This is a genomic window from Streptomyces sp. NPDC040405 (assembly GCF_055595765.1).
Window position 1 is genome coordinate 57,672 of sequence record NZ_JBVIVI010000003.1, and the last position, 230,686, is coordinate 288,357.

165 protein-coding genes and 5 pseudogenes (2 of these 170 only partly in view) are annotated in these 230,686 nt (G+C 72.2%); 94 read left to right on the plus strand and 76 right to left on the minus strand.

All coding sequences use genetic code 11. From position 1 onward, the window contains the following. From ACZ59A_RS14375 to ACZ59A_RS14420, 10 genes are all read left to right on the plus strand, one after another. Window positions 1-7,342 carry the 3' portion of a non-ribosomal peptide synthetase gene (locus ACZ59A_RS14375; RefSeq protein WP_470958033.1) on the plus strand. The gene continues 812 nt to the left of window position 1, outside the view, so only the last 7,342 of its 8,154 coding nucleotides appear in the window; its start codon lies off the left edge, out of view; it ends in the stop codon at window positions 7,340-7,342. A gap of 14 nt (window positions 7,343-7,356) precedes the next feature. Continuing rightward, entirely contained in the window at window positions 7,357-14,433 is a 7,077-nt protein-coding gene (locus tag ACZ59A_RS14380) for a type I polyketide synthase (RefSeq protein WP_470958035.1), read from the plus strand. Between the two features lies 1 nt (window position 14,434). After that, window positions 14,435-15,442, plus strand: coding sequence for a 3-oxoacyl-ACP synthase (locus ACZ59A_RS14385; protein ID WP_470958038.1), 1,008 nt, complete (start codon window positions 14,435-14,437; stop codon window positions 15,440-15,442). Window positions 15,443-15,460: 18 nt separating this feature from the next. Further along, window positions 15,461-15,730, plus strand: coding sequence for an acyl carrier protein (locus ACZ59A_RS14390; RefSeq protein WP_470958041.1), 270 nt, complete (start codon window positions 15,461-15,463; stop codon window positions 15,728-15,730). Further along, window positions 15,714-16,862 carry an acyl-CoA dehydrogenase family protein gene (locus ACZ59A_RS14395; protein WP_470958044.1) on the plus strand — a complete coding sequence of 383 codons (1,149 nt, stop codon included), beginning with the start codon at window positions 15,714-15,716 and terminating at the stop codon, window positions 16,860-16,862. The genes ACZ59A_RS14390 and ACZ59A_RS14395 overlap by 17 nt, the downstream gene beginning before the upstream one ends. After that, on the plus strand, window positions 16,859-17,977 hold the full coding sequence (locus ACZ59A_RS14400; protein WP_470958047.1) for an HAD-IIIC family phosphatase: 1,119 nt from the start codon (window positions 16,859-16,861) through the stop codon (window positions 17,975-17,977). Before ACZ59A_RS14395 ends, ACZ59A_RS14400 begins: the two co-directional genes overlap by 4 nt. Then, complete coding sequence (locus tag ACZ59A_RS14405; RefSeq protein ID WP_470958050.1) at window positions 17,974-18,879, plus strand: 3-hydroxyacyl-CoA dehydrogenase family protein; 906 nt, start codon at window positions 17,974-17,976, stop codon at window positions 18,877-18,879. Before ACZ59A_RS14400 ends, ACZ59A_RS14405 begins: the two co-directional genes overlap by 4 nt. Before the next feature lie 290 nt (window positions 18,880-19,169). After that, window positions 19,170-19,757, plus strand: coding sequence for an ATP-binding cassette domain-containing protein (locus ACZ59A_RS14410; protein ID WP_470958053.1), 588 nt, complete (start codon window positions 19,170-19,172; stop codon window positions 19,755-19,757). Window positions 19,758-20,050: 293 nt separating this feature from the next. Then, window positions 20,051-20,815, plus strand: a complete 765-nt coding sequence (locus ACZ59A_RS14415; RefSeq protein WP_470958056.1) for a winged helix-turn-helix domain-containing protein — start codon at window positions 20,051-20,053, stop codon at window positions 20,813-20,815. Window positions 20,816-21,311: 496 nt separating this feature from the next. Then, window positions 21,312-22,340, plus strand: coding sequence for an isocitrate/isopropylmalate dehydrogenase family protein (locus tag ACZ59A_RS14420; protein ID WP_470958059.1), 1,029 nt, complete (start codon window positions 21,312-21,314; stop codon window positions 22,338-22,340). Window positions 22,341-22,406: 66 nt separating this feature from the next. On the opposite strand, the gene ACZ59A_RS14425 is transcribed toward ACZ59A_RS14420, so the two are convergent. Continuing rightward, window positions 22,407-23,060, minus strand: a complete 654-nt coding sequence (locus ACZ59A_RS14425; RefSeq protein WP_470958062.1) for a response regulator transcription factor — start codon at window positions 23,058-23,060, stop codon at window positions 22,407-22,409. After that, window positions 23,048-24,337, minus strand: a complete 1,290-nt coding sequence (locus ACZ59A_RS14430; RefSeq protein ID WP_470958065.1) for a sensor histidine kinase — start codon at window positions 24,335-24,337, stop codon at window positions 23,048-23,050. Before ACZ59A_RS14430 ends, ACZ59A_RS14425 begins: the two co-directional genes overlap by 13 nt. A gap of 255 nt (window positions 24,338-24,592) precedes the next feature. Here ACZ59A_RS14430 and ACZ59A_RS14435 point away from each other — a divergent pair, with 255 nt between their 5' ends. The 3 genes from ACZ59A_RS14435 to ACZ59A_RS14445 are packed head-to-tail and all read left to right on the plus strand — an operon-like array spanning window position 24,593 to window position 29,771. Further along, on the plus strand, window positions 24,593-25,348 hold the full coding sequence (locus ACZ59A_RS14435; protein WP_468048442.1) for an ABC transporter ATP-binding protein: 756 nt from the start codon (window positions 24,593-24,595) through the stop codon (window positions 25,346-25,348). A gap of 3 nt (window positions 25,349-25,351) precedes the next feature. Beyond that, window positions 25,352-27,922: an ABC transporter permease gene (locus ACZ59A_RS14440; protein WP_470958068.1), complete on the plus strand. Its 2,571-nt coding sequence runs from the start codon at window positions 25,352-25,354 to the stop codon at window positions 27,920-27,922. A 55-nt stretch (window positions 27,923-27,977) separates the two neighbouring features. Beyond that, a complete protein-coding gene (locus ACZ59A_RS14445; protein WP_470958071.1) occupies window positions 27,978-29,771 on the plus strand; it encodes a carbamoyltransferase family protein in 1,794 nt (597 codons plus the stop codon). Here the strand turns inward: ACZ59A_RS14445 and ACZ59A_RS14450 are convergent. The 5 genes from ACZ59A_RS14450 to ACZ59A_RS14470 are packed head-to-tail and all read right to left on the minus strand — an operon-like array spanning window position 29,766 to window position 37,149. Next, entirely contained in the window at window positions 29,766-30,167 is a 402-nt protein-coding gene (locus ACZ59A_RS14450) for a cupin domain-containing protein (RefSeq protein ID WP_470958074.1), read from the minus strand. The two genes, ACZ59A_RS14445 and ACZ59A_RS14450, sit on opposite strands and share 6 nt — an antisense overlap. A 25-nt stretch (window positions 30,168-30,192) precedes the next feature. Beyond that, window positions 30,193-32,166, minus strand: a complete 1,974-nt coding sequence (locus tag ACZ59A_RS14455) for an aminotransferase class I/II-fold pyridoxal phosphate-dependent enzyme (protein WP_470958077.1) — start codon at window positions 32,164-32,166, stop codon at window positions 30,193-30,195. A 19-nt stretch (window positions 32,167-32,185) separates the two neighbouring features. Beyond that, window positions 32,186-33,178, minus strand: a complete 993-nt coding sequence (locus ACZ59A_RS14460; protein ID WP_470958079.1) for an NAD-dependent epimerase/dehydratase family protein — start codon at window positions 33,176-33,178, stop codon at window positions 32,186-32,188. Between the two features lie 2 nt (window positions 33,179-33,180). Then, window positions 33,181-35,964 carry an AMP-binding protein gene (locus ACZ59A_RS14465; RefSeq protein WP_470958082.1) on the minus strand — a complete coding sequence of 928 codons (2,784 nt, stop codon included), beginning with the start codon at window positions 35,962-35,964 and terminating at the stop codon, window positions 33,181-33,183. Window positions 35,965-35,979: 15 nt separating this feature from the next. Beyond that, window positions 35,980-37,149 carry an ATP-grasp domain-containing protein gene (locus tag ACZ59A_RS14470; RefSeq protein ID WP_470958085.1) on the minus strand — a complete coding sequence of 390 codons (1,170 nt, stop codon included), beginning with the start codon at window positions 37,147-37,149 and terminating at the stop codon, window positions 35,980-35,982. A gap of 229 nt (window positions 37,150-37,378) precedes the next feature. Here ACZ59A_RS14470 and ACZ59A_RS14475 point away from each other — a divergent pair, with 229 nt between their 5' ends. Further along, window positions 37,379-38,998: an ATP-binding cassette domain-containing protein gene (locus tag ACZ59A_RS14475; protein WP_470958088.1), complete on the plus strand. Its 1,620-nt coding sequence runs from the start codon at window positions 37,379-37,381 to the stop codon at window positions 38,996-38,998. A 33-nt stretch (window positions 38,999-39,031) separates the two neighbouring features. Here ACZ59A_RS14475 and ACZ59A_RS14480 read toward each other — a convergent pair. Continuing rightward, window positions 39,032-39,214, minus strand: a pseudogene (locus tag ACZ59A_RS14480) (acyl-CoA dehydrogenase family protein); the annotation flags it as partial. A gap of 169 nt (window positions 39,215-39,383) precedes the next feature. Here ACZ59A_RS14480 and ACZ59A_RS14485 point away from each other — a divergent pair. After that, the gene (locus tag ACZ59A_RS14485; protein WP_470958091.1) at window positions 39,384-40,037 is read left to right on the plus strand and encodes a hypothetical protein; all 654 of its coding nucleotides are present in this window, start codon (window positions 39,384-39,386) and stop codon (window positions 40,035-40,037) included. Here the strand turns inward: ACZ59A_RS14485 and ACZ59A_RS14490 are convergent. Next, entirely contained in the window at window positions 39,974-41,587 is a 1,614-nt protein-coding gene (locus ACZ59A_RS14490) for a carboxylesterase/lipase family protein (protein ID WP_470958094.1), read from the minus strand. The genes ACZ59A_RS14485 and ACZ59A_RS14490 overlap by 64 nt on opposite strands. 232 nt (window positions 41,588-41,819) lie before the next feature. Here ACZ59A_RS14490 and ACZ59A_RS14495 point away from each other — a divergent pair, with 232 nt between their 5' ends. Together ACZ59A_RS14495 and ACZ59A_RS14500 are read left to right on the plus strand one after the other, a co-directional pair. Next, window positions 41,820-42,635, plus strand: coding sequence for a SigB/SigF/SigG family RNA polymerase sigma factor (locus ACZ59A_RS14495; protein ID WP_470958096.1), 816 nt, complete (start codon window positions 41,820-41,822; stop codon window positions 42,633-42,635). Window positions 42,636-42,692: 57 nt separating this feature from the next. Beyond that, window positions 42,693-43,058, plus strand: coding sequence for a class I SAM-dependent methyltransferase (locus ACZ59A_RS14500; RefSeq protein ID WP_470958099.1), 366 nt, complete (start codon window positions 42,693-42,695; stop codon window positions 43,056-43,058). A gap of 218 nt (window positions 43,059-43,276) precedes the next feature. On the opposite strand, the gene ACZ59A_RS14505 is transcribed toward ACZ59A_RS14500, so the two are convergent. The 3 genes from ACZ59A_RS14505 to ACZ59A_RS14515 form a co-directional block, all read right to left on the minus strand. Then, complete coding sequence (locus ACZ59A_RS14505; protein ID WP_470958102.1) at window positions 43,277-44,341, minus strand: acyl-CoA dehydrogenase family protein; 1,065 nt, start codon at window positions 44,339-44,341, stop codon at window positions 43,277-43,279. Window positions 44,342-44,353: 12 nt separating this feature from the next. After that, complete coding sequence (locus ACZ59A_RS14510) at window positions 44,354-44,737, minus strand: peroxidase-related enzyme (protein WP_470958105.1); 384 nt, start codon at window positions 44,735-44,737, stop codon at window positions 44,354-44,356. 451 nt (window positions 44,738-45,188) lie between these two features. Beyond that, complete coding sequence (locus tag ACZ59A_RS14515; RefSeq protein ID WP_470958108.1) at window positions 45,189-45,311, minus strand: hypothetical protein; 123 nt, start codon at window positions 45,309-45,311, stop codon at window positions 45,189-45,191. A gap of 207 nt (window positions 45,312-45,518) precedes the next feature. Here ACZ59A_RS14515 and ACZ59A_RS14520 point away from each other — a divergent pair, with 207 nt between their 5' ends. After that, window positions 45,519-45,914: a (2Fe-2S) ferredoxin domain-containing protein gene (locus ACZ59A_RS14520; protein WP_470958111.1), complete on the plus strand. Its 396-nt coding sequence runs from the start codon at window positions 45,519-45,521 to the stop codon at window positions 45,912-45,914. A gap of 14 nt (window positions 45,915-45,928) precedes the next feature. On the opposite strand, the gene ACZ59A_RS14525 is transcribed toward ACZ59A_RS14520, so the two are convergent. Then, the gene (locus tag ACZ59A_RS14525) at window positions 45,929-46,957 is read right to left on the minus strand and encodes a LacI family DNA-binding transcriptional regulator (RefSeq protein ID WP_470958113.1); all 1,029 of its coding nucleotides are present in this window, start codon (window positions 46,955-46,957) and stop codon (window positions 45,929-45,931) included. A gap of 211 nt (window positions 46,958-47,168) precedes the next feature. Here ACZ59A_RS14525 and ACZ59A_RS14530 point away from each other — a divergent pair, with 211 nt between their 5' ends. From ACZ59A_RS14530 to ACZ59A_RS14585, 12 genes are all read left to right on the plus strand, one after another. Next, window positions 47,169-49,319, plus strand: a complete 2,151-nt coding sequence (locus ACZ59A_RS14530; RefSeq protein WP_470958115.1) for a glycoside hydrolase family 127 protein — start codon at window positions 47,169-47,171, stop codon at window positions 49,317-49,319. Window positions 49,320-49,443: 124 nt separating this feature from the next. Further along, window positions 49,444-50,691, plus strand: coding sequence for an SGNH/GDSL hydrolase family protein (locus ACZ59A_RS14535; RefSeq protein WP_470958117.1), 1,248 nt, complete (start codon window positions 49,444-49,446; stop codon window positions 50,689-50,691). A 173-nt stretch (window positions 50,692-50,864) separates the two neighbouring features. Beyond that, window positions 50,865-52,574 (plus strand): ABC transporter substrate-binding protein, encoded by a 1,710-nt coding sequence (locus ACZ59A_RS14540; protein WP_470958119.1) that lies wholly within the window; start codon window positions 50,865-50,867, stop codon window positions 52,572-52,574. Then, entirely contained in the window at window positions 52,574-53,536 is a 963-nt protein-coding gene (locus ACZ59A_RS14545) for an ABC transporter permease (RefSeq protein WP_470958122.1), read from the plus strand. The genes ACZ59A_RS14540 and ACZ59A_RS14545 overlap by 1 nt, the downstream gene beginning before the upstream one ends. After that, entirely contained in the window at window positions 53,536-54,525 is a 990-nt protein-coding gene (locus ACZ59A_RS14550; protein WP_470958125.1) for an ABC transporter permease, read from the plus strand. Before ACZ59A_RS14545 ends, ACZ59A_RS14550 begins: the two co-directional genes overlap by 1 nt. Further along, entirely contained in the window at window positions 54,522-55,337 is an 816-nt protein-coding gene (locus ACZ59A_RS14555) for an ABC transporter ATP-binding protein (protein WP_470958127.1), read from the plus strand. Before ACZ59A_RS14550 ends, ACZ59A_RS14555 begins: the two co-directional genes overlap by 4 nt. After that, complete coding sequence (locus ACZ59A_RS14560) at window positions 55,334-56,218, plus strand: ABC transporter ATP-binding protein (RefSeq protein ID WP_470958128.1); 885 nt, start codon at window positions 55,334-55,336, stop codon at window positions 56,216-56,218. The genes ACZ59A_RS14555 and ACZ59A_RS14560 overlap by 4 nt, the downstream gene beginning before the upstream one ends. Then, window positions 56,211-57,677, plus strand: a complete 1,467-nt coding sequence (locus ACZ59A_RS14565) for an aminopeptidase P family protein (RefSeq protein WP_470958130.1) — start codon at window positions 56,211-56,213, stop codon at window positions 57,675-57,677. Before ACZ59A_RS14560 ends, ACZ59A_RS14565 begins: the two co-directional genes overlap by 8 nt. A gap of 60 nt (window positions 57,678-57,737) precedes the next feature. Continuing rightward, window positions 57,738-58,454 carry a GntR family transcriptional regulator gene (locus ACZ59A_RS14570; RefSeq protein WP_468048482.1) on the plus strand — a complete coding sequence of 239 codons (717 nt, stop codon included), beginning with the start codon at window positions 57,738-57,740 and terminating at the stop codon, window positions 58,452-58,454. A gap of 47 nt (window positions 58,455-58,501) precedes the next feature. Beyond that, window positions 58,502-59,509, plus strand: coding sequence for an ADP-ribosylglycohydrolase family protein (locus ACZ59A_RS14575; RefSeq protein WP_470958132.1), 1,008 nt, complete (start codon window positions 58,502-58,504; stop codon window positions 59,507-59,509). 80 nt (window positions 59,510-59,589) lie between these two features. Continuing rightward, window positions 59,590-61,086 (plus strand): purine-cytosine permease family protein, encoded by a 1,497-nt coding sequence (locus ACZ59A_RS14580; protein ID WP_470958135.1) that lies wholly within the window; start codon window positions 59,590-59,592, stop codon window positions 61,084-61,086. Beyond that, complete coding sequence (locus ACZ59A_RS14585) at window positions 61,083-62,075, plus strand: PfkB family carbohydrate kinase (protein WP_470958137.1); 993 nt, start codon at window positions 61,083-61,085, stop codon at window positions 62,073-62,075. The genes ACZ59A_RS14580 and ACZ59A_RS14585 overlap by 4 nt, the downstream gene beginning before the upstream one ends. Here the strand turns inward: ACZ59A_RS14585 and ACZ59A_RS14590 are convergent. The 7 genes from ACZ59A_RS14590 to ACZ59A_RS14620 all read right to left on the minus strand — a co-directional run bounded on the left by ACZ59A_RS14590 (window position 62,034) and on the right by ACZ59A_RS14620 (window position 68,884). Continuing rightward, on the minus strand, window positions 62,034-62,588 hold the full coding sequence (locus ACZ59A_RS14590) for a DUF2165 domain-containing protein (protein ID WP_470959645.1): 555 nt from the start codon (window positions 62,586-62,588) through the stop codon (window positions 62,034-62,036). The two genes, ACZ59A_RS14585 and ACZ59A_RS14590, sit on opposite strands and share 42 nt — an antisense overlap. Window positions 62,589-62,710: 122 nt before the next feature. Then, a complete protein-coding gene (locus tag ACZ59A_RS14595) occupies window positions 62,711-63,472 on the minus strand; it encodes a hypothetical protein (RefSeq protein WP_470958139.1) in 762 nt (253 codons plus the stop codon). After that, a complete protein-coding gene (locus ACZ59A_RS14600; protein WP_470958141.1) occupies window positions 63,469-65,541 on the minus strand; it encodes a TetR family transcriptional regulator C-terminal domain-containing protein in 2,073 nt (690 codons plus the stop codon). Before ACZ59A_RS14600 ends, ACZ59A_RS14595 begins: the two co-directional genes overlap by 4 nt. Further along, window positions 65,538-66,620 carry a hypothetical protein gene (locus tag ACZ59A_RS14605; protein ID WP_470958143.1) on the minus strand — a complete coding sequence of 361 codons (1,083 nt, stop codon included), beginning with the start codon at window positions 66,618-66,620 and terminating at the stop codon, window positions 65,538-65,540. Before ACZ59A_RS14605 ends, ACZ59A_RS14600 begins: the two co-directional genes overlap by 4 nt. A 97-nt stretch (window positions 66,621-66,717) precedes the next feature. After that, on the minus strand, window positions 66,718-67,368 hold the full coding sequence (locus ACZ59A_RS14610; RefSeq protein ID WP_470958146.1) for a Crp/Fnr family transcriptional regulator: 651 nt from the start codon (window positions 67,366-67,368) through the stop codon (window positions 66,718-66,720). A 249-nt stretch (window positions 67,369-67,617) separates the two neighbouring features. Then, the gene (locus ACZ59A_RS14615; RefSeq protein WP_470958148.1) at window positions 67,618-67,770 is read right to left on the minus strand and encodes a hypothetical protein; all 153 of its coding nucleotides are present in this window, start codon (window positions 67,768-67,770) and stop codon (window positions 67,618-67,620) included. Window positions 67,771-68,074: 304 nt separating this feature from the next. Then, window positions 68,075-68,884, minus strand: coding sequence for an IclR family transcriptional regulator (locus ACZ59A_RS14620; protein ID WP_470958150.1), 810 nt, complete (start codon window positions 68,882-68,884; stop codon window positions 68,075-68,077). Between the two features lie 208 nt (window positions 68,885-69,092). Between ACZ59A_RS14620 and ACZ59A_RS14625 the strand changes: the two are divergent. The 4 genes and pseudogenes from ACZ59A_RS14625 to ACZ59A_RS14640 all read left to right on the plus strand — a co-directional run. Next, window positions 69,093-69,434, plus strand: a pseudogene (locus ACZ59A_RS14625) (RraA family protein); the annotation flags it as partial. A gap of 118 nt (window positions 69,435-69,552) precedes the next feature. After that, the gene (locus ACZ59A_RS14630; RefSeq protein ID WP_470959713.1) at window positions 69,553-69,882 is read left to right on the plus strand and encodes a hypothetical protein; all 330 of its coding nucleotides are present in this window, start codon (window positions 69,553-69,555) and stop codon (window positions 69,880-69,882) included. Continuing rightward, on the plus strand, window positions 69,879-71,081 hold the full coding sequence (locus ACZ59A_RS14635; RefSeq protein WP_470959647.1) for an L-talarate/galactarate dehydratase: 1,203 nt from the start codon (window positions 69,879-69,881) through the stop codon (window positions 71,079-71,081). The genes ACZ59A_RS14630 and ACZ59A_RS14635 overlap by 4 nt, the downstream gene beginning before the upstream one ends. Window positions 71,082-71,156: 75 nt before the next feature. Continuing rightward, window positions 71,157-71,309 carry a hypothetical protein gene (locus ACZ59A_RS14640; protein ID WP_468048494.1) on the plus strand — a complete coding sequence of 51 codons (153 nt, stop codon included), beginning with the start codon at window positions 71,157-71,159 and terminating at the stop codon, window positions 71,307-71,309. A gap of 19 nt (window positions 71,310-71,328) precedes the next feature. On the opposite strand, the gene ACZ59A_RS14645 is transcribed toward ACZ59A_RS14640, so the two are convergent. Continuing rightward, window positions 71,329-72,003 (minus strand): response regulator, encoded by a 675-nt coding sequence (locus tag ACZ59A_RS14645; protein WP_470958153.1) that lies wholly within the window; start codon window positions 72,001-72,003, stop codon window positions 71,329-71,331. Window positions 72,004-72,050: 47 nt separating this feature from the next. Further along, window positions 72,051-73,265: a sensor histidine kinase gene (locus ACZ59A_RS14650; RefSeq protein ID WP_470958156.1), complete on the minus strand. Its 1,215-nt coding sequence runs from the start codon at window positions 73,263-73,265 to the stop codon at window positions 72,051-72,053. A 107-nt stretch (window positions 73,266-73,372) separates the two neighbouring features. On the opposite strand from ACZ59A_RS14650, the gene ACZ59A_RS14655 reads away from it, so the two are divergent. The 10 genes from ACZ59A_RS14655 to ACZ59A_RS14700 all read left to right on the plus strand — a co-directional run bounded on the left by ACZ59A_RS14655 (window position 73,373) and on the right by ACZ59A_RS14700 (window position 86,796). After that, window positions 73,373-74,293: an ABC transporter ATP-binding protein gene (locus ACZ59A_RS14655; protein WP_470958159.1), complete on the plus strand. Its 921-nt coding sequence runs from the start codon at window positions 73,373-73,375 to the stop codon at window positions 74,291-74,293. A gap of 31 nt (window positions 74,294-74,324) precedes the next feature. Continuing rightward, the gene (locus ACZ59A_RS14660) at window positions 74,325-75,059 is read left to right on the plus strand and encodes an ABC transporter permease (protein ID WP_470958161.1); all 735 of its coding nucleotides are present in this window, start codon (window positions 74,325-74,327) and stop codon (window positions 75,057-75,059) included. Window positions 75,060-75,202: 143 nt separating this feature from the next. Further along, window positions 75,203-75,736, plus strand: a complete 534-nt coding sequence (locus ACZ59A_RS14665; protein WP_470958164.1) for an EF-hand domain-containing protein — start codon at window positions 75,203-75,205, stop codon at window positions 75,734-75,736. A 251-nt stretch (window positions 75,737-75,987) separates the two neighbouring features. Continuing rightward, window positions 75,988-77,619 (plus strand): acyl-CoA dehydrogenase family protein, encoded by a 1,632-nt coding sequence (locus ACZ59A_RS14670; RefSeq protein ID WP_470958167.1) that lies wholly within the window; start codon window positions 75,988-75,990, stop codon window positions 77,617-77,619. Beyond that, a complete protein-coding gene (locus ACZ59A_RS14675) occupies window positions 77,616-78,986 on the plus strand; it encodes a cytochrome P450 (RefSeq protein ID WP_470958170.1) in 1,371 nt (456 codons plus the stop codon). Before ACZ59A_RS14670 ends, ACZ59A_RS14675 begins: the two co-directional genes overlap by 4 nt. A gap of 65 nt (window positions 78,987-79,051) precedes the next feature. After that, window positions 79,052-79,981, plus strand: a complete 930-nt coding sequence (locus ACZ59A_RS14680) for a cyclase family protein (protein WP_470958173.1) — start codon at window positions 79,052-79,054, stop codon at window positions 79,979-79,981. 120 nt (window positions 79,982-80,101) lie between these two features. Then, window positions 80,102-82,921: a SpoIIE family protein phosphatase gene (locus ACZ59A_RS14685; RefSeq protein WP_470958175.1), complete on the plus strand. Its 2,820-nt coding sequence runs from the start codon at window positions 80,102-80,104 to the stop codon at window positions 82,919-82,921. Between the two features lie 165 nt (window positions 82,922-83,086). Then, entirely contained in the window at window positions 83,087-84,580 is a 1,494-nt protein-coding gene (locus ACZ59A_RS14690; protein ID WP_470959649.1) for a sugar ABC transporter ATP-binding protein, read from the plus strand. A gap of 10 nt (window positions 84,581-84,590) precedes the next feature. After that, on the plus strand, window positions 84,591-85,673 hold the full coding sequence (locus ACZ59A_RS14695; protein WP_470958178.1) for an ABC transporter permease: 1,083 nt from the start codon (window positions 84,591-84,593) through the stop codon (window positions 85,671-85,673). Next, window positions 85,657-86,796, plus strand: coding sequence for a substrate-binding domain-containing protein (locus ACZ59A_RS14700; RefSeq protein WP_470958181.1), 1,140 nt, complete (start codon window positions 85,657-85,659; stop codon window positions 86,794-86,796). Before ACZ59A_RS14695 ends, ACZ59A_RS14700 begins: the two co-directional genes overlap by 17 nt. 96 nt (window positions 86,797-86,892) lie before the next feature. Here ACZ59A_RS14700 and ACZ59A_RS14705 read toward each other — a convergent pair whose 3' ends face one another. The 10 genes from ACZ59A_RS14705 to ACZ59A_RS14750 all read right to left on the minus strand — a co-directional run bounded on the left by ACZ59A_RS14705 (window position 86,893) and on the right by ACZ59A_RS14750 (window position 97,665). Further along, window positions 86,893-87,774: an HpcH/HpaI aldolase/citrate lyase family protein gene (locus ACZ59A_RS14705; RefSeq protein ID WP_470958183.1), complete on the minus strand. Its 882-nt coding sequence runs from the start codon at window positions 87,772-87,774 to the stop codon at window positions 86,893-86,895. After that, window positions 87,771-88,715 carry an alpha/beta hydrolase gene (locus ACZ59A_RS14710; RefSeq protein ID WP_470958186.1) on the minus strand — a complete coding sequence of 315 codons (945 nt, stop codon included), beginning with the start codon at window positions 88,713-88,715 and terminating at the stop codon, window positions 87,771-87,773. The genes ACZ59A_RS14705 and ACZ59A_RS14710 overlap by 4 nt, the downstream gene beginning before the upstream one ends. Further along, the gene (locus ACZ59A_RS14715; protein ID WP_470958189.1) at window positions 88,712-89,944 is read right to left on the minus strand and encodes an NAD(P)/FAD-dependent oxidoreductase; all 1,233 of its coding nucleotides are present in this window, start codon (window positions 89,942-89,944) and stop codon (window positions 88,712-88,714) included. Before ACZ59A_RS14715 ends, ACZ59A_RS14710 begins: the two co-directional genes overlap by 4 nt. Window positions 89,945-89,957: 13 nt before the next feature. Further along, window positions 89,958-90,761 (minus strand): enoyl-CoA hydratase/isomerase family protein, encoded by an 804-nt coding sequence (locus tag ACZ59A_RS14720; RefSeq protein WP_470958192.1) that lies wholly within the window; start codon window positions 90,759-90,761, stop codon window positions 89,958-89,960. Further along, the gene (locus tag ACZ59A_RS14725; protein ID WP_470958195.1) at window positions 90,758-91,549 is read right to left on the minus strand and encodes an amidohydrolase family protein; all 792 of its coding nucleotides are present in this window, start codon (window positions 91,547-91,549) and stop codon (window positions 90,758-90,760) included. The genes ACZ59A_RS14720 and ACZ59A_RS14725 overlap by 4 nt, the downstream gene beginning before the upstream one ends. A 16-nt stretch (window positions 91,550-91,565) precedes the next feature. Then, window positions 91,566-92,318, minus strand: coding sequence for an SDR family NAD(P)-dependent oxidoreductase (locus ACZ59A_RS14730; protein ID WP_470958198.1), 753 nt, complete (start codon window positions 92,316-92,318; stop codon window positions 91,566-91,568). Further along, complete coding sequence (locus ACZ59A_RS14735; protein ID WP_470958200.1) at window positions 92,315-93,547, minus strand: CaiB/BaiF CoA transferase family protein; 1,233 nt, start codon at window positions 93,545-93,547, stop codon at window positions 92,315-92,317. Before ACZ59A_RS14735 ends, ACZ59A_RS14730 begins: the two co-directional genes overlap by 4 nt. After that, entirely contained in the window at window positions 93,544-95,217 is a 1,674-nt protein-coding gene (locus ACZ59A_RS14740; RefSeq protein WP_470958203.1) for an AMP-binding protein, read from the minus strand. Before ACZ59A_RS14740 ends, ACZ59A_RS14735 begins: the two co-directional genes overlap by 4 nt. Window positions 95,218-95,293: 76 nt before the next feature. Continuing rightward, on the minus strand, window positions 95,294-96,430 hold the full coding sequence (locus tag ACZ59A_RS14745) for an acyl-CoA dehydrogenase family protein (RefSeq protein WP_470958206.1): 1,137 nt from the start codon (window positions 96,428-96,430) through the stop codon (window positions 95,294-95,296). Between the two features lie 50 nt (window positions 96,431-96,480). Further along, on the minus strand, window positions 96,481-97,665 hold the full coding sequence (locus ACZ59A_RS14750; RefSeq protein WP_470958209.1) for an acyl-CoA dehydrogenase family protein: 1,185 nt from the start codon (window positions 97,663-97,665) through the stop codon (window positions 96,481-96,483). An 84-nt stretch (window positions 97,666-97,749) separates the two neighbouring features. Between ACZ59A_RS14750 and ACZ59A_RS14755 the strand changes: the two genes are divergently transcribed. Genes ACZ59A_RS14755 through ACZ59A_RS14765 form a run of 3 tightly spaced genes read left to right on the plus strand, consistent with a single transcriptional unit; the run spans window position 97,750 to window position 100,504 of the window. Further along, entirely contained in the window at window positions 97,750-98,937 is a 1,188-nt protein-coding gene (locus ACZ59A_RS14755) for a thiolase family protein (RefSeq protein ID WP_470958212.1), read from the plus strand. A 41-nt stretch (window positions 98,938-98,978) separates the two neighbouring features. Next, on the plus strand, window positions 98,979-99,743 hold the full coding sequence (locus ACZ59A_RS14760; RefSeq protein ID WP_470958215.1) for an SDR family NAD(P)-dependent oxidoreductase: 765 nt from the start codon (window positions 98,979-98,981) through the stop codon (window positions 99,741-99,743). Then, on the plus strand, window positions 99,740-100,504 hold the full coding sequence (locus tag ACZ59A_RS14765; RefSeq protein ID WP_470958217.1) for a crotonase/enoyl-CoA hydratase family protein: 765 nt from the start codon (window positions 99,740-99,742) through the stop codon (window positions 100,502-100,504). The genes ACZ59A_RS14760 and ACZ59A_RS14765 overlap by 4 nt, the downstream gene beginning before the upstream one ends. Before the next feature lie 21 nt (window positions 100,505-100,525). On the opposite strand, the gene ACZ59A_RS14770 is transcribed toward ACZ59A_RS14765, so the two are convergent. Genes ACZ59A_RS14770 through ACZ59A_RS14790 form a run of 5 tightly spaced genes read right to left on the minus strand, consistent with a single transcriptional unit; the run spans window position 100,526 to window position 106,806 of the window. Next, window positions 100,526-101,257, minus strand: coding sequence for a FadR/GntR family transcriptional regulator (locus tag ACZ59A_RS14770; protein ID WP_470958220.1), 732 nt, complete (start codon window positions 101,255-101,257; stop codon window positions 100,526-100,528). A 55-nt stretch (window positions 101,258-101,312) separates the two neighbouring features. Beyond that, window positions 101,313-102,359 (minus strand): oligopeptide/dipeptide ABC transporter ATP-binding protein, encoded by a 1,047-nt coding sequence (locus tag ACZ59A_RS14775; RefSeq protein WP_470958222.1) that lies wholly within the window; start codon window positions 102,357-102,359, stop codon window positions 101,313-101,315. Beyond that, window positions 102,334-104,319, minus strand: a complete 1,986-nt coding sequence (locus ACZ59A_RS14780; RefSeq protein ID WP_470958225.1) for a dipeptide/oligopeptide/nickel ABC transporter permease/ATP-binding protein — start codon at window positions 104,317-104,319, stop codon at window positions 102,334-102,336. The genes ACZ59A_RS14775 and ACZ59A_RS14780 overlap by 26 nt, the downstream gene beginning before the upstream one ends. Further along, on the minus strand, window positions 104,316-105,257 hold the full coding sequence (locus ACZ59A_RS14785) for an ABC transporter permease (protein WP_470958226.1): 942 nt from the start codon (window positions 105,255-105,257) through the stop codon (window positions 104,316-104,318). Before ACZ59A_RS14785 ends, ACZ59A_RS14780 begins: the two co-directional genes overlap by 4 nt. Before the next feature lie 19 nt (window positions 105,258-105,276). Then, the gene (locus ACZ59A_RS14790; protein WP_470958229.1) at window positions 105,277-106,806 is read right to left on the minus strand and encodes an ABC transporter substrate-binding protein; all 1,530 of its coding nucleotides are present in this window, start codon (window positions 106,804-106,806) and stop codon (window positions 105,277-105,279) included. Window positions 106,807-107,060: 254 nt separating this feature from the next. Between ACZ59A_RS14790 and ACZ59A_RS14795 the strand changes: the two genes are divergently transcribed. Next, the gene (locus ACZ59A_RS14795; protein ID WP_470958233.1) at window positions 107,061-108,518 is read left to right on the plus strand and encodes an aldehyde dehydrogenase; all 1,458 of its coding nucleotides are present in this window, start codon (window positions 107,061-107,063) and stop codon (window positions 108,516-108,518) included. On the opposite strand, the gene ACZ59A_RS14800 is transcribed toward ACZ59A_RS14795, so the two are convergent. From ACZ59A_RS14800 to ACZ59A_RS14840, 9 genes are all read right to left on the minus strand, one after another. Beyond that, the gene (locus tag ACZ59A_RS14800; protein ID WP_470958236.1) at window positions 108,506-108,907 is read right to left on the minus strand and encodes a Zn-ribbon domain-containing OB-fold protein; all 402 of its coding nucleotides are present in this window, start codon (window positions 108,905-108,907) and stop codon (window positions 108,506-108,508) included. The genes ACZ59A_RS14795 and ACZ59A_RS14800 overlap by 13 nt on opposite strands. A gap of 21 nt (window positions 108,908-108,928) precedes the next feature. After that, window positions 108,929-110,107, minus strand: coding sequence for a thiolase C-terminal domain-containing protein (locus ACZ59A_RS14805; RefSeq protein ID WP_470958239.1), 1,179 nt, complete (start codon window positions 110,105-110,107; stop codon window positions 108,929-108,931). 11 nt (window positions 110,108-110,118) lie between these two features. After that, window positions 110,119-110,580 (minus strand): hotdog family protein, encoded by a 462-nt coding sequence (locus ACZ59A_RS14810; RefSeq protein WP_470958242.1) that lies wholly within the window; start codon window positions 110,578-110,580, stop codon window positions 110,119-110,121. Further along, window positions 110,577-111,155, minus strand: a complete 579-nt coding sequence (locus ACZ59A_RS14815) for an FAS1-like dehydratase domain-containing protein (protein ID WP_470958244.1) — start codon at window positions 111,153-111,155, stop codon at window positions 110,577-110,579. The genes ACZ59A_RS14810 and ACZ59A_RS14815 overlap by 4 nt, the downstream gene beginning before the upstream one ends. Then, window positions 111,152-113,626, minus strand: coding sequence for a CaiB/BaiF CoA transferase family protein (locus tag ACZ59A_RS14820; RefSeq protein ID WP_470958247.1), 2,475 nt, complete (start codon window positions 113,624-113,626; stop codon window positions 111,152-111,154). Before ACZ59A_RS14820 ends, ACZ59A_RS14815 begins: the two co-directional genes overlap by 4 nt. After that, complete coding sequence (locus ACZ59A_RS14825) at window positions 113,623-114,468, minus strand: SDR family oxidoreductase (protein WP_470958250.1); 846 nt, start codon at window positions 114,466-114,468, stop codon at window positions 113,623-113,625. Before ACZ59A_RS14825 ends, ACZ59A_RS14820 begins: the two co-directional genes overlap by 4 nt. Continuing rightward, window positions 114,465-114,695 (minus strand): ferredoxin, encoded by a 231-nt coding sequence (locus tag ACZ59A_RS14830; RefSeq protein WP_470958252.1) that lies wholly within the window; start codon window positions 114,693-114,695, stop codon window positions 114,465-114,467. Before ACZ59A_RS14830 ends, ACZ59A_RS14825 begins: the two co-directional genes overlap by 4 nt. Next, window positions 114,692-115,897, minus strand: coding sequence for a cytochrome P450 (locus ACZ59A_RS14835; RefSeq protein ID WP_470958255.1), 1,206 nt, complete (start codon window positions 115,895-115,897; stop codon window positions 114,692-114,694). The genes ACZ59A_RS14830 and ACZ59A_RS14835 overlap by 4 nt, the downstream gene beginning before the upstream one ends. Window positions 115,898-116,024: 127 nt before the next feature. Further along, complete coding sequence (locus ACZ59A_RS14840; protein ID WP_470958258.1) at window positions 116,025-116,810, minus strand: SDR family NAD(P)-dependent oxidoreductase; 786 nt, start codon at window positions 116,808-116,810, stop codon at window positions 116,025-116,027. 90 nt (window positions 116,811-116,900) lie between these two features. Between ACZ59A_RS14840 and ACZ59A_RS14845 the strand changes: the two genes are divergently transcribed. Together ACZ59A_RS14845 and ACZ59A_RS14850 are read left to right on the plus strand one after the other, a co-directional pair. Then, window positions 116,901-117,341, plus strand: a complete 441-nt coding sequence (locus tag ACZ59A_RS14845; RefSeq protein WP_470959650.1) for a nuclear transport factor 2 family protein — start codon at window positions 116,901-116,903, stop codon at window positions 117,339-117,341. 106 nt (window positions 117,342-117,447) lie between these two features. Then, window positions 117,448-119,082, plus strand: a complete 1,635-nt coding sequence (locus tag ACZ59A_RS14850; protein ID WP_470958260.1) for a flavin-containing monooxygenase — start codon at window positions 117,448-117,450, stop codon at window positions 119,080-119,082. 7 nt (window positions 119,083-119,089) lie between these two features. Here the strand turns inward: ACZ59A_RS14850 and ACZ59A_RS14855 are convergent, their stop codons facing one another. Further along, window positions 119,090-120,103, minus strand: a complete 1,014-nt coding sequence (locus ACZ59A_RS14855; RefSeq protein ID WP_470958263.1) for an LLM class flavin-dependent oxidoreductase — start codon at window positions 120,101-120,103, stop codon at window positions 119,090-119,092. A 376-nt stretch (window positions 120,104-120,479) separates the two neighbouring features. Here ACZ59A_RS14855 and ACZ59A_RS14860 point away from each other — a divergent pair, with 376 nt between their 5' ends. Beyond that, window positions 120,480-122,021: a glycoside hydrolase family 3 protein gene (locus tag ACZ59A_RS14860; protein WP_470958266.1), complete on the plus strand. Its 1,542-nt coding sequence runs from the start codon at window positions 120,480-120,482 to the stop codon at window positions 122,019-122,021. Window positions 122,022-122,037: 16 nt separating this feature from the next. Here the strand turns inward: ACZ59A_RS14860 and ACZ59A_RS14865 are convergent, their stop codons facing one another. Both ACZ59A_RS14865 and ACZ59A_RS14870 read right to left on the minus strand, forming a co-directional pair. Next, window positions 122,038-122,853, minus strand: coding sequence for an MBL fold metallo-hydrolase (locus ACZ59A_RS14865; protein WP_470958268.1), 816 nt, complete (start codon window positions 122,851-122,853; stop codon window positions 122,038-122,040). A gap of 157 nt (window positions 122,854-123,010) precedes the next feature. Continuing rightward, window positions 123,011-123,985 carry a PDR/VanB family oxidoreductase gene (locus ACZ59A_RS14870; protein ID WP_470958271.1) on the minus strand — a complete coding sequence of 325 codons (975 nt, stop codon included), beginning with the start codon at window positions 123,983-123,985 and terminating at the stop codon, window positions 123,011-123,013. A gap of 159 nt (window positions 123,986-124,144) precedes the next feature. On the opposite strand from ACZ59A_RS14870, the gene ACZ59A_RS14875 reads away from it, so the two are divergent. From ACZ59A_RS14875 to ACZ59A_RS14900, 6 genes are all read left to right on the plus strand, one after another. Further along, window positions 124,145-125,338 (plus strand): acyl-CoA dehydrogenase family protein, encoded by a 1,194-nt coding sequence (locus ACZ59A_RS14875; RefSeq protein ID WP_470958274.1) that lies wholly within the window; start codon window positions 124,145-124,147, stop codon window positions 125,336-125,338. 100 nt (window positions 125,339-125,438) lie between these two features. Beyond that, window positions 125,439-125,987 carry a DUF4442 domain-containing protein gene (locus tag ACZ59A_RS14880; protein WP_470958276.1) on the plus strand — a complete coding sequence of 183 codons (549 nt, stop codon included), beginning with the start codon at window positions 125,439-125,441 and terminating at the stop codon, window positions 125,985-125,987. Next, window positions 125,987-126,886, plus strand: a complete 900-nt coding sequence (locus ACZ59A_RS14885) for an alpha/beta hydrolase family protein (RefSeq protein WP_470958278.1) — start codon at window positions 125,987-125,989, stop codon at window positions 126,884-126,886. Before ACZ59A_RS14880 ends, ACZ59A_RS14885 begins: the two co-directional genes overlap by 1 nt. Beyond that, window positions 126,883-128,052 carry a metal-dependent hydrolase family protein gene (locus ACZ59A_RS14890; protein WP_470958280.1) on the plus strand — a complete coding sequence of 390 codons (1,170 nt, stop codon included), beginning with the start codon at window positions 126,883-126,885 and terminating at the stop codon, window positions 128,050-128,052. The genes ACZ59A_RS14885 and ACZ59A_RS14890 overlap by 4 nt, the downstream gene beginning before the upstream one ends. Continuing rightward, window positions 128,049-129,245, plus strand: coding sequence for a MalY/PatB family protein (locus ACZ59A_RS14895; protein ID WP_470958284.1), 1,197 nt, complete (start codon window positions 128,049-128,051; stop codon window positions 129,243-129,245). Before ACZ59A_RS14890 ends, ACZ59A_RS14895 begins: the two co-directional genes overlap by 4 nt. Next, entirely contained in the window at window positions 129,236-130,105 is an 870-nt protein-coding gene (locus tag ACZ59A_RS14900) for an SCO6745 family protein (protein WP_470958286.1), read from the plus strand. Before ACZ59A_RS14895 ends, ACZ59A_RS14900 begins: the two co-directional genes overlap by 10 nt. On the opposite strand, the gene ACZ59A_RS14905 is transcribed toward ACZ59A_RS14900, so the two are convergent. Further along, the gene (locus ACZ59A_RS14905) at window positions 130,007-131,446 is read right to left on the minus strand and encodes an MFS transporter (RefSeq protein ID WP_470958289.1); all 1,440 of its coding nucleotides are present in this window, start codon (window positions 131,444-131,446) and stop codon (window positions 130,007-130,009) included. The two genes, ACZ59A_RS14900 and ACZ59A_RS14905, sit on opposite strands and share 99 nt — an antisense overlap. Window positions 131,447-131,627: 181 nt before the next feature. On the opposite strand from ACZ59A_RS14905, the gene ACZ59A_RS14910 reads away from it, so the two are divergent. From ACZ59A_RS14910 to ACZ59A_RS14930, 5 genes are read left to right on the plus strand one after another with little or no spacing between them, the layout of a single operon-like run. Further along, window positions 131,628-132,773: an ABC transporter ATP-binding protein gene (locus ACZ59A_RS14910; RefSeq protein WP_470958291.1), complete on the plus strand. Its 1,146-nt coding sequence runs from the start codon at window positions 131,628-131,630 to the stop codon at window positions 132,771-132,773. 10 nt (window positions 132,774-132,783) lie between these two features. Beyond that, the gene (locus ACZ59A_RS14915; RefSeq protein ID WP_470958294.1) at window positions 132,784-134,160 is read left to right on the plus strand and encodes an ABC transporter substrate-binding protein; all 1,377 of its coding nucleotides are present in this window, start codon (window positions 132,784-132,786) and stop codon (window positions 134,158-134,160) included. Next, on the plus strand, window positions 134,157-135,035 hold the full coding sequence (locus ACZ59A_RS14920) for a metallophosphoesterase (protein ID WP_470958297.1): 879 nt from the start codon (window positions 134,157-134,159) through the stop codon (window positions 135,033-135,035). Before ACZ59A_RS14915 ends, ACZ59A_RS14920 begins: the two co-directional genes overlap by 4 nt. A gap of 3 nt (window positions 135,036-135,038) precedes the next feature. Next, window positions 135,039-135,983 (plus strand): carbohydrate ABC transporter permease, encoded by a 945-nt coding sequence (locus tag ACZ59A_RS14925; RefSeq protein WP_470958300.1) that lies wholly within the window; start codon window positions 135,039-135,041, stop codon window positions 135,981-135,983. A 28-nt stretch (window positions 135,984-136,011) separates the two neighbouring features. Continuing rightward, window positions 136,012-136,842, plus strand: coding sequence for a carbohydrate ABC transporter permease (locus ACZ59A_RS14930; protein WP_470958303.1), 831 nt, complete (start codon window positions 136,012-136,014; stop codon window positions 136,840-136,842). Window positions 136,843-136,910: 68 nt separating this feature from the next. Here ACZ59A_RS14930 and ACZ59A_RS14935 read toward each other — a convergent pair whose 3' ends face one another. From ACZ59A_RS14935 to ACZ59A_RS14985, 11 genes are all read right to left on the minus strand, one after another. Then, window positions 136,911-138,488 carry a PfaD family polyunsaturated fatty acid/polyketide biosynthesis protein gene (locus tag ACZ59A_RS14935; RefSeq protein ID WP_470958306.1) on the minus strand — a complete coding sequence of 526 codons (1,578 nt, stop codon included), beginning with the start codon at window positions 138,486-138,488 and terminating at the stop codon, window positions 136,911-136,913. Then, on the minus strand, window positions 138,482-140,473 hold the full coding sequence (locus ACZ59A_RS14940; RefSeq protein ID WP_470958309.1) for a beta-hydroxydecanoyl-ACP dehydratase: 1,992 nt from the start codon (window positions 140,471-140,473) through the stop codon (window positions 138,482-138,484). Before ACZ59A_RS14940 ends, ACZ59A_RS14935 begins: the two co-directional genes overlap by 7 nt. After that, window positions 140,470-146,592 (minus strand): SDR family NAD(P)-dependent oxidoreductase, encoded by a 6,123-nt coding sequence (locus tag ACZ59A_RS14945; protein WP_470958312.1) that lies wholly within the window; start codon window positions 146,590-146,592, stop codon window positions 140,470-140,472. Before ACZ59A_RS14945 ends, ACZ59A_RS14940 begins: the two co-directional genes overlap by 4 nt. A 70-nt stretch (window positions 146,593-146,662) precedes the next feature. Further along, window positions 146,663-147,274, minus strand: a complete 612-nt coding sequence (locus tag ACZ59A_RS14950; protein WP_470958315.1) for an SGNH/GDSL hydrolase family protein — start codon at window positions 147,272-147,274, stop codon at window positions 146,663-146,665. Between the two features lie 54 nt (window positions 147,275-147,328). Beyond that, window positions 147,329-148,564 carry an NAD(P)/FAD-dependent oxidoreductase gene (locus ACZ59A_RS14955; RefSeq protein ID WP_470958318.1) on the minus strand — a complete coding sequence of 412 codons (1,236 nt, stop codon included), beginning with the start codon at window positions 148,562-148,564 and terminating at the stop codon, window positions 147,329-147,331. 203 nt (window positions 148,565-148,767) lie between these two features. Next, entirely contained in the window at window positions 148,768-150,552 is a 1,785-nt protein-coding gene (locus tag ACZ59A_RS14960) for an AMP-dependent synthetase/ligase (RefSeq protein ID WP_470958321.1), read from the minus strand. A gap of 92 nt (window positions 150,553-150,644) precedes the next feature. Beyond that, a complete protein-coding gene (locus ACZ59A_RS14965; RefSeq protein ID WP_470958324.1) occupies window positions 150,645-151,586 on the minus strand; it encodes a LysR family transcriptional regulator in 942 nt (313 codons plus the stop codon). Between the two features lie 107 nt (window positions 151,587-151,693). Continuing rightward, a complete protein-coding gene (locus tag ACZ59A_RS14970) occupies window positions 151,694-152,329 on the minus strand; it encodes an HAD family hydrolase (protein ID WP_470958327.1) in 636 nt (211 codons plus the stop codon). Window positions 152,330-152,340: 11 nt separating this feature from the next. After that, on the minus strand, window positions 152,341-152,805 hold the full coding sequence (locus ACZ59A_RS14975; protein WP_470958329.1) for a PaaI family thioesterase: 465 nt from the start codon (window positions 152,803-152,805) through the stop codon (window positions 152,341-152,343). Between the two features lie 26 nt (window positions 152,806-152,831). After that, on the minus strand, window positions 152,832-154,049 hold the full coding sequence (locus tag ACZ59A_RS14980) for a cytochrome P450 (RefSeq protein WP_470958332.1): 1,218 nt from the start codon (window positions 154,047-154,049) through the stop codon (window positions 152,832-152,834). Then, on the minus strand, window positions 154,046-155,317 hold the full coding sequence (locus ACZ59A_RS14985) for a cytochrome P450 (RefSeq protein ID WP_470958335.1): 1,272 nt from the start codon (window positions 155,315-155,317) through the stop codon (window positions 154,046-154,048). The genes ACZ59A_RS14980 and ACZ59A_RS14985 overlap by 4 nt, the downstream gene beginning before the upstream one ends. 271 nt (window positions 155,318-155,588) lie before the next feature. Between ACZ59A_RS14985 and ACZ59A_RS14990 the strand changes: the two genes are divergently transcribed. Genes ACZ59A_RS14990 through ACZ59A_RS15020 form a run of 7 tightly spaced genes read left to right on the plus strand, consistent with a single transcriptional unit; the run spans window position 155,589 to window position 161,935 of the window. Continuing rightward, complete coding sequence (locus tag ACZ59A_RS14990; RefSeq protein ID WP_470958337.1) at window positions 155,589-156,998, plus strand: FAD-dependent oxidoreductase; 1,410 nt, start codon at window positions 155,589-155,591, stop codon at window positions 156,996-156,998. Continuing rightward, on the plus strand, window positions 156,988-158,652 hold the full coding sequence (locus ACZ59A_RS14995; protein WP_470958340.1) for an AMP-binding protein: 1,665 nt from the start codon (window positions 156,988-156,990) through the stop codon (window positions 158,650-158,652). The genes ACZ59A_RS14990 and ACZ59A_RS14995 overlap by 11 nt, the downstream gene beginning before the upstream one ends. Continuing rightward, window positions 158,649-159,467, plus strand: coding sequence for a ferritin-like domain-containing protein (locus ACZ59A_RS15000; RefSeq protein ID WP_470958343.1), 819 nt, complete (start codon window positions 158,649-158,651; stop codon window positions 159,465-159,467). Before ACZ59A_RS14995 ends, ACZ59A_RS15000 begins: the two co-directional genes overlap by 4 nt. A gap of 4 nt (window positions 159,468-159,471) precedes the next feature. Continuing rightward, entirely contained in the window at window positions 159,472-159,924 is a 453-nt protein-coding gene (locus ACZ59A_RS15005; RefSeq protein WP_470958346.1) for a PaaI family thioesterase, read from the plus strand. A 1-nt stretch (window position 159,925) separates the two neighbouring features. Beyond that, window positions 159,926-160,204, plus strand: coding sequence for an acyl carrier protein (locus tag ACZ59A_RS15010; RefSeq protein ID WP_470958349.1), 279 nt, complete (start codon window positions 159,926-159,928; stop codon window positions 160,202-160,204). Next, window positions 160,201-161,031: an SAM-dependent methyltransferase gene (locus tag ACZ59A_RS15015; RefSeq protein ID WP_470958352.1), complete on the plus strand. Its 831-nt coding sequence runs from the start codon at window positions 160,201-160,203 to the stop codon at window positions 161,029-161,031. Before ACZ59A_RS15010 ends, ACZ59A_RS15015 begins: the two co-directional genes overlap by 4 nt. Window positions 161,032-161,059: 28 nt before the next feature. Then, window positions 161,060-161,935, plus strand: coding sequence for an acyl-ACP desaturase (locus ACZ59A_RS15020; RefSeq protein WP_470958354.1), 876 nt, complete (start codon window positions 161,060-161,062; stop codon window positions 161,933-161,935). A gap of 3 nt (window positions 161,936-161,938) precedes the next feature. Here ACZ59A_RS15020 and ACZ59A_RS15025 read toward each other — a convergent pair whose 3' ends face one another. Beyond that, window positions 161,939-162,892 carry a phosphotransferase family protein gene (locus tag ACZ59A_RS15025; RefSeq protein WP_470958355.1) on the minus strand — a complete coding sequence of 318 codons (954 nt, stop codon included), beginning with the start codon at window positions 162,890-162,892 and terminating at the stop codon, window positions 161,939-161,941. A gap of 32 nt (window positions 162,893-162,924) precedes the next feature. Then, window positions 162,925-163,122, minus strand: a complete 198-nt coding sequence (locus ACZ59A_RS15030; protein ID WP_468048623.1) for a hypothetical protein — start codon at window positions 163,120-163,122, stop codon at window positions 162,925-162,927. 269 nt (window positions 163,123-163,391) lie between these two features. Here ACZ59A_RS15030 and ACZ59A_RS15035 point away from each other — a divergent pair, with 269 nt between their 5' ends. After that, window positions 163,392-163,910, plus strand: coding sequence for a cupin domain-containing protein (locus ACZ59A_RS15035; protein ID WP_470958358.1), 519 nt, complete (start codon window positions 163,392-163,394; stop codon window positions 163,908-163,910). On the opposite strand, the pseudogene ACZ59A_RS15040 reads toward ACZ59A_RS15035, so the two are convergent. The 3 genes and pseudogenes from ACZ59A_RS15040 to ACZ59A_RS15050 form a co-directional block, all read right to left on the minus strand. Next, window positions 163,874-164,704: pseudogene (locus tag ACZ59A_RS15040) on the minus strand (MsnO8 family LLM class oxidoreductase); the annotation flags it as partial. The gene ACZ59A_RS15035 and the pseudogene ACZ59A_RS15040 overlap by 37 nt on opposite strands. A 102-nt stretch (window positions 164,705-164,806) precedes the next feature. Further along, the gene (locus ACZ59A_RS15045) at window positions 164,807-167,521 is read right to left on the minus strand and encodes a caspase, EACC1-associated type (RefSeq protein ID WP_470958360.1); all 2,715 of its coding nucleotides are present in this window, start codon (window positions 167,519-167,521) and stop codon (window positions 164,807-164,809) included. 2 nt (window positions 167,522-167,523) lie between these two features. Then, on the minus strand, window positions 167,524-167,898 hold the full coding sequence (locus ACZ59A_RS15050; RefSeq protein WP_470958362.1) for an effector-associated constant component EACC1: 375 nt from the start codon (window positions 167,896-167,898) through the stop codon (window positions 167,524-167,526). Window positions 167,899-168,184: 286 nt separating this feature from the next. Here ACZ59A_RS15050 and helR point away from each other — a divergent pair, with 286 nt between their 5' ends. Then, window positions 168,185-170,356 (plus strand): RNA polymerase recycling motor ATPase HelR, encoded by a 2,172-nt coding sequence (gene helR, locus ACZ59A_RS15055; RefSeq protein WP_470959652.1) that lies wholly within the window; start codon window positions 168,185-168,187, stop codon window positions 170,354-170,356. Here the strand turns inward: helR and ACZ59A_RS15060 are convergent. Then, a complete protein-coding gene (locus ACZ59A_RS15060) occupies window positions 170,346-171,107 on the minus strand; it encodes a helix-turn-helix transcriptional regulator (RefSeq protein ID WP_470958364.1) in 762 nt (253 codons plus the stop codon). The genes helR and ACZ59A_RS15060 overlap by 11 nt on opposite strands. A 54-nt stretch (window positions 171,108-171,161) precedes the next feature. Between ACZ59A_RS15060 and ACZ59A_RS15065 the strand changes: the two genes are divergently transcribed. The 8 genes from ACZ59A_RS15065 (at window position 171,162) to ACZ59A_RS15100 (ending at window position 180,108) form a co-directional block, all read left to right on the plus strand. Further along, window positions 171,162-172,349 (plus strand): MFS transporter, encoded by a 1,188-nt coding sequence (locus ACZ59A_RS15065; protein WP_470958367.1) that lies wholly within the window; start codon window positions 171,162-171,164, stop codon window positions 172,347-172,349. Between the two features lie 128 nt (window positions 172,350-172,477). Then, window positions 172,478-173,842 (plus strand): APC family permease, encoded by a 1,365-nt coding sequence (locus ACZ59A_RS15070; protein WP_470958370.1) that lies wholly within the window; start codon window positions 172,478-172,480, stop codon window positions 173,840-173,842. Between the two features lie 23 nt (window positions 173,843-173,865). Next, window positions 173,866-174,468, plus strand: a complete 603-nt coding sequence (locus ACZ59A_RS15075; protein WP_470958372.1) for a TetR/AcrR family transcriptional regulator — start codon at window positions 173,866-173,868, stop codon at window positions 174,466-174,468. A 50-nt stretch (window positions 174,469-174,518) separates the two neighbouring features. Beyond that, on the plus strand, window positions 174,519-176,333 hold the full coding sequence (locus ACZ59A_RS15080; RefSeq protein WP_470958374.1) for a flavin-containing monooxygenase: 1,815 nt from the start codon (window positions 174,519-174,521) through the stop codon (window positions 176,331-176,333). Next, entirely contained in the window at window positions 176,330-177,997 is a 1,668-nt protein-coding gene (locus ACZ59A_RS15085; protein ID WP_470958377.1) for a hypothetical protein, read from the plus strand. The genes ACZ59A_RS15080 and ACZ59A_RS15085 overlap by 4 nt, the downstream gene beginning before the upstream one ends. Next, entirely contained in the window at window positions 177,994-178,761 is a 768-nt protein-coding gene (locus ACZ59A_RS15090; RefSeq protein WP_470958380.1) for an SDR family NAD(P)-dependent oxidoreductase, read from the plus strand. Before ACZ59A_RS15085 ends, ACZ59A_RS15090 begins: the two co-directional genes overlap by 4 nt. A 185-nt stretch (window positions 178,762-178,946) precedes the next feature. After that, complete coding sequence (locus ACZ59A_RS15095) at window positions 178,947-179,600, plus strand: TetR/AcrR family transcriptional regulator (RefSeq protein WP_470958383.1); 654 nt, start codon at window positions 178,947-178,949, stop codon at window positions 179,598-179,600. A 115-nt stretch (window positions 179,601-179,715) separates the two neighbouring features. After that, window positions 179,716-180,108 (plus strand): ArsR/SmtB family transcription factor, encoded by a 393-nt coding sequence (locus tag ACZ59A_RS15100; RefSeq protein ID WP_470958386.1) that lies wholly within the window; start codon window positions 179,716-179,718, stop codon window positions 180,106-180,108. Here the strand turns inward: ACZ59A_RS15100 and ACZ59A_RS15105 are convergent. Then, window positions 180,081-181,316 carry a cytochrome P450 gene (locus ACZ59A_RS15105; protein ID WP_470958389.1) on the minus strand — a complete coding sequence of 412 codons (1,236 nt, stop codon included), beginning with the start codon at window positions 181,314-181,316 and terminating at the stop codon, window positions 180,081-180,083. The genes ACZ59A_RS15100 and ACZ59A_RS15105 overlap by 28 nt on opposite strands. Window positions 181,317-181,360: 44 nt before the next feature. Next, window positions 181,361-182,833, minus strand: coding sequence for an MFS transporter (locus tag ACZ59A_RS15110; RefSeq protein WP_470958392.1), 1,473 nt, complete (start codon window positions 182,831-182,833; stop codon window positions 181,361-181,363). 176 nt (window positions 182,834-183,009) lie between these two features. On the opposite strand from ACZ59A_RS15110, the gene ACZ59A_RS15115 reads away from it, so the two are divergent. Genes ACZ59A_RS15115 through ACZ59A_RS15125 form a run of 3 tightly spaced genes read left to right on the plus strand, consistent with a single transcriptional unit; the run spans window position 183,010 to window position 185,671 of the window. Continuing rightward, window positions 183,010-183,210 carry a ferredoxin gene (locus ACZ59A_RS15115; RefSeq protein WP_470958393.1) on the plus strand — a complete coding sequence of 67 codons (201 nt, stop codon included), beginning with the start codon at window positions 183,010-183,012 and terminating at the stop codon, window positions 183,208-183,210. After that, window positions 183,207-184,400: an NAD(P)/FAD-dependent oxidoreductase gene (locus ACZ59A_RS15120; RefSeq protein ID WP_470958394.1), complete on the plus strand. Its 1,194-nt coding sequence runs from the start codon at window positions 183,207-183,209 to the stop codon at window positions 184,398-184,400. The genes ACZ59A_RS15115 and ACZ59A_RS15120 overlap by 4 nt, the downstream gene beginning before the upstream one ends. Beyond that, window positions 184,397-185,671, plus strand: coding sequence for a cytochrome P450 (locus tag ACZ59A_RS15125; protein ID WP_470958396.1), 1,275 nt, complete (start codon window positions 184,397-184,399; stop codon window positions 185,669-185,671). Before ACZ59A_RS15120 ends, ACZ59A_RS15125 begins: the two co-directional genes overlap by 4 nt. Here ACZ59A_RS15125 and ACZ59A_RS15130 read toward each other — a convergent pair. Next, complete coding sequence (locus tag ACZ59A_RS15130; protein WP_470958399.1) at window positions 185,638-186,144, minus strand: hypothetical protein; 507 nt, start codon at window positions 186,142-186,144, stop codon at window positions 185,638-185,640. The genes ACZ59A_RS15125 and ACZ59A_RS15130 overlap by 34 nt on opposite strands. 388 nt (window positions 186,145-186,532) lie before the next feature. On the opposite strand from ACZ59A_RS15130, the gene ACZ59A_RS15135 reads away from it, so the two are divergent. Continuing rightward, window positions 186,533-190,387 (plus strand): nSTAND1 domain-containing NTPase, encoded by a 3,855-nt coding sequence (locus ACZ59A_RS15135; protein ID WP_470958400.1) that lies wholly within the window; start codon window positions 186,533-186,535, stop codon window positions 190,385-190,387. Here the strand turns inward: ACZ59A_RS15135 and ACZ59A_RS15140 are convergent. Beyond that, window positions 190,384-191,283: a hypothetical protein gene (locus ACZ59A_RS15140; protein ID WP_470958403.1), complete on the minus strand. Its 900-nt coding sequence runs from the start codon at window positions 191,281-191,283 to the stop codon at window positions 190,384-190,386. The genes ACZ59A_RS15135 and ACZ59A_RS15140 overlap by 4 nt on opposite strands. 244 nt (window positions 191,284-191,527) lie before the next feature. Between ACZ59A_RS15140 and ACZ59A_RS15145 the strand changes: the two genes are divergently transcribed. Continuing rightward, a complete protein-coding gene (locus tag ACZ59A_RS15145; protein WP_470958406.1) occupies window positions 191,528-192,784 on the plus strand; it encodes an amidohydrolase in 1,257 nt (418 codons plus the stop codon). 12 nt (window positions 192,785-192,796) lie between these two features. Here ACZ59A_RS15145 and ACZ59A_RS15150 read toward each other — a convergent pair whose 3' ends face one another. The 3 genes and pseudogenes from ACZ59A_RS15150 to ACZ59A_RS15160 form a co-directional block, all read right to left on the minus strand. Beyond that, entirely contained in the window at window positions 192,797-194,233 is a 1,437-nt protein-coding gene (locus ACZ59A_RS15150) for an amidase (RefSeq protein WP_470958409.1), read from the minus strand. A 212-nt stretch (window positions 194,234-194,445) separates the two neighbouring features. Beyond that, window positions 194,446-194,862 (minus strand): AbgT family transporter, encoded by a 417-nt coding sequence (locus tag ACZ59A_RS15155; RefSeq protein WP_470958411.1) that lies wholly within the window; start codon window positions 194,860-194,862, stop codon window positions 194,446-194,448. Between the two features lie 7 nt (window positions 194,863-194,869). Next, a pseudogene (locus ACZ59A_RS15160) lies at window positions 194,870-195,715 on the minus strand (amidohydrolase family protein); the annotation flags it as partial. A gap of 52 nt (window positions 195,716-195,767) precedes the next feature. Here ACZ59A_RS15160 and ACZ59A_RS15165 point away from each other — a divergent pair. From ACZ59A_RS15165 to ACZ59A_RS15180, 4 genes are all read left to right on the plus strand, one after another. Next, entirely contained in the window at window positions 195,768-196,904 is a 1,137-nt protein-coding gene (locus tag ACZ59A_RS15165; RefSeq protein ID WP_470958414.1) for an Lrp/AsnC family transcriptional regulator, read from the plus strand. A gap of 202 nt (window positions 196,905-197,106) precedes the next feature. Next, complete coding sequence (locus tag ACZ59A_RS15170) at window positions 197,107-198,354, plus strand: extracellular catalytic domain type 1 short-chain-length polyhydroxyalkanoate depolymerase (RefSeq protein ID WP_470959654.1); 1,248 nt, start codon at window positions 197,107-197,109, stop codon at window positions 198,352-198,354. A 96-nt stretch (window positions 198,355-198,450) separates the two neighbouring features. Continuing rightward, on the plus strand, window positions 198,451-199,239 hold the full coding sequence (locus ACZ59A_RS15175; RefSeq protein WP_470958417.1) for a 2-keto-4-pentenoate hydratase: 789 nt from the start codon (window positions 198,451-198,453) through the stop codon (window positions 199,237-199,239). Between the two features lie 483 nt (window positions 199,240-199,722). Next, the gene (locus ACZ59A_RS15180) at window positions 199,723-199,854 is read left to right on the plus strand and encodes a hypothetical protein (RefSeq protein ID WP_470958419.1); all 132 of its coding nucleotides are present in this window, start codon (window positions 199,723-199,725) and stop codon (window positions 199,852-199,854) included. Window positions 199,855-199,870: 16 nt separating this feature from the next. Here the strand turns inward: ACZ59A_RS15180 and ACZ59A_RS15185 are convergent, their stop codons facing one another. After that, entirely contained in the window at window positions 199,871-200,470 is a 600-nt protein-coding gene (locus tag ACZ59A_RS15185) for a tellurite resistance TerB family protein (RefSeq protein WP_470958421.1), read from the minus strand. Window positions 200,471-200,645: 175 nt separating this feature from the next. Continuing rightward, a complete protein-coding gene (locus ACZ59A_RS15190) occupies window positions 200,646-201,641 on the minus strand; it encodes a helix-turn-helix transcriptional regulator (RefSeq protein WP_470958423.1) in 996 nt (331 codons plus the stop codon). 101 nt (window positions 201,642-201,742) lie between these two features. On the opposite strand from ACZ59A_RS15190, the gene ACZ59A_RS15195 reads away from it, so the two are divergent. The 6 genes and pseudogenes from ACZ59A_RS15195 to ACZ59A_RS15220 all read left to right on the plus strand — a co-directional run. Beyond that, window positions 201,743-202,321: a DinB family protein gene (locus tag ACZ59A_RS15195; RefSeq protein WP_470959656.1), complete on the plus strand. Its 579-nt coding sequence runs from the start codon at window positions 201,743-201,745 to the stop codon at window positions 202,319-202,321. A gap of 93 nt (window positions 202,322-202,414) precedes the next feature. Continuing rightward, a complete protein-coding gene (locus ACZ59A_RS15200) occupies window positions 202,415-207,397 on the plus strand; it encodes a type I polyketide synthase (RefSeq protein ID WP_470959657.1) in 4,983 nt (1,660 codons plus the stop codon). 40 nt (window positions 207,398-207,437) lie between these two features. Beyond that, the gene (locus tag ACZ59A_RS15205; RefSeq protein ID WP_470958425.1) at window positions 207,438-217,586 is read left to right on the plus strand and encodes an SDR family NAD(P)-dependent oxidoreductase; all 10,149 of its coding nucleotides are present in this window, start codon (window positions 207,438-207,440) and stop codon (window positions 217,584-217,586) included. Between the two features lie 13 nt (window positions 217,587-217,599). Then, window positions 217,600-223,527: pseudogene (locus ACZ59A_RS15210) on the plus strand (type I polyketide synthase); the annotation flags it as partial. A gap of 44 nt (window positions 223,528-223,571) precedes the next feature. Continuing rightward, the gene (locus ACZ59A_RS15215) at window positions 223,572-224,519 is read left to right on the plus strand and encodes a proline iminopeptidase-family hydrolase (RefSeq protein ID WP_470958428.1); all 948 of its coding nucleotides are present in this window, start codon (window positions 223,572-223,574) and stop codon (window positions 224,517-224,519) included. 7 nt (window positions 224,520-224,526) lie between these two features. Continuing rightward, window positions 224,527-230,686: the 5' portion of an SDR family NAD(P)-dependent oxidoreductase gene (locus ACZ59A_RS15220; protein WP_470958430.1), read on the plus strand. 3,971 nt of this gene lie beyond the right edge of the window; the window shows 6,160 of its 10,131 coding nt (coding positions 1-6,160); it begins with the start codon at window positions 224,527-224,529; its stop codon lies off the right edge, out of view.

Here is a 230,686-nt window from a genome sequence, read left to right on the forward strand (position 1 = left end):
CTGGCTCGCCGAGGACTGCCGGGAGTTGCTGTCCCTCGTCCCTTCCGGCTCCACCGTGGTCAACGCCTACGGTGCCACCGAGACCACCGTGGACTCCTGCCTGTTCTTCCCGGCCGCCGAAGGGCTCGGGGACAGCGCCCTCGTACCCATCGGCCGCCCGGTCCCCGGCACCGTCGCACACGTTCTGGACGAGCGGCTGCGACCGGTGTCCGAGGGGGACACGGGTGAGCTGTGGATCGGCGGCCCCGGCGTCGTACGCGGCTACCACCGGCGCCCCGAGGCCACTGCGCATCGCTTCGTCCCCGACCCGTGGACGCCGGGCGGACGCCTCTACCGGACCGGTGACCTGGCGCGGCGGCGGGCGGACGGGGTGCTGGAGTTCCTCGGCCGCGGCGACGACCAGGTGAAGATCAACGGCTTCCGGGTCGAGACGGGGGAGATCGAGAACGCGCTGGTGCGCCACCCGGACGTGGCGGCCGCCGCCGTGGCCCTACGAGGTGGCGGCGCGGAGCAGGGCCCCCGCCGCCTGGTCGGCTACGTGGTGCCCGCGGGCCCGCGGGAGCCCGGCCCCGAGGCGCTGCGCGCCTTCGTCTCCCGGCGGCTGCCCGAGCACATGGTCCCCGCTACGCTCGTCACCCTCGAACGGCTGCCCACGCTGCCGAACGGCAAGGTCGACCGCCACGCCCTGCCCGCGGCGCCGCTCACCCCTCCGTCCGACGGCTCCCGGACACCGCCCCGCACCGCCACCGAACGGACCCTGGCCGAAATCTGGGCGGAGGTGCTCGGCGCGGAACGGGTCGGCGTGGACGAGGACTTCTTCATCCTCGGCGGCGACTCGGTCCTCGCCATGCGGGCCGTCGCCCGGGCCCGGTCCGCCCTCGGCGCCGACCTGTCCGTCCGTACGCTCCTCGAAAGCCGTACCATCGCCGCCCTGGCCACGGCCCTCCGGCCCCCGGCCCCCGGCACCGCCCCGCCGCCCAATGCGCGGCTCACCGGAGCCGCCGGGGAGGAGCGTGTCCTGCCGCTGTCCCCGGTGCAGCGGAGGCTGTGGTTCCTGCACTGCTACGCGCCGGGGCCCGACTACAACGTCGGTGGCGCCGTCCGCCTCACCGGGCCGCTGGACCCCCGGGCCCTCGACCGGGCGCTCACCCGGCTCGCCGCACGCCAGGAGTCGCTGCGCACGACCTTCGAGACGAGGGACGGCCAGGGCGTACAGATCGTGCACCCGCCGGGGCCGCTGACGGCGGAGCACATCGACCTCACCGCGGTCCCCGAAGCCGACCGGGAACGGGCGCTGGACCGCCTGATGCGCGACGACCTGCTGACCCCGTTCGACCTCGCACGGGGACCGCTGCTGCGCCCCCGGCTGATCCGGCTGTCCCCGGCGGAACACGTCCTCACCCTGACCTCGCACCACCTCATCAGCGACGACTGGTCCTACGAAGTGCTGCTGGCCGAACTGGGCGCGCACTACACGGCCGCCGTGACCGGCACCCCGGCGCCCCTGTCCGAACTGCCGGTGCGCTACGGCGACTACACCGTCTGGCGGCGGCAGCGGCTCGCGGACGGACTCGAAGCCCGGCAACTGGCGTACTGGCGTGAGCGGCTCGCCGGAATGGAGCCGCTGGACCTGGCCACCGACCGGGCCCGGACCCCGCAGACCGGCACCGCCGGGTCGTCCGTCGGGATCCGGATCCCGGGCCGGGTCGTGGACCGGTTGCGGCAGCTCGGCCACGAGCACGGTACGACCCTGTTCAGCACCCTTCTCGCGGCGAGCCAGATCTTCTTCGCCCGGCACACCGGACAGCGGGACATCGCGGTCGGGGTGGTGACCTCGGGCCGGGAACACGAGGCGCTGGACGATCTGGTCGGCTTCTTCGTCAACACGCTCGTCCTGCGCACTCAGGTGGACGGCGACCGCCCGTTCACCGACACGCTCGGCGACGTCCGCGACGCCATGCTCGACGCCGTCGCCCACGGGGAACTGCCCTTCGACCGGCTGGTCGAGGCGCTCGCCCCCGCCCGTGTGGCCGATCGCACCCCCCTGGTGCCGGCGCTCGTCGTCATGCGCAACGCCCCCACCCGGGAGCGGCGGTTCGGCGGGCTGACCACCACCGATGTCCGGATTCCCGTCGTGTCCGCCGCCTTCGACCTCACCGTGGAATTCGAGGAGACCGACGACGGGCTGAACGCCGACTTCCTCTACAACAGCGCCCTGTTCGACCGGGCCACGGCCGAGCGGATGGCCGGGCGGCTGCGCACGCTCCTCATCGGCATCGCACGGGACCCCCGCCTCGGCCCCGCCCGGCTCTCCCTCCTCACCGGAGCCGAGGAACACCAGGTGCTCACCGAGTGGAACGCCACCGGCGAGCCCGAGGACGGCCACTGCGTGCACGAGGTCTTCGCGGCCCACGCCCGGCGCGATCCGGACCGTCCCGCCGTGGTCTTCGGCGGCCACTCCATCGGCTACGGAGAGCTGGACGCGCGGGCGAACCGGCTCGCCCACCACCTGGTCGCCCTCGGCGTCGGCCCGGAGGTCCTGGTCGGGCTGTGCCCGGACCGCGGCCCGGACCTGATCGTCGCCGCGCTCGCCGTGCTCAAGGCCGGTGGCGCGTTCGTACCCCTGGACCTGGGACAGCCCAGGGACCGGCTGGCGCACATCGCGGCCGGTGCCGCGCCACGGGTGCTGATCGCACACCGCCACCAGCTCGGCTCGCTGCCCGACGTCCCCGCACGCCTCGTGTGCCTCGACCGCGCACCGGACCGCGCGGCCATCGCCCGCCGCCCCGCGACCCCGCCCGCGACCCCCGTCCGCCCCGCGCATCTCGCCTACGCCGTCTACACCTCGGGCTCGACGGGGCGCCCGAAGGGCGTCCTGATCCAGCACGGCGGGGTGTGCAACCTGGCGGCCGACAGCAGGCGCACCCTCGGGCTGCGGCCGGGTTCCCGGATGCTGCAGCATCTGTCGTTCAGCTTCGACGGCGGCATCTGGCAGGCACTGATGCCGCTGCTGACCGGCGCGACCCTGTGCATGAGCCTGCCCGGCGAATACGACGACCCGGCGCGGCTCGCCGAGCGCGTCCGCCGGGACGCGGTGACCCACCTCATGCTCCCTCCGGCGCTGCTCGGCGTGCTCGACCCCACGGCACTGCCGGAGCTGGAACTGGTCTGCTCGGCGGCCGACGTGTGTCCGGTGGAAACGGCCCGCCGGTGGCTGGCCGTGCACCCGTTCGCCAATCTCTACGGCCCGACCGAGACCACCATGTGCTCGACCGGCCACCTCATGGCACACGGCGACGCGCTGCCGGGGCAGCGGCTCGTCCCCATCGGCAGGCCCGTGACGGGCGTACGGCACTACGTCCTGGACGGCGCGCTGCGGCCGTCCCCCATCGGGGTGGCGGGCGAGCTGTACATCGCGGGCGCCGGGCTCGCCCGGGGCTACCAGGCCCGGCCCACGGACACCGCCGAGCGTTTCGTCCCCGACCCCTGGGGCGAGCCGGGCAGCCGGATGTACCGGACCGGAGACGTGGTGCGATGGCGCGCGGAGGGGGTGCTCGACTTCCTCGGCCGCGCCGACGACCAGGTGAAGATCCGGGGATACCGGGTGGAGACCGCCGAGGTGGAAGCGGCTCTGACGGCGCACCCGGACGTGTCCGAGGCGGTCGTGACCGCGCGCGGCGGCGGGGCGGCGGACGACGCGGGTGTGCGTCGGCTCGTCGCCTACGTCGTCCCCGGACCGGGACGTAACGCACCCACCACGACCGCGCTGCGCCGCCACCTCGGCACGCTGCTGCCCGGATACATGATCCCGTCGGCGTACGTGGCGCTCGACGCCCTCCCGCTGAACTCCAGCGGAAAGGTCGACCAGCGGGCCCTGCCCCGGCCGGAGGGACGGCCGGACACCGACGCCGCGTACGCCGCACCGGCCAGCGCCACCGAACGCGCCCTCGCGGCGGTGTGGTCGGAGGTGCTCGATGTCGAACGCGTCGGCGTGGACGACGACTTCTTCGACCTCGGCGGGGACTCGATCACCAGTGTGCGGCTCGCCTCCCGGGCCCGGGCGGCGGGCCTGGACCTGACGCCGAAGGACATCTTCACCCGGCTCACGGTCCGGGCCCTCGCGGAGACGGCCGGGGAGGCCCCCGCCGCCCCGGAGCCCGCGGGCCCGCCACCGGCCCCCCGCTCCGAGCCGTACCCGCTCACCCCGCTCCAGACCGGCCTGCTCTACCACTCGCTCGCCACGGGCGACGGCGGCGACGGCGGCGGGGATGTCTACGCCCGGACCATGCGAATGACCGTCGCCGGGGTCACCGATCCCGGCGTGCTGGCCCGGGCCTGGCAGCACGTCGTCGACCGCACGCCCGCCCTGCGGAGCACCGTCGCCACCGAGCCCGGCACCCCGCCCGTGCAGACCCCGCAGCCGGACTTCACCCTCCCCGTCGCCCATCACGACTGGCGTGGGCGGCCCCCCGGAGACCGGCACGAGTCCCTGGAGCGGCTGGTGGAGCGGGAGCGCGCGGCCGGGCTCGACCCGCGCCACGAGGTGCCGATGCGGCTGGCCGTCGTGCGCGTGGCGGACGACGAGGTGCTGCTGCTGTGGACCTGCCACCATCTGTTCCTCGATGGATGGAGTGTCACCGAGGTCCTCACGGACGTCTTCACGGCGTACGCCGCCCTGTCCGCCGGACGCACACCCGCTCTCGCCCCCCGCACCGCCTTCAGCGACTATGTGCACTGGCTCGCCGCCCGCGACGAGACCGCCGCGCGCACGTACTGGCGCACGGCGCTCGCCGGATTCCCGGCCGCCACACCACTGCCCTACGCCGGTACGCCGCCCCCCGGCCACCGGGTGCGGCGCCACGCCGCCCAGGTGACCGAACTGAGCGGAGCGGAGTACGCACGGCTGCGCGGCTTCGCACGCCGCAACCGGCTCACCGTCAACACCCTGGTCCAGGCCGCCTGGGCGCTGCTGCTGGCACGCCACAGCGGTGGCTCGGACGTGGTGTTCGGCGCCACGGTCGCCCACCGGGGCGACGGACCGCGGGGCGTGGAGTCCATCATCGGCCTGCTGATCAACACCCTGCCGGTGCGGGTGCGGATCGAGGACGGCGTGCCGGTGGCCGACTGGCTGCGCGAGGTGCAGGCCCAGCAGGCTGAGGCCCGCCAGTACGACACCTTCCCGCTGTCCGAGCAGCGGGCCAACAGTGCCGTCCCGCCGGGGGCGTCCCTCTTCGACACGGCGGTGGCCTTCGACAACATCCCCGTCGACCCCGCCGCGACGGCGGTGGGCGGGCTGCGCGTCACCACACTGGACACCGGCAACGCCACCAACTACCCCCTGTCCCTCCTCGTCTACACCACCGGCACCTTGGTCCTCGAAGTGAGTTACGACACCGGGCTGTTCGACCAGGGGACCGCCGAGCGGATTACTCGTCAACTGCCGCGACTGCTGGTCGAGTTGACCGCCGACCCCGACCGCCGGGTGTCCGCGGTCGCCCTCACCGCCGACACCTCCGGCCAGGCGCAGGCGCAGGCGCAGGCGCAGGCACCGGCACCGGCACCCGCACCGCGCTGCGCACACGAGCTGTTCGCGGAGCAGGCCGCACGGACCCCCGACGCACCGGCGCTGCTGGCGGACGGACACGTCCTCGGCTACGCCGAACTGGACGCCCGCGCCAACCGCCTGGCCCACCACCTCATCGCGAGCGGCGTCGGCCCCGAGACACCCGTCGGCCTGTCCCTGCCGCGCGGCACCGACCAGATCGTCGCGCTGCTGGCGATCCTCAAGGCCGGTGGCGCCCATGTGCCGCTCGACCCCTCCTACCCGCCGGAACGGCTCGGCTGGATGCTGGCGGACGCGGGCGCCGCCGTACTCGTCACGGACAGTGCGACGCGTACCCACTGGTGTCCGGACACCGTCCCGGCCCTCCTTCTCGACCGGGCGGGCGACGCTCTCGCGCACCGTCCCGCGACCGCTCCGCGCGTGCCCGTGCGGCCCGACAACGCCGCGTACGTCATCTACACCTCGGGGTCGACGGGCCGCCCCAAGGGGACCGTCGTCACCCACCGGGGCGTGACCGGGATGCTCGCCGGAGCGCACCGCGCCGCCGCCACCGGACCGGGCCACCGGGTGCTGCAGTTCGCCTCGGCCAGTTTCGACGCGGCCTTCTGGGAAACCGCCATGGCGCTGTGCAACGGGGCCACGCTGGTGCTCGCCCCGGCGGAACAGCTGCTGCCGGGCCCGGCGCTGACGCGGACCGTCGCCGAACACGGGATCACCCATGTGACACTGCCGCCCGCCGTACTGGCCGTGCTGCCGGACGGCGGTCTGCCGAGCGGGCTGGTGCTGTTCACGGCCGGGGAGAAGTGCCCGGCGGAACTCGCCGCGCGCTGGGCACCGGACCGGCGGATGTTCAACGCGTACGGTCCCACCGAGGCAACCGTCTGCTCCACGGTCAGCGAGCGGCTGGACGGCGCCGGGGAACCAACGATCGGCGAGCCGGTTCCCGGCACCGGCGCGCTGGTGCTCGACGCCGGGCTGCGGCCGGTCCCCGACGGGGTGACCGGCGAGTTGTATCTCGTCGGTCAGGGCCTGGCGAGGGGGTACCACGGCCGGGCGGCGCTGACCGCCGAGCGGTTCGTGGCCTGCCCCCATGGGCCCGCGGGCGCGCGCATGTACCGGACCGGGGACCTGGTCCGCAGAACCCCCGGTGGCGGACTGCACTTCGTGGGCCGGGCCGACCACCAGGTCAAGGTCCGGGGATTCCGGGCCGAACCCGGCGAGATCGAACGGGAGCTGTCCCAACACCCCGCGGTGGCGCAGGCCGTGGTGGTGGCCGTGGGCCGGGAACAGCGGCGTCGGCTGACGGCCCATGTCGTGCCCGCCGCGGGCCGTGCCCCGACCGCCACCGAACTGCGCGACCACCTGGCGCGCCGGTTGCCCCCGCAACTGGTCCCCTCGGCCTTCGGCTTCCACACCTCCCTGCCCCTGACCGCCAACGGCAAGACCGACCGCCGGGCGCTGGAAACCGCCGAACCCGCGCCCCCGCCACAGGACCCGCGGGCCGCGCCGCGCGATGACGCCGAGCGCACCGTGGCCGGGCTGTGGGCGAGCCTGCTGGACCGCGACGCGGACGGGATCGGGATACGGGAGAAGTTCTTCGAAGCCGGGGGCTCGTCCCTGACCTTGATGGAACTCGCCGGGCGGCTGACCGCCCTGGGCGGCGACCCGGTGCCGGTGGCCGCGCTGCTGGAGCACTCGACCGTCGAGTCGATGGCGCGACTGCTGGAGGGGCGCCCGGAAACCGCGCACGACGACGACCGAGGTGACTACGTACTGTGAGGCGAGGAGACCACGTGGACCAGGAAGCGGTCGCGATCATCGGGGCGGCGTTCACCCTGCCCGGGGCCGGGAACTTCGACGCCCTGCACGAGAACCTGAGCGAAGGCCGGGTCAGCATGGGCGCGCCCACGGCGGACCGGGTCCGGCACGCGGGCGGCGATCCGGACACCGGCTACGCGCCCTCGGGCTATCTCGACCGCGTCGACCTCTTCGACCACCGCTTCTTCGGCCTCTCGCGGCGGGAGGCGGAGCTGATGGACCCCCATCAGCGGCTCACCCTGCAACTCGTGCACCAGGCCGTCGAGAACGCCTGCTACGCGCCCCGCTCCCTGCGCGGGACGGCGACGGCCGTGGTGCTCAGCACGCCGAACCCCGACTACGCCACGCTGTTCCGCGACGACGACCCGCAAGCGATCCTCGGCACGCTCCCCGCCGCCGTCGCGGCCCGGGTCGCCTATCTCCTCGACCTTTCGGGGCCCGTCCTCGCCGTGGACACCGCGTGCAGCGGAAGCCTGACGGCGCTGGCCCTGGCTGCCCAGCAACTGCGCTCGGGTGCGGCCGAGTTGGCCATCGCGGGCGGTGTCAGCGTCCAGTCGCTCCTGCAGCCTTCGGCCACCCATGAGCCGTTGCCCGGCGTCGAGTCGCCCGATGGGGTGTGCCGTCCGTTCGACGCGGCGGCCAACGGCGGGGTCGGCGGCGAGGGCGGTGGCTTCGTGGTCCTCAAGCGGCTGACCGACGCCCTCGCCGACGACGACCACATCCATGGCGTACTGCGTGGCATCGCGGTGAACCACAACGGCTATCGCGCCACCAGCATGAGCGCGCCCAGCCAGGACGCCCAGGCCGAACTGATCACCGCCGCCTGGCAGGACGCGGCCGTGCCACTGACCACTGCCGGTTACCTCGAATGCCACGGCTCCGCCACCCCGCTCGGCGACCTGGCCGAGCTGAGCGGGGTACGTCAGGCCCTGCTGGCGGGCGGCGTCGCGGACCGTGCCGCCGCCCCGTTCCCGATCGGCAGCGTCAAGGGCAACGTGGGACATCTGGACCACGCCGCGGGCATGGCCGGTCTGTTCAAGGTGCTGGCCGGACTGCGGCATACGACGCTCTATCCGACCGCCCGCTTCCGGGACGCGCACGCCCTGGCGGACTCCGGGGGACCGATCCGGGTCAGCGCGCGGACCCTGCCCTGGGCACCGGCCGAGGACGGACTGCCGCTCCGTGCGGGCCTGAGCTCCTTCGGCCTGACCGGAACCAACGTCCACGCCGTCATCGAGGAGACGCCCGACCGCCTGCCCCTGGACCGTGGCACCGGCCCGGACGCCTCCGAGCTGGTCACGGTGTCGGCGGCGTCCAGCGCGGCGCTCGCCCGCTACACCCGGAGCCTGAGCGACTTCCTGGCGAGTACGGACCACGACCTGGCCACCGTGGCGCACGCCCTCAACCGCGGGCGGGACGACCACCGCTGGCGCTGGGCGTGCACCGCCGACGGCATCGGCGCACTGGCCACCGCCCTGCGGACCGCGGCCCTCCCCGAACAGCAGGCCCCCGCGGGCGCGCCGGTGGTGCTGCTGTTCTCCGGCGACGGCGATGTGGCGGCCTCGGACGACGTGGCGGCCTCGGACGACGTGGCCGCCCCGGGCGACGTGGCCGCCCCGGGCGACGTGGCCGCCTCCGGCGAGGCGGACCGGGCGCTCTGGCAGCGGCTGCGCACGGAGTTCCCCGCCCTCGCCGACGCCGAGGACTCCTTCACATCGGAGGCGCCCGACGGCCCCGACGGTGTCCAGAGCGGCGCCGTGACGCTGCTGACGCGCCACTACGCGCTGTACCGCCTGGCGGAATCGCTGGGGCTGGAGACGGGACGGCTGGTGGGCTCGGGCCCGGGGAACCTCGCGGTCCAGGTCGGCCGGGGACGGCTCCCGGCGGCCCGCGCCCTGGCGGCGGCGGCCGACGCCACCCTCACCGACGAGGTCGACGACGGCGGACTCCGCAGGGCGGTGGCGGACTTCGTCCGCGACGGCGCCCTCCTCGTCGAACTCGGCCGCGACGGCACCCTGTCCCGGCGCATCAGGGAACTCGCGCCCGAACTCACCGTCGTCCCGCTCCTCGGCGACGCGGGCCGCCACGACGTCCTGGGCGCCCTCGCGCACCTCTACGAAGCGGGCGCGGACCTCGACTGGAACCGCCACTACGAGGGCCGGCGCATCCTCCGCGCGGAGGTCCCCACCTACCCCTTCGAACCCGTCTCCTGCTGGTACGGGAGCCAGGAAGCGCCCCCGCCCCGGCACGCCACCGCCCCCGTACCCGCAGCCGCATCCGCGCCGGAGGCGGACGAGGCGGAGATCCGGCAGGCCGTCATCGCCATCTGGAGCCAGATCCTGGGCGCCCCCGGCATCGACGCCACGTCCGACTACTTCGAGCTGGGCGGCACGTCCATCGCGGGCATCACCCTGCTGCGGGAGGTCGAGGCCCGGTTCGGCACCCGTCTCACCTTCGCCGACCTCTACGAGCACCGGACGGTCCAGGAGACGGCCGCCCTGATCGCCGGGCGCCGCCGGGGCGGTTCCCCCGGCTCCGACTGGGCGATCGTCCCCGTGCCGCCGGGAGACCGCGTCCCGCTCACCTACAACCAGGAACAGCTGTGGTACCTCGACCAGCTGACACCGCCCGGCCCGCTGTACAACATCCCCGGTGACCTGCGCTACACCGGCCCGCTCGACCCCGACGCCCTCCGGGCGGCGCTGCGCGACGTCGTGGAGCGGCACGACGTACTGCGCACCCGGATCCCGCACGAGGACGGCCGCCCGTACGTGCGGTTCGACGCCTCCGGCCCCGGATTGGTCATGGAAGACCTCAGCCATCTGCCGGAACCGGAGCGCGAGGCGGAGGCGCGGCGCATCGCCACCGCGGAGGCCCGCCGCCCCTTCGACCTGGCGAGCGGCCCCCTGATGCGCACCACACTGCTCAAGCTGGCCGAGGACGACCACCTCCTGCTCTGCACCTGGCATCACATCGTCTTCGACGGCTGGTCGCCCGCGGTGTTCTTCCGCGACCTCGGCGAGTGCTACGCCGCCCGGCGGGCCGACCGGCCCGCGAAGCTGCGCCAACTGACAGTCGGATACGGCGACTTCGCCCGATGGCAACGGGCGTGGCTCACCGCGGAACGGATGGAGAAGGGACTGCGCTACTGGCGCGGACAGCTGGCCGGGCTGGAAACCACCGAGCTTCCCCTGGACCGGCCGCGCCCGGCGGTCCAGTCCCACGCCGGTGACCTGCTGGAGTTCACCCTCGGCCCGGACCAGGCCCGGGCGCTGCGCGAGTTCAGCCGCCAGGAGGGAGTGACCACCTTCGTCACGCTCCTGGCCGTGGTCGACGCCCTGCTGCATCTGTGGGCGGGCCAGGAGGACGTGGTGATCGGGGCCGCGGCCTCCGGCCGGTACCACCCCGACACCCACGAGCTGATCGGCTACTTCAACAACCTGCTGCCGTTCCGCACCAGGGTCGAGGAGGGGCTGACCTTCCGTGAACTGGTGCGCCGTTGCGCCGAAACGGTCGCCGGGGCCCTGGACCACGAGGAGATCCCCTTCGGGAAGATCGTCTCCGCCCTCGGGCCCGAGCGGGACGCCTCCCGGCATCCCCTGTTCACCGTCGGCTACACCCACCAGAACACCGCGAGCCACCCCGAGGCGCCGGAAGGACTCACCGCGGCCCCGGGCGGCGGTTCCTTCGGCGGCATCGCCCCCGGGACCGCCAAGCTCGACCTCACCCTCGGGGTGAACGACGAGATCGACGGCCCGATGATCGGCTATCTGGAATACGCCGTCGACCTGTTCGACCGGACCAGCATGGAACGGCTCGCCGCGCTGTTCCAGGAACTGGTGGCCGCCGCGATGGACGGCCCCGACCGCAAGCTGGCCGAGCTGACGGACACCCCGCACCCTCGGCCCGCCACCGCCGTGCTCACCGGGCCCGAACGGCCGCCCGGCGAGAGGGGTTCCGTGCACCAGGCGGTGGCGCACTGGGCGGCGACGGCCCCCGACCGGCCCGCCGTCGTCGACCCCGCCACCGGCCGGACGCACACCTACCGCGAGGTCGACGCGCTGGCCGGACGGCTCGCCCGGCGGCTCGCCGCCGCCGGGGTCACCCCGGGAGCCACGGTCCCGGTCATCGCCTCGCGCGGGGTGGACCTGGTGACGGGCTGGCTCGGTGTGCTGAAGGCCGGTGGCGCCTTCGTACCGGTGGACCCGGCCGTCCCGGCCGAGCGTGTGGCCGGTCTGCTGGCCGGGCTGGAGTGTCCGCTGATCGTGGCGGGCGAGGGCCAGGAGCCGCCGCTCGCGGACGCGCTGACAGTCCGTATCGCGGCACGGCCACCGGACGGGGAAACCGACCACCCCGGCCCAATGCCTCGTACCGCACCCGGTGACCTGGCGTACATCGCCCACACCTCGGGCTCCACCGGACGCCCGCACGGCTGCGAGATCACCCACCGGAGCCTGCTCAACGTGGTGACCTGGTGGGGCCGCGAGGCCCGGCTGAGCCCCGAGGACCGGGTGGCGCAGGTCTTCGCGCCCGGTTTCGACGGCGCCATCCTCGAAACGCTGGCGGCCCTGGCCCACGGCGCGGCCCTCCACATCCTGCACGACACCATGCGGACCCCGGTGGAACTGCTCCGCTGGATGGCACGGCAGGGGATCACCGCCACCTTCCTGCCGACCCCGCTCGCCGAGGTGGTGCTGCGCGAGTATCCCGACGTCCCCGGGGTGCGGCTGCGGGTGGTGGGCGTGGGCGGCGACCGGCTGCGCGTACGTCCCCCGGCGGGGGTGCCCTTCCGTACGCTGAACCTGTACGGGCCCACCGAATGCGCGGTCGTCTCCACCTGGGCCGAGGTGGCACCCGGACCGGCCGGTACCCTGCCCGCGATCGGGCGTCCCATCGACAACGCCACCGCCCGCGTTCTGCGCCCGGACGGACAGCCCTGCGCCGTGGGCGAGCAGGGCGAGCTGTACGTGGGCGGGACGGCCGTGGGCCGTGGCTATCACCGGCTGCCGGAACACACCACGGCCCGTTTCCTGCCCGACCCCTTCGCCGCCGACCCCGAGGCCCGCATGTACCGGACGGGCGACCTCGCCCGCCTCGCGGCGGACGGCTCCCTCGAGTTCCACGGCCGCGCCGACCAGCAGGTGGAGATCCGGGGACACCGCGTCGAACCGGCCGAGATCGAACGTGTCCTGCTCGAACACCCCGAAGTCCGCGAGGCGGTGGTGCTTCCCGACGGCGCGTCCCCCGACGCCACCCGTCTCGTCGCGCACATCGCGGGCGAACGGCTCCCGGCCCCCCGCGCCGTGACCGCATGGGTGGCCGAACGGCTCCCCGGCTACATGGTCCCCGCCCGGATCGCCCCGTACGACCGCCTGCCACGGACCGCGAACGGAAAGACCGACCGCAACAGGATGGTGGACATGACGACATCGGTGAACGCACCGGAACCGGCAGCGGGAGCCGCCTCCCCCGCCGGGGACGGCGACGCGACACGGATACTCGGCCGGATCTGGGCCGACCTCCTCGGCCGGGACGAGGTGGGCCCGGACGACAACTTCTTCGAGATCGGCGGGGACTCCATCCTGAGCGTGGCCGTCGCCGCCCGGGCGGAGACCGCCGGACTGTCCCTCACCCCGCACGATGTGCTCCGCCGCCCCACCCTGCGGGCCCTCGCCGCGGGCACCGCCCCCGCCCCCGCGGACGCCGCCCGCACCGCCCCCGAACCGGCCGCCGACGCGCCGATTCCCCTGACCCCGCTCATGCACGGCATCCTGGAACACGCCGACGACGGCGCCCGGGACTTCGTCGTGGCGGAGGTCCTGGAGACGTCCGCCGGAATACGGGCCGACAGGGTGCGCCGAGCGGTGGCGCGCCTGCTGGACCTGCACGAACCGCTCAGGTACCGCTTCCGGCAGAACGCGATCAGCCGCTGGATCGAGCGCCCCGGCGCCGGACCGTCCGACGCCGTGGACGTCGCCGTGGACGTCAAGGTGCTGCCCGCCATGGACGAGGAAACCGAACTCGCCGTGCTGGACGCCGACAAGAACGACCTCCTCAAGGACATCGACCCCGCCCGGGGAGCGATGCTGCGGGCCCGCTTCTACGACCGCGGCCCGGACCGCACCGGCCTGCTGCTCCTGCTCGTCCATCACTTCGCGTACGACCACATCTCGCTCGTGCCGCTGCTGGAGGACATCAACTCCTCCTTACGAACGCCCGAGGAAGCCCCCGCACCCGACCACGGTGCCCGGGACGGATGGAGCGCCTGGAGCCGCCACCTCACCGCCATGGCGACCAGCGACGAGGTGGCGGGCGAAGCCACGTACTGGACCGTCGTCATGGAGACGGGCCGGGCCGCGGGCGGCCTGCCGGAAGGCGCCGAGCAGCCGCCCCAGCCGGGCGCGGGCCAGGGCGTGCTGCGCCGCGTCATCCCGGCGGACCGGGTCGCCAAGGCGCTGGGCGACGGCAACACCGCGGGCCGTGAGGCGGCGATGGCCGCGGTGGCCTGCGCGTGGAGCCGCTGGCGGGGGCGCGCGGGCGCCTATCTGATGGCGGTGGGGGAGGCGACGCCGAACGCGCTGCGGCCGGACGGGCGGTCGCGCTCGCTCGGCTGGTTCACCAACGCCTTCCCCGTGATGCTCCCCGTCGGGGAGGGACAGCGCTCCGACGAGGCCCTTCCGGCGGTCGCCGACCAGCTGCGCGCCGTGCCCCACGACGGTGTCGGCTACGGCGTCCTGCGACGGCTCAGCCCCCGGGGCCCGGCCACGGACCGGCTGTGCGCGCTGCCCGAACCGGCGATCCTCGTCGAGCACACCGCGACCGGCGGCGAGGCACTGAAGATCGGCGCGGGAGCGGCGTGGAGCCGTTCCCTGCCGCTCGCCCTGGAGCAGCGCTCGCTGCTGGCCTATGTGCCGGTCGCGGTGTCCAGCGTGGTCCAGGACGGCGAACTGGTGATCTTCCTGGTGCACGACGGACGCCTGCGCGGCGACCGCATGGAGGAGTTCGCCGACCACCTCGCCGACGCGTTCACCGAACTCACCGGAGAAGCCTGACATGGGGGCACCCCTCGCGATCAGGGCCGCCGCCGGGCACCTTCCGGAACGGCGCGTGGAGACCGTGGACCTCCCCGAACGCGCCACCCTGAGCCGCCCGGAGCGCGAGACCCTCGACGCGCTCGGCATCGAGCGCCTCCGCGTGGACGACGAGCTGAGCGCGCACGACCTCGCCGTCCGGGCGACCCGGGACGTCATGGCGCGGGCCGGGCTCGACGCGGCGGACGTCGACGCGCTGATCGTGGTCGAGTCGCGCGCCCCGCACGAGCTGGTGACCTCCGAGGCGACCCGGCTTCAGGAGGCCCTGGGAGCCCGCAGCGCGCTCACCTTCTCGGTGGGCGGACTCGGCTGCGCCACCCTCACCCCGGCGCTGCTCGCGGCCCGCGGACTGCTGGCCGCCGACGAGGAGCTGACGCACGTCCTGGTGGCGCACGGCAGCAAACCGGCGACCCCCGGCCGCTACCGCCATCCCGTCACGCTCAACGGGGACGGCGGACAGGCGCTCGTGCTGGGCCGCACCGGTCCCGTACGGATCCTCGACGCCGTCCAGGAGACGAACGGCGCCTACTGGGATCTGTTCCACATCGACTACCGGGACCGGCCGGTCGAGGACTGGCGCGAGGAGTGCCGGGACCTCACCGGATACTCCTTCCGGCTGGCCGTGGAGTCGCGCAACCGCCTCAGGGACCTGCTGCGGCGCCTGCTGGACCGCAACGGGATGCGGCAGCGGGACGTCCACGCGTATATCGGGCAGAACCTCTCCGCCGGCGGGCACGCCTTCCTCCGGGACGTGCTGGGGGCGGAGCTGATCCCGGCCTGCCGAGAGAACCTGCGGAACTACGGCCACCTGGGCCCCAACGACGTGCTTCTGAACCTGTATTCGGGGCTGGAAAGCAAAGAAGTCGCCGAGGGCGAGCGAGCGGTGCTCATCAACATGAGCCCCGTGGCGGCGTGGAGCCTGCTGCTCGTGGAGATCGGCGATGACGGAGATCGGATCCACTATCTCTGAAGAGCGGAGAAAAGCGGCATGACAACTGTGACCGAAGAAATCCAAGGATTTCTCACCTCTGTTATCGGCCAGGAGGTAGGACCCGACGAGGACTACTTCGCGACAGGGCTGACGGACTCACTGTTCGCTCTGGAGCTGGTGACCTTTGTCGAACAAGAATTTGAACTGACGGTCGATGCCGACGATCTGAGTCTGGACAACTTCTCGACGGCGTCCCGCATCGCCGCATTCATACGGCGGAAAAACGGGGCCGCGGCCCCGGAGGCGAGCCATGAGACCAGCCGCTAGCTTCGCGGAGTCCGTGCGCGACGGGGCGGCCGGCTGGGACCGCGAGGGAACGATTCCGGCCGACGTACGGCAACGCCTGGCGGACACCGGACTGCTGGGCGCCGACATCCCCGCCCGGCACGGCGGGCTCGGTGGCACCCCCGCCGAACTCGGCGAACTGTGCGCCGAGATCGGCGGCGTGTGCAGCGCCCTGCGCGGGCTGGTCACCGTGCAGGGGATGGTCTCGGCGGCCCTCTCCCGCTGGGGCACCGACCAGCAGCGCGACCACTGGCTGCCGCGCTGGGCCACCGGACGGTCGCTCGCCGGATTCGCCGCCACCGAGGCCGAGGCGGGCACCGATCTCGCCTCCGTGCGCACCCGGATCGAGGAGGACGGCGACCAGCTGCTGATCACCGGCCGCAAGAGATGGGTCACCTTCGGCCGGACCGCCGATGTCCTCCTGGTGCTCGGCACGGCGGCGGGCCGTCCCACCACCGTGCTGGTCGAGGCCGACCGCCCCGGCGTCTCCAGGGAGCCCGTGGAAGGCCAGTTGGGAATGCGGGCCGCGGAGATCGCCCACCTGGACTTCGACCGCGTAACGGTGCCCCGGAGCAACGTCGTGGCCCCCTTCGGCCTCGGGCTCTCGCACGTCGCGGCGACCGCACTGGACCACGGGCGCTTCACGGTCGCGTGGGGCTGCCTCGGGATGGCCGAAACATGTGTGGAGACGGTCGCCCGGCACATCGCGCACCGTACGCAAGGTGGTGTCCGGCTCGCCGAACACCAGCTGGTCCGGTCGAGGCTGGCACGAGCCGCGGTGGAGACCACGGCAGCCCGCGAACTGTGCCTGCGCGCTGCCCGGTTCCGGGAGAGCCGGTCACCGGAGGCCGTGATCGCCACCATCACGGCCAAGTACGTGGCGGCCCGCGCGGCAAGCTCGGTGAGCCACAGCGCGGTCCAGAGCCTCGGCGCGGCGGGCTGCGCCCCGGACAGCGTCGCCGGGCGCTTCTACCGGGACGCCAAGGTCATGGAGATCATCGAAGGCTCCGAGGACGTCGCGGAGCTGCACATCGCCGACCGGCTGCTGCGCCGCCATGGATTCCGCCCCGGCCAGGCCGCCCCCACCCGCGAGCCCAAGGAGACTGCCCCATGACACCGGACCCCACGGCTCCGGACACCACGACTCCAGACACCACCGCGCCACCAGGCCCGGCACCGGTCCCGGCCTCGACGGTGAAGTGCCTGGTGTGGGACCTCGACGACACCCTGTGGGACGGCACGGTGCTGGAAGGCGACCAGCCCGCGCCGTTCCCCGGCGCGGTCGAGACCCTGCGCACCCTGGACGAGCGCGGCATCCTGCACGCGGTGGCCAGCCGCGGCGACCACGACCTCGCCGCCGCGCACCTGGCCGCCCACGGACTGGACGAGTTCTTCACCGTCCTGGAGATCGGCTGGGGAGCCAAGTCCGGGGCGGTGCGCAGGATCGCCGACGCCCTGGGAATCGGCATCGACACGCTCGCCTTCATCGACAACGACCCGCTGGAGCGCGCCGAGGTGGCCGCGGCCCTGCCCATGGTGCGCCGCTACCCGGCGGGGAACGCGCGCACCCTGCCCGAACTGCCGGAATTCCAGGTCCCGTCGGTGACGGAGGAGTCCCGCGAGCGCCGTCTGCTCTACCGCCGTGAGACGCGCCGCCGACAGGCCCAGGAGAGCCACACCGGCCCGCCCGCGCAGTTCCTGGCCTCGCTCGGCCTCGTACTGACGGTGCGCCGGGCGACCGAGGCCGACCTCGTGCGGGCCCGCGAACTGACCGTGCGCACCCATCAGCTCAACACCACCGGCCGCACCTATGACATGGAGGAGCTGCGGAGCCTGTGCGCCTCACCCCGCCACGAGGTGCTGGTCGCCGATCTGACGGACCGGTTCGGCTCGTACGGCACCATCGGACTCGCGCTCACCGAACTGGGCGAGGGGACCAGCATGCTCAAGCTGCTGCTGCTGTCCTGCCGGGTGCTGTCCCGTGGCGTGGGACCCGCCCTGATCGGCCACTTCGTACGCGACTCCCTCGCGGCGGGCCGTCGTCCCACCGCCGAGTTCATCCCCACCGACGTCAACCGCATCATGCTGGTGAACCTCAGATTCAGCGGATTCGAGGTGGTCGAGCGGACCGCCGACGGGATGGTCCTGGGCTACGGGAGCGGCGAGGCCCCGCCCGCCACGGGAAGTCCGGTACGCGTCGTCACCACGGGAAAGGACGTTCTTCGATGAGCGAGATGACCGAGATGACCGAGCCCCAGACCCCGCCCTTCGCCGTCGGCGTAGTGGGCGCGGGAACCATGGGCGTGGGTGTGGCCCAGTGCGCGGCCGAAGCCGGTTACGAGGTGGTGGTCGTGGACGCCGACCCCAAGGCCCTGGCCCTCGGCCCCGGACGGCTCCGCGACGGCCTCCGGCTGACCCGCATGCTGCGCAAGCGGCCCTCGGCCGCCGCTCAGGAGGTGGTGGAGGGGCGGGTGAGCTGGGCGGGCCGGGTGGAAGAACTCCGCGACGCGCGCTTCGTGATCGAGTGCACCCGGGAGAGCATCCCGGTCAAGGAGGACGTCTTCCGGGACCTGGACGCGGTCTGCGCGCCCGATGCCGTCTTCGCGTCCTGCACCTCGGCCATCCCGGTGTCCCACCTGGCCTCCTGTACGAAGCGGCCGGGCCACGTCATCGGCACGCACTTCATGAACCCGGCGCCGCTGAAGGACGCCGTCGAGGTGATCAGGGGCCCGGAGACGGACCCCGGGACCGTGCGCCGCACCCTCGAACTGCTCGCGGCCATGGGGAAGAAGGGAATCGTGGTCGGGGACGCGCCCGGGTTCGTGTCCAACCGGGTGCTGATGGCCACGGTCAACGACGCCGCGGGCGTCGTGGAGGAGGGCACGGCCGACGCGGCCACGGTGGACCAGATCTTCCAGGAGTGCTTCGGACACGCCATGGGCCCGCTGCGCACGGCGGATCTCATCGGCCTCGACACCGTGGTGGACTCCCTGCACGTCCTCCTCGAATGCACCGGCGACGCCCGTTTCGAACCCTGTGAGCTGCTGGTCGGCCTGACCGCCCAGGGCCACTTGGGACGCAAGACCGGCCGTGGCTTCCATGTCTACCCGCACGGAGCGGCGAGCCGCTGACGGCCCGGCGCCGAGAGAGCCCCCCGCTCGCCCCGGCGGGTACGGCTGTCTGCACCCGCGCCGGGGTGCCTGCACCATGTTCAGAATCCTCGAAAGACAGTAGATTCTCCTCGTCAGCCGCTTCTTTTCCGGGGGTCTCTGAAGCATGCCGCTCTACTGGTTAAGGTGCATAGATGGCGGGGCACGTGGAATACCCGGACCCTGTCGGCCGACCGGACATGGCATTTGCTCTTGACGATGTGTCCACGATAAACGTTCAGGGCGGGGCGGGGGGCGGAGTTCTTCGGAATGTGACGCTGGGCGTCCGCCCGGGCCGCTTCGTCGCGGTAATGGGGCCGCCCCGGTCCGGGAAATCCGCATTGCTGGGCGTCATCGCGGGAAAGGTGAAACCGGCCGCCGGAAGCGTGAGCTGGGGAACCGGAGAAAAACCGAGAGCGGCCTTTGTGGCACCGGTGGAAGATTTGCCCCGGCAGGGCCGGGTCCGGGATGTCGTGGAACAACGCGGGGCGGAAGTCGATGCGTCGGTGCTGTCGCGGGTGTACCACGGCGCGGGGCTGTGGTGGAGCCGGCGGAGGCGGGTGGCCGCCCTGTCGTCGGCGGCGCGCCAGCGGTTGGCGGTGGCGCGGGAGGCCGCCACCACGCCCGCGCTCCTGCTGGCCGCCGCCCCGGGAAGGGATGTGAATGCGTTGTCCGCCGGGTTACGCGGAATTGTAGATTCCTGTCGGCTGACCGCGGTAATGGTCACCGATGATCCGGCCGCGGCGGCCCGCGCGGACAGTGTGGTCTTCTTGCGCCGGGGAGAGATCGTCGACATGGCCGCAGGCTCCGATCCCGGCTTGATCCACGCTTGCCTGACGCGAATTAACCGCCTTGCTTAGGCCGCTTCCCGGGCATGACGGGCAATCGCTCCTCTTTTGGTCCCCCATTAATGACCTCCCGGTTGCCGGGCGGAGTCGGCCTGGCGAAGGAGATCGCCGGTGGGTCGAAGGCCGTGGTAGCGTCGCGGGCGGTAAACGCTTGTGCGGCAGCAGGTCGTCGTCGAGGTGGGGGTATGCGGCGCATCAGTTTTACGCACGAAAGTCTCGCGAGGACGCGAATGTCGGCGAGTCCAGAGAAACTCGTCGAAGCCCTTTTCGCTCTGGACCTGCTGTGTACAGGCAGGGGCGGGGCCGTGTTCGACGGGTGGCGAAAGAAGGCCCTCACGGTGCCGCGTGCGCGCGAACTGGTTGCGTTAGCCCAGACGATACGTCCCTTTCCGGACATCTATCGTCTTGTGCGCCAGACAGCGGATTCCGTCACCGATCCCGCGGGCGCCGAGGGCAGACCCCAAGTGGTCAAGGACCTGGGGGCGTTCTACCGGTTGGCCATCGCCCCGTACTGGAAGCGCATCGCCGGACGGCTGGAGGTCGACCGCGCGGCCCGCGGGCAACTCCTGCTCAGCGGCGGGGTCGACAGGCTGATGAGCACGCTCCACCCCTCCCTCCACTGGGAGTCGCCGGTGCTCGAGGTGCCGGGGAACGGCGCGGACGTGCTGCTCGAGAAGGACGGACTGCTGCTCGTACCCGCCCTGTTCCTCCACTCCAGACAGCCCGTCCTGTTCGCCGACAAGGAGGACGCGGACCGGCCGATGCTGGCCTATCCGATACCGGTGAAGCAGACGTGGGCCGCCCCGCTGTGGGACGTCGGTGAAAGCAACGAGCATGCGCTGGGCGCACTGCTGGGGCGGACGAGAGCGGCGGTGCTCCGAGCCCTGACCGACAGCTGCACCACGACGGAACTCGGGGAAAGAGTGGGAATCTCCGCGGCGGCCGCCAGTCAACACACCGGTGTGCTGCGAAAGGCGGGGCTGATCACCACGATACGCACGTTCAACAAGGTCCAGCACTCGCTGACGCCGCTGGGAAGTGCCTTACTCTATCACGATTTGGCCGCCTGAATGGGCCTCCGTGAATTCTGACCGGAGCTGACCGAATTGTGGACGCGCGGAGGGGGACAACCCCTCCGCGCGTCCGTGTGTCCGGCAAGGCTCAGACGGTGAGAGCCACGTTGATGCAGACGCCCACCGCGATGATGACCAGCAGTATCCACGGCCATAAGGGGCGTTCGTCGCCGGGCTTCCATCCCGAGGTCTGTGACATGGCTGAGTCCCGTGCGGTACGAGGTGAGTGTCAGGCGCGGCTGCGCCGACTCCCGGGACTCTACGCAGAGTTGGGGCCCGGCACAGGAGAGTGATCTCCAGTTCCGAGGTGCAGAAAACTGCATCTTTCCGGTCGGCCGGACTGCCCCGGTAACCCCCGCACCCACGGAGTCCACGTGCCCCACCTGCCCTATTTGCCGCCTCCTTAAAGACATGGTGGACGCCCGGCGGGGCGGGCAGGCTGAGCGCAGCGAGCCGGTACCGAGGATCACGATCGAACCTGAGGACGGGGACTGTGCAGAACATCGTTGTGATACCTGGGGACGGCATCGGCCCCGAAGTGACCGAGGAAGCCGTCAAGGTCCTCCAAGAGCTGGGCATCGGCCTGGAGTTCACCTTCATGGAGGACATCAACGGCGGCCGCTTCCTGGAGAGCGGCGTGGCCATGACCGACGACGAACTCGAACGGATCCGCGCCGCCGGGACCGTGCTGTTCGGCGCCGTGGGGGACCCGCGGGTCACCTCGACGGAGTACGCCCGCGGCGTGCTGCTGCGCATGCGCACCGAGCTGGATCTGTTCGTCAACTACCGGCCCGCGGTCCTGCTCGACGAGCGGCTCAGCCCGCTCCGTACCGAGTCCAAGCGCGGCATCGACTGTGCCGTCGTGCGCGAGAACACCGAGGGCCTCTACTCCGGCATCGGCGGCACACTGCGCGCGGGCACCCCGGACGAGGTCGCCATCGACCAGGACGTGAGCACCTTCCTGGGAGTCTCCCGGGTGATCGAGTACGCCTACTCCATCGCCCGCCGTTCGGTGTGCATGGTGGACAAGTCCAACGCCGTGCGCTCCGGCGGCCGGCTCTGGCAGCGCTGCTGGCGAGAGGCGAGCGCCCGCCACCCCGACATGGAGTCGACCCATCTGTACGTGGACGCCGCCGCGATGCGGCTGGTCACCGACGCCCCGTCCTTCGACGTGATCGTCACCAACAACTCCTACGGCGACATCCTCAGCGATCTGACCGCCGAACTGGCGGGCGGCCTGGGCACGGCGGCGTCGGCGAACATCAACCCGGTGACCGGGGCGGGGCTGTACGAGCCGGTGCACGGCAGCGCTCCGGACATCGTCGGCAAGGGACTGGCCAACCCCGCGGGCGCGGTGCTGAGCGCCGCGCTGATGCTGCGCGACCGGGGGTTCACCGCCGAGGCCGACGCGCTGCGCGAGGCCGTGCGCAGCACGCTGGCCGACTACCGGTGCACGCCCGACCTCGGTGGCACGCTCAGCACCCAGGAGGCCGGTGCGGCCATCCGGGCCGCCGTGAGCTGAACGCAGCGACCGGCACACGAACCGGTGTCGAGGGGTGTGACCGGGAACGCCCGGCACACCCCTCGTTCACGCGTTGCTGGCGTTGAGGTACGTGAGCACCGCGCGCACCCGTCGGTGGCCGCCGTCGGTGGTGGGCAGGCCGAGCTTGCTGAAGATGTTCCCGATGTGCTTGTTCACCGAGGTCTCGGCGATGAACAGAAGTTCTCCGATGGCGGTGTTGCCATGCCCCTCGGCCATCAGCGACAGCACCTCGCGCTCCCGCGCGCTGAGCGCGGCCAGCGGGTCGTTGCGGGTCCTGCGGACCATGAGCTGCGAGATCGCCTCGGGGTCCATCGCCACCCCGCCGTCCGCCACCCGGTCCAGCGCCTGAAGGAACTCCTCGATGCGGCCGACCCGGTCCTTCAGGAGATACCCCACCCCGGAGGCGCCCTGGGCGAGCAGCTTGGACGCGTACGCCTGCTCGACGTACTGCGACAGCACCAGCACCGGCAGGCCGGGGATCTCTGCCCGGGCGGCCATCGCGGCGCGCAGCCCCTCGTCCCGGAAGGTCGGCGGCAGCCGGACGTCCAGCACGGCGATGTCCGGGCGGTGCTCCAGCAGCGTGGGCAGCAGGCTGTCGCCGTCGGCCACCATCGCGCAGATCTCATGCCCGGCGTTGGTCAGCAGAAGTGAGATTCCCTCCCTCAGCAGGGTGTTGTCCTCGGCGATCACGATCCGCACGGCAGCTCCACTCGAAGGGTGGTCGGCCCCTTGTCGGGGCTGGTCAGCTCGGTGGTCCCATCGAAGGCCGCGACGCGGCGCCTGATGCCCCGGATCCCGCTTCCGGCGTCCTCCGACACCCCGCCCCGGCCGTTGTCCCACACCGTGATCAGGATGCTGTTCCCCACGGTGTGCAACCGGACCTGGGCCTGGGTGGCGCCGCTGTGTTTGGCGACATTCGTCAGGGCCTCGGAGATCACGAAGTACGCGGCGGACTCGACGGCGACCGGGGCGCGGCCGTCCGCCGCGGCCATGTCGACGTCCAGCTCGGTGGGCACCTGGCAGGCGGCGACGAGCGACCGCACCGCTTCGGCCAGCCCGTGGTCGACGAGGATCGGCGGGTAGATGGCGCGCACGGCCTGCCGCAGCTGGGTGAGGGCCTGCTCGGCCAGCTCATGGGTGCGGTCGATCATTTCCGGCAGCTGCTCCGGGCGCTGGGCCACGGCCATTTTGATCAGGCCCAGCCGCAGCGAGATGCTCACCAGACCGGCCTGTGCGCCGTCGTGCAGATCGCGCTCGATGCGCCGCAGCTCCGCGGCGTGGGCGTCGAGGGCCTCGGCGCGTGTTGCCGTCAGCTCCTCGATCCGCCGCGCGAGCGTCACCTTCCGGCGCCGTGCCTTGAGCATGAACCGGGTCATCCGCGCGTGGGAGCGTGCCAGCGTCGGCACGATGAACGCGGCCAGCGCGGCGTAGGCCAGGCCGACGATCACCGCTCCCAGCGAATCCGCCCAGGAGTTGATCTCCCAGAAGAGGAACTGGGCCTTCGGCACCAGGACCCACCACAGCGGAGTGGTCATCCAGCTCACCGCTCCCACGCACAGACTGAGCGTCAGAGCGCAGGTGAAGAGGCCGAAGAGCGCGTGCAGCGGCAGCCAGAGGAGATCGGCGTAGGTGGCCCGGTCGGTCAGCATGGTGTGCGCCCGGATCAGCACACCGCCCTTGGGCGTGCGGTAGTCCGACCGGATCTCGCCGCCCAGCACCGTTCCCGCCCGGTGGCGATGGGCGTCGGCACTGCGGCGTAATCGCATCAGGGAGGCGGGTAACAGCAGCAGGCCCGGGCCCAGCAGGCTCAGCGCGAAGACGAAGACCAGCGCGTAGAGACCGAACAGGCAGACCAGCGCGGTACCGCCGCTGACCAGCACGTACGGCACGGACGTGAGGAACCGGCTGACGAATGCCTGCCAGGTCATCATCCGAACGGAGCCCACGTAGATCGTTCTGTGGGAATCCACAGTCATCCCCGCCCCGCCCCCTCCGCATAGGTCGAGCGCACTTTATCACCGGAAATTCGCTCACCGCCGGGTCTCGGCGAGCGACCGGGGGAGGGGCAGCAAGCTGCACCTTTTATCTACCAGTGCACGCCGTGTCGCCGGGCGCCGCGCGCCTCTAGCGTGAGTGCGGACAACGGAAAACTCTTCTTCAAGGGGGATGCGGCGGTGGCTCAACGTGGGGGTGCCGGCCGGGCAGTCGGCGGCGGGACTCAGGACGCGACCATGGGGATCGGCGAGCCGGGACCCGAAAGCCGCTGGGCCGTCCAGCTGCAGGGCGTCAGCAAGACATACGGCCGGGGCGCGGGGCAGGTCTCGGCCCTGCGCGACCTGACCATCGATTTCGACCGGGGCAGCTTCACCGCCGTCATGGGCCCCTCCGGCGCGGGCAAGAGCACCTTCCTGCACTGCGCGGCGGGCCTCGACCGGCCCAGCTCCGGCGCGGTGTATCTGGGCGGCACGGACCTGGCGAGGCTGAACGAGGCCGAACTGACGATGCTCCGCCGGGAACGGGTCGGGTTCATCTTTCAGGCGTACAACCTGCTGGCCTCGTTGACGGTGGCGGAGAACATCACCCTGCCCATGATGCTCGCCGAGCGGTCGCCGGAACCCGCCTGGTTCGAGCAGGTCGTGCACCAGGTCGGGCTGGCCGACCGCATGGGCCACCGGCCCTCCCAGCTATCCGGCGGCCAGCAGCAGCGGGTCGCCATCGCCAGGGCCCTGATCACCCGTCCGGAGGTCATCTTCGCCGACGAACCGACTGGAGCCCTGGACACCCGCACCGGTCGGCAGGTCCTCCAGCTCCTGCGCCACGTCGTGGACACCACCGGGCACACGGTGGTGATGGTCACGCACGACCCCGTCGCGGCCTCCCACGCACACCGGGTGGTCTTCCTCGCCGACGGCCGCTTCGCCGAGGTGATGGAGTCCCCGACACCCGAACGAGTGGCGGAGCGCATGACCCGCCTCGGGGAGTGGTGACCGGTGATCTTCCGACTCGTGCGCATGACGCTCCGGGAGCGCAAGGCGGGGCTCGTCGGCGCCTTCGTCGCGCTGGTCGGCGCGTCCGCCCTGGTCACCGCGTTCGGCATCCTTCTCCAGTCGGGCATCGGATCCGGCGTGCCGACCCAGCGCTACGCGGGAGCCGCCGTCGTCGTCAGCGGCAAACAGACCTTCAAGGTCCATGACGGCAAGACCAAGGAGAAGCCGCTGGCCGAACCGGCCGCCCTGGACCGCGACTTGGTCGGCAAGATCGCCCGGGTGCCGGGCGTCCGCGAGGCCGTCGGCGACGTCAGCTTCCCCGCCCAGGTGGTGAACGGGTCCGGCGACCTGGTCGAGGCCGACAACGGGCGGCCGTCCACCGGGCACGGCTGGGCGAGCGCGGCCCTGGGCCCCTTCGAACTGACGGACGGACGGGCGCCGCGGCGGTCCGGTGAGGTCGTGCTCGACGCGCACCTCGCCGACCGGGCGGACCTCTCTCCCGGCGACCGGGTGAAGCTGGCGACCACCGAGGCCGCCGCCACGTTCAAGGTCACGGGCGTCGCCACCCTCAAGTCCTCGGACGAAGAGCTGCGCTCCGCTCCCGTCTTCTTCACCGAGTCCGACGCGGCGCGGCTGTCCGGCGACCCCGGCCGGGTGCGGGCGGTCGGCGTCGTCGCCGCGCCGGGAACCGACGCGGGGGAGCTCGCGGGCCGGATCAAGGACAAGCTGGACGGCCAGGACATCAACACCCGCACCGGCTCGGACCGCAGCCAGGTGGAGAACCCCGATGTGGCCACCGCCCGCAGCGACCTCCAGGAAATGGCCGGCTCGCTCGGCGCCGTCGTCATCCTCATCGCGATGATCGTGGTGTCCAGCACCCTCGCGCTCAGCGTGCACCAGCGCCGCCGGGAGCTGGCGCTGCTGCGCGCCGTCGCCGCCACTCCCCGGCAGATCTACAAGATGATGGCCGCCGAGGCGTTACTCGTCTCGTCGGTGGCGTCGGTGCTCGGCTGCTTCCCCGGAATCCTGGTCGCCCAGCTGATGCGGGCGGCGCTGACCACCATCGGCATGGTGCCCGAGGACTTCTCGTTCTCCTACGGGCCGATCCCCATGCTGGTCGCCGTGTTCGCCGGAATCGTCGCCGCCGAGGTGGCGGCCCTCGGGGTCGCCCGGAAGGCGGTGGCCATCCGCCCGGTGGAGGCGATGGGCGAGGCGGCCATGGACCAGCCGAAGCTGGGCCGGGGCCGGGTGTTCCTCGGTGTGCTGCTGTTCCTGCTCGGTGTCGCCGCCTCCCTGCTGCCGCTGTTCTTCGGCAGCATCTTCGCCGTGGCCGGAGCGGGCTCCGGCGGCCTGGTGATGGTGATCGCGGTGCTGCTCCTGAGCCCCCCGGTGGTGGCCCTCTCGACCCGGCTGCTGGCCCGGCCGGTCCGCAAGCGCACCGGCCCGCACGGCTGGCTCGCGGTGGCCAACACCCGGGCCAACGCCCGTCGGCTGGCGGCCGGTATCGGCCCGCTGACGCTCGCGATCGGATTCGCGATGGTGCAGCTGGTCATCCCCACCACGACCGCCGAGGCCGCCCAGGACCAGGCGGAGCAGGGCATCGTGGCCGACTTCACCCTCAACGGCCAAGCGGGCGGTGTCCCCATGCCCGCGGTCGAGGACGCGGCCCGGGTGCCCGGCGTGGCCGCGGCCACGGGCGTCATGCGGGTGGAGCTGTCCGCCTCGCGCGCGGTGCTGGACTCGCCGGAAATCTTCGAGTACCAGGCCCAGGGGGTCACTTCCCGGGGGCTGGAGAAGAACATGGACCTGGAGGTGACCGACGGCAGCGTGAACCGACTGCGCAAGGGGACCGTGGCCCTCAGCAGCGGCGCCGCCAGCACTCTGGGTGTGGGCGTGGGGGAGCGGGCCCGGCTGCATCTGCCCGACGGCGTCGAGGCCAAACCGGTCGTGGTGGCGGTCTACAAACGGGGCCTGGGCTTCGGCGACGTCACCCTGCCGCAGCAGACCGTTCTCGACCACAGCAATAAGCGTCTGGACGACACCGTCTTCGTCAAGGCGGCGCCCGGTGCCGACAAGGACAAGGTCAAGGCGGGGCTCGAGGACCTCGGCAAGCGCTACCCCGGGACCGATGTCCTCGACGAGTCGGGTCTGTCGGCCGCTCAGGAGAGCCAGGCGTCCTCCAGCGTGCTCACCAGCGCCCTGCCGCTGGCCCTGGTCTTCGGATACCTGGCCATCTCGGTGGCCAACACGCTGGTGATGGCGACCCTGGGCCGCATCCGGGAGTTCGCCCTGCTCCGGCTGGTGGGCGCCCCCGCCCGGCAGGTGATGCGCATGATGAAGGTGGAGACGGTCATCGTGGTGATCACCGCGGTGGTCATCGGCAGCGTGGTGCCCCTGCTTCCGCTGGTCACCGTCAGCCTCGGACTGACCGGATCGCCCCTGCCGTACATTCCCCCGCTGCTGTACCTGGGGATCGTCGCGGCGACGGCCGCGATCGGCGCGCTGGCGATCCTGCTGCCCACCCGATGGGCGCTGCGCACGGCTCCGGTGCACGCCATCGGTCTGCGGGAGTAGGCCGAGTAGCCTGTTCTTCCTGTTGCCGCTGTCGTGCTGGGGAGGCTGAACGCCAGTGATCGTTCTCGGTTACAACGGATTCACCACGGGTGCGGAATTATTCGGTCGGCTCTACGGGGCCACGGGGGTCGGCCGTAACCTTTTGGTGGGTCATGACGCCGCGGCGGCCCTGACGATCGACGGCGAAGTGGTGGCCGCCGTCGAGGAGGAGCGGCTGAGCCGGGTCAAGAAGACCTCGGATTTCCCGGCGAACGCCATCACTTGGTGTCTGGACTCGGCTGGTGTCGACCTCGGCCAGGTGGATGTCTTCGCGTTTCCCTGGCGCTTTTCGCCGACCGTGGCCGAGGAAATGATTTCCGCGATATGCGGCACCGGCATACCGGTCGCGGCGAAGTTCGACTCGCTGCGGCGCCTCGGCGAGCTGTACACCGGCATGCTCAGCCCCGAGGCGATCTACCAGGACTTCGTCCGGCGCACCGGCTACGAGCTGGACCCCAACAAGCTCGTGCTGGTGCCCCACCACCTGGCCCACCTCATGTGCGGCGCCTACCTGGCCGGTGGGGGCGACGCCGCCTTCCTGGTGAGCGACGGCCGGGCGGAGACCCTGTCCTCGGTCATGGGCGAGCTGCGGAACGGCGTGGTGCGCCTCTTCGACGACAGCACCGTCGACATGACCAGCTCGCTCGGCGTGGCCTACGGAAGGATCACCCGCTATCTGGGGTTCGTCCCCAACAACGACGAGTACAAGGTGATGGGGCTCGCCGCCTACGGCCCGTCGCCCCAGCACAACCCCCTGCTGGAGCGCGTCGTGCGGCTGCACGAGAACGGTTCGTACACCCTCGCCATCCCCGCGGACATCCCGGCCTACTACGCGCTGTTCGACAGCGTCTTCGGCGGTGACAGCGAGAAGCGCGAGGAGTTCGACTTCCGGGTCAAGGTCGCCGGACTGGCGCAGCACATGGTCGAGGCCGTCACCGCGCATCAGCTACGGACGCTGACCGCCGCCTCCGATCTGGACACCCTGCTCTTCGAGGGCGGCCTGGCGCTCAACTGCGTGGCCAACACGAAGATGCTGGAGAGGTCGCCGTTCACCGGCATGGAGGTCAGCTTCGGCGCCAGCGACCCGGGCGTCGCCATCGGTGCCGCCGTGTACGCCGCCGGGCTCAGGAACCGGCCCGGCGACGCGGTCACCACCCCCTACCTCGGGCCCTCGTACGACGAGCGGCACGTCCTGGACGCGCTGGCGGAGTACGCGGACCGCGTCGAGTGGCAGGAGGAGCCCGACGCCGCCTCGGTCGCGGACCGGACGGCGGAGCTGCTGGCCGGGAAGAACGTGGTGGGCTGGTTCCAGGGCCGCGCCGAGTTCGGGCCGCGTGCCCTGGGGAACCGCAGCATCCTCGCCAACCCGTCCTTCCCCGACATCAAGGACCTCATCAACCTCCGGGTGAAACACCGGGAGCCCTTCCGCCCGTTCGCGCCGGTCGTGCTGGCGTCCGAGGCGCCACGGGTCTTCGAGATGGGCAAGAAGACCTCGTCCCCCTATATGACCTTCGTCTTCCCGGTGCGGAAGGAGTACCGGGAGCGGATCCCCGGCGCCTGCCACGTCGACGGCACGGCGCGCGTCCAGACGGTCGACGAGCGGCAGAACCCCGCCCTCGCCGGACTGCTGCGCGCCTTCACCGCGCGTACGGACGTGCCCTGCCTGCTCAACACCTCGTTCAACGTGGCCGGTGAGCCCATCGTCTGCTCGCCGCGGGACGCGCTGGAGTGCTTCCTCGCCACCGAGATCGACTACCTGGTCGTCGACCGGTTCGTGGTCACCAAGAAGGGCGCCGGGCAACCCTCATAGGGTCTCGACGGTCAGGAACGACAGCACATCATCGCCGATATTCTTCAGGTCGTGCAGGTGATATCGCTCCGAGGCGCAGGGAAAAGAACGGGTCTGGCCTCGGACGAACGATATCTCCCGCGTACTTCCGTCGCTGTTGTGCTGTCGGGCCCGGCCGTCGGTGAGGGCTATCCAGAGGTAATCCCGCACATGCCGATGGACGGGAAGCCGTTCTCCCGGTGACAGCCGGGTTTCCCAGATACGTGCCGTATCGCTCTCCTTCAGCAGCGACTGCCCCACGCGGTCGCTCGTGGCGTTGGTGTCGAATTCCTCCTTCAGCGGGGGGCTCCAGCGGGCGAATCCCTCGGCGACGACGGTGGCGGCCAGGGGGTCATCGGGGTGCGAATCCTTAACCACGAACCAAATCCTTTCGGTCCTGATGTCACAGGGCGGAGGAAAGCGCGTCGAGCAGCGCGGCGCATCCGTGCCGATCGGCGATGGTGATGCGGCAGGTATCGGGGACCAGGCGGCCGGTGTCGGCGACGAGGATGCCCGCGGCGCGCAGCTGGTCCATGACGCGCTCGTGCTTATGGAGGCGGACCAGCAGGAAGTTGGCCTCCGAGGGGAACACCCGGTCCACCGCCGGGTGATCGGACAGTACGACGGCCATCCGGTCACGCTCGGCACGGATGTGCCGCACGGTGGCGAGCACCTGCCGGGAGCTGGTCAGCCGGTCCCGTACGGCGCGCTGCGAAGCGTTGGTGAACCCGAAGGGCACCTGCACCCGCCGCAGCGCCTCGATGATGCCGGGCCGCGCGAGGACGACCCCGCAGCGCGCGCCCGCCAGGCCCCATGCCTTCGAGAGCGTCCGCAGCACGATGAGGTTGTCGTACCGGTCGATCCACTCGGCGTACGAAGGCTTCTCGCTGAACTCCACATAGGCTTCGTCGATCACCACCAGCCCCCGGCCGCGGGCCGCCAGAGTGCGCACCTGCGCCGGATCGAGCCGCGTCCCGACGGGGTTGTTCGGATCGCACAGGATGGTGACCCGCGGGTCGGCCGCCAGGATCTCCTCCGTGCCGAGCCGGGACAGATCCTCGCCGCGCAGCGGCACCTCGGTGACGGGCAGCCGCAGCAGACGGGCGAAGTGGGCGTACAGCTCGAAGGTGGGAGGCGTGACGCAGACGCCCTCCCCGGGCGAGGCCAGCGCCGCCAGGAGCAGCATGACGCCGTCGACCGCCCCGCTGGTGAACAGCAGATGGTCCGCGCTCAGGGCACCGAGGCCGTGGTGGCCGGGCAGTTCGGAGACGGTGGCCAGGTACGTCCGGGCAAGCTCCGCCGTGTCCAGCTCGGGGTAGTGGCTCTCCGCGCCCAGGAACGGATTGGTGTTGCTCGACAGGTCGAGCAGGTCGAACCGCGGCCGATGGCGAAAGCGGGCCGGGCCCGGAACCGGCACCGTCGTGAGGGGCGGCGCCGCGAACTCCGACAGTGTCCGCTCCCGCTGCTCCTCCTCGGCCGGAGCCGCGAGGCCGGGTGCTCGCAGCCAGTGGTCGAGGGGGACGAACAGGTCGGCACCCAGGCGCCGCATGCGGGCGGCATCGCCCCGGCCGAGGTGGACCCAGTCCAGGCCGGAGCGCCGGGCGTGGTGGTACAGCCGGTACAGGGACGCCACGAAGAGGTTGCGCCGCGCGAGGCGGTCGTCGTGGTCGATGGCCTGCGTGAGGAGGTAGATCCCGCGGCCGTTGTGGGACCTGGTGAGGAGCCCGGCCTGCACCACGGTGTTCTCCGCGCGGCGCACGAACATCTCGGTGCGATCCCCGGGCACACCGTGTGCCAGCGCGTCGAGGGCGTCGGCGGTGTACAGGTTGTGGCGGTCGCCGTGGCGCTCGGCCCGGCGCTCGTGAAGGGCGACGAAGGCGTCGCGCGCCCAGGGCTTGGCGTCGAGTTCGGTCAAGGGGATCCGCTCCCAGGTGGCGTCCCGGGACACCGCGCGGTGGCGGCGGCGCAGATCCCGGAGCTGGCCGGCGCCCACGCGGCCGCGCAGGGCGTCGTCCACCTCCCCGGCGAGCCGGACGACGCACTCGCTCCCGGCCGCCACGGGAACGAATCCGGCCGCCCGCAGCGCGCCCGTGTCATCGGTACGGCGCACATGGGGCACGAGGATCTGCGACACCCCCAGCCCCTCCGCCCGGCGGACCAGCTCGTCGGCGGTGTGCGGGCTGGGGGCGGGGCTGGTCGGGCCGTACCAGGATCCGCCGCCGACCAGGGTCGGGCGCTCGGCCACCGTGGCGTCCGCGTCCATGGCGGCGAGCGCGTCGGCCAGGCCCAGCCGGTCCAGGGAACACACGGGCGCCCGGGAGCCGAGGGCGGCGCACAGCGTGTGCTCCAGCGCGTCGATATCTGCGGACCTGCGCATGCTTCGCCACTCCTCCTGGTCAGTCGGACATCTCGGCCGCGTGGTCGTCGGCATGCGCGTCGACACGCACGTCGGCGCGCGTGTCGGCGTACGCGTCGATACGGTCGCGGTATTCCTCGAACAGGGCGGCCAGGGTGCGGGCGATGCCGGTCTTCCAGCCGACCGTGCACGCGCCGATCAGGTCGCGGCGGACGGTCTGGTCGAAGATCGCGGTTTCCCGGCTGTAGTCGCCGCGGTCCAGCCGGACCGGCACCCCGGTGAGCGCGGACATGTACTCCAGCAGGTCGGTGATGCCGACCTCCTCGTCACCGCCCCAGTTCACCACCCTCGCGGGTACCCCCGCCGCATCCCACAGCAGCGGAACCTGGCGGACGACATCATCGGTGTGCAGCAGGTTGCAGTAGTTCTGCCCCTGGCGGGGAACCGCGCACGGCTGTTCCCGGCGCATCTCGTTGAACAGGATCATCGGTACGCCGCCGTGGCCGTACGGGCCGTAGGCGATGTTGAGACGAGCGATCACCGCGGGCAGCGCGAGTGATTCGGCGAGGCCGCGCACCACCCCTTCGGCGGTGATCTTGGCGATGGGGTACGTGGGCAGCCACGGGGCCGCGCCGCCCAGGGGATCGCTCTCCCGGTACCGATGGCTGGCGTCGGCCCGGTCGTAGACCACGCCTGACGAGACGTACAAGAACGACTCGGCCGTCGAGCAGTGTGTCATCAGCCGCGCGGTGCCGACGGCGTTGACGCGCGCGGCCTCCTCGAAATCCCGGCCGTCGCCCCGGTGCACCGCCGAGTGCAAGACATGGGTGAAGTCCCTCGGCAGGCCCTCCAGTTCATCGGTGGCCATGTCCCAGGTGACCGTGCGGGCACCCGACTCCCGCAGCGCCTTGTGGGCGCCGCGGTCGCCGAACCGGCCCAGACACCACACCTCGTTCTCGGCGGCGAGCGCTTCGGCGACGGGCCTCGCCACCTGCCCGGTTCCCCCGGTGATGAGAATCTTCCTGCCCCGCATGGTCAGCGGCTCCCGGTGGTGTCGGCGGTGGCGTCGGTCCGGTCGGAGCCGAGCGCGCGGGCCAGCTCCCGCCGTAACGTCGCCTGGAAGGTCCGCACATGCCGCGGGCTCATCAGCGTGTAGTGCTCCCCGTCGACCTCGATATAGGTGTTGCGGTCACGCGTGAACTCGTCCCAGTGGCGCAGCTGGCCGTTCAGCCACTCCTCCGTGGTGCCGCGCAGTGGAGTGCAGTAGAAGACGTCGACCCGCCCGACCGACCCGGATGGTTCGTAGGTGCGGCCCAGCCCCACCATGCTCTGGGCCAGGTGCACCCAGGTGGTGAACTGCCCCAGCGTCAGGTCCAGTTCGGCCAGACGACGCTGTGGCGCGTGCGCGATCAGCTGGGCGAGCTGGGCGGCCTCGGGCAGCGGACGGAGGGTGGCGGTCAGCTCCTCGACGTCGGCCGGGCTGATCAGTTCGAGGAACAGCGCCAGGTTGATCGCGCCGTCGGTGAAGGTGATCTCGTTCATGCGGTCGGAGATCCGCGGCGGCAGGTTGAAGACGCCCACGAACTTCACCTCGTCGCCGTCGGCCTCCAGCCGCTTGGCCATCTCGAACGCCACGGCCGCGCCGTAGGAGTACCCCGCGAGGGCGTACGGGCCGCTGGGCTGCGTGCGCCGGATCGCCGCCACATAGGTGGACACCATTTCGGCGAACGACCCGAAGTGGCTCTCGCCCTGCCCGAACCCGCGTGCCCGCAGCGCGTAGAACGGCCGCTCGCCGGTGAAGTACTGGGCGAGGTTGACGAACACCAGCACCTCTCCCAGGCCGGGGTGGACGCAGAACAGCGGCGTCCCGTCCCCGGTGATCTGCAGCGGCACCAGCGGGTCGTAGGCGGCATCGCCTCCGGCGCCCTGCCCGGCGCCCAGTCTGCGGGCCAGGGCCCGCACGGTCGGGGCCTGGAGCAGCGTCGACATCGGCACATCGGCGATGCCGAACTCCGTCTGGATCTCCAGCTTGAGCCGCAGCACGTCCAGCGAGGTTCCGCCCAGGTCGAAGAAGCTGGCGGTCGCCGGTACCCGCTCGGTGTTCAGTACGCGGGCGTAGAGGCCCGCCAGCGTCGTCTCGTCCTCGCCCTCCGGCGCCACGTAGCCGCCGAGGAACCGGGCGGTCACCGCGTCCGACCGGCGGGCCGCCGCCTCCAGGCTCCCGGCCTCGACGGCCGCGCGCAGCCTCGGCCGCTGGACCTTGCCCAGGTTGCCGCGGGGGATGTCGGCCTCGGCGACGGGGAGGATCAGCTGAGGCCGGAACCCCCAGTGCAGCACCGTGGAGCTGCGGATCGCCACGAGGGTCCGGTAGACGGCCGTGTCGTCCGCGGGATCGCCCGCCGGGACGAACGCGACGGCGAGCTGTTCGGAGTCGGCGCCCGCCGGCCGGACCGGGAAGGCCGCGACCTGTCCGCGCTTCACCCCGTCCAGCTCGTCCAGGACCGCTTCCAGATCGTGGCTGTAGTAGTTGACGCCGTTGACGATGATGGAGTCCTTCGTACGGCCGTCCAGCGTCAACCGGCCCTCGGCGTCGAGGTGGCCCAGGTCGCCGGTGCGGAACCAGCCGTCGGGGGTGAACGCCTCCGCGGTGGCCCGCTTGTCGCCGAAGTATCCGCCGGTGACCATCGGGCCGCGCAACTGCACCTCGCCCGACCCGGTGCCGCCGGGCCGGTCGGTGGCGGCCCGTACCGCGCCGTCGCCGCCGACGATACGGATCCGCAGCCCACTTATCGGGTGGCCCAGCGGGGGAAACTCCGCTTCCCCGTCGCGGGTGGCGAACTCGCGGTTGAAGACGCTGCCCGCGCAGGTCTCGGTCATCCCGAACGCGGGCACGATCACGTCCTCCCGCAGCCCGTAGCGGGAAAGGGTGTGCAGGAAGGTCCGTACGGTGGCGGTCACGGTGGCCTCACCGCCGGAGATGATGTGCCGCACCCGCGAGAGGTCGAACTCCCGCCGCGGGACGGGCCGCCCCGCGAGGGCCTGATTGATCTGCCCGAACAGGAAGTTGGGGGTGAACGTCACCCGCACTTGGTGGGCCGCGAGCAGCCGGAGGAATTCCACGGGGTCCGCCAGCACCGTGGCCGGTGTCGTCATGACCTGGTCGGCGCCGCCCAGCATGGGCAGCAGATGCGCCTCGATCGCCGCGATGTGATCGACCGAGATCCAGTTCAGCGAGGTGTCCTCGGGCCCCAGCTCCAGCGCCCCCGCCTTCCCGGCCTGCGCCGCCAGCAGATTGGCGTGGGTGAGCCTGACCGCCTTGCTCGATCCGGTGGACCCGGAGGTGAGCATCAGCAGGACGAGATCGTCCGGGGCGGGTGTGTGGAGCGGCTGGTGCCCGGCCGAGGCGTGGCTCAGCTCCTCGACGGTCACGGTCCGCAGCCCGCCGTCGGGCAGGACTCCATGGGCCGCCTTGGAGAGAACCATCAGCGGGTCGTCCAGCAGGGTGCGCAGATGCTCCAACCGCTCCTGCCACCGGGACGGGTCCGCGGGCGGCGCGATCGGGCACGGCACGGCACCGGCCAGCAGGCATCCCCAGAAGGCGCGGAAGAAATTCTCGGGATCATCGGCGGCGATCAGTACCGAGTGGCCCGGGGCGGTTCCGCCATCGCGTAATCCCTGGGCGATTCGGCAGGCGCTTTCCCGCAGTTCGGCATAGGACAGGAACGAACCGCCGACGAAGGTGATTCCGCGGGAGGCGTCGTGAGCGGCCGCACGCTCGAGCAGGTCGGGAAGCGTAGCAGCGCGAAGTTGATCCGACATCGGGATGAGCCTCCTCTATACGCTGCCGGCCTCGTTGAATCGCACGATGTTTTCGATCGTCTGCTGGAGCTTCAGTTCGTCCTGGTCGGATACGATCGCCTGGCCGACGCGGCCGTACGGCCCGACCGGCGTATCGGGGGACGAGGAATACTGGATCTCGTCGAAACGGAAGTTCCGCTCGAAATCCTGCTGGGTCAATGTGCCCTCCTGGGGGCGGCGCAGCAGGATATAGCCGTAGAAGCGCTCCGGAGCGGTGTCGTCCGGAGCGCCGGCCGTCACCTCTTCGCCGAGCGCGAGGCTGATCTCGGCGTCGAAGAGATCCACGCCGAAGGTCAGTTTGTTGACCTGAGGGGACAGCGCCCCGGGGAGGCGGATGGCGCACTCACCGAACGTCAGCCCGGCTTCGGTCGTGAATGCTTCGAGATGAAATACGCAATCAGGCGCGTTCAGGGCGGAAAGTGACTGCCCGGCAAGTGTCTCCGCTTGCTGGAAAAGTTCCGAGTGCTGCCTTCTGTCCAGAATGTGGGCGGCCAGGACGCCGCCCTGTACGGCGCTGAGCGGGGAGATGTGGTTGCGGCTCATGGACGACCAGTGCAGACCGCCGTCCTTCCAGATGCCGTCGACGTAGACCTCCGGGGCGTCGACGAAGGACTCGGCGACGATCTCGACGTCCGACCCGCCCGAGAAGGGCTTCAGGGCCCGTGCGTACTCTTCCGGGGTGCGGATGATGTTCGTGCGCTGAGCGCCCGCCCCGGTCGCCGGTTTGACGACGAAGACGTCGCCCAGTTCGTCGGCGAGCTCGCTGAACGGCGTATCGCCGGAGATATGTCGGCAGCGCGCCCGCCTGATCTGGGGCGGCAGCTTGCTCTTCTGGAGATACTTGTCCCGGAAGGAAAGGACCGTCTTCGCGTCGCTGTTCCCGGGGAGTCCGAGCTGTTGCCGCAGACAGGCCGCCCCGAACACGCCCATTTCATGGACGGTCAGCACCCCTGCCACCTCACCGAGGTCCGCGGAGAGCACGGCCCGTAAGATTTCCTGGACATTCTCCATGTCCGCGACGCGCGTGAACCTCCGCCCCTCGGGCGTGTTCACCGGCGCCTGCGCGATGTAGAAGGGTTCTAATCCGCGGCGCTGCAATGCCTGGTCGAGACCGTCCCGGTGTCCGATGACAATCATTGTCGGCATTTCTTCGTTCCCCCATTACGGCTTACCGAACCTGAAGAAGTAATGTGCCGTATTGCCGTCCGGGTTCAACCCGGTGGCATCATTTCACAGGGGTACGGAGATGGAGCATGTGATGTGGATCACAAGTTCGATCTTGCGGTGAGTAATAATGGAATCACACATTCCATGGTGGCTCGCCTCCGGAAAATGACTTGCTGGTCAGGATGTTGTGACAAGAGAATGCCGAGTTATGGGACATTTGGAGGCCGCGCATCTCACCTACTTCCTGCCGGACGGGCGGTTGCTGCTCGGCGATGTGTCGTTCCGGGTGGGCGAAGGCACGGTTGCCGCCCTGGTGGGACCGAACGGGGCGGGCAAGACGACACTGCTGGGGCTGCTCGCCAAGGAGCGGGAGCCGCATGAGGGGACGGTCACCGTCAGCGGTTCACTGGGCGTGATGCCGCAGTTCGTCGGTTCCGTGCGGGACGAGCGGACGGTGCGGGATCTGCTGGTCTCGGTGGCACGGCCCGCGGTGCGGCAGGCGGCCCGAGCCGTGGACGAGGCGGAACTCGCGGTCATGGAGCGGGACGACGAGGCAGCGCAAATGGGTTACGCGCAGGCGCTCAGCGACTGGGCCGAGGCGCGGGGCTACGAGGCCGAGACGCTCTGGGACATGTGCACCATGGCGGCGCTCGGGGTGCCGTACGAGCGGGCGCAGTGGCGCGAGGTGCGCACGCTCAGCGGCGGCGAGCAGAAGCGGCTGGTGCTGGAGGCGCTGCTGCGCGGGCCCGACGATGTCCTGCTGCTCGACGAGCCGGACAACTACCTTGACGTACCGGGCAAGCAGTGGTTGGAGGAGCGGCTCCGGGAGACGCCCAAGACCGTGCTGTTCATCAGCCACGACCGGGAACTGCTGTCCCACGCGGCGGAGCGGATCGTCAGTGTCGAGCCGAGCCCGGCGGGCAGCGACGTATGGGTCCACGGCGGCGGCTTCGCCACGTACCACACGGCCCGGGAAGAGCGGTTCGAACGGTTCGAGGAACTGCGCCGGCGCTGGGACGAGAAACTCGCCCAACTCAAGCGTCTGGTGCTGGACATGCAGCGGTACGCGGCGCGCAGCGATGAGATGGCGTCCCGGTATCAGGCGGCGAAGACGCGGCTGCGGAAGTTCCAGGAGGCGGGCCCGCCGCCGGAGCCCCCGCGCAAGCAGGACATCACGATGCGCCTCGCGGGCGGACGCACCGGGCTCCGGGCGCTGATCTGCCGGGGACTGGAGCTGGAGGGGCTGATGCGCCCCTTCGACCTGGAGGTCTTCTACGGCGAGCGGGTGGCCGTCCTGGGGTCCAACGGCTCGGGCAAGTCCCACTTCCTGCGGCTTCTGGCCGGGGAGGGCGTCGCCCACCGGGGGGAGTGGAAACTGGGTGCGCGCGTCGTGCCCGGCCACTTCGCGCAGACCCATGTCCGCCCCGAGCTGCTCGGCCGCACGCTCGTCGAGATCCTGTGGACCGAGCACGCCCGGGACCGCGGCCGGGCGATGAGCGCCCTGCGGCGGTACGAGATGGAACGCCAGGGCGACCAGCTCTTCGACCGGCTCTCCGGCGGCCAGCAGGCCCGCTTCCAGATCCTGCTGCTCGAACTGGCCGGAACGACCGCGCTGCTGCTGGACGAGCCGACCGACAACCTGGACCTGGAGTCGGCGGAGGCGCTTCAGGAGGGTCTCGGAGCGTACGAGGGTACCGTGCTGGCCGTCACGCACGACCGCTGGTTCGCGCGCTCCTTCGACCGCTTCCTGGTCTTCGGCGCGGACGGCGTCATCCGGGAGACGCCGGAGCCGGTGTGGGACGAGCGCCGCGTCGGGCGGCGCCGCTGACCGGCTCGTGCGTCCCCCGGACGGTCCAGTGACTCACACGAAGGCGCTGTGGCCGGTGATCGACTTGCCGACGATCAGGGTGTTCATCTCCCGGGTGCCCTCGAAGGAGTAGATGGCCTCGGCGTCGGTCAAGAACCGGGCGATGTCGTGGTCCAGCAGGATTCCGTTGCCACCGAAGATCTCCCGGCTCCACGCCACCACCTCCCGCATCCGGGCGCAGCGATGCCACGACCGTCAGGGGGCCCTGCGCGGAGCTGTCATGCACGTCCATGTTCCGTGTCTGCGTGGGCACTTCACTCAGCGTGACGCTGACCTCCGCCCCTCCGAACGTGCCCCGCACTGTCGTGCCTTCGGTGGTCTTTTCCGCCTGCTCCTGCAGGAGGGCTTGGAGGTACGCGACGACCTGCCTGCGGAACTCCGGATCACGGCCCTGGGCGCCGGAGATGTGAAGCCGCAGGTCGAGGTCCTGAACGGGCCGCTCGGCCCGCGGCGCCGCCATCCCGCCCCCGCCGCCGATGCTCAGACGCAGCCCTTCGGCGCCCAGCCGCTCCTTCACGTCGTGGTTGATGATCTGTTCCAGCGCGGCGGCGGTGCCGAGCCGGTACTCGGACTCGACCGCGGGGTCCGGTCCGGCTCCCGACGCGTCCTCGACGCGCTGCACGACGGCCAGCGGATGAGCCTCGGCCGCCGCGGAACCCGGCCCGCCAGTGGCGCGCTGGTCCAGCGCGGCGTGAACGGCCGCATCGCCCGCGGCGCCCTGCGGAACGGTCAGCGGATGGGCAGCGACGGGAGAGGGCGCCACCTGGGCGGGCGTCCGGTGCTCGCCCCCGTGTTCCTGCCGAGTCTTGTGAGCCCTCATGCCACTTCCCGTCCATCGGATCATGTCGCGCCCGGAAAGGATGACATGGGCGAGCCGCCAGGCCTGGGGACATGCGTACACCATTCGGGCTTGTCGAGCGCCCGTCCTTACGCGTGTCAGCGTGCGGCGACCCCGGCCCGCTCGGCGAGGTACATCGGGTCGGTGGTCAGCCAGTCGTAGTCGATCCCGTTCCAGAAGGAACACCGGTGGCGTGCCGAGTACACCTCGGAGTTGGCGGCCCTGCTGCGGTCGCCGGGCAGCAGCGACATGAGCTTGCCGCCGCGGTACGACGGCCACGCCGCCTGCCCTCGCGTCGCGGGGTTCGCGTCCTTCACGAACGCGCCCCAGTAGCGCACCATCGTCCGCGACAGTTTCCGCTGCTCCGGCGTCAGCGGCTTCGGGGCCATGCCGGGCCACAGGTACGGAAGCTCGGCTGCGTGGGCCGCGCCCGCCGCGAAACCGGGCTGGGTGGGGCCGTGCGAGGGCGGGTTGCGGTCGCCGAATTCGTAGAAGTACGTCCGCGGCTGCTCGGACGCGAACCGGCCCGCCAGGCGCCGGTATTGGCAGCCGCCCATCCCGTAGAACACGCTGCTGTCGGTCCACACCGCGCTGAGGGGGTACGCCGCGTCGTACGTGTCACCGCGGGCGCCGTAGGGGTAGCGGGCGAGCACCCCGTCGGCGTGGCGGCCGAATCCCTGCCTGATCACCCGCTCGTACTGGCCCTTGGTGGCGTGCGCGAACGGCAGTGCCCACTTGCGTGTCTCATCGCGGTTGGTGCCGATGAGGAGGGGGACGTCGGCGAATCTGCCGGATCGCACCGCCACGCCCGGCGCGACCGGCAGTTCGGGAACCCCGGACACGGGCAGCGGGCCGTTCAGGATGCCACCGAAGTCGCGCCCGGCGGCCAGCAGCTCGTCCGGCCGCTTTGCCCGCAGGCAGGACACGCCGGTCGCCGGATTCCCGCAGCCCGCGGCGGTGGCATAGCTCCTGCCCCGCGCGGTGGCCTGCGCGGCCGTGAGACTCGGGCATCCGCCGCTCTGGATGATGGCGCGGTCGAACAGGCCGCGGGCCGGGGGCGAGGCCATCAGGGCGCACACGGACTGGCCCCCGGCCGACTCGCCCGAGAGCGTCACCCGGCCGGGGTCCCCGCCGAACGCGCCGATGTTCCGCTGCGTCCAGCGGAGGGCCGCCTGCTGGTCGAGCAGACCGTAGTTGCCCGCACCCCGCTTGCTCAGCCCGGGCAGGTCGAGGAAGCCGAACACACCGAGCCGGTAGTTGATCGTGACGACCACGATGTTGTTGGTCCGCGCGAGCAGCGAGCCGTCGTAGAGGTCGCCCGAACCACTCATGAAGCCACCGCCGTGTATCCAGAACAGCACCGGCAGTGGCCGGTCCGTGCGCCGTTCGGGGGCGTAGACATTGAGGTACAGGCAGTCCTCGCTCGTGCCCGGACTGCCGCTCGCCGTCTGGACGCAGCGCGCACCGGGCCGGTCCGCCGACCGGACACCCGGCCACTCGGGCGCGGCCGCGGGCGGCTGCCAGCGCCGGTCGCCGACCGGTGGTGCGGCGTACGGGATGCCGAGGTACCGGCCGACTCCGTGTGCCGCGGATCCCTCGACCGCGCCCTTGTCGGTGGCCACCGTCAAGGGCCGCGAAACCGTGGGCGCGGCCGAGGGGACGGTGAGCAGCGCGCCCAGGCTCACGACGGCGGCGAGTACTCGTCGGATCATGAATCGCCCGGACCTCCCGGAAGGCAGGTGTCCATCGAATCATGCCCCGCACCCGGGCCCGCGGGGGAGGTTGTTTGGGGGTGCGCGCGCCGGGCAGGCGCATGGTGTGCTTCGGACTGGAGGCACGCCCATGGGAGCAGTTCGGCTGCTCGGGGTGTGCTCTGTCCAGCCACCTCGCACAGGCGGATTTCTCCCACGGTGCCACCGCACACGACGAGGGAGAGACCGGCGCATGACTGCCGTACATACACGCAGTAAGCACTCGCACGACGACGCTCCCGACACCACCGCCGAGTTCCGGCGCATCGCCGCTCTGCCCGAAGGACCCGAGAAGGATGCGCTGCGGCAGGACGTTGTACGCGCCTGGATGCCGATGGCGGAGCGGCTGGCCCGGCAGTTCCGCAACCGCGGTGAGTCCGCGGAGGATCTGCGGCAGGTCGCCATGCTCGGGCTGGTGAAGGCCGTCAAGCGGTACGAACCGGACCGCGGCAGCGCCTTCGCGAGCTTCGCCGTGCCGACCGTCGTAGGCGAGATCAAGCGCCACTTCCGGGACCACATGTGGGGTGTGCACGTTCCGCGCCGCGTGCAGGAGCTCCGCAACCGTGTGCGCGCCGCCGTCCAGGACCTCACCCGCACACCCGACGACCGCTCCCCGAGCGTGTCGGACATCGTCCGGCACACCGGGATGAGCGAGGAGGAAGTGCTGCTGGGGATGGAGGCGATGGAGAGCTTCTCGGCGCTGTCCCTGGACGCCGAACTGCCGGGCGCCGAGGACGGGTACTCCCTCGCCGACACCCTTGGCGCGCCGGAGCCCTCCTACGACCGCGTCATCCAGCGCGAGGCCCTCAAGCCGAAGCTGCGCGCCCTGCCGGAACGCGAGCGGCGCATCCTCTACTTGCGCTTCTTCCGCGAAGAGACCCAGGGCCGGATCGCCGAGCAGCTCGGCATCTCGCAGATGCACGTGTCCCGCCTGATCAACCGGACCTGCGCCAAGCTGCACGACCAGGTCGAGGCCAAGGAGCAGTTGGCCGGGGCCCTCGGCGCTTGACCTTGCCCCAGGGCGAAGGCCGACCGTGGCCGGGACCCCCGGAGGAGAGGCCCCCGCATGGATGACGACGCGCTCCTGAGGGAGCAGAAGACCTACTACAGGGCGGGCGCGGCCGAGTACGACCGGCCCTACACGGAGCGCGAAGAGCTGCGAGGACTGCTGGCGGCCGTCGACGACCTCCCCATCGCCGGGGATGTGCTGGAGCTGGCCTGCGGAACGGGCCAGTGGACGCCGAGGCTCGCGGCGCGGGCGCGGTCGGTGACGGCTGTCGACGCGGCGGCCGAGGCGCTGGCCCTCGCCCGGGTACGTACCGCACACGCGCCCCGCCCCGTCCGGTTCATCGACGACGGCCCCGCCGCCGAGGAGGAGAACGTCCTCACGGTGCCCTCACCGACGACCTCACGGCGCGGGGGTGGTCGGTGAGCGTCCGGACCGGCGGCCGGAACTACCTCGGCGTCGCCGAGCCGCCGGCCCGCGGCGGGGGCTGTGACGGTTGGGACAGATGAGGTGACTGGGAGTCAAGTGGTAGATATATGCCAAGTTTGTTGTCCGGAAGGGGTACATCAGACCTTCATCCGTGCCACACTGAATGTGGCTGGCCCTCACCGCATCCCCCGTCGGTGAGGGCCATTCCTTTCCGGTCACGTCCGGTCGGCCCGCAGGGCCGCCAGGTGGGCCGTGCGGACCTCGGGGGTCTGGCCCTGGACGACGAGGAACAGGCCCTCCCGGGCGAGGCGCTGGGCCGGGTGGGAGAGGCCGAAGGCCCTGCCGCCGCCCGCGGCGATGGCGGCCGTGGTGGCGGCGCGCATCAGGTCGTACGCCCGGGTCTTGGCCGCGAGCCTGTCGTCCAGGCGTTCGGCGGGCGGAACCTCGTCCACCAGGGCGTAGGCATCGCGGCGTACCGCGTCCAGACGGGTCCGCAGCACGCCCGCCGTGTCCTCCGCCTCGGCATCGCCGGACGCGTCGAGGAGGCCCAGGGCGGCGCGGGCCACGCCGAACACGGCCGGGTTGGTGTTGGTGTTCTTCGGCCGGTCCTCTGTCGCCCAGCGCTCGTGCGGGAGCCGCACCGCCACCGCCTCGTCGGGCACCACGAGCCCGTCGAGCAGCAGTCCAACCGTGTGCGAACCGGTGAGCGCGGCGAGCCGGAGCGGGCCGGTGGGGGTGAGGCCCGGCTGCTCGTGGGCGCCGACGACGCCGAACACCACCTCGCCGTCCTCGGTGGCGCCGCCCAGCAGGAACAGGTCGTTCCGCCCCCAGCCCGTGTACCAGGGCACGCGCCCGTCGAAGCGCCAGCCGTCCGCCACCCGGGTGGCCCGCACGGGCAGCTTCGGGTGGGCGCGCAGATGCGAGAAGGCGATCCCGGCGAGCAGGGTGCCGTCGCTCAGCGGGCGCAGCCAGCGCTCGCGCGCCGCCTCCTCGCCCGTGGCCAGGGTCCGTACCGGCGTGTGGTGCTGGGCCTGGATGAAGAACGTCGAGCAGCAGGCGCCCGCCAGGATCTCGGCGATCTCCCGGCCGACGGCCGCCGGGGCCTCCGCGCCGCCGTACGCCGCCGGTGCGTTGACCCCCAGCACCCCCGACGCCTTGACGGCGTCGATGGCCTCGGGGGTGACGCCCTCCTGATCGTGCGCTACGGCCGCGGGGGAGAGGACGTCGTCGGCCAGCCGGTGGGCCGCTGCGACGAGGGGGTGGTCGGGTGTGGCGGTCATGCGGAGTGCTCCTTAAGTGCCGGAACGCGGGGTACGGGGCTCGCCCAGGGTGAGCATCAGACGGTTGGCCCAGGCGAACACGGCGACGACGTGGACGAGGTCCAGGATCTCCGTGTCGTCCAGACCCGCGTCCGTCCGCAGCGCCGTGAGATCGAGCGGCTGGTTCGGCTCGCGGGTGAGCCGTACCGCGAAGTCGGCCACGGCGCGGCGGCGCGCCGTACCCAGGTCCGCGCCGGGGCCCGCGTCGAGCAGCGCCCGCGCCGGTCCGGCGTCCTTGGCGAGCTGCGCGAAGCGCCGCGCGTGCACGGACGCGCAGTACACGCAGCCGCCTGCGCGCGAGACGGCGAGCGCGGCGATCTCCCGGTCGCGGCGGTCGAGCCCGCGCGGCGCGTACATGATCGCGTGTAGAGCCGCGACCGCTCGCGCAGCGCCGTCACATCGTGGACGAGGGCCAGATAGTACGGCGAGGTCTTCGCCGTCGGCAGCGACTCCTCCAGCACGGCGATCTGCTCGGGCGTGGCGCGGTCCACGTCCACGGTCTCCACCCAGGCGTCCCACTCCAGCGCGTCGAGCGTGAACGGGCGCCCTGGGTGTGGGCGTACGCCTTGTCGCGGTACGCGCGCAACGCGGCGGGCGTACCGGCGATGGTGTCGATCACGTCATACGTTTCGGACACGGTTGGTGGTGCCTTTCTCGGGAATGCCGGGGGCCGCTCAGCCCGTCGCGTCCTCGCTCGCCCGGTACGCGCGCAAGTACAGGCGCGCGCCCGCGACTAGGAGGATGGCCACGCACACCGCCAGCGCGGAGGCGAGGCCGATCTCCTCGCGGAGGCGCTCCTTGACGGACTTCAGACGTACGGGGCGAGGAACTGGCCGTAGGTGCGCGGCGGTTCGATGCCCGCCGCGTCGAGCAGGCGCCGGAGCACGCCGACAGCAGGGCGGAACGGGCGGTGGGGGAAGGGCCCGCTCAACACCCCGTGGTGGTGGACCTGCGAAGATCGAGGTACCGGCGCTTGGTGAGCATCGGAGTTCGCACAGCCGCCCCCTCGGATCCTTGTGCGATACAGATGACCTTGAAACTATGCGGAGGTTCGTCCGCTGTCAAAGGTCCGGTGAGGTGGGGACGGGCCTCGACGGACCACCGGGGCGGATCTCCCCGGAGAGAGGGAGAGTGCGGCATGTCCGCGACGTTGCCCGAGGTGCCCGGAGAGGCGAGCGACGGCCCGGTGCCGTGCCGCCTCGTCGTGTGCCGGGACTGCTGCTGCGGCAGCCCCAAGCTGTCCCGCGTCGACCACGCGGCCCAGACCGCGCGGCTGCGCCAGGTGGCACCCGTGCGGATCTCCGAATGCCTCGACGTGTGCGACCAGGCCAACGTGGTCGTCGTACAGCCCTCCGCCGAGGGCCGGGCCGCCGGGGCGCGGCCGGTGTGGCTGGGGCTGGTCAACGACCCGGCCGCGACCGAGGACATCGCCGCGTGGGTCGCCGCGGGCGGTCCCGGCGTGGCGCCGCGGCCGGAGATCCTGGACCTGTACGAGGTCAGTCCACGGGCGCGGAACGAGGCTTCCTCCCGGTAGCCCGGCTTCCCCGCTCAGGAGACCGGCGCCGTCGACCCCCTGATCACCACGCGGCACCGCAGCGTCTCGACCCCCGAGCGCCGGGTCCCGGCTATCGCGCCGAACAGGGCCTGCGCGGCCGCCCGTCCGACCTGCTCCAGGTTCATGTCGACGCTGGTCAGCGGGGGCCGGGAGGCGGAGGTCAGGACCTGCCAGTTGTCGAAGCCCATGACCGCCACGTCCTCCGGCACCCGGTGGCCGCGCTCGCGCAGGATGTCCATGACGCCGCGGGCGATCTGGTCGCTGCCGCACAGGACGGCGTCCACTTCCGGGTGCCGGTCGAGCAGCAGCGCGGTGGCCGCCCGGCCCCAGCCCTCCGACCACTCCCCGTACCGCGGTTCGCCGACGAGCGCGAGACCGGCGTCGGCGAGCGCGGCCCGGGCCCCCTCGGTCCGGTCCAGCGCCGCGCGGTGGTCGGCGTCGCCGGTGATGTGCGCGATCCGCGTACGGCCGCAGGCGAGCAGATGGCCGACGGCGATCCGGCCCGCGTCGGCGTTGTCGGGGACGAGGGACAGATCCTCCGGATCGTCCGAGGGGGCGTACGCGTAGACGACGGGGACGGGTAGTTCGCGGCCCAGGGACGGCCGGGGGTCGGTCCGGCTGCCCACCACGATGAGGCCGTCGACCCGGCGGTCGAGCAGCGCGCGGACATGGTGCCGCTCGCGGATCGCGTCGCCACGGGCGTCGCAGAGGAACACCGCGACCTCGCCCGCCCCGAAGGCGTCCTCGGCGCCCATGAGGATGGGGATGCCGAAGCGGCCCTCCAGATCGCTGGTGAGCAGACCGACGGTGCCCGTCCGCCCGGCGAGCAGTCCGCGGGCCAGCTGATTGGGCCGGAACGACAGCCGCTCGGCCGCCTCGATCACCCGCTGTCTGGTCTCCGCGCGCACCTGGCTGCGGCCGTTGAGCGCCTTCGACGCGGTGGCGATGGACACGCCTGCCAGCCGGGCGACATCGGTGAGCGTGGCGGGATGCGAACGGGAGGGGCCGGTGGCCGAGGGCATGGGGCGGTCTCCTGGTTGTTTCGGTCAGAGTGTACGCAGGAGGTCTTCGTGGTTTCAGCCGCTCGCCAAATCCCTTGCCGGGTAAGGGGATTGACGGCCGATGGGTCGGGTCCTAACGTCACTGAAAGCCTTTTCGGTTTCTTTCTGTCACAGGTCATGCGCCACCCCATCCCTCGCCCGCCGTCGGCGGACCGACGATCGGAGTCCGAGCATGTCCCCATCCCCATCCCCGTCCCGCCGCCGCGCGCTGCGGCTGGCGGCCGGAGCCGCGGCGGCTACCCCGTTCGCGTACGCACTGCCGCAGGCACACGCCACAGCGATGCCCTCCCGGACCGGGCCGCCCTCCGCCCCCGCCACCTGGTCCGTGCGCCCCTTCCCGCTGGACCAGGTGGAGCTCGGCGACGGTGTCTTCCGCGACAAGCGCGATCTGATGCTTGACTACGCCCGGTCCTATCCGGCCGACCGCATCCTGGCCGTCTTCCGGGCCAACGCCGGGCTCGACACCCGCGGCGCCCGGCCGCCCGGCGGCTGGGAGACCTCCGACGGCAATCTGCGCGGCCACTACGGCGGCCACTTCCTCACCCTCATCGCCCAGGCGTGCGCCGACACGGGGGAGGCCGCGCTCAAGGCCAAGCTCGACTATCTGGTCGGAGCGCTCGGCGAGTGCCAGCAGGCGCTGGCCGAGCACGGCTCGCCGCGCCCCAGCCACCCCGGCTATCTGGCGGCGTACCCGGAGACCCAGTTCATCCTGCTGGAGAGCTACACCACGTACCCCACCATCTGGGCCCCGTACTACACCTGCCACAAGATCATGCGCGGTCTGCTCGACGCGCACACCCTGGCCGGGAACGAGCAGGCCCTGCGGATCGCCTCGCGCATGGGCGACTGGGTGCACAGCCGCCTCGGCCACCTGCCGAAGGCCCAGCTGGAGCGGATGTGGTCCATCTACATCGCCGGTGAGTACGGCGGGATGAACGAGGTGATGGCGGACCTGTACGCCCTCACCGGCCGCCGCGAACACCTCGCCGCCGCCCGCTGCTTCGACAACACCGCGCTGCTCGGCGCCTGCGCCGAGGACCGGGACACCCTTGAAGGCAAGCACGCCAACCAGCACATCCCCCAGTTCACCGGCTATCTGCGGCTGTTCGACCACACGGGGGAGACCGAGTACGCCGCCGCGGCCCGCAACTTCTGGGGCATGGTCGCGGGCCCCCGGATGTACAGCCTGGGCGGCACCGGGCAGGGGGAGATGTTCCGCGCCCGGAACGCCATCGCGGCCACCCTGGACGACAAGAACGCCGAGACCTGCGCGACGTACAACATGCTCAAGCTGAGCAGACAGCTGTTCTTCCGCGAGCCGGACGCCACGTACATGGACTACTACGAGCGCGGCCTGACCAACCACATCCTCGCCTCCCGCCGGGACGCCCCCTCCGCGACCAGCCCGGAGGTCACGTACTTCGTCGGGATGGGCCCCGGGGTGCGGCGCGAGTACGACAACACCGGCACCTGCTGCGGCGGCACAGGCATGGAGAACCACACCAAGTACCAGGACTCGGTGTACTTCCGCTCCGCCGACGGCACCGCGCTGTACGTCAACCTCTCCCTCGCCTCGACGCTGCGGTGGCCGGAGCGGGGCTTCGTCATCGAGCAGACGAGCGACTACCCGGCCGAGGGCGTCCGCACCCTGACCTTCCGCGAGGGCCGGGGGAGGCTCGATCTGAAGCTCCGGGTTCCGGCGTGGGCCACGGGAGGCTTCACCGTCACGGTCAACGGGGTCCGGCAGCGGGCCGAGGCGGTGCCCGGCAGCTATCTCACCCTGCGCAGGGACTGGCGGCGCGGCGACCGGATCCGGATCTCCGCCCCTTACCGGCTGCGCATCGAACGGGCCGTGGACGATCCCGCCGTCCAGTCGGTGTTCTACGGGCCGGTCCTGCTGGTCGCCCGGAGCGAGGAAACGGAGTTCCGCGCGTTCTCCTTCTACAAGGACTTCACCCTCCGGGGCGACCTCGCCGACGCGATCGAACCCGGCGACCGGCCGATGCACTTCACCACGCACGGCCTGACCCTCGCGCCGTTCCACCTCGCCGACGACGCCCCGTACCACGCCTACTTCAGGCGGGCGGAACCCCTCGTCGTGTTCGGCGCGACCGACTCCGGCGTACCGAACCGCGCCCGCGGGGAAGGGCTCACCTTCCTCGATGTGCTGTGGGAGGACGCCCCGTTCGCGACCTCCGGCCGCTTCGTCCGGGCGGTGCGCACTCTCGCCGACGCATGGCTGTCCGAGGGGCTGTTCAGCCGCGCCGAGCGGGACAAGGTCGTCGCGGCCGCCGTGCGGGCCGACCTGAGGGGCGGTCAATAGATCCGATGATATGAGCTGATGGGCTTCGAAAGTTTCGGAGTGCTACGCCCTCTCTCGACAGGCAGGTCGGAATGCGCATCAATTCATCCGATCACTCAACTGCCGAGAGAGGGAACGCCCCATCATGCAGAGACCTGGCTTACCCGTCCGCGCCCTGGGCATCCTGGTCGCGACCGCCGCCGCCCTCGGCGTCGTCGTGGCCACCGGAACCGAGTCCTCCGCCGCCCAGGCCGCCACCTCGTCCGCGACGCCTCCCGCCCCGCGCTCCTCCGTCGTCACCTGGGGCTCCAGCGCCTACCCGGCCGGAACCGCCACCCAGGACCTGACCTACCGGTTCGTCATCCACACCAGCGTCGGCGGCCGGGACCTGCGCATCCGGCTCTCCAACGCCTACGGCGACCAGCCGGTGACCTTCGGCCGCGCCTACGCGGGCGTCCGCGCGACCGGCGCGGCGCTCGTGCCCGGCAGCAACGGGCGGCTGACCTTCCGCGGCGCCCCGTCGGTGACCGTACCGGCGGGCGGCGTCGTGTACAGCGATCCGCTGCCGGGCGGCGTACGGCCCGAGTCCGACCTCGCGATCAGCCTGTACGTACGCAGCGCGGGCACCCTCGCGACCGGCCACAAGGGAGCCCGCGCGACCCAGTACGTCGCACCGGCCGGTGACCACGCCGCCGAGGAGGGCGCCGCCGCGTACACGCAAGCGATCACCTCCTGGTACTACCTCGACGCCGCCGTCGTGCGGCCGCGCCCGGGCACCGGCGCCGTCGTCGCCTTCGGCGACTCGATCACCGACGGCTCCGCCTCCTCCGCCGACACCAACCGCCGCTGGCCGGACTTCCTCGCCCGGCGGCTGCTCGCCGACCCCCGCTCCCGGCTCAAGGGCGTGGCCAACGAGGGCATCTCCGGCAACAAGGTCCTCGCCGACGGCTCCGCCGAGAGCGCCCTGAAGCGGCTCGACCGCGATGTGCTCTCCCAGGCCGGGGTGCGCACGACGATCCTGCTGGAGGGCATCAACGACATCAAGGCCACACCGGGCCCCACGGCCGATGAACTGATCGCCGGATTCCGGCAGATCATCGCCAGGTCCCATGCGCGCGGCGTCTGCGTGGTCGGGGCGACCGTCATGCCGTACGAGGGCTGGCGGGAGTACGAGGCCGTTGACGAGACGGTTCGTCAACAGGTCAACACCTTCATCCGCACCAGCGGCGCGTTCGACGCGGTCGTGGACTTCGACCGGGCCGTCCGGGACCCCGAGGCGCCCACCCGGATGCTCCCCGCCTACGACGGCGGCGACCACCTCCACCCGAACGACGCCGGGATGCGGGTGATGGGCGACGCCATCCCCCTGCGCGCCCTGCGCTGCTCCCGCTGACCCCTCCGCCCTCTCCGCCACGGCCCCCGGCCCCCGCCGGGGGCCGCAACTCCGTTCACTACGGGCCATCTTGGCAACTCCCCGCCCGCCCTTTACCGTCACGAGCATCAGTGCAATGTCACACAGCGCCCCATCGGTGGCCCCGCTTAGGCCCAGCCCCGAAAGAAGGCACAGTGAAAAGATCGCACTCCCTCCGGATCGCCACGCTGACCTCCTCACTGGCCCTGGCCCTCGCCGCCTGCTCCGGCGGCGGCCCGCACGGCGCCTCCGCCGCGGCCGGACCCGGCGGCAAGGCGGCCAAGGGCGGCACCGTGCGCGTCCTGACCAGCGTGGCGTTCTCCCACCTCGACCCCGCCCGCGGCTTCGACGGCGGCGTCAACAACTTCTACCGCCTCATCTACCGCACCCTGACCACCCAGGGCGCGGCGCCCGGCAAGGCCGGTACGACGGTCCGGCCCGACCTCGCCACCGACACCGGGACCCCCTCCGACGGCGGCAGGACCTGGACGTTCACCCTCAAAAAGGGGCTCCGCTTCGACAACGGCGACCCCATCACCAGCGCGGAGGTGAAGTTCGGCGTCTCGCGCGCCTGGGACCCCGAGATCGGCATCGGCTCCCCGTACGCCAGGCAGCTCATCGACGCCCCGGACGGCTACCGGGGCCCGTACGCCTCCGGGGACCTGCCCACGATCGGGACCCCGGACGCGCGGACGATCGTCTTCCATCTGAAGCGGCCCTACGCGGACTTCGGCAGCGTCGTGGCCCAGCCCACCTTCGTCCCCTTCCCCAAGGGCACCGGCGGCAAGGGGGAGTTCGACCGCGCGCCCATCGCCTCCGGCCCGTACAAGGTCGCCTCCTACAAGCGCGGCGCCGCGCTGAGGCTGGACCGCAACGCGCACTGGGACCCCCGCACGGACAGTGTCCGCAAGGCGCTGCCCGACCACTTCGCGTGGACCTTCGGCCTGGACGGCGCCACGATCGACGAGCGCATGATCGCGGGCCAGGGCGACGACGCCAGCGCCATCGCGGGCGGGGCCGGAATCCAGGCCGCCACCGTCGCCCGGATCCAGACCCCGGCCCTGCGCAAGCGCACCCTGTCCGGACTCACCGGCTGCACCACCTACCTGGGCCTGAACACCACCAAGTCGCCGCTCGACAAGGTCGCGGTGCGCCAGGCCATCGCGTACGCCGTCAACAAGGCGACCCAGGTCGACGCCGTCGGCGGCACCGCCAAGGCGCAGCAGGCCACGTCCATCCAGCCGCCGACCGTCGTCGGCCGGAAAGCTTACGACCCGTACCCCAGCAAGGGCGGCACGGGCGACATCGAGGCCGCGCGGCGGCTGCTCACCGAGGCGGGGCCCCCGGGCGGCTTCACCCTCACCCTCGACATCCGCTCCCAGCCGTACATGCAGGCCCAGGGCGTGGCGATCCAGCAGGCGCTGGCTCCGCTGAAGATCAAGGTCAAGCTCAACACCATCGACACCGCCACCTACTACGAGGCCATCGGCACCCCCTCCCAGCAGCACGACGCGGCCATCACCGGCTGGTGCCCGGACTGGCCGTCGGGCGCCACCTTCCTGCCGCCGCTGTTCGACGGCCGGAACATCACCGCCAAGGGCAACTCGAACCTTGCGCAGCTCGACGACCAGGGCGTCAACGACCGGATCGACGCGATCGCCGCAATGAAGGACGTGGACGAGCAGAACGCCGCCTACGGCGAGCTGGACGAGCAGATCATGAAGCTCGCTCCCGTCGTGCCCCTGATGTACGAGAAGTACGTCGGCGTCGTCGGGAGCAATATCGCGGGGGCGTACCTCCACGCGGGCTTCTCCGGCGGCATCGACCTCGTCTCCGTCGGCCTCGCGGCCCCGGACAAGTCCTGATGAGCGTCGTCGGCACACCGCTCCCGGACGCCGAGGCCCAGGGCCTGGCCAAGAGCCCGGTGGCACCGCTGACCTCGGGCCGCCGCATCGTCGGCGCGCTGCGGCGCGACCGCGCCGCGGTGGCCGCCGCCGGGTTCCTCGGGCTGCTCTGCCTGGTGGCCCTGTGCGCCCCGCTGATCACCGCGCTCACCGGCCGGGGCCCGTACGCCTTCGACTCCACCGCGATCGACACCAGCCTCGGCGGGGTGCCCAGGGGCTCGTACGGGGGCATCGGCTCCGAGCACCTCTTCGGCGTCGAACCGCAGAACGGCCGGGACATCCTCGCGCGCATCGTCCACGGCGCCCGCGTGTCCCTGCTGATCGCGCTGTCCTGCACCCTGCTCACCGGGGTGCTCGGCGTCGTCCTCGGCATGCTCGCCGGGTTCTACCGGGGGTGGGTGGACCAGGTGATCTCCCGGCTCATGGACTTCCTCATGGCGTTCCCCGCGCTCATCTTCATGATCGCGATCCTGTCCTCGCTGCCGACGGGAAACCGGCCGGTGCTGCTGGTGGCCGTCATCAGCGGCTTCGGCTGGCCGTATCTCGCCCGCGTCATCCGGGGCCAGACGATGGCGCTGGCGAGCCGGGAGTTCGTGGAGGCGGCCAGGGCGTCGGGCGCCCGCGACCGCGACCTGGTGTTCCGCGAGATCCTGCCCAACCTGCGCGGCCCGATCACGGTCATGGCCACGCTCGCCGTGCCCGGCTACATCGGCACCGAGGCCGGGCTGTCCTTCCTCGGCGTCGGCATCACCCCGCCCACCCCGTCCTGGGGCCAGATGATCGCGAACTCGGTGAGCTGGTACCAGGTCGACCCGATGTACTTCGTGATCCCGGGTGCCTTCCTCTTCCTCACCGTGCTGTCCCTGACCGTGCTCGGGGACCGGCTGCGGCACGCCATCGACGAGGGGGAGGCGGCCGCCTGATGATCCGCTACCTCGTGGGACGGCTCGCCGGTGTCGTCCTCATCCTCTTCGCCGTCTGTCTGTTCACCTACCTCATCTTCTTCCAGCTCTCGCCCGACCCCGCGGTGATGATCTGCGGCAAGACCTGCACCGAGGAACGGATCGGCGCCATCCGCGAGGCACTCGGCCTCGACCGGCCCTTCCTGAGCCAGTTCGGGGCGTTCCTCGGCGGGATCTTCGCCGGGCGCGACTACGGCTCGGGCGCCACGCTCGTCCACTGCCCGGCGCCGTGCCTCGGCTACAGCTTCCAGACCGACGAGTCCGTCTGGTCCATGATCACCGCACGGCTGCCGGTCAGCGCCACCCTGGCCGTCGGCGCCGCGGTGCTGTGGCTGCTCGTCGGGGTGACCGCCGGGCTGCTCAGCGCCGTACGGCAGGGGACCTGGTGGGACCGCGGCGCGATGGCACTGGCCCTCGGCGGCATCAGCGTCCCCAACTATGTGCTCGCCCTGGTCCTTCAGTACGTACTCGTCGTCAAGCTCGAATGGCTGCCGTTCCCCTCGGACATCGCCTTCTCCGACGATCCGGCGCGGTGGTTCCAGTCGTATCTGATGCCATGGATGGTGCTCGCGGCCGGATATGCCTGCCTGTACGCGAGGCTGACGCGCACCCAGGTGATCGAGACGCTGTCCGAGAACTTCCTGCGCACCGCCAGGGCCAAGGGGCTCAAGCGGCCCCTCGTGCTGCGCCGCCACGCGCTCCGGCCCGCGCTCACCCCCGTCACCACCCTCTTCGGGATGGACTTCGCGGGGCTGCTCGGCGGCGCCCTCATCACCGAGACCGTCTTCGGCCTGGGCGGCATCGGGAAGCTGGCCGCCGACTCCATCGCGAAGAACGACCAGCCGGTGATCATGGCGGTCACGCTGCTGGCGGCCTTCTTCGTGGTGGTCGGCAACGTGGTCGTGGACCTCGTCTACACCGCCCTGGACCCGAGAGTGAGGATCCGATGAGTGCACGCCCGGGGCTCCTCGTCGTGGAAGATCTCACCGTCACCCTGCCCACCGCCCGCGGTCCCGTCGACGTCGTCAAGGGCGTGTCCTTCACCGTCGACAGGGACGACACCCTCGGCATCGTCGGAGAGTCGGGCTCCGGCAAGTCCATGACCAGTCTCGCCGTCATGGGGCTGCTGCCGCGCGGCGCGAGGACATCCGGCAGCGTCCGGCTCGACGGCGAGGAACTGCTCGGCCGCCCCGACCGCGAGCTGCGCCGGATCCGGGGCGACGGGATCTCCATGGTGTTCCAGGACCCGCTGTCCTCGCTCAACCCCTATTACACGGTGGGCCTCCAGATCGAGGAGGCATACCGGGCGCACCGCGGCGGCTCGCGGAAGGCCGCCCGGGCCGTGGCCGTCGAGGCGCTGACGCAGGTGGGCATCCCCGACCCCGAGCGACGGGCGTCCCACTACCCGCACCAGTTCTCCGGCGGGCAGCGCCAGCGCGTCATGATCGCCATGGCGCTCGTCTGCTCCCCGTCCCTGCTGATCGCCGACGAGCCGACGACCGCGCTCGACGTCACCGTCCAGGCGCAGATCTTGGCGCTGCTCGCCGGGCTCCAGGAGCGGACCGGCACCGGGATGGTCTTCATCACCCACGATCTGGCCGTCGTCAGCTCCCTCGCGCGGCGGATCCTGGTGATGCGCGAGGGCGACCCGGTCGAGTACGGGGAGGCCGAGCGGATCTTCTCCGACCCGCACCATCCGTACACCCGGGCGCTGCTGGAGAGCGTGCCGCGCATCGACGACGACGTGGAGGTGCGTCCGTGAGCGAACCACTGCTGCGGGCACGGGAGCTGACCAAGACCTTCACCGGCCGCGGCCCCGGCGGAGTGCTCGGCCGCCGGGTCGCGTTCACCGCCGTCGACCGGGTGAGTTTCGACATCCGCGCGGGGGAGACCCTCGCCGTCGTCGGGGAGTCCGGCAGCGGGAAGTCCACCACCGCCCGGATGGCCGCGAAGCTGATGGAACCGACGGGCGGCAGCCTGGAGTTCGCGGGCGAGGACGTCACCCGGGCCACGGGGTCCGCGCTCGCCCGGTTCCGCAGGGGAGTCCAGGTCGTCTTCCAGGACCCGTACTCCTCGCTCAATCCGCGGCACACCGTGGAACGCATCCTCATGGCGCCGCTGGACTACCAGGGCATCGCGCCCCGGGGCGGCCGACGCGCCCTGACCAAGGAGCTGATGGAGCGGGTCGGGCTCGACCCCGACCACTCCCAGCGCTACCCCGCGCAGTTCTCCGGCGGGCAGGCCCAGCGCATCGGCATCGCCCGGGCGCTCGCCGTGGGCCCGCGGCTCGTCATCTGCGACGAAGCCGTCTCCGCGCTGGACGTCTCGGTCCGGGCCCAGGTGCTCGACCTGCTGCGACGGCTCCAGCGCGAGAGCGGCTTCGCGTACCTCTTCATCGCCCACGACCTCGCAGTGGTGCGCCGCATCGCGCACCGGGTGGCGGTCATGAACGAGGGGCGCATCGTGGAAACGGGCCCGTGCGCACGGGTCTTCGCCGACCCTCAGGCCCCGTACACCCGCACCCTGCTGGCCGCGATTCCCCGCATCGACCCGGAATGGGACCGAACCCGCCGCGCCCGCACCGCCGTTGGACGGTCCGGCGACGACCGAGCGAGCGACCTAGGAGGCACCACCCATGGCTGACCGCGACCGCGACCGCGACCGTGAGACCGACCGGACGATCGCCGCACCCGGCCGGTCCGGGCCCGTCCCCACCGAGCCGGACCCCCGGCTGCCCAGGCTCGGCGACATCCCCGGCTTCACCACGTACATGGCCCAGGGCTGGGCCACCCCCGACCGCACACCCCCCACCGCCCCCGGCGCGCCCGAGGCCGCCGCCGCACACCGCGCCCGGCTCGGCGCGGCGTTCCCCGGCCGGGCCGTCGTCGTGGCCAGTGGCAGCGCCCCCGTACGCAGCAACGACACCCGGTACGACTTCCGCCCGGACAGCAACTTCTTCTGGCTCACCGGCTGCGCGGCCGAGGACGCCGTCCTCGTCCTGCGGCCCTCGGGCACCGGACACGACGCGACCCTGTACCTACCGTCCCCGGCCCACCCCGGCGAGCCAGGATTCTTTTCCGACGCCGCGTACGGCGAACTGTGGGTCGGCGCCGCCCCCGGCCCGGGCGACTGGGCGGGGGCGCTCCAGTTGGAGGTCCGCCCGGCCGGTGAGCTGGAGGCCGCGCTGACGGCGCTCGCCGACCCGCTGATCACCGGGCCCCTCACCACCGATGACCACCACAAGCCCTCGGCCGAGTTGGAGCGCACCCTCGCCGAACTGCGCATGATCAAGGACGACTGGGAGATCGCCCGGCTCCGCGAGGCCGTCGACCGGACCGTCTCCGGATTCGCCGCCGTGGTCGCGGAGTTCCCCACCGCCCTCGAAGGCCCCGGCGAACGCTGGCTGCAAGGCACCTTCGAACGCCACGCCCGCACCTACGGCAACGGCCCCGGCTACGCCACCATCGTCGGCAGCGGCGCACACGCTCCCACCCTGCACTGGGTGCGGTGCGACGGCCCGGTCCGCCCCGACGACGTGGTCCTGCTCGACATGGGCGTCGAGACCCGTGACCTCTACACCGCCGACGTCACCCGCACCTTCCCCGCCTCCGGCCGCTTCTCCGCCGCGCAGACCCAGGTCCACGACCTGGTCGAGAAGGCCCACCGCGCGGCGCTCGCCCAGGTGCGCCCCGGGAAGCGCTTCACCGACTTCCACGGGGCCGCGATGGAGGTCATCGCCCATGGCCTCCACGACTGGGGGCTCCTCCCGGTCTCCGTCGACGAGGCCCTCTCCGACCGCGGCCAGCACCACCGCCGCTGGCTGGTCTGCGGCATCGGCCACCACCTCGGCCTCGACGTGCACGACTGCGCCCAGTCCTCGTACGAGGCGTACCAGGGCGCGGAGATGGCCCCCGGCATGGTGCTCACCGTGGAACCCGGCCTGTACTTCCACGCCCACGACCTGAAGGCCCCGCCTGAGCTGCGCGGCATCGGGATACGCATCGAGGACGACCTCCTGGTGACCCCCGACGGCGCCGAGGTGCTCTCGGCCGGCCTGCCACTGGACGCCGCGGGCCTGGAGCGCTGGATGAGCCGGGGCTGAGGCCACGGGATCCATGCCAGGCACTAGACAGGACTGGACAGGTATGGCTAGCTTCTGGACATGACTGAACAGGTCCTCAAGCATCAGCGCATCGCCGGTGTCCTGGCCCGTGAGATCCACAGCGGCGCTCTGGAGCCGGGCAGCAGGCTCCCCGGTGAGCATGCGCTGACCCGGCGCTTCGCGGTGAGCCGGAACACCGTCCGGCAGGCGCTGGACGAGCTGAGCAAGCGGGGACTGATCTCCACGCACGCCGGAGTCGGCTCGTTCGTCACCTTCGACGGCGGCCTGCTGGACAACCGGCTCGGCTGGACCAGGGCCCTGGCCGACCAGGGGGCCCGGATCACCACCGAGGTGCTGCGCCTGGAGGCGGTGCGCGATGCCCCGCTGGCCGGGGAGCTGGGCATCGAGGGCGCCGAGTTCCTGGCGCTGGACCGGCTGCGGATCCTGCCCGAGGGCATCCCCGTCTCGCTGGAGCGCAGCAGGGTCCCGCTGCTTCCGGCCCTCGCCGAGGTGCCGCTGCGCGGACTCGTCGACGGCTCGCTGACCAAGACCCTGGCCGCGGCGGGGGTACGGGCCACCCACGGCGACGAGTGGGCGTCCGTTGCCGGGCTGGACGCCGACGAGGCGGCCCTGCTGCGGCGCGCCGAGGGGGACCTGTTCCTGCGTACCCGCAGGGTCAGCCGCGGGGCCGACGGCCGCGTCGCCGAACACGTCACCAGCCTGCTGGACCCCGCCCGTTTCCAACTGCACCTCGGCTTCGGCGAGCCGCCCCGGTGAACCGCCGTCCGTCCGCCACCACTCCGTACCCACACCAGGAAGTCTTGATGAACGACCAGCACGACCGCGCACTCGGAGCCCTGTACGGCCTGGCCTTGGGCGATGCCCTCGGCATGCCGACCCAGATCATGCCCCGGCGGTCGATCGTCGCCCGGTTCGGCACCGTGACCGGGTTCGAACCGGGCCCGGCGGACAATCCGGTGAGCGCCGGAATGCCCGCCGGGTCGGTCACCGACGACACCGATCAGGCCGTCATCGTGGGCCGCCTGCTGGTGGAGGGCAACGGACGCATCGACCCGCTGGGGCTCGCCAGGGAGCTGCTGGAGTGGGAGCGCGCCATGAAGGCCAAGGGCTCGTACGACCTGCTCGGCCCCTCCACGAAGGCCGCCCTGGAGGCCGTCTCGCGCGGTGTGCCGCCCGAGGAGGCGGGCCGGTCGGGCGCCACCAACGGCGCCGCCATGCGGATCACCCCGGTCGGCGTCGCCTTCCCCGACAAGCCGCTCGAAACCTTCGTCGACCACGTGGCGGCGGCCTGCCGGGTCACCCATGACACCACCCTCGGCATCGCCTCCGCCGCGGCCGTGGGCGCGGCGGTGAGCCGTGGCGTCGGCGGCGGCGGTCTGGAGGACGTGTTCGCCGCGGCGATCACGGCCGCGGCGGCCGGTGCCGAGCGCGGCCACTGGGTGTACGGCGCCGCCATCGCGGCCCGTATCGAATGGGCCGTGGACCTGGTCCGCGGCCTGCCCGAGGAGCGGGCCCTGGACCGCATCAACGACCTCGTCGGCACCAGCGTGGCCAGCCAGGAGTCGGTGCCCGCGGCCTTCGCCGTGCTCGCCCTGGCCGAAGGCGAACCGTGGCGCGCCTGCCTCCTGGCGGCGAACCTCGGCGGCGACTGCGACACCATCGGTGCCATCGCCGGGGCGGTCGCCGGATCCCTCAGCGGCGCCTCGGCCCTCCCCGCCGACGCGCTCGCCACCCTCCGTTCCGTCAACGGCCTCGATCTGGAGCCGCTGGCCACCTCCCTCCTCGCGCTGCGGGCCGCCGCAGCCGGGTGACCACGTGCCGGTCCCGTGCCGCCCAGTCCCCGGGGCGGCGCGGACGGCCCGCAGTCCCGCACAGAAAGACAGGTACGACCATGGCCGCTTCGCAGGACGACCGCGTCGGCGCGGTGGAGACACGCGGCATCGAGCCGGTGCCCGACACCGAGCGCCACGGCCACGCAGGGCAGATGTTCTGGACGTGGTTCGCGGCGAACATCAGCATTCTGGGGCTGCCGCTCGGCGCCGCCCTCGTCAGCTTCCGCGGCCTGAACATCTGGCAGGCGGCTCTCGTGGCCGTCCTCGGCTCGTTCGGCTCGTTCGCCCTGGTGGGCGGGTTGAGCATCGCGGGCAAACGCGGTGGCGCGCCCGCCCTCACCCTTTCCCGCGCGGTGTTCGGCGTGCGCGGCAACGCGGGCCCCACCCTGATCACCTGGCTGAGCCGTCTCGGCTGGGAGACCATCAACACCACCACGGCCGCCTTCGCCCTGCTGGCCCTGCTCGACGTGGCGTTCGGCGTACGCCAGAACGCCGTCCTCACCGTGATCTGCCTGCTGGTCTTCATCGGCTGCACCCTGCTGATCAGCGGTCTCGGCCATGCCACCATCATGTGGATCAACAAGTGGGCCACCTACGTCTTCGGCGTGCTCAACCTCGTCGTTATCGCCTTCCTCGCGGCCACCGTGGCCTGGCACAAGGTCTTCCAGGCCCCGGCCGGACCGGTGAGCGCGATGGTCGTGGGCACCGGGATGATCGCCGCGGGCACCGGCATCGGCTGGGCCAACGCGGGCGCCGACTACGCCCGTTACCTGCCGCGGCGGATCCCCGGCCGCAGACTGGTGGCCGCCTCCGCGTTCGGCGCGGGCATCCCGCTGGTCGTGCTCATCTCGCTCGGCTCGCTGCTCGCGGCGGGGCAGCCGGACCTGGCCTCGGCCGCCGATCCGGTCTCGGCCATCAACGCGATGCTGCCCTCGTGGATGTCGATCCCGTATCTGATCGCGGCCTTCGGCGGACTTCTGCTCTCCAACCACCTGTCCGTGTACTCCGCCGGGCTCACCATGATCACCCTGGGGATACGGGTCCGGCGCACCGTGGCGGTCGGGCTGGACGTGGTCGTCACCTTCGCGGGCGGCATCTACTTCATCCTCATCGCCAAGGACTTCTACGGCCCGTTCATCACCTTCCTCACCCTCCTGGCCGTGCCCATCACCGCCTGGGTGGGGGTCTTCGCGGTCGACCTGCTGCTCCGTCAGTCCTACGACCGCGCGGCGCTGATGGACGTCGGCCGCACCAGCCGCTACTGGTTCCGGGGCGGCGTCCGCTGGTCCGCGCTGGCCGCGTGGCTGGTGGCCATCGTGGTCGGGCTGCTCTTCACCGAGGCCGCCACCGGCGCGACCGACATCTGGTTCGCCGGACCGCTCTCCGACACCTGGGTCGGCACCAACGGCCTGGGCTGGGTCGTGACCCTCGCCCTCGCGGCGGGCCTCTACGCGGTGCTGCGGCGATGGGGCGGCGCCACGGAGCGCTCCGGCGTCTCCGATGTGTCCGACGAGCCGCACACGCTGCCCGAGCCGACCGCACAGGAGCACGCATGAGCCGGTTGGTGCTGGTCGGCAACGCCATCGTCGACCTGGTCATGCGGGTTCCCGCACTGCCCGAACGCGGTGGCGACGTCGTCTCCACGGACACCACCTTCGTCACCGGCGGCGGCTTCAACGTCCTCGCCGCCGCCCGCCGCCTCGGCCTGCCCGCCGTCTACGCCGGAGGCCATGGCTCGGGGCCGTTCGCGGACCGGGTGCGCGCGGACCTCGCGCGGGAGGACATCGAGGTGCTGCTGCCGCCGCTGCCGGACACCGACACCGGCTTCTGCATCGCCCTCGTCGACGACGAAGGCGAGCGGACCTTCGCCACCAGCCTCGGCGCGGAGGCCCGGCTGACCGAGGCCGACACGGCGGTGGTGCTCGCCGCGCTGCTCCCCGGCGACCTGGTGCAGATCTCCGGGTACGGTCTCGCCCACCCCGCGGGCGGCCCGGTCCTGGCCCGGCTCATCGCGCGGCTGCCTGCGGACGCGCGGGTCTTCCTCGACCCGGGGCCGCTGGTCTCCGACATTCCCGAGGACGTGCTGAGCGTGGCCCTGGCGCGCTGCGACTGGATCAGCTGCAACCAGCGCGAGGGGCGGCTGCTGACCGGTCTGGACGACGCCCGCCGGACCGCCGCCGCGCTCGCCGCCCGGCTGGGCCCGGACACCGGGGTGATCGTACGAGCCGACGCGGCCGGCTGTCTGCTCCTGCCGCCCGGCGGCGAGCCCGTGCACGTCCCCGGCCGTCAGGTGACCGCGGTCGACAGCAACGGCGCGGGCGACGCCCACACCGGCGCGTTCCTGGCCCTCCTGGGCAGCGGGCTGACCCCGCTCGACGCCGTACGGGGCGCCAACGCGGCGGCCGCCTTCGCGGTCACCCGGCGCGGGCCCGCCACCGGGCCGACCCGCGCCGAACTCCTCGGTTTCCTGGACGGCGACGCTCCCGCCGCCGCGACGCTTCGCTCAGCTCTCGGGGGCGGGTTCGGCCCGCCCGGCCGAGGCTGAGGGCAGGTGCGTGAGCAGCAGGACGATCCCGGAGAGCAGGAAGACGCGGGTGGCGGCGTCCAGCCCGTTCCAGCTCTTCGACTGCCACATGGAGAACCACTCGCCGCCGATGGCGATGAACCCGGCGCCGAACAGCAGCATCAGCATCAACAGCCCGACGGTGCCCGCCCGTCGGGCCCGCCGGATGCCGCTTCCGTCACCACGCAGGCTCATGCACCACATGGCCGTCGCGGCGATGAGGACGAGAGCGGCGACGGTCTCCCAGACGATGATGGCGATGTAGGCGGCGTCCTGCAGCGCGGTCGACGTGATCGCCCGCCACATCAGGTCGTCGTCCTTGAACGTCGTGTCCATCGCCAGGACATGCCGCACGAACTGCTGGTTGGTGCCGAAGTCGGTGATGTTGCCGAACGCCACGAGCGCGATGTACAGCGCCATCGTCCCGGTGAGCACCGCCGAGACGGCGGAGAGGGTGCGGGGCGAACGCAACCCGTCTGATCGTTCGCTCACCATGTGTTCTCTCACCACGGTCACTTTTCCTCCCCCTGGATCCCCTGGATCCCGCGTGATCCCGCTGATCGTGCTGGATCATCCACCATGCACGGGAGAACAGTCCAGCGGTGGTACCCGTTGGATCAAGTGAAAGCGGTCTCCGTCCGCTCCGGGGACGCCGGTTCGGGCGCGAGGAAGCTCAGGACGGTCTCCAGGAGATCCATCGCGCGCGCTCTGGTGCCCGGCTCGTGAAAGGCACCGAGCAGTTCCTCGAATCGGGCTCTCATCAGGGCGTTCTCATCGTGTCGGCCGAGGGCCGCATCGGCATGCAGCGCGTCGGTCACGAGTCGGAAGGCCGCGATGACCGACTCCGTCTTGGCCTTCGGGTCTCCGGCGGAGAACTGCAGGTCCGCGTATCTGTCGAGCCACCACACCAGGCCGAGTCCGCCGTCGAGCAGGAGGTCGCGGAGCACTTCCAGGCGTGCCACGTGGGCTGCCCCCTCGACGCGGTGCCGTTCGGCGGCCTCGTTCCGGCGGCGTGCGGCCAGCAGCGTGTCCTCCCCGACGGTCACCGTGCCCCGGCCCGTCACGCGCAGCCGCTCATCGTCGCGAATCTCCTCGCTGAGCGCGCGGTTGACGGCGGTCTCCGCGGTCTCGGCCATGAGGACGGGGCAGGTGCGCAGGGCTTTTGCGGCGTGATCCGTCAGCAGCGACCGCGCCACCGCGTCGCCGTGGAGGAGCGGAGCCCGGTGCGATGCCTCCGGTGCCCAGTCGTAGGCGAAGCGCACATCGAAAGAGAGACCGTGGTCCGCGCTGGGCAGCCGGGCGGAGAAGGCCCTCCCGAAGGGGCTGGCCTCCCGCCCGGCGGAACCGGCGGCCCGCCGACGGAAGAGACGCGGCCTCATGCGGCGCTGTGAGCGGTGGACGTCGCGGGGCGGGTCGCCGTTTCCCTGACAACCTCGATCAGCCGCATACGCAGCTGGGAGCGGAACGGAGCCGTCCCGGCGATGAGCCGGTCGAGTTCACCGCCCATCACATCGGCCTGGGCCGCGAAAATGACCGCGACGACTTCCTCCACGGCGTCCCCGGGCAGCTCACCGGCTTCGGCCGCGTCGCACCACCGACCGAGGACGTCCGACGCGCGACCGCGCAGTTCAGGGCGGTGCCAGGTGGCCTGCCAGCCCTCGCGGAGCAGCTCCCGGACGGCCTGGCCGTGCTCCGCCTCCGCGGTGAGGAGGAGGGAGACCGGAGACGCGGCGGAATCGGTATCGTCCAGAGCGAACACATCGAGGAAGGCCGTGCGGCTGAACTCCCCCTTCTCCGACGCGTTCTTCTCCGGCGTGGTCCAGTCGACGAGCGTCTTCAGCACCCGCGCCGAGAGATCGGCGTCGCCCAGCAGGGACTTCAGCGTGGCCAGCGCCACCGCGCGTACCTCCTCGTCCTCGGCCGTCCGCGCCTTCTTCTTCCAGGTGCTCTCCAGCACGTACTTCAGCCTGGTCAGGGCGACGCTGGTGTACTCACGGACCAGCTTCTTCCCGCACACCCGTGCGACGGCCAGCTGGCGTTCGGGCGAGTTGGTGCCCTGAGCCCATTGAGCGAGGACCTTGCGGACCTCCGGTCCCAGAACGGGGTTGACCGCGAGTTGGTCCAGCACGTCGACCGCGAGCTGCGTGTAGCGGACGCTTCGATTGCGCAGCCAGTCCTGCGTCAGGCCGAGAACGACATCGGCCCCTTCGGACTCGGCCAGCGTCGTCAGGACCCCGGCGAGCCTGGGCAGGCAGCTGTCGGCGATGCCCTGCGGCTGGCTGACCGCCGAGAGCCAGCGGGTGAGGACGGGCACGAGTTGCGGCCGCTCCCGCCAGACGTGCCCGAGCAACGCCCGGTCTATGCCCGGGTGATGCTTGGTGATGGAGACGGTGCCGTCCGGCCCGTAGTCGAGTCCGGCGTCGGTGCAGCGTTGGCTGCCGCCCGCACCCCCCAGCGGACCGCCCTGCCGCACCGGCCAGTGGATCTCCGGGTCGGCCAGGAGGGCATCGGCGGCGTCGAGGACCGTACGGGCACCGGCACCGTCGAGGAAGGAGGCGGCGATCTGCAGGGCCCGCCGTTCCGGCGCCTCCGGGTCGGTGGAGCCGAACCAGTCGGTGAGCTTGTGCTTCCAGCCCTTGAACCCATCGAGCGCATCCGTGTCCCCGGGGCCCTTCGCGCGCAGAACGACATGCGCCAGGCGTACGGCCTCGGCAGGCGGCTCGCCGCCGCGCAGCAGACCCGCGAACACACTGGAGTTGTCCGTGAGCCATGAGGCGCGTCCGGCCCGCTCGGGGTCGGCCTCGATCCGCCGACGGGCGACCTCCAGCGCGGAGGGCGGGTCCATCTCCATGACCCTCACCGGTGAGGTCCGGCTGTTCATGGCGGTGCTGTTCCAGACGCGCGGGGTGGCGACGACGACCAGGAGGGTGCCGGTGGTGAGCGCCCGCATGGCGTATTCGGCGAGCCGGTCGTGGAACTCCTTGTCGAGCGGCTCCCTGACCCCGGCGAGGTTGAGCAGGTATCCCGTGTGGGGCTCGCAGGGGATGCGGTCGGCGTCGGGCTTCTCCCAGTCCGGGTACAGCTCGACGATGTCCTGGTTCTTGTCGGCCAGAGCCACGTCGAGCATGTCCAGCGCCGTGGTGCGGCGCCCCGAGGACTCCTTGCCCAGGAGCGCGATGACACTGCCTTCGGTCGGGTCGGCGACAGGGAACGGCTCCGGTACCGGCCCACCGAACCCCATGGACGGTGGGACGAAGAGCGGTGTGCGGAGGATGAGGCCGCGGTCGACGGGGTGGGGGCGCAGCAGGGCGAGCCCCGAGACGATGTGCTTGATGACGAGGTCGCGGCCCGCCACCATCACGTCCCTTCCCGCGGACGGGCGGTCGACCGTGATCCTCCGGAACGCGGCCTCTTCGAAGCCCTCGGGCTGATCGCTGCCGAAGTTCATCGCTGTCCTCCCTTGTAGACCTTGGTGTCGCGGCCGCCCAGGATGAAGTCCCCCTTGGCCCGCACATCGCGGACGCTGATGGTGTTCTGGGCAGGGCTCTCCGTACGCGCGGACTCCGCTGCCTCGGCGAGGGTCCGCACCTCGTCGGCCGCCGCGTCGGAGAGTGCCGCGATGCGTGCCAGGGCGGTGGTGGCCTGGTCGGTGAACATGGCGGCGAGGCTGTCGTGCTGTGCGCCCTCCACCGTGGCGAGGCACCGGTCGAAGCCGTCGAACAGGTCCAGGACCGTCCGCCGCTCCTCGGGCGCGTGGTGGCCGAGCAGGGCGGCGCACCGGTTCCGTACGAAGGCCCAGGCGTCCGTGGCCATGGCGCCCACGACAGCGCTACCGGCCAGCGCCGCGATGGCTTCGGGCGTGTTCATGCGGGGGTCCTCCTGCTTTCCGTCCGCGGTGCCCGGCACCGGGTGACCGTTGAGGGTGAGGCCGCGGATCTCGGCCGTGCTGTGTTCGGGGATCTGGATCCACCCGTATCCGGCGAACTCGTCGTGGCGCACATGCACCTTGATGTACTCGTCCGGGTCCAGCCCGTGGCCGCGCTGCTGGACGACGTCCTGGTAGAGCCGGTCCGAGACGATGACGGCCAGGCTCGTGGTGCGGGTCCCGTTCAGCACGGACTTCAGCGGGGGTGCGTTCAGATAACGGGCCACGGCTATGGGTGCGGGACCGCTGTGTCCGAGCGCCGCGGTCCTGGCCACCCCGATGTCCACGGCCAGCCGAAGCCGCATCGGCTGCTTCCGCGGACGATGGGCGTTGCACTCCCCGAGGGCGACCGTGAGATTCCTGACGAACTCACCGAGCACGATCTGCTCCGGAGTGCCGAGGGGCAGTACGGCGAACTCCTGGTCGCCCTGCGGCTGTCGGGTCCAGGACAGCCTGTCCAGGCCGCTCATGCCCGCCGCTCTGTCGAGCACCGCGACGAGTTCGGCCTGCGTCCGCTCCTGCTGCGGGATGTCCAGCCTGCTGTACCGCTCCACGTCGGCGGCCATACAGAGATGGCGCGTGATGGTGTTCTGTGATGCCATGCGACACCTGTCTGGTGAAGTGACGGATGTGGACCCGCTTCCGCGAGCCGGGCATCAACTGTGCAAGCAGACCGTGGGGAACATGGCGAAAGCCGTACTAATACGGTTTCCGCGGAGGGCCGGATGAGGGGTCGGGCAGGCCCGCGGTCCGACGGAGACCCGCCAGGTCGAGCACCGTGATGCGGCGATAGCCGGTGTCGAGCAGCCGCTCTTGGCGCAGCTCTCTGAGCGCCTTGTGGACGGTGACTTCCGAGGAGCCGGTCAGTGCGGCCAGTTCCGGCTGGCTCAGGGCGACACCGATGACGAGACTCCGGCGCACCTGATGGCCGTGCGACACCGCGAGCTCCGACAGCACCCGGGCAAGCCGTGCCTTGACGGGAAGCCCGCCGTACTCCACCCGGCGGCGGTTGGCCCAGCGCAGCTTCTCGATGACCATGCCGGTGAGCGTGATCGCGGCGTCGGAGTGGCGGTGGAGAAAGCGCTGCAGGTCCTCGTATTCCACGACACTGGCCGAGATCTCACCGCATGCGGTGACCGTCGCCGATCTCGGAGCGTCGTCCAGGGCGGCCATCTCGCCCACGATGTCGCCACCGGCCCGGATCGCCAGCAGGGCTTCACGGCCGTTCTCCAGCTGGGCGGTGACCTTGGCGAACCCGGAGTGCAGCAGGACCACGTACTGGGTGCGGTCGCCCTCCTGGATGAGGATGTCCTCCGGCGAGAAGCGGCGGCGGGTCCCGATCTGCAGCATGTCCGCCCGGACGCAGTCCCGCAGCCTGCCCAGGAAGCTGCGCAGAGGCCAGCCGTCGGGTAACGGAGGGCGGGCACCGGCACGCTCGGAACCGCGGGGGCCAGTCGGGGCAGCGCCCTCCAGTGTCAAGGTCACTTCCTCCGGACGCGGCCACTCGGCGAGGCTTGGCTCAGACAAAGACGTTTGGTGCTGTCTCAGGACATCACTCCCGACTGGTGCGAACAAGGGGCACTCGCTGGAGCCCTGCGCTCAACCGCGGTTGAGCGGACGGCGTGGCCGGAACTCGCCGCCGTCGCCCGCCTCACCGAACGCACCGGACGCCGCCACGCATACGGCCGCGAGCAAGATCCTCCGGCGCGTCGTGCCGGTCTTCGCGGTCATGATGATGTGCAACCAGCTCAACCGCTCGAACATCGGCTACGCGCAGGAACACCTGGAGGCCGACCTCGGGATCGGCGCGGCCGCGTACGGCCTGGGCGCCGGGCTGTTCTTCATCACGTACATGCTGTGCGAGGTCCCCTCGAACCTGCTCATGGCGCGGTTCGGCGCGAAGATCTGGCTGTCCCGGATCTGCGTGAGCTGGGGGACTGGTCTCGGAGGTCGAAGGGGTCGGTCGGCTGACCAATCCGGTGGTGGCGAAGGCGTGACGCGGCGCGAGGCGGCGACCGTACGCCCACGGGCCCATGGGCGCGGCTCGCCCGGGCGGTCAGTCCCGCGGCGGTACGTACCCGAGCACGGCCGAGAGGTCGGCGCACACCTTCGCCACCACCGGCCCGTACGTGGCGATGGACGGCTCCATCCGCTCCGCCACGCCCGCCACGCTGATCGCGGCCACCGGCAGCCCCGTGTGGTCGTACACCGCCGCGCCGCAGCAGGCGCTGGAGCCGTCGAACTCGCGGATGTCCTGGGCGTATCCGCGCTCCCGGGTGCGCACCACCTCGGCGTGCAGCTCGGAGACGGTCGCCGCGCTCACCGGGGACCCGGCGTCGCGGACCAGCTCGACCAGCATCTCCTCCAGGCGGGGCTCGGGCAGCGCCGAGAGATAGGCGCGTCCCAGGGAGGTGATGTGCATGGGGCGGGACGAGCCCAGCTCGGCGGTGACGGCGGCCGGGCGCGGTCCGCGCTCGCGATGGATGAACACCATCGACAGGCCGTTGGGGACGGCGAGGCTGACCGTCTCCTGGGTGAGGTCGACCAGCGTACGAAGGGCCGGGGTCGCCGCGTCCAGCAGGCTGGTGGCGGCGACGGCGGCGTTGGCGAGGCGCATCGCGGCGGGCCCGAGCCGCAGGTGTCCGGTCACCGGGTCGAGGCTCAGCCAGTCCTGGGCGCGCAGCCGCTCGACCAGGCGGTACGCCGTAGAGCGGGACAGCCCGAGCGCCTGGGCCAGCTCGGCCGTCGTGCAGCTGCGGGCTCGTGAGAGATGGTCGAGGATCGCCAGGCCGCGGTCCAGCGCCCCCGGGCCGCGCTCCGAGCCGCCGGGCCGGGCGGCCGACGCCGTGTCGCCTGCTGTCTCCATGGTGAAAGTGTCTCCCGCTCTCCGTCGCCCGACACGCGAGTTCGCCACCCGACGCGCGACCTCGGTAAATCCCAATGAATGAGATTACCGGGCCCTTGTGTGCCCCGGAAGCCCCTTGCTGGGTTTCTACTGTTCATTCAGTGGGACAGTGCACTATCCAATGAGACGTGAAGGTGTCTCGATGCTTCCCCCTAACAGGAGTGATCGCATGGCCGCTGCCTACGACAGCAAGCTCCCGCCGCTTGCCCCGGAGGTCCGCGAGAAGTTCTCCCGGGTCTCGACCGCCACCCTCGCGACCCGGCTGTTCGCCCTGGGCCTGCGCCAGCAGTTCCTGGTCGGGGTGCGCGCCCTCAACCCGGACCTCGCCGGGTTCGTCGGCGAGGCGTTCACCATGAGGTTCATCCCGGCCCGCGAGGACATCGACACCCTCGACTCCCTGCACCGGGAGGACAACCTCCAGTGGCTGGGCGTCGAATCCCTCTCCGACGGCCAGGTCCTGGTCATCGACAGCCGCTCCGACATCAGCGCCGCGTCCGCCGGGGACATGCTGGTCACCCGCGCCCTGCACCGGGGCGCGACGGGGGTGGTCACCGACGGGGCGTTCCGCGACGGACACGTCCGGGCCCTGGCACGGCGCGCGGACCATCGCGGAGAACTGGCGGCGCCTGGTGCTGACGATCGGCTCCGCATGGACCATCGACCGCCTGATCACCGATCCCACCTCGCATCAGGCCGTCATCGAGTGGACCCACTACAAGACCGCCCTGAACGGCTTCCTGCGCGGCGACGAGTGGTACGTCTTCGACGAAGGGACCGGCCTGATCACCGAGATCCGCGCGTACTACGCCTCCCGCGGGGACGGCCGGGACCACATCGAGCTGGAGGACTTCGACTACGAAGGCCGCGGCTACCACCTGGCCTGCCCCGTCTCCCGCCCGCACCCGGACGCCGCCGCGCCCGCACCCACCACCCGCGCAACCGAGGAGACCGTGGCGTGACCGCCGTCAGCGAACACTCCGTGGCACCGGCCGACGCCGTGGCGCGCAAGCCCTGGGCGCAGGCCCCCGGCGAGGCGACCACCGACCGCATCACCCACGTCCGCCTCTCCCTGGTCAACCTGCCGCTGCACGCGCCGATCTCGGACGCCAAGGTGCTCACCGGGCGGCAGAAGCCGCTCACCGAGATCGCCTTCCTCTTCGCCGAGACCACCGCGGAATCCGGCTGCACCGGCCTCGGCTTCGGCTACTCCAAGCGGGCCGGTGGCCCCGCCCTGTACGCCCACGCCAAGGAGATCGCCCCCGAACTGCTGGGGGAGGACCCCTCCGACATCTCCCGGCTGTGGTCCAAGCTCGTCTGGGCCGGTGCCTCCATGGGCCGCAGCGGTGTCGCCGTCCAGGCGCTCGCCGCGCTCGACATCGCCCTGTGGGACCTCAAGGCCCGGCGCGCGGGGCTGCCGCTGGCCAAACTCCTCGGCGCCCACCGCGACTCCGTACCCGTGTACAACACCTCCGGCGGCTACCTCTCGATGCCCATCGAGCAGGTGCTCGACAACGTGGACCGCGCCCTCTCGCGTGGCATCGGCGGCATCAAGCTCAAGGTCGGCTCACCCGACGCGCGAGTGGACCTGGAGCGGGTGCGCCGCGTCCGTGAACACCTCGGCGACGGCGTGCCGTTGATGGTCGACGCCAACCAGCAGTGGGACCGCCTCACCGCGGTCCGGATCGGTCGGCAGCTGGAGGAATTCCACCTCACCTGGATCGAGGAACCCCTCGACGCGTACGACGCGCAGGGCCACGCCGACCTCGCCGCCACCCTCGACACCCCCGTCGCCACCGGCGAGATGCTCACCAGCTTCGGCGAACACGCTCAAGCGATCGAGGCCCGGGCCGCGGATTTCGTCCAGCCCGACGCCCCGCGTGTGGGCGGCATCACCCCGTTCCTCCAGATCATGCACCTCGCCGACCACAAGGGTCTCGCCCTCGCGCCGCACTTCGTGATGGAAATCCACGTCCACCTCTCCGCCGCCTACCCGCGCAGCGCCTGGGTCGAGCACTTCGAGTGGCTGGAGCCGATGTTCAACGAGCGCCTGGAGATGGCCGACGGCCGCCTGGCCGTCCCCAGCCGCCCCGGCCTGGGCCTCTCCCTGAGCGAGCAGGCGGCGGCCTGGACGGTCGACAGCGCGGAGCTCGCACAGTAGGCCCGGGTAACCGAGGGTTACGGGAACATCAACAAGCCTCTGCACCCACCGTCGCGTTGTCGTAATGTGTGGCGAATGAGCTCACGTGACCCGGAGCCCCGACCTCCGTTCACCGCAGTCGGCAAGACGGACAGAGTGCTGGCGATACTGATCATCATCGGTATCGCCTTCGGGGTGTTCTGGCTGGTGTCAAGCCTCGCCTCGTCCTACATAGGGTTCTTCACCTGACGCGGCCACCGCCGCCTGGTCACCCCCGGGCGGCGCGGCCCGGTGACACGAAACCGGACTCGTACGCGGCGATGACCGCCTGTGTGCGGTCCCGGGCGCCGAGTTTCGCCAGTACGGAGCTCACATGCGACTTGACGGTCTCGGGGCCCACCACCAGCCGCGCCGCGATCTCCGCGTTCGACAGGCCGCGGGCCACGAGGCGCAGCACGTCGCCCTCGCGCTCGGTCAGCGCGGCGCGCTCCAGGGGCGCCCGGCCCTCGGCGTTGCCGTGGGTCTCGCCGTACGAAGCGGCCAGCTGGCGGACCGCCGCCGGGAACAGCAGCGAATCGCCCTCGGCCACCAGCCGCACGGCCTGCACGATCTCCGCCGGACGCGCCCGCTTGAGCAGGAAACCGTCGGCGCCCGCGCGCAGCGCCCCGTACACGTACTCGTCGTTCTCGAAGGTCGTCACCACGATGATCTTCGGCGGGTCCGGCACCGTGCGCAGGACGGTCCGGGTGGCCTCGATGCCGTCCATGAGCGGCATCCGTACGTCCATGGCGACGACGTCGGGCCGCAGCTGCCGCACCAGGGGGATCACGGCGGCACCGTCGGCCGCCTCGCCCACCACCTCGATGTCCGGCTGTGCCTCCAGTACGGCGCGCAGTCCCGCCCGCACCAAGGGCTCGTCGTCGACCAGCAGAACGGTGAGCATCCGCCCAGCATAGGCGGTGACTTGATCACCGCGGCAGCACCGCGACGTCACCGCAGTGGCAGGTCCACACGGACCAGCCACTGGCCCTCGTCGTGTCCCGTACGGGCCTCGCCGCCGAGCAGCGCCGCGCGCTCGCGGATCCCGCGCAGCCCGCTGCCACCGCCCGTGGCGGCCACCGCTGCCGCCGGGGACAGGGGGTTGCGCACCTCCAGCCGCAGCCGTGCCGCGTCCACGGCGATGCGCACGCGGACGGGGACCGGACCCGCGTGCCGCAGCACATTGGTCAGGGCCTCCTGGAGGATCCGGTAGCCCTCGCGGGACACCGGGCCCGGCACCCGCTCCAGCGGACCGGTCACCTCGGCGTCGATCCGCGCCCCCGAGGACCGCGCGGAGTGCAGCAGCCGGTCCGCGTCGCCGAGGGCGGGCCGGGCGCCGGGCGGCGGAGCCGTTTCGCGCAGCACCATCAGAACCCGTTCCAGATCCTCCAGCGCGGCCCGCCCCGACTCCTCGATGGTCTCCAGCGCCCGGTCGGTGAAATCCGGATCGGCGGCCGCCCGGGCGGCGCCCGCCTGCACCACGGCCAGGGTGAGGGCGTGGCCGAGGGAATCGTGCAACTCCCGGGCGATGCGGTTGCGTTCCAGCAGCCGTTCGGTACGTTCCTCCAACTCCGCCAGCCGCTCCTTGGCCGACGGGCCGAGCAGCCGACGGGCGGCCCCGGCCATGAGGGCGCCCGCCCCGGCGGCCAGGGCGGCCAGGACCAGCAGGGGAACCGGTATCAGCAGGGCGTACGCCCAGCCCGCGCCGGGCACGCGCAACGGCGCGTCGGCCACGCCGGGATCCCCCGCGGCGGCCCCGGCGAGCCACAGGCACAGGGCCATCAACTGCCCCGTCACCAGCGCGACGGCGAACCCCGCCTCCATGCGCAGCACCAGCCAGACACCGGTCCTGGCCCGGTCGCTCCACGAAGCGGACGGAGCGGCCGAGACCCCCGGATCCTCCTCCCCGCGCACCCGCGCCTGCGGCCCGGGGAACAGCATCAGCCGCGCCTGCAGCCCCTCCGCCCGGCGCACCGCGGGCACCAGGGCCGCGGCCAGGACCAGGGGCACCGGCAGGACCGCGATCAGTACCCAGTCGGCCGACGACGGACGGACCAGCCCCGGATAGATCATGGCGCAGACGAACGGCACGATCGCCCCCACCAGCAGATGAAGCCAGCGGGTGTACGTGACCGCACGCGTCAGCGGCAGCAGGAGGCGTGGCATGCCGTCATCGTGGCAGAGCGGGCGGCGCGGCGGCTCCCCCGCGCGGGGGAGCCGGTCTCCTCCGGCGGGGGATGCCCGGCCCCCGGCCATACGGCCAGGCTGGGGCCATGACCAGCATCGACGTGCACGACCTGACGAAGCGGTACGGCAGCACCCGGGCCGTCGACCGGCTCACGCTGAGCGTCGAACCGGGCCGGGTCACCGGATTCCTCGGCCCCAACGGCGCGGGCAAGTCCAGCACCATGCGTCTCATCCTCGGCCTCGACCACCCCACCTCCGGCACCGCCACCGTCGGCGGCCGCCCGTACGCGACACTGCGCGAACCCCTGCGCACGGCCGGGGCCCTGCTCGACGCGCAGGCGGCCCACGGCTCCCGGACCGCCCGCGACCATCTGCGCTGCCTCGCGGTCGGCAACCGCCTTCCGGTCCGCCGCGTGGATCAGGTGCTGGAGGAGACCGGCCTCGCCACCGTGGCGGGCCGCCGCATCAGAACCTTCTCGCTGGGCATGCGCCAGCGCCTCGGCATCGCCACCGCGCTCCTCGGGGACCCGCCCGTGCTGCTGCTGGACGAGCCCGCCAACGGTCTCGACCCCGAAGGCATCGTCTGGATCCGCGAGTTGCTGCGCCGACTCGCCCGGGAGGGGCGCACGGTCCTGGTCTCCAGCCATCTGATGAACGAGACCGCCACCTACGCCGACCACCTCGTCGTCCTCGCCCGGGGCAGGCTCCTCGCCGATGTCTCCATGGCCGACTTCATCGAGCGGCACAGCCAGGCGCGGGTACGGGTGCGCACCAGCGAACCCGCCCGGCTGCGGGCCACGCTGCGGGCCGACGGATTCACGGTCCTGGGCGGCGAGGACGGCGGATGGGTGGTCGAAGGCGCCAGGGCCGAACAGGTCGGGGCCGCCGCAGCCCGTGCGGGTATCCCCGTCCTCGAACTCGCCAACCAGCGCGCCTCGTTGGAGCAGGGCTATCTCGCCCTCACCGCGGACGAGGCGGAGTTCACCGCCACTGCCGCGACCACCTGACCTCCCCGACCCCCTGACAGGAGACCCGACCATGTCCGTCACAGCGGTGCTGCACGCCGAGTGGCTCAAGATCAGCACCATCCGGGCGAGCCTCGGCTCCCTCATCGCGGTCTTCGCCGCCACGGTGGCCATCACCGTGCTGGTGTTCGCCACCGTCGGCGGGACAGAGCTGAGCGGCGCCGACGACCCCGTCTTCGGCGCCTTCTACGCGATCAACTTCGCGCAGATCGCCGCCATCGCCTTCGGCGCCACCGCCGTCTCCTCCGAGTACGGACACGGCGCGCTGCGGATCTCCCTGTCGGCCGTACCGCACCGGGGCCTCTTCTACGCGGCAAAGACGGCGGCCGTGGCCGGTGCCGCACTCGCCGTGGGGCTCGCGACGGCCTTCGCCACCTTCTTCGCGGGCCAGGCGTTCCTGGGCGAGGACGCCATCGGCCTCGGCGCACCCGGAGCGCTGCGGGCGTGCCTCGGCGCGGGGATCTACCTGGCCCTGATGGCCCTGTTCGCCGCCGGGCTCACCTTCCTGCTGCGCAGCGCGACCGCGGTGCTGAGCCTGCTCATCCCGTTCATCCTCATCGTGGGCTTCGTGATCGGAGACCTTGCCGGGAGCGCCGCCGACTATCTGCCGGACCGCGCCGGGCAACAGGTGCTGCACCAGGCGCCGGAGGGCGGCGTCGGCCCCTGGACGGGCCTCGCGGTGACGGCGCTGTGGGCGGCGGCCGCGCTCCTGGCCGGTGGGTGGGCCGTGCGCCGGCGGGACGCCTGAACGTCACGTATGAGGCGCGTTTTTCACTCCAAAGAGATTCCATGACGGGTGAACTCTCCTGGCCGCTCTCGGTAATCTTTCATGCGCTTCGGAAAATATTCGAGGCGCGGCGAGCTGTCGGCACCGGAGGAGTGGGGACTCTCATGGGCGCGCTACTGGACCAGAAGTACGAAAAGCTGTTCGCCTTGCTGGACGCTAATGGCGATGGTGTGATCGCCGAAGACGACTTCGAACTGATGGGCAGCCGCGTTCTGGCCGCCGTCGGCGAGGAGCGCTCGGCGGCCAAGGGCAAGGAATACGCCGACGCGTTGATGACGTACTGGCGGGCGCTGCGCGAGACCGCCGACGCCGACGGTGACGGCCGGATCGACAAGGGCGAGTTCCGCCAGGCCCTGCGCCAGGTCAGCGACCAGTTCGACGTGCTGATCGGCCCGCTCTACCGGGCGGGCTTCCATCTCGCCGACCGGGATGACGACGGTTTGGTCAGCAAGGCGGAATTCGTCGCCGTCATCTCCGCCACCGGGGTCCCCGAGGCGGAGGCCGGGGTGGCCTTCGACCAGCTGACCGAGCACGGCGGGCAGTTGACGAAGGACCAGCTGATGACCGCCGCCTCGCAGTACTACCGCGACGAGGACCCGGCCAATACCGCGAGCCATTTGCTCTTCGGCGCACTCTGAGCCGAGGCGGCGGACGGGGGGAGAGGGCGGAGATGGGCACTGCCGTCTTGGCGGGCCGGGCACAGGTGTCGCTGTTGACCGAGGTGCTCTTCGACGGGCGATTCGACGAGGTGCACAGACCCTGGACGGAGCGATTCCGTCGGGACATTTTCCGTTACCGCGATGGATTGTCGCTTTCGGAGCGTTCCGAACTCGCCTATGAGCGTTTACGGGTCGTCAATGACGGAATCGAATCCGTCGAGGACTTGGTCATGGCGACGGACCGGCTGGTGTCGCTGCACGAGTGGCTGGGAATGGTCGACGGCTCGCTGACCACTCTGGCGACCATCCACTACAACCTGTTTCTCGGCAGCCTTCTCCGCCTCGACCCCCGCCGCACCGTGGACCTCACGCCGTTCACCCGGCTGCGGCGGTACGGCACCGTTCTGATCACCGAGCTCGGCTACGGGAACAACGCCGCCGAGCTGGAGACCACGGCCGTCTACCAGCCGGAAGCCGACACCTTCGTCCTGCACACCCCGTCGGCCGGTGCCCAGAAGTTCATGCCCAACACCGGCCCCGCCGGGGGCAGCAAGAGCGGACTGGTCGCGGCCAGGCTGATCGTCCGCGGCCAGGACTGCGGCGTGTTCCTGTTTCTCGTACCGCTGCGCGACGAGCGGGGGCCGCTGCCCGGCATCCGGATACGCCCCCTCTCGGAGACCCCCGGTTCGGCGGTCGACCACGCCATCACCTCGTTCGACCAGGTCGTGCTGGAGCGTGCGGCGCTGCTGGCCGGAGACCACGCGGACCTCACCGACGAAGGTGCCTTCCGTAGCGTGATCGGCAGTCGGCGCCGCCGGTTCCTGCGGTCCATCCAGCGCGTCACCACGGGCAAGCTCTGCCTGGCCGCGGCGGCGCTGGGCGGAGCCCGGGCGGGCCTCGCCGTCGCCATGCGGTACGCCCATCGGCGGCACACCTTCGCCCCCGCGAGCCGGACCGGTGTCCCGGTCTTCGCCTACCGCTGCCACCAGACCAGACTGCTCGGGGCGGCGGCCCGCGCCTACGCGGCGACCTTCCTGCTGCGCGAGGCCACCCGCCGCTGCACCGGACAGGACGACCCCGAGTCGCCCGAGGCGGAGGTGCTCGTCGCGGCGGCGAAGGGCTGGATCACCTGGCAGGCCAGGGACATCGCGAGCGAAAGCCGCGAACGCTGCGGCGCCCAGGGGCTGTTGTCGGCCAACCGCATTGTGGACCTGATCACGCCGATCGAGTCCACCATCACGGCCGAAGGGGACAACCTCGTCATCTGGACGAAGGCCGCCGCCGACATGCTGACCGGGCGCGGCTACGACCCGCCCGCCGTTCCCGCCGCGCGGACCGGCCCCCCGACCGGCCACCAGACCGCCCCGCTGACCTGCCCGCTGACCGACCGCGCCTTTCTGCTCGACCTGCTCGTGCGGCACGAGCTGTACTGCCTCCAGCACGCCCGCGGCCGGATCAGCCTGCCCAGCGACGGCCCGCTCGACCGCTGGAACCAGGCGGTGAACCCGGCCCTGGACCTCGTGGACGCGTACGCCACCCGGCGCGCCGCCCAGGCGTTCCTGGCCGCTGCCGACCGCATCGCCGACGACGCCACGCGGAGCCTGCTGGAGCAGGTCTTCCAGCTGTTCGTCCTGCAGCGTCTCGCCCCGCACGCGGGCCTGCTGCTGGCGGACGGCCACCTCACCGCCGACACGGTCCGCGACCTCGCCCCCGCCGTCGACCGCGTCAGCACCGAACTGGCCCCCCACGCACTGGCCCTCGTGGCGGCGTTCGCCATCCCGGACGACCTCCTCCAGGCGCCCATCGCCACCGACGGGTACGCCGCCGCCTACGACGACCCGGCCGGGCCCTGGCAGCCATGAGCGACGCCTTTACGAGGGAGCCGACGTGGGACCCCCGGCACTTCCCACCCGCCTCCCGAGCGCCGCGGCCCGTGCAGACGGTGCGGATGCTCCGGGACCCCCAGGGATACGCGCGCTCCCTGCGCCGCCGGTTCGGGCCCGTCTTCTCGCTCCGTACGTACCCCTACCGCGGCGCCCTCGTCTGCGCCGCCGACGCCGCGGCCAACCGGGCGGTGCTGACCGACCACGAGCGGTTCACCGGCGGTGACGCCGCCGCCCTGCTGGCGCCCGCGATCGGCGCCGGATCGCTGATCTGCACCCCGCCACCCCTGCACCTGACCCACCGCAAGCTGCTGCTGCCGCCCTTCCACGGGGCGCGGATCGCCCGCTGGGCGCAGCGGGTGCGGGAGCTGGTGCACTCCGGGCTGCCCGAACTGCTGGGCGGCGACGGCGTTCCCGTGCGGCCGTGGGCGCAGCGGCTGACGCTCGACGTCATCCTGAGAGTCGTCCTCGGCCTGGCCGACCCGGCCCGCGTCGCCACGTTCCGCCACGCGCTGAACGCGTACGTCGCCACGGACAACCTCGCCGTCCTGTTCCTGCCGGGGGCGCTGCGGCGCGATCTCGGGCCGCTCTCGCCGGGCGGCCGCTTCCACCGGCTCCGCGCGGCCGTATGGGACCTGACCCGCGAGGAGATCGCCGCCCGCCGGGCCGCGCCCGACCGCGCCGAGCGCGACGACGTGCTGTCCATGCTGCTGGACGCGCGCGACGACCACGGCGCCGGGCTGGACGACGCACAGCTGCTGGACGAGGTGACCGGTCTCGTCCTGGCCGGTTACGAGACCACGGCGACCACGATCGCCTGGACCCTGCACCTGCTCGCCCACCACCCCGCCGCCCGCGACGCCCTGGTCGCCGACCTCGACGCGGGCTCGGACCGACTGCTCAAGGCGACCGTCAAGGAGTCCTGCCGACTGCGCCCCGCCGTCTACAACGCCATGCGCACCGCGGCGCACGACACAGAGCTGGGCGGCCACCCGGTGCCGCGCCACGCGTTCGTCGCGGCGCTGTTCCCGCTCACCCACCTCGACCCCGAGCTCTGGCCGGAGCCGGACGCCTTCCGGCCCGAGCGCCACCTTGGCGCGGACCCGCTGCCGTACGCGCTGACCCCGTTCGGCGGCGGCCTGCGGCGCTGCATCGGGGTGTCGCTGGCCCAGCTGGAGATCGAGACCGTGCTGAGGGAAATCCTCGCGACCGCCCTCCCCGAACCGGCCGGTCCCCCGGAGGCGGCACGGCTGGTGGCGGTGACGATCGTCCCCGCCCGGGGCGGGCGGATCCGGCTCCGCGCGCGCCGGGCGCACCGCTCCGCCGCACGTATCTGGCAGTTTTAGACACTTGTAGACTTTTGACGGAAGCCGTTCCGAACCCCATCGGGGTGAGCACGGATGACCGACGGATGACGAGCAGCAACGGACCCGCCGTCTCCCGCGAGGAGTTCGACGCCCTCTTCGAGGCGGTCCGGACATGGGGGCGCTGGGCGCAGGCCGGTCGCGGCGCCTGGAACCGGGTGACCCCGGAGCAGGTGCTGCGGGCCCTCGCCCGGGTGCGGTCCGGGGTCGTCGTTCCGCTGGCGCGGCCCTGGGACACTCGGCCCGCGCCGGACAACCCCAGGCCCGCGCTGCACCATATGACGGACCTCGGGGATGTGGAGGCGCCGGAGCCCTCCGTATACAAGGACTTCCTCGCCGCCGACTACCACGGCAAGGGCATCTCCCATCTCGACGCGCTGTCCCATGCCGCCTACCGGGGGCAGCTCTACGGCGGCCGGGCGGCGCATGAGGTGATCGACGCCGCGGGAGCCCGCCACGGGTCGGTCGCGGACCTCGGGCCGCTCGTCACGACGGGTGTCCTGCTCGACCTCCCCGCCGTCCTGGGGACCGCCTGGCTGGAGCCGGGGCAGGCGGTGCACGCCGAGGACATCGTCGCCGCCGAACGGGCCCTGCGGGTGACCATCGGCGAAGGGGACGCGGTGCTGCTGCGCTCCGGGAGCCCGCGCCGTCGCGCGGAACGCGGCGCCTGGGATCCCGGCGCGGCGAGCGCGGGGCTCCATGTGGACGCCGTCCCGTTGCTGGCCGAGCGCGGCATCGCCCTGCTCGGCGGGGACGGCGACAGCGACGTACGGCCCTCGCCGGTCGACGGTGTGCACTCCCCGGTCCATGCGCTCGCCCTGGCGGCGATGGGGGTGCCGCTGCTGGACAACCTCGATCTCGAAGCGCTCTCCGCCGCCACGGCCGAGGCGGGCCGCTCCGCGTTCTTGCTGGTCGTGGCGCCGTTGAACGTTCCGGGCGGAACGGGCTCGCCCGTCACCCCGGTCGCCGTGCTGTGACCGCCGAGCCGGGGTCGGTCACCGTATGTGGCGTATCGAACACATGTTTCCCTTGCTCGCCGCCGCATGGTCCATACCCGTTATTGTCGAAGAGTGGACTTTTGGGGCTAATCGCGGCGAATGGCTAGGAGTGGCGTGATTCGGTCCGGTGAGGAAGCGATCCTGGCAGGGCTCGTGGCAGGCGGCATCGGGCCCGCACGTTCGCGTGAGCGATTTCTGGAGGGGGAGACGGTCCAGTCGGGCGGCGTGCGCAGCCTGATCCTCAATTCATGGCAGCGCTGCCGGACCCAGGGCCTGTCGCTGGGCGGCTTCGAGCTTCCGTTCCGGCAGTTCGATCCCGAGGACCGGCTGGTCCGCGCCGCCGGTCCGGTGCTCGACCGGCTGCGGGCCAGGTTCCAGGGCAGCCCGATGAACATCGCGCTCGCCGACGGGAACGGCACCGTGCTCCAGCGCCGCTTCGGCGACGAGTCGTGGGCCAGAACGCTCCCGCCCATCCAGCAGGTACCGGGTTTCGTCTTCGCCGAGCGGTACGCCGGTACCAACGGCATCGGCCTCGCCCTGGCGGAACGGCGGCTCATCCAGGTCTACGGTGCCGAGCACTTCGCCGAGCGCGGCCTGTCGAACGGCTGCAGCGCGATACCCGTCCGCGACCCGCTCAGCGGGCGCATCGACGGCATCCTGTGCCTCGCCTATCCGCGCAGCTCCGGGCACCCGGCGCTGGACGCCGTACTGCGCAGGGCGACCCGGGCCATCGAGCGGCGGCTGCTGGCGCAGAGTTCGGCGCGGGAGCGCGGGCTGCTGCGCGCGTATCTGGACGCGGGTGACGCGTCGCGGACCGGCGAGGACGGCGGGCACGCCATCGGGGTGGACGCCTTCGTACGGGGGCTGCACCGCGGCGATCAGATGATGATCAAGGAGAGGGCCGCCGAGCTGCTGTCCCACGGGCAGCGGGCCGCCACCGACGTGAGCCTTTCCGACGGGCGGCGGGTCACCCTGGTGAGCCGTCCGATGACGAGCGCGGCCGGAGTGGAGGGCGTGGTCGTCGAGGCCATGTTCCCCGACCGCACACCGCCGCCCCTCACCCTCCCTCCGCACCTCGCCCCGCGCCCCGCCCGGCACCCCTCCGGCGCCGCGCCCGGCCAGGGCACCCCGGCGGCCACACCATCGGCCGCGGGCACCCCGGCCGCCGGGGAGGGCGGCACGGCGGGCCACGCCACCGACGGCCTGGCCGGGCTGGTGCTGGTCGGCGAGCCGGAGGTGGGGAAGTACGCCCTGGCCGCGCGACGCCGCATGGAGTTGCTGTCCGAGGCCAGCGCGCGCATCGGCACCACCCTGGACGTGCGCCGCACCGCCCTGGAGCTCGCCGAGACGGCCGTCCCCCGGCTGGCCGACTTCGTCACCATCGACCTGCCAGACGCCGTGCTGCGCGGTGCCGAAACCCTCGACCCCCGGCACGATCTGCGCCGCGCGGTGGTCCACGGCATCCGCGACGACTGCCCCTTCTACCCGGTCGGCAAGCGGATCGAATACCACCCCACCACGCCCCAGCTGCGCTGCGTGGGCACCGGGCACGCGCTGCTCGAACCGGACCTGACGACCGCCGCGGGATGGCTCATCCAGGACCCCGAGCACACCGCACGGCTGCTGTCCCACGTCGGCTCCCTTATCGCCGTCCCCCTGGTCGCCCGCGGCACCGTGCTGGGCATCGTCAGCTTCTACCGCTCGCTCGACCACGCGCCGTTCGGCGACGACGACCGTTCGCTGGCCCAGGAGCTGGCGACCCGCGCGGCCCTTTCCATGGACAACGCCCGGCGCTACACCCGCGAGCACAACATGGTGCTGGCCCTGCAGCACAGCCTGCTCCCGCACGGCGTGCCCGGTCAGGACGCCGTCGAGGTCGCCCACCGCTATCTGCCCGCCGAGTCGCGGGTGGGCGGGGACTGGTACGACATCATCCCGCTGCCCGGCACCCGCGTCGGTCTCGTCGTCGGCGACGTCGTCGGCCACGGCATGCACTCCGCCGCCACGATGGGGCGGCTGCGCACCGCCGCGCGCAGCTTCGCCGAACTCGACTTCCCGCCGGACGAGGTGCTGACCCACCTCGACAACCTGGTGCTCCGTCTGGACCGGGAGGAGAGCAGCGAGGGCACGGGTGACGGCTTCGGCATCATCGGCGCGACCTGCCTGTACGTCGTCTACGACCCGACCTCGCAGCGCTGCGCCATGGCCCGCGCCGGGCACCCGCCGCCCGCGCTGGTCCGCCCCGACGGCACCGTGTCGTTTCCCGACCTGCCCGCCGGACCCCCGCTCGGCCTGGGCGGTCTGCCCTTCGAGACCGCCGAGATCGAGGTCCCCGAGGGCAGTCGGCTGGTGCTCTACACCGACGGGCTCATCGAGGACCGGAACCGCGGCATCGACGTGGCCCTCGATCGGCTGCGCGAGGTCCTGGCCCACCCGGACCGCACCCCCGAGGACACCTGCCAGGCGGTGCTGGACGACGTGGCGCCCGCGCACCCCTGCGACGACATCGCGGTGCTCGTCGCCCGTACCCATGCCCTCGACGCCCACCGGATCGCCACCTGGGAGCTGCCCACCGACCCGGCTGTCGTCAGCGAGATGCGGGCCGCCGCCGTCCGGCAGCTGGCCGACTGGGGCCGGGAGGAGATCTCGTTCGTGGCGGAGCTGCTGCTGAGCGAGCTGGTGACCAACGCCCTGCGGCACGGCAGCGGGCCCATCCGGGTGCGCCTGCTGCATGGCCGCACCCTGATCTGCGAGGTCTCCGACACCAGCAGCACCGCGCCGCATCTGCGCCGGGCGGCCACCACCGACGAGGACGGCCGGGGGCTGTTCCTCGTCGCCCAGCTGGCCCTGGCCTGGGGCACCCGCCACACCCCGGACGGCAAGGTCATCTGGGCCGAATGCCCCTACGAGACCGTGTGAGCCCGGGGCACCCGCCCCCTCGCCCCCTCGACCCGTAGACCCGTTGACCCCTAGGCCCGTTGGCCCGTTGGAGTAACGGAGGCATCGAGGGCCGCCTCATGCGGTAAATGCCATGACCCGTCCCGTAAGGTCTCGGATGTGAGGTGGGAATCCACGTCCCCGGCCATGGGAGCGGAACCGCTCGTCCGCATCCGGGCCCTCAGCAAGCGATTCGGCGGCACGCTCGCGCTGGACCGCGTCGACCTCGACATCCACCGGGGCAGTGTGCTCGCACTGCTCGGCCCCAACGGCGCCGGGAAGTCCACCCTCATCAAAGTGCTCGCGGGATACCACCCCGCCGACGGCGGCACGGTGACGGTGGCCGGGCACCCGCTCGGCACCGAGGCCGCCTCGCGGAACATGGCCTTCACCCATCAGGACCTCGGCCTCGTGGAGTGGATGACGGTCGCCGAGAACATCGCCCTGACCACCGGGTATCCACGCCGTGGCGGGCTGATCTCCTGGCGGCGCGCCCGGGAGCGCGGCGCCGAGGTCCTGCGAACCGTCGCCGGACACCTGCCGCCCGACGCCCGGATCGCCGACCTCGCTCCCGCCGAACGCTCCCTGGTCGCCATCGCCCGCGCCCTCGCGGCACGGGCGCGGCTCATCGTCCTCGACGAGCCGACCGCCAGCCTCCCCGCCGCCGACAGCGCCCGGCTCTTCGACGTCCTGCACACCCTGCGCGACCTGGGGCACGCCATCCTCTACGTCACCCATCGCCTCGACGAGGTGCACGAGGTCGCGGACGCCTTCGCGGTGCTGCGCGACGGCCGCCTCGTCAGCCGGGGCCCGCTGGCGGAACACGGCGCCGACCGTCTGGTGCGGGACATCGTGGGCGACGAACCGACCGGCTACCGGTCCGGCACGGTCCCCGCCCGTGGCCCGGCCGTGCTGACCCTCGACGGCGTCCGGACCGCGGGGGCCGGGCCGGTCTCCCTCGAACTGCGGGCCGGGGAGATCCTCGGGCTGGTGGGGCTCACCGGCGCCGGGCACCGGGAGCTGGGCCGTGCCCTCGCGGGCGCCGGGCCGATGGCCGCCGGGCGGGTGCTCCTCGACGGGCGGCCGTACCGCCCGCGTACGGTCGCCGCCGCCGTCGCCTCCGGGGTCGGCCTGGTGACCGGCGACAGGGTGGCGGAGGGCTGCGCGGCCGAGCTGACCGTACGGGAAAACCTGCTGGCCAACCCGCGGGTGGGCGGTCCGCCGACGCGGCGCTGGATCAGCCCCCGCCGGGAGCGGGCAGAGGCCCGCGCCCTGATCGAGCGGTTCTCGGTGCGGCCCCCCGACAGCGAGGCCCCGATCGCCACCCTGTCCGGCGGCAACCAGCAGAAGGTCATGCTCGGCCGGTGGCTCCGCGGGGGCTTGCGCGTGCTGATCCTGGAGGAGCCGACCGCGAGCGTGGACATCGGCGCCAAGGCCGCGATCCACCGGCTGCTCGACGACGCGCTGGCGACCGGTCTCGCGGCGGTGCTCATCTCCACCGACTTCGAGGAGGTCGCGGGGGTGTGCCGCCGCGCCCTGGTGTTCGTCCGGGGCGCCGTGACGACCGAGCTGGCGGGTACGTCGCTCACCGTCGCGGAACTCACCCGGGCGGCGTCGGCGCTGTCCGCGCCGGGAGAATGAGGCCCCCCGGATGACGCCTCCGCCCCCGCCCTCGCCCCGGTCCCGGCCGGGACCGCCCGGCAGACCGGGCCGGGGGCACGGCCGGGGCCGGGCGGGCGGGCATCTGATCGGTACGTACGGCCTGCTGGCTCTCACCGCCCTGCTGTTCCTGATCTTCTCCGTGACCCTGCCGCGCACCTTCCCGACCCTGGAGAACATCTCCGCGATCCTGGCCAACCAGTCGATCCCGGCCATCCTGGCGCTCGGCGCGACGGTCCCCATCGTGACCGGCAACTTCGACCTCTCCCTCGGATACGGCCTGGGGCTGGCGCATGTGATGGTGATGCAGCTCATCGTCCACGCGGGGTGGCCCTGGCCGCTGGCCTGCCTGGCGGTGATCGCCGGGGGAACGGTGGTCGGCGTGCTCAACGGAGTCATCACCGAGTTCGGCCAGATCGACTCCTTCATCGCCACCCTCGGGACCGGCAGCATGCTGTACGCCGTCACCGGCTGGATCACCGGCGGCGGCAGGATCGTTCCCGGCCCGGCGGGACTGCCGGACGCCTTCACCGACATCTACGACTCCACCTTCCTCGGCCTGCCGGTCCCCGCGTTCTACGTACTCGCCCTGGCCATCGCCCTCTGGCTGCTGCTGGAGCGGCTGCCGCTCGGCCGGTATCTGTACGTCATCGGCTCGAACCGCCGCGCCGCCGACCTCGTCGGCATCCCCACCCGCCGGTACACCGTCTGCGCGTTCGCCGTATCGGGCCTGGTCGTCGGCTTCGCCGGGGTGCTCCTCGCGGCCCAGCAGCAGCTCGGCAACCCGAGCGTCGGCCTCGACTATCTGCTGCCCGCCTTCGCCGGTGCGCTGCTCGGCTCCACCGCGATCAAGCCCGGCCGCGCCAACGCCATGGGAACGCTCGTCGCCGTGGCGGTCCTCGCCATCGGGCTCTCCGGCATCGGCCAGCTCGGTGCGCAGTTCTGGGTGACGCCGCTGTTCAACGGCGGCACCCTGCTGGTCGTCGTCGGCCTGGCCGGTTACGCCGCGCGTCGTCGGCTGCGTACGGGCATCACCGCGGACCGACCGAGGAGTTCCCGTGCGGCCCCGCCGTAGGACCGCCCTCGGCGCCGCCGTGCTGCTGGCGGCGGCCGTCCTCGCCGGTTGCGAGCGCGGCTCGTCGGCCGGGGGAGGGGACGCCACCGCGGGGCCGCGGGGCTGCCCCGCCGTCCTCGCCCGGGCCGAGGCCGCCGTCGCGCGGGCCGAGCGGACCGATGTCCCCTGGACCGGCCCGTGGCGCGGCCCCCGGGCGGTGCCCGGCAAGACCATCGTCTACGTCGCGCAGACCATGACCAACCCCGGCGTCGCGGGCACCGCGCAGGGGGTGCGGGACGCGGCGAGGGCCATCGGCTGGAAGGTCCGGGTGATCGACGGCGGCGGCACCCCCGCGGGCATCCAGGCGGCGCTGAGCGAGGCCGTCACCCTCAAGCCCTCGGGCATCGTCATCGGCGGCTTCGACCCCCACTCGACCGCGCGGCAGGTCGCGCAGGCCGAGGCGGCGCACATCCCGCTCGTCGGCTGGCACGCGGTCGCCTCGCCCGGCCCCAGCACCAGGCCCCGGCTGTTCACCAACGTCACCACCAAGGTCGAGGAGACGGCCAGGATCAGCGCGGACTGGGTGATCGCGCGGTCCCGCGGCAGGGCCGGAGTCGTGGTCTTCACCGACGCCTCGATCCCCTTCGCGAGGAACAAGTCCGAGCTGATCAGGAAGGAGCTGGCGACCTGCCGGGACGTCAGACTGCTGGCGTACGAGAACATTCCCATCCCGGACGCGGGCAGCCGCACCCCCCAGGAGGTCTCCTCCCTCCTCTCCCGCTTCCCGCACGACTGGACCTACTCCGTCGCCATCAACGACCTGTACTTCGCGGACGCGGCCCCGGCCCTCCGCGCGGGCGGCAAGCGGGGCTCAGGACCTCCCTTCAACATCGGCGCGGGGGACGGCGACCCCTCCGCCTTCCAGCGCGTCAACCACCAGCAGTACCAGGCCGCCACCGTCCCCGAGCCACTGACCCAGCAGGGCTGGCAGATGGTCGACGAGTTCAACCGGGCGTTCTCCGGCCGGGGACCCAGCGGGTACAGCGCCCCGGTCCACATCGCCACGGCCGCCAACAGCGCGGGGGCGACGAGCTGGAACCCGCCGGGCTATCGGGCGGCGTACCGCGCGATCTGGGGCGCGTGACGTCACGACCGACGTCACGACTCTTGACAGGGGCAACATCCGGCGCATCTCCTGGAACCGATTCCAGAACCCTTTTCACCTACGACGACACCGCGCTCACCCCGTGAAGCGCCCCTGTCGCGTCGCGAGCCACTGGACGGCCTTGTCGTAGTGTGCCCTGTCGATGTGCAGACCCCGGTAGCGCACCGCGCCGCTGCCCTCGGCGGCCGCCCGCTCGTAGGCGTGGACGAGCCCGGTGTAGAACGTGGTCTCCTCCGGGGTGGCCGAGAACACCTCGTTGAGGACCGGGACATGGGCCGGGTGGATCGCGACCATGCCGCGGAAGCCGAGTGCCCGGCCGCGCCGGGCGAAGGTACGGAGTCCGTCGAGGTCGTCGACGCGCTCCCACAGGCCGGTGAGGGCGTGCAGCCCGGCCTCGCGGCACGCGAGGAGCACCCGGCTGCGCAGGTACAGCGTCTCCTCTCCGCCCGGCGACCACTCGAAGCCGACCTCGCGTGCGATGTCGGCGTGCTCGGCGGTCGGGCCGATCATCGCGGCGACACGCGGCGACGCGGCTGCCACGTCACGGCAGTTGTGGATGGCCCGGACCGTCTCGACGGGGACGATGTACTCAAGACCCGTCACCCCGCCGCGCAGTTCGAAGTGGTCGAGCAGGGCGTCATAGCGCAGCACGTCCGTGGCCTGCTCGATCTTCGGCGCGAAGATGCCGGACAGGCCCGGGACGACGACCGCTTCGAGGTCGGCTCCGGTGAGCCGAGTGGCGAGGCCGTTGACCCGCACCAGCAGGCCGACCGACGGATCGAGCGCGCGCAGCCGGGTGACGGCGTCGGCGGCCCGGTCCCGGGCCACCGCCTTCAGCTCGTCGGGCACCGAGTCCTCCAGGTCGAGGACGATGGCGTCCGGGCCCGCGGCCAGGGCCTTCTCGGCCCAGGCCGGTTTGTGGGCGGGCACGAACAGGATCGACCGGTACGGTTTCACGGGTGGCTCCGAGGCAGGTCCAGGAGGTGGCCGAGCCGGTCGGCCACGTAGCCGAGGGCCTCGGCACTGGCGACCGGCAGCAGGTCGAGCAGGGTGACGAAGCCGTGGATCTGGCCCTCGAACCGCCGGAGTTCCACCGCCACCCCCGCGGCGCGCAGCCGGTCCGCGTACGCCTCGCCCTCGTCGCGCAGCACATCGTGCTCGGCGGTGACCACGACGGCGGGTGGCAGCCCGGTGAGGTCGGCGCCGCGCAGCGGCGAGGCGCCCGGGGTCCGGCGGGTGGCGGCGTCGGGGGCGTAGTGGTCCCAGTACCAGGCCATGGTGGCGCGGGTGAGGAGGAGTTGGCTCGCGGGGTCGTGGTACGAGGCGGTGTCCGGATGGCAGTCGGTCACCGGGCAGAGGAGCACCTGCGCCGCGACGGCCGGGCCGCCCCCGTCCCGGGCCCGCTGGGCCACCACCGCCGCCAGGTTGCCGCCCGCGCTGTCCCCCGCGACGATCAGCGGCGCGTCCGGTCCGGCGACGCGGGCCCGGTGCGCTTCCGCCCAGCGCAGCGCGGCCCAGGCGTCGGCCGGGGCCGCCGGGTAGCGGTGCTCCGGTGCGAGGCGGTAGTCGGCGAGCGCCACGGCACATCCGGTCCGCCGGGCGAGCCTGCGGCCGAGGGTGTCGAACGCGTCCAGCGTTCCGACCACCCACCCGCCGCCGTGCAGATAGAGGATCACCCCGCGCGGTGCGTCGCACGGGACGAGCAGCCGGACCGGCACGCCCGCGTGGCCGTCGCCCGGGGCCACGGCCTCCTCCACCCTCGCCATGGCGGGCCCAGCGCCGAACAGCGTGCTCATGACGGCGTGCCGTTCCCTGGCCTCGCGCGGCGTCAGCTCGTGCAGGGGCTTGGCCGTGGCCGCGCGGGCGACGAAGTCCGCCGTCGCCGGGTCGAGTGTCATCGCGGCGCCGTCTCCGGGCGACCTGGTGCGCCGCGTCGCTCTGCCGCGACGTCCAGGGCCTCCCGCCAGGTACCGCCGCCGTCCAGCAGCTTCCGGTACGGGGCGAGTTCGCGCGCCCCGCCGAACCCGACGACCGCCCGCAGGGTGTCCCCGCTTCCCGCGACCGCCGTGAAGTCGCCCTCGTCCGGGTCCCCCGAGACGATCCGGACCTCGTCCTGTGCGCCGACCCGTCCGTGGATCCGCAGTCGGCCGCCGAGCTGGTCGGACCACACGTACGGCACCACGTCGCAGACCATGGGCGTCCCGGTGAGGTTGGCGGCGACGACGGACGCCTGGTCGACGGCGTTCGTCCAGTGCTCGACGCGGATGTCCGCGCCGTAGCGGGGATGCTGCCAGCGGGCGATGTCCCCGGCCGCGTACACGTCCGCCGCCCCCGTCGCGCCCAGGTGCTGATCGCACACGACGCCGTCCCGCAGGACCAGCCCGGATCCTTCGAGCCACCGGGTGGCGGGCCGGGAACCGACGCCCAGCACCACCAGATCGGCCGGGACCAGCCCGCCGTCCCCGAGCGTCACGCCCCGGAGCCCGCCCCGGCCGTCGTCCTCGATGCCCGCCACGGTGGCCCCGAGCCGCACCTCGATGCCGTGCCGCACGTGGCGTTCGGTGAGCGCCTTGCCGAGCACCGGCCCGAGACCGCGCACCATCAGCGCGGGCTGCGGTTCGACGACGGTGACCGCGCAGCCCAGGGAGCGGGCGGTGGACGCTACTTCGGCGCCGACGAAGCCTCCGCCGACGACCACCAGCCGGGCCCCCGCACGGCATCCCGCCCGGATGGCTGCCGCGTCCCGCGCCGTACGCAGCACATGCACGCCGGGGCGCGGCCGCAGCCCGGGGAGGGTAAGGGGAGCGGAGCCGGTCGCGATCACCAGGGCGTCGTACGGCAGGGGCGGCGCGCCGCGCAGCGCGAGGGTGCGGCCCGACGGGTCCAGGCCGGTCGCCGTCGTACCGAGGAGCGGTGCGACGCCGAGCGCGGCGAGTGCCGGTGCCGACAGCAGCGGCGGAGCCTCGGCTTCGGGGTCGGCGAGGTAGCCCTTGGACAGCGGCGGCCGGTCGCAGGCGACCGTGGGTTCGGCCCCGACCAGGGTGATCCGGGCGTCGCTGCCCCTGCGGCGCAGCGACTGGACGGTGCGGACGCCCGCGAGGGAGGCGCCGACCACGACGATGTGCATGGGCGTGCCTCCTTCAGGCGTCGGGTCCGGGGAAGCGGGGGCGGCGCTTGTCGAGGAATGCCTGCGCACCCTCGGCCATGTCGGGGCTGCCGATCGACTGCACCAGCATGCCGAGGCCGCTGCTGAAGGAGTCGCGGGCCGCGTTCCACCACACATTGGAGCTGATCTTGGTGATTTCCAGGTAGCGCGGGCTGAGCTGCGCGAGTTCGACGATCCACGACTCGACGGTCCGTTCCAGCTCGGTGTCGGGGACCACGGCATTGACGAGACCCAGCTCCAGCGCCTGCGCGGCGGAGTAGCGGCGGCAGAGCATGGCCATTTCCTTGGCGCGCTTCTCGCCGATCTGCACGCCCATCACATTGGTGGCGCCGGTGACGGGGGAGCTGCCGACCCGGGGGCCGGTCTGCCCGAAGGTCGCCGACTCGGCGGCGATGGCGAGGTCGCAGGCGACGACGAGTTCGTTGCCGCCCCCGGCCGCCGCGCCGCCCACGGCGGCGATGACGGGGCGCGGGCAGTTCCGGACGGCGTCGAAGAGCCGCAGAGAGGCCCGGTAGAGGCCGCGCATCGCGGTCACATCGGGCCTGCTGAGGCCGGTGAGGGCGCCACCGGCGCAGAAGCTGCCCGGCACGCCGGTGATGACGACCGCGCGGGAGCGGCTGGCCGCGTCGAGGGCGGCCGCCACCGCCTCGGCCATGGCCGGGTCGTAGGCGTTGCGGCGGTCGGGGCGGTTGAGGGTGATCCACGTGGCGTCCCCGCGCCGCTCGACCAGGACGTCATCGCCGGAGGCGGGTGAGGGGGAGGGGGATGGGGCGGTCATGCCGCGTCCAGACCCATGAGACGGGCGAAGTTGCCGCCGAGAATGGACTCCGTGGCCTCGTCGGACAGGCCGAGGGCTCGGATCGCCGCGATCTCCGCCGCCGGGTCGGCCATCGGCCAGTCGGAGCCGAAGACCATCCGGTCCGCGCCGTGTCTGCCGACGATCGCGCGTACCCGCTCGGGCGCGAGCCGGGCCATGGTCGGCGGCCATGAGGTCTCCAGGAAGACGTTCTCGCCGAGCAGTCGCTCCTCCGCCTCCTCCAGCCGGTGGTAGCCGCCGAAGTGACAGGCGATCAGCCGCAGGGCGGGGAAGCGCCGCGCGATGGCGCGGATCATCGCGGGGGTGGCCAGCTCGTTGCTCTGCCGGTCGCCGCCCGCGCCGACGTGCGCGATGACGGCGATCTGCGAGCCGAACGCCTCCAGCAGGTCCCACACCCGTCGGTCGTCGTACGCGAATCCCTGGAAGAGGGAGTGGAGTTTGACCCCCGTGATGCCGTGGCGGTGCAGGCTCGCGAGGTTGTCCTCCAGCGGCAGGTCCGGGTGAACGGTGCCGAAGGGCAGCAGGTCCGGGCCGCTCTGGGCGGCGACGAAGCGGTTGACCGCGTCGACGTGCCGGGCGGTGTCCGCGATGCCGAGCAGCACGCCCTTGTCGACGCCGGAGCGGGCCAGCACCCGGTGCAGGCTGGAGATCTTTCCGTCACCGTGCCGTTCGAGCTGGGGCACCCGGCCGCCGAGGGCGCGTTCCGCGAGGGCGTCGGGCCAGGCGTGGCAGTGCACATCGATGATCACTTCGGACCCGCTCCCTTCAGGGCTGGCCGCCGTCGACGGTGATGACCGAGCCGGTGGTGTACGAGGACAGTTCGCCGCAGGCCAGATACAGCGCCGTGCCGACGATCTCGGCGGGCCGTCCGCCCCGGCGCAGCGCGAAGCCCGCCGCGCGGGCGGCGAAGGCATCCATGTCCCAGGCGGCGGCCACGTCGGTGTGGAAGGTCCCGGCCATGATGGCGTTGACCCGTACGGTGGGGCCGAAGGCATGGGCGAGGCCCGCGGTGAGGGCGTTGAGCCCGGCCTTGGCGGCGGCGTAGGGCAGGACATCGGCCCGGGGGCGTACGGCGGCGGTGCTGCTGATGTTGATGATGCTTCCGCCGCGATCGGCGGCCATCCGGGTACCCGCGAGCGCCGCCAGCCGGAAGGGTCCCTTCAGATTGACCCCGATCACCTTGTCGAAGAGGACCTCGCCGACGTCCGCGACCGTGTCGTAACGCGGCGACATCCCCGCGTTGTTGACGAGGACGTCGAGCCGCCCGAACTCGGCGTACGCGGCGTCGACCAGGGCGTCGAGCCCGTCCCACCGCCCGACGTGGCAGGCGTACGGCAGGGCGCGCCGCCCGGTGGTGCGGCGCACCTCCGCGGCGACCTCGGCACAGCGCTCCAGGGTGCGGCTGGCGATCACGACGTCGGCCCCGGCACCGGCCAGGCCGAGCACGATCTCCCGGCCGAGGCCACGGCTGCCGCCGGTCACCAGCGCCACCCGGCCCGACAGTTCGACGGCCGTCATGGCACACGTGTCCGGTCCGGGGCCACGGCCGAGGACGCGGCCAGTTCGGCCAGTTCCCCGGGGGTGAGGCCGAGCAGTTCGGTGAGCGCGGGCGCGGTGTGCTCACCGATGCCGGGCACCCCCTCGTACAGCGGGCCGGGGTAGCTGTCCAGGTGGAGGACCGGGCCCGGCACCAGCACCGGCCCGAGGGCGGTACCGGCCAGCTCGACCAGGGTGCGGGCCCTGAAGTGCGGGTCCTCGACGATGTCCCTGGCGTCGTTGACGGGCGCGGCGACCACCTCGTGCGCCTCCAGATCGGCGAGCACCTCGGCGCGCGGCCGCTGCCGCACCCATGTGCCGACCAGGCGCTGAAGTTCCTCGTTGTGCTCCATCCGCGCCGGGTTGGTGGCGAACCGGGGGTCGTCGCCGAACTCGGGGCGGCCCATGGCGGTGAACAGGCGCAGCGCGATGGTCTGCGAGGACGCGGCGATGGACAGCCAATTGTCGTCCGCCGCCTGGTAGATGCCGCGGGGTGACGCGGAGCCGGAGCCGTTCCCGACCCGCTGCTGGATCTCGCCGCTGCTGGTGTAGCGGAGGATGCTGTCGCCCAGGATGAACATCAGCGGTTCGTAGAGGGCGACGTCCACGGCATCGCCCCGGCCGGTGCGGGACCGGGACAGCAGCGCCGTGACCGTGCCGAAGGCGGCCGAGAGTCCGGCGATGGAGTCGGCGAAACCGAACGGCGGGGAGGTGGGCGGAGAGTCGGGCCAGCCGTTGGTGAACGCGTAGCCGCTCGCGGTCTCGGCCACCGTGCCGAATCCCGGGCGGGCCCGGTACGGCCCGGTCTGGCCGAAGCCGGAGACGCGGGTGAGCACCAGGCCGGGGTTGTCGGCGGCCAGCACGTCGTAGCCGAGCCCCCACTCCTCCAGCCTGCCGGGCCGGAACGACTCCAGCACCACGTCCACGCGCGCGGCGAGCCTGCGCACCAGGTCGCGGCCCGCGGGCCGGCGCAGGTCGATGCCGATGGACTCCTTGCCCGCGTTGAGCCGGGCGAAGCCGAGCGCGAGACCGTTGTGCTGCGGCATCCACTGGCGGGCGAAGTCCCCGGTCGCCGGGTCCTCGACCTTGATGACACGGGCGCCGAAGTCGCGCAGCATCCGTCCCGCGGTGGGGGCCGCGTACATCGTGCCCAGTTCGAGCACGGTGACCCCGGCGAGCGGCCCGGGGCAGCTGCCCCGTTCGCGGCTCATGGGGTGCGCTCCAGGGCCGCGGTACCGCGCGGGGCGAGGCGGTCGTGGGTGCCGGGGGTGACGCCCTCGGCGCGCAGCAGGGCTTTGCGCACCCGCTCCGAGGGGGTCTTGGGGAGCCGGTCGACGAAGTGTACGAAGCGGGGAACGGCGAACGCGGGGACCCGGCCCTCGCACCACTCCCACAGCTCGGCGGGGTCGATGTCACGCGCGGCCACGACGCAGGCCATCACCTCGTCCTCGCCCGCCTCGACACCGGCGGCGACGCCGATCACGGCGCACTCCAGGACGGCTTCACAGCCGAGCAGGGCCTGTTCGATCTCGTACGAGCTGATGTTCTCGCCCCGGCGGCGCAGCGCGTCCTTGTAGCGGTCCACGAAGTAGAACCAGCCCTCCGCGTCCTTGCGCAGTGCGTCGCCGGTGTGGAACCAGAGGTTCCGCCAGGCTTCGGTGGTGCGCTCGGGCATGCCGTAGTAGCCCATGCTGCACGTCCAGGGGTGTTTCGGGCGGACGACCAGCTCGCCGGTCTCGCCGGTCGGCACCTCCCTGTCGGTGTCGGGGTCGACCAGCCGGATGTCGAACCAGTCGGCGGCCTGCAGCCCGGCGGCGCCCGCCGGGCGCTCCTCGCCGTACGGGGTGAGGATCGGTGCGCTGGTCTCGGTGAGCCCGAAGACCTCGACGAACGAGCCGATGCCGTAGCGCTCGCGGAATCCCGCCAGTATGGAACCGGCGGTGGGCGCGGCGAAGACCGAGCGCAGCCGGTTGTCGGCATCGTCGGGCCGGGGCTCCTGTTTCCAGATGAAGTCCATCATCACGCCGATGAGATTGGTGACCGTGACGCCGGAGGCGCGGAGCTGGCCGACCCACCGGCTGGCGCTGAAGCGCGGCCGCACCACCAGGCGCGCCCCGGCGATGAGCGCCGGATACGCGGCCATGAACTGGGCGTTGCCGTGGAAGAGCGGGGTGCAGGTGAAGTACACGTCGTCGGCGGTCAGCCGCTGGAGGCTGACCACCTCCTCGCCGAAGAAATGCATCTGGGCGTGTGGCATCGCCACGCCCTTGGAGGGGCCCGTGGTGCCCGAGGTGAAGAAGATGGCGGCGAGCGAAGAGGGTGCGGGAGAGGGTGCGGCCGGGTTCGCCCCGGGCCGGGCGCCGCGCGCCAGCTCCTCCCAGGGCTCCGCCCGCCACCCGGCGTCGCGCAGCGCGCGCAGGGCGCTCTCGCGGGAACCGGTGTCGACGACCCAGAAGCATTCGATGACGCGGGCGTCGTCGGCGATGGCGAGGAACCGCTCGGCGAGTACGTCGTCCACCACCGCCCAGCGCGGGCCCGCGGTCACCAGCTGGTGGCTGAGGAACACGCCCTCGTACGCGGTGTTGACGGGCACCTGGACATAGCCGCCGAGCGCCACCCCGAGCCAGGTGCGCACGAACTGCGAGGAGTTGGCCGCCATGACGAGCACCCGGTCGCCGGGGTCGGCACCGGCCCGGGCCAGCGCGCCGGCGACGGATTCCGCCTGCTCCAGGCTCTGCGCGTAGCTGAAGGTGCGGTGCTCCTCCGGTACGTCGAGGAAGACCGCCTCGGGGCGGACGTGTGCCTGGTGGCGCAGCACGGTGGCCAGGGTCCAGGTGCGCTGGTCCGGAAAGACCGGCACCAGGTCCGTGTAGGTCCTCATCTCACCCCTTGTCTGCGCGGTGGCGATGACTCGAACAGAACCGATATAACCATAGTCATGGTTTTGGGGCCAGGGTTCAGGTACGGCCTCGCGTGAGCGTCTTCGCGAGCTGGCCGGTCAGCACCTCGTTGCCGCCCTCGTAGATCCGCATCGGCCGGGCATTGCGGTAGAGCCGCTCGATCGTGGAACCCGTGGCGAGGCCGAAGCGGCCCATCATCTGCACACAGCGGTCCACCACCCGGCCCGCGGTCTCGGTCGCCGCCACCTTCGCCATCGACGACCAGGGGAGCGCCGCCGCCGGGTCCTCGGCCGCCCTGGCCGCCGCGGTGTAGGTCAGGGCGCGCGCGGACTCGATCTCCATCCACGAGGTGCCCAGGAGGTGGGGGAGGGGCCCGAGCCGGGCCAGCGGCTGGCCGAACTGCTCGCGCGAGGTCGTGTGCCGTACGGCCTCGTCCAGTGCGGCCTGGGCGAGGCCGACGGCCGAACCCGCCACCGAGACGCGGAAGGTGGACAAGGTCCGCAGCACCAGCGGGAACGCGCCGCCCGGTGCGCCGATCCGGTGGTCTGCGGGGACCTTCACCTCGTCCAGGAGCACCGTGCCGAGGATGTGCGGGGCGATGATGTCCGGGCCGCTCTCCACCCGTACGCCGGGGGCGTCGGCGGGGACGAGCACCAGGCTGTGGCCGTCGCCCTCCCGGCACAGCACGGTGTAGAAGTCGGCCGCGCCGGCGTTGGTGATCCAGGACTTGCGGCCGCTGACGACGAGCCCGCCGTCGCCTTCGGTCACGCGGGTGCCGACCGACCGCAGGTCGGAGCCGATCTCGGGCTCGGTGAGCGCCAGCGCGGCGATCGCCTCCAGCGCGGCGACCCGGGGCAGCCAGGCGTCCCGTATCCGCGGGGCGGCCGCGGACAGCGCGAAGCTGCCGATGCCCTGCATGGCGAAGAGCGAGTCCAGATGGCCCGAGACGGCCATCAGCGCCTCGCGCACCACCGTGACGGCGAGGGGATCCACGCGCCCGTCCTCCCCGCCGTGCGCGGCGGGGACGGTGAGCCGGACCAGGCCGCTCGCGCGCAGCGCGTCCCGCGTCGCCGGGTCGATGCCGGTGGCGGCGTCGGCCCGGTCGGCGCCGGGGCGCAGCCGCTCGGCGAGTTCCGTGGCGCGCTCGCGCAGGGCGCGGTGACGTCGGGGTAGCCGGGTCAGATCGAACGGCATGGGCGGTCTCCTTCGCGTTCGTTTCGCCGGGCCGGGCCCCGGGGCGTTGGTCAGCGGCGCTGGTCGAAGTTCCGGCCCAGCAGCTCGGAGACGATGCGCGTGCGCTGCATGGTGGGCGTGCCGCCCGCCAGCGCCCAGCCATGGGCGTCGCGGTGCAGCCGCTCGATCCCGTATTCCTCGGTGTAGCCATTGCCGCCGTGCAGCTGGATGGCCAGGTCGGTGACGCGCTTCGCGGTCTCGTTCGCCGTGCACTTGGCCAGCGAGACCTCCAGCGATGAGGGCAGGCCCCGCCCGGCACCCCGCGCCGCGCGGTGGACCAGCAGCCGCGCCGCCTCGACCTGGAGCACCATGTCGGCCAGGGTCAGCTGGGTGGCCTGGAACTCGATCAGGGGCTTGCCGAAGGCGTGACGTGCCTGCACATAGTCCACGGTGCGGTCGACGGCCGCCTGGGCGAGGGCCAGGCTCATGGTCGCGTTGCCGAGCCGCTCCAGGGAGAAGCCGGTGAACAGCTCGCGGAAACGGCCGGCGTCCACCAGCAGGTTGGCGGCCGGGACCCGTACGTCGTCGAAATGGATGTCGCAGGACGGGATGCCGCGGAAGCCCATGAGCTTCTCCTGCGCGCCGTAGGAGATGCCCGGCGTGTCGGCATCGACCACCAGCGCGCCGATTCCGCGTGCGCCGGGCACGTCCGCGAGCCGTGCGTAGAGCAGGTACTGATCGGCGTGACCGCCGCCCGATATCCATCTCTTCGATCCGCTGACGCGGTAGAAGCCGCCCTCCCGGACGGCGCGGGTGGTCATGTCGGTGGCCGCGGAGCCCGCGTCGGGCTCGGAGATCGCCACCGCCATCGTCGCGTCGCCGCGGATGATGGGGGGAAGGCAGCGGGCGCGCAGCTCGTCGCCGCCGAGCAGATTGACGACGGCCGCCGGGCCGGTGTTGCACTCGAACACCTGGAACGCCGCGGGGCGGCATTCCTTGGCCAGCTCCTCGATCACCACGAGCGCGTCGAGTACCGGGGCGCCGGAGCCGCCGAACTCCTCGGGCAGCGTGATGCCGAGCAGCCCCAGATCACCGAGCCTGCGGCGCTCCTCATGCGGAAGCGGTACACGCTCCGCGTCCCATCGCGCGGCCAGCGGCGCGTAGTGCTCCCGGGCCAGGTCCCGCGCCATGCGGCGCACCTCGAGCTGCTGCTCGGAGAGGCCGTCCGCGGGTTCGTTCACCATGGTTCCGGACACGAATCCATGGTAAAGGTATTCATAGTTTCTCTGTCAAGGCACCTCACATCAGCCGCCCGCCCGCCGAGGATCCGGGGGAACGCCATGCCCGCAGCCGTCATCGTCGACGCCGTGCGCTCTCCCATGGGCCGGGGCAAACCCGGTGGCGCGCTCGCGGCCGTCCACCCGGTCGACCTGCTGGCGGCGGTTCTCACCGCGCTCCTGGACCGCACCGGCATCGACCCCGGCACCGTCGACGACGTCCTCGTCGGCTGCGCGGGCCAGGCCGGTGAGCAGTCCGCCACCCCCGGACGGCTGGCCTGGCTGGCCGCCGGACTCCCCGAACACGTGCCCTCGGCGACCATCGAGCGCAAATGCGGCTCCGGGCAGCAGGCGCTGGACTTCGCCGTGCAGGGGGTGGTCGCGGGGGCGTACGAGACCGTGGTCGCGGCCGGAGTGGAGTCGATGAGCCGGGTGCCGATGGGGTCGGCCCGCATGGGCGCCGACCCCTTCGGCGCGGGAGTGGCCCGCCGGTACGCCCCCGGCCTGCTGCCGCAGGGCGTCGCGGCGGAACTCGTCGCGGACACCTGGCACCTGAGCCGGGAGGCACTCGACGCCTATGCCGCACGCTCGCACGAGCGCGCCGCCGCGGCAGCGGCCGACGGCGCCTTCGCGCGCGAGACCGCGCCCGTCACCACCCCCCACGGCGTCGTCTCCGAGGACGAGACCATCCGCCCGGGTTCGACCCCCGCGAGGCTGGCCGAACTCCCCGCGGCCTTCGCCGGATCCGGTTACCACCGCCGCTTCCCGGACCTCGCCTGGAAGATCACCGCGGGCAACTCCTCCCAGCTCACCGACGGTGCGGCGGCGCTCCTGGTGATGAGCGAGGGGCGCGCGGCCGCCCTCGGCCTCACCCCCCGGGGCCGGATCGTGGCCTCCGCCGTATGCGGCGACGACCCGCTGCTGATGCTCACCGGTCCGCTCCCCGCCACCCGGCGCGTGCTGCACCGCTCCGGCCTGGCCCTGGACGACATCGCCGCCGCCGAGGTCAACGAGGCCTTCGCGAGCGTGCCCCTCGCCTGGCAGGCCGAGTTCGGGTTCCCCGGCGACCGGCTCAACCCCCGGGGCGGCGCCATCGCCCTCGGCCACCCGCTCGGCGCCTCCGGCGCCCGGCTGACCACCACACTGCTCGGCTACCTGGAGGACACCGGTGGCCGCTACGGACTCCAGACCATGTGCGAGGCGGGCGGCATGGCCAACGCCCTCATCCTGGAGAACCTCGGCGCGCCCTGAGCGCCGCCCGTGAAACGCAACTACCAAGGAAGCGATTGCCCATGGACGTCACGTCAGGGTCCGCAGTGGTGACCGGCGGGGCCTCCGGCCTGGGACTGGCCACCGCCCGGCGGCTGGCCGCCGCCGGTGTGCCGACCGTTCTGCTCGACCTGCCCGCCTCCGACGGCAAGGCCGTGGCCGCCGACCTCGGCCCATCCGCCCACTTCGCGCCCGCCGACGTCACCGACCCCGACGCCGTCGCCGAAGCCATCGCGGCCGCCGAAGACCTCGGCCCGCTGCGCACGCTCGTGCACTGCGCGGGCCGGGGCGGCGCGATGCGTCTCGTCGAGCGCGACGGCGAGCCCGGCTCCCTCGAACTCTACGAGTCCGTCGTACGCGTCAACCTGATCGGCACCTTCAACGTGCTGCGCCTGGCGGCAGCCCGGATGGCCCGGAACGAACCGGTCGACGGCGAGCGCGGGGTCTGCGTGCTCACCGCCTCCGTCGCCGCGTGGGAAGGACAGGTCGGCCAGCTTCCGTACGCGTCCGCCAAGGCGGGCATCGTCGGACTCACCCTCGTGGCCGCCCGCGACCTGGCCGGCAAGCTGATACGGGTGTGCACCATCGCCCCCGGCCTCTTCGACACCCCCATCCTGGCCCGCCTTCCCCAGCGGGTGCGCGACTCGCTCTCCACCATGGCGCCGCACCCGCGCCGCTTCGGCATCCCGGACGAGTACGCCCGGCTGGCGCTGCACATCGTCGACAATCCCATGCTCAACGGCGAGACGATCCGCCTCGACGGCGCGATCCGGATGCAGGCGCGATGAGCCCCGAGGTCACGGTCGAGACCCGGGGCGCCGTCCTCGTCGTCACCATCGACAGGCCGGAGGTCCGCAATGCCGTGAACACCGCCACCGCGCGGGCGATCGGCGCCGCGATGGAACGGCTCGACACCGACGACACGCTCCGCGTCGGCGTACTGACCGGCGCCGGAGGCACGTTCAGCGCCGGAATGGACCTCAAGGCGTTCCTCGCGGGCGAGCGGCCCTCGGTGCCGGGCCGCGGCTTCGCCGGTCTGGTGGAGGCGCCACCCGCGAAGCCGCTCATCGCGGCCGTCGAAGGCTTCGCACTGGCCGGAGGCTTCGAGATCGCACTCGCCTGCGATCTGATCGTGGCTGCCGAGGACGCCTCGTTCGGGCTGCCCGAGGTGCGCCGCGGGCTGATGGCCGGGGGCGGCGGCCTGCTGCGGCTGCCGCGCCGGGTGCCGCTGGGCACGGCGACCGAGTGGGCGCTGACCGGGGACCGCGTCGACGCCGCCCGGGCGCACGCGGCGGGCCTGGTCAACCGGCTCACACCGCCCGGCGGCGCCCTCGCCGAAGCGCTGTCGCTGGCGGGGCGGATCGCGGAGAACGGCCCCCTGGGCGTACGGGCCACCAAGCGGGTCCTGGGCGAGGGCGGGCAGTGGCCCGCCGAGGAGGCATTCGCCCGGCAGAACGCGATCTACGAGCCGGTCCGTTCCTCCGAGGACGCCCGCGAGGGCGCGTCGGCGTTCACCGAGAAACGCGCCCCCGTCTGGCGCGGCCGCTGAGCCCCGCGACGGTGTCCCCGCTCAGCGCCAGTTGACGACCTGGTCGACGAGGGTGGGGTGGCGCCTGCGCACGTAATCCGCGTACTCCTGCATGTGCTGCCGCATCAGCCGCTCCGCCGTCGCGGCCTGCCCCTTGGCGATGGCCCGCGCGATGGCCTTGTGCGTGGCCTGCACGTCCTCGCGCCGGTCGGGCGGGAAGAGGAAGCCGCTCACCTGGTCGTGGAAGATGTCCTCGAGCGACATGCTCACCAGGTTGAGGATCGGGTTCCCCGACATCGACGACACCTTACGGTGGAAGTCGTGGGTGGCGGCGAAGTACAGATCGTCGTCCTCCACCACGGACTTCTCGCACGACTCGGCCAGCTGCTCACCCAGCTCCGGCGCGTTGCGCTCGGCGGCGAGCCGGGCCATCGTCGCCTCCATCACCAGCCGCGCCTCCAGGAGTTCCTGGAAGGTGACACCACCGAGGTGATAGAAGAGCGTCGACATCCGGCCGTAGTCACGGGTGCGCACCTCGATGACCATCGGGCCGCCGTTGCGCCCCGGCTTCATCGTGATGAGCCCGTGGACTTCGAGGATCCGCAGCGCCTCACGGAGCGAGCCGCGCCCGACGCCGTAGTCCTCGATCATCTGCGCCTCGGACGGCAGCAGCGTGCCCGGGGGCAGCTTGCGCTTCACGATGTCGTGGACGATCTCCTGCGCCAGCGCCTCGGCGACCTTGGCTCCGCGTTTCAGTGTTTTCGTCGGTGCCATTTCCTCACCTGACAGCCAAGGTCCCTCCATGGGACGGAGTATACCGGAACCCTTATCAGGGTTGGCGCCCATGTCCGTTTCCCGTCCGGGAGAGGCCGGGACTAGGCGCGCCCGCGTCGGGGTGGCCCGAGCCCGGATCGTATCGGTGGCAGCTCAACTCCACCTGGCCCACCGTGGTGCGGGCGGGTCTCGCCGACCAGCACACCTGAGCCGTGTGCGGGCAGCGGGGCGCGAAGGGGCACCCCGGCCCGTCCGCGGCCGCGGACGCCGCAGTCGAGGTCGACACCGAGGCCCGCCGCACCTGGCGGCGCTTGCGCTGGAGCGCCGGATCCGGCACCGGGGCCGCCGCCACCAGCGCGCGGGTGTACGGATGGCTCGGCCGCAGACACACCTCGGCGGCGGGCCCCGACTCCATGACCCGGCCCCGGTAGAGGACGACCACGCGGTGCGAGATGTGCCGTACGACCGCGATGTCATGGGCGATGAACAGATACGCCACCCCCAGCTCCGCCTGGAGCGCGGCCAGCAGATTGATCACCTGGGCCTGGGTGGAGACGTCCAACGCGCTGACCGGCTCGTCGCAGACGACCAGCCGGGGCGAGACCGCCAGGGCGCGGGCGATGGCGACGCGCTGCCGCTGACCGCCCGAGAACCGCGCCGGATGCCGGTCCGCCGCGTCGTCGGGGAGCCCGACGGCCGCCAGCAGCCGCCGGATCTCCGCATCCGCCTGGTCCCGGCTCGTCCCCTTCCGCAGCAACAGCGGCTCGGCGAGCGTCTTGCCCACCGGGTGGCTCGGGTTGAGGGAGCTGTACGGATCCTGGAAGACGACCTGGAGGTCGGACGCGAGGGCGCGGCGGACGCGCGCGGACGCGTGCGTGATGTCCGCGCCGTCGAACGAGATCCGCCCCTCGGCGGCGCGGGTGAGGCCGAGGACGGCCCGGCCGATGGTCGACTTGCCCGATCCGGACTCACCGACCAGGCCCACCGTTTCGCCCGGTTCGACGCGCAGGCTCACCCCGTCCACCGCGCGCAGCGGCGTGGCCCGCCGACCGGGCGCGGGGTAGGTGACCGCGAGGTCAGACAGCTCCAGCAGCGCGCTCATGGTCCACCGCCTTCCAGGTGTCGGCACGGATACAACGGGCCGCCCGCGGGCCACCGGGCACGGGGCCGCGCACCAGCATCGGCACCGGCGCCGCCGAACAGGCCTCGGTCGCGAACGCGCAGCGTGCGGCGAACCGGCAGCCGGCCGGCCAGTCGCGCGGCTGCGGCACCGTCCCCTCGATGGCGGGCAGCGGCCCCGCCGTCTCCTCGCGCTCCGGCGTGGAGCGCAGCAGGGCACGGGTGTAGGGGTGCAGGGCCGAGGTGAAGATCTGGTCGACCGTGCCCTCCTCGACCACCTGCCCCGCGTACATCACCACCGCCCGGTCGCAGATGTCGGCGACCACCCCGAGGTCGTGGGTCACCAGGATCATCGCCATGCCCAGCTCCGCCTGGAGCGAGCGCAGCAGATCGAGGATCTCGGCCTGCACGGTGACGTCAAGGGCGGTGGTCGGCTCGTCCGCGATCAGCAGGTCCGGCTCGCCGGTCAGGGCGAGCGCGATCGCCGCACGCTGCGCCATGCCGCCGGAGAGCTGGTGGGGGTAGCCGCGGCAGACCTGCTCCGGGCGCGGGATGCCGACGAGGCTCAGCAGTTCGGCGGCGCAGGTCCGGGCCTGCGCCTTGGCCAGCCCGCGGTGCCGCCGCAGCGGTTCGACGAGCTGGGACCCGATGGTGAAGCACGGGTCGAGCGCGGTCATGGGCTCCTGTGCGATGTAGCCGATCCGCCGTCCGCGGTACGCCGCCAGCCGCTTCTCCGGCATCCGGGCGAGGTCAGCCCCGTCGAACAGGATCTGTCCCTCCCCGAGGTGTCCCGCACCCGGGACGAGACCGAGGACGGACAGCGCGGTGACGGTCTTGCCGCACCCCGACTCGCCCACCAGGCCGACGGTTTCGCCCGGCCGTACGTCGAAGCCGACCCCGTCGACCACCGGCTGGTCGTTCCCGTCGTCGTCGGGGAAGGACACCACCAGCCCGCGGACCCGGAGCAGCACGCCGTCGTCGGCGGGCTCCGTCGTACCGGAGTCCGGGGGAAGGGGGCGGCGGCCGAAGAAGCGTCCGGTGGCCGCCTGCCCCTGGCCCGCGGGGGCCGCGTCGCGCAGCGCGTCGCCGAGGAAGTTGAAGGCCAGGACGGTGAGGACCAGGACGCCCCCGGTCGGGACCATCAGCCAGGCGTCCTGGTTGATGGCGGCGGCGGCCTCGGCGATGCCCGCTCCCCAGTTGGGCGCGGGCGGCTGCGGGCCGAGACCGAGGAAACCGAGGCCGGACTGGATCAGCAGGGCGGTGCCCAGGGTCAGCGAACTCTGGATCAGCACGGGCGCGATGACGTTGGGCAGCACATGCCGTACGACGATCCGGGGCGCCCGCAGCCCCGAGACGCGGGCGGCGTCGACGTACAGCTCACCGCGTACGGCCGTCGTCGTCGCCCGTACCAGCCGGATGATGGCGGCGGAGAAGATGACCCCGAGGGCGCCCATGGACACCGCGAATCCGCGGCCGTACACCGCGACCACCGCGAGCAGGATGATGATCACGGGCAGGGCCATCAGCGCCTCGGCGATCCGGCTGATGACGGCGTCGGCCCAGCCGCCGCGGTAACCGGCCAGCAGGCCGAACGGGATGCCGATGAGGAGCGCGACCAGGACCGCTTCGCCGGAGCCGAGCAGGCTGAGGGCCCCGCCGTGCATCAGCCTGCTGAGCACGTCGCGGCCGAGGGAGTCGGTGCCGAGCCAGTAGGTGCCGGACGGGCCCTGGTAGATGCGGCGCAGGTTCTGGTCGAGCGGGTCGTGCGGGGCCAGCAGGGAAGCGAAGAGGCTGCCGAGGACGACCACGGTGATCCACGCCAGGCTCAGCCAGGTCCCGGGACGGCGCAGCACGCCGCGCGCGCGGCCCGCGACCTTGTCGCCCGAGCGCCGGTGGCGGCCCGGCCCGGCCGCCACCGTCTCGGTGTTCACGCCGACGCTCATGCCTGCCTCGCCTTCGGGTTGAGCCAGGCGTTGGCGACGTCGACGAGGAGGTTCGCGGCCAGCACGATGGTGGTCGTGAACAGGACGACGGTGAGCACCACGGGGAAGTCCTTTCCGTTCACCGCCGAGAGGGTCAGCGCCCCGAGCCCGTTCAGCGCGAAGACCTGCTCGACGATGACGGTGCTGCCGAGCAGGCCGATGAACTGGAAGCCGACGCTGGTCACGATGGGGATGGAGGCGTTGCGCAGCGCGTGCCGGAAGATCAGCGAACGGTTGGAGACCCCGGCGGCGCGCAGCGTCCGGATGTAGTCCTTGGTGAGCACGTCGAGCATCGCCCCCCGGGTCTGCCGGGCGACGGTGGCGATGCCGACCGCCGCCACCGACAGACACGGCAGGGTGATCGAGGCGAGCCAGCGGCCGGGGGACTGGGCGAAGGGCACATAGCCGGTGGCGGGCAGCCAGCCGAGCCGGATGGACAGCAGGAAGACCAGCAGCACGCCCAGCCAGAAGCTGGGGACGGCCATGAAGAAGCTGAGCACGCTCTGCCCGGTGCGGTCCAGGCGCCGCCCGCCGATCGCGCTGATCACGCCGACGGCCACCCCGGCGACGACCGTCAGCAGCACGGCGCCGACGACGACGGAGAGGGTGATGGGCAGCCGGGCGCCCACATCGGCCGTCGTCGGCCTGCTGGTGAGCAGCGACGTGCCGAAGTCACCGCGCAGCACGTGCGAGAGCCACGACCAGTACTGGGCGGCCAGCGGCCGGTCGTAGCCCATCTTCCGGTCCAGCGCGGCGACCTGCTCGGCGGTGGCGCCGTCGCCCAGGATGGTGCGCGCCGGGGATCCGGGGATCAGGTTGACCAGGCAGAACGCCACTGTGGCGATGCCCCATAGCATCGGGACGACGACCAGGAGCCGTCGGAGGACTGTCCTGAGCACAGCACTTGCTCCTCAAGGCTCAGGAGGCGGGCTCCAGGCCCCTGACGAACGGCAGTGACTCCAGCGGCACGTAGCTCATCTCCTTGACCTTCTTCGGGTTGTAGAAGTAGTAGGTCTTGCCGATGTTGGTGACGACGAAGAGCGCCTGGTCGACGACCTCCTTGGAGATCTCCTCGTACGTCGCCCGCTGCTTCGCCCCGGTCTCGGCCGCCGCCTTGTCGATCAGCTTGTCCAGCTTCGGGTTGTCGACCCGGTACGGGTTGTACTGGCCGTTCCGGCGCAGCAGCCGGTTGGCGTCGATGGGCGTGCCGATCCAGTTGTAGAACCAGGCGTACAGCGGGTTCTTGTCGGAGAGGCGCAGCGCCTGGTACTCCGGCAGCGACACGTTGTGGATCTTTATGCGGATTCCCGACTTCTTCAACTGCTGGGCGAGCGCCTGCCCGTAGCGGTCGAAGAAGAGCACGGCGGTGTTGGTGACCGTGAGGTCGATGCCGTTGGGGTAGCCCGCCTCGGCGAGCAGCTTCTTCGCCTTCGCCGGGCTGTACGGATACGCCTTGTCCAGCGCCTTGACGTAGCCGGGCTGGCCGGGCGGGAAGATCTGTGTGGTGGGCTGTCCCTCACCCGCGGTGGCCTGGAGCGCCTCGCGGTCGACGGCGTAGTTCAGCGCCCTGCGGACCCGCACGTCGCCGAGCGCCTTGACCTGGCGGCCGCTGCGGTCGTTGATGTTGAGCGCGGTGAAGTAGCTCATCGAGGAGGAGACGGCGAGGCCCGCGGCCTTGGCGGCCGGGACATCGTCGAGGGTGCCGATCGCACCGTCGATCTGCCCCGAGCGCAGGGCGTTCAGGGATGCGGTGGAGTCCTGGATGATGGGAAACACCAGCTTGTCGAACTTCACCGACTTGGCGTCCCAGTACTTCGGGTTCTTGACGAAGGTGTACTTGTCGCCCGGTGTGGTGGCGGCCGAGTCCAGGGTGTACGGCCCGGCGCCGACCGGCTTCTTCTTCAGCAGCCCGGGGTCCTTCAGCGCCTTCGGGCTGGCCATCTGGCCGAGCACGGCGGAGAAGACGAGCGGCAGCGAGGGGTCCGGCCGGGAGAGCTTGATCCGCACCTTGTCGGGCGCGGTGACCGTCACCTTGCCGAGGGCGGCGATCTCGTCGGTCCTGGGTCCCTGGACGGTCTTGCCGTGGTCGAGGTTGGCCTTCACCGCGGCGGCGTCCAGCTTGGTGCCGTCGGAGAAGGTCACGCCGTGGCGGATGGTCATGTCGAACGTCGAGGGGTCGGCGTAATTCCACTTCGTCGCGAGCCCCGGCGCGAACGACCCGTCCGGGTTGCGGTGGACCAGGCTGTCGTACGCGGCCTGCTGGGGCTGGAGGAACGGGCCCCAGTCGTTCTTGAATGGGTCCCACTGCGAGACGACGGTGGTCGTGCCGAGGGTGAGGGTGCGGTTTCCGCCCCCCGATGAGTCGCCGGAGGAGGAAGAGCCGCACGCGGTGAGGCCACCCGCGGCCATCACCGTCACCAGCCCGACCGCCGTGAGTTGTACCCGCATAACGCCTCCTTGGGCCCGCTGGGCTGTCCACACGATTGCCCCAGGTGTTCTGACCCGTCAAGGCTTTCTATGCGATTCCTGCGCATAGATTCGGGGACATGGCTCACGGTAAGCCCGTCGCTGCCCGGATGGCCAGATCCGTGCACCGCCTGTTCAGAAGGGTGTGCGCGATACTCCTCCCAAGGTGGGTGATCTCGACTACAGTGCAATCCATAGTCATGGTTTATGGAGACGCCCGGTTGAAGGAGACGCCCATGGTCGCCATCGCCCCCGTGGACCGGCAGCGGCTGTATCTGGGCGGGGGCTGGACCGCGTCCCGGGGCGGTACCCCGCTCGACGTCCGCAACCCTGCCGACCAGGAGCTCGTAGGGCGTACCGTCCTCGCCACCCCCGAGGACATCGAGCGGGCCGTCGCGGCCGCGCGCGCGTCGTTCGACTCCGGTGTCTGGCGGGAGATGCCGCGACAGGCCCGCGCCGAGGTGCTGGAGCGGGCGGCGGACATCCTCCAGGAGCGGTCCGGGTACCTGGTCGACCTGCTCACCGCCGAACTGGGCTGCCCCCGCTGGTTCAGCGCCGCGGCCCATGTGCCCAACCCCATCCGCCACCTGCGCTACTACGCCGGTCTGGTGCGCTCCACCGACCCGGACGAGCCGCGCACCGACGGTGCGGGCAACACCAGCCTCGTCACCCAGGAGCCGGTCGGGGTCGTCGCCGCGATCACCCCGTGGAACGGGCCGCTCAGCTCGCCGATGCTCAAGATCGCCCCGGCTCTGGCGGCGGGCTGCTCGGTGATTTCCAAGCCGGCTCCGGAGGCCCCGCTCACCCTCTTCGAGCTGGCCGAGGCGCTGGCCGAGGCGGGTCTTCCGCCGGGCGTCTTCAACCTCGTCCCGGGGGACCGGGACGCGGGTGCTCACCTTGTGGCCCACGAGGGCGTCGACAAGGTGGCGTTCACCGGATCGAGCGCCGCCGGGAAGCGGATCATGGCGGTCTGCGCCGAGCGCATCGCCCGCGTCACGCTGGAGCTGGGCGGCAAGTCGGCGGCGATCGTGCTTCCCGACGCCGACCTGGAGGCGTTCGTCAGGAAGATCCTGCCCATGGCGCTGATGGTCAACGGCCAGGCGTGCATCGCCCAGACCCGGATCCTGGCCCCCGCCACCCGGCACGACGCACTCGTCGACGCGCTGGCCGCCGCTTTCCGCGAGGTGCCCGTGGGCGACCCGCTCGCGGCCGGGACCGTCGTCGGCCCGTTGATCAGCGAGCGCCAACGGGACCGCGTGGAGGGCTTTGTGGCCACCGGCCGCTCCGAGGGCGCCCGGGTCGTCGCCGGGGGAGGGCGTCCCAAGGGGCTCGACGCGGGCTGGTACGTCGAGCCGACGCTTTTCGACGGTGTGCACAACGGCATGCGGATCGCCCGCGAGGAGATCTTCGGCCCGGTCGTCGCGGTCATCCCGTACCGGGACACCGACGAGGCCGTGGCCATCGCCGACGATTCCCCGTACGGCCTCTCCGGCTCGGTGTGGACCGCCGACCCGGACGCGGGACTCGCGGTGGCGCGGCGGCTGCGCACCGGCATGGTCAGCGTGAACGGCCACCCGCAGGCGTACGGGAGCCCGTTCGGCGGGTTCAAGGAGTCCGGCATCGGGCGCGAGATGGGACCCGAGGGCCTGCGGGCCTACCAGGAGACCAAGTCGATCGCCGTTCAGCCGGGGTGAGGCGCCAGTGCGATCGGGATGGTCTCGCCGCCGCCCTCGGGGGTTTCGAAGCCGATGCGCACCGGATGGCCCGCCCGCAGCGTGGCCGGGTCGATGCCCCGCACCCGCACCGTGATCCACGGCCCCTCCGCCAGCTCGACGTACGCCACCACCGTGGGCGGAACCGCGTCCGTGCCGCGCACCGGGATGACCGTCCAGGTGACGATCTCGCCGAGGCCCGAGGACTCCCGCCACTCCAGGGGTGCGAGCGGGGCACACGGGCAGACCGTCGCGGCCGGAGGAAGGTAGCCGCCGCACTCCTTCGACCAGCGCAGCAGCAGGACACCCCGGGCCGCGGCGTCGAAGAACTCCGCGGAGGGTGCGTCACGGGTGAGGGGGGAATCGCTCACGGGCCCGGTCCTTCCGGATGATCAGGGGTGCGGATGCGGGCCGAGGATCAGCGTCGCATGGTGGTCGAGTACCCCGCCGTTGCCGCTGACCAGGATCGCGCCGGCGTCGGCGACCTGCCGTGGGCCGCCGTCGCCACGTGCCTGGATGACGCCTTCCGACAGCGGCGTCATGCCCCACATGTAGTACGAGGAGAGCTGGCCGCCCCCGGTGTTGGTCGGATGGCTGCCGCCGGGCGCGAGGGCACCCGAGGCCACGAACGCGCCGCCCTCGCCCTTGGCGCAGAATCCGTAGTCCTCCAGGGACACCAGCGTCGTGAAGGTGAAACAGTCGTAGAGCTCGCGGACGCCTATGTCGGACAGCGAAAGACCGGCCATGGCGAGCGCGGCCGGGCCGGACGTGGCGGCCCCGGTGACCAGACCGAAGCCGCTGCCGCGCGCCATCGGGTGTCCGGGGTGGCCCTGGCCCCAGCCGAGCACGTACACCGGCGGCCGGGCGAGGCTCCTGGCCCGCTCGGCGCTCGTGACGATGACGGCGATACCGCCGTTGCTCACCAGACAGCAGTCGAACAGCCGCAGCGGGTCGGCCACCACGCGGGACGCCTGGTGGTCCTCCAGCGTCAGCTTCCGGTCCCTCATCTGCGCCCGCTCGTTGAGCGCCGCCCATTGCCGGGCGGCGACGGCCACCGCGCCCAGCTGCTCACTCGTCGTCCCGTAGCGCTCCATGTGACGGCGGGCGGCGAGCGCGTACTTCGCGGCGGCACTGTCCAGACCCGCGGCCCGCGGCAGCGCGTCCAGGGCGGACGCCTGCCGGGCGGCGCCGGTGTACGCCGCTCCGCTGCCCGCGCCCTGACGCAGCGGCGCGTCCGCGTACACACAGGCGACCGCCTCCGCTTGCCCCGCGCTGATCGCCAGCGAGGCGTACTGCACCATGGCGCACGCCGACGAGCCGAACCCCTGCACCGTGGAGAGCAGCCGCAGCTCCCCGATGCCCAGCGCGGCCTGGAGCGGCAGCCCGATGTCGCCGCCGACGCCCGGGTTGATGAGCAGCCCGTCGAGTTCGGCGAGCCCGATCCCGGCGTCCTCGGCGGCCAGGGCGACGGCACGCACCGCGAATTCCGTCGCCGTACGCCCGTACACCTTGCCCATCTCCGTGATGCCGAGACCGGCGATGGCGGTCCTGCCGGACAGCTCGTGGGACATCCGGCTGCTCCTCACTCCGTGCCGTCCGCGCGCAGCGGCAGGGTCGCCCGGACCGTTCCGGGGCCGACGGTGACGCCCGCGGAGTTCTCGCAGCGGACCTCGATGTCGACAGTCCCCGGCCCGTCCTCGGTGGCCACCGAGACCACCCGGGCGTGCACCCAGGTGGTGTCGCCGACGACGTTGAACGCTCGCATCCGGAAGCCCCTGATGCCGCGGATGGTCCCGGCCGGACCGATCCAGTCGCGTACGATCCGCTCCCACATCCCGAGCAGCAGAGAGGTGTTGGCGTACATCTCGGGCGCACCGGTGGCCCGCGCGTAGTCGGTGTTGTGGTGGATGGAGTTGAAGTCGCGGTTGGAGCCTGCGGCCATGACGAGGCGGTAGACGGGCAGCGGATACGCGACGCTCGGCAGCTCCTCTCCCTCGCGCACGTCCTCGAAGCGGCGCTGTCCCGCCGCTGGGCTCGCGGTCACCGTCCGGCTCCCTTCGGCGTCGGCTCGTAGGCGTAGGTGCTGGTGCGGATCCGGGCGACGACCTCGCCGTCCGCCTCGGTGACGAGGTCGCTCTCCCAGGTCAGGAACGCGCCACGGCCCACCGATGTCTCCTTCGGCGCACAGGCGACAAGCCGTCTGCCGCTGCGCCCCACGCGCTCACCGGCCACCACCGGGCGCAGGAAGTCGAGTTCGATGCCGGTGGCGAAGAAGCCCGTGGTGCGCGGGCCGAGAGGCATGTCCTGGTTGTTGATCGGGCTGTGCACGGGCTGCGCGTCCCGCTCGGCGGAGTCGAACAGCGGCTGCCCCGGTTCCCACATCGGTGGGATCGTCCAGGTGATGACGCCCGTGTACGGCATGGTCACGTCGGCGAAGCCGTGGGCGCGGGCCACCGCGGGGTCGGTGTGCAGGGCGCAGTCGAGCTCCAGCGGTTCCAGGAAGCGCCGGATCGCGCCGCGCTCGACGGGATCCGCGCCGAAGACGGTGGCTCCGTCGGAGAAGTCCCGCCCGACCGCGTCCACGACCGGTTTCCAGGCCGCCTGCCAGTCCTCGCTCACACCAGCACCTTCTCTTCTTCGAGTGCGCGTATCCGCTCCTCGGAGTAGCCGAGCAGCTCGCGCAGGACGTAGGCGGTGTGCTGGCCGAGGGTCGGCGCGGCACGGCGGACCGATCCCGGGGTCGAGGAGAGCGCCACGCGCGGGCCTTCGACGACGGTCTCGCCGTGCACCGGGTGCGGCAGCCGGACGAGATGGCCGCGGTGGAGCAGCGCCGGGTCGGTGCACAGGTCGGCGCTGGACGCCGAGAGATGGGCCGGGACGCCCGCCGCCTGGAGCAGCGTCTCGGCCTCCCGCGCGGTGCGGCCCGCGGTCCACGCGGCCAGGTGCGCGTCGAGCTCGGCCTCCCGGGCACGGCGCCCGGCGGCGGTCGCGAGGGCGGGGTCGGTGGCCAGGTCGGGGCGGCCGGTGACGTGTGCGAGCCGCCGCCACTCCTCGTCGTCGCGGGCGGTCAGGGCGACGTAGCGGGGGGTGCCGCGCTCCGGTCGGCAGGGGTAGACACCGTGCGGTACGAGCGCTTCGTCGGCGTTGCCGCGCCGCTGGACGACGGTGCCGTCGGCGGCGTAGTGCGCACAGTAGGGAGACAGGAAGAAGATGCCCGACTCGACCTGGGAGACGTCGATGTAAGCGCCGCGGCCGGTCCGCTCCCGCTGTTCGAGCGCGGCGAGCAGGGCGACGAGGGCCAGCCGCGGCCCGACGTAGTCGGTGTACGGGCCGAAGGTGCCGATCGGCAGCTCGTCCGGCCAGCCGACGAGGTTCTGGAAGCCGCTGAGGGAGGCGCCGGTGCTGCCGTACCCGGCGAGTGCCGCGTGCGGGCCCGTCTGCCCCATCAGGGACGAACTGACCACGATCAGGCGGGGGTTGTGCGCCCGCAGGGTCTCCTGGCCCAGTCCCCAGCGGGCCATCGTGCCGGGTGAGAAGGACTCCACCACCACATCGGCCCAGGCGGCGAGGTCGGCGGCGACCGCGCGTCCGGCTTCCCTGCCGAGATCCAGGGCGAGGCCGTACTTGCCCGCGTTGGCGTTGCCGAAGAGGGCCGAATTCTCCACCCCCGGCACGCCCCCGTGGAAGGGCGGCATCAGACGCGAGGTCTCGATCCGCCTGCTGGACTCGACGCGCACCACCTCGGCTCCGTGGTCGGCGAGCGCCCGTCCGACGAGGGGACCGGCGACGACCCACGACAGGTCCAGCACCCGCAGCCCCTCCAGTGCGGGGGCCGCCGCCCGTTCGGACGCCTCCATTCGCCGCACGGAGGCGGTCCACTCGGTGCGCACCTCCTCGGTGTGCTCGCCGAGAAGCGGTGCGGGACGGCGTACGCAGGGATACGGGGAGTCGCTGACCCGGGCGAACCGTCCGGGCAGGGTGACCCGGCGCGGCCCGTCGCCGACGGCCGTGAAGTAGCCCCGGTGGGCCAGCTGGGGGCTCGCGGCGACGTCGGCCATGTCGGCGATGCCGATGCACAGCAGCCGGTGCTCGACCGCGGCGTCCAGGATCTCCGCCTTCGTCTTCCCGGCGAACCAGGCACGGATGTCGCGGCGCGCCGCCTGGAGGTCGTCTTCGGTGACCTCGCCGCTCTCCACCCGCTCCGGCAGCCGTCGCCAGTCCCATGCGGCGAAGCGCGGCTCGCAGGCGCCCTCGCCGTGCAGCAGCCGGAAGAAGGTGTTGGTGAAGCCCCCCGAGGCGGCGCCCATCGCGAGGTGGAACTCGACGACGCCGTCCCGGCACACCCACTTCTTCATCGCGCTCGACGTGGCGGCGCCGCTGCCGCTCTGGTCCGTACGGGCGGACCGCGCGACGGGAGTGCGCTGCCACTCCGGGTTCTCGTCGCCGACGGCGTCGGCGAGCGCCCGGCCGAGGGTGGCGACCGGCAGACACGCCTGGACGGAGACGTCGACGAGCTGGCCGCGCCCGGTGGCGCGGCGGGCGCGGTGGGCGAGCAGCGCGCCGCACGCGGCGTCGGCCGACGCGTGCAGATACGCCTGCGGGACGCTGATGCGCACCGGCGGCCGGTCACCCTCCCGGTGCGGGTCGAGCGGGCCTCCGGCCGCCCAGAGCACGAGGTCGCTGTCGGCGTAGTGCGCCTTGGGGCCGGTGAGCCCGAACGGCGTGATGGACGCGTAGATCAGGTGCGGGTGGGCGCGCAGCAGCCGCCGGTGGCCGAGGCCGCGCTCGGCGAGCCAGGCGGGGGAGAGCGACGTCACCAGGATGTCGGCGGCGGCGATCAGACGTTCCAGCGCGGCGATGCCCTTCGGCGAGTCCATGTCGAGTGCGACGCCGCGCTTGTTCGCGGCGTACGTGTGCCAGTGGAGCGAGCCGCGGGGTGCGCTGCCGGTGAGCGGCGGCTGGCGGCGGGCGGGGGAGCCCCTGGTGGGCTCGACCTGGACGGTGTCGGCCCCGAGGTCGGCGAGGAGACGGCCGCACAGCAGTCCGCGTGCGTCGGTCAGGTCCAGTACCCGCAACTGTTCCAGCATCATCGGCGCGGGCTCCTGCGTCCGGCTTCGAAGATCGCGGAGGTGTCCGCGAAGCGCTCGGCGAGGAACGGCGAGGACCCGGGCGCGCTGGTCATGCCGCCGTCGACGCTCAAGGTCTCCCCGGTGATGAACCGCGCGGCGTCCGAGGCCAGGAAGGCGACGGCCTCGGCGATGTCGTCGGCGTGGATGGGCCGCCCCAGCCACGCGGTCTCCGCCATCTTCCGCTCCGCGCCCGCGAGGTCGGCCGCGTCCCCGGTGGTGAGGTCGGCCATCATCGCGGTGACGGTCGCGCCGGGGACGACGGCGTTGACGCGGATCAGGTCGGTGCGCAGCTCGGCGGCCACGGACCGGGTGAGACCGATGACCGCCGCCTTGGCCGCGCTGTAGGCGTGCGGCCCCTGGCCGCCGGAGAGCCCCGCGGGACTGGAGGTCGAGATGATGGAGCCGGAGCGCCGGGGCTGCATGACCCGGGCGGCGTGCTTCATGCCGAGGAACACGCCGCGCAGATCGACCGCGAACGTCGCGTCCACCTCGGCCATGTCGGCCGTGCCGATCGGCCCGACGGCCCCGAGGACCGCGGCGTTGTTGAACATGATGTCGAGCTGCCCGTAGCGCCGTACCGCCTCGTCGACCAGTGCCCTGACGTCGTCCTCGGCGGCGACGTCCGCGGTGAGCAGGGTGAGGCGGTCGCCGTATCCGGAAGGGGCGTCGGCCGGGCCGGGGTCGCGCACATCGCCCGCGACGACGGCGGCGCCCTCGTCAAGAAAGCGGCGCACGGTCGCGGCGCCGATCCCGGACAGGCCCCCGGTGACGACGGCGACGCGCCCTTCGAGGCGGCCGGTCACGGCTCGCCGCCCGGGGTCGCCGTTTCTCCCAGCAGGGTGATCGCCATCTCGGGGCAGGCGCTCTCGGCGCCGGCCGCCTGGCCCAGCAGCGGTGCGGGTACGGGGACGTCGGTGCCGCGCTGCTCGACGAACCCCTCTTCGTCATCGCTCAGCAGATCGGGTGCGACGCTGTAGCAGCGCCCGTGGCCGGTGCAGCGGGCCGCGTCGAGGCGGAGCCGGGCGGTCATGCGTCCCACTCCAGCGGCAGGCTCATCAGCGTCAGCTGGCTGCCCCGCTCCACGAGCGGCCTGTCGGACGCGATGCGGTAGTGGGGGATGCGTTTGTGCCATTCGCGCAGCACGATGGCCAGCTCGACCCGGGCCAGGTGCATGCCCAGGCAGCGGTGCGGACCGGCGCCGAACCCGAGGTGCTGGTTGACGCCCTTGCGGCCGAGCCGGAATGTCTCGGGCTCGGGGAACTTGCGCGGGTCGCGGTTCGCCGACCCGATGCCGAGCCAGACCACCTCGCCCGCGTCCAGACGCAGCCCGTCGAGATCGACGGGACGGGACACCTCGCGCCCGGCCTGTATGACGAGTGGATAGAGCCGTATGAATTCCTCGACGGCGGCGGGCACGACGGCCGGATCGCCGGTGAGGGTCGCGCGGTCGTCGTCGTGCTGTGCGAGGTGCCAGAACATGTAGCCGAGCGCGCTGCGGGTGGTGTCGAGCCCCGCCATCGTGAGCGTCATGCAGACGGTGAGGATCTCGTCGTGGGTGAGCGGCTCCTCGTCGGCCCCGCGGCGGGCCTGGACCAGGCGGGACACGAGGTCGACGGAGGGGTCGAGCGGGTTGCGGCGGCGCTCCTTCACCCGCGCGTCGAAGTAGTCGGTGATATTGGCCGACGCGGAGCGGGCGCGCTCCGCGTCGCCGGTGAAGATTCCGCCGAAGACGTCCTCGACCCAGGGCACGAAGAACGCGCCGTCCGAGGTGGGCAGGCCGAGCAGGTCGAGGAAGACGTCGGTGGGGTAGCGGATGGCGAACTCGGCCACGAAGTCGCACCTCCCCTGCGGTCGCAGCTCCTCGATCAGCTCGATGCAGCGGGCGGTGGCGAAGGGCTCCATCCGGCGGACCGCGGCCGGGGCGAAATACGGATTGACCACGCGGCGGAGCCGGGCGTGCGCCTCTCCGCCCAGCTGCTGGGGAAGCAGGTCGATGCCGCGTTCGGGGTTGAGCGCGCTGGTGACCTCGTTGGTGAAGGTGTCGGGGTCCTGGAAGCCCTGGAGCACGTCGTCGTACCGCGTCAGCATCCAGAAGCCGCGCTCCGTGGTGTCGCTGAAGTGGTAGCGGCTCGCTTCACGTTCGCGGTCGAGAAGGTCGTAGTGTCCGGCGGGAGCGGTGGTGCTCCGGTAGTCGGTATGACTCACCGGGCACTGCTGGATCTGCTCAGACATCGCCGCGGCTCCTGTTTCGCTCGTGCGGCCCGTTTGTCGACCCAACATGACCTGAGGGTTCGGCCCAAGTCAATAACCATGCGCATAGTTCTGGAGTGTGCTCGTCCGGGGTGTGCTGAGCGGCGGGTCAGTCGCGCATGCCGCGCCACGCCGTCGTGCCGCCGTCCACGGCGTAGACGGCGCCGGTGATGAACGACGCGTCGTCCGAGGCCAGGAAGCAGACCAGTTTGGCCACTTCCTCCGGCTGTCCCATGCGCGGGATCAGATGGGTGCCCGACATCCGGCGCTCCTGCGCCGCGCGGTCCTCGGCGACGCCCAGGCGGGCGCGGCTCATGGGGGTGTCCACGGAGCCGGGGCAGTAGCAGTTGCACCGCACCTCGGGCGCCAGGTCGATGGCGCAGGCGCGGGTCAGCTGGATCACTCCGCCCTTGCTGGCGGCGTACGCGGCCGCCGGGTATCCCGTCAGCCCCGCCACCGACGAGGCGTTCACCACGGAGGGGCCCCGGTCCGAGGCGCGCAGATGGGGCGCGGCGTACTTCGTGGCGAGCCACATCGCCTTGAGGTTGATCCCCAGCACCGCGTCCCACGCGTCCTCGGGCAGCGTCTCGAACGTCGCGCCGGGCGCGAAGGCCGAGTCCAGTACGCCCGCGTTGTTCACCAGGACGTCGATCCCGCCCATGGCGGCCGCTGCCGCGTCGACCATCTCCTCGACCTGCGCCGGGCGGCGCAGGTCGACAGTGATCGCGACCGCCTCCGCGCCCAGCGCGCGCACCTCGGCGGCGGCCGACTCGGCGGCCTCCGGGGCGATGTCGGCCAGCGCCACGTGCTCGGCGCCGCGGGCCGCGGCTTCGAGGGCGATGGCGCGGCCCATGCCCTGGGCGGCCCCCGTCACGAGGTATCGCTTACCCGGCACTCGTGCACCCCCAGCGGAAGTAGTGTGCATATCATGCGCCTGGTTTTGAGATAGGGTCAAGATGCGGCACACCCAGGAGAGGACGTGGCCATGGACCTTGAGCGACGACTGCGGGACGTGGAGGCGCGGCTTGCCCTCCAGGAGCTGGTCGCCCGCTACTGTCTCGCGATCGACGACCGCGACTGGGAGGCGCTTGCCGCGCTGTTCGACACCGACGCCACCATGCCCATACGCGGCGAGGAGGTGCGCGGCCGGACCGCGGTGGTCGCGGCCCTGCGTGAACGGCTGGCCGATGTCGCGCGGTCAGTCCACTCGCCGCACTCCTGCGTGCTCGACGAGCTGGACGAGGAGTGCGCGCGGGGCACGGCGCTGGGCCATGTCGAGCTGGGCCTCCGTGACACCACCCACTTCGGCGCCCTCCGCTATGCGGACCGCTATCTACGGCGGGGGGACCGCTGGGTCTTCGCCCGGCGCGAGATGACCTATCTCCACATGGGCCCCTGGTCCGAGGTCGGGCGCTCGCTGCTCTGAGGCTCCGCCGCTTCGGGGTCCCCGTTCCACCCCTTAAACCAGTCGCATGTTTTGTGCTTCACTCGTCCTCGTCGCCTCACCCGCTCACGGTCGGGAGGAACTTCCGATGGCCGACTCCCCGGCGTCTCCGCCGTCCCCGTCTCCTGCTCACGTCGACGTGGTCGTGGTGGGCGCCGGCTTCGCCGGGCTGTACGCGCTGCACCGGCTGCGCGGTCTCGGTCTGTCGGTCCGCTGCCTCGACGCGGCGAGCGGCGTGGGAGGTACGTGGTTCTGGAACCGCTACCCGGGGGCGCGGTGCGACGTGGAGAGCATGGACTACTCCTACTCGTTCTCCCCCGAGCTGGAACAGGAGTGGGTCTGGACCGAGCGCTACCCCGCCCAGCCCGAGATCCTCCGCTACCTGGAGCATGTCGCCGACCGCTTCGACCTGCGGCGCGACATCCGGTTGGAGACCCGGCTGACCCGTGCCGTCTTCGACGAGCCGGGTCTCGTCTGGGACCTCACCACCGACCGGGGAGAGCGGCTCCGTACGCGGTTCCTCGTCATGGCCACCGGCTGCCTCTCCACGGCCCGTATCCCGGACCTCCCTGGCCTCGACTCCTTCCAGGGCGCGACGTACCACACCGGGAACTGGCCGCACGAGGACGTGGATTTCGGTGGCAGGCGGGTCGGCGTCATCGGCACGGGCTCCTCCGGCACCCAGGCCATCCCGCTGATCGCCGCCCGGGCCGCCCACACCACCGTCTTCCAGCGCACCGCCAACTTCAGCCTCCCGGCGCGCAACCGGCCGCTCGACCCGGCCGAGGAGCGGGCGATGAAGGCCCGCTATCGCGAGCACCGCGCCATGGTCCGCTACTCGCCCAACGGCACGGGCCGCCGCAACAACGACCAGTCGGCGCTGGACGTCTCGCCGGAGGCGCGCCGGGCCGAGTACGAGGCGCGATGGCGGGAGGGCGGGGGCGGCTTCATCGGCGCCTTCAACGACCTGCTCGCCGACGAGCGGGCCAACGACACCGCCGCCGACTTCATCCGGTCGAAGATCCGGGAGATCGTCCACGACCCGGCGGTGGCCGAACTGCTGCTCCCGCGCGGCTTTCCGGTCGGTTCGAAGCGGGTCACCGTGGACACCGGCTATTACGCCACGTACAACCGCGACAACGTCACCCTGGTCGATGTCGGTTCATCCCCTATTGAGAAGATTGTCCCCACGGGTGTACGGACCGCCGACGCCACCTATGAGCTGGACAGCATCGTCTTCGCGACCGGGTTCGACGCCATCACCGGAGCCGTGCTCGCGGTCGACCTCCGCGGCCGGGGCGGGCGGAGTCTGCGCGAGAAGTGGGCGGCGGGCCCCCGCACCTATCTCGGGCTCGCCACGGCGGGTTTTCCCAACCTCTTCCTGATCACCGGCCCCGGAAGCCCCTCGGTGATCAGCAACATGGTGGTGTCCATAGAGCAGCACGTGGACTGGATCGCGGACCTCCTCCAGCACGCGCGGGGCGGCGGCATGGTGTGCGCCGAGGCGGACGAGGACGCCGAGGACGCGTGGGTCGCGCACGTCAACGAGGTCGCCGACCGCACGCTCTTCCCGCGCGGCGCGTCCTGGTACACGGGCGCGAACATCCCGGGCAAGCCGCGGATCTTCATGCCGTACGTCGGCGGCGTCGGGACGTACCGCCGCCACTGCGAGTCCATCGCCGGACGCGGCTACCCCGGCTTCCGCTTCCTCCCCGGGGCCTGATGTCCACTCACGCCCGGAAGCGCGGCAGCACCTCGTCCCGGAACAGCCGCATCGTGGCCAGTACCTGCTCCTGCTCCAGGTCGTACCACTGCATCCGCAGGATCACATAGTCCACCCCGAGCGCCGCGAGCTCGCCGAGCTTGGCGGCCGCCACGTCCGGGGTGCAGAAGAGATACGACTCGTCCGCCACCTGTGCGGCCGCCGCGTCGCTCGTCAAGTGCCGGTACGAGGCCGTGGTGTCCGGTGCGTCGAAGGCCCCGTACGCACGGGTGAGCGCTCCCCGTGCCCGCAGCCCGATCTCCCGCGCGCGGTCGCCGTCGTGGTCGAGGACCAGTTCCCTGCGGACGACGTACGAGAACGGCCGCTCCTCGCGGCCGAGCCGCGCCGCCTCCTCGCGCTGCCAGCCGATCACGGTCTTCAGCCGGTCCGGCGAGACATGCGGCGGGATGATCCACCCGTCGCCGAGCCGTGCCGCCCGCCGGGCCCCCGTCCGGTGCGCCCCGGCGCCGATCCACACCTCCGGGCCGCCCGGGCGCACCGGAGGCAGGCTGATCCGCTCGCCGTGCATGGTGAAGTGGGTGCCCGTGTGCCGGACCGTCTCGCCGGACCACAGGGCGCGGATGACCTCGATGGCCTCCTCGTAGCGGGGCTTGCGTTCGTCCATCGGGATCCCGAACGACCGGAACTCGTTCTCCCGGTAGCCCATGCCGAAGCCCGCGATGACATGGCCTCCGGACAGATGGTCGAGTGTGGCGTACAGCTCGGCGACCTCCACCGGGTGGTGCAGCGGCAGGATCAGCATGTTCGTGCCGATGTCCATGCCATCCGCCTCGGCCGTCAGCGCCGCCAGCGTCGGGACCGGCTGGAGGGTGGGCATGTTGCCGAGGTAGTGCTGAAGCATCCACACCGAGGAGAACCCGGCCTCCCGGGCTGCCGCGACCTGCTCCCGCAGGGCGCCGATCCGCCGCGCGGGGACCACGCCCGGAGGGAAGTCGTTCATGATCGCGAGACCGAACCTCATCTGGGACTCCGCTCACCGGCCACGAGGGTGCTGGGCACACGGGACACAGAAACTATGCTCACGTTTTCGCGGCGACGCAATACGCGAGCCGTGCTCACAGCTCCGTGAGCTGTTCGCGCATCCGTACGGTCTCCGCCGGGTCCAGTCAGCGTTCGGCGCGCGCGGTGACCTGGCCCCAGGTGAGCCCCGACGATTCGCCGAAGGCCGGGAACGGGAGGGCCACCCGGAGCGGGTGCGAGCGGGCTGGCCGTCGCCGCCGGGGGAATGAAGCCTTGACACCCTGAATGGTCTAGGCCAACATCCTGGTGATCTGTGTCGCGCCGTCGGGCTGCCGAGTCCGCCGCGGCGTGCTTCATCACGCCTCGGAGGCCCTGCCATGGGAGCGAGCAGCAAGCCGGAACTGGCGCGGCTGGCACATGCCGTGCTGCAGCCGGGCTTCGTGGGGACCACCGCTCCGGACTGGGTGCGGCGCAGGATCGGCCTGGGCCTTCAGTCGGTCGTGCTGTTCGGGCGGAACATCGTGGACGGCGAGCAGGTCGCCGCCCTCACCGCGCAACTCCGCGCGGAGAACCCGGACCTGGTCATCGCCATCGACGAGGAGGCCGGAGACGTCACCCGCATCGAGGCGCTGTCCGGCGCCACCCGGCCGGGAAACCTGGCGCTGGGAGCGGTGGACGACGTCCACTTGACGGAGCGGGTGGCCCGTGACGTCGGCCGCGAACTGCACGCGGCCGGGGTCACGATGAACTACGCGCCGAGCGCCGACGTCAACTCCAACGCGCTCAACCCGGTCATCGGCGTGCGCTCCTTCGGCGCGCGTACCGACATCGTCTCCCGGCACACCGCCGCATGGATCCGCGGTCTGCAGTCCGCGGGGGTGGCCGCATGTGCGAAGCACTTCCCCGGCCACGGCGACACGGCCGTCGACTCCCACCACGGCCTGCCCACGGTGGCCGCGGGTGCGGAGGAGATCGCCCGGACCGCGCTGCCCCCGTTCATCGCCGCGATGGAGGCGGGCGTCCGCGCGGTGATGACGGCACATCTGCTGGTCCCGGCGTACGATCCCGTACTCCCCGCCACGCTCAGCCGCCGCGTCCTGACGCATCTGCTGCGGACGGAACTCGGCTTCACCGGCCTGGTGGTCACCGACGCCATCGAGATGGGCGCGGTCGCCGACCGCTACGGCATCGGCGGAGCCACCGTCAAGGCGCTGGCCGGTGGCGCGGACGCGGTGTGCGTGGGCGGCGAGAACGCCGGGCAGGCCGTCGCCGAAGGGCTGGTCGACGCCGTCGTCCGCGCCGTCCGGAAGGGCGACCTGGCGGAGGAGCGGCTGGCCGAAGCGGCGGAGCGGATGCGGCGGTTCGCCGCCTGGTCCGGTGAGCGGGCGCGCTCCGTCCCGCCCGATGCCACGCGGTCCGACATCGGCCTCGCCGCCGCGCGGCGGGCGATCCGGGTACGCCGCCGCCCGGGCGCCCCCGAGGTGCTGCCGGTGTCCGGCGACGTCCATGTGGTGGAGTTCTCCCCGGTGATGAGCCTCGCCGTGGACGGTCAGACGCCGTGGGGGCTCGCCGCGCCGCTGTGCCGGCTGCGGCCCACGACCACATCGGTGCGGCTGACGGAGGCCGACGTCGATCACACGGGCCGGGCGCTGGCACGCGAGGTGCTGGCCCCCGCCGCCGGTCGTGTCCTCGTCGTCGTGGTGCGCGACGCGGCCCGGCACCGCTGGGTGTCCGAGGCCGTGGCGGACCTGCTGCGCAGCCGCCCGGACGCCGTCGTCGTGGAGATGGGCTTCCCCCTGGGCGGTGCGGACGGCGCCGCCGACCTGGTCACCCACGGCGCCACCCGGGTCTCCGGGCTCGCCGCCGCCGAGGTGGTGACCGGCGCGGTCACCACCTCGCCCATGGCCGGTTCCGTCTGAGACGTCGCGCCCGCGCTCATCCGGCCGGGCGCACCGCGATCCTCAGGCCGGGGGCAGCCTGCCGGACGGGGCCGGCGAACTCGCCGGCGGCGGTCTTGGCGAGGTGCGCGAGCCACTCCGGCTCGCTCGACGCGAAGTGGGTGAGCACCAGCTCGCCGACGCCCGCGGCGTGCGCCGTGCGGCCCGCGTCCGTACCGGACAGATGGCCGTGGTCGCTGTGGTCGGGCTCGGCGAGGGACGCCTCGGCGAGCAGGAGGTCCACTCCGGCGGCCAGTTCGGTCAGCGCCGGGGTGACGCCGGTGTCCCCGGTGTATGCCAGGGAGCCGGACGGGGCCTCCACCCGCATCCCGCAGTTCGGCAGGACATGCCGCAACTCCCGGGGTGTGACGGTGCAGTCGCCGACCTGGAAGCTCTCCCCGGGGGTGTACTCGCGCACGTCGAACGCCACCTCGAAGGCCCGGTCCAGCAGCGGCAGGGTGGTCACCGGGAACAGCGAGCCCCACGTGGCGAACAATTCCCGTGCGCCCGAGGGGACATACAGCGGTACGGGGCGGAATTCGCCCGCGAGGCGCGGCGGGCCGCCCTGCACATCGACCAGGCCGTTCAGCAGCGATTTCCCGATGGGCAGCAGGTCGTAGCAGTGGTCGGAATGGAAATGAGTGATCACCACGGCGTCCAGGGAAGTCGGCGGTGCGACCGCGCTCAAGGCGACGGCCGTACCCGGTCCGCAGTCGAGGAGAAGCCGGGCGCCGGCGGTTTCCACCAGATACCCGGAACTCGGCTGTCCGTCCGCGGGCATTCCGGCCCGGCATCCAAGAACGGTGAGCTGCATGTGTCGTCCGATCTACTCGATTCCCCGATTTCCACCGCGCGGGATCGACTGGTCGTGATCGTAAGTCCACGTCGGCTCGGTCGAGTGTGCACGACGACGCCTCGTCACCCGTCCATGATTGGACTGGACAACCGGTCCATGGCCGTTCGCTATCGCGTCAGAGGTCCAGCACCAATCGCGGGGACGCGGCCCGGGACACGCAGAGCATCATCGTGTCGCCGCTGACCCGCTCGTCCTCGGTCAGCACCGAGTCGCGGTGCTCCACCTCGCCGTCGAGCACGGTGGTCTCACAGCTGGCGCAGGTGCCCTCGCGGCATGACGACGGGACGTCGACGCCGGCCGCGCCGAGCGCGTCCATGATGGACTGCTCGGGCCGGACCCGGACGGTCCTGCCCGTGCTGGCGACCCGGACCTCGAATTCCCGGTCGGGAGCGGCGGCGGGGTCCTGGGGGCGGGGCTGGAAGCGCTCGATGTGCAAGGTGCCCGTACGCCGCTCGCCCCACAGCCGTTCGACGGCGGCGAGCAGTGGCTCCGGGCCGCAGCAGTAGACGGCGGTGTCCGGCCGCGCGGTGTCCAGGATCCCGGCCAGCGGCAGCAGCCCGTGTGCGTCCTCGGGAAGCGCCCGCACCCGCTCGCCGTGGCCGTCGAGTTCGGCGAGGAACGCCATCCGGTCGCGCCGCCGCCCTCCGTAGGACAGCTCCCAGTCCGCGCCGCGGGCTGCCGCCGCGCGCAGCATCGGCAGCAGCGGTGTGATGCCGATGCCGCCCGCGATGAACAGATAGTGAGGGGCCGCGACGAGCGGGAAGTTGTTGCGCGGGGCGCCCACCAGCAGCCGCGCGCCGGTCTCGATACGGTCGTGCAGAAAGCGCGAGACGCCGCGCCCGTTCTCCTCGCGCAATACCGCGATCCGGTAACGGCGGCGGTCATCGGGATTTCCGCACAGTGAATACTGGCGTACCCTTTCGGGGTCGGCGGTACCGGCGTCCGGAGCGAGGACATCGATATGCGCGCCCGGCGCCCATTCCGGCAGAAGTCCGCCGTCCGGATCGACCAGTTCGAATGAGCGCACTTCCGCCGCCTCGTCGCGGACGGCCGCGACCTCCAGGGCCGTCCAGTCAGCAGTAGTCGCCACGGTATTCGTCCTCCTGATATCGGTGCGGTATCGGCGGGCACCGGCAGTCTCTCCGCAGGAGAGCGGAAAAGAAGATCGCGGCACCGGTCTCCATTCGGCCGATTGGTTCTGGCAATGGCACGGGCCCCGCATACGACGGTCTGGCGGAATGGTCGCGACATGTCGATGCTCGCCCCAGCCGAGGAGGAGTCCGCGGTGCCCAGTCCCCAGGAACTCGCCGACCGTACCCGCGCCTTCGTGTCCGACCGCGTCCTGCCCGTCGAGCGGGAGGTGGTGGTGGACGGCCGCCCGATGGACGACGCCCTGCGCCTGGAACTCCAGAAGGCGGCCAAGGAGGCGGGCGTCTTCGGGCCGCTGTCCGCTGTCGAACACGGCGGGCTGGGCCTGGACATGCGCGGCGCGGCGCTGGTGCTGGAGGCCGCGGGAACCAGCCTGATCGGCCCGCTCGCCGTCAACTGCTCGGCGCCCGACGACGGCAACATCCACCTGCTGGCGCACTCGTGCGACGAGGAGCAGACCCGCCGCTACCTCGCCCCGCTGGCCGCGGGCGAGGTGCGCTCGGCCATCGCCCTGACGGAGCCCGCCCCCGGGGCCGGTTCCGATCCGCGCATGCTGATGACCGTCGCCGAGGAGACCGACGACGGCTGGGTGATCAACGGCAGGAAGCACTTCACGACCGGGGCCGAGGGCGCCGCGTTCACCATCTGCGTGGCGAACACCGACGACGGGGTCACCCTGTTCCTGGTCGACCAGGACAACCCGGGCATGAAGGTGGGCCGCCGGATGCCGACCCTGGACCACAGCAACCCCGGCGGCCACAGCGAGGTGGCGTTCGAGGACTGCGTAGTCCCCGACAGCGCGGTGCTCGGCGAGGTCGGCCGGGGTCTGGACCACGCCCAGGCACGGCTGGCGCCCTCCCGGCTGACCCTGTGCATGAACTGGCTGGGCCTCGCCACCCGCGCCCATGAACTGTCCGCGCGCCACATCGGGGGCCGGTCCGCCTTCGGGGTGCCGATCTCCGAGCACGGGATGGCGCAGGGACTGGTCGCGGACAACGAGATCGACATCACCGCGTCCCGGGCCCTGATCCACTCCACCGCGACGGTCCTCGACGAGCAGGGCCCGCTCAGCTCGGCCGCCCGCCACGCCGCGTCCGTCGCCAAGACCTTCGTGGCCGAGGCGGTCTGGCGGGTCTTCGACCGGGCGGTGCAGCTGCACGGCGGGCTCGGCGTGTGCGAGGACCATCTGGTGGCCCGCTTCCTGGTGGAGGCCCGGGCGGTGCGGATCTACGAAGGCGCCTCCGAGGTGCTGCGCTGGTCCATCGGCCGCCGGGTGCTGCGCACCTTCCAGTGACACGCGCACCAGCGATATGCGCACCAGCGATATGCGCACCAGCGACATGCGTGACCCGAACACTCAGGGACCGACCATTCAGGGATCGATCATTCAGGGGATGACGAGCGTGACCACCGACGTGAAGACCCAGCCCGGCGGCGCCTACTCGGCGGCGTTCGGCCACATCGACCCGGCCGACCCGGACTACGACGAGATCCGCCGCATCTGCACCACCCTGGTGCCGTTCGGCAACCACGCCGACGTGCGGGTCACCGAGATCGGCCCGGAGCGTGCCGTCGTGGTGGTTCCCGACGCGCCGCATCTGGCGAACCACATGGCCACCGTGCACGCGGGCGCCCTGTTCCTCGCCGCGGACATCGCGGGCGCGGCCGCCTTCCTCGGCGCCGCCGCCACCCGGCTGCACACCATCCGCCGCTTCGTGCTGCGGGACAGCAGGACCGCGTTCCGCAAGCCCGCCATCGGCCGGATCCGTGCGATCGGGCTGATCGACGAGCGCGCGATCCGCGAGGTGCTGGCGGCCGAGGGCGAGCGGCGGATGGAGGTGGACGGCAAGGCGCTGATGTACGACGACGCCGACGTCCTCGTCGCCAAGGCCACCTTCGACTACGTGGTGGACGTGGCTACCGGCGCGGACCAGGAGTCCTGATGGCCACGTCGAGTATGAGCGATGAGCGCCCCTCGGAGTTCGGCGCGCTCGAAGAGCTGCGGCTGACCACACCGGACGGCGCGGGCTTCGTCATCCGGCTGCTGCCGCACAGGGACCCGGCCGCCCCGGTGGTGCTGATGCTGCCCGCGATGGCGATGAAGGCCAAGTTCTACCTCCCGATGGCCAAGGCCCTCGCCGCCTCGGGCTGCTCGGTCGCCACGGTCGATCTGCGCGCCCAGGGGGAGTCCACCCCCAGGCTGCGTGAGGCGCCGGACTTTGGCTACCGGGAGCTGATCGAGGTCGACATGCCCGCGATCGTCGATGCCGTGGCGACGCGCTTTCCGCAGGCGCCGCTGCATCTGTTCGGGCACAGCCTCGGCGGCCAGGTGGCGCTGCTGTTCTCCGCCACCGCGCCGCACCGGATCTCCAGCGTCACCCTCATCGCCACCGGCAGCGTGTACTGGAAGGCGTTCGAGCCCAGGCGCTGGTTCGAGGCGCTGTGGAAGATCCAGTGGATCGGCCTGGTCGCCCGGGTCACCGGGCGGTGGCCCGGCGGGGTGCTCATCCCCGGGGCCATGCAGGGCCGGGTGATGGCCGACTGGTCGCGCCACTCGCTGAACAGCCACTACCGGCCCCGGGGCGGGTCGTACGACTACGACCGGAAGCTGGCCGCGCTGAAGCTGCCGGTGCTGGCCATCTCGCTGGACGAGGACCCGCTGGGCCCGAAGTCCAACGTGGACTTCCTGTGCGGCCGGGCCGCGGCCGCCGACATCACGCGCTGGCACATCGACGCGTCGTCGGCCGTCGTCCACCGCGACCACTTCCAGTGGATCAAGGACAGTACGGTCATCGGGCCCCGGATCGCCGGGTGGCTCCGGGACGGACAGCCCCCGCGATGAAGCTCTACACGGCCGCCCGGGTCCTGACCGGCGACGGCGGGACACTGTACGACGGCGGGGTGGTGGTGGGCAGCGGGGTGATCCGGGCCGTCGGCCGGATCGGCGAGCTGCCCATGGGCCTCGAACACGTAGATTTTCCGCACGGCACCCTGCTGCCGGGGCTGATCGACGCGCATGTGCACCTCGCGATGGACGGCGGCCCTGACCCGGTTCCGGCGCTCCGGCGGGCGAACGGCCCCGAGTTGCTGGACACCATGCGGAGCAACGCGCGCGCGTTGCTCGCCGCGGGTGTCACCACCGCCCGCGACCTGGGCGGCTACGGCTTCCTGGACATCGTCCTGCGCGACGAGATCAACGACGGCGTGGGCCACGGCCCCCGGCTGCTCACCGCCACCCGGCCGCTCACCTCGCCCGGCGGCCACTGCTGGTACCTCGGCGGCGGGTGCGAGGGTGTTGGCGAGATCCGCCGGATGGTGGCGGAGCAGGCCCTGTGGGGCGCGGACCTGCTGAAGATCATGGTGACCGGAGGGCACACCACGCCCCGCTCGAAGCCCTGGCTGCCCCAGTTCACCGACGCCGAACTCGCCGTCGCCGTGTCCGAGGCACACCTCCTGGGCATGCCGGTGGCCGCGCACGCACACGGGGTCGAGGGCATCCGCGCCGCCGTCGTCCACGGCATGGACACCATCGAGCACTGCACCTGGCAGACCGAGAGCGGCTTCGACGGCTTCGACCCCGCCCTCGCCGACGCGATCGCCGAGGCGGGCATCCCGGTGTGCGGCACGTTCAACCCCCTGCTGGCCCACGACGAGGCGTACGCCGCCGGGCGCCGCCGCGTGGTGGGCGAGATGCGCCGACGGGGTGTGCGGTTCATCGCCGGAACCGACGCCGGTATCCGCGACACCCCGCACTCCGCGTACGCCACGGCCCTGGCCACCATGGCCGGTTACGGCTTCACCCCCGCCGAGGTGATACGCGCCGCCACCAGCGACGCGGCGGCCGCGCTCGGCGTGGCCGCGTCGACCGGCAGCCTCACCCCGGGCCGCGACGCCGACCTGATCGCCGTGCACGGCGACCCGCTGAGGGATCTGTCGGTGCTGGCCGAACCGGCGCTGGTGGTCACCCGCGGCAGGGAGTACCGGCCCGAACGGGTGGCCACTGGATGACCGCCACCCACCCCGCGCCCGGCCCGCCGGTGACGACCGGCGGGCTGAAGTGGACCCGCCACCCACCGGACGTGCTCGCGGCGTGGGTCGCGGAGATGGACTACGGGACGGCGCCGCCCGTCCGGGACGCCGTCGAGGCGGCGGTACGGCGCGGTGCGTTCGGCTACCCCGACGACCGCTCCCGCCGGGAGCTGGTGACCGCGTGCGCCGACTGGCTGGGCCGTACCCACCGGTGGCCGGTGGACCCCGGCCAGGTGTTCCCGCTGCCCGATGTGGTGCACGGCGTACGGGTCGCCCTCGATGCGCACTCCGCCCCCGGCAGCCCGGTGATCCTCCCGGTGCCCGCCTACCCGCCGCTGGCCGACGTGGTACGCGGCTGTCGGCGGCCGCTGATCGAGGTGCCCATGAGCGCCACGGACGGGAGCACCGCCGACGGGAGCACCACGGACGGGCGGCCCACGCTCGATCCGGGCGCCGTGGACCGCGCGTTCGCGGCGGGCGCCCGTACCCTGCTGCTCTGCAATCCGCACAACCCGCTGGGCACCGTCGCCACCGCGCGGGAGCTGCGCGACATCGCCGCCGTGGTCGACCGGCACGGCGGCCGGGTCGTCGCCGACGAGATCCACTCCCCGCTGGTGTTCCCCGGCCACCGCCATGTGCCGTACGCCTCGCTGTCGGACACCGCGGCACACCACACCGTCACCCTGGTGTCCGCCTCCAAGGGGTGGAACATCCCCGGGCTCAAATGCGCCCAGGCGATCGTCACCTCGGAGCGCGACCGCGCCGTCTGGGCCGCGCTGCCCGCCGCCACCAACGGGGGCGCGAGCCCGCTCGGCATCGTCGCCGGGGCCGCCGCCTACCGCCACGGCGATCAGTGGCTGGCCGGAGTGCTGCGCACCCTGGACACCAACCGGCGGCTGCTCGCGGAACTGCTGGGCGAGCTGCTGCCCGCCGTCCGGTACCGCCTCCCCGAGGGCACATATCTGGCCTGGCTGGACTTCCGTGACCTCCAGCTGCCCACGGAACCGGCCGAGTTCTGGCTGCGCGAGGCCAGGGTGGCGCTCAGCGCGGGCCGCCCCTTCGGCGCGCCCGGCGCGGGTCACGCCCGCCTCAACCTCGCCACCTCAACCCACCTCCTCGACCGGCTCGTACGGGCGATGGCCGACACGTGGGGAGAGCGCGCGTGGAACTGAGTCTCGTACGGTACGCCTGGCACACCGCCGAGCCGGTGCACGCCGTCCTGTACTACGCGCCGGAGACCCAGGCGGCCACCGGGTCGCTGGGGCTGCCCGGCCGGTGGATGTGGTACTTCGGCTGCCGGGCCGCGCCGCTGGGCGCCGTCGGAGCCGCCGCCGCGACCTCGGTGTTCTACCATCTGGCGCCCGCGATGGTGTCCCGCTCGGTGCCCGCGCTGTGGGACCACGCCACCCCGCGGGACTTCCTCCGGGCCCGGCTCGCCGCCATGGACACGGCGCTGCGCCGCCTGGCCCGGCCGGTGCTGGACGCTCCGGGCCTGGTCCGGGCGGCCGAACTCGCCACGGCCGCCGCCTCCGTCGTGGACGGCGCGGGCGGACGCCCGCTGGGCGCGGCCAACGCCGCGCTGCCGGTGCCCGACACGCCGCATCTGGCGCTGTGGCAGGCGCTGACCACCCTGCGCGAGTACCGGGGCGACGGCCATGTCGCGGTGCTGGCTGGGCAGGAGATCGAACCGTGCGCGGCGCATGTGCTCGCCACCGCGTCCGGCCGCTCACCGCGGTCCGACGCGGAGAAGTACCACAAGTGGACGGAAGACCAGTGGTCCGGCGCGCTCGGCGAACTCGTCCGCCGCGGCTGGCTGTACGAGGACGGCACGCTCACGGCGGCCGGTGCCCTCGTCCGCGAGCGGATCGAGACGGACACCGACCGCCTGGCGGCGCGCCCCTACCGGGCGCTGGGGCAGGCGCGCACCGAGGAACTAGTCGCGTGTGTGCGCCCGTTCGCCGACCTGATCATGACCGCGGGCGCCGTCCCGGTCCCCAACCCGGTCGGCTTCGACTGGCCGCCGCGCCGCTGACCCGGCGGGCAGCACCAGCGCCGTGAGCACGGCGGCCAAGGCCGCGGCCACCGCGGTGGCCAGGAACGTCAGATGCATCGCGTGGACCGTGCCACCGCGCTCCGGGGAGAGGATCCCCGCCAGCGCGACCCCGAGGACGGCGCCGAACTGCCGGAAGGTGTTCACCGTGCCCGACGCGGTCCCGGCCAGCCGCGGGGGTACGTCGCCCATCATGGCCTGGATCGCCACCACCCCGCTCGACAGCGGCACGCCCGCCCCGAGCAGCACCAGCGCCCACGCGTAACCGGGGTAGCCGACGCCGGTCTCCGCCAGGGTCAGCCCCGCCAGCCCGGCCGCCACGCACACCAGGCCGGTCACCATCGTGCGGCGGGTGCCCCAGCGCGCCACCACCGACGAGGCGACGACCGCCGCCACCGCCAGACAGCCGAACAGCGTCACGAAGCGAAGCCCGGTCTGGAGGGCGGACAGCCCGAGGGCGCCCTGCAGATGGGTGGTGAGCAGGAACAGCGCCGCGTACAGCCCCAGCAGGCCCAGGAAGTTGACGGTGCAGGCAATCGCCACCGTCGGGATGCGCAGCAGCGCGGGCGGCAGCATCGGCTCCCGCGTCCGCGCCTCCCACCAGCCGAACACCCCCAGCGCGGCGATGGCCACCGCGCCCAGTCCGAGCACCGTCGCGGACAGCCAGCCGAGGGCGCGTCCCTCGATGGCCACGAAGGTGAGCGCGGCGCCACCGCAGATGAACAGCAGCTGGCCGAGGACGTCCACCCGCCGCGCGGCACCGGACGGCGGGGCGGGCGGCATGGTGGCGAGCAGCCCGGTCAGGGCGACCACACCGATCGGAATGTTGATCCAGAACATGCTGCGCCAGCCCGCGGTCTCCACCAGCAGCCCACCCAGCAGCGGTCCGAGCGCCAGCGCCACACCGCTGGTGCCGCCCCAGATCCCGATGGCCCGGGCGCGCTGCCGCGGGTCGTCGAACAGGCCCGAGGTGACCGCGAGCGACAGCGGCACGATCGCCGCGGCGAAGACGCCCTGCGCGGCGCGCGCGGCGATCAGCGTGCCGGTGTCCGGGGCCAGCGCGCAGCCCGCCGAGGCCGCCGTGAACCCCGCGATGCCCAGGGCCAGGACGTTCCGGCGGCCCAGCCGGTCACCCAGCGAGCCCGCCGTCAGCAGCAGACACGCGAACGCGAGGGTGTAGGCGTCGAGCAGCCACTGCCCGGCGGTCGTCCCACCCCCCACGTCGGCGCGGATATCGGGCAGGGCCACCGGGGTGATGCTGGTGTCGAGATAGACCAGAAAAGTGGCGGCACAAAGGAATGCGAGGAGGGGCCGAGAGCGCATGGGTTCCATGCTGGCCCGCGCCCCCTGTCCTCTTTCTTGTCAATTCCCTTCTCCACTCGGCTGATTGAAGAAAGCAATCACCGCCCGGCACATTCATATCGTCAGGGCTGGTTTACCTCGAATACATCTGTGGCTGTTGTGGTTCTCCCGCACCATAACCCGGCGGGAAAGGAATTGACTCGTGAGCCGATTGGGCATCGAGGGCGTGACCAAAAGCTTCGGCCGGACCGTCGCCGTCGACGGGGTCAGCCTGGATGTCGGGCACGGCGAGTTCCTGGTCCTGCTCGGGCCGAGCGGCTGCGGGAAGTCGACCCTGCTGCGGATGATCGCGGGGCTCACCCCGCTGTCCGCGGGCCGCGTCCTGCTCGACGACACCGACATCACGCACACTCCGCCGCGTGACCGCGACCTCGCCATGGTCTTCCAGAGCTACGCCCTCTACCCGCATCTGAGCGTGGCGCGGAACATCGGCTTCCCGCTGCGCGCCCGCCGCCGTGCGCGCCCCGAGATCCGCAGCCGGGTGGAGGAGGTGGCGGAGGTGCTCGACCTCGGCCAGCTGCTGGACCGCCGGCCGCGCGAGCTGTCCGGCGGCCAGCGCCAGCGCGTGGCGCTCGGCCGGGCGCTGGTGCGCGACCCCGGCGCGTTCCTGATGGACGAGCCCCTGTCCAACCTCGACGCCAAGCTGCGGTCCTCCACCCGCGCCGAGCTGACCGGCCTGCACCGCAGGCTCGGTTCCACCTTTGTGTACGTCACCCACGACCAGGTCGAGGCCATGACCATGGCGACCAGGATCGCCCTGCTGAACGCGGGCCGCCTGGAGCAGGTGGGCACCCCGGCCGAGGTCTACGACGAGCCCGCCTCGGTGTTCGTCGCGGGCTTCCTCGGCGCGCCGCCGATGAACCTCATGGACGCGCGCGTCATCAGCCGGGACGGCGAACTGCGGGCGGTGGCCGAGGACATCGACGTCCCCCTGGGCATCGCCGCTGACCTGCCCCCGTGCGACGTGGTGCTGGGGGTGCGGCCCGAGCACCTCGTCCCGGCCGCCGAGCCGATGCTGCGCGCCCGGGTACGGCTGGTCGAGAACCTGGGCAGCGACGAGGTCGCCCACTGCGCCGTCGGCTCCGCCGAGGTGAGCTTGCGCGGACCGCGCCCGCTGGGCGTGTCCACCGGCGACACGCCGGGACTCGCCGTGGCGCCCCACCATGTCCACCTCTTCGACCGGGCGAGTGGCCGCAGGCTGACCTGGACCCCCGACCCGGCATCCGACTCCTCTCCCGCGCCGGCCGCGCCGAATTCCCCGTACAAGCATGCCTCAACGCTTCACTAGGAGCATTTCCGTGAAAACCCCTCGTTTCCGTTTCGGTGCCGCCCTGGGCGCTGTCGCGATCCTGTTCGGCACCTCCGCGTGCGGCGGGCTCGGTGCCGCCGAGGACAAGAAATCCGGTTCCTCTCCGGTGCCCCAGCTGTCCTCCGGCCAGAAGGTGTCGATCAGCTTCGAGAGCTACAACTTCGGCCAGGCGGGCCCGTGGACGGACACGTTCACCGCACTTATCAAGAAATTCGAACAGGCTCACCCGAATATCAAGGTGACCGCACAGAAGCCGCAGGGGAACAGCCCCAACCCGGCCGCCGACGCCGTCTCCAGCGTCCAGAACGAGACCGCCTCCGGAAACCCGCCGGACGTCGCCCAGCTCGGCTTCGGCGACCTCGACTACGCCGTCAACGGCCTCGGCGCCCAGCCGCTGGACGACCTGGTGGGCAAGGCCGAGGTGCGGAAGAACTTCGGCGGCGCCCACCCGTACGCCACCCGGGCCCAGACCCTCGGCGACTGGTCCGGCAAGACCTACGGCGTCCCGTTCGTGTTCTCCACCCCGGTGCTCTACTACAACGCCTCGCTGTTCAAGAAGGCCGGTCTCGACCCGGCCAAGCCGCCCAAGACGTGGGACGAGGTGGCCAAGGACGCCCTCGCCATCAAGAAGAAGACCGGCAAGGACGGCCACTACAGCGACTGCCTGACCAAGATCGCCACCGACTGGTGCTTCCAGTCCATGGTCCGCTCCAACGGCGGCCGGGTCATCTCGCAGGACCGCGCCAAGCTCACCTTCGACCAGCCCCCGGCCATCGAGGCGGTCAAGAACGCACAGGCCATGGTGAAGTCCGGGGCCACGCCCAAGCTGAACCAGGAGCAGGCGTACACCGAGTTCGCCCGCGGTGACATGGGAATGATCCTGGAGACCAGCGCGGTCCAGGGGCTCTTCATGAAGGGCTCCAAGGACAAGTGGGACCTGCGGGCCACCACCTCGCCCGGCTTCGGTAAGAAGCCCGTCGTCCCCACCAACTCCGGCTCCGCGCTGTTCGTCTACGCCAAGGACAAGGCCAAGCAGCGCGCCGCCTGGGAGCTGATCAAGTTCCTCACCAGCGACCAGGCGTACACCATGATCTCCAGCAAGATCGGCTACCTGCCGCTGCGCACCGGTCTGGTCGACGACCCGAAGGGCCTCAAGACCTGGGCGAAGGAGAACCCGCTGATCCAGCCCAACCTGGACCAGCTCGCCCGCATGGAGCCGTGGCAGTCCTTCCCCGGCAAGAACTACATCCAGGCGCGCAACGAGATGCTGGAGGCGGTGGAGAAGGCCGTCTACCAGGGCGCCGACCCGAAGTCCACGCTGGAGGCCGCCCAGAAGCAGGCCACCAAGCTGCTGCCGAAGAAATGACCGTCCCCGAACTGACCCTGGTGCAGTTCAGCGACACCCACATCCTTCCCGCGGGTGAGCTGATGCACGGCCAGGTCGACACCCTCGCGAACCTGGAGGCCGCCATCGAGCTGGTGGCGGCCTCCGGGGCCCGGGTGGCCGCGCTGCTGCTGACCGGTGACCTGACGGACAGCGGCGCCCCCGAGGCGTACCGGCGGCTGCGCGGCGTGATCGCCCCGTTCGCGACACGGCTCGGCGCCGAGGTGGTGTACGTGCCGGGCAACCACGACGAACGCACCGCGTTCCGGGCCGAGTTGCTCGACGGCGGACAGGCCGCGGACCGGGTGCACTGGGTGGGGGGCCTGCGGATCGTGGTGCTGGACAGCAGCGTGCCCGGCCGCCACGACGGCCATCTGTACGACTCCCAGCTGGGCTGGCTGGCCGAGGAGCTGGCCCGGCCGGCGCCGCAGGGCACGGTGCTGGTCCTGCACCACCCGCCGCTGCCCTCCCCGGTGCCCACCGTCCATCTGCTGCGGCTGCGCGGCGCCGAGCGGCTGGGCGCCGTCGTCGCCGGAAGCGATGTCCGTCTGATCGTCACCGGGCACGCCCACCACACCAGCTCCGGCATGCTCGGCACCGTCCCGGTGTGGGTGTCGCCCGCGCTGGCGTACCGGGTGGACGCCATGTCCCCGAGCGGCAGGCTGCGCGGCGCCGAGGGCGCCGGATTCAGCCGGATCGACCTCATCGACGGCAGCCTGGTGACCACCGCCCTGCCCGTCGAGCGGGGGCCGGAGGTGTACGACAGCGAGCGCGACGCGATGGTGCGCTTCATCCGGGACCTGACGCCCGAGACGGACCCGGCCCCCGAAACAGAACTGACACCCCGGACGGAGTGAGAGATGTTCATGGAGGTTTCCGCGCCGCCCCGGCCGATGGACACGGCCATCAGGGCGGCGCGGCCCTCGCTGCCGCGCGCGATCCGGCGCGCGGCACCGCCGTATCTGTATCTCGCCCCGGCCCTGATCCTGCTGGGCATCTGGGTGTACCGGCCGCTGGCGCAGACCGCCCAGCTGTCGTTCTACTCCTGGAATCTGCTGCCCACCACGCCCATGGAGCCGGTCGGACTCGACAACTACCGGCGGCTGATGGACTCCCCGCAGCTCGGCGACGCGCTGTGGCGCACCCTTGAGGTGATCCTCGGCCTGCTGCCGTTCTCGATCGTCATCCCCGTGGTCGTCGGGCTGCTCACCCGGCGGCTCGGCGGCCGCTCCCGGGCCGTCTACCAGGCCCTGGTGTTCTCGCCCATGCTGGTCGCCCCGGTGGCCGGTGCCGCGGTCTGGGGATGGCTGCTCGACCCGCGTGGCGGCGTGGTCGACCGGGCCACCGGCACCTCCGTGAACTGGTTGCAGGAGAGCGGCTACGCCCAGATCGCGATCATCCTGATCACCGGCTGGCATGTGCTCGGCTTCGCCGTGCTCGTGGTGGCCGCCGCCCTGTCCGGCATCAACGGCGACTACGCGGACGCGGCCGCCCTCGACGGCGCGTCGCGCGGGCAGATCACCCGCTGGATCACCCTGCCGCTGCTCTCCCCGACCCTGGTCTTCCTGACGCTGATGACCGTGCTGCTGTCCGCGCAGTGGACGTTTCCGCTGATCGACTCGCTCACCCAGGGCGGACCGGCCGACTCCACCACCAACGTCTACTACCTGCTGTGGGACTACGGCTTCCGCAGCTACGACGCGGGCATGGGCGCGGCGGCCGGGATGCTGCTCTTCGTCGGCTTCGGGCTGGTCGCCGCCGGGCTGGTGTGGCTGTCCGAGCGCCTGGCCTTCCACGACAACTGACGTAAAACAACCGAGGAGTTCACCCACCGTGTCCGAACAGGCCGTCGGTGACCGCGGCCGCCTGCGCACCGTGCGCGCCCATGGGGTGCTCGCGGTGCTCAGCGCGCTCTGCGTCTTCCCGATCTACTGGCTGTACGCCACGTCCCTGCGCCGCCCCGGCGACGTCTACTCGCTCTCCCCGCTGCCCTGGCCGCTGTCGGTGCAGAGCTACACGGATGCGGCCCGCCAGGTCGACGTGGCGCATCTGCTGTTCAACACCGTGGCGATGGCCGGGCTCATCGCCGTCGGCCAGCTGCTCACCGGGCTGCTCGCCGCGTACGCCTTCGCCGCGTGGAACTTCCCGCTGAAGCGGCTGCTGTACATCGCGTTCGTCGGGACGTGGCTGGTGCCCTTCCAGGTCACCATGCTGCCCAACTATGTGCTGCTGATGCAGCTCGGGCTGCTCAACACCCTCATGGGCGTCGTCGTCCCGACCCTCTGCTCGGCGCTCGGTGTGCTGCTGCTCCGCCAGCATCTGGAGAGCTTCCCCCGGGAGCTGCTGGAGGCTTCCGCGATGGACGGGCGTTCGTCGTGGACGACGCTGTGGACCGTCGTGGTGCCCAATATGCGCTCGGCGCTGTCGGCGCTCGCCGTCGTGCTGTTCGTCAACGCGTGGAACGAGTACTTCTGGCCCGCCATGGTGATGCAGCGCAGCAACGCCGTTCTCCAGCTGGGGCTGCGCAGCTTCATGGGCACCGAGGGCACCGACTGGGGGCCGCTGATGGCCGTCTCGGGCCTCGCCTGCCTGCCGGTGTTCGCGCTGTATCTGGTGCTCCAGCGCAACATCGTCAACGCGTTCGTCCGCTCCGGGATCAAGTAGCACGACGACGCGAAACGGGCCGGGACTTCGAAGTCCCGGCCCGTTTCGCGTGGGTCGTGCGCGGTGGCTCAGCCCGTCAGCGGCACCGGGAGGTACGTGGCGCACCGCGCGGGCAGCCGCACTCCCGCCAGCCGCAGCTGGCCCGCGCGGGCGGCGAAGGCCGCGCCGCGCATGATGTGCGTGGCCACCTCGGCGACGCCGCGGTGCGCGGGCGCGGCGAGATGGGTGCCCGCGACCCACTGGTTGAACGCGCCCATGGCCGGGCCGCACCAGATCTGGTAGTCCGTCGCCCGCTCGGGCACCCCGCGGATGCTCCACCCCGAGGACAGCCCCAGATACCAGCGGAACACCAGCGCCATGCGGCGCTTGGGGTTGTCCCGCGCCCGCTCGATCTGCTCCGGGTCGCGCTCGGCGAAGAACCGGGTGCAGTCCTCCCACACGTCCTCCAGCGGGCGCTGGAAGACGCGCTTCTCCAGTTCGGCCCGCTCCTCGTCGCCGAGGGATTCGAGCGAGTCGTGCGTGCGGTACACCTCGTACAGCTTGCGCGCCCGGCCCGGGAACATCGTGCCGCGCTGGAGCACCTGGACGTCGACGCCCATCTCGAACATGTCGGCCGACGGAGCCATCACGCAGTCCGCCACCCCGGCGGACGCGAGCAGCTCCTTCGCCCCGGGCGACTGGTCGCTCTCCACGCACGCCTGGTTGATCGAGCCGGTGACGACATACGCGGCACCGAGCGCGAACGCGGCCGCCGCGGCGGCCGGGGTGCCGATGCCGCCCGCCGCGCCGACCCGCACCGGGCGCGCGTACCCCAGCTCGCGCTGGATCCGTTCGCGCACCGCGATCAGCTCGGGCAGCAGCACGACCAGCGGGCGCCGGTCGGTGTGGCCGCCGGAGTCTGCCTCGGCGGTGATGTCGTCCGCCATCGGCACCTGCCGCGCCAGCTCGGCCTGTTCGGCGCCGATCGCACCCGACTCCACCAGGGAGCGCAGCATCGCCTCGGGTGCCGGGCGCAGGAAGCGCTCCGCCACCTCGGCCCGGGACACCTTGGCGATGATCCGGTTGGCCACCGTGATCCGGCCCCCGGCGTCCCGGGACAGCCCGGCGGCCCGGTAGTGCACCACCTGCGGGGTGAGGTCCAGGAACGCCGACGCCTCGACGCAGCGCACCTGGTGGCGCAGGCACAGCTCGACCACGGCCCGCTCCATGGCCAGCTCGTTCGGGCTGTGGATCAGGTTGACGGCGAACGGCGCGCCCGGCGCCTCGGCGGTGATACGGCGGATCGCCGTGTCCACCTTGTCCGTCAGCACCCCGGCTGCGCCGAACGAGCCCAGGAAACCGGCCCGGGCCAGGGCGATGACCATGTCGGCCGACGCGATGCCATTGGCCATGGCCCCGCCGTGGTAGGCGTGGCCGACGCCATGGGCGGCCCGGAACGCCGGGTCGCCGAGCGAGGCGGGCGGCAGGGACGGCACGGCGGACAGCACCTGGGCCCGGCGCGCGAGCCCGGCGTCGGTGGTGACCCCGACACCCCGCTCATCGCGTATGACAAAACACGGACGGTCCAGCAGATTCAGCTCGCGGTAGATCGCCTCGGGCTCCCGGGCGATCCCCGTCGTCCCCTCCTGGTCGGTCGGTGTCACCACGGTGCGGCTCCCTGCTCGCGCAGTTCGATGGCGATGTCGGTGAGTTCGTAGATGCGCAGCCCCGGCTTCCACATGCTGGCGTCCGCGGTGACCCGCAGCCGTCCGGACTTGCTCTGGACTTCCTTGATGTGCACCTCCAGCGTCGTGGTGCCGTCGGTGGGCAGGAACTGGCCCCGGTACTTCCACGTGAACGGCACGCCGACCGGCAGGACGAAGCCCGGGCCGCGCAGATCGTCGCCGAGGCCGGAGTCCAGCAGCCATTCCTGCATGGCCTGGATGACGGTCTCGACCCCGAGCGAACCGGGGATCACCGGGTCGAGGTGGAAGTGGCGGGCGAAGAACCAGTCGTCCGGGTCGATGTGCCGCGTCGAGTGCAGATAGCCCTTGCCGTACCGGCCACCGCCGTCCACCACGGTCAGCTCGTCGAGCAGCGCCAGCTTGTCGCGGGAGCACAGCGGGGCGGCCGGGTCGGCGCGCCGGGCGGCCACGTCGAGGGTGCGGCCCTCGGCGGTGGGGTTCTCGTCCCGCCAGGTGGGCACGGAGCGGCCCGCGTCGAGGCCGGTCTGGTTGCGCAGCGCCTCCTCGCTGAAGTAGCCGAACAGGGTCTCCCCGGAGTAGAAGGGCACCCCGTTCGCGGCGAGCGTGTACGTGAAGCTCTGCAGCGTCGAGCCGGGCATCGGCGTGGTGGACTCCAGCGCGGAGTCCTGCCGGATGGTGGTGTCCCGCAGATCCACCTCGTGCAGCACGGTGGCCGTGCCGCCGAGGTTGCGCAGGCACTGCGTCTCGTGCGGCCTGCTCAGCGTGGCGCCGAGGTGGTAGCCGATGAGCAGCGCCGACTGGAGGGAGGTCTCCATGTAGACGCAGTTGGGCATGGACGCGTTGGCGGTGTCCGCGTAGTACCAGGAGTCGGCGGGGGAGTCGTACTCGGTCTGGTACGTGGCGCCGCCCAGCCGCCCGCGCTCGCCCTGGATGTCGATGACCCGGTCGACGAGCAGCAGCCCGCCCGTGGGGATCCGGGTCGCCTTGATCCCGGTGTAGTGGGCGAACTCCGGCCCCAGCGCGAGACCTTGGTCGCCCCGGGCGAGATGGGCGAGCTGGAACTCGCTGAGCAGGACCCGCTCGCCCTGTGAGCTTTTGCGCCCGAGCCACCGGGCGGGGAAGCCGCCGCTCTCGGGGCCGACCGGCACTCCGGGCTTCTCGTGGACGGCGACCTCGACATCGGCCACCGTGGTGTCGCCGCTACGGGCGCGCACCCGCAGCGCGGGCCGCGGCACCAGGTCGATCCACGCCACCTCGACATCGAGTTCTGTTTCCGTGCCGGTGGCCGGCCTCGGCTCGATGTCCGTGTGCCGCGGGTCGACGTGTACGAAGCGCGCGTCGGCGAAGCACAGATGCAACCCGGTGAACAGCGCGAACACCTGGGCGGCCTGCACGGCTGCCTCGACCGGGTCGGCGCCCGGCACCGTACGGGCCGCCACCCGGCCCTGGCCTCCGGCGCCGCCGCGCAGCTCGAGGGCGGTCACCTCGGCCAGCGCCAGTTCGGCACCGGCCGCGAGCCGGACATCGGGGTTGCGGTCCTCCTGGTCGTAACCGGCGCCGAACACCCCGGCGATGTCGCCACCGGCCAGCCGCCGCAGCTCGGTGGCGCCCAGCCGGGTCACCACCGAGCGGGCCAGCGGCTTGAAGGCGCCCTCGGCGGCGGCCCGGGCCGGACCGGCCGCCACGGCGGTCCGGCCCGGGCGGCCCAGCAGGCGGCGCTGGAGCGCCGCCTGCGCACGGAGCGCGCCCGAGTGGGCGCTGACCAGGGCGGTACGCAGCTCGACGAGGGTGGAGACGGGCTGCGGTGCCCCACCGGCCGGAGCGGCCGGAGCGGGGGGCCGGGGGAGTGCCGCGGGCGGCTCGGCCGGTTCGGGGTGTGCGGGCGGGGGAGTGGTCCAGGCGACCGCGTCGAACGGCTCGCCCTCGAACTCCAGGACTTCTGTCATGACGCGGTCGTCTCCTCCTGGCCGGTCGGCTGGTGCTGCCACCGCCGTACCGACTCACGGAACTTGTCCGTCATGTCCCTGGTGGACACGACGGTGACATCGGCGAAGCGGCACAGCACCCGCCCGTCGGTGGTGGCCGCGGTGGCGTTCACCGTGACCCCGCCCGCCGCCTGGCGCGCCTCGTCCAGCACCAGGAGATACGGCTCGTCGTCGGGCAGCGGCGCGTACCACTCGGCGCGGCCGATGCCCAGCGGCAGACAGGCCCCGCCGAGCAGCTCCTTGCCCAGCACCGGCGGTCCCTGCAGGAGGACATCCGCGAGGACCGGGCTGTGCAGCCGCCCGGCGTACGCGCCACCGGCCACGTCCGCGTCGGGGAGACGGCACAGCAGCGCCATGCGGTCCGCCGAGCGGTCGAGCACCCGGCGCATCCCCTGCAGCCGCGGCCCGTGGAACTGGGTGGCCTCGCGGTAGATGTCGAGACCGTCCTCGGGCCCCTCGGTGACCGGCGGTACGTCGATCACGGGCGCCTTCGGGGGCTCGGGCGCGAGGAGGAACGTACCGGCGTAGTGCGAGACCAGCGCCCCGGCGGCCGACCGGCCGCGCACCGCGGCCCGGACGATCACCTCGTCCCCGTACCCCGTCTCGGCCTCGGCCTGGACACGGAGGCCCTCGTGCGGTGTGCCGTCGAAGATGATGCCCTTGTGCACCTGGAAGTCCAGGGCGCGCACCACCCGCAGGCCCGGGTGGGCCCGCTCCACGACGCCGACCAGCCAGCCGAGGCCGAACGTGGCGGGCAGCACGGGGTGTTCGCCGATCCGGTGGGCCTGGATGACCTCGTCGGCGTCGATTCCGGTGATGTCGCGGTGGGCGGAGAACGCCGGGGCCACGGCCGGCCGGCTGCCGCCGAGCGCGGTGTTCTCGCCGACCAGGACGCACACCTCGGAGGTGGGCGGCCCGGCGAACTCGTCGACGAACGCCCGCGCGCCGACCCGCGGGTCGAGCAGCGGGATGCCCCGGGCGGTGAACAGCTCGCGCAGCTCGGGGGTGACCATCCCGGCGTCCCAGGCGCCCCAGTCGATCGCGGTGACCCGCGCCTCGGGGTGGGCGTGCCGCCATCCGGCCGCGAACCGGCACAGGGCCTCGTTCGCCGCCGCGTAGTCGGCCTGGCCCGGGTTGCCGAGCAGGCCCGCCACCGAGGTGAACAGCACCAGATGGCGCAGCGCGGCGCCGTCCAGTACGTCCAGCACATGGCGCAGCCCGTCGAGCTTGGGCGCGAGGACCCGGGCGATCTGCTCGGGCGTCTTGTCCGGTAGCAGCGCGTCGGCCAGCACCCCGGCACCGTGCACCACGCCCGTGACGCGGTCGCGGTGGGTTTCCAGCGCCGCCCGGACGGCGTCCCGGTCGGTGGTGTCGACGGCGACGTACTCCCCGCGGTCGCCCAGCGCGGCCAGCGTGGCGCGGATCTCCCGCTGGGCGAGCAGGGAACCGTGCACCCGGCGCACCTCGCGCGGGGTGGGGCGGCCGCCGTCCGCGGCGAGACCGGCGATCACGGCGGGCTGGAGGTCCGCGTCGGCGACCCCGGCCGCCCACCGCGGCTCCGGCTCCAGCGCGGTGCGGCCGAGCAGCAGGAAGCGGGCGGGCGCGTGCTCGGCGAGCGCGCGGACGCACTCGGCGGTCACCCCCCGGGCGCCGCCGGTGACCAGCAGCAGGTCCGCCTCGGTCAGGGCGGTGGCGGCCGGTTCGCCCGCCAGGTCCACGGTGCTGACCCGGCGGGCCTCGCCGTGGCCGCCGGGGACCACGGTCCAGCGGGCGCCGTGTTCGTCGACGGCCACTTCGAGGGTGTCGCGGGCCGCGTCGCGGATCTCGGTGAGCACCGCGGCGGTGAACTCCGCGGCGGACAGGGCCGGTTCGATGTCGAGCGCACGGCAGAACAGCGCGGGCCGCTCGGCCGCCAGGGTCTTGACGACCCCGCCGACGCCGCCCACCAGGGACGCGACCGCACCGCGGCGGCCGTGCAGACCGAGGCCGCCGTCGAGCCGGGTGACGGTGACGAACCCGGCCCGTTCACCGGACGGGTCGAGGGTGTCGGCGGCCCGTCCGGCGGTCAGGATCGTCTCGGTCAGCCGCCGCTCGGCGTCCGGCCAGTCCTGGGCGGCATCCACCAGCGTGACGTACAGGTCGACGCGGCCGGTGTGCGCCGCGTCGTCCCGCAGGGTGGTCCGGCGGACCGTCCAGCCCTCGTTCCGCAGCGCGGTGGCGAGCGCGTCGCCGTCGGCGCCGCCCTCGTCCAGAAGGACCGCGACCGGCTCCGCCGGGTACGGCCGCTCGATCACGTCGACCGTGGGCAGCCCCACGAGTTCGACGGCCTGCCGGGGCGCGCTCGCCCCGGCGTCACGGCCTTTTGGGTCGACATCACCCTCTCCGGAGGCCAGGTAGTCGGCTATCTGATCGACTGTTCGCAACTCCCCGAGCTGTTCCAGCCGGATCTCCGGGAGGTCGGGCATCCGCTCCTGGATGGAGCCGAGCACCTGCACGCGCTTGATGGAGTCGACGCCGAGGTCGGCTTCGAGGTCCATGGTCGGGTCGATCATGTTCGCCGGGTAGCCGGTCTTCTCCGCGATCACGTTGACGAGCACGGTACGGACGTCTTCGTCGGTGGCGGCGCCACCGTTCGCCGACGGCTCGACGGCGGCCACAGGACCGGGCTCGGGCGCGGCCACGGGAGCGGGCGCGGCGGGAGCCGGGGCGGCCGCGGCCACCGGGACCGGGGTGGGCTCGGGGACCGCCACCGGGGCGGGGGCGGGGGCGGGCGCGGCGGCGGGCGCCGGGGCCGGGGTGGCGAGTTCGGGCCGTACGGGCGCGCCGAGCAGCTCGGGGACGTCCGTGTCGGCCACGAAGGACCGGGGCGCGGCGGCGTAGGCACCGTTGGGGAAGCCCGCGTCCAGCTCCGCCAGGGTGGCCAGGATCTCGCTCGCCCGGGCGTGGGCGCGGCCGATGGCGACGCTCTGCTGCGCGACGGCGTTGATGGCCTCGGAGGTGTGCGGCTGCGCGGGCTGCCGCAGGGCGTCCGCGACCTGGTCGGCCACCTGCAGCTGGCTCTCCAGATACTGGCTGTGCAGGGCGAGGTGTTGTTCCACTGGGCTGCGCACGGGGTCCTCCACGGGGGCGCTGAACTGGTGGGCGGAAGTGGGGGCGGGAACGGAAGCGGGCTGCGGCGCGGGTACGGGCGCCAGAGCGGCGGCCGGGGCGGCGGGAGCCGGTACGGGCGGGGCCACCGGCTCCGGTACGGGCACCTGGTAGCCGTTGTCCAGCGCGTCCTGGTACGCGGCGGCCCGCTGCTCGGGCACGTACTCCGGCGCCGACAGCGGGATGGTCATGCCGCCGGACTCGGCGCGCTCGACGGCCGGTTCGGCGTACCGGTTGACGCCGGAGAGCGGGACACCGAGCACCGCGAGCCGCACCGCGGCCTGCTTCAGCGCGGTGTCGCTGTCGCCGAGCGGACCGCTGTCGGTGGGGATGGCGTGGACGTCGTCGCCGAGGGTGCGGCGCACCAGCTGGGTGAGCACCTGCTTGGGCCCGAACTCGACGAACACGGTGACCCCGGACTCGCGCATCGACCGCAGCGCGGCCACGAAGTCCACCGGCTCCAGGAGCTGGCGCACCAGGGTTGCCGCGTTGGCGCCGGCATCGGCCCCGTACGTGGCGCCGGGGGTGTTGGCGTGGACCGGCACGGTGGGCTCCCCGACCCGGGCGGCCTCGACCGCCGGGCGGAACGCCTCCACCGCGTGGTCCACGTAACGGGTGTGGAAGGCCGCGGACACCGGCAGCAGCCGCGCGTTGATCTCCTGCTCGGCGCAGACCCCGGTGAGCCGCTCGACGTCCTCGGTCGGACCGCCGACGACCACCTGGTCGGGGGCGTTGAGGTTGCAGATCACCACGTCGGGGAAGTCCGCGAGGAGTTCGGTGACCCGCTCCTCACCGGCCTGCACGGCCGCCATGGTGCCGGTGTCCCCGTCGCCGGTGGGCGCCATGGCCGCGCCGCGCGCCCGGGCGAGCGTGAAGTAGTCCTCGTCGGACAGCGAACCGGCCGCCCACAGCGCGGTCAGCTCGCCGAAGCTGTGCCCGGCCAGCGCCGCGCAGGACAGCCCGAGTGCGCCGAGGTAGCGGAACTGGCCGACCGACAGCGCGCCGATCGCGGGCTGCGCGTGCTCGGTGCGGCGCAGCGCGGCCTCCTGCTCCTGGCGCTGCTCCGGGTCGAACACCGGCGGCGGGAAGACGACCTTGCCGAGCCGGGTGTCGGCGCCGGAGAAGTGTCCGTTGGCCTCGTCGAAGGCGGCGGCGACGACGGGGACGTTCAGCGCCGCGTCCAGGCCCATGTCGAGGTACTGGCTGCCCTGCCCGGCGAACAGCGCCCCGACCCGCATGTCCTCGGCGGCCCGGCGGCGGAAGTACACGCCGCGCGGATGCGTCCACTCCTCCGCCTCCGGGTCGGCCGCCAGCTGCTGGACGGCGAGTTCGAGCAGGTCGGCGACGGTTTCGTCGTCCGAGGCGGCGAAGCCGACCCGGGCGTGTCCGGCCGGGATGCCGTCCGCGTCCGAGGCGGTCGCGCCGGACCGCAGCAGGTCCAGGAGGGCCGCCGGGTCCGGTGCGTGCCACAGGTGGGCCCGGGCGGTGCGGTGCATGACGCGCCGCTCCGCCGCCTCCGACGCCCGTTCCTCCAGCACGATGTGGAAGTTGGTGCCGCCGAAGCCCATCGCGGAGACCCCGGCCCGGCGGACCGGCCGCTGCGGGTCGAGGATCCACGGCCGGGTCTTGACGTTGACGTAGAAGGGGGCGTCGGCGAAGTCGACGGCGCTGTTCGGCTCGTCCACGTTGATGGTGCTCGGCAGCACCTTGTTGTGCAGCGCGAACGCGAGCTTCATCAGGCTGGCCGTACCGGCCGCGCCCTTGGTGTGGCCGATCTGCGACTTCACACTGCCCAGCGCGGCGAAGTGCGGCTCGTTCGAGGCGTCGCTCAGCAGGTCGCGCAGGGCGCTGAGCTCGGTGCGGTCGCCGACGGCCGTTCCCGTGGCGTGCGCCTCGAACAGCTCGACGGAGGCGGGGGAGACCTCCGCGTCGACGTACGCCCGGTCCAGGGCGACCCGCTGGCCCTCGGCGCGCGGGGCGTAGATGCTCTTGGAGCGGCCGTCGCTGGAGGAGCCGATGCCGCGGATCACCGCGTAGATCCGGTTGCCGTCGCGCAGCGCGTCGTCCAGGCGGCGCAGGGCGACCATGCCGATGCCCTCGCCGAGCAGGGTGCCGTCCGCCGCGTCGGAGAACGGGCTGATGGTGTCCGTCTTCGACAGCGCCCCGACCTTGGAGAAGCACATGTAGATGAAGATGGTGTTCTCGGTGTCCACACCGCCGGTGAGCATCATGTCGGCGCGGCCGTCGACGAGCTCCGCCACCGCCAGCCGGATCGCGGACAGCGAGGCGGCGCAGGCGGCGTCGACCGTGGTGTTCATGCCGCCGAGGCCCAGCCGGTTGGCCACCCGGCCCGCGACCACGTTCGCCAGCAGACCGGGGAAGGAGTTCTCCTGCCAGGGCGCGAACGCCTTGACGTACTTCTCGGCGATCTCGGAGGCGTCCTGCGCGGTCAGCCCGCAGCTGCGCACCACCTCCTTGAGCACGGGGGTGGACAGCCGCGCGGCCAGCGGGTGCATCAGCGGCACCGGGCCCGTGGTGCCCAGCACCACACCGGTACGGGAGGCGTCGTACCAGCCGGACTCGGGGGCGCCCGCGTCCTGCAGCAGGTCGCGCGCCACGCCGAGGCTCAGGGTCTGCATGGTGCTGGTGACTTCGAGCTGGTTGGGCGGCAGCCCGAACTCCAGCGGGTTGAAGTCCACATCGGGCAGGAACGCGCCGCGCCGCGAGTAGGTCTTGTCCGGTGCGTCCGGGTCGGCGTCGTAGTAGTCGTCCAGGCGCCAGCGGGACTCGGGCACCTCCTGGGTGCAGTCGGTCCCGTCCACGACGTTCTGCCAGTACTCGCGCTGGTTGTGCGCCATCGGGAACAGCCCCGATGTGCCGACGATGGCGATCGGGGTGCGGGCCAGCCTGCGGTTGGCCAACTCCTCGCTCATGTCTTTCCTTCCGAGAAACTCAACTAGCCGGGAAGCTCAATGCCGGGAAGCTCACTGCGCACGGCCGCGGTCAGGCGGCGTGCAGGCCGGTCATGCCGGTGGTACGGGAGAACAGTTCGGCCATGGAGTCGGCGAACCGCTGGTGGCCGAGCGGGCTGGGGTGCAGCCCGTCCTCGGACCAGAACGCGGGATTGCGCCACTCGGGCAGCCTGCCGATGTCCAGGCAGAGCGTGCCGGTGGCGCGCGTGATGTCGTACAGCGCCGCGTTGGCCTCGGCGAAGCGCTCGCGCATCTGGGCGCGGAAGCGTTCGGGCAGCGGCAGGTTGGCGGGGATGTCGGGGTAACTCGCGGTCAGGACGGTGGTGTCCGCGCCCGCCAGCGAGCTGAAGATGGTGTGCAGGTTGCGCCGGAAGCGCATCTGCTCGTAGTCGCCGATCAGGTCGTTGACCCCGACGATGACGCCGGTCAGCGGGGCCTTGTTGACCAGCGCGCGGCGCAGCTGGCCGTCCACCACAGCCTGCGTGGTGGCGCCGTGCTGGCCCAGGTTCAGCACGGTCTTCCGCGGCAGGTTCAGCCCGCCCGCGAACCGGGATACCCAGCCGCGGAAACCACCACCGGGCGTCGGGTCGCCCCTGCCTTCCACAAAACTGTCGCCGAGCACGGTGAGCCGGATCGTCGGCACGGGGGATGTCCTCTCGGTCATTCGGCCGGCGGTCCGGCCGGGGTCTGGATGGGGTCAGGACTGGGTGAGCAGGCGCTTGTCCTGCGGGAAGCCGACTTCCTCGTAGAGGGCTTCGAGGGCCTGGGGCGCGAAGAACTCGTCGCCGTGGATGCCGCCCGCGATCAGGCCGAAGAACTTCGCGGTGTACGACGGGCTCTGGCTCGCCGCGCGGAACACCGAGTCGTGGTACGGGGTGAGGGACAGCTCGGCCAGGCTGCACGTCAGCTCGAAGGTGCCGTTGCTCTGCTCGTCGCGCAGCTTGACGTACTCCGCGAGCGCCGCGTCCATCGGGCGCTGCCCGGACAGCCCGAGGTGCAGCTGCTCGGCGAGCAGCTCGCCGTACTTGAAGGCGTCGGTGATGCCCCAGCCGGTGAAGGGGTCCTTGTGGTAACCGGCGTCGCCCACCAGCGCCCAGCCCGGGCCGTGCGAGGTGCGGTAGTAGTTGTCCGGGTAGCGCATCGGCCGGAAGTTCTCGGTGCGCACCCCGCTGTCCCGCAGCTCCTTGCCGAGGTCGGGGGCGACCTGGTCGTACACCTCCTGGAAGCTGCCCTCGACATCGCGGCGGAACGCGCCGAACCGGTCGTTCTTGCGCATGACGGCCAGCAGGTTCTGCCCGTCGTTCGTCGGCCACGTGCCGATCTGCTGCTGGCCGAAGGCGGTGCGGTGGTGCATGCCCCAGTCCAGGCCGTCGTAGTACGTGTAGTAGACGAAGCAGGCGGCCGGGACGCGGCGGTAGATCTCGGCGCCCACCTTGTCCGCGACCAGCGAGTTGCGGCCGTCCGCGCCGACCGTGACGGCCGCGCGGAACTCCCGCTCCGGGCCGTCGCCCTCGCGGCCCTTGACCCCGGTCACCAGGTCGCCGTCGAACAGCACATCGGTGACCGTGAACCCCTCGATCACCTCGGCACCGGCCTCCCGGGCGGCGTCGACCAGGATGGCGTCCAGCACCGTGCGGCGCGGGCAGTACACGGCGTCGATGCCGTCGATCGGGTCGGCGAACCCGGCGATGTCGATGCCGGTGTACGAGAAGTTCAGCTGCCGGATCGGCGGCACCCCGCTGGCGATGACCCGGTCGAGCAGCCCCCACGCCTGGAGCCGGGACAGCCCCGCCTGGTGGATGTAGTGGGTGGAGACGGTGTCGCTGGGGAACGAGGAGCGCTCCAGCACCAGGACCCGGTGACCCTGCCGGGCGAGCAGCATGGCCAGCGGCGAACCGGCACAGCGCGCACCCACAACAATGACGTCATACATATGAGATCACTCCAGTGGTGATGTCGGCACAAGTGATTCTGTCGACCGCCGTAAAATGCGGTCAACGTCAACAGCGGGAACCCATCATTCGATTAGCCGGAGCAATGAAGACGGGGGTGGCGAGAAGAATTGGAAACGCCGGGGAAATGAATGCGTCGCATAAAGAATCCCATTGTTGCGGCGCGGTTCACCCGACGGTCGGTTCAGCCCTGGTGTACCGCTCGGTAGAGCGCTTCGACATCGTCGGCGAAGGCTTTCTCGATGGCCGCCCGGCGCAGCTTCATCGACGGCGTCAGCAGCCCCGCCTCCACGGTGAAGTCGCCGTCGACCACCCGGAAGCGCCGGATCGACTCGGCCCGGGACACCAGGGAGTTGGCGTCGTCCACGGCCGTCTCGATCTCGGCGAGCAGCGCGGGGTGCCCGGTCCACCCGGCCCCGCCGGGCGCGGGCTCCCGGTCGGCGGTCCACTTCGCCAGCGCCGCCCCGTCCATGGTGACCAGCGCGGTGACGTAGGAGCGGCCCTCACCGACGACCATGCAGTTGCTCACCAGCGGGTGCAGCCGGATCCGGTCCTCCAGCGGGGTGGGGGAGACGTTCTTGCCGCCGCTGGTCACCAGGATTTCCTTGGCCCGCCCGGTGATGATCAGGTGGCCGTCGTCGTCCAGCCGCCCGAGGTCGCCGGTGTGCAGCCACGGCCGCTCGCCGTCGATGGCCGTGGCACCCGTCCGCTTCCGGCCCTTGGGCCAGTAGCCGGGCGACACATTGGCGCCGCGCACCAGCACCTCGCCGTCCTCGGCGATGGCCACGGTGGTGCCGGGGATCGGCGGCCCGACCGTGCCCATCCGGTGGGTGTCCGGCGCGTTGACGGTGACCGCGGTCGCCGCCTCGGTCAGCCCGTAGCAGTTGAGGATCGTGACGCCGACCCCGGCGTAGAAGGCCGCGGTGGTCTCGTCCAGCGACGCCCCGCCCGAGATCACGTACCGGAAGCGGCCGCCGAAGCTCTCCCGCAGCCGCTCGAACACGTCCTGGTCCAGGGCCTGGTACGTCATGGCCAGCCCGGGGTCGACGGCCTCCCCGCGGGCGTCCGCCAGGCCCACCGCGATGGCGGTCTCCTCCGCCACGGGGTCGACCAGGGCGCGGCTGCGCTTACGGATCTTCTCCAGCGCGTACGGCACCAGGGCGAGGAACGTCGGGCGGATCACGGGAAGTTCGGCCAGCAGCTCCGGGATGCCGGGCACCAGGGCGGTCCGGGTGCCGCCGCACAGGCAGGACAGCATCAGGGTCCGGCCGAAGACATGGGACAGCGGCAGGGCGAGCAGCGTGGCCGCCTGCCCGGCCGACGCCTCTTCGCCGGCGTGCCGGAAGAGCCAGCCGGTCTGCTCCACGGTGTTGGCCGAGGAGGCGTACATGTTGCGGTGGGTGAGCATGCAGCCCTTGGGCAGGCCGGTGGTGCCGCTGGTGTAGACGATCGTGGCCAGATCGTCGGCGGCGACCTTGGCGCGGCGCTCCCGCAGCTCCTCCTCGCGGCCGGTGACATTCCACTGGTCCACCTCGGCCAGCAGCCACACCCCCTCGGCCCCGGCCGCCTCCAGCCGCCCCCGGTCCTCGGGGGTCTCGGCGAAGGACCAGGCCGCGCCGGAGTCGGTGAGGACGTGGCGTATCTGATGCGCGGAGGCGGTGGGGTAGACCGGCACGGTGACCGCGCCGATGCTGAGGACGGCGTAGTCGGCGAGCACCCACTCGTAGCGGTTACGGCCGAGTATCGCGACGCGGTCACCGAAACGTACACCTTGCGCGAGCAGCGCCCGGGCCACAGAATTCACCTGCTCGGTGAATTCCCGGATACTGATGTCCTGCCATCCGGTTTCGGTCTTCCGGAGCAGCGCTATACGATCCGGGTCGGTGGCGGCAGCGCTGTCCAGAACGTGGAACAGGCCGTGTTCGTCGGGGAGGTCGAGACCATTCCTGGAATACGAAATTGTCGTCACGTGAAAAAATTCTCGATGACCCGCCGGAGGTCGGCAACGCGTATTTTCTGAACGGGCAGTTGGCGTTTCCTATCGCAGTCCCCGGTGCGGTCCTAGCGCAGCAGCTTGGACTCGCCGCGGACCGGACCCGGGACGTCGAACGGCCGGACCGCCTCGACGGAGTCCAGGAACGCCTCCACCAGCGGGTTGTCGTCCGAGGCGCGCCACACGGCGCACAGGTCGATCATCGGCACCGGGTCGTAGAGCTGGACCACCGCCGGGCGGATGCCGCCGGTGCCGGAACCGACCGACAGCCCGCGCGACATCGAGGCGAAACCCACCAGTGGTTTGATCGACACCACGATCGCCGTCGCCCCCGGGTCGTTCAGGGTGTGCGCGACGTTGAGGGTGATCCCGCAGCGCTGCGCCGCCGCCAGGATCGCGTCGTACATGGCCGGACACTGCTCGCGGGCGAAGAGGATGCACGCGTGGTGCGCCACTTCGGCGAACGGTACCCCTGGCCGCCCGGCCCACCGGTGCCCCTGGCCGACCACCGCGACCAGCGGCACCTGCAACAGCCTCAGGTAGCGGAACTCGGAGGTGACCGGGTGCCCGTACACCAGCGCCACATCCAGATCGCCCGATGCCAGGGCGCGCAGCTGCGGCCCGGTCCGCTTCTCGCACAGTCCGACGGTGACATCGGGGAACTCGGCGCTCATCTTGGCCAGCGTCGAGGGCAGGACATGCTGACCGGCCGGGAAGTTGTAGCCGATGTTGATCGACCCGGTCCGCCCGGCCGCCGCCTCCCGGGCAGTGTGTGTCGCCTTGTCGACCTGGGCGACGATCGTCCGGGCCTGCACCTCGAACGCCCGCCCGGCCTCGGTCAGCCGCACCTCGTGCGACGTCCGGGCGACCAGCTCGACGCCCAGGGACTTCTCCAGTCGCTGCAGCTGCTGGCTGAGCGAGGGTTGAGTGAGGTGCAGCTTCGCTGCCGCACGCCCGAAATGCAGCTCTTCAGTGATAGCCAGGAAAGACACCAGGTGTCTGAATTCCATCGCGGCCTCCGCACGCAAGGTATGGCCGACATGCTGATGGTCCTGGACGAACCTGCGGTGAACCGTACTTGGCAGTATCCGGGCGACATGGAATGGGCTTGGCCGTCTCACCCCCCGAGCAGCGTGCCCAGCGCCGCCAGTGTGCTCCCGTTGTCCCGGTGCCGGACGGCCCGCCAGCCGCGTGCCTCGGCGGCGGAGCAGTTGACCTCCGTGTCGTCGATCAGAAGGCACTCCGCCGGGGTGGCGCCGAACGCATCCTCGGCGAGCCGGTAGATCTCCGGCTCCGGTTTGCGCAGCCCCGTCTCATGCGACTTGATCACCCGCTCGAACACGGTCTGATCAGGCAACATCGCGGTGCGGTGGACCTCCCACTCGCGCACGCTGTTGGTCAGCATGCCCAGCCGGAACCCCCGTTCGCGCAGGTCCGCCAGCGCGTCGTGGAGGTCCCGGTTGAGCGGCCGGTCCGCGTACCAGTAGTCGCCGAAATCGCCCAGATCGACGCGGGGCACATACGCCGGGGCCAGCTCGGCGGTGAGCCGACGGCCCCACTCCCGCTGCGAGATCAGCCCGCGCTCCAGCGGCTCCAGCAGGTCCGTACCGTCCCGCGCGGCCAACCGTCGAATTCCGGCCAGCAGCTCGGGCACCGGGATTCCCGCCGCGTCGGCCACCTGCCGCAGCGCGTCGCCGACCGGCGGGGTCAGCACCCCGCCGAAGTCGGCCCACACCACCGTCACCTGGGACACCGCCCCTCCTCTCAGCCGAAGGACTGCACCAGGCAGGTGCAGTTGCCGTGCGCGACCAGCTTGTCGTCCGCGTTGTACACCCGCGCCTCGGCGGTGGCGACACGCCGCCCCACATGCACCGTCCGCGCCTCGCACCGCAACTCGCCGTCGTCCAGCGCGACCGCGCGGACGAAGTTCACCTTGAGTTCAAGGGTGGTGTAGATCGTGGCGTCCGGCAGCCGGGTGAACACCGAGCTGCCCATCGCGGTGTCCATCAGCGTGGACAGCACCCCGCCGTGCACGGTCAGCATGGCGTTCGCCTGCGCGGGGCCCGGCTTGAGGGTGTACACCGCCCGCCCCTCGGCCAGCTCGGCGCACATCACCCCGAGCGAGTCGCCGACCCCGATGCCCTCGGCCATGCCCTTCTCCAGCAGCGCGGTCAGCTCACTGATACGGCGCTCCACCGAGGTGGCGGGCTCCTGCGTCGCGGATGTCACTGCAATGCCTCCTGAAGGTCCTTGGGTCACTTGGCCAGCCGTACCGGCAACCGGGCCGGTCCGCGCATCGAGACGCTGGGCCGGTAGTCGGGCTCATCGGTCAGTACGGCGAACTCCGGGGCGCGTTCGCACAGCCGCCGCAGGGTGATCTCGCTCTCCAGCCGCGCCATCGGCGCGCCCAGACAGAAATGCGGTCCGTGGCTGAACGCCAGCTGCCGCCGCTGGGCGCCACCCCCGGCGAACCGCCGCACATCCAGGGTGTCCGGCTCGGCGAACACCTCCGGGTCGCGGTTGGCCGACCCCAGCAGCAGCACCACCCCGGTGCCACGCGGCATCTCCCGCCCCGCCAGCGTGGTGTCGCGCATGGCCACCCGGGTCGGGAACGGCACCGGAGTGTCGTAGCGCAGGAACTCCTCGACCGCGTCCGCCACCAGCCCCGGGTCCTTCCGCAGCAGCGCGCGCTGCGCCGGGTTGCGGTGCAGGGACAGGGCCGCGCTCGCGATCAGGTTCATCGTCGTCTCGTGTCCGGCGATCAGCAGCAGGACGCCGATGTCCGCGATCTCCTTCGCGGTCAGCCGGTTCCCGCTCTCCTCGACGGCCACCAGCTCGCTGAGCAGATCCTCACCGGGAGCCTTGCGCCGCACCTCGATGAGGTCGTGGAAGTACGCGTCGAACGCGCGCACCGCCACCTGCCGCGCCGCCTTCTCCTCCGCGCCGAGCACCGCGTCCGGGTCGAGCCCCCGGCTGATGTCGCCGGTCCAGGCGCCGAACAGTTCCCGGTCGGCGGCGGGCACGCCCAGCAGCTCGCAGATCGTGATCAGCGGCACGGGGTACGCCAGCGCCTGCACGAGATCGACCTCACCGGCCTCCAGCGCCGCGTCCAGCAACGCGTCCACGGTCCGGGTGACGCGCGGGCGCAGCGACGCCACCGCGCGGCTGGTGAACGCCTTGGCCACCAGCGAGCGCAGCCGCCCGTGCTCCGGCGGGTCGAGCAGCAGGAATGACCCCGGCAGCTGGGAGACGTCCACCCCGGGCCGGAACGGATTGATGCCCGCGGTGTAGCCGTGCCCCCAGGCCGGGTCGGCCAGCACGGCCGAGCAGTCCTCGTAGTGGGGCACCAGATGAATGCCGAACCCGGTGTCGTGCACCCGGCCGCTCTCCCGCAGCCGCCGGTACGCGTCGAAGGGGTTCGCGCGCAGCTCCGGCCGGAAGACATCCAGCTCGGCGGGGAGCGTCCCGGTCACGACGACGCCCCGAACCGGACCGGCAGCGCCGAGAGCCCGCGTACCACCAGATTCGGCTTGTACGGCGGCTCTTCCGTCAGCGGCTCCATGGTGCCGACCCGGCGGATCAGCTCATGCAGCAGGATCTCCATCTCCAGCATCGCCAGCGGCGCGCCCAGGCAGTAGTGGATGCCGAGGCTGAAGCCCAGATGCCGGGGCGGCGGCGCGGTGCGGTCGTGGAAGCGGGCCACGTCCAGCCGCTCCGGGTCGTGGTACGCCTCGGGGTCGCGGTTGGCCGCGGCGATGTGGACGACCACGCCCTCGCCCTCCTCGATCCGCTGCCCGCCGAGGGCCATCGGGCGCTTGGCGGACCGGGTGGTCAGCTGCACCGGGGGCTCGTACCGCAGCAGCTCGTCCACCGCGCTCGGCACATACTCCGGGTGCTCCCGCAGCCGCGCCATCTGGTCCGGGTTGCGCATCAGGGCCAGCAGACCGCTGCCGACCAGGTTGACGGTCGTCTCATGACCGGCCACCAGCGTGGTGACACACGTGGTCAGCAGCTCCGTCTCCGTCAGCACATCGCCGCGGTCCTCCACCGCGGCCAGCGCGCTGAGCAGATCGTCGGCGGGCTCGGTCCGGCGCCGGTCGATCAGCTCGCGGAAGTACCGCATGAACTCACGGGACGCGGTGCTCCGCGCGGCCTGCGCCTCCGGGTTCATCAGGATGTCCGGGTCGAAGCCGCGCGCCAGGTCCTGCGACCACAGCTGCGCCGCCTTGTGGTCCGCCGCCGGTACGCCGACCAGCTCGCACACGACCGTGAGCGGCAGCGGATACGCGATCAGGTCGATCAGGTCGAACTCCCCGGCCTCCAGCGCCGCGTCCACCAGCTCGGTGGCCAGCTGCTCGATCCGCGGGCGCAGCGCCGCCACCGTACGCGGGGTGAACGCCTTCGACACCAGGGTGCGCAGCCGGGTGTGGTCCGGCGGGTCCATCCACAGGAACGAGGTGGGCAGCTCCTCGGCCGCGTCCTCCGCCGAGACGCTCGGATGCAGCTGGCCCGCCTCGTCGGCGTGGCTCCAGTCGTTGCTCTGCAGCACCGAGGCGCACTCCGCGTAGCGCGTCAGCAGATGCAGGCCCAGCGGAGTGCGGTGCACCGGACCGGCTTCCCGCAGTGTCCGGGCCGGGGTATAGGGGTCGGCCCGATGGGTGGGCAGAAAAAGATCGGCCATCGCGACATCGGTCGCGGACGGCTCGGCCGGTGTCGCGTCGCTGTCGGTCGCAGTGTCCACTGAGGAGTCATCTCCCGCTGGTTGCCGCAAAAGCCCGGCCGGTTCCAGGGGAACATTCCCCGGAACGCCGGACCGATCGATGCGCGACAGACTCGTGGCGGCAGGTGAATTCGCCCTGAATCCACGCCGACAAACGCGTTGTGCGGGCACCTGCCAATGACGCGATAGGCACCGCCCCGAGCGCATTGCTTCTCCGCCGCACATACGGCGAGATTTGATTCCGTCCCCCACCGGAGAAGTCGGAGAACTGACGACGAGAAAGGAGCGGAGCATGTCGGAACGCCGTGCGGTGGTGATCGGCGCGAGCATCGCCGGACTACTGGCCGCCCGGGTGCTCGCGGACTCCTTCGACCGCGTCGTGCTCGTCGAACGCGACGACAGCCCCGGCACCGGATGGCGCAGGGGCGCCCCGCAGAGCAGGCATCTGCACGGGCTGATGGAGCGCGGCCGCCAGATCATGGAGGAGCTGTACCCGGGCCTGACCGGCCAGCTCGCGGCGGCCGGCGCGCCCACCACCGAGGTGCTGCGCGAGTCGCGCTGGTACCTCTCCGGGCTGCGGGTGCACCCCGCCTCCACCGGACTGACCACCCTGCTCGCCAGCAGGCCCATGCTGGAGGGCGCCATCCGGGAGCGGACGGTGCGCCTGCCCGGCGTCCATCTGCTGACCGGCCGCACCGTGACCGGCCTGGTGACGGCGGAGCACATGGCCCCGGCGGGAACGTACGGGGAGCGGCGGCCCGGCCCGATCACCGGCGTCCGCCTGGCCGCCTCCGCGCCACAGGGCCGACCGATCGACCCCGATTCCGCCGACGGCGAGGTCCTCCGCGCCGACCTGGCCGTGGACGCCACCGGACGCGCCTCCCGCGCTCCCGACTGGCTCGTCGCACTCGGCCATGAACGCCCGGCCGACGAGCGCGTCGACGTCGACCTCGGCTACGCCTCCCGTACGTACCGGCGCCGCCCCGGCCATCTCGACGGCGACCTCGCCGTCGTCGTCTCCACCATGCCCGGCTGGCGCGGCGGGGGCGCCATCACGCTGGAGGGCGACCGCTGGCACGTCACCCTCGCCGGAATGCTCGGCGACCATCCGCCCACCGACCACGACGGGTTCGAGGCGTTCGCCGCCACCCTCCCGGTCAGCGACGTCCATGACATCGTCCGGGACGCGGAGCCGCTGGACGACCCGGTGCCGCACCGCTTCCGCGGCTCGCTGCGCCGCAGATACGACCGTATCGCCGCGCCGCCCGCCGGATTCCTCGTCCTCGGCGACGCCGTCACCAGCTTCAACCCGCTCTACGCCCAGGGCATGACCGTCGCCGCGCAGCAGGCCCTCGTCCTCCGCGACCGGCTGCGCGCCGACGGCGCCGACGCGCTCGACCCGGCCCGCTTCCACCGCGAGGTCGCCGCCGTGGTCGACATCGCCTGGCAGATGTCCACCGGCTCCGATCTGCGCTACCCCGGCGTCGTCGGGCCGCGCACCCCGCGCTCCCGCCTCGTCAGCGCCTATGCCGCCCGCGCCCAGGTGGCCGCGCACCGGGACCCGGCGGTCGCCCGCACCTTCATGCGCGTCGCCAACCTCACCCTCCCCCCGACCGCGCTGCTCGCCCCGCCCACCCTGCTGCGGGTGCTGCGGTCGGGTGCGCACCCCGCCCCGACCCGAGGTGATCGCAGTGACGTTTGACGGGTTCCCCGGCCTGACCGCGGCGTTCGACGAGGCCGCCGCCCGCAACCCCGGCCAGACCCTCTCCTTCCCCAGCGAGAACGAACGCCTCAGCTACGCCGAACTGGCCGACTCCTCCCGCCGGATGGCCGCCGCGCTGCTGGCCGACGGCGCCGCCGAGGGCGACACGGTCGGCATCCTCTGCCCGAACGGCGCCGCCTTCCTCCAGGGCGTGCTCGCCTCCGCGCGGATCGGCGCCGCGGCCTGCCCGCTGCCGCTGCCGATCGTCCTGCGCGACATCGAGAGCTATCTGCGGCGCACTCAGCAGATCATCGACACCGCCGGGCTGAGCCATGTGGTGACCGTCCCGGCGATGCGCGCCGTGACCGACCACCTCACCGGCCCCCGCGTCCTCGACGCGGCCGGACTCGTCGCCGCGGGCGGCCCCGGCCCGCTGCCGCGCCCGGGCACCGGACACCCGGCCGTCATCCAGTTCACCTCCGGCAGCACCTTCGCCCCCAAGGGCGTCGTCCTCAGCCACGACAATGTGCTCTCCTGCGCCGACTCGATCACCTCCGCGATCGCCATCGGACCCGACGACGGCTGGGGCAGCTGGCTGCCGCTCTTCCACGACATGGGCCTGTTCGGCACGCTCACCGGCCTGTTCAACGGGCTTCCGGTCACCGTCTGGTCCCCGACGGCCTTCGTCCGCAGCCCCCGGCGGTGGCTGAAGGAGTTCCTCCGTACGCCCTCCACGATCAACGCCATGCCGAACTTCGGCTTCGACCAGCTCGTGGAGGCGGTCCCGGCCGAGGAGGTGGCGTCCCTGGACATGTCGCGCTGGCGCGTGGCGTTCAACGGCGCGGAGTCCATCTCCGCCACGTCCGTACGGGACTTCCTCGACCACTTCGCCCCGGCCGGATTCCGGCCCGCCGCGATGACCCCGGCCTTCGGGATGGCCGAGGCCACCTTGCTGATCACCCTTCCGCCGCTGGAGCGGGAGCCGATGGTCGAGTGGGTCGACCGGGCCGCCCTCGCCGACGGGCGGACGGCGGTGCCGCTGGCCGAGGGCGCCCCCGGGGCGCGCGGCATCGTCGCGCTCGGGCAGGCCGCGCCCGGGATGAGCTTCCGCGTCGCGGCCCCGGACTCACCGGACTCCGCGCAGGGCGTGCGGGTGCTGCCGGACGGCATGGTCGGCGAGATCCAGGTCCGCGGCGCCTCCGTGACCAGCGGTTACCTCGGCGGTCTGGACGACCCGTTCACCGCCGACGGCTGGCTGCGCACCGGAGACCTCGGCTACGGGCGCGACGGCGAGCTGTACTTCACCGGCCGCTCCAAGGAAATGATCACCGTCCGCGGGGCCAACATCTATCCGCTCGACATCGAATCCGTCGCCCGCACCGTCCCCGGCGTCTACAAGGGGCGCTGTGTCGCGTTCGCGCTCACCGAGGACAGCGAACACGAACAGATCGTGCTGTGCGCCGAAACCCCGCTGACCGACCCCGCGGAAAGGGACCGGCTCGCCGGGGAAATCCTCGCCCGCTGCACCTCGGTGCTCGGTCTGCCCCAGCTGAACGTCCAACTCGTCGCCGCACGGTCGATTCCCCGCACCACCAGCGGAAAGCTCCAGCGGCTCGGCATGCGGGCCCATCTCATCGCGAAGGCGAATTCATGACCATTCACGCGCCGGACATGGACCGGATGCACAGTCTCGGAGTCTTCCGGCACTACGACAAAAGCCATTGGCGGCTGGCGGAACTGCCGCTCGGCGAGGTGGACCGCTCCCTGGTCAGGCCGGAGTACATCACGCTGGTGAAGAGCGCCGTGATGGGCGAGTCCAATGTCATCGCCGCGGTGCACGGCTTCCTCAACGAGTTCGCCGACGACTACGACTTCTCGGCGTTCGCGGTGATCTGGGGCTATCAGGAGGTCCAGCACCACTTCGCGTTCACCTCCTGGCTGCAGGCTGTCGGTGAGCACGTGGACAACCGGGCGGTGGCCGCGATGCGCGCGCCGTACGACCCCGGCTCGACCCCGTCCGCGACGCTCGCCACCAACATCATCTCCGAGCTGACCGTCAACCACGTCTACCGCGCCGTCTCCGCATGGGTCGAAGAGCCCGCGCTGAAGGATCTGCTGCTGCGCGCCAGCCGCGACGAGGCCGGACACGCCAAGGAGTTCCGCCACTTCGCGGCCAAGCGCCTCGAACGGCATCCGCAGGAGACCGCCTCGGTCCTGGAGACGCTGTACTTCTACACCGCCGACGACCGCATCAAGCACCCGGTCGGGGTGTTCAAGTCCGGACTCGCCGAACTCACCGACACCGAGACCATCGACACCGGCTTCGAACTCTTCCTCGACACGGTGGCCGACCAGGGCGAACTGGACGCGCTCCAGGGGAAGATCCGCCGCACGTTCTCCTCGCTGACCGGCTACGACCTCTCCTCCAACCGCGCCGTGCGGCGCGCCATCGCGACGGCCCTGGGATGAGCGGATGAGCGCGCCCGCGCGGGATGCCGACGCCGTGGCGCTGCCGTGGAACGGCCGGGCCGACCACCACTGCTTCGGCTGCTCACCGGCCAACCCCCGCGGCCTGGCCCTCACCTTCGAGCAGACCGGTGACCAGTTCGGCGCCACCTTCGTGCTGGACCACCACTACGAGTCGTACCCGGGCGTCGTCCACGGCGGGATCCTCGGCCTCATCTGCGACGAGACGATGGGCAACCTCGTCGTCCTGCGCCTGGGGGTCCCGGCGCTGACCACCTCGATGCGGATGCGCTACCTCGGCGTCGTCGCCGTCGGCCACCGCTACCGGTGCACCGCCGAGGCCGCCGAGGGCACCAACGGACTGATCACCGCCCGCGCCGAAGTGCTCGACGAGCACGGCACCCCGGTGGCCACCGCCACCGCCCACTACCAGCCGCACCAGCACGCCGTGGAGGCATGACATGACCAGCAGCACCGGCACCACCGCCCTCGCCGACATCACCCGTACGGTCACCGAGGTCGTCGCCGACATCCTCGGCCGCCCCGTGGACGCGCTGAGCCGCGACGCCGATCTGCGGGGCGTCGAGGGCGCCGATTCCATCAAGGTCGTGCGCATCATCGCCAAGATCGAGCAGACCTTCGACATCGAGCTGGAGGACGAAGAGATCTTCGGCATCAACACCATCGCCGAGGTCGTGGCGCTTGTCGAGAAGGCGACCGCGCGGGAGCGGCGGGCATGACCGTCGCCGCCACCAATCAGCACTACGACCTCGACCCCGAGATCTTCGCGCGGTTCCTCGACCCGCTGCGCAAGTACTCCTCCGCGCTGTTCGCCTCCGACGACGACACCTTGGAGCGGGCCCAGCGGCGCAAACTGGCTTGGGTGGCCGATCAGCTCGGGCTGACCGGCGGCGAGCGGATCCTCGACGCGGGCTGCGGCTGGGGCGCCCTGTTGCTGTTCATGGCGGAGGAGTACGGCTGCCGGACGGAGGGCATCAGCCCGGCGCCCCGCCAGCACGCCTACATCCGTGACCGCGTCGCGGCCCGCGGCCTCGGCGACCTGGTGCACACCGAGACCACGTCCTTCGAGCGCTACGAGCCCGAGCCCGGCCGCTTCGACGCCGTCACCCTGCTCGGTTCCGTCGTCCACATGGACGACCTGGACGAGGTGTTCGCCAAGATCCGCCGCGCGCTGCGGCGCGGCGGAACGCTGTATCTGTCCGAGAGCTGCTTCCGCAGCGAGGCCATCCGCCGGACGTTCGACGAACGCCCCGGCACCGACTTCATCCGCCACGGCATCTTCGGCTCCGGCGAGCTGCGCCCGCTGTCCGAACTCGTCGCCGCCGCCGAGGGCGCGGGCCTGTCCATCCGCGCGGTGCACGACCTCACCGCCGACTACCACCGCACCATCGAGTGCTGGATGGCGAACGTACGGGCCGCCTCCCCGGCCCTTGAGGAATACGGCGAGGGCCTGACCGAGCAGCTGCTCCGGTACCTGGAGACCGCCAACGCCGGGTGGGGCTACACCACCAAGCACTACGCCCTGGTATGCCGCAAGTCGCGCTGACAGCCCGTTGCGCGCGAGGAGGGACGAAATGACCGTCACCAGCACCGCCTGCGCCGACGCGGGCGTACTGCCCGCCGAGGACATCGCCCGCGCCGTCGGCCACTACTTCACCGGCGCCGCCCAGGCCCGGCCGTGGAGCGTCGAATCCGGCCTGGACTGGGACCTCGCCGACGCGAACCGGCTGTCCGAAGGGGAGCGCTCCGCGGTCGAGTTCATCACCCTCATCGAGGACCACCTCCCGGGCTACTTCTCGCTCTACACCGAGCACTTCCCCGTCGACGGATCGGTGCCTCCGGAGGTCTACGCCCACAACCGCGAGCTGTACCACTTCACCATCCGCTGGGCCTCCGAGGAGGACACCCACGCCCGCGCCCTCACCCGCTACCAGGAGGCCTCCGGCATGGGCGACGCGGCCTCGGTGCGCGACCGGCTCATCGTCCCCGGCCAGGCCCGGTTCGACCTGCCCTACGCCCACCCCGTGCAGTTCTTCGCGTACGCCCTCATCCAGGAGAAGGCCACCCAGATCTACTACCAGCAGCTGCGCGCGGTGGCCGACGACCCGGTGCTCGCCCAGGTCCTGACCCGCCTGAGCCGCGACGAGGCCCGCCACTTCACCTTCATGGCCGACGTCGTCACGTACTACCTGCGCGCCTACGGCGACGCCGTGGCCGAGCCCATCAGGGAGGTCGTCGCGGGCTTCCGCATGCCGTTGTCCGACACCATCCGCGGCTACTGGCGCTGGGCCCTGAAGATCGCCGACACCGCCTCCTACGACCACACCGACGCCTATGAGCACCTGATCAAGGTCATCAACCGCGCCGTCGACACCCCGCGCGGCGAACGCGTCGACACCCTGATCGAGTTCATCGACTCCTGCCGCACCCTGCGCCCGGCCACGGGGTGAGGGTCAGCGGCCGAACCGGCCCATGAGCGCGTGGAGGTAGTCCTCCAGCCTGCTGGTGATCAGAGCCGGAGTCAGATCGTCGCGCCCCAGCTCCCGCCATGGGACCGCGACCTTCTCGGCGTCCGGAGCGAACGCGAGCGCGTCCAGCACCCGCCAGTACAGATGCGCCGCGGGGTCCTCGCTCAACGTGCCTCCGGCCGCCAGATAGCGCTCGGCGAACCGCATTCCCTCCTCGGCGCCGTAGAGGAGCGCGTGGGCCGTGGAGCAGTGCGCCACGTCCAGATCGGCCGGTCCCCAGGACGTCTCCACCCAGTCGACCACACCGGTGATCTCCAGACCGGCGCCCTGCCCGGTGAAGAGCACGTTGCCGGGGTGGAAGTCCCGGTGCAGGAAACAGGGTTGGTAGGCCGGGGGATCGCGGCGAATGATGTCCACGGCGCGCTGCCACACGTCCCGTCGCCCGGTGGTTTCGGGCAGGCGCACGAGTTCAGGCGAGGTCCACGCCTCGTAGACACGCGGCCGGGCCCCGGCCGGGACCCGCACCTGGTGAATGGCGAGCAACTGGCGCGCCAGAAGCTCGGCCCGCGGTCCCGCTTCTTCCTCGTCCAGCCGGACATTGCCCGGCAGCAGCGACATCAGCAAGGACGGATGATCGCAGTACGCCGCTGTCGCATCGACACCCTTGAAGGCGGCCACGGGCACATCTGTCTCGGCGAGCAGACGCAAGATGTCCGCCTCGCGAGTGAGCAGCCCCTTCGCGGCCCGGGCGAAGAAGGGCTTGATGAACGACCTCAGCACGAGCCACTGCGGGGTTCCGGAGCCACTGACGCGCAGGCGCCGCATCTCCGAGGTCCACCCGCCGCGCAGCCGTTCGACACCGTCGATCCGGCACCCTCCGCCCACCCGATGCTCCACCCAGGCGCGAGTGCCGACGGCCACACCCTCATGTAAATCCATGCGCACAACCTATCGACCGCGCCCATGGAGGGTCAGCCGGACAAGGGCACGCGGATCACGGGATCGAAGGGGTGCTGGTGGAAACCGGTCCGCAGGTTGCGGCATTCCGGCGCCGTGCACATGAAGAACTCCTCGACCGACTTGCGGCCCGTGCGGTTCTTGAGCCAGGTCTTCTCGTCGGCGGTGAGGCGCCGGTGCTGTTCGTCGGATTGGCAGGTGTAGCAGTACATCTTCTGCTCTCGCACGACACCTCCGGAAAGGGGCGGACAGGCCAAACGCGAGCCTATGGGGCATGCTAGGGCAACCAGGCGTGCGTATCCGGGCAACTCGCCACCGCGTGTGGCGCTCGCCTCGCGGGGCTGCGGCCCACCGCCTAGCATGGAAGTACTAGGTCCCCGGGTCTCGGCCCCGGCGGATCCAAGATCATCCGTGAGTCCGATGCCACCTTTCGAGGGTGGGAGCCACCATGTTGGTGGAGACCTGCCGAAAGGAGCGCATCATGTCGTACCCGGAAGACCTCGAGTACCCGGAGGCCCGCTACCACGGCACCAAGGGTGAAGTGAACGCGGCTTTCCGTCGGGCCGACACCCCACCGGATATTTCCTCGCCCGGGGGTGCCACCCACTACCTCGCCACCAACAACTCGACCGGTGGCGAATTCGGCCTGTACAAGGTCGAGATGGGGCCACGGGCCGGTGGCCCCAAGACCCACTTTCACAAGGCGATGTCGGAGTCCTTCTACGTCCTCTCCGGCGAACTGGCGCTCTACAACGGCGAGAAGTGGATTACGGGCCGTGAGGGCGACTTCCTGTACGTACCGGTCGGCGGCCTGCACGCCTTCAAGAACGTGACCGACGAGCCCACGTCCATGCTCCTGCTGTTCTCCCCGGGCGCCCCGCGCGAGGAGTACTTCGAGCGGCTCGCGGAGATGACACAGCGCGGTGGCGAGGAACTCAAGCGGTTCCGCATCCGGCACGACAGCTACTTCGTGGAGGACTTCGAGTCCGGCGCGGAGTAGCCCGGCGCCTGCGACGGCGTGGTGGCGTGCCGCCTCACGAGTTCGTACGACCGCAAGCGGGCCGCCAGCGCGTAGACGGGTGTGGTCAGCATCAGTTCGTCCGCACCGGTCGCGTCCGCCACGTCCGCCAGGCGGTGTACGACCGTCTCGGGTGTGCCGTGCGCCTGATGGGCCAGGAAGGCCGCCAGCGCGTGCCGCTCCTCCGCCGTGAAGGGGTGCGCGGCCGCCTCCGCGGGGGAGGGGAAGGGGACCTCGCTCCGTCCCTTGAGGAGCCCGGCCTTGACGACATTCATCGGGCCGGCCAGCCGCTCCGCCTCCTCCCGCGTCTCGGCGCAGATCGTCTCCACGCACACCAGCACACGGGGGCGCGCACACCATCCGGAGGGGGAGAATCGGGCCCGGTAGTGGCCGAGCGCGGCGAGGGTGTTGTCGGGGCGGATGTGGTGTGCGAAGGCGAGGGGCAGACCGAGTTCCGCGGCGAGTGCGGCACCGGCGGTGCTGGAGGCCGGCAGCCACGGTTCGGGGAGCGTACCGAGCGCCACTTCGTCGACCAGGAACCGCAGCGTCGCCGCCACGTCATCCCGGTACGCGCCGTCCGTCGTCGGACCCGCGCCGCGCCGCAGCGCCCGTGCGGTGGACTCGTCGAAAGTGCCGGGCCCGCGGCCGATGCCCAGATCGATCCGGTCGGGGTGCAGCGCGGCGAGCGTGCCGAACTGTTCGGCCAGCATGATCGGGGCATGGTTGGGGGCGAGCACACCCCCGGAGCCCAGGCGAATGGCCGACGTCGACGCGGCGGGCGACTTCCAGCGCGGAGAGCGGTAGGTCGATCATGCGGCCAGCATAGGGAGTCGCGGCCGCGTCGGACGGTTGTTCGCCGATGGCTATTTCGCGACGCGCTATTTCGCGACGCCCAGCGAGACGAAGTCGTAGCCGCCCCAGGGCTCGCTGGTGTGGACGTTGGTCAGCCGGGAGCCGCGCCAGAGCGTGCTCCGCTGGAACAGGACGGGCAGATAGGCGGCGGAGTCGGAGATCTTCCGGTTGATCCGCGCGTAGTCACTCGCGGCCTTCTCCGGGTCCTGTTCCGCGATCGCCTTGTCGAAGAGGCCGTCGACCGTGGGATCGTCCAGCTCCGCGACATTGAAATTGCCGGTGCTCTCGGTGAGACGGCTGTCGGCGAGCGGCTGGAGAAAGCTCTGGCCGGTCGGAAAATCGGCGGACCATCTCTGGAGGACGATGCCGTAGCCCTTCTTCTTCACCGTCGCCGGCGAGTTGACCGCATCGAGGTAGTCCGTGTTTTCGATCCGCTCGACCTCGGTGCTGATGCCGACCTTCTTCAGCGATTCCGACAGCGCCGTGGCGATGGCCAGGTCGACGGGGCGATTGCGCGCCGGGATGGTGGTCGTGAACCCGTTCGGCTTTCCGCACGCCCTCAGCTCCTCCTTTGCCTTGTCGGTGCTCGGCCCGCCTTCACGGTCGAGGGTCTTGTACGGATCGTAGGAGGACTCGGAGCCCTCGATGACCGGCGGAAGCATATGGGGCGCGATATCGCCGCTCTGCGGACCGCCTGCCGCTGTCCGCATGTTCTTCCTGTCCGCCGCGTAGATGACGGCCTTACGGCAGTGGACGTTGTTGAGGGGTTTGACGGAGCGCGGAAGGGCCGCGAACAGAAGCAGTCCGGTGTACGGGGTGTCCAGCCGCGCCCTGTGACCGGCGTCGCGCTGGGCCATGTTCAGCCCGGCCCCGGTGAGTCCGGTATATCCCATGTCGAGGTCGGCGTCACCCGAGAGCAGGGCCTGTGCGTTCGCCTGCTCATTCTCATTGATCTGCACCGTGATCCGTTCGGGGAGAGCGGTGCGGATCGGGTCGGACGACTGATTCCAGTTCTTGTTGCGGACCAGTTCCAGCGACTTGGTCGGCGTGTAGGACTGGAACCTGTAGGGCCCGGACGAGAACGGATCATTTTGATACCGGTCTTTGGTGTCCTTTGTCCGCTTGACGGGCGACGCGGACGGCATCGCGAGCATGCGCTCGAAGTCGCCGTTGGGCTTTGGCAGTTTGAAGACGATGGTCCTGTCGCCCCGAGTCTCGATGGCTTTGAGGCCCGGCTTGTCCTTGTACGGCCCCTGGTAGATGTGCTCGGGGTCCAGCACCTGCTGCAGATAGAGCGGGCCGCCGTTAATCACGTCCGTGGCCCAGATCCGCTCGATGCCGTATTTGATGTCCCCGGCGGTGATCGCCGATCCGTCCTCCCAGGTGAGGCCGGAGCGCAGGGTGTACGTGTACGTCCTGCCGCCGTCGGTCACCTCGGCCCTCTTCTCGGCGAGATCCGGGACCAGTTCGGTGCCCTTTTTGCCGGGCTCAGGGGCGTAGGTGACCAGTTGGCGGGCGTAGTAGCGGGAGAAGTTCCAGACGGAGCCGTAATAGGTGCGCTGTGGATCCCATGAGTCCGCGTCTTCGGTGCTGACGAATCTCAGCGTGTCGCCCCTCTTCGGCGAGGCGTTGACCGTGTCCTTGGTCGCGGCGTTGTACCCGGAGGTGGGGCCCGTCCTCGGCGTGCTGGACGACTTCGGTCGGCCCTGTCCGGACCCGTCCGTGGAGGAGTCGGCATCCTTCATCCACGACAACACCAGGGGGATGCCCGCGGCTGTCAGGGCAACGGCGAGCGCTCCCGCCAGCCCGTAACGGAGGGTCCGGCGAAGCCCCGGTGAGACGGCACGGCCGGGGGCGGGTGGCGGCAGGGACATCGGCGACCAGGCCGGTTTCGGCGGCACCGCGGGCAGCGGCCGGGGCGCCGGGTCCGGTCCCGGGGCCGGACCCGGCGCCGGGGGCGGCGCGTGGTCGTACGGTGGCGGCGGCGGGCCGAAGCCGGGCGGCGCCCAGGCCGCGTTGCGGGCCAGGGCCAGGCCGCCCGCCGTATTGCGGTCGCGCTTCTGCGGCAGGGGCCGCCCCTTCGCCCGCAGCGCCGTGTACACCTGGGCGTAGACCGTGTCCAGGTCCAGCAGCTCCGGTCCGCCCGGCACCCCGTCGCGCACGAGCCGCAACACCTCACCGGTGAAGGCCGTATGAGGCTCACCCGGCGGGGCGAGCGCGAAGCTGGTGTCGGGGACGGAGGCGAGCAGATAGGTGCCCTCGACCTCCACCTGGTCGATCACCCCTTCGGCACCCGGCGCGCTCATGAAGCCGAGCCCCCGACCGCTGAAGCAGCAGTCGAGCAGCATCACTTGGCGTCCCGCCCGCCCGTCGAGCACGACGTCGCGCAGCGTGCCGTAGGGCAGCCCGGTGTAGGAGCGGTGCTGTATCGACCCGGTCAGCCCCAGGAAGAGTTCGCCGCGGCGCGGCTCCACGAGGCCGTGTCCGGCGAAGTACACCAGCAGAGTGTCCGTGGCCTCCTCGGCCGCGGTCCGCACCGCTTCGAGGACTTCGACCGCGGTGGCGGGATCGTCGATCACCGTGCAGTGCTCGGGCGCCAGCCCCCAGGAATACGGGCCGCATAAGGCCGCGGCCAGCGCGCTCAGGTTGTTGGCCACCGCCGGGATCTGTTCCAGATGGGCATACCGGCTGGTACCGATGAGCACCGCGCGGGTGGCGGCGGGGTCGGGCAGGACGGCCACGGCTATCGCCCTTCCCCCTCCGGATCCTCCGACGGGGGCTCGGCCGGGGGCTGCAGCGCCTCGATCAGCCGCCGCAGCTCCTCGTCTCCGCCGCCGTCGAGGGAGACCGTGAGGTCACCTCGGCGCACGGTGATCCGACGGGCTTGCGGTCGTGTCTGCCGCCAGGTGGACAGCGCGAGCGCGAAGGAGGCCGCACTCCAGGCGTTGTCGGTGATCAGCTGCAGCACATCGGTGAGCAGGCCCATCTGGCCCGGCGACGGCGGTGCCTGGGCCAGCTCCACACGGGCGCCGCGGCGCATGGCCGGATCCCGCCCCAGCCAGTCGTGGAGCGATCGCAGCTCCTCCTCGCCGCCGCTCACCGCTACGTCGATCCGCACCAAGCCCCCCTTGTGACGACGGTCTCCCTGATTCTGTCCTACCCCGGGGCTTCCGCGCAGGATCCACGCGAAGCAGGATCAACACCGGGCAGGACCAACACGGGGCGGGATGAACGGAGATACGGGACCGGCGGTACGGGGTTCGTCGGCGCCGTGAACTCGACGTCACCCACTCCTCGCCACTCTTAACATATAGCGCACTGGGGGCCTTGCGGCAAGGCCCCCCTCGTGCCGCAGAATTTCCCGGCCGAAGCCAGGACCTGCGGAAACGGAGCGCGACGTGCGTGTGTTGTTGTCGGAGCATGGGGCGAGCGGACCCGCCAGCGCGTTCGATCTTCCCGACCGCCTATCGCCCAAGGCCGACCCGGCGCTGATCGCCGGGGACGAGCGGCACTTCGCGGCCATCGCGGAGTGCCTCCAGCAGTCGATCGCCGATCTGTCCGACAGCCTCGACGCCGCGCGCAAGGCGCCCGGCGGCATCGGTCGGCAGGCGATGGACCGGGACACGGAGATTCACCGGCTGACCGCCCGCCTGCGCGCGCTGCGCCGCTTCGGTCTGGATCTGTGCCTCGGACACATGGTCGGCGAGGGCGACGCCGAGCCCGTGTACGTCGGGCGGCTCGGCCTCAAGGACAGTGCGGGCCGTCAGCTGCTGCTCGACTGGCGTTCCCCCGCGGCCGAGCCGTTCTTCGGGGCCACCCACGCCAACCCGATGGGGCTGGCCAGCCGGCGCAGGTATCGCTGGACGCTCGGCCGGATCAACGACTACTGGGACGAGGTGTTCACCTCGGACGGGTTTGCCGGGCATGCCGCGCTGGACGACCAGTCCGCCTTCATCGCCAGCCTGGGCAGCAACCGGTCGGCACGGATGCGGGATGTGCTCGGCACCATCCAGGCCGACCAGGACGCCATCATCCGGGCGGGATCCCGCGGCGCTCTCGTCGTGGACGGCGGCCCGGGCACGGGGAAGACCGTCGTCGCCCTGCACCGCTCCGCTTACCTCCTCTACTCCGACCCTCGCCTCGCACACCGCCGGGGCGGTGTGCTGTTCGTCGGCCCGCATCAGCCCTATCTGGCCTACGTCGCCGACGTCCTGCCCAGCCTCGGGGAGGAGGGCGTGCAGATCTGCACGCTGCGGGACTTCGTCGCCGAGGGAGCCGGGGCGGCGATCGAGGCCGACCCGGAGGTGGCCCGTCTGAAGTCGTCCGCGGGCATGGTGCGGGCGATCGAGAAGGCCGTCCGGTTCTACGAGGAGCCGCCCTCCGGGGGGATGACGGTCACCACCGACTGGGCAGACATCCGGCTGAGCGCCGACGACTGGGCCGAGGCGTTCGACGCACCCGATCCGGGCACTCCGCACAACGAGGCGCGCGAGCAGATCTGGGCGGAGCTGGCCACGATCCTGCTGGACAAGCTCGACGCCGAGATCGCGCCCGAGGTGTTCCGGAGGTCGCTGCGGCACGACGAGGAACTGGTCGGGACCCTCCACCGCGCGTGGCCGCTGATCGAGGCGGCCGACCTCGTCGGAGACCTGTGGTCCGTGCCCGCGTATCTGCGGATGTGCGCTCCCTGGCTCGGCCCCGAGGACGCGCGGAAGCTGCGGCGCAAGGAGGCGCCCCAGGCGTGGACGGTGTCCGATCTGCCGTTGCTGGACGCGGCGCGGCAGCGGCTCGGCGACCCGGAGGCGGCCCGGCGCAAGCGTCGGCACGACGCCACCGTGGCCGCCGAGCGCGAGCACATGGCCAGCGTCGTGGACAACCTGATGGAGGCCGCGGACGACGAGTACGGCGTAGGTCTGGTGACGATGCTGCGCGGGGAGGACTTCCAGGACGCCCTGGTCGACGCGACCGCACTGCCCGACGCTGACCCGGACCTGCTCGCCGGTCCGTTCGCGCACATCGTCGTGGACGAGGCCCAGGAACTGACCGACGCGGAGTGGCAGATGCTGCTGCTGCGGTGCCCGTCCCGGAGCTTCACCATCGTCGGGGACCGCGCCCAGGCCCGGCACGGGTTCACGGAGTCGTGGCGGGAACGGCTGGAGCGGGCCGGGCTCGACCGGATCAACCTGGCCTCCCTGAGCGTCAACTACCGGACGCCGGAGGAAATCATGGCGGAAGCCGAGCCGGTCATCCGGGCCGCGCTCCCGGACGCCAACGTGCCGACTTCCATCCGCAGCGGCAACGTCCCCGTCGTCCACGGAGCCGCCGCCGAGCTGAACACCATCCTCGACACGTGGCTCGCCGCACACGCCGAGGGGACCGCCTGCGTCATCGGCGCCCCCGGTTTCCGGGCGACCGCCCGCGTCCGGTCGCTGACCCCGGAGCTGTCGAAGGGGCTCGAATTCGACCTGGTCGTCCTCGTCGACCCGGAAGAGTTCGGAGAGGGCATCGAAGGGGCGGTCGACCGCTATGTGGCGATGACCCGGGCGACGCAGCAACTCGTCATCCTCACGAGCTAGCGGCGGAGGACCCCGGCCGATGTGTTCCCGGCGTGTGTCCGAACGTACGGCGGAACACGTCGATGAACGCACTGGCGGACGACCAGCCGCACCGGTGGGCCACGGTGGTCACCGGAAGGTCCTCGGCGAGCAGTATCAGCGCGTGGTACAGGCGCAGTTGGGTGCGCCACTGCGGGAAGGTCATGCCGAGATCGGCCTTGAAGAGGCGGGAGAGCGTGCGGTCGGCGGCGCCGACTTCCCTGCCCAGTGCGGCCAGCGTGCGGTGGTCGGCCGGATCGCCGCGCAGGATCTCGCACACCGCCCGCAACAGAGGGGCGGTCGGGCTGGGCAGATGCAGCGGCTGCTGGGGCGAGGCCCGCAACTGGTCGAGCAACACGGCCCGCAGCCGCTCGCGTTCGGGACTGTCGTCGTGCGGGGTGTGGGTGTAGACGAGGAGCAGTTCACGGAGGAGGGGCCCGACCGCCAGTACGGTCGGCTCGTCCAGACCGAGCGGGTTGTCGCTCGCGGGCAGGCCCACCAGGTGCAGTTCGAGTTCGCCGTGCGCCTGGTGGGCGTGGACGGTGCCCGCCGGTACCCAGATGGCGCGGTTGCCCGGCGCGATCCAGGTGCCGGTGCCGGTCGTCACGGCCAGCACGCCACGGCCCGCGTAGACGATCTGGTGGTCGTCGTGGCGGTGGGCGTCGATGGCGGCTCCGGGCGCCAGCCACTGGGTGCGGGTCGGCGCCACCGGCTCATGGCGGATTTTCGGCATCGGTTGGCAGTTTATCGGAAGCACGACAGGGTGTCCGGTGCCGACCATGGCGAGGTGACCAGGAAGAAGTCCCTCATCATGCTGTCGGTCGGCCACGCCTGCGTGGACGTCTACCAGGGCGCCGTCGCGTCGCTCGTCCCGTTCTTCGTCGCCGAGCGCGCCTACAGCTACGCCGCGGTCTCGGGCATCGTGCTCGCCGCGTCGCTGCTGTCCTCGGTGGCGCAGCCGGTGTTCGGCGCGCTCACCGACCGCTGGGCGATGCCCTGGCTGCTGCCGGTGAGTACGGTCCTCGGCGGGCTGGGGATCGCGTTGAGCGGGGTGAGCGGTTCGTACGCCTGGACGCTGGCGTTCGTGGCGGTGTCCGGTGTCGGGGTCGCCGCGTACCACCCCGAGTCCGCCCGCGTCGCGCGGCGCGTCAGCGAGGGCAGCCACAGCGCGATGGGCTGGTTCTCGCTCGGCGGCAACCTCGGCTTCGCCACCGCACCGCTCATGGTCGGCGCCGTCGTCGCCTCCGGCGGTCTGCGGCTGTCGCCGCTGCTCGTCGTGCCCGCGCTCGTCGGCAGCGTGCTGTGCCTGCCCGTGCTGCGCGCACTGGACACGCCGGTACGCGGCGGCTCCGGCACCGGGGCGGCGACGGGCGCCGACGACATCGCCTCGTTCGTGAGGCTGTCGCTCGCCGTGGTCTGCCGGTCCATCGTGTTCACCGGCCTGTCCACGTTCATCTCGCTGTACGCGCGAGCGCGGCCGGGCGGCGGCGCGGCGGCGGGCACCGCGGCGCTGTTCGTGCTCTACCTCGGCGGCGCGGTGGGCTCCGTGCTGGGCGGCGGTCTGGCGGGCCGCTGGGACCGGGTCACCGTCGCCCGGTGGTCGTACCTCGTCGCGGTCGCCGCCGTCGCGGGGGTCGTGTTCGTACCCGGCCCGGCGTTCTACGCGTGCGTGGCGCTGACCTCCGTCTGCCTGTACGTCCCCTTCTCCCTGCAGGTCACCCTCGGCCAGGACTACCTGCCCACCCGCGCGGGCACCGCCAGCGGGATCACCCTCGGGCTGACCGTCAGCATCGGCGGCCTGGCCACCCCGCTCCTCGGCGGCGTCGCCCACGCGACCTCCCTGCGGACGGCCCTGGCCCCGCTGATCCTGATGCCCGCCCTGAGCTGGCTGCTCTTCCGCACCCTGCCCGAACCCCTCGCGCCGGGCGGCGCCAGCTCTCCTCCGGAGCCGTCGCGCCGAGCAGCGCGCTCGTGACATCCATGCCGTCGCCGCATCACCCTTTCGCCTGAAGTGCCTCTGCCCGCGGGACGCCCGGGCATCATCCACCGGCCCGCCGGGAAGGATTCCCCTTATTCAGCGCGGAACGCCCCAGGGGAGCCGTCGTGCCCGCAGCCAGCAGCGATGCCACCGATGCGCCGGGGAGCGGGGAGGACACCCCGCTGAGACGGGTCATCGGCCCCGGACTGCTGATCCTCTTCGTGGTCGGCGACATCCTCGGCACCGGGATCTACGCCACCACCGGTCAGGTCGCGGGCAAGGTCGGCGGGGCGCTGTGGCTGCCGTTCGTCATCGGGTTCGTCGTGGCCATCCTGACGGCGGCCTCGTATGTCGAGCTGGTCGGCAAGTATCCGCAGGCGGCCGGTGCCGCGCTCTACACCCAGAAGGCGTTCAGGGTGCCGTTCCTGACGTTCATCGTCGCCTTCCTGGTCATGTGCTCGGGCCTGTCCTCGGCGAGCGCGGCGGCGCGGGCCTTCAGCGGGGACTACCTGGCCGAATTCACGGACGCGCTCCCGCCCACCCTCGTGGCGATCCTGTTCATCCTCGCCCTGGCCGCCCTCAATCTGCGGGGCGTGTCGGAGTCCGTGAAGGCCAACGTGGTGCTCACGCTCGTCGAGTTGACCGGTCTGCTCATCATTCTCGTGACCGGCGCCTGGGCGGTTCTGGCCGGGGAGGGCGATCCGTCCCGGCTCGGCGAGTTCCGGGCGGAGGGCAGCGGTTACGCACTGCTCACCAGCGTGCTGGGGGCGACGGCCCTCGGCTTCTTCGCCTTCGTCGGCTTCGAGGACTCCGTCAACATGGCCGAGGAGACCAAGGATCCCCGGCGCACCTTCCCCCGCGCCATCTTCACCGGCGTCGCCGTCACCGGCACCCTCTACGTCCTGGTCGCCCTGGTGTCCTCCCTGCTCGTCGACTACCGGGTGCTGGAGGGGTCGAGCGGCCCCCTGCTGGAGGTCGTCGAGGTCGGCGGGCTCGACTTCCCGCCCAAGCTGTTCGCGCTGATCGCCCTGTTCGCGGTCACCAACTCGGCCCTGATCAACATCATGATGGCGTCCCGCCTCTGCTACGGCATGGCGAACGAGCGCATCCTGCCGCGCGCCATGGGGCGCGTGCTCGCCGGACGCCGCACCCCGGTCGTCGGAATCGTGTTCGTTTCCCTCCTCGCCATCGGTCTGGTGTCCACCGGGGAGATCGCCGGGCTCGGCGACACCACGGCCTTCCTGCTCCTGTGCGTGTTCGTCATCGTCAACATCGCCGTGCTCGTGCTGCGCCGCGACCGCGTCGAACACCGGCACTTCCGCACCCCGACCGCGCTGCCGGTGCTGGGCGCCGTCACGGCCCTGGTGCTGGCCAGCCCGCTGGCCGACCGGCCCGCACACGTGTACATCAGGGCAGGCGTGCTCCTGGCGATCGGCATCGGGCTGTGGGGGCTCAACAAGGCGGTGATGAAGGCGCACGGCGAGGCGTGAGCCGGTGACGTACGGTCTGCGGAGTGACGAACCAGCGAAAGCCACGGGGTCCGTACCGCAAGAGCGCGGAACGGCGGGAACAGATCCTCCAGGCCGCCTACGAGGCCATCGACGAGCACGGGGAGCGGGCCTCCCTGCAGGACATCGCCGCCCGGGTCGGGGTGACGCAGCCCGCGCTGACGTACTACTTCCCCACGCGCGATGACCTGCTCCTCGCGGTCCTGGAGCGGCGGGACGTGCTGGGCAAGGCGTTCGCCCGGGCCGCCGGGGACGACGAGACCGTGATCGACGGCCTGGTGGCGGGCACCCGCCTCATCACCGACCACCCCGGGGTGGCGAAGCTGTACGTCGCCCTCTCGGCGGCGGCCACCGATCCGGAGAGCCCCGTGCACAGCCACTTCGCCGAGCGCTACCGGGGCCTGGCGGCCGAGGCCACGGAGGAATTCGAGGAGGGGCAGCGGACCGGCGAGATCCGCACCGACGCACCGGCTGACCACCTGGCCAGGGTGGTGCTGGCGGTGATGGACGGTCTGCAGCTCCAGTGGATGCACGACCCCACGGTGGACATCGCCGCCATCGCCGAGACGTTCGCGCGGATGCTGGTGCCTCCAGCCGCCGACCAATAAATTTTTGGGGTGATAGATTTTCGGTGTCCGCTACCGGAAGGGGGACGCCGATGTCCGCCACCCCGCTCCGTCCGCCGCAAGACCTCGATTTCGATCCCGAGGTCTTACGGGCCCGCTACCGCGCCGAGCGCGAGCGCCGCATCCGCCCCGACGGCAGTGCCCAATACCGGGGCATGGGGGGCGAGTTCGGCTACTACGCCGACGACCCCTACGTCGATCCCGGGTTCACACGAGAGCCGTTGCACGACCGCGTGGAGGTGGCGATCGTCGGTGGCGGCTTCGGCGGCCTGCTGGCCGCCGCGCGGCTGCGGCAGGCGGGCGTGGAGTCGATCCGGGTGATCGACAAGGGCGGAGACTTCGGCGGCACCTGGTACTGGAACCGCTACCCGGGCATCCACTGCGACATCGAGTCGTACATCTACATGCCCCTGCTGGAAGAGGTCGGCTACGTCCCCAAGTGGCGCTACGCCCCGGGCGAGGAGATCCGGCAGCACGCGCGGGCCATCGCGCGCCACTTCGGCCTCTACGACGACGCCTGCTTCCAGACCCAGGTGACCGAACTCCGCTGGGACGACGCCCAGTTGGAGTGGACGGTGGCCACCGATCGCGGCGACCGCATACGGGCCCGCTATGTGATCACCTCCACCGGCACCCTGAGCCAGGCCAAGCTCCCCGGCATCCCCGGCATCGAGACCTACCGGGGCCACACCTTCCACACCAGCCGCTGGGACTACGACTACACCGGCGGCGACGCGAGCGGCGGACTGCACAAGCTCGCCGACAAGCGCGTCGCGCTCATCGGCACCGGCGCCACCGCGATCCAGGTCGTGCCCCACCTCGGGGAGGACGCCGAGCACCTGTACGTCTTCCAGCGCACGCCCTCCTCCGTCGACCTGCGCGACAACCGCCCCACCGACCCCGCGTGGGCGGAGTCGCTCCGGCCGGGCTGGCAGCGGCGCCGCATGGACAACTTCCTGAAGGTCGTCACCGGCGTGCGTGCGGACGAGGACCTGGTGAACGACTCCTGGACCAGCAGCGCCCGGCTCCAGGAGAAGCTCATCCCGACCAACGCCTACGCGGACGTCCCGTCCGAGGACCGGGAACGGCTGTACGAGATAGCCGACTTCCAGAAGATGAACGAGATCCGCGAGCGCGTCGAGGCAATCGTCGAGGACCCGGCCACGGCCGAGGCGCTCAAGCCCTGGTACCGCTACATGTGCAAGCGGCCCACGTTCAGCGACAGCTATCTCCAGACCTTCAACCGGCCGGACGTCACCCTGGTGGACACGGCCGACACCCACGGCGTGGAGCGGATGACGGAGACCGGAGTCGTGGTCGGCGGCACCGCGTACGAGGTGGACTGCGTCATCTTCGCGACCGGCTTCGAGGTGGGGGTCTCCGGGATCCTCTCCGGGCGGCTGCCGGTGTACGGCAGGGGAGGCGTGCCGCTCAACGAGGCATGGGCGGAGGGCCCGAAGACGCTCCACGGCTTCTCCACCCACGGCTTCCCCAACCTCTTCCAGCTGGGCCCGCTGCAGAACGCGTCCTCCGTGAACTTCGTCCACGTCCTGGACGAACAGGCGCAGCACGTCGCCGAGATGGTCACCGAGGCCCACAAGCGCCGGGCCCGGTACGTCGAACCCACCTCCGCGGCGCAGGACGCGTGGCTGGCCGCCCTCGCGGACAACGCGCCCGACCTGCAGGCGTTCCAGGCGGAGTGCACCCCGGGCTACTACAACAACGAGGGCAGCCCCCGGAAGCGCAACGCCTACGCCGACGGGCCGGTGGCCTTCCACGACCTGCTCCGCCACTGGCGCGCGAACGGCGGCATGGACGACGTACTGGTCGGGACGGAGGACGCGTGACCACACCGCGCCACAACCGGTTCGGCGACACGGCTGTCTCCGGCTCGCGCCTGCGTGCCCGGCGGCTCAACCCGCCGAGCCCGCTGTGGGGTTCGAACGGTGTCGCCTTCGGCCCCGACGGGCGGCTGTACGTCGCCCAGTACCTCGCCGGGCAGATCAGCGCCGTCGACCCCGCCACCGGGGACGTCGAGGTGGTCGTGCCGATGGACGACCTGGTGCAGTCGCCGGACGACCTCGCCTTCGGCGCGGACGGCTCGATGTACATCGCCGACCTGATCCCCGGCCGGGTGTGGCGGCGCAGCCCGCAGGGCGCGTACACCCTGGTCTCGGACGAGGTGAAGGTGGTCAACGGCATCACCTGCGTCGGGGACCGGCTCTTCGTCAACGAGATGCGGCCCGGCGGCCGACTGCTGGAGCTGTTCCCGGACGGTGGCGGGGCCGAGGTGCTCACCGAAGGGCTCGCCCTCGGCAATGCCATGCAGCTCGGCCCGGACGGCCTGCTGTACTACCCGCACATGATGACGAACCAGGTCTGGCGGATCCCGCCGGACGGCGGTGTGCCCGAGGTGGTCGCCGAGGACGTGCACCAACCGGTCGCGGTCCGCTTCGACCGGGGCGGTGTGCTGCACGTGCTGTCGCGCGGGGTCGAAGGCATCGTCACCCGGATCGACCTGCAAGGATCCGGCTCCCGCACGCTGGTCACCAGCGGCCTGGTGGGGCTGGACAACGCGGCGTTCGACGCGGAGAACCGCATGTTCGTCTCCAGCTACGCCAGCGGCGGCATCACCGAACTGCACCCCGACGGCCGCACCCGGGAGATCGTCCCCCGCGGCCTCGACGGCCCCTACGGTGTGACGGTCGACCTCGGCGGCACGGTGTACGCCGCCGACCACTACCGGCTGGCGAGCCCGGCGCTCACCGACGAGGGCGATCCGGTCGCCGCCGACGGGGCGGGCGAAGCGGGCGGCGTCACCTCGCTCACCCTGATGCCCTTCGCCCACGGCGTGACCAACGCGGGCGGATTCGTGCACTTCACGTCGCAGTACGGCGACGTCCACACCCACGACCCCGACCGCCGGACCACGCGGCAACGGGTGACGGGCCTGAACGAGCCGGTCGGCATCACCGTGGGCCCGGACGGCTCACTCGTCGTGGCGGAGGCGGGCGCCGGGCGCGTCGTGTCCATCGACGACGGCGACACCGTCACCGTCCTCGCCGAAGGGCTCGGCCACCCGGTGGACGTGGCCTTCGACGTCCAGGGCCGGTGCCATGTGAGCGACGACCGGCTCGGCGCCGTCCTGCGGATCGGCGAGGACGGGGCGACGGCGGTCGTCGCGGACGGACTCGGCACGCCCCAGGGGCTGGCGGTCCTCGGCGACACGCTGTTCACGGTGGAGACCGGGCCGCGCAAGCTGACCGCGATCTCTCTGAGCACGGGGGAGCGCCGCACCGAGGCCGAGGACCTGCCGGTCGGACAGCCCCCGGGCGTCGCTCCCCGGACCGTGCCCGCGCTCTTCGCCCACGGGATGGTCGGCGCTCCCCGCCCGTTCGCCGGACTCGCCACCGGCCCGGACGGCTCCCTCCTGCTCTCGGCCAACGGTGAGGGCACCGTATGGCAGCTGAAACCTGACGCGCCCGACACAGGGAAGAGGTGGGTCGTATGACCGGTACGGGTCTTGAGGGCCGCGGTGTCGTCGTCACCGGCGCCGCGTCCGGAATCGGCAGGGCCGCGGCCCTGAAGTTCGCGCGGGAAGGCGCGAAGGTGCTGGTCGCGGACCTCGACCGGGCGGGTGCCCATGAGACCGTGGGAGAGATCGAGTCCGCCGGGGGAAGCGCCCTGGCGGTCGTCGGCGACCTGAGCGATCAGCAGGTGGTGGACGACGTGGCCGGGCGGGCCGTCGATGCCTTCGGCGGCGTGGACGTCCTGGTGAACAACGCCGGGATCATGGACCGCATGTCCGCGCTCGGCGAGACCGGCGACGCCGAGTGGGAACGGGTCATCCGGATCAACCTGACCGCGCCGTTCCTGCTGACCCGCGCGGTGCTGCCGCACATGCTCGACGCCGGACGCGGGTCGATCGTCTTCACGGCCTCCGAGGCCAGTCTGCGCGGCAGCACGGCGGGCGCCGCGTACACCGCCGCCAAGCACGGCATCGTCGGCCTGGTGAAGAACCTGGCCGTCCTGTACCGGGGGCAGGGCATCCGCGCCAACGCCGTCGCCCCCGGCCCCACCATGACCAGCATCCGGGTGGACGCCGCCGAGGAGGCCCACGGACCTACCGTCATAGGCCCGTTGAGCGGCGCCACCATGGGCCGGTACGGGTCGGCGGAGGAGCAGGCGGCCGCCATCGTCTTCCTGGCCTCCGACGCCGCGTCCTTCGTCAACGGCGCGGTCCTCCCGGTGGACGACGCCTGGGCCGCCGTCTGAGGGCAGGTGCGGGCGGTGTCCCGCCGCCGGGCGGTGAAGGGACGGGACAACCGACGATTGTCCGGGTCGGCCGTGTGATTGCGTACGCTTTCCTCGTTCGACCTCGCCGACCCGGTCGAGGATCCGCGGTGGCCTGGGGGACGGGCCCCCGCGGACCAGCGTGATGTCCCGAAGTGGTGGTGGCGATGACCGGCAGGGTGCGGCGGGACGAGCAGGTCAGCGCGACGCGGGAAGCGCTCCTGGAGGCGGCGGAGCGGCTGTTCGCCGAGCACGGGGTGCACTCGGTCGCCAACCGCCAGATCAGCCTGGCCGCGGGGCAGGGCAACAACGCCGCGGTCAGCTATCACTTCGGCACCAAGAACGACCTGGTGCGCGCCATCGCCCGCAGGCACGCCGAGAAGATGGAGACCGGCCGTCTGCGCATGATGGACGGCATCGGCGACTCCACCGATCTGCGGGACTGGGTGGCCTGCGCGGTCCGCCCGGTCACCGGGCATCTGGAGGCCCTGGGCGCCCCCAGCTGGTACGCCCGGTTCATCGCCCAGGTCACGGCCGACCCGGCGCTGCGTGCGATCACGGTCGAGGAGTTCGCGGCCGGATCGCCCTCCATGCAGAGGCTGCAGGACGGTCTGGAGCGCTGCCTGCCCGACCTTCCGGCCGAGGTGCATGCCGAGCGCGCCGCCATGACACGCCACCTGATCACGCAGATGGCCGCGGAACGGGAGCGGGCGCTCGCTGACAACACGCCGACGTCGAGGGCCAGTTGGCGAGAGACGGCGAACGGTCTGATCGATGTCATCGTCGCCCTCTGGCTGGCGCCGGTCACGGCCGATTCATAGCCTCAGATGTTCAATGAAAATCGAACAGTGGCGCGGTAAGATACGCATCGAACACTGAGCAAGCGGCCGGGACACCTCGCGGTGTCCCGGCGGGCGGCGCATGGCGGGAGAGGGCATGGCGAAACAGGCTGCGGGAGGCGGACACCGCGCCGCACCGGTCCATACCGATCCGGGCGAGGTGTCCGTCCTGACCGCGCTGTCCGCGCTCGCCGATCCGGTGCGCATCCAGCTGATCCGCGAGCTGGCGGGCTCCCCCGTCTGGACGCGCAGCTGCGGCGGCTTCGACGTACCGGTCGGCAAGGCCGCGCTCAGCCACCACTTCTCGGTCCTGCGCGGCGCCGGTCTGGTGGAACAGCGTGACGAGGGGCCCAAGCGGGTCAACCGGCTGCGCCGCGAGGAGTTCGACGCGCGCTTCCCCGGGCTGCTCGACCTGATCCTCCGGCCCGATTCCGCAGCTGCCGCCGATGCCGCGAGCAGTGCTTACGACCAGGCCACCGGTAGTTCGTAGACGCCGTAGACCACGCCGTCGTCCTTGAACGGGATCTTCTCCAGCCCGGTGGCCCGGCGCAGAGTGGGGACGCGGCGGAAGAGGGTGCGGTAGGCGACCTGGAGCTCCAGCCGGGCCAGTGGCTGGCCCAGGCACTGGTGGACGCCGAAGCCGAAGGCCATGTGGCGGCGGGCGTCGCGGTGGATGTCGAGCCGTTCGGGGTCGGGGAAGACCTCGTGGTCCCAGTTGCCGGTGGCGCCGGGGATGATGACACCTTCCCCGGCGCGGATGAGCTGTCCGCCGATCTCGATGTCCTCCAGCGCGAGGCGGCGCTGTCCGTTGTGGACGATGGTCAGGTAGCGCAGCATCTCCTCCACCGCGCCCGCGAGGACCTTCGGGTCGTCGGTGTCGCGGACGGTGGCGAGCTGGTCGGGGTGTTCGAGGAGGGCGAGGACACCCAGGGCGATCATGTTGGCGGTGGTCTCGTGCCCGGCGCCGAGCAGCAGCAGACCCAGCATGGCGGCCTCGTGGCGGGTGAGGTCACCGGTTTTGGTGCGGGCGGCCAGGTCGGAGAGCAGGTCGTCGGCCGGGTCGGTGAGTTTCGCCTGAAGCTGCTCGTCCAGGTAGGCCAGGAGCGCGCGGCTGGCGGCCCGTGTCTCCTCGGGTGAGGCGTCCCGGCGGACCCCCACCGCGCTCTTGCTCTGGAAGAAGGCGTGGTCCTCGTACGGGACGCCGAGCAGTTCGCAGATCACCAGCGACGGCAGCGGCAGCGCGAGGGCCGTCACCAGGTCGGCGGGCTGCGGCCCGGCCAGCATGGTGTCGAGGAAGCCGTCGGTCATCTTCTGGACGGCGGGCCGCATGGCCTCGATGCGCTTGATGACGAAGGGGGCGGTGACCATCCGGCGGATCCGGGTGTGTTCCGGGTCGTCCATGTGGAGGAAGGATGGCGGGTTCTTGGAAAGGGCCTCCTGGAACGCCGCGCTCATGTGGGGGAAGCCCGGGCGGGTGGGGTCGACGCTGAGGCGCTGGTCGCCGTACAGGGTCCGCTGGTCGGCGTGGCGGGTGACGAGCCAGGGCGTGCTGCCGTCCCACAGCCGGACCCGGGAGACGGGCCGCTCGTCGTGCAGTCGCATCATCTCCGGGGGCGGGGCGAACGGACACCCGGCCGCCCGGGGCATCGGGAACTCGGGTACGTCCTCGTGCGGGGTGTGGTCAAGGGTGTTGGTCATGGCACTCCTCATCGGGGGATACGGGATCGGGGATACGGGGTCGCTTACGCGACAAGGCGGGAGTCGGGTGCTTCGGCGTGGGATGCGGGCGCGGCGGTGCGCGGGCGCCGGCCGGGCAGGAACGAGGCCAGGGCGAGGGCGAGGAGGGAGGCGCCGCAGCCGATGGCCATGACCACCTTGAAGCTGTTCTCGGAGGGCAGGGCGTGCCCGGCGAAGTCGGTGGTCATGGAGGCGAGGATGACGCCGGAGGCGGCGCTCGCGACGGAGGTGCCGATGGCCCGTAGCAGGGTGTTGAGGCTGTTGGCGGCGGCGGTCTCGGAGACCGGCACGGCGCCCATGATGAGCATCGGCAGGGCCCCGTAGGCGAAGCCGATACCGGCGCCGACGATGCAGGAGACCAGGATGAGCTGCCAGATCTCGCTCATCATCACGATGTTCAGCGCGTAGCCGAGGGCGACGGTGACGGCACCGGCCATCAGCGTCACCTTCGGCCCCTTGGCCTTGGACACGGCCGCGGACAGCGGGGCCATGGCCATGACGACCAGGCCCTGCGGGGCCAGCACCAGGCCCACGGTCAGCAGGTCCTGGCCCAGGCCGTAGCCGGTCTGCTCGGGAAGCTGCACGATCTGCGGGACGATCAGCTGGAGCGCGAACAGGGAGAAGCCGAACGCCAGCCCGGCGAGGTTGGCGAACAGCACCTGCGGCCGGACGGTGGTGCGCAGGTCCACCAGCGGCTGGGCGGTGCGCAGTTCGAAGAAGCCCCAGCCCGCCAGGACCGCCAGGGCCGCGGCGAACAGGCCGAGGGTGGTGCCGCTGCTCCAGCCCCAGTCGGCGCCCTTGGAGATGGCCAGCAGCAGACAGACCAGACCGGCCGCCATCCCGAGGGCGCCGAGCAGGTCGAAGCGCCCGCCGGTGCGCACCTTCGACTCGGGTACGAGCGTCAGGACCAGCGCGACGGCGGCGGCTCCCAGGGCGGCGGAGGCCCAGAACAGCGCGTGCCAGTCGAAGTTGTCGGCGACGAAGGCGGCGATGGGCAGGCCGAGCGCGCCGCCGATGCCGAGGGAGGCGCTCATCAGGGCGGTGGCCGAACCGAGGCGTTCGGCGGGCAGCTCGTCGCGCATGATGCTGATGCCGAGCGGGATGACCCCGGACGACAGGCCCTGGAGGACGCGTCCGACGATCATCGGGGTCAGGGAGTCGCTGAGCGCGACGGCGACCGAGCCGATCGCCAGCGTGCCGAGGCTGAGCACGAGCATGCGGCGCTTGCCGTACATATCGCCCAGGCGCCCGGCGATGGGGGTGGCGACGGAGGCGGCGAGCAGGGTGGCGGTGACGGCCCAGACGGTGTCCGCGGGCGCGGCGTGCAGCAGCTTCGGGAGTTCCGGGACGATCGGGATCACCAGGGTCTGTATCAGTGAGACCACGATCCCGGCGAACGCCAGCACAGCCACGATGACGTTCGGATTCGGCGGGGTGGACCCCGTGGTGTCGGTGGGCCGGGTGGTGGCGTCGGACATGAGTGCGCTCCGTTTAAATCAAGTGATTGATTTAAATTTAGCGAAGAACGGAGGAGTGTCAAGGGGGGTGGCTCGATCAAGGGGGTCGCTCAAGATCGTTTAAATCGCCCGCTTGACTTATTTAAATCATCGGGTTTACTTATGTGGGTCAACGGATCAACGAAGGAGCATTGGCGATGAAGGTCACTGTGGATGACGAGAAGTGCTGCGCGGCGGGCACCTGCGTCATGATCGCGCCGGAGGTGTTCGACCAGCGCGAGGAGGACGGCATCGTCATCCTGCTCGACGCGGCACCCTCCGAGGACCAGCACGACGCGGTGCGTGAATGCGTGCAGGTATGCCCCGCGGGCGCGATCCACGTGAGCGAAGACGCATGAGCGCTCCCGCCGGCGTGCTGGTGGTCGGGGCCTCAGCGGGCGGGCTCTCCACCGCGGAGGCCCTGCGGCGCAAGGGGTTCCAGGGCACCGTGACCGTGCTGGGCGCCGAGCCGCACCAGCCCTACGACCGGCCCCCGCTGTCCAAGCAGGTCCTCTCCGGCGCCTGGGAGCCGGACCGTGCCCTGCTGCGCCAGCCGGACCAGCTGTCCGCGCTGGACGCGGAGTTCGTGTTGGGTGACGCGGCGGTCAGCCTGGACGCGGAGGCACGTACCGTCCACACGGCGTCGGGGCGGGTGCTGCGGGCCGACGCGATCGTGGTGGCGACGGGTCTGCGACCCCGTACGCTCCCCGGACAGGACGGTCTGGCCGGGGTCCATGTGCTGCGCACGCTCGACGACGCCTTGGCGCTACGGGCGGACCTGCCGACCGCCTCGCGTGTCGTGGTGGTGGGGGACGGGGTGCTCGGCACGGAAATCGCCGCCACCGCACGCACCATGGGGGCCTCGGTCACCCTGGCCGGACCCCAGTCCGCGCCGCTGGAGAGCCAGTTCGGCCCCCTGGTGGCCGGGCAGCTCGCCGCGCTGCATGCCGACCGCGGCGTCGACCTGCGGCTCGGCGCCGGGGTCACCGGCCTGGCCGAGGGGAACGGACACGTTACGGGAGTGCACCTGGCCACCGGCGAGGTGCTGCCCGCCGACCTGGTCGTGGTGGCCTTCGGCGCCGCCCCCGTGACGGACTGGCTCGCGGGCAGTGGCCTCAAGGTGGACAACGGAGTGGTGTGCGACTCCTGCTGCCGTGCCGCCGACGGCGTCTACGCGGTCGGGGACGTGGCCCGCTGGCACCACGAGGGTCTGGGCACCCTGACGCGCCTGGAGAACCGCACCAACGCCGCCGAGCAGGCGGGCCACGTGGCCGCCGCCATCCTCGGCGAGGACCGTCCCTACACCCCGGTTCCGTACGTCTGGACCGACCAGTTCGACGTCAAGATCCAGGTGTACGGCGTGCTGTCGGCCGACGCCGAAGTGACCGTCGTGGAGGGGGACATGGCGGAAGGCCGGTTCGTCGCACGGTACCGCCGCGACGGCGCCACGACCGGCGTACTCGGCTGGCGCATGCCCAAGCAGACCCGGCTGCGCCGACAGGAAGTCGTCGACGCGTTCCAGGAATCCCTCAGTGGAGGCACGCCATGACCAGCACGGCGAACGAGTCCGCGGAGCCCGCCGCACTCCCGGAATTCCCCATGCCCAGGGCGGAAGGGTGCCCCTTCGACCCGCCCCCGGCGTTCCACGCGCTGCGGGACGAAGGGCCGCTCACCCGGGTCCGGCTGCAGGACGGCAGCACCCCGTGGGTGGTGACCCGGTACGCCGAGCAGCGGACACTGCTGGCGGACCCGAGGCTCAGCGTCGTCCCCGCCCTCCCCGGTTTCCCGCGCCCGGAGCGGCCGCACCCCGGCGACGCCGGTGACACCGGACCCGGGAGCGGCGAGGAGGCGTCCGCCGAAGCCCACAGCCTCAGCTTCATCAACATGGACGACCCCGAACACGCCCGGCTGCGCCGCATGGTGACCGGGGCGTTCGTCGTCAAGCGGATGGAGGCCATGCGCCCGGCGGTCCAGAAGATCGTGGACGATCTGATCGACGACCTGCTGGCCGGGCCGAACCCGACGGATCTGGTCGAATCCTTCGCCCTGCCGATGCCCTCCCTGGTCATCTGCGAACTGCTCGGCGTCCCCTACGACGACCACGCCTTCTTCCAGACCAACAGCAAGGCCATCATCACCCGCTCCTCCACGCCCGAGCAGCGCGCCGACGCCCACGGCCGACTGGGCGACTACCTCGGCGGCCTGCTGGACGCCAAGCTCGCCGATCCCGGCGAGGACGTGCTGTCCGACCTGGCCGCGAAGGTCGAGGACGGTGCGCTGACCCACCGGGAAGCGACCTCGATGGCGGTCCTCCTGCTGTTCGCCGGGCACGAGACCACCGCCAACATGATCGCCCTGGGCACGCTGGCCCTGCTGGAGCACCCCGACCAGCTGTCCCGCCTCCGGGACGGCGCCGACCCGAAGTTCGTCGCGGGCGCGGTCGAGGAACTGCTGCGCTACCTGCACATCCCGCACCTCGGGATGCGCCGTGTCGCGCTGGAGGACATCGAGGTCGCCGGCCGGACCATCCGCGCGGGCGAAGGGCTGCTCCTGCTCAACGAGATGGGCAACCGGGACCCCGACGTCTTCCCCGACGGAGACCGGCTGGACCTCGACCGCGACGCCCGCCGTCACCTCACCTTCAGCTTCGGCGTGCACCAGTGTCTGGGCCAGCCGCTGGCCCGCATGGAACTCCAGGTGGTCTACAGCACCCTCTACCGGCGCGTTCCCACCCTTCACCTCGCCACCGACCTGGGCCGGATCCCCTTCAAGCACGACTCGTTCGTCTACGGGGTCCACGAACTGCCCGTGGCCTGGTGACGCCGTACGGAGAAGTAACGGCGGGCGGCCTCGCCGGACACCGTCCACAGGGCCGCCACGTCGACGCACATGACCAGGAACACCGCGAGGTTGGGCATTCCGGCGGCCAGCGAGCCGAGGAAACCGGCGCCCGTCGACAACGCCACGAGACTCAGGGACACGATGAGCACCACCCGGATCCAGGGGCGGCGTCTGCGGGCCAGGGCGACGCAGATGCCCTGAAGCACCGCCAGACCCCAGCAGATCAGCGCCACGGACCAGGCCACGCCCATCGGCATGAGCAGGTCCTGCCCGTGCTCCTGTTTGCTCTGGTTCTCCTCGACGACCGCCCAGCCGCCGATGACCGCGCCCAGCGCGTGCGCGGCCACGACCACGAGAACGAAGACGAGGGCCCCGGACATGCGCGCCGTCCCGGGCGGTTCGGACGGCGCGGGCGGAACGGCGGGGCCGGGCGGATGAGGAGAGGGCTGCATGACGGATCACCTCGTGCTTTCGTTGTCGGGTCCACTCGACGGCGACGGGGTGCCACCCTGTCGCGTGTGTGCGGGGACCGGTCCCGAGCCCTCCCCTCGCGGGGTTCGGGACCGGTCGTGGCCCGTCCTGGCCACGTCCCCCGGGTATTCGACCGCCGTACGGGGTTGTTCAGCAGGCCGTCGCCCCGCACCGAACAACTCCGCGGCGTGAACAGAACGAGCGGGCCGGGGAGAAGCGTGAAGATCGGGTGAACGCCCCTTGCCCCGCCCGCCGGTGCACCGGTAGTTCGATTGCGACCACCCCTGCGACTGCCTACCGTGGGCGCCCGGGTGGACGCGCCGGGTGATGTCCCGGCGCCGGCAAGGCGAACGAGGGGAGGGTGGGCACGTGGCGGAACGACCAGGGCCGGGGCGCACCGAGGGCGAGCTGGATCCGGAGGCCGGAACGGTGCCGCGGTTCGCCGCCGGACTGCGCGCGCTGCGCGAGTCCGCGGGAAAACCCACCTACCGGGCGATGGCGCAGCGGACCCGGTACGGGGTGACCACGCTGTCGCAGGCGGCGGCCGGGAAGCAGCTGCCCACCCGCGCGGTGGCGCTCGCCTACGTGAAGGCGTGCGGCGGCGACGTGACCGAGTGGGAGCGGCGGTGGCGCGAGGCGTCGGCCGAGCTGGCCGCCGAGGCTTCCGCCGACGAGACCTCCCGGCCCCCGTACCGCGGCCTGACCCGGTTCGAACCGGGCGACGCCGAACTGTTCTTCGGCCGCGACCGGCTCGTGGAGCGGCTGGCCGAGCTGAACCGCAAGCACCGCTTCACCGCCGTCTTCGGCCCCTCCGGCAGCGGCAAGTCCTCGCTGTTGCGCGCCGGACTGATCCCCCGGCTGCGGACCCCGCCAGACGGCTGCGGCGACGGCGACGGCCCACCCGCGGCCGTACGCATCCTCACGCCCGGCGCGGACCCGCTGCACACCCACGCCGACCGGCTCCTGCCCGTGCCCGGGGCCGACGCCGACACCTGGCTGATCGTCGACCAGTTCGAGGAGCTGTACACCCTCGGCGCCGACCCCGCCGACCGGGACACCTTCATCGACCGCCTCGTCGCCGCCACCGCCCCCGGCAGCAGGCTGCGCGTCGTCATCGCGGTGCGGGCCGACTTCCTCGGCCGCTGCGCCGAACACCCCGGCCTCACCGCCGCGCTGCAGGACGCCACGCTGCTCGCCGGGCCGATGAGCCGCGCGGAGCTGCGGGAGGCCATCGTCCGCCCGGCCGCCGCGGACGGCCTGATCGTGGAACGCTCCCTGACCGAACGCGTCCTGGACGAGGTCGAGGGCGCCCCGGGCGGACTGCCGATGATGTCGCACGCCCTGCTGGAGACCTGGCGCCACCGCAGCGGCCGCGCCCTGACCGAGACCGCGTACGAGGCGGCGGGCGGGCTGCACGGGGCCGTCGTCCGTACGGCCGAGCAGGCGTACGGTGAACTCACCGCGCCGCAGGCCGAGCTGGCCCGCCGTATCCTGCTCAGACTCGTCACGCCCGGGAGGGGGTACCCCCTGCTCGAGCGAAGCCGAGAGCTTGGGGGAGGCACCCCTGACACGCGTCGGCCCACCGCGCACGCGGAGCTCGACTTCGGCAGCCTCGCGGACACCCGAGTGGTACTGGAACGCCTGGTCCGGGCCCGCCTCATCACCTTCGACGACGGCACCGTCGACCTCGCCCACGAATCCCTCATCACCGCCTGGCCCCGGCTGCGCGCGTGGATCGACGCCGAGCGCGACCGGCTGCGCGTCCACCGCTCGCTCTCCGATGCGGCCCGCACCTGGCAGACGCTCGGCCGGGAGAACGCCGCGCTCTACGCGGGCTCCCGGCTGTCCGCGGCCCGCGACGCCTTTCCGCGCGACACCGCACCGGAGGACCGTCGCGGCGATGAACTCACCGCGCTGGAGCGGCAGTTCCTCACCACCTCGCTGCGCCGCCGCCACCGCGCCGCGCGGCTGCGCCGTACGGTGGTGGCCGTGCTCGCCGCGCTCGTGCTGCTCGCCACCGGCACCGCCGTCGTCGCCCTCCAGGCGCGCGCCACCGCGCAGGACGAACGGGACGACGCCGTGTTCGGCCGCCTCACCGCCGAGGCCGACAGCGTCCGCGACACCGACTCCGGCCTGGCCGCCCGGCTCGATGTCGCCGCGTACCGCATGCGCTCCACCCCGGACCTGCGGACCCGGCTGGCCTCGGACGCGGGCCGGGTGCTGGCCACCCGGCTGTCCGGCCACCGCGGCCTGGGCAGCTCCGTGGCGTACGCGCCCGATGGCCGCACCCTCGCCAGCGGTGGCCACGACGGCACGGTCCGGCTGTGGGACACGGACAGTGACACGGGCGGGGACAGGCCGCTGGGCGAGCCGTTGCGACTGCGTACGGGACGGGTCGGCGCGGTGGCCTTCTCCCCGCGCGGCGGCGACCTCCTGGTGGCCACCGGGAAGGGCGGCGGCATCCAGCTGTGGGACGTCTCGGACCGTTCGCGGCCCCTGCCGCTCGGCCGACCGCTGGTGAGCCACGACAAGGAGAACGTCGTCTCCGTCGCGTTCGCCCCCGACGGCCGACGGCTCGCCACCGCGGGCGACGACGGGACCGTACGGCTGTGGGACCTGAGCGACCCGGCCCGGCCCGCGCCGCTCGGCAAGCCCGCCGAGGCCGACACGCGCAGCGTGCGCGCCGTCGCGTTCGCCCCGGACGGGGACACCCTGGCCACGGGCGGTTTCGGCGGAACCGTACGGATGTGGCGGCTCGGCGAGGACGACGGGATCGCGCCGCTCGGCAAGCCGCTGCGCCAACACACCGGCTCCGTCTGGACGCTGGCCTTCTCCCCGGACGGCCGGACCCTGGCCACGGGCGGGTTCGACGAGACCGTACGGCTGTGGGACGCGTCCGACCCGGGCCATGTCCGGCCGCTGGGCGAACCGCTCACCGCGCACACCGCGCCCGTCATGTCGGTGGCCTTCAGCCCCGACGGCGAGACCCTGGCCACCGCGGGCGAGGACGACTCGCCCCTCCTGTGGAACGTGGCCAACCCCGCCTATCCGCAAGCGCTCGGGGAGCCGCTGACCGGCCACACGGAGGCCGTGTGGGAGGTGGCCTTCAGCCCGGATGGCCGTACCCTCGCCAGCACCGGCGCCGACGGCAGCGTCCGGCTGTGGCACCGGCCGCCGACCGTCCTCACCGACTTCACCAACCCGCTGACCGCCGTCGCCTACAGCCCCGACGGCCGTCTGCTCGCCGTCGCCAGCACCGACGACGGGCTGATCCGCCTGTGGGACACGCGCCGACCGGACCGCCCGCGCCGGATGCCGCGCACGCTCCGCCACGAGGACGCGGTGCTCGCCGTCGCCTTCTCCCCGGACGGCCGTACGGTGGCCAGCGGCTCGAAGGACGGCACCGTACGGCTGTGGGACGTGTCCGCGCCCGAACGCCCCGCCCCGCTCGGCGAACCGCTGGACGCACACGACGGCGGCGTTCCCGCCGTCGCGTTCTCCCCGGACGGCCACACGCTGGCCACCGGCGGGGAGGACGGCACGGTGCGCCTGTGGGACGTACGGCGGCGGGGCCGCGCACGGCCGGTCGGCGAACCGTCGCGCGGCCACACGGACGCCGTCACCTCGGTGGCCTTCGCGCCGGGCGGCCGCACCCTGGCCACCGGCAGCGAGGACGACACGGCGCGGCTGTGGCACGTGCGCGACGGGGCGCGGCCCGCGGGGGACGCCCTGACCGGGCACGACGAGCAGGTCAACGCGGTGGCCTTCGCCCCGGACGGGAGGACGCTGGCGACGGCCGGCGACGACCGCACGGTGCGGTTGTGGGACGTGGCACACGCGGATCGCGTACGCCAGGTGGGGAAGGAGCTGACCGGGCACCGCGGGCCGGTCAGGTCGGTGGCCTTCGCCCCGGACGGGAAGACGCTGGCCACGGGCAGCGGTGACCATACGGTGCGGCTGTGGGACGTGGCCGACCCAGCCCATGCCGAGATGGCCGGGCAGGAACTCACCGGCCATCTCGACACCGTCACCTCCGTCGCGTTCAGCCCGAAGGGCGACGCTCTCGCCTCCGTCGGCTACGACCTGACGGCCCGGGTGTGGACCCTGGACACCGACCGCGCGGCGGACTCCGTCTGCGCCCGCACCGACGGCGTCCTCACCCGCGCCGACTGGGCGGAACACCTGCCGCGACTCGGCTACCGGGAGGTGTGCGAGGGCTCCTAGGGGATGCTGAACTTCAGCACGGCACCGTCCTCGTTCTGCGCGACGACGGTGGCCTTCAGCGCGTCGCCGAACTTGGCCACACCGCCCTGACCGCCGAGGTTCATGATGGTGCTCGCCGTCTGGAAGGTGACGGAGCTGTCCCCCGCGGTGACATGCACGCTCAGCCCGTTCGCCGTGATGTCCGCCTCGGAGGTGATCAGCACCTCGCACGTGCCGTCCGAGCACGCGTCGGTGTTCTTGCCGTCCGCCGCCTTGGGCAGCGGGCCGGTGGGGGTGGGGTCGGGCGAGGGCGAGGCCGCCTCCTCGGTGGGCTTCCAGCCGGGGGCGCACTGCTTCGCGCGCTGGTGTGCGGCCGCGAGCTGTGAATTCTTCTTCGTCAGCGCGGGCAGGCCGGGCTTGGGCGGGGTGAGGGACTGGATGAGCTTGTCGATGTCCGCGGCACTGTCCTCGGCGTCGGTGAAGGTTGCACTCGGGGACATCTCGTCGAGCCGGGGCACGACGCGCTTCAGCTTCTTCTGCCAGGCGTCGAGCAGCCGGTCGGCCGTGGGTACGCCCGAGGGGCCGAGGCCCTTCAGGTCGTCATCCACGTCGTTCACCGCCATCTGCGCCGTGGAGAGGTAGCCGGCGGCGCGGGCTTCGGCGAACACCTCCTCGTCCGGGTCCCGGATCTCCTTCAGATCCGCCGTGCTGTCCGTCCGCAGGTTCTTCAGCGCGCGCGTCGACTCGCACATGCCGCCGACCCACTTCACCAGTTCCTTGGACGGCGGCCGCGGCGGCGTCGGCTTGGCCGACGTCTTGTCCGGCGCGTCGGCCTTGTCGTCCGTCCCGCCTCCGCAGCCGCCGAGGGCCAGTACCAGCCCGCCCGCCACCACGGCGGCGCTCCTCCTCGTGAACATCAACGACCTCTCTTCTCGCTGTGATCCCGTTGCCGTGACCGCGTTGACGCGGGCCGGGACTCCGGCACCGCAGGCCCAGTTCAACGCGGCGCGGATTGTTCAGTCACCCGGTCCGCAGCCGTGAACAATCCCTGCCTTCCGGCAGGCGGTACGCCGCCGTACATCCTGGTGACCGGGACGTCTAACCTCGGCTCCGGGCGGCCCCGGACGGGTGGCCGCGCACCGAGGGAAAGGGAGGCCACTGGTGGACTTTGAGCAGCTCGTCGCGTTTCGCCGAGAACTGCACCGGAACGCGGAGCCCGCGTTCGTGGAGATCGGTACGGCGGCCCGCATCGAACAGGCCATCGAAGGACTGCCGATACGCGTCCTCACGGGGAGGGCCGCCCAGGATCTCTCCGCCGTCGTCAACTTCCCGTCCCCGGAGACCCTGGACGTATGGGCGGCCCGCGCCGTCGATTCGGGCGTTCCGGAGGAACGGGTCCGGTACTTCCGGGAGAACGGCACCGCGCTGGTCGTCGATCTTGAGGGCACCCGTCCCGGGCCGCGCTGGGGGCTCCGGGTCGACATCGACGCACTGCCCATGCGCGAATCGGCCGATGCCGCGCACTTCCCGGTGGCGAACGGGTTCGCCGCCACGAACGGCGCCATGCACGCGTGCGGCCACGACGCCCACGCCACCATCGGCGCCGGACTGCTGCACCGGCTGGCGGACCGTGACTTCGCGGGCTCGCTGCGGATCCTGTTCCAGCCCGCCGAAGAGGGGGTCCGGGGAGCGCAGACAATGATCGAAGCTGGGGTGGCCGACGAGATCGACCACATGCTCGCCGTGCACATGGCCGGGGACATGGCCGTCGGCGGCGTCGTGGGGAGCTTCACCGGCGGCCTGGCCACCCGAAAGCTGAAGGTCGACTTCGAGGGCAAGGCGTCCCACGCGGCCGGTGCGCCGGAATCCGGCCGCAACGCGCTGCTCGCGGCGGCCACGGCAGCGCTGGGCATCATGGGAATCCCGCGCTTCAGCGCCGCGGACACCCGGCTCAACGTCGGCACGCTCGTCGCCGGTGACGGAGTGAACATCGTGCCCTCCTCCGCGGCGATGACCTGCGAAGTCCGGGCGACCGACGACGACATCGTGGACGAGCTGGTCGACCGGGTCCGGGCGGTCGTGGAGGGCGCGGGTCTGGCGCAGGGGGTGCGCACGAACGTCGCGGTGATGGGCCAGTCCGCCACCGTCGCCCCGGACGACGAAATGATCGACCGCATCGTGGAGGTGGCCACCGCCCACGACGATGTCACCGAGGTCATCCGGACCCGGGCGTTCGCGGGCAGCGACGACGCCAACCTCCTCATCAGGCATGTCCAGCGGCGCGGGGGCAAGGGGGCCTATCTGATGGTGGGCGCGGGCAGCCCGGGGCCCCACCACAGCGAGACCTTCGACATCGCGGAGGAGACGATCCCGACCGCGATCGACATCCTCGCCTCGCTGATACGTACGCACACGTAAGGGAGGCGGCGGTCAGAGCCGGGAGGCGGCGGCGAAGACCGGTGGGCGGCACGCGGCCCAGGGCCGTTCCGCCTCCAGCTGCGCCGCCACGCCGACCAGCAGGTCTTCCCGCCCGTACGCCGCGGCCAGCTGGACGCCGATGGGCGTACCGGACGCGGACAGGGCCGCCGGTACCGCGATCGCGGGCTGACCCGTGGTGTTGAACGGCGCGGTGAAGGTGAGCACGTCCACGGACTTCTGGAGGCCGTCCGGTTCCCGCCACGGCCACCCCACCGGTTTCGGCGGGGTGGCGAACACCGGGCTCAGCAGCAGGTCGTACCCCTGCCACCACCGGGCCATGCGCGCCCTGAGCCCGTCCTGCCAGGACAGGGCGTCGGCGAGCTCCAGCCCCGTGATCTCCCGTCCGCGCCGCACCCAGAACCGGGTGACGGGGTCGAGGTCGCCGGGCCCGGGACGCTCGCCGAGTTCGCTGGTCAGCGCCTCGACGCTCTGCGCCGCGGTGACGCTCAGCGCGTCGAAGAACGCCGTGAGGCACCGGGGATCCAGCATGGCGGCGGGATGCGCCTCTTCGACCGCGTGCCCGAGCCGTTCGAGGATCCGGGCCGTGTCGAGTACGGCGTCCCGCACCGCGTCCACGACCTGAGGCGCGTGGTCGGGCGCGTGCGCGAGCACACCCACCCTGAGCCGCCCCGGCTCCCGGCCGACCAGCCCGCTCAGGCCACCCGGCGGAAGGGGCGCGGGGCCACCCCGGTCCCCGGGCGCGCCACCGCTGACCGCGTCGAGCACCGCCGCCGTGTCGCGGACGGTCCGGGTGACGACGGCCGGGACGCTGTGGCCCCAGCGGCCGGACGTCCCCGGTCCCGCGCTGACGCGCCCCACGCTGGGCTTCAACCCGACCAGATGGCAGAACGCGGCAGGCATCCGGATCGAGCCGCCGCCGTCCCCGCCCTGCGCCACCGGCACCATGCCCGCCGCCACCGAAGCCGACGCACCGCCCGACGAGCCACCCGGTGTCACCTCGGTGTGCCACGGGTTGCGCGTCACCCCGTGGAGCCGGCTCTCGCTGACCGAGACGAGGCCGAACTCGGGAGCCGAGGTCTGGCCGACGACGATGAAGCCCGCCTGCTTGAGCCGCCGGTTGACCACGGAGTCCGCGCGGGCGACCCGGCCGTGCCGGGCCACCCACGCGGACCCGAAGGTGGCCGGGTCGCCTTCGCTGTCGCTGAGGGACTTCGTCAGCGTGGGCACTCCCGCGAAGGGGGCGTCCCGGCGCACCCGGTCCGCCTCGGCGAGCGCCCGCTCGTACCGCCGGTGGGTGATGGCGTTGATCCGGGGATCGGTCGCCTCGACGCGCTCGATGGCGGCCTCGACCAGTTCGCGCGGGGAGACCTCGCCCCGCCGGACCAGGTCCGCCTGGTCCAGTGCGTCCATCGTGGCCAGCGTGGTCATGCGGTTCTCTCCTGATTCGCGGGGACGGCGGAGGGGCGGTCAAGCGGACCGGTTCACTGAGCGGACCGTATGCATGGCAGTAGGTGCCGTACGGGCATAGCTTCCCCGCGACGACCGACGACGGAGGCGCCATGTCCGACACCGAGCGGGTGCGGTCGGCCGGTCGTGTAGCGGAGCCACTTCGGATCGAGGCGTCACGTCATGCCGTGGGGTCACTTCAGGCCGATGTGCGCACCGGGTCCCAGCGGCAGCCCGAACCCGTAGAACACGCCCAGGATCGCCAGCCACACCACCAGGAACGGCACGGCGAAGACCGAGAGCCGGGCGATGAGGGTGCCCAGCCGGGCCTCGGGCTCGTACTGGCGGAGCATGGCGAGGATGACGAAGAGGTACGGGTTCATCGGCGTGAGGATGCCGGTGGCGGAGTCGCCGATACGGAACGCCGCCTGGCTGAGCGCGGGGCTCATCCCGAGCAGCATGAACGCCGGGACGAAGATGGGCCCGGCCAGGGACCACAGGGCGGAACCGGAGACGATGAAGAGGTTGAGGCAGGCGGTCAGCGCGACGAACGCCACGATGGCCCAGAAGCCGGTGAGCCCGATGGAGTTGAGGAACGCCGCGGACTTCACGGCGAGCGCCGCGCTCGCCCGCCAGCTCCAGCGCCCGGTCGTCCAGCCCGTAGCCGTGCTCGATGCTGGTGACGCCGCCGCGGATGGCGTTGAGGATGCCCGCGGTGCCCTGGGCGTGGGCGGCGACCGGCTTGCCGCCGTGCCGCCGCGCCTCGTCCACGACGGCGCGTATCTCCTCTTCCAACAGCCCTTCGTCCTCGGGCTGGTCGTACGGGCTGGCCATGCCGCCGGTGGCGCAGATCTTGATCACGTCGGCGCCCGCGCGCAGCACCTTGCGTACGGCGAGGCGGGATTCGTCCACGGTGTCCGCGAGATGGGCCATCTCGCCGCCGGTGAGGTCGGTGCCGTCGGGCAGCCGGAAGTCGGAGTGGCCGCCGGTGTGGCCGATGATCGCCACGGCCGTGTGCAGCCGCGGGCCCACGATCCGTCCGCTCTCCACCGCCGTACGGAAGCCAGCCGACAGTCCGCCCAGGTCACGGGCGGTGGTGATGCCCGCGTTCAGGGTCTGCCGCAGCCGGGTGACGGTGTCGAGGGTGACCAGCACCGGATCGAGTTCGCCACGGCGGCCGGGGTGGGCCCGGTGCGCGTACGCGAGATGGACATGGCAGTCGAAGAAGCCGGGCAGCACGGTGCGGCCGCCCGCGTCGATCTCCCGGACCGGGGACGCGCCCCCGGCCGTCGGGGGAGCCGTCGCGGCGGGCCCGGCGTAGGTGATCGTTCCCTCGGCGTCGGCGGTGACGACGGCGTCGTCCACGGGAGACGCTCCCGTGCCGTCGATGAGCCGGGCGTTGTGCACGCGCAGTGCGGTCCTGGCGGTCTCGTGCGTCGCGGCGTCCGTCGTGGCATTCGTCATGGCGGGCGTATTCACTCCTCCGTCAACTGGAACAAGTAAGGGCAGTGTGCGAATGGAGAAGAAGGGCCGGCGCGGCGATGCAGCTTTGAGCCGCGATTCCCGGGAAACCCGCAGGAACGCGCCTCCTCAGGCGGCGCCGAATCGTGCCGCGACGGAGCTGGACGAGCTCGACCGCAGCATCGTGCACGCCCTGCAGATCCACCCCAGAGCCCCCTGGAGGCTCGTCGGCGACGTGCTGGGAGTCGACCCGGTGACGGCCGCGCGGCGCTGGCAGCGTCTGGCAGACGCCGGACTCGCCTGGGTGACGGCGCATCCGAGACTGGCCAATTCCCGGGTCGTGGCGACCGGCGTCATCGAGGTCGACACCGAGCCCGGCATCGCGGCGAACGTCGCCCACGCCCTGGCGGCGGACCACGCGATGGTCAACGTCAAACTCACCTCCGGCGGCCGCGATGTGATCGCCGAGGTGCAGGTACGGGACCTCAACGAGCTGCTGGGCCTGACCGCACGGCTGTTCCAGGGGATGCCCGGGGTGCGGGCGACGCGGGCCCACATCTCCACCGGCATGCCGACGGAGGGCAGCCGGTGGCGGCTGCGCAGCCTGGACGGCGACCAGTGCGCGCGCATGGACGCGGCCGCCCTGCCCCCGCCGGTCCGGCCGGGGAGCGAGGCCGCCGGGGGCTGGGACGCGCTGGACGCGCGGCTCCTCGAACTGCTCGGCGCCGACGGCCGTATGTCGATGCGCAAGCTGGCGGCGGCTACGGGAGTGGGTCTGACCACGGTGCGCCGCCGACTGCAGTCGCTGTTCCCGTCGCGGGTGAGCCTGCGCTGCGACCTCGCCCGCTCGCCCTTCGGCTGGCCGCTGTCCGCGGTCTACTTCGCGTCCGTACCGGCCCAGCACCTGGAGGAGACGAGCCGCGTGCTGTCCGGCTTCCGCGAGGTCCGTGCGTGCGCGATCATGGCGGGTCCGCACAATCTGGTGATCGACGTCTGGCTGCGCGAACTGGGCGACGTCCACGCCTTCGAGGCGCATCTGGCCCGGCGGCTGCCCCGCCTGACCATTGACGACCGTTCGCTGGTCCTGCGCACGGTCAAACACATGGGGCGGCTGCTCGACGAGGACGGCCGCTCCGTGGGCATCGTCCCGCTGCCGTGTGGGGTGCCACCTGCCGTGGGAGCGCTTCCATGACGGTCGTGTTCATGCCACGATGCTGCGCGGGCAGGCCGCGTACGGAGGCGCATCGCGGCGGCGTGTCCTGGTCACGATCGATCCGCAACCGCGATCAGGAAGGGATGAGGACGTGTCCCCATCGACCCGCACCACCCCGCGACGATTACGGCGTCCGGTGCTCGTCGCCCTCGTCGGAGCGCTGGTTTCGCTACTCGCGGTCATGCTGCTGGGCGCGCCCGCGGCCTCGGCCCGTACGGCGGTTTCCGGTACGGCGCCCGCCGCTGCGAAGGCCCCCACCGCTGCCCTGACCGAGATCAAGAACTTCGGCACCAACCCCAGCAATCTCCAGATGTACCTGTACGTCCCGGACAACGTCGCCCCCAACCCGGCGGTGGTGGTGGTCGTGCACTACTGCACGGGATCCGGGCCCGCGATGTATTCCGGCACCGAGTTCGCCTCGCTGGCCGACCGGTACGGCTTCATCGCCGTGTACCCGTCCGTCACTCGCAGCAGCAAGTGCTTCGACGTCTCCTCACCGCAGGCGCTGCGCCGCGGCGGGGGAAGCGATCCGGTGGGCATCAAGTCCATGGTCGACTGGACGGTCCGTACCTACGGCGCCGACGCCAGCAGGGTCTTCGCCACCGGCACCTCCTCCGGCGCGATGATGACCAACGTCCTGCTGGGCGACTACCCCGATGTGTTCGCGGCGGGCTCCGCGTTCGCGGGCGTGCCGTTCGCCTGCTTCGCCACCACCAACGGGTCGGAGTGGAACAGCGACTGCGCGAACGGCACCATCACCCGCACCCCGCAGCAGTGGGGCGATCTGGTCCGCGGCTCCTACCCGGGCTACAGCGGGCCCCGGCCGCGTATGCAGCTCTGGCATGGAACGCAGGACGACATCCTGCGCTATCCCAACTTCGGGGAGGAGATCAAGCAGTGGACGAACGTCCACGGAGTCAGCCAGACCCCGGCCCGCACCGACTCCCCCCAGTCCGGCTGGACCCGCACCCGCTACGGCTCCACCGGTGACCGGGCCGCCGTCGAGGCCATCAGCCTGCAGGGCGTCGGCCACAACCTGATGACCAGTGGTATGGCCGCCCGTGTGATCACCTTCTTCGGCCTGGACAGCAACGGCCCCGGGCCGCAGCCCCAGCCGGGCGCCTGCCGGGTGTCGGCCACCACCAGCGCCTGGAGCACCGGCCTGACCGGCTCCGTGACCGTCACCAACACGGGCACGAGCACGCTGAACGGCTGGCAGTTGGGCTTCACCCTGCCCTCCGGCCAGACCATCACCGGCGGCTGGGGCGCCACGTACAGCCCCGCGAGCGGAGCCGTGACCGCCACCAACGCCGCCTACAACGCCACCCTCGCCCCGGGCGCGAGCGTCACCATCGGCTACCAGGCCAATCACACCGGCGGTACGGGCGCTCCCGGTGCCTTCACCCTCAACGGACAGGTGTGCACCTGACCTGCGCGTTGTTACGGTGAGCCCGATGGTGATGTTCGGGCGGCACGCGCGGCTCGTCCACGACGTGGCGAGCCGCATGGCAACGAGGAGCACGGGATGACCCTGACCGACGCACAGCGCGAGGAAGCGGGCCGACTGCTGCGGGAGGCCGAGCGGCGCGTGGCGCCGATCGACCCGCTGTCGGAGCTGATGCCCGGCCTCGAAGTGGCCGACGCCTACGCCGTCCAGCGGGACAACGTCACCCGGCGGCTGGCCGCCGGTGCCACGGTCGTCGGCCACAAGGTCGGGCTGACCGCGGCCGCGATGCAGCGGCTCCTCGGCGTGGACGAGCCGGACTTCGGTCATCTGCTGGACGACATGGTCCATCGCGACGGCGGCTCGGTGCCCGCGGCGCGCTACTGCGCGCCGCGCATCGAACCGGAGATCTGTTTCCGGCTCGCCGAGCCGCTGCGCGGACCGGGCGTCACCGTCGACGACGTCCTCGCCGCCACCGAGGCGGTCGCTCCAGCCCTGGAGATCGTCGACAGCCGGATCCGCGACTGGAAGATCACCCTGGCCGATACGGTCGCCGACAACGCCAGCTCCGCCGGTCTGGTCCACGGCGCCTGGACCCTCCTGGCCCAGGCGCCCGACCTGGCCGCCGTCCGGGCCGACCTGCTGGTCGACGGCGAGGGGGTCGCCTCGGGCAGCGGCAGCGAGGTGCTGGGCCACCCCGCGGCCGCGGTCGCCTGGCTGGCCAACACCCTCGCCGAGTTCGACACCGCCCTGGAGCCCGGGCACCTGGTGCTGCCCGGCACCATGACCGGCGCCCCCTTCGTCAGCGCCGGCCAGCGGATCGAGGCCCGCTTCAGCGGCCTCGGGCCGGTGTCGGTGACCTTCACCTGAGGCTGCCGCCCTCCGACGCGGGCGGCTTCGTGTTTCCCTCGCCGGTGGATGTACGAGACGTACGGAGACCGCGAGGTGCTCGCCGAGAATCACCGTCGGCTCCGGCCACTCAGTGACCACCGGACCGTGTGAGGGCAACCCCCTGCGCATTCCTCGGTCGTCGGCGGGACGTGGCGAGCGCCAGGAGCGCGGAGAGCGCGATGAGCGCGCAGACGGCACCCCAGCCCCACTGCACATAGGCCCGGGTGCCGAGCCACGATCCGGCGCTGCCGCCAAGGAACGAGCAGGTCATATAGCCGGTGTTGAGGCGGCTGCGGGCGTCGGGCCGCAGGGCGAAGATGCGGGCCTGGTTGGCGACCTGGCCGCACCCGCCACTACCAGGACAAGATCCATGCCGCCGAGTCCGGCGGTCAGGGCGGTGACGCGGGGGACGCGCGCACCCGCGTGTTCTTCACGCTCGCGCTGGCCGGGTGGAGTGTCGCCATGCCTCAGCTACGGCGCATGGTCCTCGGCCCCGACCACAGCCTGGACGACCTCCGCACGGACGTCGCCGAAGCGGTGCGGACCCTGTCGGCAGGCCCCGGGAAACCCGGGGCCCAGCAGACGGGGGGTTGAGACTCAGGGGGGAGACTCAGATGCCGAACTCCGTGGGCGGGATCCCGAGCGCGGCGCATGCCTCGTGGATGGCCTGCTGTTCGGACGGCTCGATGTAGCCGTCGGCCCCGGCGATGACGATGCCGGTCTGGATGACCGCGCGGGCCTCCGTCGGCTTCTTGGCCGCCTTGGCGATCACCTGAAGCGCCTCGGTCTTGCCCAACTGGAAGTTGGCCACGAGCCGGTCCACGTTCTTGTTGAACGCCTGGCGGAGCTGGTCCGCCGGGAAGTTCTGCAGGACGTCGTTGGTGGTGATGAGCTCCTCGACGCGCTGCCGCTCGGCCGGTTCGACATGACCGTCCGCCGCGGCCACCAGCGCGCACATCGCCATCGTGGCATCGCGGTAGGCGCCGCTCTTCAGCTCCGTCTTGACCGACGCCAGCTGGGACTTGAGCAGTCCGACCAGCTGCGCCTTGGAGCCCCCGGAGGACGAGCCGGACCCATGGCCGCCGGGCTGCCCCTGCCCGTAGGGGCCACCGTGCCCCTGCTGACCCTGCCCGGAACCGCCCCGTCCCCGAGCGCTCTGGGACTGCTGGAGGTTCTTGGCCTGGTCCTTGAGCCGGTCCCACATTGCCATTGGTGCCACCTCGGCTTCTGTTGCTGCTTGTCCGGTGCTGCTCGTCGGTCGTGCTGCTTCGCGGTCTGTTCAAGGTGAACGCTACCGGCGGCCACCGGGTTCCCGAAAAGCAAAGCCAACGTAAAAGATACGGCTCACGAGCCCGCGACCGACACACCCCGGCGGCCGAACGGTGTCACGAACAGGCGTCCGTGTAGCGGCGGGCCAAGTGCGCGAAGGCGGACTTCAGCCCGGCCGGGCCGACGACCTCGATGTCGGCGTCGAACCTGCCGACGTCGGCGGCCAGACCGATCCATGACCACGAGCCCAGCACAAGACGGCAGCGGTCCGGGCCGAGGGGCTCGACAACACCGTCGCGGAGGTGACGGGACACGTCGGCGGCGGGCAGCCCGAGGATCACCTCGCCGCGGCAGGGCCAGTCACCCGAGCCGTCCGTGCCGCGGAACCGGGCGGCCACAAAAGCGGCCACGTCACCTCCGGGCAGTTCACGCGGCGCGAAGCGGGGCCCGGTCGGGGTGCGCGGGGTGATCCGGTCGGCGCGGAAGGTGCGCCAGTCCTCGCGATCGAGGTCCCAGGCGACGAGATACCAGCGCCGTCCCCACGTGACGAGGTGATGGGGCTGCACCCGGCGCGGCGCAGCCGGTACGCCGCCGTCGGCCACCTCCGGCGCCTCCGGCGCGGACACCCGGGCGTAGTCGAAACGCAGCACCTCGCGCGCGTGGACGGCCGCGCCGAGCGCCACGAGCACGCCGCCGTCGACCCGCGGTTCGGGCCGCACCGAGGGCCGTTCGACGGCGGTGACCTCCAGCGCGTCGATCCGGTGGCGCAGCCGTGCGGGCATGACCTGCCGGACGGTGTTCAGCGCGCGCACCGCCGCCTCCTCGATACCGGCACCTGAGGTGGCGGCGATCCGGAGGGCCACGGCCAGCGCGACGGCCTGCTCGTCGTCGAACAGCAGCGGGGGCAGCGTCGTGCCCGCGTCGAGCCGGTACCCGCCGTCGGGCCCCTTGAAGGCCACGATGGGATAGCCGAGTTCGCGCAGGCGGTCCACATCACGGCGTACGGTGCGCGGGCTGATCTGAAGCCGCTGCGCCAGCAGCGCCCCCGGCCAGTCGCGGCGCGCTTGGAGCAGCGAGAGCAACGACAGCAGTCGCGCGGAAGTCTTCGGCATGGCCCCCATGGTGCCGGGAGAAGCGGACACACCCTGACCGCTTCCGCTGCGACGGTTCTCCTGTGCCGCACAGCCACAACAACGCGAAAGGCCCGAACACCGTGACCGTCACCGCCACATCCCCCGCAACCCTCGACGCCGAGCGGACCGACCTGCTCGCCGCGCTCGCCACCGCGCGATCCGCTCTCACCCACACCACCCGCGGCCTCCGCGACGAGCAGGCCGGTGAGCAGCCCACGGTCAGCACGCTGTGCCTGGGCGGGCTGATCAAGCACGTCGCGTCCATGGAGGAAACGTGGATGCGCTTCGTCATCGAGGGACCGTCGGTGATGCGCTACGACCTGCCCGACGGTGTCACCTGGGCCGACATCGTGGCCGGTACCGCGAGTGAGTTCCCGCAGTGGATGATCGACCACCAGAGCGAGTTCCGGATGCTGCCCGGCGAGACGCTGGCCGGGCTCGTCGAGCAGTACGAACAGGTCGCCGCCCGCAGCGAGGACATCATCGCCTCCGTCCCCGACCTGTCGGCGACGCATCCGCTGCCGGAGGCGCCCTGGAACGAGCCGGGTGGGGTGTTCAGCGTCCGCAGGGTGCTGCTGCACATCATCGCCGAGACCACCCAGCACACCGGACACGCCGACATCCTGCGCGAGACGCTCGACGGCCAGAAGTCGACCTGACGGGACCGACGGGGGCGGGCCGACAGGACTCGTCAGTGAGCGAAGAGGCACCGCGAGGTTAGGGGCGATCAGGGGTTGGGGGCCCCTATCACCCTGCGTAGCGTTCCCGGCAAGCGCGCGTCGCAGTGTCGGGCGCCTTTTCGACCCGGGGTGGCTGTGGTGGGCAACCAGGAGAAGCTTCTCGACTACCTCAAGCGCGCGACCACGGACCTGCGCGCTGCCCGCAAACGCATCGCGGAGATCGAACAGCGCGACCGCGAGCCGATCGCCATCGTCGCCATGGCGTGCCGTTATCCGGGCGGGGTGGACTCGCCCGAGGGGCTGTGGCGGCTGGTGGACGGGGGCGTGGACGCGATCTCGGAGTTCCCGGCCGACCGTGGCTGGGGCGTCGAGGACATCTACGACCCCGAGCCCGGCAAGCCCGGGAAGACCGCCGCCCGCGAGGGCGGATTCCTCCATGACGCGGGCGAGTTCGACGCCCAGCTCTTCGGGATCAGCCCGCGCGAGGCGACCGAAACCGACCCCCAGCAGCGATTACTCCTCGAAGTGTCGTGGGAGGTGCTGGAGCGCGCCGGAATGGATCCGCTGTCGCTGAAGGGCAGCCCCACGGGCGTGTTCGCCGGGGTCATGTACCACGACTACGCGCGAGGCAGCAACGGCGGCAGCATCGTCTCGGGCCGGGTGGCCTACACCCTCGGCCTCGAAGGCCCCGCGGTGACCGTGGACACGGCGTGCTCGTCGTCGCTGGTCGCCCTGCACATGGCGATGCAGTCGCTGCGTACGGGGGAGTGCGCACTCGCGCTCGCGGGCGGGGTGACGGTGATGTCGACCCCCGAGATGTTCATCTACTTCAGCGAACAACGCGGTCTGGCGACGGACGGCCGCTGCCATTCCTTCGGCGCGGCGGCTCATGGCGTCGGCTGCTCCGAAGGCGCCGGGGTTCTCCTGCTGGAACGCCTGTCGGACGCCCGCCGCAACGGCCATCCGGTGCTGGCCGTCATACGGGGGAGCGCCCTCAACCAGGACGGCGCAAGCAACGGCATGTCGGCCCCGAACGGCCCGTCCCAGCGGCGCGTGATCCGGCAGGCGCTGGCGAACGCGGGGCTGTCGGCGGCCGATGTGGACGCGGTCGAGGCGCACGGTACGGGGACGACGCTGGGCGATCCGATCGAGGCGCAGGCGCTGCTGGCCACGTACGGGCAGGACCGTGCGGAGCCGCTGTGGCTGGGGTCGATCAAGTCCAACATGGGCCACACCCAGGCCGCTTCGGGCGTGGCCGGGATCATCAAAGTGGTGCAGTCGCTACGGCATGGTGTGTTGCCGAGGACGCTGCATGTGGAGGAGCCCACGCCGCAGGTGGACTGGTCGGCGGGCAATGTCCGGCTGCTGACCGAGTCGAGGGAGTGGCCGCGTGGCGAGCGGCCCCGCCGCGCGGGCGTCTCCTCGTTCGGGATGAGCGGGACGAATGCCCATGTGATCGTGGAGGAGGCACCCCAGGTCGAGGACGAACCCGAGGAGCGCCGCGAGCTGCCGGTGGCGCCCATCGTCGTCTCGGCCGCAACCGCCGAGGCGGTTCAGGTGCAGATTCGGCGGGTCCGTGCGTTCGCGGCTGACCACGATGAGCTTGATATGGCGTTCTCGGCGGCGACGGGGCGTGCCGCGCTTGAGCATCGTGCGGTGCTGGTGGGGTCGGAGACGGTCAGCGATGTGGTGGCGGGCGGGGTCGGGAAGGTCGCGTTTCTGTTTACCGGACAGGGGAGTCAACGCCTGGGGATGGGGCGGGAGTTGTGTGACACGTTCCCGGTTTTCGCGGCGGCGTTCGATGCGGTGTGCGAGGCGTCGGGGCTGCCGTTGCAGGAGGTGATGTGGGGTGATGACGAGGCGGCGTTGCACCGTACGGAGTTCACTCAGCCCGCCATCTTCGCGCTGGAAGTGGCGCTCTATCGGCTCCTTGAGTCCTGGGGTCTTCGGCCCGATCTTCTGGCCGGTCATTCGATCGGTGAGCTGGCGGCGGCGCATGTGGCGGGTGTGCTGAGTCTGGAGGACGCGGCGCGGTTGGTGGTGGCGCGTGGTCGGTTGATGCAGGCGTTGCCGTCGGGTGGGGCGATGGTGGCGATCCAGGCTACGGAGGATGAGGTCGCGCCGCTGTTGGCCGGTGAGGTGGGGCTTGCGGCGGTCAATGGTCCGTCGTCGGTGGTGGTGTCCGGTGCGGAGGATGCGGTGGCGGCGGTGGTCGAGCGGTTCAAGGACCGTAAGACGAGCCGTCTGTCGGTCTCGCACGCGTTCCACTCGCCGTTGATGGACCCCATGCTGGAGGACTTCCGTAAGGTCGCGGAGAGCGTGGAGTACCGCGAGCCGGTCGTCCGCTTCGTCAAGGATGTGGCGTCGGCGGAGTACTGGGTGCGGCATGTGCGGGAGGCGGTGCGGTTCGCCGATGACGTACGGCAGCTGCACGCCGAGGGCGTGACCCGGTTCCTGGAGATCGGCCCGGATGGTGTGCTGACGGCGATGGCGCAGCAGTCCGTCGAGGGCGTGATGGCGGCGACGCTGCGGCGGGATCGTCCTGAGGTGGAGGGTGTGTTCGCCGGGGTCGGGCGGTTGTATGCGGCGGGTGTGGCGGTGGACTGGGCTCAGGTCTTCGCGGGGCGCGGGGCGCGGCGGGTGGAGTTGCCCACGTACCCCTTCCAGCGCAAGCGCTACTGGGCGATCGAGCAGCAGACGGCCCTCGTCGGGGCCGACTCCGTCGACCATCCGCTGCTGACCTCGATGGTGGAGCTGCCCGAGGACGGCGGGGCCGTGTTCACCGGGCGGGTCGCCCTCGGCTCCCACCCGTGGCTCGCCGACCACGACGCCCTCGGCGCGGTGGTGGTGCCCGGACAGGTGTTTCTGGAGCTTGCTCTGTTCGCCGCCGAGCGGACGGGCCGGGGCCGGGTCGAGGAGCTTGATCTCCACGCGCCGCTGGTCATGACCGACCCCGGGGACGTCATGACGCTGCGCGTGATGGTCGGCGCGGCAGGGGCCGTGAGCGTGCACGCGCGGCGCGACGACCGGACGGCCTGGGTGAAGCACGCCACGGGTGTCCTGGCCGCCGAGACCGACGCCCCCTCCTGGCCGCGCGATGAGGCGACGTACGCCGCGGTGCTCGACGCCGCCGCAGAGGCCGCCGGGCTGCGTACCGATGGCGAACCGATGCTCGCCCACGCGTGGCGCGGGGTCTCGGTGCGCGTCGATGAGGAAGAGGGTCCTGTCCTGTCGGTGGAGTCGGCCGGGACACGTGCCCTCTCCACGGAGGAGGTGCGGGCCCGCACCGGGGGCCGTGAATCGCTCTTCCACGTGGAGTGGATCGCCGCCCCATCGGCGCCACCTGTGGAGCCCAGCGCTGACCTGGTTTATGAGTGCCCGCCGGTGGCGGATGCCACCCCGGAGGGGTTCCGTGCGCTGACCCGTGACGTGCTGTCCGCCGTCCAGAAGTGGCTGACCGATGAGCAGGCGGAGTCCGCCAGGCTCGTGGTCGTCACACGTGGCGCGACCGATGGCACCGATCTGGCGCATGCGGCGGTGTGGGGGCTGGTGCGCGCGGCGGAGGGGGAGTATCCGGGCCGGTTCGTCCTGGTCGATCTGGACGCGGACGCCGACGCCGCATTGCCCGAGGAGGCGTTGCGCCTCGGCGAGCCCGAGATGGCCGTTCGCGACGGCCGGATCCTGGTGCCACGGCTGGCTCGCGTCCCGGCGCTCGACGGTGCCCCCTCGTGGGGCTCGGACGGCACGGTCCTGATCACCGGTGGCACGAGCGGGCTCGGCGCGCTGACTGCCCGTCAGCTGGTTGGCGAGCACGGCGTCAAGAGCCTGCTGCTGACCAGCCGCCGGGGCATGGACGCGCCGGGTGCGGCCGAACTGGTCGCGGAGCTGACCGCGTTGGGCGCCGCGGTGGAAGTGGCAGCGTGCGATGTCGCCGACCGGGACGCCGTGGCCGCGCTGCTGTCCACGCGCCGCCTGACGGGCGTCGTGCACTCGGCCGGGATCGTGGACGACGTACTGCTCGGGGCGTTGACCCCCGAGCGGCTGGACGCGGTGATGAGGCCGAAGGTGGACGCCGCCTGGCATCTGCACGAACTCACCCGCGACCACGACCTCTCGGCGTTCGTGCTGTTCTCGTCCGTCGCGGGCACGCTCGGCGGCGCCGGACAGGGCAACTACGCCGCCGCGAACGCCTGGCTGGACGCGTTCGCCCGGTATCGCCACGCCCGAGGGCTTCCCGCGCTGTGCCTGGGCTGGGGGCCATGGACCGAAGCCGGGGGCATGGCCGACCGGCTGGACGAGGCCGAGTTGCAGCGGCTCCGGCGTACGGGAATGCCACCGCTGTCCCCCGACGAGGGGCTCGCCTTGCTGGACGCGGCAACCATGCCCGGGCGGCCACCCGCCACGCTTCCGGTCCGGTTCGACCTGGCGGTGATGCGTACACAGGCCGAGACGGGGACACTTCCCGCCCTGTTCGGCGGGCTGGTGCGCGCCCCGGCCCGCCGCGCGCCGTCCGGCAGGGCGTCGCTGGAGCGGCGGCTGAACGGGCTGAGCGGGGCGGAACGCGAACAGCTCCTGCTGGGGCTGGTACGCGGCCACGTCGCGCGGATCCTGGGACACGACGGTGTCGAGGAGGTGCCGCCGGACCGTGCGGTGAACGAGCTGGGCCTCACCTCGCTGGGCGCCGTGGAGCTGCGTAACGCGCTCAACGCCGAGACCGGTCTCGCGCTGCCGCCGACCCTGGTGTTCGACTACCCGACACCTCTCGCCGTGGCCGGTCTCCTGCTCGAGAGCTACCGGCCGGTCGAGGCCGACCCCGCGGCGCCGCTGCTGGCCGAACTGAGCCGCCTGGAGGCCGCCCTGACCGCGCTCGCGGCGGACGACGACGCGGCTCATGCCAAGGTCGCGGCCCGGCTGGAGGCGGTGTCGCGGCGGGCGCGGGACGCCCGGAGCGGCGTGGTGGCGGACGCCGGGCCGGACGGCGCCCCGGCGCCAGCCGCCGATGCTTCCGACGACGAGCTGTTCGAGGCGCTGAACAAGGAACTGGGACTGTCCTGACGGACACCGCGTCTGCTTGTGGACTTTCACGGATGGGTTGATGACGATGTCGAAGGACTCCAACGAAGACCGGCTGCGGGAGTATCTGCGGCTCGCTACCGGTGAGTTGCGGCAGACCCGGCGCCGTCTGCACGAGGTGGAGGACCGGGAGCGCGAGCCGATCGCGATCGTGGGAATGGCATGCCGATTCCCCGGTGGCGCGGCCACGCCGGAGGGGCTGTGGGAGCTGGTCGCCGAGGGCCGGGACGCGGTGGGCGAATTCCCCACCGACCGGGGCTGGAATCTGGACGGGCTGTACGACCCGGACGGGGCGGGCGAGAACACCAGCTACGTCAGGCAGGGCAGTTTCCTCGACGGCGCGGGTGACTTCGATCCGGAGTTCTTCGGGATCAGCCCGCTGGAGGCGCTGGCGATGGATCCCCAGCAGCGGCTGCTGCTGGAGACCTCGTGGGAGGCGGTGGAGCGGGCCGGGATCGATCCGCCGTCGCTGAAGGGCAGCGCCACGGGGGTGTTCTCCGGGCTGGTGTACCACGACTATCCGAACAGCAGTGTGACGGGCGCGCTGGTCTCCGGCCGGGTGGCCTACACCCTGGGTCTCGAAGGCCCGGCGGTGACGGTCGACACCGCTTGCTCCTCGTCGCTGGTCGCGCTCGACATGGCCGTCAAGTCGCTGCGCGGCGGGGAATGTTCGCTGGCGCTGGCGGGGGGCGTGACGGTGATGTCGACGCCCGTCACCTTCGTGGAGTTCAGCAGGCAGCGGGGCCTGTCGCTGGACGGCCGGTGCAAGGCGTTCGCCGCGGGCGCCGACGGCACCGGCTGGGGCGAGGGCGTCGGCGTGCTGGTGCTGGAGCGGCTGTCGGAGGCGCGCCGCAACGGCCACCGGGTGCTGGCGGTCGTACGGGGCAGCGCCGTCAACCAGGACGGCGCCAGCAACGGCCTGACCGCGCCGAACGGCCCGTCCCAGCGTCGGGTCATCCAGCAGGCGCTGACGAACGCGGGCCTGTCCGCGGCCGATGTGGACGCGGTGGAAGCACACGGCACGGGGACGACCCTGGGCGATCCGATCGAGGCCCAGGCGCTGCTGGCCACGTACGGGCAGGAGCGCCCCGACGACCGGCCGCTGTGGCTGGGCTCGGTCAAGTCGAACGTCGGCCACACGCAGGCCGCCGCAGGCGTGGCCGGTGTCATCAAGATGGTCCAGGCGATGCGGCACGGAACGCTGCCGAAGACGCTGCACGTGGACGAGCCGACACCGCAGGTGGACTGGTCGGCGGGGAACGTCCGGCTGCTGACCGAGGCCCGCGCCTGGCCGCAGGGCGAAGGCCCGCGCCGCGCCGCCGTGTCGTCGTTCGGCGCCAGCGGCACGAACGCGCACGTGGTGCTGGAGGAGGCGCCGCCGATCGACGCACTGCCGGAGGACGGCCCGGACCGCCCGGTGGTGCCATGGGTGATCTCGGGCAAGTCCGAGGCAGCCGTACGCGAGTACGCCGGGCGGCTGCGGGACGTGGCGGGGGAGCTGCGCCCGGCGGACGTGGGATGGTCGCTGGCGACGCGCCGGGTGCCCTTCGCGTACCGGGCCGCCGTGGTGGGCGCCCGCGGGGAGGAGATCGCGCAGGGCCTCGCCGCCGTGGCGCAGGGGCAGGCTCCGGTGGTGGCGGCCCGCTCCAGGTCCGGCCCGGTGATGGTGTTCCCGGGGCAGGGGTCGCAGTGGGTGGGGATGGCGGTCGAACTGAGCGCGTCGTCCGAGGTGTTCGCGGCGCACATGGCCGCGTGCGAAGAGGCGCTGGCGCCCTTCGTGGACTGGTCACTCGGCGAGGCGCTGGGCGACCAGTCCATGCTGGAACGGGTCGACGTGGTCCAGCCCGTGCTGTGGGCGGTGATGGTGTCGCTGGCGGGGCTGTGGCGGCACTACGGCGTGGAGCCAGTGGCGGTGGTGGGCCACTCCCAGGGGGAGATCGCCGCGGCGAGCGTGGCCGGAGCGCTGTCGTTGGAGGACGGGGCCCGGGTGGTGGCGCTGCGCAGCAGGGCGCTGCCCGCGCTGTCCGGCCGGGGCGGGATGGTCTCGGTCGCGCTGCCCCGGGAGCAGGTGGAACGGCGGCTCTCCCGGTGGGGGGACCGGATGTCCGTCGCGGCGGTGAACGGCGGCGCCTCCACGGTGGTCTCGGGCGAGGTGGGCGCGCTGGACGAACTGATCGCCGAGTGTGAGGCGGAGGAGGTGCGGGCCCGGCGGATTCCGGTGGACTACGCCTCGCACTCGGCGCAGGTGGAGCTGATCGAGCAGGAGCTGCTGGAGGTGCTGGCCCCGATCCGGCCCCGCGCCGCGCAGATCCCGTTCTACTCCACGGTGACCGGCGACCTCATGGACACCACGGGGCTGGACGCGGGCTACTGGTACCGCAATCTGCGCCGGACAGTGGAGTTCGACCGGGTGATCGCCCTGCTCACCGAGCAGGGCGCGGACGTGTTCATCGAGGCCAGCCCGCATCCGGTGCTGGCACCCGGCATGGAACAGACCGCGATCGGCACCCTGCGCCGCGACGACGGTGGCCTGGACCGCTTCCTGACCGTCCTGGCCCAGGCCCACACCCACGGCGTGGACGTCGACTGGGAGAAGGCGTTCGCCGGATCCGGCGCGCGGCAGGTGGAGCTGCCGACGTACCCCTTCCAGCACCGCCGGTACTGGCTGACCGATCCGGTGGGTGGCGCCGACGCGGTCTCGATGGGGCTGGGCGCGCTGGGCCACCCGCTGCTGGGCGCGGCGGTCATGCTCGCGGGCTCGGACGAGGTGGTGCTCACTGGACGGCTGTCGATCGGGGCCGTGCCCTGGCTGACCGACCACGTCATCGACGGATCGGTTCTCTTCCCCGGCACCGGGTTCGTGGAGCTGGCCGTGCGCGCGGGCGACGAGGTCGGCTGCGGCCGGATCGAGGAACTGACCCTCCACGAGCCACTGGTCCTCGCCGAGCGCGGCGGGGTGGCCGTACAGGTCGTCGTCGGCCCGGCGGACGAGACGGGCCGCCGCGCGGTCACGGTGTACTCCCGTGACCAGGACGCCACCGACCTGCCCTGGAACCGGCATGCCACCGGTCTGCTGACCGCGGCCACCTCGTCCGGTGGCGGCGACCTGACCGCCTGGCCGCCACCCGGGGCTGAGCCGCTGAACCTCGATGTCGCCACCCTGTACGGGGAGTTGGTCGACCTGGGCCTGGCGTACGGGCCGGCCTTCCGGGGGCTCCGGGCGGCCTGGCGGGCGGGCGACGAGGTGTTCGCCGAGATCGCCCTGCCGGACGACGCCGAGCCGGACGCGTACGGGCTGCACCCGGCCCTTCTCGACGCGGGCCTGCACGCGATCGGCCTCTCCCCGGCGGGGGCCGGTGACGCGGCCCTGCTGCCCTTCTCCTGGTCCGGCGTGGAACTGCACGCCTCCGGCGCGGGCGCGCTGCGGGTGCGTGTCACCCCGCTTCAGGACGGCGTCGCGGCCCTGGCCATCACCGACGCGACCGGCCAGCCCGTCGCCACGATCGAGTCCCTGGTGCTGCGGCCCCTCACCGCCGTACGCACCGAACCCCGCACCGAATCGCTCTTCCACGTCGCCTTGGCCCCGCTCCCCACCGGCGTGGAAACGGCCACCGGGACGCCGCCGCCCGCCGACACCGAGGTGCTGCGCGTCGCCGCCGGATCCGATGTGCGTACGGCGGTGAACCAGGCGCTGGAGGCGCTGCAGTCGGCCGCCTCCCGTCTGGTGGTGGTCACCCGGGGCGCGGTCCCGATGACCGGCGAGGACGCCCCCGACCTGGCCGCGGCGGCGGTCTGGGGCCTGGTCCGCAGCGCCCAGACCGAGGACCCCGGCCGGTTCGTCCTGGTCGATCTGGACACTACCGACGCGACGGATGACGCCGTCATCGCGTCGGCGGTCGCGACCGGGGAGCCCCGGATCGTCGTACGCGGAAGCACGCTCCACGCTCCCCGGCTCGCCCGGCTGGCGGCGACACCGCGGACAGCGGACGAACCGGCGCCGACGTTCGGCGACACGGTGCTCATCACGGGCGGGGTGGGGGTGCTCGGCGGGCTGATGGCCCGGCACCTCGTCACCGAGTACGGCGTACGAAGGCTGCTGCTGACCGGCCGCCGGGGCGCGGACACGCCGGGCGCCGCCGAACTGGTGGCGGAGCTGACCGGCCTGGGCGCCGAGGTGGAGGTGGCGGCGTGTGATGTGGCGGACCAGGAGGCGCTGGCGGGGCTGTTGGCGGGCCGGAAGCTGTCGGGTGTCATCCATGCGGCGGGTGTGCTGGACGACGGCGTGATCGGCTCGCTGACCCCGGAGCGGGTGGACCGGGTGATGCGTCCGAAGGTGGACGCCGCGCTGCACTTGCATGAGCTGACGCGCGGGATGGAGCTGAGCGCGTTCGTGCTGTTCTCCTCGGCCGCCGGGGTCATCGGCTCGCCGGGGCAGGGCAACTACGCGGCGGCCAACGCCTTCCTCGACGCGCTGGCGGCACACCGCCGCGCCCAGGGCCTGCCCGCCCAGTCCCTGGCCTGGGGCGTGTGGCAGACCAGCTCCGGTATGGCCGGGAGCCTGGGCGACGCCGACCGGTCCCGCATGACCCGTGGCGGCATCCTCCCGCTGTCCCACGGCGAGGGCCTGACCCTCTTCGACGCGGCCGTACGGGCGGACACCCCCGCGGCGGTCGTCCCCGTGAAGCTGGATCTCGCGGCGGTCCGCGCGAGCGGCGCGGTGCCGGAGCTGCTGCGCGGGCTGGTCCCCGTCGTCACCCGTGGCACCGCCCGGAACCGGGCCGACGCGGACGGGCTGCGCAGGCAGCTGGTGGGCCTGTCCGAGGACCAGCGGCGGGAAACGCTGCTGACCCTGGTCCGCGCCCAGGCCGCCATGACCCTCGGCTACGCCGGACCTGAGGCCGTCGACCCGGAGCGTGCGTTCCGCGATCTGGGGGTCGACTCGCTGGCCGCGATGGAGCTGCGCAACGCGCTGGCCTCGGCGACGGGCCTGCGGCTTCCGGTCACCCTGGTGTTCGACTACCCGACCCCCGCGGTCCTCGCGCGCCATCTGCTGGACGAGGTGTCGGGAACCGTGCACGAGGGCCACGCCAGGCCGGTCGTGACCCCGGCCGACGGCGATCCGATCGCGGTCATCGGCATGGCTTGCCGCTATCCCGGCGGGGTGGCCTCGCCGGAGGACCTGTGGCGGCTGGTGGACGACGGGACGGACGCGATCTCGGCCTTCCCCGACAACCGGGGCTGGAACCTGGAGCGGATCTACGACCCGACGGGCACCCGGCCGCACACCACGTACGTCGACAGGGGCGGATTCCTCTACGACGCGGCCGAGTTCGATCCCGGCTTCTTCGGGATCGCGCCGAACGAGGCGATGGTCATGGACCCGCAGCAGCGGTTGCTGCTGGAGGCGTCGTGGGAGGTGCTGGAGCGGGCCGGGATCGATCCGACGACGCTGAAGGGCAGCCCGACCGGTGTGTTCGCCGGGATGATGTACCACGACTACAGCCAGAACAGCAGTACGGGAGCCATCGCCTCCGGCCGCGTCGCCTACGCCCTCGGGCTGGAGGGTCCGGCCGTCACCGTCGACACCGCCTGCTCGTCCTCCCTGGTCGCCCTGCATCTGGCGGCCCAGGCGCTGCGGTCGGGCGAATGCACACTCGCCCTCGCGGGTGGCGTGACCGTGATGGCCACGCCGGACAATTTCATCGAGTTCAGCGAGCAGCGGGGCCTGTCGCAGGACGGCCGGTGCCGCTCCTTCGCCGCCGCGGCCGATGGCTCCGGCTGGGGCGAGGGCGTGGGCATGTTGCTGGTCGAGCGGCTGTCGGACGCGCGCCGCAACGGCCACCCGGTGCTGGCGGTCGTACGGGGCACAGCGATCAACCAGGACGGTGCGAGCAACGGCCTGACCGCCCCCAACGGACCCTCCCAGCAGCGGGTGATCCGTCAGGCGCTGGCCAACGCGGGCCTGTCACCGGCCGAGGTGGACGCCGTGGAAGCACACGGCACGGGCACCACCTTGGGCGACCCGATCGAGGCGCAGGCGCTGCTGGCCACGTACGGACAGGACCGCGCGGAGCCGCTGTGGCTGGGGTCGATCAAGTCGAACATCGGCCACACCCAGGCGGCTGCCGGTGTGGCGGGCGTCATCAAGATGGTTCAGGCGATGCGGTACGGCGTCATGCCGAGGACGCTGCATGTGGACGAGCCGACACCGCAGGTGGACTGGGCGGCGGGCGAGGTCCGGCTGCTCACCGAGGCGCGGGAGTGGCCGCGCGGCGACCGCCCGCGCCGCGCGGGCGTGTCCTCCTTCGGCATCAGCGGCACCAACTCCCACGCCATCATCGAAGAAGCTCCCGTGGCCGAGGAAACGCGCGCGGAGCGGCGGGAGTTGCCGGTGGTTCCGCTGGTGGTCTCGGCCAGGACGCGGGCGGCGCTGGAGGCCCAGCTCGACCGGATGACCTCCGTCGGGCAGGACGCGCTGGACGTGGCGTACTCGGCCGCGACCGGCCGGGCCGCGCTGGAGCACCGCGCGGTGCGGGTCGGGACGTCCGAGACCGTCATCGGCTCGGTCACCGAAGGCAGGCTGGCGTTCCTGTTCACCGGGCAGGGCAGCCAGCGGGTGGGGATGGGCCGGGAGCTGTATGACACGTTCCCGGCGTTCGCGGCGGCGTTCGACGAGGTGTGCGACGCGCTCGACATGCCGTTGCGCGAGGTGATGTGGGGCGAGGAAGTCGCCCTGAACCGAACGGAGTTCACCCAGCCCGCGGTCTTCGCTCTCGAAGTGGCGCTGTTCCGGCTGCTGGAGTCGTGGGGCATCAGGCCGGACCTGCTGGCCGGGCATTCCATCGGCGAGGTGGCGGCGGCACATGTGGCCGGGGTGCTGGATCTCCAGGACGCGGCCCGGCTGATCACGGCGCGCGGACAGCTGATGCAGGCGCTGCCGCCCGGTGGCGCCATGGTGGCCCTTCAGGCCACCGAAGAGGAGATCACCCCGCTCCTCGGCGAACGGGTCGCGCTCGCGGCGGTCAACGGCCCGATGTCCGTGGTCGTCTCCGGTGCCTCGGATGCCGTGACGGCGCTCGCCGAGCGGTTCGGTGACCGCAGGACGGCCCGGCTGAAGGTCTCGCACGCGTTCCATTCGCCGCTGATGGACCCGATGCTGGAAGACTTCCGGGAGGTCGCCGAGAGCGTCACCTACCACGCCCCGGCCATCCGGCTGACGAAGGACATGGCGTCGGCGGAGTACTGGGTGCGGCATGTGCGGGACACCGTGCGGTTCGCCGACGATGTGCGGGTCCTGCGGGACGAGGGGGTCACCCGGTTCCTGGAGATCGGCCCGGACGCCGTGCTGACCGCGATGGTGCGGGAGACCGTGGCCGAGGGCACGACGGCGGCCACCCTGCGCCGCGACCATCCCGAGACGGAATCCCTGTTCACCGCGGTCGGGCGGCTGTTCACCGCCGGGGTCCGGGTCGACTGGGAAGCCGTTCTCGGCGGCCGCGGGGCGCACCGTGTCGACCTGCCGACCTATCCCTTCCAGCGGCAGCCGTACTGGCTGGAGTCGGGGCGCGGGCCGGAAGGCTCCGACCATCCGCTGCTGGACGCGGCGGTCGGCGTGGCGGGCACGGATCAGACCGTGCTGACCGGGCGGCTGTCGGCCGGGACACAGCCCTGGCTCGCCGAACACGTCGTCGGCGGCGGGCTCCTCTTCCCCGGTACGGGCTTTGTCGAGCTGGCCGTCCGCGCGGGCGACGAGGTGGGCTGCGGCCGGATCGAGGAACTGACGATCGAGGCGCCACTCGTCCTCGCGGAGCGCGGCGCCGTGGCACTTCAGGTGCTGGTCGGGCCGGGGGACGGCTCCGGCCATCGGCCGGTCGAGGTGTACTCGCGCGGCGAGGACGAGATCCACCGGCCCTGGGCCCGCCACGCCGCCGGAACACTGGCCCCGGCCACCGGGGACGGTGGGGCCCCGGCCACCGGGGACAGTGCGAAGGGAAGGGCGCAGTGGCCGCCGCCCGGGGCGGAGCCCGTGGAAGTGGCGGGGCTGTACGAGGCGCTGGCCGACGCCGGACTGGCGTACGGGCCGGTCTTCCAGGGGCTGAAGGCCGCCTGGCGGCGCGGCGACGAGGTGTTCGCCGAGGTCGTACTGGACGGTGCGGCGGACCGGTTCGGGCTGCACCCGGCGCTGCTGGACGCGGCCCTGCACGCGATCCCGCTGCTGTCGGCCGACGACCGTGTCGTGCTGCCCTTCTCCTGGACGGGCGTGGAACTGCACGCTTCCGGCGCCGATGTGCTTCGCGTACGGGTGACATCACCGGGCCCCGATCAGGTCACCTTGGACGCCGTGGACGGCACCGGCCAGCCCGTCATTTCCGTGGACTCCCTGACCCTGCGCCCGATGGCGGCACCGTCGCTCGCCCGCGTCGACTCGCTGTTCCAGCTGGAGTGGACACCGGTGGCGGCGCAGGGGCAGAGGGACGGCGACATGCCGGTGTGGCGGGCCCGGGGCGAGGACGTCCGGTCCACGCTGGGTGCCGCGCTGGCGGCGCTCCGGTCGGAGTCCGGCACCCTGGCGGTGGTCACCCGGGGCGCGGTGTCGCTGGCCGGTGAGGACGTCACCGACCTGGCCGGTGCGGCGGTGTGGGGCCTGGTGCGCAGCGCCCAGTCGGAGGACCCGGGGCGGTTCGTCCTGGTCGACGTGGCCGGTGCGGACGACGAGGCGGACATCGCCCTGGCGCTCGCGTCGGGGGAGCCGCAGGTGGCGGTCCGGGACGGAAAGGTCTACGCGCCACGGCTGCGGGCCGCCTCGGTGACGGAGTCCGAGCCCTCGTCCGTCTTCGGTGACGCGGTGCTGGTCACGGGCGCGTCGGGGGCGCTGGGCGGGCTGGTGGCGCGACATCTGGTGACCGGACACGGCGTACGGAGACTGCTGTTGACCAGCCGCCGCGGGCCGGACGCACCGGGCGCCGCGGAGTTGGTGGCGGAGCTGACGGGGCTGGGCGCCGAGGTGGAGGTGGCGGCGTGTGACGTCGCGGACCGGGAGGCGTTGGCGGGGCTGTTGGCGGGGCGGGCGTTGTCGGGTGTGGTGCATGCGGCGGGTGTGCTGGACGACGGGGTGATCGGGTCGCTGACGCCGGAGCGGGTGGACCGGGTGATGCGTCCGAAGGTGGACGCCGCGCTGCATCTGCATGAGCTGACGCGCGGGATGGAGCTGGGCGCGTTCGTGCTGTTCTCCTCGGCGGCGGGCGCCATCGGTTCACCGGGGCAGGGCAACTACGCGGCGGCCAACGCGTTCCTCGACGCGCTGGCCGTGCACCGCCGCGCCCAGGGCCTGCCTGCCCAGTCCCTCGCCTGGGGCCTGTGGGCAACCGACGCCGGAATGGCCGGGGAGCTGGCGGACCACGACCGGCAGCGGATCGTCCGTACGGGCCTGACGGGGCTGTCGCCCGCCGAAGGGCTGAAGCTCTTCGACACGGCCGCCGCACTCGCCGCCCCCGTACTGGTCCCCATGAACCTGGACACCAGGGCGCTGAACGCGGCCGAGGTGCCCTCGGTGCTGCGCGGCCTGGTACGCGGCTCCGCGCGGCGCGCCGTGTCGGCGCGGCACGACGAGGGAAGGGCGGCCGCACTGCGGCAGCGGCTGGCCGCGCTGCCCGCCGAGGAACGGTACGACGAACTGCTCACCCTCGTCCGTACCCGTGCGGCGGCCGTGCTGGGGCACGCGGGCCCGGAGGCCATCGAACCCGGGCGGGCCTTCGGCGACCTCGGATTCGACTCACTGGGGGCGGTGGAATTCCGTAACGCCGTCAACGCCACCGCCGGGCTGCGGCTGCCACCCACCCTGATCTTCGACTACCCCAACGCCCGGGCGCTGGCCGAGCACCTCGCCACGGAGCTGGCGCCCGACCACGCGGGCGGTGACAGTGGCGCCGACGAGGACACGGTCCGCCGCCTGCTCGCCTCGATCCCGCTCACCCGGCTGCACGACGCGGGGCTGATGGACACCCTGCTCGAACTCGCGGGCGCCGCCCCCGCCTCCGCCACCGCCACGGTCGCGCCCGAGGCGGAACAGCAGGACGCGATCGACGCGATGGACACCGAAACCCTCATCAGCATGGCGCTGCAGGACACCGCCCTGGCTGCCCCGGACGACGACGCGACGCGAGAAGCCTGAGGACACGATGGCCGACACCGACCACAAGCTCGTGGCGGCGCTGCGTGCGTCGCTCAAGGAGACCGAGAGCCTGCGGGCCCGCAACCGCGCCCTGCGGGCCACCTCCCGCGAACCCATCGCGATCGTGGCGATGAGCTGCCGCTATCCTGGCGCGGCCTCGCCCGAGGACCTGTGGCGGCTGGTCGTCGGCGAGGAGGACGCCGTCTCGCGGTTTCCCACCGACCGCGGCTGGGACGAGACGGGCATCTACGACCCCGAGCCCGGACGCCCCGGCAAGACCTACAGCCGGGAAGGGGCGTTCCTGTACGACGCGGCCGAGTTCGACCCCGAGTTCTTCGGGATCGCGCCGAACGAGGCGATGGTCATGGATCCGCAGCAGCGGTTGCTGCTGGAGGCGTCGTGGGAGGTGCTGGAGCGGGCCGGGATCGATCCGACGACGCTGAAGGGCAGCCCGACCGGTGTGTTCGCCGGGATGATGTACCACGACTACACCTACAACAGCAGTACGGGAGCCATCGCCTCCGGCCGCGTCGCCTACGCCCTCGGGCTGGAGGGTCCGGCCGTCACCGTCGACACCGCCTGCTCGTCCTCGCTGGTCGCCCTGCACTGGGCGGTCCAGGCGCTGCGGTCGGGAGAGTGCTCGCTCGCGCTCGCGGGTGGCGTCACGGTGATGGCGACGCCCGAGACGTTCATCGAATTCAGCCACCAGCGCGGGCTGGCGCCCGACGGCCGCTGCAAGTCGTACGCGGCGGCCGCCGACGGCACCGGCTGGGGCGAGGGCGTGGGCATGGTGCTGGTCGAGCGGCTGTCGGACGCGCGCCGCAACGGCCACCCGGTGCTGGCGGTCGTACGAGGCATGGCGATCAACCAGGACGGCGCGAGCAACGGCCTGACCGCCCCCAACGGCCCCTCCCAGCAACGCGTCATCAAGCAGGCGCTGGCCAACGCCCGGATATCCGCCGACCAGGTCGATCTGATCGAGGGGCACGGCACGGGGACGACGCTGGGCGACCCGATCGAGGCGCAGGCGCTGCTGGCCATGTACGGTCAGGACCGCACTGAGCCGCTGTGGCTCGGCTCGATCAAGTCGAACATCGGCCACACCCAGGCGGCGGCGGGCGTGGCGGGCATCATCAAGGTCGTTCAGGCGATGCGCCACGGCGTGCTGCCGAGGACGCTGCACGTGGACGAGCCGACACCGCAGGTGGACTGGGCGGCGGGCGAGGTCCGGCTGCTCACAGAGGCCCGGAAGTGGCCGGACGAGAGGCGCCCGCGCCGCGCGGGCGTGTCCTCCTTCGGCATCAGCGGGACGAACGCCCACGTCATCATCGAGGAGGCGCCGCCCGTCGAGGCCGAGGAGGAAGCGGCACCGGCCGTGGCGGGGCCCGTCCTGTGGACCCTGTCGGCCAGGAGCCCGGAGGCGCTGCGGGCCCAGGCCGCACGCCTCCACTCTCATCTGGCCGAACGACCGGAACTGGCGCCCACGGACGTGGCGTTCTCGCTGGCAACCGGCCGGGCGGCCCTGGAACACCGTGCGGCGATCGTCGCCGACAACCGTACGGACGACCTCCTCGCGGGCCTCACCGCGCTGGCCCAGGGAACCACCCCGTCGCCGTCCGTCGTCACCGGCAGGGCCCGTGAGGGCAAGGTGGCGTTCCTGTTCACCGGGCAGGGGAGCCAACGTATCGGGATGGGGAGAGAGTTGTATGACACCTTCCCGGTTTTCGCGGCGGCGTTCGATGCGGTGTGCGAGGCGTCGGGGCTGCCGTTGCAGGAGGTGATGTGGGGCCCTGACGAGGCGGCGTTGCAGCGTACGGAGTTCACCCAGCCCGCCATCTTCGCCCTGGAGGTGGCGCTGTATCGGCTGGTGGAGTCCTGGGGTCTCCGCCCGGATCACCTGGCCGGTCACTCCATCGGCGAACTGGCCGCCGCCCATGTCGGGGGAGTGCTGAGTCTGGAGGACGCCGCGCGGCTGATCGTGGCGCGGGGTCGGCTGATGGGGGCGCTGCCGTCGGGTGGGGCGATGGTGGCGATTCAGGCCACGGAGGAGGAAGTGGCGCCGCTGCTGGACGGTGCGGTGGGGATCGCTGCGGTCAACGGCCCTTCCTCGGTGGTGATTTCGGGTGACGAGGACGCGGTGGCGGCCGTCGCCGGGCGGTTCAAGGACCGTAAGACGAGCCGCCTGCCGGTCTCTCACGCGTTCCATTCGCCGTTGATGGATCCGATGCTGGAGGACTTCCGCAAGGTGGCCGGGACCGTCACCTATGGGCGCCCCGGGATCCGGCTGGTGAAGGACATGGCGTCGGCCGAGTACTGGGTGCGGCATGTGCGGGACGCGGTGCGGTTCGCCGATGACGTACGGCAGCTGCACGCGGAGGGTGTGACCCGGTTCCTGGAGATCGGGCCGGACGGGATCCTCACGGCCATGGCCCGGCAGACGGCGCCGGACGCGACCACCGTGGCCACTCTGCGCCGCGACCGGCCCGAGGCCGGAACGCTGCTGACGGCGGTCGCCCAGCTGCACACCACGGGCGCCTCGCCCGACTGGACGGCCCTCTTCGCGGGGCGGGGAGCACACCGGGTCGACCTGCCCACCTACGTCTTCCAGCGAGGCCGCTACTGGCTGTCGGCGCCGCTGGCCGGGGAGGGCGGAAACGCGGTGTCCATGGGGCTCACCGCGCTCGATCACCCCCTGCTGAGCGCCGAAGTCGCGGTGCCGGGCGCCGAGTCGGTGGTGTTCACGGGTCGGCTGTCGACGGACACCCAGCCGTGGCTGGCCGACCACGCGGTGCTCGGTACGACACTGCTGCCCGGGACCGCGTACGTCGAACTGGCCATACGGGCGGGCGACCAGGTCGGCTGCCGCGTCCTCGAAGAGCTGACCCTGCACGCGCCGCTGGCCCTGCCCGAGGGCGGCGGTGTGCGGCTGCGGCTGACGGTCGGCGAACCGGCCGACGACACGGGACGCCGCCCCCTCACCGTTCACGCGCAGCCCGAGGACGCCGACGCGGACGCGGCCTGGACCCTGCACGCGGAGGGTGTGCTGACGCCCGAGGACCCCGCCGCGCCGCCGCCCTCCGACCCGGCACAGTGGCCACCGGCCGGGGCGGTGAGCATCCCCACCGACGACGCGTACGAACGCTTCCGGGACGTCGGTTTCGCCTACGGCCCGGCGTTCCAGGGGCTCAAGGCGGCCTGGCGCGTCGGCGACGAGACCTTCGCCGAGGTGGCGCTCGGCGACGCGGCCGACGCCGGGCGCTTCGTACTGCATCCGGCGCTGCTGGACTCCGCGCTGCACGCGGTGCTGCTCGGCTCGGGCGGCGACGACGCGACGATGCTGCCGTTCGCCTGGAAGGGGGTCCGGCTGTACGCCTCCGGCGCCACGGCCGCGCGGGTCCGGCTCACGCCCAAGGGCGAGGGCGCGACGGAACTGCGCATCGCCGACTCCGAGGGACGGCCCGTGGCATCCGTGGAATCGCTGATCGCACGGGAGGTCGCGGCCGAACAGCTCGCACCGGCCGCCGCACGGCACGGCGACTCCCTCTTCCACGTCGCGTGGACGCCCGTCTCCGTCCCCACCGCCGCGAGCGACTGGACGAGCGTCGCCGACCTGGCGGAACTCCCCGACCACGTGCCCGCCACGGTCGCGTTGACGCTCCCCGGTGGTACGGGCGACATCGCCGACGAGGTCAGAGCGGTCACCGGCACAACGCTCCGGGCGCTGCAGACCTGGCTCACCGACGAACGGTTCGCCGACCGCAGGCTGATGGTGGTCACCCGTGGCGACGACCTCGCTCACGCGGCGGCGGCGGGCCTGGTCCGCGCCGCCCGCGCGGAGGACCCGGAGCGCTTCGCGCTGCTCACGACGGACGGCGACGACCCGGAGACCATCGGCCGGGCCATCGCCTCTGGCGAGCCGGAGCTACGCATCGAGGGTGCCGGAATCCTCGTACCCCGCCTGGCGCGCACCCCCGTGGAGCCGGAACACGCAACCGTCTGGGACTGCCTCGGAACCGTGCTGATCACCGGCGGTACGGGCGGCCTCGGCGCGCTCGTCGCCCGCCATCTGGTGGCCGAGCACGGCGTCCGCGAACTGCTGCTGACCAGCCGTCGCGGCATGGACGCCGAGGGCGCGGCCGAGCTGCGTCAGGAGCTGACCGGCCTCGGCGCGACGGTCGAGGTCGTGGCCTGCGACGTGGCGGACCGCGAGGCCCTGAGGGCGCTGCTCGCCGATCGCCCGCTCGGCGCCGTCGTGCACACGGCCGGGGTGCTGGCGGACGGCCTGATCGCCAGCCTGACACCGCACAGCCTCGACCAGGTGCTGCGTCCGAAGGTCGACGGCGCACTCAACCTGCACGACCTCACCCGCGACCACGACCTGGGCGCCTTCGTGCTCTTCTCGTCCTCGGCCGGCGTGCTCGGGGCGCCCGGCCAGGGCAACTACGCCGCCGCCAACACGTTCCTCGACGCGCTCGCCGCACACCGCCACGCCGGGGGACTGCCCGCGCAGTCCCTCGCCTGGGGGCTGTGGGCGGACACCGGTGGGATGGCGGGCGGCCTGAGCGAGGCCGACCTGCGGCGGCTGCGCCGCCAGGGCATGCCCGCGCTGTCGGCGGCCGACGGCCTCGCGCTGTTCGACGCCGCGTCCGCCCGTACCGAGCCCGTGTTGGTGCCGATGGGGCTGGATCTGCGGGCGCTGCGGAGCGGAACCGGTGGCGAACTCCCCGTCCTGCTACGGGGCTTGGTCCCGGCCACGCGGCGCCGTACGGCGGCTGCCGACCCGGCGGCGCTGCGGCGCGAGCTGGCGGACATGCCCGCCGAACGGCGCGAGGGAGCGCTGCGCGACCTGGTGCTGAGCCTGGCCGCCACCCTGCTCGGGCACAGCGGCCCCGAGGCGGTCGACCCCGAGCGCGACTTCCTGGAGTCCGGGTTCGATTCGCTCACCGCGATGGAGCTGCGCACCGCGCTGAACGCCGCCACGGGGCTGAAGCTGCCCGCGATGGCGGTGTTCGACAGCAAGAACCCGTCCCTGCTGGCCCGGCTCCTCGCGGATGAGCTGACCGGGCTCCCCGCCACCGAGCCGCAGCCACAAGCTGAGACAGAGACCGGCGAGAACGTCACCGACCTGTTCCGGCGGGCCGTCCACGCCGGTGACACCTCCGGCGCGCTGGCGCTGATGTCGGCGGTCGCGGCGCTGCGGCCCCGGTTCGCCGCGCCCGGCGACCTCGACCGCGCCCCGAAGGCGGTGCGGCTGGCCGACGGTCCGCGTCGTACCCGGCTGATCTGCCTGGCCACGCCCATGGCGGTCGGCGGTGTGCACCAGCACGCCCGGCTGGGCGCGGAGTTCCGGGACATCCGGCATGTGTCGGCGCTGCCGCTGCCCGGATTCGTACGGGACGAGCCGCTGCCCGGTTCGCCCGAGGCGTTGTCGCGGGTGCTGGCCGACGCCGTCCTGGAGGCGGCCGAGGGCGAGCCGTTCGCGCTGCTCGGCTACTCGTCCGGCGGCATCATCGGCCACGTCCTCGCCCGGCATCTGGAGGAGGTGGCGAAGGTCCCGCCCGCCGGGCTGATCCTCATCGACACCTTCCGCGTCGACGACACGGCGATGAAGGTCGGGTTCGACCAGCTCATGCGGGAAGTGCTGGCGATGGAGTCGGCCTTCGGACCGTACGACGCGGCGCGGCTGTCGGCGATGCCGCACTACTTCGGGGTGCTGGGGGACTTCGACCCCGTACGGCTTGCCGTGCCGACCCTGTTCGTCCAGGCGGCCGAGCCGTTCGTGGAGCCGCCCGAGGGCACCGACCCGGCCGAGATGCGGGCCCGGCCCTGGGATCCCGACCACACGCTGCGCACCGTGCCCGGCGACCACTTCTCGCTCGGCCAGGACCACGCCCCGACGACCGCCCGGGTCATCGACGAGTGGCTGACGACGCTCGACTGACACCGCGACCCACGTACAGGACCCGAACCGAGGTGGTTTGAGACATGGCGCCCACGCCCAGGGCCACGCCCACGGCCAAAGGAACCGTTCCCTTCCGGGAGTACAAGACCTGGTACCGCGTCACCGGACAGCCGGGGTCGGGCCGCCCGGCCCTCGTCGTCGTCCACGGCGGCCCCGGGTCCACGCACGACTATCTGATCCGGCTGGCCGACTTCGCCGAACGCGGCTGGCCCGTGGTGCACTACGACCAGCTCGGGAACGGCGGCTCCACACACCTGCCGGACGCCGACCCCGGTTTCTGGACCCCTCAGCTCTTCCGCGACGAACTGGACAACCTCCTGCACCGGCTCGGCATCGCCGACGACTACATCCTGTTCGGGCAGTCGTGGGGCGGAATGCTGGCCGCCTGGCACGCCTCGACCCGCCCCGCCGGGCTGCGCGGCCTCATCGTCGCCAACGCCCCCGCCTCCTACCCGCTGTGGCTGTCGGAGATGGACGTGCTGCGCGCCCAGCTGCCGCCGGGTGTGGACGCGACGCTGCGGAAGCACGAGGCCGCGGGCACCACCGACAGCGATGAGTATCTGGAAGCGATGCTGGTGTTCTACAGCCGCCACGTCTGCCGCCTCGACCCGTGGCCCGGCGAACTCATGGCCTCGTACCTCGAAGCCGTCACCGACCCCACGGTCTACCGCACGATGAACGGGCCCAACGAGTTCCACGTCATCGGCAGCCTGCGCGACTGGTCGGTGATCGACCACCTGCCGCGCGTCGATGTGCCCACCCTCGTCGTCTCCGGCCGCCACGACGAGGCCACCCCGGTCACCGTGCGCCCCTACCAGGAACTCATTCCGGACGCCCGCTGGGAGATCTTCGAGGACTCCAGCCACGCCCCGCACCTCGAAGAGCCGGAACGGTTCACCGAGGTGCTCGGCACATTCCTTGACACGGTCGGCGCGAGCGGCGCGCGGACCACGACGGTGAGCGGAGGCTGAGACGACGGTGGAAGCCAACGTCGAGGAGATCGTCGAGGCGCTGCGCGGCTCGCTCGTGGAGAACGAGCGGCTGCGGCGGGACAACGAGAGCCTGCGCACCGCCGCGAATGTCGCCACCGAACCCATCGCGATCATCGGCATGGCCTGCCGTTTCCCCGGTGGTGTCGGCTCCCCGGAGGGGCTGTGGGAGCTGGTCGCCGAGGGCCGCGACGCCATCGGCCCGTTCCCCGGCGACCGTGGCTGGGACCTGAGCGCCCTGTACGACCCGGAGCCCGGAAAGCCCGGCAAGAGCTACGTCCGCCACGGTGGCTTTCTGTACGACGCCGCCGACTTCGACCCCGAGTTCTTCGGCATCAGCCCGCGCGAGGCCCTGACCATGGACCCCCAGCAACGGCTGCTGCTGGAGATCACCTGGGAGGCGGTGGAACGGGCGGGCCTCGACCCGGCGTCGCTGCGCGGCAGCCGCACCGGTGTCTTCGCCGGGGCGATGTACCACGACTACGGCATCACCAGCAGCGACGGCAGCCTGGTGTCCGGACGCGTCGCCTACACCCTCGGCTTCGAGGGCCCGGCGGTCACCGTCGACACCGCGTGCTCGTCGTCGCTGGTGGCGATGCAGTGGGCGGCGCAGGCCCTGCGCACGGGGGAGTGCACCCTGGCGCTGGCCGGGGGCGTCAGCGTCATGGCGACGCCCGAGACGTTCATCGAGTTCAGCGAGCAGCGCGGGCTCTCGCCCGACGGCCGCTGCCGCTCGTTCGCCGCCTCAGCGGACGGCACCGGCTGGGGCGAGGGCGCGGGCGTCCTGCTGCTGGAGAAGCTGTCCGACGCCCGCCGCCACGGCCACCCCGTGCTGGCCGTCGTACGCGGCTCGGCGGTCAACCAGGACGGCGCGTCCAACGGCTTCAGCGCCCCCAACGGCCCCTCCCAGCGCCGGGTGATCCGGCAGGCCCTCACCACGGCCGGGCTGACGCCCGCCGACGTCGACGCCATGGAGGGGCACGGCACCGGGACCTCGCTCGGCGACCCGATCGAGGCCCAGGCGCTGCTCGCCACGTACGGACAGGACCGCGCGGAGCCGCTGTGGCTCGGCTCGATCAAGTCGAACATCGGCCACTCCCAGGCCGCCGCCGGAGTCGCGGGCGTCATCAAGATGGTCGAGGCCATCCGGCACGGCACGCTGCCCAAGACACTGCACATCGACACGGCGACACCGCAGGTGGACTGGGAGACCGGACACGTACGCCTCCTCACCGAGGCCCGCGCCTGGCCCGACACCGGCCGTCCGCGCCGCGCCGCGATCTCCTCGTTCGGGGTCAGCGGCACCAACGCCCACGTGATCATCGAGCAGGCGGACACCGGACCCGTCTCCGCGCCCCTGCCCGCCGAGCGGCCCGTCACCCCGGCCGTGCCGGTGCCGCTGCCCCTGTCCGCCCGCACCACGACCGCGCTGCGCGCCCAGGCCCGGCAACTGGCCGGCCACCTGCGGGCCACGCCCGGCCTGAGCCCCGTGGACCTCGGTTTCTCCCTCGCCACCAGCCGGGCCGCGCTGACCCGCCGCGCCGTCGTCATCGGCCGCGACCGCGAAGACATCCTCGGCCAACTGGACGCGCTGGCACACGACATGGCCCTCGGCGGCCTCGCCCGGCCGACCGGGCTGACGGCCTTCCTGTTCACCGGCCAGGGCAGCCAGCGCCTCGGCATGGGCCGGGAGCTGCACGCGGCGTTCCCCGTCTTCGCGCGTGCCTTCGACGAGGTGTGCGCCGCGCTCGACCCCGCCGTACGCGAGGTGATGTGGGGCGACGAGGAGGCGCTGCACCGTACGGAGTTCACCCAGCCCGCCGTCTTCGCGCTCGAAGTGGCGCTGTTCCGGCTGCTGGAATCGTGGGGCGTACGGCCCGACTTCGTCACCGGCCACTCGATCGGCGAGCTGGCCGCCGCCCACGTCGCCGGGGTGTTCTCGCTCGCCGACGCGGCCCGGCTCATCACCGCGCGGGCCCGGCTGATGGGGGCGCTGCCGCCCGGCGGCGCGATGGTGGCCGTCGAAGCCACGCGGGACGAGGTGGCCCCGCTGCTCGGTGACGGTGTCGGGCTCGCCGCCGTCAACGGCCCTGCCTCCGTGGTGCTCTCCGGCACCGAGGACGGCGTCGAAGCGGCCGTCGCGGCGGTCGCCGAACGGCTCGGAGCCCGCAGGACGAACCGTCTGAAGGTCTCGCACGCCTTCCACTCGCCCCTGATGGACCCCATGCTGGACGAGTTCCGCCGCGTCGCCGAGACCGTCACCTACACCGAGCCGCGCATCCCGGTCATGGCGGACGGCGACGTCACCACCGCCGCCCACTGGGTGCGGCACGTCCGCGACACGGTCCGGTTCGCCGACGCGGTGGCCCGGCTGGAGGCCGAAGGCGTCACCCGCTACGTGGAGTTGGGGCCCGACGGCGTGCTGACCGCCATGGCCCGGCAGTGCCTCACCACCTCCGCCGACACCGCCGTGCTCGTCCCGGCGCTGCGCCGACGCGACCCCGAGCCCGTCGCCGTCCTCACCGCCCTCGGCGACCTGCACAGCGCGGGCCTGCGCGTCGACTGGGCGGGCGTCTTCGACGGACGTGGCGCCCGGCGCGTCGACCTGCCCACCTACCCCTTCGAGCGGGCCCGCTACTGGCTCGACAAGAGTGGCCGGGGCGGCGATGTCACCGCCGCGGGTCTCGACCGGCCCGACCATCCGCTGCTCGGCGCGATGGTGCGGCTGCCCGGCTCGGACGGCGTGGTGTTCACCGGACGGCTGGCCACCGGAGCCCACCCCTGGCTGTCCGACCACACCGTGCTCGGCTCCGTGCTGCTGCCCGGCACCGCCTACGTGGAGCTGGCCGTACGCGCCGGAGACCAGGTGGGCTGCCACCGCGTCGAGGAACTCACCCTGGGCGCGCCCCTGATCCTGCCCGAACACGGCGGCGTCCACGTTCAGGTCGCCGTCGACGCGCCCGACGCGTCCGGCCGCCGCCCGGTGACCGTGTACTCCCGCGCCGACGACGCCCCGATCGACCGCGAATGGATCCAGCACGCCGAAGGGGTCCTCGCCCCCGACGCCGGTGAACCGGCCACCGACCTCGCGGCGTGGCCACCGCGCGGCGCCGAACCCCTCGCCGCCGACGAACTCTACGAACGGCTCGACTACGGGCCCGCGTTCCGTGGACTGCGCACGGCATGGCGACGCGGCGACGAGATGTTCGCCGAGATCGCCCTCCCGGCAGGTGTCGACGCCGGACGCTTCGGCCTCCACCCCGCCCTGCTCGACTCGGCGTTGCACGCGCTCGACCTGGCGGACGACGGCCCGACGGTTCTGCCGTTCTCCTGGTCGGACGTCACCCTGCACACCGAAGGCGCCACCGCCGCCCGGGTCCGCCTGACCATCCGGGGCGGCGACACGGTGTCCCTGGAGCTGGCCGACGCCATGGGACGGCCCGTCGCCTCGGTCGGCTCGCTGACGCTGCGCCCGGTCACCGCGGACGGCCTCGCCCTGGCCTCGGCCCGGATCGCGGACGCGCTCTTCGGCGTCGAGTGGGTCCCGGCCACCGGCCAGCGGACACCGGCCGACGACACCGGGGTGGCCGTCCACCACTGCCCGCCGACGACCGGGGACACGCCGTCCGCGGTGCGCGCGGCGCTGGGCGGTGTGCTGGAGGCCGTACAGAGCGCGGCCGCGGACGACACCACCCTCGTCGTCGTCACCGACGGCGCGATCGACGGCTCGGACCTCGGCCACGCCGCCGTCCGGGGACTGGTACGGGCCGCCGCGAGCGAGAACCCCGGCCGCGTCGTCCTCGTCGATACAGACGCCCCGATCGATCCCCGCTCCATTCTGGAGACCGGCGAGCCCGAGCTGTGCGTCCGCGACGGCGAGGTGCGCGTACCGCGGCTGGCCAGGGTGGCGCCCGGCCCGGACACCGCCGCCTGGGACACGGAACGCACCGTCCTGATCACCGGCGGGACCGGTGCGCTCGGCGCCGCCGTCGCACGCCACCTCGTCACCCGGCACGGGGTGCGGCGGCTGCTGCTGACCAGCCGCCGCGGCCCCGCGGCGCCGGGAGCCGCCGAGCTGGTCGAGGAACTTGCGGGACTGGGCGCCGAGGCCGAGGTGGCGGCGTGCGACGTGTCCGACCGCGACGCCCTGGCCGCGCTGCTCGACGGCCGGACCCTCGGCGGGCTCGTGCACACGGCGGGCGTGCTGGACGACGGCGTGATCCCCTCGCTGACACCCGGCCGCATCGACCACGTACTGCGCCCGAAGGCGGACGCGGCATGGCACCTCCATGAACTCACCCGCGACATGGAGCTGACCGCGTTCGTGCTCTTCTCGTCCGTCGCCGGTGTCATCGGCGCTCCCGGGCAGGGCAACTACGCGGCCGCCAACACCTTCCTCGACGCCCTCGCCCTCCACCGGCACGCCAACGGGCTCCCCGCGCGGTCGCTGGCCTGGGGCCCGTGGGCCGGAGACGGCATGGCGGACGGACTCGGCGACCAGGCGGGCCTGCGCACCCTGGCTCCCGAAGAGGGCCTCGCGCTGCTCGACGCCGCCGTCAGCGGTCCGGAACCCGCGCCGGTACCCGCCCGGTTCGACCTGGCGGCCTTCGACACGCCTCCGCCACTTCTGCGCGGCCTCGTGCGTGGCCGGTCGCGCCGCGCCGCCGACACCACCGCCTCCGCGACCGGTGCGCTACGGCAGCGGCTGGCCGCACTCACCGACGAAGAACGCGCCGCCGAACTTCTCGGCCTCGTACGCTCCCAGGCCGCCACCGTGCTCCGCCTCGCCGGAGCCGAGGCCGTCGACTCCGAACGGGCCTTCCGCGACCTCGGATTCGACTCCCTCACCGCGATCGAACTGCGCAACCTCCTGGGCGCCGCCACCGGACTCCGGCTGCCCGCCACCCTCGTCTTCGACTACCCGACCCCCGGCGAGCTGGCCCGCCACCTTCTGGACGAGCTCTCTGGCGCCGTGGAGAACACGGCGGTCGGGCCCGTGGTGACCCGGGCGGACGACGAGCCGATCGCCATCGTGGGGATGGCGTGCCGTTATCCGGGCGGGGTGGACTCGCCCGAGGGGCTGTGGCGGCTGGTGGACGGGGGCGTGGACGCGATCTCGGAGTTCCCGGCCGACCGCGGCTGGGGCGTCGAGGACATCTACGACCCGGAGCCTGGCAGGCCCGGGAAGACCTATGTGCGCGACGGCGGATTCCTGCACGACGCTGCGGATTTCGACGCGGACTTCTTCGGCATCAGCCCCCGGGAGGCCCGCGACATGGACCCGCAGCAGCGCCTGCTGCTGGAGGTGTCGTGGGAGGCGCTGGAGCGCGCCGGGATCGACCCCGGCACGTTGAAGGGCAGCCCGACGGGTGTGTTCGCCGGGGTCATGTACCACGACTATTCCGGCGGAACCGGCGGCGGCAGCCTCGTCTCCGGCCGCATCGCCTACACGCTCGGTCTCGAAGGCCCCGCCGTCACCGTGGACACGGCGTGCTCGTCGTCGCTGGTGGCCCTGCACTGGGCGGACGAGGCGCTGCGCTCCGGCGACTGCTCGCTCGCCCTCGTCGGCGGCGTGACCGTCATGGGAACGCCGCAGTCGTTCATCGACTTCAGTGAACAACGCGGCCTGGCGGCGGACGGCCGCTGCAAGTCCTTCTCGTCCTCCACGGACGGCACCGGGTGGGGCGAGGGCGTGGGCATGCTGCTGGTCGAGCGGCTGTCGGACGCCCGCCGCAACGGCCACCCGGTGCTGGCCGTCGTACGAGGAAGCGCCCTCAACCAGGACGGCGCCAGCAACGGCCTGACCGCGCCCAACGGCCCGTCACAACAGCGCGTCATCCGCCAGGCGCTGGCGAACGCGGGGCTGTCGGCGGCCGATGTGGACACGGTCGAGGCACATGGCACGGGGACGACGCTGGGCGATCCGATCGAGGCGCAGGCGCTGCTGGCCACGTACGGGCAGGACCGTGCGGAGCCGCTGTGGCTGGGGTCGATCAAGTCCAACATGGGGCATACGCAGGCCGCGGCCGGGGTGGCGGGCATCATCAAGATGGTGCAGGCGATGCGCCACGGTGTCATGCCGAGGACGCTGCATGTGGAGGAGCCGACGCCGCAGGTGGACTGGTCTGCGGGCCAGGTCCGGCTGCTGA

Coding starts and splice junctions, on each gene's coding strand:
- ACZ59A_RS15000 (WP_470958343.1), top strand. CDS start 158,649: ATGACCATTCACGCGCCGGACATGGACCGGATGCACAGTCTCGGAGTC.
- ACZ59A_RS14435 (WP_468048442.1), top strand. CDS start 24,593: ATGGGGATCGGCGAGCCGGGACCCGAAAGCCGCTGGGCCGTCCAGCTG.
- ACZ59A_RS14545 (WP_470958122.1), top strand. CDS start 52,574: ATGAGCGTCGTCGGCACACCGCTCCCGGACGCCGAGGCCCAGGGCCTG.
- ACZ59A_RS14780 (WP_470958225.1), bottom strand. CDS start 104,319: ATGAGCGTCGGCGTGAACACCGAGACGGTGGCGGCCGGGCCGGGCCGC.
- ACZ59A_RS15080 (WP_470958374.1), top strand. CDS start 174,519: ATGTCCGCCACCCCGCTCCGTCCGCCGCAAGACCTCGATTTCGATCCC.
- ACZ59A_RS15165 (WP_470958414.1), top strand. CDS start 195,768: ATGGAGAAGAAGGGCCGGCGCGGCGATGCAGCTTTGAGCCGCGATTCC.
- ACZ59A_RS14865 (WP_470958268.1), bottom strand. CDS start 122,853: ATGCAGCTCACCGTTCTTGGATGCCGGGCCGGAATGCCCGCGGACGGA.
- ACZ59A_RS14770 (WP_470958220.1), bottom strand. CDS start 101,257: ATGGCACCGACGAAAACACTGAAACGCGGAGCCAAGGTCGCCGAGGCG.
- ACZ59A_RS15005 (WP_470958346.1), top strand. CDS start 159,472: ATGAGCGCGCCCGCGCGGGATGCCGACGCCGTGGCGCTGCCGTGGAAC.
- ACZ59A_RS14670 (WP_470958167.1), top strand. CDS start 75,988: ATGGCGACGGACCGGCTGGTGTCGCTGCACGAGTGGCTGGGAATGGTC.
- ACZ59A_RS14830 (WP_470958252.1), bottom strand. CDS start 114,695: ATGACCGCCCGGCTCCGCCTCGACGCGGCCCGCTGCACCGGCCACGGG.
- ACZ59A_RS14885 (WP_470958278.1), top strand. CDS start 125,987: ATGGCCACGTCGAGTATGAGCGATGAGCGCCCCTCGGAGTTCGGCGCG.
- ACZ59A_RS14905 (WP_470958289.1), bottom strand. CDS start 131,446: ATGCGCTCTCGGCCCCTCCTCGCATTCCTTTGTGCCGCCACTTTTCTG.
- ACZ59A_RS14470 (WP_470958085.1), bottom strand. CDS start 37,149: ATGCCGACAATGATTGTCATCGGACACCGGGACGGTCTCGACCAGGCA.
- ACZ59A_RS15100 (WP_470958386.1), top strand. CDS start 179,716: ATGGCGAAACAGGCTGCGGGAGGCGGACACCGCGCCGCACCGGTCCAT.
- ACZ59A_RS15110 (WP_470958392.1), bottom strand. CDS start 182,833: ATGTCCGACGCCACCACCCGGCCCACCGACACCACGGGGTCCACCCCG.
- ACZ59A_RS14760 (WP_470958215.1), top strand. CDS start 98,979: ATGGACGTCACGTCAGGGTCCGCAGTGGTGACCGGCGGGGCCTCCGGC.
- ACZ59A_RS14955 (WP_470958318.1), bottom strand. CDS start 148,564: ATGTATGACGTCATTGTTGTGGGTGCGCGCTGTGCCGGTTCGCCGCTG.
- ACZ59A_RS14610 (WP_470958146.1), bottom strand. CDS start 67,368: ATGCTGCAGATCGGGACCCGCCGCCGCTTCTCGCCGGAGGACATCCTC.
- ACZ59A_RS14510 (WP_470958105.1), bottom strand. CDS start 44,737: ATGTACGCGCCGCGCGGGCTCGACCGCCGCGACCGGGAGATCGCCGCG.
- ACZ59A_RS14695 (WP_470958178.1), top strand. CDS start 84,591: ATGACGCCTCCGCCCCCGCCCTCGCCCCGGTCCCGGCCGGGACCGCCC.
- ACZ59A_RS14860 (WP_470958266.1), top strand. CDS start 120,480: ATGGGAGCGAGCAGCAAGCCGGAACTGGCGCGGCTGGCACATGCCGTG.
- ACZ59A_RS14655 (WP_470958159.1), top strand. CDS start 73,373: ATGACCAGCATCGACGTGCACGACCTGACGAAGCGGTACGGCAGCACC.
- ACZ59A_RS15130 (WP_470958399.1), bottom strand. CDS start 186,144: ATGCAGCCCTCTCCTCATCCGCCCGGCCCCGCCGTTCCGCCCGCGCCG.
- ACZ59A_RS15120 (WP_470958394.1), top strand. CDS start 183,207: ATGAGCGCTCCCGCCGGCGTGCTGGTGGTCGGGGCCTCAGCGGGCGGG.
- ACZ59A_RS14690 (WP_470959649.1), top strand. CDS start 83,087: ATGGGAGCGGAACCGCTCGTCCGCATCCGGGCCCTCAGCAAGCGATTC.
- ACZ59A_RS14835 (WP_470958255.1), bottom strand. CDS start 115,897: ATGTCTGAGCAGATCCAGCAGTGCCCGGTGAGTCATACCGACTACCGG.
- ACZ59A_RS14505 (WP_470958102.1), bottom strand. CDS start 44,341: ATGACCGCCACACCCGACCACCCCCTCGTCGCAGCGGCCCACCGGCTG.
- ACZ59A_RS14740 (WP_470958203.1), bottom strand. CDS start 95,217: ATGAGGACCTACACGGACCTGGTGCCGGTCTTTCCGGACCAGCGCACC.
- ACZ59A_RS14660 (WP_470958161.1), top strand. CDS start 74,325: ATGTCCGTCACAGCGGTGCTGCACGCCGAGTGGCTCAAGATCAGCACC.
- ACZ59A_RS14580 (WP_470958135.1), top strand. CDS start 59,590: ATGGCCGCTTCGCAGGACGACCGCGTCGGCGCGGTGGAGACACGCGGC.
- ACZ59A_RS15125 (WP_470958396.1), top strand. CDS start 184,397: ATGACCAGCACGGCGAACGAGTCCGCGGAGCCCGCCGCACTCCCGGAA.
- ACZ59A_RS14920 (WP_470958297.1), top strand. CDS start 134,157: ATGACCGTCCCCGAACTGACCCTGGTGCAGTTCAGCGACACCCACATC.
- ACZ59A_RS14820 (WP_470958247.1), bottom strand. CDS start 113,626: ATGATGCTGGAACAGTTGCGGGTACTGGACCTGACCGACGCACGCGGA.
- ACZ59A_RS14855 (WP_470958263.1), bottom strand. CDS start 120,103: ATGAGGTTCGGTCTCGCGATCATGAACGACTTCCCTCCGGGCGTGGTC.
- ACZ59A_RS15095 (WP_470958383.1), top strand. CDS start 178,947: ATGACCGGCAGGGTGCGGCGGGACGAGCAGGTCAGCGCGACGCGGGAA.
- ACZ59A_RS15020 (WP_470958354.1), top strand. CDS start 161,060: ATGACCGTCACCAGCACCGCCTGCGCCGACGCGGGCGTACTGCCCGCC.
- ACZ59A_RS14895 (WP_470958284.1), top strand. CDS start 128,049: ATGACCGCCACCCACCCCGCGCCCGGCCCGCCGGTGACGACCGGCGGG.
- ACZ59A_RS14550 (WP_470958125.1), top strand. CDS start 53,536: ATGATCCGCTACCTCGTGGGACGGCTCGCCGGTGTCGTCCTCATCCTC.
- ACZ59A_RS14805 (WP_470958239.1), bottom strand. CDS start 110,107: ATGTCCCACGAGCTGTCCGGCAGGACCGCCATCGCCGGTCTCGGCATC.
- ACZ59A_RS14490 (WP_470958094.1), bottom strand. CDS start 41,587: ATGATCCGACGAGTACTCGCCGCCGTCGTGAGCCTGGGCGCGCTGCTC.
- ACZ59A_RS14925 (WP_470958300.1), top strand. CDS start 135,039: ATGTTCATGGAGGTTTCCGCGCCGCCCCGGCCGATGGACACGGCCATC.
- ACZ59A_RS15105 (WP_470958389.1), bottom strand. CDS start 181,316: ATGACCAACACCCTTGACCACACCCCGCACGAGGACGTACCCGAGTTC.
- ACZ59A_RS15215 (WP_470958428.1), top strand. CDS start 223,572: ATGGCGCCCACGCCCAGGGCCACGCCCACGGCCAAAGGAACCGTTCCC.
- ACZ59A_RS14525 (WP_470958113.1), bottom strand. CDS start 46,957: ATGCCCTCGGCCACCGGCCCCTCCCGTTCGCATCCCGCCACGCTCACC.
- ACZ59A_RS15035 (WP_470958358.1), top strand. CDS start 163,392: ATGTCGTACCCGGAAGACCTCGAGTACCCGGAGGCCCGCTACCACGGC.
- ACZ59A_RS15060 (WP_470958364.1), bottom strand. CDS start 171,107: ATGCCGAAAATCCGCCATGAGCCGGTGGCGCCGACCCGCACCCAGTGG.
- ACZ59A_RS15170 (WP_470959654.1), top strand. CDS start 197,107: ATGCTGCTGGGCGCGCCCGCGGCCTCGGCCCGTACGGCGGTTTCCGGT.
- ACZ59A_RS14640 (WP_468048494.1), top strand. CDS start 71,157: ATGAGCTCACGTGACCCGGAGCCCCGACCTCCGTTCACCGCAGTCGGC.
- ACZ59A_RS15115 (WP_470958393.1), top strand. CDS start 183,010: ATGAAGGTCACTGTGGATGACGAGAAGTGCTGCGCGGCGGGCACCTGC.
- ACZ59A_RS15180 (WP_470958419.1), top strand. CDS start 199,723: ATGCCTCAGCTACGGCGCATGGTCCTCGGCCCCGACCACAGCCTGGAC.
- ACZ59A_RS14460 (WP_470958079.1), bottom strand. CDS start 33,178: ATGCGGGGCAGGAAGATTCTCATCACCGGGGGAACCGGGCAGGTGGCG.
- ACZ59A_RS14730 (WP_470958198.1), bottom strand. CDS start 92,318: ATGACGGCCGTCGAACTGTCGGGCCGGGTGGCGCTGGTGACCGGCGGC.
- ACZ59A_RS14530 (WP_470958115.1), top strand. CDS start 47,169: ATGTCCCCATCCCCATCCCCGTCCCGCCGCCGCGCGCTGCGGCTGGCG.
- ACZ59A_RS14590 (WP_470959645.1), bottom strand. CDS start 62,588: ATGGTGAGCGAACGATCAGACGGGTTGCGTTCGCCCCGCACCCTCTCC.
- ACZ59A_RS14880 (WP_470958276.1), top strand. CDS start 125,439: ATGACGAGCGTGACCACCGACGTGAAGACCCAGCCCGGCGGCGCCTAC.
- ACZ59A_RS14940 (WP_470958309.1), bottom strand. CDS start 140,473: ATGACAGAAGTCCTGGAGTTCGAGGGCGAGCCGTTCGACGCGGTCGCC.
- ACZ59A_RS14620 (WP_470958150.1), bottom strand. CDS start 68,884: ATGGAGACAGCAGGCGACACGGCGTCGGCCGCCCGGCCCGGCGGCTCG.
- ACZ59A_RS15030 (WP_468048623.1), bottom strand. CDS start 163,122: ATGTACTGCTACACCTGCCAATCCGACGAACAGCACCGGCGCCTCACC.
- ACZ59A_RS14745 (WP_470958206.1), bottom strand. CDS start 96,430: ATGCCGTTCGATCTGACCCGGCTACCCCGACGTCACCGCGCCCTGCGC.
- ACZ59A_RS14465 (WP_470958082.1), bottom strand. CDS start 35,964: ATGTCGGATCAACTTCGCGCTGCTACGCTTCCCGACCTGCTCGAGCGT.
- ACZ59A_RS14555 (WP_470958127.1), top strand. CDS start 54,522: ATGAGTGCACGCCCGGGGCTCCTCGTCGTGGAAGATCTCACCGTCACC.
- ACZ59A_RS14990 (WP_470958337.1), top strand. CDS start 155,589: ATGTCGGAACGCCGTGCGGTGGTGATCGGCGCGAGCATCGCCGGACTA.
- ACZ59A_RS14570 (WP_468048482.1), top strand. CDS start 57,738: ATGACTGAACAGGTCCTCAAGCATCAGCGCATCGCCGGTGTCCTGGCC.
- ACZ59A_RS14595 (WP_470958139.1), bottom strand. CDS start 63,472: ATGAGGCCGCGTCTCTTCCGTCGGCGGGCCGCCGGTTCCGCCGGGCGG.
- ACZ59A_RS14665 (WP_470958164.1), top strand. CDS start 75,203: ATGGGCGCGCTACTGGACCAGAAGTACGAAAAGCTGTTCGCCTTGCTG.
- ACZ59A_RS14645 (WP_470958153.1), bottom strand. CDS start 72,003: ATGCTCACCGTTCTGCTGGTCGACGACGAGCCCTTGGTGCGGGCGGGA.
- ACZ59A_RS14795 (WP_470958233.1), top strand. CDS start 107,061: ATGGTCGCCATCGCCCCCGTGGACCGGCAGCGGCTGTATCTGGGCGGG.
- ACZ59A_RS14715 (WP_470958189.1), bottom strand. CDS start 89,944: ATGCACATCGTCGTGGTCGGCGCCTCCCTCGCGGGCGTCCGCACCGTC.
- ACZ59A_RS14845 (WP_470959650.1), top strand. CDS start 116,901: ATGGACCTTGAGCGACGACTGCGGGACGTGGAGGCGCGGCTTGCCCTC.
- ACZ59A_RS14680 (WP_470958173.1), top strand. CDS start 79,052: ATGACGAGCAGCAACGGACCCGCCGTCTCCCGCGAGGAGTTCGACGCC.
- ACZ59A_RS15090 (WP_470958380.1), top strand. CDS start 177,994: ATGACCGGTACGGGTCTTGAGGGCCGCGGTGTCGTCGTCACCGGCGCC.
- ACZ59A_RS14850 (WP_470958260.1), top strand. CDS start 117,448: ATGGCCGACTCCCCGGCGTCTCCGCCGTCCCCGTCTCCTGCTCACGTC.
- ACZ59A_RS14875 (WP_470958274.1), top strand. CDS start 124,145: ATGTCGATGCTCGCCCCAGCCGAGGAGGAGTCCGCGGTGCCCAGTCCC.
- ACZ59A_RS14520 (WP_470958111.1), top strand. CDS start 45,519: ATGTCCGCGACGTTGCCCGAGGTGCCCGGAGAGGCGAGCGACGGCCCG.
- ACZ59A_RS14495 (WP_470958096.1), top strand. CDS start 41,820: ATGACTGCCGTACATACACGCAGTAAGCACTCGCACGACGACGCTCCC.
- ACZ59A_RS14755 (WP_470958212.1), top strand. CDS start 97,750: ATGCCCGCAGCCGTCATCGTCGACGCCGTGCGCTCTCCCATGGGCCGG.
- ACZ59A_RS14790 (WP_470958229.1), bottom strand. CDS start 106,806: ATGCGGGTACAACTCACGGCGGTCGGGCTGGTGACGGTGATGGCCGCG.
- ACZ59A_RS14500 (WP_470958099.1), top strand. CDS start 42,693: ATGGATGACGACGCGCTCCTGAGGGAGCAGAAGACCTACTACAGGGCG.
- ACZ59A_RS14455 (WP_470958077.1), bottom strand. CDS start 32,166: ATGCGCAGGTCCGCAGATATCGACGCGCTGGAGCACACGCTGTGCGCC.
- ACZ59A_RS14600 (WP_470958141.1), bottom strand. CDS start 65,541: ATGAACTTCGGCAGCGATCAGCCCGAGGGCTTCGAAGAGGCCGCGTTC.
- ACZ59A_RS14710 (WP_470958186.1), bottom strand. CDS start 88,715: ATGACACTCGACCCGGCGACGGCGGACTTCGTCGCCCGCGCGGCCACG.
- ACZ59A_RS14945 (WP_470958312.1), bottom strand. CDS start 146,592: ATGAGCGAGGAGTTGGCCAACCGCAGGCTGGCCCGCACCCCGATCGCC.
- ACZ59A_RS14890 (WP_470958280.1), top strand. CDS start 126,883: ATGAAGCTCTACACGGCCGCCCGGGTCCTGACCGGCGACGGCGGGACA.
- ACZ59A_RS15150 (WP_470958409.1), bottom strand. CDS start 194,233: ATGACCACGCTGGCCACGATGGACGCACTGGACCAGGCGGACCTGGTC.
- ACZ59A_RS14405 (WP_470958050.1), top strand. CDS start 17,974: ATGAGCGAGATGACCGAGATGACCGAGCCCCAGACCCCGCCCTTCGCC.
- ACZ59A_RS14475 (WP_470958088.1), top strand. CDS start 37,379: ATGGGACATTTGGAGGCCGCGCATCTCACCTACTTCCTGCCGGACGGG.
- ACZ59A_RS14675 (WP_470958170.1), top strand. CDS start 77,616: ATGAGCGACGCCTTTACGAGGGAGCCGACGTGGGACCCCCGGCACTTC.
- ACZ59A_RS15010 (WP_470958349.1), top strand. CDS start 159,926: ATGACCAGCAGCACCGGCACCACCGCCCTCGCCGACATCACCCGTACG.
- ACZ59A_RS15190 (WP_470958423.1), bottom strand. CDS start 201,641: ATGCCGAAGACTTCCGCGCGACTGCTGTCGTTGCTCTCGCTGCTCCAA.
- ACZ59A_RS14535 (WP_470958117.1), top strand. CDS start 49,444: ATGCAGAGACCTGGCTTACCCGTCCGCGCCCTGGGCATCCTGGTCGCG.
- ACZ59A_RS14395 (WP_470958044.1), top strand. CDS start 15,714: ATGAGACCAGCCGCTAGCTTCGCGGAGTCCGTGCGCGACGGGGCGGCC.
- ACZ59A_RS15015 (WP_470958352.1), top strand. CDS start 160,201: ATGACCGTCGCCGCCACCAATCAGCACTACGACCTCGACCCCGAGATC.
- ACZ59A_RS14685 (WP_470958175.1), top strand. CDS start 80,102: ATGGCTAGGAGTGGCGTGATTCGGTCCGGTGAGGAAGCGATCCTGGCA.
- ACZ59A_RS15140 (WP_470958403.1), bottom strand. CDS start 191,283: ATGTTCACGAGGAGGAGCGCCGCCGTGGTGGCGGGCGGGCTGGTACTG.
- ACZ59A_RS14385 (WP_470958038.1), top strand. CDS start 14,435: ATGGGGGCACCCCTCGCGATCAGGGCCGCCGCCGGGCACCTTCCGGAA.
- ACZ59A_RS14430 (WP_470958065.1), bottom strand. CDS start 24,337: ATGACTGTGGATTCCCACAGAACGATCTACGTGGGCTCCGTTCGGATG.
- ACZ59A_RS14965 (WP_470958324.1), bottom strand. CDS start 151,586: ATGGAATTCAGACACCTGGTGTCTTTCCTGGCTATCACTGAAGAGCTG.
- ACZ59A_RS14720 (WP_470958192.1), bottom strand. CDS start 90,761: ATGACCGCCCCATCCCCCTCCCCCTCACCCGCCTCCGGCGATGACGTC.
- ACZ59A_RS14565 (WP_470958130.1), top strand. CDS start 56,211: ATGGCTGACCGCGACCGCGACCGCGACCGTGAGACCGACCGGACGATC.
- ACZ59A_RS15025 (WP_470958355.1), bottom strand. CDS start 162,892: ATGGATTTACATGAGGGTGTGGCCGTCGGCACTCGCGCCTGGGTGGAG.
- ACZ59A_RS15205 (WP_470958425.1), top strand. CDS start 207,438: ATGACGATGTCGAAGGACTCCAACGAAGACCGGCTGCGGGAGTATCTG.
- ACZ59A_RS14775 (WP_470958222.1), bottom strand. CDS start 102,359: ATGAGCGCGCTGCTGGAGCTGTCTGACCTCGCGGTCACCTACCCCGCG.
- ACZ59A_RS15175 (WP_470958417.1), top strand. CDS start 198,451: ATGACCCTGACCGACGCACAGCGCGAGGAAGCGGGCCGACTGCTGCGG.
- ACZ59A_RS14605 (WP_470958143.1), bottom strand. CDS start 66,620: ATGGCATCACAGAACACCATCACGCGCCATCTCTGTATGGCCGCCGAC.
- ACZ59A_RS14650 (WP_470958156.1), bottom strand. CDS start 73,265: ATGCCACGCCTCCTGCTGCCGCTGACGCGTGCGGTCACGTACACCCGC.
- ACZ59A_RS14390 (WP_470958041.1), top strand. CDS start 15,461: ATGACAACTGTGACCGAAGAAATCCAAGGATTTCTCACCTCTGTTATC.
- ACZ59A_RS14575 (WP_470958132.1), top strand. CDS start 58,502: ATGAACGACCAGCACGACCGCGCACTCGGAGCCCTGTACGGCCTGGCC.
- ACZ59A_RS14400 (WP_470958047.1), top strand. CDS start 16,859: ATGACACCGGACCCCACGGCTCCGGACACCACGACTCCAGACACCACC.
- ACZ59A_RS14585 (WP_470958137.1), top strand. CDS start 61,083: ATGAGCCGGTTGGTGCTGGTCGGCAACGCCATCGTCGACCTGGTCATG.
- ACZ59A_RS15185 (WP_470958421.1), bottom strand. CDS start 200,470: ATGGCAATGTGGGACCGGCTCAAGGACCAGGCCAAGAACCTCCAGCAG.
- ACZ59A_RS14765 (WP_470958217.1), top strand. CDS start 99,740: ATGAGCCCCGAGGTCACGGTCGAGACCCGGGGCGCCGTCCTCGTCGTC.
- ACZ59A_RS14735 (WP_470958200.1), bottom strand. CDS start 93,547: ATGAGCCGCGAACGGGGCAGCTGCCCCGGGCCGCTCGCCGGGGTCACC.